The sequence below is a fragment of the Bacteroides sp. D55t1_190419_B8 genome (genome assembly GCF_015558905.1).
GTDB lineage: Bacteria > Bacteroidota > Bacteroidia > Bacteroidales > Bacteroidaceae > Bacteroides > Bacteroides vicugnae.
The window spans coordinates 57672-288357 of the sequence record NZ_JADMOU010000003.1 but is presented as its reverse complement, the minus strand read 5'-3'; the positions used below and the strand labels follow the sequence as shown (position 1 = coordinate 288357).

The following is a 230686-nucleotide window of genomic DNA, read 5'->3' as shown; positions in this document are numbered from 1 at the left end:
ATCTTTTTTAAGACTCTTGTTTGTGCATTCGGTCAATATTTGTACCTTGCACTCGTTATGAGATTTTTATTGACTAGTGACACAAAATTAAGGTAAAGTCTATATCATGAAAACTTTAAAAGAGAAATTTGGGGAGTTATCCGCTAAAATTAAAGCATCCGGACAACCTGCAAGGGTATGGTTTCCGCAGTATACACCGGCTTCATTATTAAGTGCGGAAAACTGGTGGGAAGCATTGGCTGTATGTGAATATGCTTTGGACACAAAAGAAGACGAGAAATTAACAGAAGATTTTTTTGAACTGATATTCAGTGCTTTTGACTGTAACGTAGAGGTCGGTCTCAATGCGGAAGAATATGAATTCTGGTGGGAAAAGGTGATGCAGGTATGCGACCGTGTAGCAGAGTTTAGCGGTGCGGGATGGGCGCAGAAAGGTGCACAATATTCTGAAGCCCGTTATGGAAAGCGGGATATGAGTTATTTGTTTCCATACTACGAGAAAGCTGCCGATATGGGGTGGGCTGAAGCGGAAGCAACTGTTGCCTATTGGCGATACATGGGATTTTATTGTGAACAAGATAAAGGAGAGGGGGAACGGCGTTTTGCCGCTCTCACTTCTCCCGAAGCTATTTGGTGGGGAAAGCATTATCGTGCTTTTGTCGAAGAATTTACAGGAGATAAAGCAAAGGCATTACAGATACGGAATGACCTGCTTGCCGAACTGCCTGAAGGTGAACGTTTGCGTGCTCATGTATATGCGTCGTTGGGAGATGCGCTCGACAGGGCGGAAGGTAACGTGGCAGAGGAAGCTGCTTACTACGAAAAAGCTCTGGAAATTGTTCCCAATCTTTATAGTCTTAAAAATCTGGCTACGCTTTATTTCCGTTATCCGGAACTGAATAAACCGAAAGAACTGAGCTTCGAACTTTGGGAAAAGGCCTGGCATGCCGGTGTGTGGTCTGCCGCCAATTTCCTGGGATATAACTATCAGGAAGAGGAATGGCTGGATATGCCTAAGGCGATTGAGTGGCTGGAAAAGGGCATGCTTTATTGTGAACCATACAGTGCGTATGAACTGTCATTGATCTACCTGTATAATGATGAATATAAGGACGTGGAACGTGGACTGATGTGCCTGAACCGCTGCGTGGAGGATGATTACATACAAGGTATCGAAGGACTGGCCAATATCTATTTCAACGGTGATTTGGTGCCGGAAGACATGAATCGCGCGAAAGAGTTGTTGGAGAAAGCCATTGAATTGGGTTCGGGAAGTGCAGCTTATCGTTTGGGCTGGATGTATGAACGTGGCTTCTTGTCTGAAGAACCGGATTATGTGAAGGCATTGGAGTATTATGAAAAGGCGGCTTCGCTGAATAATGCCGATGGGTATTGCCGTGTGGCTCTTTATCTGGCTAATGGATATAGTGGTGTGAAGGACCCTGTAAAATCAAGGGAATATTATGAAAAAGCGGCCGAACTGGGTGCTTGCTTTGCCCTTGTGGAACTGGCATTCTTATATGAGAATGGCGATGGAGTGGAGAAGAACTATGAAAAGTCTTTTGAACTGATTAGCAAGGCGGCCGAACAGGGTTATCCTTATGCAATGTTCCGTGTAGGACTTTATATGGAAAAGGGTGTTCTTGGCGAAGTGAAACCGGAAGAGGCTTTCGCTTGGTATACAAAGGCGGCTGAAGCGGACGATAATGATGCGATCTTTGCTTTGGGACGTTGCTATAGAGAAGGTATCGGGACGGAAGAAAACTGGGATAAGGCACTCGAATGGTTTAGTAAAGGGGCGGAAAAGAATGAAGCCCGTTGTCTGACCGAATTGGGGATGGCTTATGAGAACGGCAATGGCGTGGAAGAGAATCCTCAAAAGGCAGTGGAATATATGATGAAGGCTGCCGAGCAGGACTATGGTTATGCGCAGTTTAAGATGGGAGATTATTATTTCTTCGGTTGCGGTCCCTGTCTGGAAGATAATAAAACGGCTGTGGAATGGTATGACAAGGCGGTGGCTAATGAGATTCCGATGGCTATGTTGCGTATGGGTGAGTATTATCTGTATGATTATGACAACCTGAATGAGTCGGAAAAGGCTTTTGCTTATTTCAAGAAAGCTGCCGAGTATGAATGGTACAGTGAAGGACTGGGTATCTGTTATGAAATGGGTATCGGAGTGGAAGATAATGAAACGGAGGCTTTTAAATATTATACACTGGCTGCGGATAATGGGAATACGATGAGTATGTATCGTACCGGACTTTGCTATTATAACGGAGTAGGTGTGAAGCAGAATTATGCCGAAGCTTATCGCTGGTTTACGGATGCGGCGGGGCATGAGAATATCGCTGCGACTTATTATCTGGGTAAGATGATGATGTATGGCGAAGGTTGTAACCCTGATCCGGAAGCTGCGGTGCAATGGTTGCTGAAAGCTGCCGAGAAAAACAACGATAAAGCACAATTTGAACTTGGAAATGCCTATCTGACAGGAAATGGTGTGGAAGAAAACGATGAAATAGCCATGGAGTGGTTCGAAAAGGCCGCAGAGAATGGCAATGAGAAAGCTCTTAAAATCACCGGAAGGAGGAGGAAGTAGAAGAGGAACATGGAAAAAGAAGGAAATAATCTGTTTCAGGTCAATCTTAAAGGTATGATTGCCCTGTTATCAGAGCACATTTATAGTAATCCGAATACTTTTGTTCGCGAACTGTTGCAGAATTGTGTAGATGCCATCACGGCACTACGCAATATTGACGAGAATTACAAAGGTCGCATCGATGTCTTTCTGAATGAGGACAAGACAGTGGTATTCCGGGATAATGGTATCGGACTGAAAGAGGAGGAAGTTTATCGTTTTCTGACTGTTATCGGGGAGAGTTCAAAGCGGGATACTCCCGATGCGGACGATTTTATCGGAAGGTTCGGTATCGGATTGTTGTCTTGTTTTGTGGTGACTAATGAAATCACCGTAGAGAGCCGTTCGGCAATGGGCGGACAACCTGTTTGCTGGTGTGGAAAAGTGGATGGGACGTATCAGCTGACTTTATCAGACGAAGAACGGCCCATCGGGTCGCAGGTGGTATTGCACCCGAAAGGAGACTGGATGCATCTTTTTGAATATGAAACGTTTAAGAAGATACTGGTGAGTTACGGGGAAGTGTTGCCGTATCCTATCTATCTGCATTATCAGGGGGAGGAGGAGTTGGTAAATACGCCTTCACCTGTATGGCTTGACCCGAAGGCGACTCGTAAGGAGTTGCTGGATTATGGGGCGAAAGTGTTTCAGTCGTCTGCTCTCGATGCTTTCCGGATCTATACTGAAAGCGGCAAAGTGGAAGGGGTGCTTTATGTCCTGCCTTTCCGTACGCAATTTTCAGTGCGCAACTCTCATAAGGTCTATCTCAAGCGTATGCTGTTGAGCGAGGATGATTGCAATCTGTTGCCGTCGTGGGCTTTTTTTATCCGTTGTCTGGTGAATGCGGACGGGTTGCTGTCTACTGCTTCCCGGGAGTCTTTGGTGAGTAATGACCAGCTGAAGGATGCCCGAAAAGAAATCGGGGTGGCTATCAAGGATTATCTGCGGGGATTGGTGCAGAATGACCGTGCCATGTTCAACCGGATTCTGGATGTTCATCACTTTCATATCAAGGCGATTGCTTCGGAGGATAATGAATTGCTCCGTTTGTTTATGGATTACCTTCCTTTTGAAACCAATAAGGGGTTGCGTAGCTTTGGAAATATTCGTTCGGCAAGCAATGTGATATGTTATACCAAGAATCTGGAGGATTTCCGGCAAGTGCGGCGTATAGCCGGAGCACAGGGTTGGCTGGTCGTGAATGCTGCTTATACGTTTGATGAAACTTTGTTGAAAAAGTATGTCCGTCTGAATCCGGAACTTACTTTGGATGAAATATCTCCTTCACGGTTGCTGGAGCAGTTTGGTGAAGTGGAGGCGAACCAGGAATCTCAGGCTTTTGAGGTGAAAGCGAACGAACTGTTGAAACGGTTTGGCTGTATCTGTCGTCTGAAGCATTTTACTCCGGTAGATATTCCGGTTATTTTTGTGGCGGAGGAAAAGGAGAATGCCGCTAAAAGTGCTAATAACCCGTTGGCGGCTGTGTTGGGGGCTGTGAATACTGCAAAGCAGATTCCGCCGACACTCACTTTCAATGCGGATAATGAAATGGTGCAGACCTTATTGCAAATACAAGGAGACAATAAACTGTTCCGGCATGTGGTGCATATATTGTATGTACAGTCGCTTCTGCAAGGTAAATATCCGGTAAACAGCGAAGAAATGGAGCTTTTCAACCATTCGCTAAGTGAACTGATGACTTCGAAAATGAATGATTTTATAAATTTCCTGAATTAAAGAAAGAGAATGAGATACACACTTGAAATACAAAAATTGCTGTTGCAGACACAGAATAAGAACCTGCATCCCCGCGAAAAAGCCAATCTGTTGAAAGAAGCCATCCGTATCGCTGATGAGAACGAAGATGTGGAATGGGCTACGGAGATGAGACTGGATCTTATTTATGAACTGAATCTTCTCTCGGCGGATGCTGAGGAGATTACCGTGTTCTCTAAAATTCTGGATGATTACGAGAATCACAAGGATGTGATCAAGGAAGATGACTTGTTGTGGAAATATAAGTGGATATGGGCTTGTACGTTCGATCTTCCGGAGATTCCGATGGAACAGGTGCAGGCAGTCGGGGAGGATTATAAGAAACGTATCCTCCGGAACGGATATTCTTTGCGGAGTTATTATCACCGCTGGTCTGTGGAATGTGTCTGGATGCGGCAGTATGACAAGGCGAAAGAATACATTGATAAAATGTTGAATGAGAAAATAGACGATCAGTCGTGTGAGGCTTGTGAATTGAACTTTATGCTGGATTATTATCTGGAAACAGGACAGTTTGATGAGGCTTACAGCCGCGCGCAACCGTTGATTAATAAGCAGGTCACTTGTTATGAGGCTAATCTGCGGGCCTACTTGAAGCTTTCTTATTATGCGCAGAAAGCAGGTAAACCGGAAATTGCCGCTGATATGTGTGCACGTGCCGAAGAAGCGTTGGTAGGAAGGGAGAAGGATGAATATCTTTTGCTCTATCTGGGATTGTTTATTGCCTATTATATGATGACGAAGCCGGAAAGGGCTTGGGAATATGTCGAACGGTGTATCGGTTGGAGTTTGCGTACGAATACGTTGAAGAGTTATCGTTTCTCCTGTGATATGGTAGAGGCTTTGAAGTATGAAACTCGTCCGGAAGTCTCGTTGTCTTTGCCGGAAGAGTTTCCTCTTTATCGTCCGGATGGAATTTATCAGGTAAACGAACTTCGCAATTATTTCTATCAACAGGCAGAGGAGCTGGCACATCGCTATGACGCCCGTAACGGAAATAGTGGTTATCTGGACCGTTTGAAAGATTTAATGTCTAATTAATTGCCAACATGTAGATTAATCCGTATTTTTGCCGTCCAATTATTTACTAAAAACACTGAATAACAGAAAATGAGAAAGTGGCGTATTGAAGATTCTGAGGAACTCTACAACATCACAGGTTGGGGCACCTCGTACTTTGGTATTAATGACAAGGGTCATGTTGTTGTTACACCTCGTAGAGACGGGGTGTCTGTCGATTTGAAAGAACTGGTCGATGAGTTACAATTGCGTGATGTGGCAGCTCCCATGCTGGTGCGTTTTCCGGATATTTTGGACAACCGTATTGAGAAGATGTCGTCCTGCTTTAAACAGGCAGCCGAGGAGTATGGTTATAAAGCCGAGAACTTTATTATCTATCCGATTAAAGTCAACCAGATGCGCCCCGTGGTGGAAGAGATTATCAGCCATGGAAAGAAGTTCAATCTCGGACTGGAAGCCGGTTCCAAACCGGAACTCCATGCGGTGATTGCTGTCAATACGGATTCTGACTCATTAATTGTATGTAACGGATATAAAGACGAAAGCTATATTGAACTGGCTTTGCTTGCCCAGAAAATGGGTAAACGTATTTTCCTCGTTGTAGAGAAGATGAACGAACTGAAGCTGATTGCAAAGATGGCAAAACAGCTGAATGTGCAGCCTAACATCGGCATACGTATCAAACTCGCTTCTTCCGGGAGCGGAAAGTGGGAAGAGTCGGGAGGGGATGCCAGCAAATTCGGCTTGACTTCCAGTGAACTTCTCGAAGCGCTCGACTTTCTGGATAGCAAAGGGCTGAAGGATTGTCTGAAACTGATTCATTTCCATATCGGCAGTCAAGTGACAAAGATACGTCGTATCAAAACGGCTTTGCGTGAGGCTTCACAATTCTATGTGCAGCTGCATTCGATGGGATTCAACGTCGAATTTGTCGATATTGGTGGTGGACTGGGAGTGGATTATGACGGAACCCGTTCGTCTAATAGTGAAGGTAGCGTGAATTATTCCATTCAGGAATATGTAAACGACTCTATTTCTACTCTGGTGGACGTGAGCGATAAAAATGGCATCCCACACCCGAATATCATAACGGAGAGTGGACGTGCACTGACGGCACATCATTCCGTTCTTATCTTTGAGGTACTTGAAACTGCTACCTTGCCCGAATGGGATGACGAGGAAGAGATTGCTCCGGATGCTCATGAACTGGTGCAGGAACTGTACGGTATCTGGGATACACTGAATCAGAACAAGATGTTGGAAGCATGGCATGATGCGCAGCAGATCAGGGAGGAAGCGCTGGACTTGTTCAGTCATGGAATCGTAGATCTGAAAACCCGTGCACAAATAGAGCGTCTGTATTGGTCTATTACGCGTGAGATTAATCAGATTGCCGGTGGTTTGAAGCACGCGCCCGATGAATTCCGCGGACTGTCTAAATTGCTTGCCGATAAATATTTCTGTAACTTCTCGCTCTTTCAGTCGCTTCCCGACTCTTGGGCGATCGACCAGATATTCCCGATCATGCCTATCCAGCGACTGGATGAGAAACCGGAACGTTCGGCTACTTTGCAGGATATTACCTGTGATTCGGACGGTAAAATTGCTAATTTTATTTCTACCCGTAACGTTTCCCATTATCTGCCCGTACATACACTGAAAAAAACGGAGCCCTACTATGTAGCTGTGTTCCTGGTCGGTGCTTATCAGGAGATTCTGGGAGATATGCACAATTTGTTCGGTGATACGAATGCCGTGCATGTTTCGGTGAATGAGAAAGGATATAATATCGAACAGATTATTGACGGAGAAACGGTAGCGGAGGTGTTGGACTATGTACAGTACAATCCGAAGAAACTGGTACGTACACTCGAAACCTGGGTGACGAAGTCTGTGAAAGAGGGAAAGATTTCTTTGGAAGAAGGAAAAGAATTCCTCTCCAACTATCGTTCAGGGCTTTACGGATATACTTATTTGGAATAGATAAGTAGGCACGGATTACACGGATTTCACGGTTTTAGTTGTGTGAGAACGTAAAGCAACCGTGAAATTATGCGAAGCCACCGTGAAATCCGTGTAATCCGTGCCTAAAAATAAGAATAGGAAATGAGAGAAAAACTAACAGTTATTAAGGTGGGTGGCAAAATCGTAGAAGAGGAAGCCACCCTTCGTCAGTTGTTAAATGACTTTGCCGCTATCGCTGGGCATAAAGTATTGGTTCACGGCGGCGGCCGTTCGGCTACAAAGATTGCCGCACAACTGGGTATTGAAAGCAAAATGGTAAATGGTCGTCGGATTACCGATGCCGAAACCTTGAAGGTCGTAACGATGGTATACGGCGGATTAGTGAATAAAAATATTGTGGCAGGCCTGCAAGCGCGCGGAGTCAATGCACTCGGATTGACCGGAGCGGATATGAACGTGATCCGTTCGGTGAAACGCCCGGTGAAAGAGGTGGACTATGGTTTTGTGGGTGATGTGGAAAAGGTGGATGCTACTTTGTTGTCGGATTTGATACATAAGGGAGTGGTTCCGGTAATGGCTCCATTGACACATGACGGACACGGTAATATGCTGAACACGAATGCAGATACCATTGCCGGGGAGACAGCGAAAGCGTTGTCCACGCTGTTTGATGTGACATTGGTATATTGTTTTGAGAAGAAAGGCGTGTTGCGTGACGAGAATGATGATGACAGTGTGATTCCCCAAATCACCCGTGCCGAATTTGAACAATATGTAGCTGATGGCGTTATTCAGGGAGGTATGATTCCCAAGTTGGAGAATTCTTTTGAAGCAATAAATGCAGGAGTCTCTGAAGTGGTAATCACTTTAGCATCAGCGATTAACGATACTGGTGGAACAAGAATAAAAAAATAATTCAAAAAAAAGTAGTGGGCGACTGTAACTTTTCATATCCTAGCCCGTCATTATTATAGAGATGCAAGAAATCAGCTTCCGAAACGATATTTTGCCGTTGAAGGATAAACTCTTTCGATTGGCTCTCAGAATCACCCTGGATAGGGCCGAAGCCGAGGATGTCGTTCAGGACACCATGATAAGAGTGTGGAAGATGCGTGATGAGTGGTCTCAAATTGAATCGGTCGAAGCTTATTGCCTGACAGTGGCAAAGAATCTGGCGATAGATCGAAGTCAAAAGAAAGAGGCTCAAAACGTGGAACTCACCCCCGAGATGGAGGAAGAACCTGATGCAAACAGTCCGTATGACCAGATGATTCATGATGAGAGAATGAACATTATTAATAGACTGGTAAACGAACTTCCCGAAAAACAGCGGCTTATCATGCAACTGAGGGACATTGAAGGTGAAAGCTATAAGAAAATTGCAGGGTTGCTGAATCTGACAGAGGAACAAGTTAAAGTGAACCTCTTCAGAGCCAGACAAAAAGTAAAACAAAGGTACTTAGAAATTGACGAATATGGATTATAAGGATATAGAACAGCTCCTGGAGCGATACTGGCAATGCGAAACTTCCGTTGAGGAGGAAGCAACATTGCGCGACTTCTTCGCAAAGGAGGAAGTTCCGGCTCATTTGCTTCGCTATAAAAACCTGTTTGTTTATCAACAGGTTCAGCAGGAAGTAGGACTGGGCGAAGACTTTGATGCACGTATTCTGGCAGAGGTGGAGCCTACGGTTGTAAAAGCGAAACGCTTGACGCTGGCCGGTCGTTTTATTCCTCTGTTCAAAGCCGCTGCCGTGATTGCAATCATCCTTTCTTTGGGGAATGTGGCACAACATTCTTTCTCCGGAGATGACGGAAGTGTATTGGCAACGGATACCATTGGTAAACAAGTAACTGCGCCGTCGGTCGCTATCTCGAATGATGTGAAAGCGGAACAGGTTTTAGCCGATAGTTTGGCGAAGATCAACCACAAGGTGCAAGTTATAAACGAATAGACATTTTCATTTGCTTTAAACATATAATATAGTTAGTGTGCTTAATTAAAACAACAACGAAGGCGAAACTGTGAAGTTTTCAATTCTCTCAAATTTTTAGATTAAAACTAACTAAATAAATGGGCTACCGCGCGATGCAGTAGCCCTTTTATGTGTTTTAGACTGTCTTTATTTGATTTGCCGTATGTTTTTCCGTGGAGCATCCACTTCTTGTGGATTGCCTTTATAGGCAATATCGCCACTTCCTTTCACGCGGGCAACCAGCTTCTGACTTGCATGGCAACTGATGTTTCCGGATCCACTGATGCTTGCATCCGTATTTTCTGCTTCTAAATCTGCAGCCTGAATGTTTCCCGATCCGCTAATAGAATATTTTGCTTGAATGGCTTTGCCTTTAAGATTGATGTTGCCCGAACCGGAAATTCCTGCCTGACATTCCTGACTCTCAATTTGTTGCAGTCTTACATCTCCCGATCCATTAATTGAAACAGCCATTCTTCGGCAGTTAAGCCCTTCTCCCTGAATGTTTCCCGAGCCGTTTATATGGAACTCGATATCTTTAGAAGTTTGTATTCCATTGATTAATTTTATATTTCCCGAACCATTAATCGTTAGCTTATTCAGTTCCGGAGCAAAAACTTTTATTTCCAGTTTCCCTTTCCGGATACTGACATTCTTCTTGAATTTAATAATTAATGTATTGCCGTCTACATACGTTTCTACAAGTGGTATAATGTTATCGGAGCCATGTATCTCAACGTGGCTGAGTGTATCTTGGTGATAACTGATATTGGCACTTCCCAATAGTTTGATTTCATTGAAGTGGTCGGCTTTTACTTCTTGGGAGATGTAGTTCTTGCTGCCTACTACGTGTTTTCTCTGCAAGCAAGAGCCGGCAGTAAGTACTAGAGACAATCCGGTGACTAATACGAGCAATAAACTTGTTTTCATAATTATGTTTTTCTATGATTGATATGGCAGTTAGACGGAAGAGTCTGATATAAAGTTGCATCTTCCGCGAAGTTTTTCATTAGAATCTTCTTTTTTATTACTTTTGTGCCTGTTGATAGGAGGATTATAATGGATAAGATCATAGAAGATGACGAATTAGGACGTCTGATAGTGCGCGTCAATTCACGTGCGAGGAGTCTTGTATTCCGTACAAAGAGTGATGCTGTTTATGTTTCGGTTCCTCCCGGCACTACATTGAAAGAAGTGAAGCAGGCGGTCGAGAATCTGCGTGGTAAACTTCTGGCCTCCCGACAAAAACTAGCCCGGCCGTTGATTGATCTGAATTATAAAATTGATGCGGAGCACTTTAAACTATCCTTGGTTTCCGGTGAAAAAGATCAGTTTCTGGCTAATTCCCGGTTGGGAGTTATGGAAATAGTTTGTCCGCCTCATGCGGATTTTACGGATGAGAAACTGCAAAGCTGGTTGCATAAGGTAATCGAAGAATCGTTGAGGCGGAATGCGAAAAGTATCCTTCCTTCACGTTTGGCCTCCTTGTCCAAGCAATGCGGACTTCCCTATTCAAGTGTGAAAATAAACTCCAGTCAAGGCAGGTGGGGAAGTTGTTCGGCTCGAAAAGATATTAATTTATCCTATTATCTGATTTTACTGCCTTCTCATTTAATAGACTATGTGTTGTTGCACGAATTATGTCATACGCGTGAGATGAATCATAGCGAACGATTTTGGGCGTTGCTAAATCAGCTTACAGAAGGAAAAGCATTGGCTTTAAGGGGAGAATTAAGAAAGTACCGTACGGAAATTTAGAATGTTTCATTGCCGGATTAGTGGCATCGTATTGTCACACTTGTGCCACCACGTTGGCACAGTCGTGCCAATGCGATGGCATAGTTGTGCCAACGTGGTGGCACAAACTTAGTTAATATGCCCTTATTGTTTGGCTAATTGTTTAATTCCGTCTGATTCTTTTTCGAACTGATAAGTCCCTCCTTTTTCACTAAGATCAAACGTAGACACTAATTCTGTGTTATTATCTACAATCAGCAAGGCGCTCTGTTCGGCAAAACGTCCCACTTCTACTGTGTAAGGTTCTTCCGACATGGTTTTGTTGGAGATCAGACTGTCATTGACAAACAAAGAGATGGAATCTCCGGCAAACCCCTTTACCAGACTGATTGTATAGCTCTCGATAAAATGACGTTCTTCCTGCTTTTCCCGTTGTAGTCGCATGCTCATATAGACAAAAATAACTACGACAAAAATGACGGCAAAAGCAAGCAGCCCGTTACCTACCATAAACTGTTTATTTGTGTTGAGACGATGTGCCATAGTCGTTATTTTTTGAATTACGGCGTAAAGATACGAATATAGCACTGTTAATTCATACTTTTTTTCTTTAATGTTTTGTAGTCGAACAGATTATTTATATCTTTGCAACCGAAAACGGATGAAAGGTGGAGGGGCAATTAAGCTCCTTTTTTTGTTCTTATATAGCTAATAAATGATAGAAAAGAAAACTGTTTGTCAGATTGTAGAAGAGTGGCTGGAAGGAAAAGACTACTTTTTAGTAGAGGTAACCGTGAGCCCGGATGACAAGATTGTGGTTGAAATAGACCATGCAGAAGGTGTTTGGATCGAAGATTGCGTGGAGCTTAGCCGCTTCATAGAGTCGAAACTGAACCGCGAAGAGGAAGATTATGAACTGGAAGTAGGGTCGGCTGGGATCGGACAACCCTTTAAAGTTCTGCAACAGTATTATATCCACATCGGACAAGAGGTGGAAGTGCTGACCGGAGACGGACGGAAGTTGGCCGGCATACTGAAAGATGCCGATGAAGAGAAGTTTACGGTAGGCGTACAAAAGAAAGTAAAACCCGAAGGATCAAAGCGTCCGAAACTGGTAGAAGAGGACGAAACCTTCACTTATGAGCAAATAAAATATACTAAATACTTAATTAGCTTTAAATAGTTATGGCCAAAAAAGAAGAAACAATCAGCTTGATTGATACATTTTCGGAATTTAAGGAACTGAAGAATATCGATAGAACGACGATGGTTAGCGTACTCGAAGAGTCGTTCCGTAGCGTAATCGCGAAAATGTTTGGCACCGATGAAAATTACGACGTGATCGTGAACCCGGACAAGGGTGACTTCGAGATATGGCGTAACCGTGAAGTTGTGGCCGATGAAGATCTGACTAACCCGAATATGCAGATCTCGTTGAGCGAGGCACAGAAAATTGATGCTTCTTACGAAGAAGGTGAAGAGGTGACTGACGAGGTGATCTTTGCCAAGTTCGGACGTCGTGCGATCCTGAATCTTCGCCAGACGCTGGCTTCCAAGATTCTGGAACTCGAAAAAGACAGTATTTATAATAAATATATAGATAAGGTAGGTACTATCATCAATGCGGAAGTATATCAGATCTGGAAAAAAGAGATGTTGCTTTTAGACGATGAAGGAAACGAATTGCTGTTACCTAAGACCGAACAAATCCCGAGCGACTTTTATCGTAAAGGTGAGACGGCCCGTGCAGTAGTTGCCCGCGTGGATAACAAGAATAATAATCCTAAGATTATCTTGTCACGTACTTCTCCCGTTTTCCTGCAACGCCTGTTCGAGATGGAAGTACCCGAAATTAATGATGGTTTGATTACCATCAAGAAGATTGCCCGTATCCCCGGCGAACGTGCCAAGATTGCGGTGGAATCTTACGATGACAGAATCGACCCTGTAGGAGCCTGTGTAGGTGTAAAGGGAAGTCGTATTCATGGCATTGTTCGTGAACTTCGCAATGAGAACATCGACGTAATCAATTACACATCGAACATCTCATTGTTTATACAGCGCGCTTTAAGCCCGGCTAAGATTTCTTCTATTCGTCTGAACGAGGAAGAGAAGAAAGCAGAGGTATTCCTCAAACCGGAAGAAGTTTCGCTGGCTATCGGTAAAGGCGGTTTGAATATCAAACTGGCCAGTATGTTGACTGAGTACACTATCGACGTGTTCCGTGAGTTGGATGAGAATGTAGCTGACGAAGATATCTATCTCGACGAGTTCAGAGACGAAATCGACGGATGGGTGATCGACGCTATCAAAGCTATCGGCATCGATACAGCGAAGGCTGTGTTGAATGCTCCTCGTGAGATGTTGATTGAAAAGACGGACTTGGAAGAAGAGACAGTGGACGAGGTAATACGCATTTTGAAATCGGAGTTTGAAGAAGAAGATCCTTCTTCAATTGAAAATTAAAAATTAAAAATTAAAAATTAAAAAATTGCGATACAACATAATGTAGCAGACTTTTATTTTTTAATTCTCAATTCTCAATTTTCAATTAAACAAGCTCCATTTATTCATTAATTTTAAAATATGACGATAAGGTTAAACAAAGTTACAAGAGATTTGAACGTAGGAATCGCGACGGTAGTTGAGTTCCTGCAAAAGAAAGGGCATACCGTTGAGGCTAATCCTAATACCAAAATTAGCGAGGAGCAATACGCTATACTCGTAAAGGAGTTTAGTACAGATAAGAACCTTAGACTTGAATCGGAGCGTTTCATACAGGAACGTCAGAATAAGGAACGTAATAAGGCGTCGGTATCGATTGAAGGCTTCGAAAAGCAGCCCGAAAAGCCGAAGTCGGAAGATGTGATTAAGACAGTCGTACCTGAGGATGCACGTCCGAAGTTTAAACCTGTCGGAAAAATTGATTTGGATAAATTGAACGGTCGTAAACCTGAAAAGGTGGAGAAAGCACCGGAACAGAAACAGGAAGAACCTGTTGTAGAACGGCCTGTCGTTAAACCCGAAGTGGAAAAGGAGCCCGAGAAGAAAGAACCCGAGGTGAAGAAGGAAGAGGTGGTGACACCTCCTGTTTCTGTAGTAGAGCCTGCTCCAGTGGTGGTTGAGCCCGTAGTAGTGCCGGAACCTGTAGTGGAGACGAAGCCGGTAGAAGTTGAAAAAGTAGTGGAAGTAGTGAAAAAAGAAGAGCCGAAGGTAGTAGCAACTGCACCTGTGAAGGCGGAAGAACATAAAGAAGAAAAAAAGGTGGAAACTGCACAGGCTGAAGTAACCCCGGTAGCGGAAAAGGCTCCGGAGGATGATGGTGTTTTCAAAATCCGTCAACCGGAATTAGGCGCGAAGATTAATGTGATCGGTCAGATCGACCTGGCTGCATTGAATCAGTCTACTCGCCCCAAGAAGAAATCGAAGGAAGAGAAACGTCGCGAACGTGAAGAAAAGGAAAAAATCCGTCAGGATCAGAAGAAGTTGATGAAGGAAGCTATCATCAAGGAAATCCGTAAGGATGATTCTAAATTGGCGAAGAGCGGACCTAAGGACAGTGCGGAAGCAGCTGCAAACAAGAAGAAACGGAACCGTATCAATAAAGAGAAGGTGGACGTTAACAATGTTGCAACTTCCAACTTTGCTGCTCCGAGACCTAATGTACAGGGTAAAGGCGGCAATGGTAACGGTCAGGGCGGTCAGGCCAACGGACAGGGAAATAACAACAGAAGAAATAACAACAATAAAGATCGCTTCAAGAAGCCGGTTATCAAACAGGAAGTGAGCGAGGAAGACGTAGCAAAACAGGTAAAAGAAACCCTTGCACGTCTGACAACCAAAGGTAAGAATAAAACGTCCAAATACCGTAAAGAGAAACGTGAAATGGCTTCCAACCGTATGCAGGAACTGGAAGATCAGGAAATGGCAGACAGCAAGGTATTGAAGTTGACCGAGTTCGTTACGGCTAACGAATTGGCAACGATGATGGATGTTTCGGTTAATCAGGTTATCGCTACTTGTATGAGTATTGGTATCATGGTTTCCATCAACCAGCGTTTGGATGCGGAAACCATCAATCTGGTGGCTGAAGAATTCGGATTCAAGACTGAATATGTAAGTGCGGAAGTGGCACAAGCTATTGTTGAAGAAGAAGATGCTCCGGAAGATTTGCAACCGCGTGCTCCGATTGTAACGGTGATGGGACACGTTGACCACGGTAAGACTTCTTTGCTCGACTATATCCGTAAGGCGAATGTAATTGCCGGTGAGGCTGGAGGTATTACCCAGCATATCGGTGCTTATAACGTGCAACTGGAAGACGGTCGTCGTATTACATTCCTCGATACTCCGGGTCACGAAGCGTTTACCGCTATGCGTGCTCGTGGTGCCAAAGTAACGGATATTGCTATCATTATTGTGGCTGCCGATGATAACGTGATGCCACAAACGAAAGAAGCGATCAATCACGCGATGGCTGCCGGTGTACCTATTGTATTTGCAATCAATAAGGTCGATAAACCGACTGCAAATCCGGATAAGATTAAAGAAGAATTGGCTGCGATGAATTACCTTGTTGAAGAATGGGGTGGTAAATATCAGTCACAAGATATCTCTGCCAAGAAAGGTATGGGTGTGGAAGACTTGCTGGAAAAAGTATTGCTCGAAGCAGAAATGCTCGACCTGAAGGCAAATCCGAACCGTAATGCTACGGGGTCCATCATCGAATCTTCACTGGATAAGGGACGTGGATATGTAGCTACTGTATTGGTATCTAACGGTACTCTGAAAGTGGGAGACATCGTATTGGCGGGAACCAGCTACGGACGTGTGAAGGCTATGTTCAACGAACGTAACCAACGCGTCAAGGAAGCAGGACCTTCCGAACCGGCATTGATCCTGGGATTGAATGGTGCTCCTGCTGCAGGTGATACATTCCATGTAGTCGAAAGCGATCAGGAAGCTCGTGAAATCACTAATAAACGTGAGCAGCTGGCTCGTGAACAAGGTTTGCGTACGCAGAAGATCCTTACATTGGATGAGTTGGGTCGTCGTATTGCTTTGGGTAACTTCCAGGAATTGAACATCATCGTTAAGGGTGACGTGGATGGCTCTGTGGAAGCATTGAGCGATTCGTTGATTAAGTTGTCTACGGAACAAATTCAGGTAAATGTTATCCATAAGGGTGTAGGAGCTATTTCTGAATCTGATGTTTCTTTGGCTGCCGCTTCGGATGCGATTATTGTCGGATTCCAGGTACGTCCTTCGGGTGCTGCCGGTAAGATGGCCGATCAAGAGGGTGTTGACATCCGTAAGTATTCTGTCATCTACGATGCAATCGAAGAGGTAAAGGCTGCTATGGAAGGTATGTTGGCTCCGGAAGTAAAGGAACAGATTACTGCAACCATCGAAATCCGCGAAGTATTCAATATCACGAAAGTCGGTCTGGTAGCCGGAGCGATGGTGAAGACCGGAAAGGTGAAACGCAGCGACAAGGCTCGTTTGATCCGCGATGGTATCGTAATCTTTACCGGAAACATCAACGCATTGAAACGTTTCAAGGACGATGTGAAGGAAGTAGGTACAAACTTCGAGTGTGGTATCAGTCTGGTGAACTGCAACGACATGAAGGTAGGCGATATGATCGAGACATTCGAAGAAATAGAAGTGAAACAGACACTGTAATAGGCAGTGCTGAATCAATATCAGGCACGGATTACGCGGATTTCACGGTTCTTTAATAAATCCGTGTAATCCGTGAAATCCGTGCCTGAATTATATCATAGAATAGAAGAATATGGCAACGATTGATATAATTATCCTTATTGTAATAGGCGCCGGAGCGATTGTAGGTTTTGTAAAAGGCTTCATTCGTCAGTTGGCTTCTATTTTGGGGTTGATAGTCGGTCTGATGGCAGCGAAAGCTCTGTATGCCTCTTTGGCGGAGAAGCTTTGCCCGACAGTGACGGATTCAATGACAGTTGCACAAGTGTTGGCTTTTATCATGATCTGGATTGCCGTACCATTGATCTTTGTATTGATTGCCTCGCTATTGACAAAAGCAATGCAGGCTATTTCGCTGAACTGGCTGAATCGCTGGTTAGGAAGTGGGCTGGGAGCACTTAAGTTTCTGTTGTTAACGAGTGTAGTGATTGGTGCGATAGAGTTTGTGGACAGCGATAATAAGTTAATTAGTGCAACAAAAAAGGAGGAATCTTTGTTATATTATCCGATGGAAACGTTTGCGGGGATCTTTTTCCCTGCTGCGAAGAATATGACGCAACAATATATATTAGAGAATAAAGATAAAGATGCAACAAGAACCCAATAAAATGAAACCCAATCAGAAAGACGAACTTGAAAAGAAGACTGATAATGAGTTTGTCCGGAAATTTGCGGAGGAGAAATATAAATACGGCTTCACCACAGAGGTGCATACGGACATCATTGAGCGTGGACTTAATGAAGATGTCATTCGTCTGATTTCATCGAAAAAAGACGAACCGGAGTGGTTGCTGGAGTTTCGACTGAAAGCGTATCGCCATTGGCTGACGCTGGAAATGCCTACCTGGGCACATCTCCGTATCCCTGAAATTGATTATCAGGCAATTTCTTATTATGCCGATCCGACAAAGAAGAAAGAAGGACCGAAGAGCATGGAGGAAGTCGATCCTGAACTGATAAAGACGTTTAATAAACTGGGAATTCCTTTGGAAGAGCAAATGGCTCTTAGTGGAATGGCAGTGGATGCCGTTATGGACTCTGTTTCCGTAAAGACTACCTTCAAGGAAACGCTGATGGAGAAAGGGATTATATTCTGTTCGTTCAGTGAAGCCGTGCGGGAGCATCCGGATCTGGTGAAGAAATATATGGGCTCGGTAGTAGGTTATCGGGACAATTTCTTTGCAGCGTTGAATTCCGCAGTGTTCTCTGACGGCTCTTTCGTGTATATTCCGAAAGGCGTACGTTGCCCGATGGAGCTTTCCACTTATTTCCGTATCAATGCCCGTAACACGGGACAGTTTGAGCGTACGCTGATTGTAGCGGATGATGATTCGTATGTTTCTTATCTGGAAGGATGTACGGCTCCGATGCGGGATGAAAATCAGTTGCATGCCGCTATCGTTGAGATCATTGTGCACGACCGTGCAGAAGTAAAATACAGTACCGTTCAGAACTGGTATCCGGGAGATGCGGAAGGCAAGGGCGGTGTATACAACTTTGTGACCAAACGCGGTAACTGTAAAGGAGTGGACAGTAAATTATCCTGGACACAAGTGGAAACCGGTTCGGCAATCACCTGGAAATATCCTTCCTGTATCCTGACGGGCGATAACTCGACTGCTGAATTCTATTCCGTAGCTGTAACGAATAACTATCAGCAGGCAGATACCGGAACGAAGATGATTCATCTGGGTAAGAACACCCGTAGTACGATTGTAAGTAAAGGTATTTCCGCCGGACATAGTGAGAACTCCTATCGTGGGTTGGTACGCGTGGCCGAGAAAGCGGATAATGCCCGTAATTATAGCCAGTGTGACTCTCTGTTGCTGGGAGATAAGTGTGGTGCACATACCTTCCCGTATATGGATATTCACAATGAGACGGCAGTGGTAGAGCATGAAGCTACGACGAGCAAGATCAGTGAAGATCAGATATTCTATTGCAACCAGCGCGGTATTCCGACAGAAGATGCTATCGGACTTATTGTGAACGGATATGCAAAGGAAGTGTTGAATAAACTTCCGATGGAGTTTGCGGTAGAAGCACAGAAGCTGCTTACCATCTCATTGGAAGGAAGCGTGGGGTGATTTACTATTTGACAATTTACGATTTACTATTTGGCTGTGTGCTTATTGGAGGTAAATTGTCGGTAGTATAGGTTTTTAATAGTAAATAGTAAATGAAAAAATAGTAAATATAATCATGTTAGAAATAAAAGACCTGCATGCCAGTATTAATGGCAAAGAGATATTGAAAGGTATTAACCTGACGGTGAATCCCGGTGAGGTGCACGCTATTATGGGACCGAATGGTTCCGGTAAAAGTACGCTTTCCTCCGTATTGGTGGGTAATCCGGCTTTTGAGGTAACAAAAGGTTCGGTCACTTTTTATGGAAAGGATCTATTGGAGTTGAGCCCCGAAGATCGTAGCCATGAAGGAATCTTCCTTAGTTTCCAGTATCCCGTAGAAATTCCGGGTGTGAGCATGGTGAACTTTATGCGTGCTGCTGTGAATGAGCAACGCAAATATAAAGGTCTGCCTGCACTGACCGCCAGTGAGTTCCTGAAGCTGATGCGTGAGAAACGTGCGGTGGTGGAGTTGGATAATAAACTGGCTAACCGTTCGGTGAATGAAGGCTTTTCCGGTGGTGAGAAGAAACGGAACGAGATTTTCCAGATGGCTATGCTGGAACCGCGTTTGAGCATCCTCGATGAGACAGATTCCGGTTTGGATATTGATGCACTCCGTATTGTTGCGGAAGGGGTGAACAAGCTGAAAACTCCTGAAACAAGTACAATCGTTATTACCCACTACCAACGTTTGCTCGATTATATCAAGCCTGATATTGTGCATGTCCTTTATAAAGGTCGTATCGTAAAAACTGCCGGACCGGAACTTGCTCTGGAACTGGAAGAAAAAGGATATGATTGGATCAAGAAAGAAGTAGGAGAATAATTTTAGGCACGGATTACACGGATAACGCGGTTTTGCTCATGTATTTTAAACTGTGAAATCCGTGTAATCCGTGCCTGTAAATAAAAAAATATAAGCTATGATGGTTGAACAACAATATATAGAACTTTTCTCACAGACGGAAGCGATGATCTGCAAGCATAGTGCCGAAGTGCTGAATGCGCCTCGTGCATCAGCATTTGCCGATTTTGAGCGACTCGGATTTCCGACCCGTAAGATGGAGAAGTACAAATATACGGATGTGAGCAAGTACTTTGAACCGGATTTCGGTTTGAACTTGAATCGTTTGGCTATTCCGGTCAATCCGTATGAGGTGTTTAAGTGTGATGTGCCGAATATGAGTACCTCCTTGTATTTTGTGGTAAATGACACATTTTATAATAGAGCACTTCCCACAGGAAATCTGCCGGAAGGTGTGATTTTCGGCAGCCTGAAAGAAGTGGCCGAGCAACACCCGGAGTTGGTGAAGAAGTATTACGGTCAACTGGCAGATACTTCCAAGGATGGTGTGACTGCTTTCAATACCGCTTTTGCACAAGATGGCGTTGTCTTCTATGTGCCGAAGAACGTGGTGGTGGAAAAAACGATCCAGTTGGTAAATATCCTGCGTGCAGATGTTAACTTTATGGTGAACCGTCGCGTACTGATTATTCTGGAGGATGGCGCGCAAGCCCGTTTGCTGATTTGTGACCATGCAATGGATAATGTGAACTTTCTGGCGACACAAGTCATTGAAGTGTTTGCAGGTGAGAATGCGGTATTCGATATGTATGAACTGGAAGAAACACATACAAGTACAGTTCGTATCAGTAACCTGTATGTAAAGCAAGAGGCCAACAGCAATGTATTGCTCAACGGAATGACTTTGCATAATGGTACTACCCGCAACACGACCGAAGTGCTGCTGGCAGGAGAAGGAGCCGAAATAAATCTTTGTGGTATGGCGATTGCTGACAAGAACCAGCACGTAGACAATCATACAAGTATTGACCATGCCGTACCGAACTGTACCAGCAATGAGCTGTTCAAGTATGTACTCGACGACCAGTCGGTAGGTGCGTTTGCCGGATTGGTACTCGTGCGTCCCGATGCACAACATACGAATTCCCAACAGACTAACCGGAATCTGTGTGCTACGCGTGATGCAAGAATGTATACACAACCTCAATTGGAGATTTATGCGGATGATGTTAAATGTTCGCATGGAGCAACAGTAGGTCAGTTGGATGAAGGCGCATTATTCTACATGCGTTCGCGTGGTATTGCAGAGAAAGAAGCCCGTCTGCTGCTGATGTTCGCATTTGTCAACGAAGTGATCGATACCATTCGTTTGGAAGCGCTGAAAGATCGTTTGCATCTATTGGTAGAGAAACGTTTCCGTGGCGAGTTGAATAGATGTCAGGGTTGTGCTATTTGTAAGTAACCACTAAAAAATAATGAACGTGGATATTCAAAAGATACGTGAAGATTTTCCGATATTGAGCCGTACGGTTTACGGTAAACCTTTGGTTTATTTCGACAACGGTGCGACGACACAGAAACCCCGTTTGGTGGTTGATGCGTTGGTGGATGAATATTATTCCGTCAATGCCAATGTGCATCGCGGCGTACATTATCTTTCCCAGCAAGCTACGGAACTGCATGAAGCTTCCCGTGAAACGGTACGTCAGTTCATCAATGCCCGTAGCACGAATGAAGTTGTCTTTACACGCGGAACAACAGAAAGTATCAACCTGCTTGTTTCCAGCTTTGGCGACGAGTTTATGGAAGAAGGGGATGAAGTGATTGTTTCCGTGATGGAACATCATAGTAACATCGTTCCCTGGCAACTGTTGGCTGCCCGCAAAGGAATTGCCATTAAAGTGATTCCGATGAACGACAAAGGTGAACTTCTGCTGGATGAATATGAAAAACTATTTTCCGAACGTACGAAAATAGTCAGTGTGGTTCATGTATCGAACGTACTGGGTACAGTGAATCCGGTGAAGGAGATGATCGCAACAGCTCATGCGCATGGTGTACCTTGCCTGATAGATGCTGCACAGTCTATTCCTCACATGAAAGTAGATGTACAGGAGTTGGATGCCGATTTTCTGGTATTCTCCGCCCATAAGATATATGGTCCGACAGGTGTCGGAGTGCTTTACGGAAAAGAAGAATGGTTAGATCGCCTTCCTCCTTATCAGGGAGGAGGAGAGATGATTCAGCATGTCTCTTTCGAGAAGACCATTTTTAATGAACTTCCTTTCAAGTTTGAAGCCGGTACGCCCGACTATATCGGAACTACCGGACTGGCAAAAGCCCTTGATTATGTGAATGGACATGGTATTGAACAGATAGCCGCCCATGAGCATGAACTGACAACTTACGCTTTGCAACGCTTGAAAGAAATCCCCCATATGCGTATATTCGGTGAAGCAGCCGAACGGGGAGCAGTCATTTCCTTCTTGGTGGGAGATATCCATCATTTCGATCTTGGCACGTTGCTGGATCGTTTAGGTATTGCCGTGAGAACGGGGCATCATTGTGCACAACCTCTCATGCAACGTCTTGGCATAGAGGGAACTGTACGTGCTTCGTTTGCCATGTACAATACCAAATCGGAAATAGACACATTGGTGGCAGGGATTGAACGTGTCAGCAAGATGTTTTAAAGATATGAGCTGCTATTCCTGCGGAGTAGCAGCTTTTTTATTCTTTAACTAAAAAAAGATGCAGTCAAGTGCAGTGATTGGGACTTTCGTGCGTCTAATAAGTAAAGAAACAAAATGTTCATTGAATATCAGGAGGGTCGTGAGACCATGCTTATATTATATAAATTCTCTCTCTTTAACATTAATCGCAGCTATATCGTAAAAAATTACGGTGTAGCTGCAACTTTTTTAGGGGACTTCCCCGTCTAATGGAATAGTTGTAACCATTGAAACAGCTGTTACGATTGAAGATGAATTGAATATTATTGTGTGTAAAAAGAAAGGGGAAACGCTCATAACAGCGAATCCCCTTTTTTATTGATTACTTCATTCCTTTTTATTCGGCAGTCAGCTCAATTACGCGGCTGAAAGCTTGATTTGTCGTGAAAGCATTGATTCCCACTTTCATCAGATAATCTCCTGAATAAGTATTCTCATTGGCAGCCAGATTCGATTTGGAATTCGGCATCAGGTTGATTTCTTTCACCTTATACATTTTCTTCGCATCCAGTCCCTGAAGTTTTACCGGGAGCAGTTTCTCACCGAAACGTGGGTGGATATCATAGGTATAAAGTACAGCTTTGTTCTTATCCGGTGAGGTATACATGAGAGACATGTGATTGCCATCGTAGGGAGAAACCAGTCTGTATTGATCGCCGTCCAGAATCACTTTTTTCAGACGCGTCCAGTTGGCAACCGCATTCTGGCAATAAGTCTGTTCATCTGCATTCAGTTCCTTCAGTCCGAGGTCAAAGCCCAGTTTGCACATACTTGCCACATCCGTACGGAACTTCACGCTTGTCTTCTTGTTCCAGCTGGTTACGTGTGCACACATGGCCTTTGCCGGGAAGATTTGTGAGAATCCCCACTGGATAAACAGACGTTCTATCGGGTCTGTGTTGTCGCTGCACCAAAATTCTGTGTAATATTTCAGAGCTTCGTAGTCGCAACGGGCGCCACCGCCGGAGCAGAGCATCATTGGCACGTTCGGATATTTGTCTTTGACGCGTTTCAATACATTGTATATACCACGTACATGGTCGATATAAAGTTGTCCCTGCTTATTTTTTAAATATGGAGAATAAACATTCGTAATTGGAGAGTTACAGTCCCATTTAAAGAAAGCCACTTCCGGATTCTCTGTCAGGATCTTATCCACTACGCCATATACAAAGTCCTGTACTTTCGGATTGCTAAGATCGAGTACCAGCTGGTTACGGTAATAGTATGTTTCGCGGTTAGGCAGCTGGATAGCCCAGTCGGGATGCTTTTCGAACAACTCACTTTTAGGGTTGACCATTTCGGGCTCAATCCAGATACCAAATTTCACTCCGGCTTTTTTGGCAGACTGTACAAGGGCAGGAATACCGCCCGGCAGTTTGGATCTCATCACTTCCCAGTCACCCAGTCCGGCATTGTCACTGTTGCGTGGGTGCTTGTTGCCAAACCAGCCGTCATCCAACAAGAACATATCTACACCAAGATGTTTAGCTTCTTTCATCAATTCGGCAAGCAGTTCCTCATTGAATTTGAAGTAAGTATTTTCCCAGTTGTTTAATAAAGTCATGCGGTCGCCTTGTCCGTCTTTCAGCTGGTAGTTGCGTGCCCATGCGTGAAGGTTGCGGCTGGCTTCACCCGTGCCGTTGTTGCTGAAAGTAAAGATGAATTCAGGAGTTGTAAACACTTCATTCGGCTTCAGTTCATAATCAGATGCATAAGGATTGATGGCAGGGATTACACGGAGATTACCTACGTTGTCCACTTCGAAAGTGAACTGGAAGTTTCCTGTCCATCCGATAGTACCTAGCATGGCACGTCCCTGTGCTTCCTGTGCCGGTTGTTCAAAACCAAGCTCGAAGAACGGGTGGGTGTGCATGGCAGCACGGCTTCCCAGTTTGGTGTCGATCACCTTTTTACCAAACAACAGAGGTTGTGTGCTCATTTGTGCTTCTTTTGCCCAATCGCTGCTGAATTCTGTCAGGTAATATTCGTTTCCGGAGAAATAAAGCATTGTGGAAGCATAACGCCATAAGGTCACAGGCTTTTTTTCTGCATGTTTGATTTCACTCCACGTCTTGATGACGTTTTCTTTCGGATAAGCGATGTAATGCAGTGTGACTTCCACCGGGTATTGATCGTCTTTTAGTTGAATGATCGTTTCCGTTCCACCCGCCACTGCCTTCTGCTCGGATGATATATAGCGGAGAATCGTACTCGGGTTCCCGTCATTGTGCGTGATGGCTACAGCCGGTTCAAAATAATCTTCGGCGCCGGAGCCCGGATATACTTCCCATCCGCGGGTGGATACGCTACCGTCACTTCCTCCTTTTACGTAAGGAGAAAAGTTGTTGATATCTTTCTCGTTCAGTAACTTATCGCCCAGATAAGCCTGATAGAGTCGTCCGTTAGGAGCTACTTGGAGAATTAAGTCAGTGTTGTCCGTTGCGATGCGGATAACGTTCTTTTCTTGGGCGTCCACTTGCGCCAGGGTAAACAATGCCATAAGTAATACGAAAAGTTTCTTCATGGTTTTTTAATAATTAATCAGGTATTAGTTAGTTTGTGGGCATAGAATGCCGCAAAGATAATTATAATGGCATAGAAATGAATCATTTCACCACAGATTATTTCTTTCCTCTGTATACTCGGTGTCCTCTGTGGTGAAATAGAAATGTTCATAACCAGTGCGGAAATAAGGGATAAAGTAAATAACCACAGCATGTTCATTTGTTTAAAGAGATGTATAAAAGATAGAATGATTCAGCTTTATAAATTCTTTCTTTTTTTACTTGCTTATTTCGTTTGATTTCCATACTTTTAGCCTTCGTAAACCCTTTAAAAATTGATCCTATGGACAACATTCTTTTCTGGCTGGTTCCAGTCGCTTCCGTGTTAGCCCTCTGCTTTGCTTATTACTTTCATAAGCAAATGATGAAAGAGAGCGAAGGTACACCCCAAATGATAAAGATAGCTGCTGCTGTGCGCAAAGGAGCTATGTCTTATCTGAAACAGCAATACAAAATAGTAGGCTGGGTATTCTTGGGGTTGGTTATTCTGTTTTCAATTATGGCCTATGGCTTTCATGTACAGAATGCATGGGTTCCCATTGCTTTTCTTACAGGCGGATTTTTCTCCGGACTTTCCGGATTTCTAGGGATGAAGACGGCGACTTATGCATCGGCTCGTACCGCTAATGCTGCCCGCACTTCTCTGAATGCAGGGTTGAGGATTGCTTTCCGAAGCGGCGCGGTGATGGGATTAGTTGTAGTTGGTCTGGGATTGCTCGATATATCTTTCTGGTATCTGTTGTTGAATGCAGTGATTCCTGCTGATGCGCTGACACCTACTCATAAACTCTGTGTAATTACTACTACCATGCTGACTTTCGGTATGGGTGCTTCTACGCAAGCACTCTTTGCCCGTGTAGGTGGTGGTATCTATACGAAGGCAGCCGATGTTGGAGCCGACTTGGTAGGTAAAGTAGAAGCCGGAATTCCGGAAGATGACCCTCGTAATCCTGCCACCATTGCCGATAATGTCGGTGACAATGTCGGTGACGTAGCCGGTATGGGAGCCGACTTATATGAATCTTACTGTGGCTCGATTCTGGCAACAGCTGCACTGGGTGCTGCTGCTTTTATCCATTCGGCAGATACAGTGATGCAATTCAAGGCGGTTATTGCTCCGATGTTGATTGCAGCTGTTGGTATTATCCTTTCTATTATAGGTATATTTGCTGTCCGTACTAAAGAGAATGCAACTATGAAAGATTTGCTCGGTTCGTTGGCTTTCGGTACGAACCTTAGCTCCGTGCTTATTGTTGCAGCTACATTCTTAATCCTGTGGTTCTTGCAGCTTGATAACTGGATTTTGATTTCTTGTGCCGTAGTAGTCGGATTGTTGGTAGGTATTGTCATCGGACGCTCTACGGAATATTACACTTCCCAATCCTATCGCCCTACCCAAAAACTAAGTGAGAGCGGTAAGACTGGACCTGCTACCGTTATTATTTCCGGTATTGGTTTGGGTATGCTTTCAACGGCTATTCCTGTGATCGCAGTGGTTGTCGGTATCATAGCTTCCTATTTGTTAGCTTCCGCAGGTGATTTTGCCAATGTCGGTATGGGACTGTATGGTATCGGTATTGCAGCTGTCGGTATGCTTTCTACCTTAGGTATCACATTGGCAACGGATGCTTACGGGCCGATTGCGGATAATGCGGGAGGTAATGCGGAAATGTCCGGCCTGGGTGCTGAAGTTCGCAAACGTACTGATGCGCTCGATTCATTGGGTAATACAACTGCCGCCACGGGAAAAGGTTTTGCTATAGGTTCCGCTGCACTGACAGGTTTGGCTTTGCTGGCTTCTTATATTGAAGAAATCCGAATCGGTCTGACACGTCTTGGTAATGTGGACCTGACTTTTGCAGATGGAAGTTCTATCAGCGTAGCAAATGCCACTTTTATCGACTTCATGGATTATTACGAAGTACACTTGATGAATCCGAAAGTACTTTCGGGCATGTTCCTCGGTTCAATGATGGCTTTCCTGTTTTGTGGTTTGACAATGAATGCAGTAGGACGTGCGGCAGGACACATGGTTGACGAAGTGCGCCGCCAGTTCCGTGACATAAAGGGTATTCTGACTGGAGAAGCCGAGCCGGATTACGAACGTTGTGTTGAAATATCGACAAAGGGTGCGCAGCGTGAGATGGTTATTCCTTCCTTGATTGCTATTGTTGCTCCGATTCTTACAGGATTTATCTTTGGTGTTCCCGGCGTACTCGGTCTGCTGATTGGTGGCTTGAGCACTGGTTTCGTATTGGCTATCTTTATGGCTAACGCCGGAGGTGCATGGGATAACGCAAAGAAATATGTGGAAGAAGGTAACTTTGGTGGAAAAGGCGGTGAAGTGCATAAAGCAACCGTAGTAGGAGATACAGTAGGTGATCCGTTTAAAGATACCTCCGGTCCGAGCTTGAATATTTTGATAAAGCTTATGAGTATGGTCGCCATTGTGATGGCAGGACTTACTGTTGCTTGGAGTTTATTCTAAAAAAGCAGAAGAGAAATAAGAAAAAGGAGACAAAACAAGTCTCCTTTTTCTTATTTGAATTACCTTTGTGTCAAAATAGAAGCAATAAATATGTTATTACCTTATTTGAACGAGAATCTGATTGAGGCCGGATGTGATGAGGCCGGTCGTGGGTGTTTGGCGGGAGCGGTATATGCTGCTGCAGTTATTCTTCCGAAGGATTTTAAGAATGAACTGTTGAATGATTCCAAACAACTGACGGAAAAGCAACGTTATGCATTACGTGAGGTAATAGAGAAAGAAGCGATTGCTTGGGCGGTTGGCATTGTGTCACCGGAAGAAATTGATGAAATAAATATCCTGCGGGCTTCTTTTCTGGCGATGCATCGTGCAGTGGACCAGTTGTCCACCCGTCCCCAACATTTACTGATCGACGGTAATCGTTTCACTAAATACCCCGGTGTTCCTCATACTACAGTAGTGAAAGGAGACGGGAAATATCTTTCAATAGCAGCAGCTTCTATTTTAGCCAAAACATATCGAGACGATTATATGAACCGCCTTCACGAAGAATTTCCGTATTATGATTGGGACCACAATAAAGGTTATCCAACTAAGAAACATCGTGCCGCCATTGCCGAACGTGGCACTACTCCTTACCATCGCATGACGTTCAACCTGTTGGGAGATGGACAGTTGACTTTGAACTTCTAAGGTCGCTTTATTTCATTTTGCACATATTTTCTACATTTTTTTGCAGAATAAGCACGATTTTGTTACGGATAACCGTGAAATTGTTCCGTTTAGGCTAAAAAAGTGTTGCCTAGTGCTTTTATTTGTTATTGAAATGCTATATCTTTGCGAACAATAATAAGAATTAAAAAGTTTAAAATCATGGCAACGAACAAGCTATTATGGTCTTCTAAGCTCATTGGGGTATTTTTTATTATGTTGGTTTGCACTCTTTCTGCAAATGCACAGTTTTTACGTACTTCCTATTTCATGGAAGGTACTCACTATCGTCAACAACTGAATCCGGCTTTAACACCGACTAAAGGTTACTTCAATCTTCCGGTGATCGGTGCTGTCAATGCAACGGTTGGTTCTACTTCGTTAGGTTATCAGGATATCATTGACATTATTGATGATGGCGATGATTTCTACACTAAACCGGATTTCATGAATCGTCTGAAAGATAATAATAAACTGAATGTAAACTTCAGTACAGAAATTCTTTCTGCAGGATGGTATAAAGGAAAAAACTTCTGGTCATTCAATATTGGTCTTCGTACAGATATTGGTGCTAACCTGACAAAGAATATGTTTACCTTTTTGAATGAGATGGAAACAGTTGAAGAAAACTGGAGAAATAGTAACTATGATATTAGTGGTCAGCAATTGAATATCAATGCTTATACTGAAGTTGGTTTAGGACTTTCACGTCAGATTAATAACCGTTTGACGGTTGGTGCTAGAGTGAAAGCTTTATTGGGTATTGGCAACATGGAGTTGAAACTTAATAAAGTTGCGATGAATGCTAATTTGCCTAGTGATGCCCGTATTAATCAATTACAGGATCCAGCATATTTATCTAGTTTGGGTGTTGACGATATTACGAAGTTAAGAAGTGAAATTGAGGGCTACCATGCTAATCTGGCAGTAGATGCTCATTTGGAAAGTTCTTTCAAAGGATTGAATTTGAAAAAGGAAGATGGACAGGATTATATTAGTGATTTCGAATTTGAGAGCAAAGACATGGGAATCGCAGGTTACGGCTTCGGTATTGACTTGGGAGCGTCTTACAAGATTATGGATAATCTGACTGTATCTGCTTCTATTTTGGACTTGGGGTTTATATCATGGTCGAAAAGTAGCACTCAAATAGCTAATGCTAAAGCAGCAGGCATTGATATGAAGGGAAGTGACTACACATCAGGTATTGATCCTAATAATATCCCTGGAAGTATTACTGCTATTGAAAATAACATAAAGGATTTGCAGACGGATGCTAATGGATATATGGAGCGTGTTAGTGGCGGTGACGTACTTGACTATGAAATGTTGCAACTTAGAACGGAAGAAGCAAGCAAGTCCCGTAAATCTCGTCTTGCTTCTACCCTAGTATTAGGTGCAGAATATGGATTCTTCAATAACAAATTAGCAGTAGGTGTATTGTCAACAACTCGTTTTGTACAGCCTGATGCTCTTACAGAATTAACATTCTCTGCAAACTACCGTCCGAAAAGCTGGTTCAATGTAGCACTTAGCTACTCAGCTATCCAGTCAGCAGGTAAATCTTTCGGTCTGGGTCTGAAATTAGGTCCTCTGTTTGTCGGAACTGACTATATGTTCTTAGGTAAGAACTCTAACTCTGTGAACGGATTCGTTGGAGTTTCTATTCCGTTGGGCGGAAGAAAAGCAAATAAAGAAGGATAAGATATTTTAATTTCTCTCTCTAAACATTCTCTTTTAATTAATTCTCTATCGAATAAAAAACGTATAATTTACAGCTTACCGTCTTAGAGTCCTCTAAAGGATCACAGATGGTGAGCTGTTTTTTGTATTAGAACCATTTTATCTTCCGGAATATCACAAATGCAAGAGTTGACAATCCAATGGAGAAGAGTACAATCAAAGAGAAAGCGAAGGGTACCTCTTCCAGATGAATATCCACATTCATACCATAGAAACTGGCAATCAATGTCGGGAGCATCAGGACGATGGATAAACTTGTCATACGTTTCATGATCGTATTCACGTTATTGGAGATAATAGAGGCAAAAGCATCCATTGTTCCCGTGAGAATATCACTGTAAATATTCACCGTGTTAAGTGCCTGTTTCAATTCGATAATAACATCCTCCACAAGTTCTGTGTCCAGATAATCCGTATCCTGGAAGATAGTTCTTAACTTTCCTATCATTACTTCATTTCCGCGGATGGAAGTGTTGAAGTAGACAAGTGTTTTCTGCAGTCTCATCAGCCGGAGCAGGTCCTCGTTGCGGATGCTTCGCTCCAGTTCCTTTTCTGCGGCGCTGATGTCTATGTTTATCTGCTTTAGATACTTCAGGAACCACACGGCAGAAGAATAGATGATCCGGAGAATCAGATCCAGTTTGTTGCGCACAACAATCCCTTTTCGGCGGGTGTGTTCAATAAAATCCGGTAATAGATCAGTGTTATGATAACAGACGGACACAATGATCTCATTGTTGGTGATGATACCAATTGGTACGGTGCTGAAAGGCAGAGTGCTGTTTTGCGCAATCTGTACAGGGATACGAAGAATGGTCAATAGCCAGTTACCTTCCGTATCCGTACGCGGACGTTCGTCCGTATCGGCTATGTCATTAAGAAATGATTCGGGTACGTTGAGAGTTTGAGTTAGAAATTCAAAGTCATCGTTATTCGGGCATACTACATTTACCCAGCTGTTAGGAAGCCATTGAGCTTTTTCCACAAAGCCAGCTTCACAATAAAGATACGTTCTCATCTTATTGCCTCCTTTCGTTTGTTTGACACGAGCAGAGGCATCAGGTTTCAATGACTCTGTTCGCTTTAATTAATACTAGTTGTGCACGTTCGCGGGTTTGAATCGTCCATATTTCTATGATTTTATTTTTAAAGCGATGCAAAGGTACGGAAAAATGAAGTAGGTTCCGCCTTTTGTATCGTGTTTTTCGATCAATATATTGAAAGTACTTTTACAAAGTAAGAAAAACATTCATAGCCTGGTGCACTTCTGCCCTGTAACTTAACATAGATTAAACGTTTACGTAACCATCTTTTTTGTACCTTTGCGCCCGAAAATCAGAGTGATAATTTAAATATTGAAATATTATGAGTAAGAAAGCCCTTTTAATGATCCTCGATGGTTGGGGATTAGGTGACCAAAAGAAAGACGACGTAATCTTCAACACGCCCACTCCTTACTGGGATTATCTGATGACTACTTATCCTCACTCTCAACTTCAGGCAAGCGGTGAAAACGTAGGTTTGCCCGACGGACAGATGGGTAACTCGGAAGTAGGTCACTTGAATATCGGTGCCGGACGCGTGGTTTATCAGGATTTGGTAAAAATCAATCGTGCATGTGCTGATAATAGCATCCTGAAAAATCCTGAAGTCGTTTCTGCTTTCTCTTATGCAAAAGAAAACGGAAAGAGTGTTCACTTTATGGGGCTGACTTCTAACGGTGGCGTACACAGCTCACTCGTTCATCTCTTCAAACTTTGCGATATCGCTAAAGAATATAACATCGACAATACATTTATCCACTGCTTCATGGATGGTCGTGACACTGACCCGAAGAGCGGTAAAGGCTTTATCGAAGAACTTTCTGCACACTGTGAGAAATCTGCAGGCAAGATTGCTTCTATCATCGGCCGTTATTACGCTATGGACCGTGACAAACGCTGGGAACGTGTAAAAGAAGCTTATGACCTGCTTGTAAACGGCATAGGTGAGAAAGCTACCGATATGGTTCAGGCCATGCAGGACTCTTATAATGCAGGTGTTACAGATGAATTCATCAAACCGATTGTGAATGCCAACTGTGACGGAACAATCAAAGAAGGTGATGTGGTTATCTTCTTCAACTACCGTAATGACCGTGCCAAAGAGTTGACTGTTGTATTGACTCAACAAGATATGCCGGAAGCCGGTATGCACACCATCCCGGGCCTGCAATATTACTGTATGACTCCGTACGATGCTTCTTTCAAGGGTGTTCATATCCTGTTTGACAAAGATAATGTATCTAATACATTGGGCGAATATCTTGCTTCTAAAGGCTTGAGCCAACTTCATATCGCTGAAACAGAAAAGTATGCACACGTAACATTCTTCTTCAATGGTGGACGTGAAACTCCGTTTGACAAAGAAGATCGTATTCTTGTTCCTTCTCCCAAAGTGGCTACTTACGACTTGAAGCCGGAAATGAGCGCTTTCGAAGTAAAAGACAAACTGGTGGCTGCCATCAACGAGAACAAATATGATTTCATCGTAGTGAACTTCGCTAATGGTGACATGGTAGGTCATACCGGTATTTATGAAGCAATCGAGAAAGCTGTTATTGCTGTAGATGCTTGCGTGAAAGATGTAATTGAAGCTGCCAAAGCACAGGATTACGAAGCAATTATCATTGCTGATCATGGTAACGCTGACCACGCTTTGAACGAAGACGGTACTCCGAACACTGCTCACTCTTTGAACCCTGTTCCTTGTGTTTACGTAACTGAGAACAAAGCTGCGAAAGTAGAAAACGGTCGTCTGGCAGATGTTGCTCCGACTATTCTCAAGATTATGGGGCTGGCTGTTCCGGCTGAAATGGACGGAAAAGTGTTGATAAATTGAGAATTGAGAATTAAAAATTAAAAAATGATAGCTAAGAATAATGCTATTCATGTTAAATCGTATGCGTTTGCTATTCGTATAGTAAACGCATACAAGTTTTTAGTAGGATCTGAAAAAGAGTTTGTTTTATCAAAACATTTATTTCTCAATTTTTAATTCTCAATTTAAGATGATACAAATAGGTGATGTAGTAGTATCTCTTGATGTATTTCAGGAGAAGTTTCTTTGCGATCTGGGTGCCTGTAAGGGTGCTTGTTGCATTGAAGGTGATGCCGGTGCTCCGGTAGAGCTGGATGAGGTGATGGAGTTGGAAGAAGTTTTGCCGGTTATCTGGGACGAACTGGCTCCGGAGGCACGTGCGGTGATTGAAAAGCAAGGAGTGGTATATACGGATCAGGAAGGTGATTTGGTGACTTCTATTGTCAATAATAAGGACTGTGTGTTTACTTGTTATGATGAGAACGGTTGTTGTTATTGCGCAATCGAAAAGGCCTATCGAGCGGGAAAGACTGCTTTCTATAAACCGGTGTCCTGCCATCTTTACCCTATCCGGATTGGAGATTACGGACCTTATAAAGCGGTGAATTATAATCGTTGGGACATATGCAAAGCAGCGGTTTTGCTGGGAAAAAAAGAGAATCTTCCCGTATATCAGTTTCTGAAAGAGCCTTTAATCCGTAAGTTCGGTGAAGAATGGTACAAAGAACTGGTTACTGTTGCCGAAGAACTGAAAAAGCAACAATATATTTAAATTCTCTTCCGGTTCTTGCGTATGCAATATACTTGATATAGTAAAATACACAATGCGATTATTATTCCGCATGCCGGTATCATCCATACTTCCGGATGAATAATAATCAAGAAGATACAAGTGGCGATCACACAGGAAGTCAATACAATAAGAAACAACCTGATCTTTGCAAATAACGGATTAGGAGCAGTAGTTTTCATTTTCATAGTTATGTTTTCTTTGCTTTTTATGCAAGATAGTGATTTTGTATGGAAAACGTTTCTGCTGTTAGCTTTTATTAAGAGATAGGCAGTTGAACTATTCGAACATAAAGACCCTTTGGGCAAAAGAAAAACGCCGATCGAAGGATGTTCCTTCGCCATCGGCGTTTCCTCGTTGTAAGATGTGAGGTTGGTTTATAAAACGTAATTATTTAAATTATGTGTCGATATTTGCATACGTTGCATTTTCTTCAATGAACTCGCGGCGTGGTCCTACATCTTCACCCATTAACATAGAGAAGATATAATCGGCTTCTGCAGCGTTGTCAATATTTACTTGTTTCAACATACGGTTTTCGGGGTCCATAGTTGTTTCCCACAATTGCTGTGCGTTCATTTCACCCAAACCTTTGTAGCGCTGTGTATGAACAGCACTTTCCGAACCGCCACCGTAAGTATCGATAAACTTCTGGCGTTGTGCATCTGTCCAGCAATACTCTTCTACTTTACCTTTTTTGCAGAGGTAGAGCGGGGGAGTAGCGATGTACAAATAGCCATTCTGAATAATCTGTGGCATATAGCGGAAGAAGAACGTCATGATCAGTGTGTCGATGTGAGAACCATCGACGTCGGCATCGGTCATGATGATGATCTTGTGATAGCGCAGCTTTTGGATATTCGCTTCTTTGCTGTCCTCGTCAGTTCCGATAGTAACACCGAGGGCTGTGTAGATGTTACGGATTTCATCACTTTCCAAAGCCTTGTGATACATGGCTTTCTCTACGTTCAGAATCTTACCGCGCAATGGGAGGATAGCCTGGAACATACGGTTACGTCCCTGCTTGGCAGTACCACCTGCCGAATCTCCCTCGACGAGGAATAATTCACATTTCGTTGCATCCTTATCCGAACAGTCAGCCAATTTACCTGGTAGACCGCCTCCTGACATTGGGGACTTGCGTTGTACCATTTCACGGGCTTTTCTTGCTGCATGACGTGCGGTAGCGGCGAGAATCACCTTGTCTACAATCGTTTTTGCTTCCTTCGGATGCTCTTCCAGATAATATGCCAATACTTCCCCCACTGCCTGGTCGACAGCACCCATCACTTCGTTGTTACCCAACTTCGTTTTAGTCTGTCCTTCAAACTGTGGCTCTTGCACTTTTACGGAGATAACGGCAGTCAAACCCTCGCGGAAGTCATCTCCCGAGATTTCAACCTTCACTTTTTCCAGCATCTTGCTGTCTTCGGCATATTTCTTCAACGTACGGGTCAGCGCACGGCGGAAACCTGCCAGGTGTGTACCACCTTCAATGGTGTTGATATTGTTAACGTATGAGTGAACGTTTTCGGAGAATCCGGTATTGTACATGATAGCCACCTCAATAGGGATTCCCTGTTTTTCCGAGTTCAGATAGATAACGTCGTTAATCAAGTGCTCGCGTGAAGACTCGATAAAACGTACAAACTCTCTCAAGCCTTCTTCTGAATAGAACTGCTCACCCTTGAAGCTTCCGTCTTCGTTCACAACTCGACGGTCGGTCAGGGAAATACGGAGACCAGCGTTCAGATAAGCTAATTCACGCAGGCGTGAAGCCAGAATCTTGTAATCGTATACCGTTTCTGTAAAGATGGTATTGTCCGGCCAGAATTGTTGGCGGGTTCCCGTGATGTCGGCTGTGCCGACTTCTTTTACAGAGTAAAGCGGTTTACCGATCTCGTACTCCTGCTGGTAGATTTTGCCATTACGGAATACTTGCGTAGTCATGTGGGTAGACAGCGCATTTACGCAAGACATACCTACACCGTGCAAACCTCCGGATACCTTGTAAGATCCTTTGTCGAATTTACCTCCGGCGTGCAGTACAGTCATGGCAACTTCCAGTGCCGACTTCTTTTCTTTCTCGTGATAGTCCACCGGAATACCGCGTCCGTTGTCCTGTACTGTGATTGAATTGTCTTCGTTGATTATTACTTCGATATGGTCGCAATATCCGGCCAATGCTTCGTCGATAGAGTTGTCAACGATTTCGTATACCAAATGGTGAAGTCCCTTGACGCTGATGTCACCAATGTACATCGCAGGGCGTTTTCTTACTGCTTCAAGACCTTCCAATACCTGGATACTATCCGCAGAATAAGACCCGTTATTGGGAGTGATTTGTTCTTCGCTCATAATTGCCTTTCTAACTTTAATAACAGAGCAAATATAGTGAAAATTGTCGACTTGACGAAGAATAATCAGTGAAAAATAAAGAATGTGAGTGGATTCTCCGCTATCTTGATAAGTTTGATATTCAATGGGTTATAAACAAGAAAGGCCGAACTTAAAAGTTCAGCCTGGATGCTATGTAGAATTATAAAATTCTTTCTATTAAGCGAGCTTGTTGATGTAAAGAGCTAACTTAGATTTCAGATTGCTGGCTTTGTTCTTGTGAATAATATTCACCTTAGCCAACTTATCCAACATCTTTGTAATGCCTGGGTACATTGCAACTGCTTCTGCTTTATCAGTAGTTGCACGAAGCTTTCTAACAGCATTTCTCATGGTCTTGCCATAATATCTGTTGTGAAGTCTTCTAGTCTCTTCTTGTCTGATTCTTTTCAGTGATGATTTATGATTTGCCATCTCGACTAATCTATTTTTTTAGTTCTTTATTCTTTTAACTTGTAGCCCGTGGGGGAATCGAACCCCCCTTTCAAGAATGAAAATCTTGCGTCCTAACCGATAGACGAACGGGCCATCCTATTGTTGCATTTCTGCGTTTTGCTTTCTCGAATCTGTGTTTGTTTCTCGATTGCGGATGCAAAGGTAGGAACTTTTTTGAAACTGACAAATGATTCATAGGAAAATTTTCGTGGAATATGCGTTTTTTTTCAAATTGACCATTCTTTTATCTTGATATTCAATGAAATAGAATGCTTTACTTTTTATAAAAAAACTTCTTTCCGGTAAAAAAACTGGAAGGTGTCCTCTTTCATATACCTTATTATATTATAATGAACTAAAAAGGCTACTTATTTGTGATTTCTCTTGTAACAAAAAAAGTGCATTCTCTCCTCGCTTGGACAGAATGCACGAAACACAAACAAAACAAACAATTTTAATAAAACGATATTTTCTTTGAAAAATCGTTTTATTAAGATGCTACATGTAGTGGGAAACATTACATGAGCAGAGGGCAAAAGAGCCCGCTAGGGTACTTCGCAGTAGCCTTTGTAAATACATCTCACCTAAATATTGTTCACATACTATTTCGCCATACGTTTTTAAGACTCCAGTTCGGAGTTGTTCAGGCGTATAATCCATCCGTTAACTTGCATTCTTGGGCATATCTTCGGAATCCCGGTATCCGATGACTGGATAAAGAACAAAAGCGTATATGAGTCCTGACGGTCGAGATACTCCTGGTCACTCATTTCACCTATATCATTGTAGATTTTGGATAACAACAGATATTGGGTGAGTGGGAGACGAAGAATGTTCTTGCCGCTTGGTATATGTTTGATCGATAAGGTTGTCTGATCCCCTTTCATGATACGTAATGTATTTAATCTCGCATGAATGACCGGAGTTTGCTCGGACATTACAGCCACTTCCTTCTGATATGGAAGATAGTAGACTGGAGTTGTACCGACCGGTGTGTTTGTGTAGTCTATTATTCCGTTGCCAGATTCTAGCGTAAAGGAAAAGTCCTCTTGGCGTAGAGGAGCATTTGCTTCATCTTGAAGAATGCATGAGAAATAATTAGTATCTTTCACTAAATTGGCGGTAATAACCTGATATTTTTGACTAATAGTAATATTTTCAAGGCTACTGTAAAAGAGTGCATTCAGTTTCCTGTCCGACTGATTCTTATTGTCGCATGCCAGTGATATATTCAGGGACCTTCGTTCCGTTTGTCCGGCTTTGAGATTAGGGAGCTGGTACATATGGTTGGATGTCCCTCCCCATATAAGCAGACGATAAGTTCCTTCGGGAAATGGTACTTTTACCATACAGTAGCCTTGATGTAATGTAATGCTGTCTACGTCCACTCGATCCACATATTTATCATCCTTGTCGAAAGCAAGGATGGTAATATCGCTTACTTGTGTGGAGGCAGCGTCCACATCTAGTATATTATAGGTATACGAGATTTTCAGCCAAGTCCCGGAAGGGCAGTCTGACAAGTCGTCGTTCACCCAGTCACAGGATGAGAACAAGGCGATGGCACTGATAATATAGAGTAAAAATGGACGCATTTATAATAAATTTAGTTCGGGTGGCCAATATTTATTCAAGTTCTACATCTTGATTACGTACGGCCCACGGAAAAACATTGAAATTGATGTCTAGTTCGGCTTTATATTCATCCGGCTGATCCGGGTCGATGAAAGGTTCGCCGCTACCGAGTCCTGCAATTTTGTTGACTGACAATCTGTATATATTGTTGCGTACGATACCGAATTCCATAACACCCATTTCCGGAGAATTATTATCAAGGTGTTTGATCCAGTAATTGTAATAACAAGAGTAGTTTTCCGTTTTCTTGAAACGTTTGATACTATATCGGGCTAGTTCTTCTGTTGTCGAGTTGTCAGTGACATCATTGGGCAAATTATTAAGGACTAGTTTACGGATTGCATCTACGCTGGTATAAAAGTTGTAATTGAAGTAGAACATATTAGTCGGCCAGTTGGACTGATTGCTAACTACATCGCCATTTTCATTGAAAACGCGGTCGGGGGCAATATCCATGTTGGCTTTGAACATAACTCCCGTGCTGTATGCGTTCAGTTGGGCGTCAAGGAACATACAGTTTTCCAGGCAGTAGATATGTGACCAACTGTTAGCTTGCGCCATACCTGCCCAGTTGCCGTCGTTGATATCCAACTGTACTAGAGCTTGTGCAAAGAAACCATCGGCGTTTGTAAAGTCCCCGGCATTCTCCACTGTTTTCTTGAAGAAATAGGGATCGATAACATAACCATTGTTGTCGTTGATATCACCGAAGTTTTCATCAGTATATGAATCTGGTTCCTGGAAACTGTTCAGTACCGCTGTATGGCGGAAAGTATAGAACTGGGTTGCCAGGTTCAACATTCTGAAATTGTTCAGTTTGATTGTACAGTAGGTCTTTCCGGCTGGGTCTGTTAGCGGGAAAGTTTCCTGTGTTTGAGTCAGTTCGACTTTGGCAACCACGCGTTCGAGACCAATAGATACACTGGTCACTTTATCGGAATCTGTAGGTTTCTTCACTTCAACGTTCAGATTGGCAGCTCCACGATTGGTCATAACGAAACCGTTTTCGGGTACGCTTGGAATTTTTCCTGCACTGTAAGTAACGGCATCAACTGCATTCAGAAAAGCCTCTTGTGTGCTGATATTTCCAGTGATTGCTTTTCCGTTAGCTATGGCAAAGATGTTATAAGTTCCCGGATTTACAGTGATTTTGTCAGCGGTGTACTGTATGTTTTGACCGCTCGTAACTGTCCGGTTGATGTTCTTCAGTTCCTGCTGATCTTTGAGCGTTTTTGTGGTCGAGTCAAATAGATAAACTGTGAGACTCTTTACCGCATATTCTTCTTTCGAACCTTCGGTGGTAACGCCGGACGATTCGGCACTTCGGCTGGTAGCAACGTTTGGAATCTCGAAGAACAAGGCGAGATTACCATTTGACTCTGAATGAGTGTCATCGGCGATGACCACATCTGCATCATTGATGCAACTGTACTGTGTGACTGCCGCGAATAAAAGCAGTGACATTAATTTACTGAATCTTTTCATTTTACATTTGATTTTAATGAGTATTTATTTTAATTCAAGGACTAATTGCAGATTATTATCCGCTTGTGATAGTCCTGCTTTTTGAGCTTGTCTGAATAAGTACTCTGCTTCCTCATAGTTATTTTTAAGAAAGCATAGAACTCCTTTTGCTAATATTGTTTCCGGTACTTCCGGAGCTTTTTCCAGATAAGTGGCAGCTGTTTGGACGTCTCTTTGCATCAAGGCTATACAGGCGGCATTCAAGTTGGCTGTGGGATTATCGGGAAATAGTTGTACGGCAGCCATGAAAATCTGATTATAAGTTTCGCTTCCAGGTGTACTGGCAAGTGCGAGACGAAACATTTCTTCAAGACTCAAATTTTTAGGGTTTGTAGTAAAGACTTTCCGGGATTCTGCAAGAGTAAACGGGCGTACACGATATTCAATAGTGTAGTCGGAATGTCTAAGTAGAGTAAACCAATGCTTCAGGACAAAATCGTAGAATGCAGGGAAGTGTTTTTTTAACTTTCTCTCCTTGCTGTCGGGGTGAATGTCGCTTGTTATGGTTTTTATTATCGCTTCTTTCTCTTGAAAAGTCGTATCACAGAGAAGAGCTTCAAATCCTTCCCAATCTTCGGGAGTATAGTCTGTCCGGATATGCGCTCCGTCGAATGCATATAGCTGATTTACATACTCTTTCACAGATTGAGTACGTTCACGGGCCAACTTCTCATTGAGTCGGTAAGGTCCGTCGGGTGAAGCGTAGCCGTGAATGCTGATGTGTGTGATGGTAACGTTGGTGTCATTTTTAATGGTGTTGATTGTTTCAATAATTTTATTCAGTTCTACTGTATTGTTGCTGTATGTTTCGTATATAGCAGTCACATTGACAGGAAAATCAATAAACGCACACCCTTTTTCTTCTCTGATTTTCGAGGTTTCCACTTGGGGAGTCAGGAATACGAGTTGTGGAATAGGGGTTGGCTGTGGGTGTAAACGGGCGATACAAGTGAAATTTTCTTCACCCGGAATCCCACAGCCACAGCTTTTCTCAACGAGTGAGAGAGTGGCATGATTCATCCAACTTTCGAAAGGTACAGATTGCAGATAATGTATTGTCTGCCGACTTCCGTTTTTTCTTTGCAATGCTTCGGCTTCTTTTTCCTTCTTGCCGGCTTCGCGCAAAAATATGATGTGTTGTTTTCGGCTGTTGATATAGATCGGTGGTAATTCCAACCGGTGTTCCAGACTGTCACTGACAACAGGTATCAATGTCATTGATTCATTGGGCAGGAAGTCACGAGTGACTTCTATTCCAATAGAAACCAGTAATTCTTTCCCGGCCTTGTGCAGGCTGGAGGAAGTGGCTCGAACAGTGCCATCATCTCCTGCTACAGGTGTCTGTGCCTGAAGAGAAAGAGATAAGATGGCTGCAATGATAAAAGTTCCTCCTGTTTTCATATTTTTATAACTAAATGACTCCTTATCCGTAACAAAAGCAATCATAACTCACCATGGATAAATTCGTGAAATGATTCCTTGCTGCTGCAATGCTTTCAATATCTTCATGTCCTTTATTGATCTGCTGATGCCTCCATGTCCTAGATAATATACTCTCCATGGGGTAGAACGGCATTGACGTGCTATTCGTATGTAGATACTTCTTTTTCTGGAGAACCAGACTTTCCATAAACTTTTCATCCTGTTTTATTTTAAAATAGATAAACTAAACTTATTGAAGCCTTACTAGGCCCTATGTAATGATAATCACCTTTGTCCCGTAATCCGGCGCATTTCTTGACGCAGTTGTATTGCTTGTAGCGGATAAAATCGTATCCTACTCCCAGACTTGTTTCTATATTCCAATGATCATTCAGCATCCAGTGATATCCGGCACTGATACCTCCGCCTGCCAGCCATCCTTCATATCTGTACTTTTTCAACCCGGCGAATATACCGAAAGGCAGTTTTTTCCCTCCGATATTGAATTGTGCCCCATTGAGGTAAGTACCCCAGAAAAAGCCGTTAAACTTCTGGCAAGTCCAGTATTTATATTCTGGTTGTATCAGCCAATAGCGGTTCACATATTTCTCTTCCCGTTTCCATGGTCGCAGACTGCCGGTCAGTTCAACTGTGCTTTTATTTCCGATGGCATATGAGACTCCGACCTCGAGAGCCCCATCTATTGCAGGAAGCGCATTCACCCTGACTGCTACTTTCTGTGAGTGACAGTGGAGCCAACCAACTGATAAGAACAGGAATAAGAATAAGAAATATTTCATTGTATCTGCTCGTTAAGGACGTTTATTATTTTCAAAAAATACATTCAGATTGTAAGAAGCCTCTTCTGACCCTTCTGTCTTAGCGGCCTTTAACATACGAATGCCTTCGTATGTGTTTCCAGTCATTAGCTCATATACACCCCGGCAATTCTTGTAAGCAAGGTTGTCATGAGGAGCCATCGATAAAAACTTGCTTATTGATTGAGTATTTCCTTGTTCGATGGCGGCAGCGGCAGCGTTCAGGTTGGCGATGGGGTGTACAGGATACAGTTTGACACTGATGTTAATAATTTGGTAAAACTTGGCTTTGTTATCTGCATACGACAGAGCTACGGTATAGAGTTCGCGGAGCGACAACATTTGTGGATTGACGTCAGCCATAATCTTAGCCTCTTCAAGATTAAAATTCAACTCTTTCTGATTTCGTATATCTACATCATCCGTAGCCGGAGAAACATACGAACCTTTATATTTCATTTTTGTGGTTGTCGTATCGGCCTGAGACGTGTTTTCTGCTGTTGACGTAGCCTCGTCCGGATTCTTTTGGAGGGATGGGAGTGCAGCAGGTTGAGATGTAATGAGTAAAGTGTCTTTCAACGCTTGTTCGCTTTCAGGACGGATGATTGTTCTCCGAAGGAGGAGAGTTGCGTGGTTCATCCAATCTTCTGCGGGCAACGAAGTCCGGTAAGCGATGGTGCGGGAATGACTTTCGCCGATACCGGCAACGAGGTAGGTTGCATCCTCTTCTTTATGCCCGCTTTTTTTTCGTAATATCTGGTTGCGCAGATATAATTTCTGTTTTTGTTTGCCGTTCAATAGGATGGAGGGCAGTAAGATTTTCTTTTCCTGTCCGGTTAAGACGGGCGTTAGTCTGACGGCATTTTTAGACTCCATATTTTCTATTTCTACCGATACATCCATGGAGAGTAGTAATGAATCTGCCCGCACTCCGAGAAAGTGTGGAGTAATATCCAGTTTAATGTTTTGTGCCGGGAGTAGATTGCATATCAATAAGCTGAAAAATATGAATGCTTTCGTTTTCATTTTATGTGGTTATTATTAGGTTGATTTATCGGATGAAATATATGATTGATATCCCTGCTTGTGTAGGTCCCCAGTAGTTGCAGCTTGATTTTTCCAATAGGGCTGCACCTTCAGACTGTCCGTAGCGTTTATAATTAAGGTGTGCATATCCGAGTGAGATTCCTGCTTCCAGGTTCCATTGAGGGCTGATCATCCATTGATAACCGTAGGAAATGCCGAAACCCGCCAGATTGCCTTGATATCTGTTATGAGCAATCTGCCTGTTCTCAATACCCAGCATTTTCCCATCGCTGAATCCCCAAGGGAGCATTCCTCCAAAATTGAACAAAGCATAGTGTAGCTGAAAGCCGATAAAATTTCCTGTGAATGCTTCATTAAACCATTTACGGTATTCCGGCTGTAACAGGAAATGTTTCATCTTTTTGTTCCCTCCGAAGTCCCAGGGATTGTAATTGAGAGAAAGGCTGATGGTATGTGTATCGTCACATCGCACTTCTCCTCCCATGTTGAGAGTAGTGGTTAGATCGTAAAGCAGATTGCTTTTAATGGCTATATTTTGTCCGCAAAGGTTTGAAGCAGGCAGAATACATGTAACAAAGGCAATGATGGCTAGCCCATGTTTAATGTTTGCCGCATATCTCCACCTGTTGCTGGCAGCAGGCCTTTCATTTTTACTGATATCGGGTTTGTGTGTCATAATTATTTGTTTATGTGTATCTGTTACTTCTTAGGTAACGGAACTCCTGTTTAATGACAGGAGCACATGGGGGAAAAGTAAAAAAGACAGTGGTCTTTTATTGATATACGTCTCTGGAAGCTTTCGGACAGAAAAAACGGTCCGATGATTGGCAATAGATAGTTGGAACATGAACTAAAAGTGATTCGTGTTCTCATATCTTATTTTATTCTTCGGAAGAAGTTGAATAAAATAATCTATAATTAATTTGGAATGTAATACTCTTTTTATATATCTTTGTGCAGTATTTATATCCGTTACCTAAGAAGTAATGGATAAGGTAGATTGCTGATAGATAGCTGCTTATATTTTATTGATGACTTGTGCTGTAAGATTCTACGTAAAAACAATTCAATTGGTTGGCTTCTGTTCTTTTCTTCAAACCAAAACCTTTCAGATAAGTTTGTGTGGTTTTTATTGATTTATGTCCTAATGATTCACTGATCATTTCAATAGGGATTCCCTGGTATTTGGCATTTGTTGCCCAAGAATGCCGGATAGTATATGAACTGACAGGTGATTTTAGGTTTAGCTCTTTTGACAGGCTTTTCAATTGATTGTTGAATCGGCGGAGGGCTGACTGATATTCCTTATATATGCTTTCTTCTTTTCGTCTCTTATCTCCTTTCATTATATTAAATAGGTAGTCTGGGCAATCTTCTCTCGGCGGATTGTTGTTACGCAGTCTGTTTATCTCTTTCTTGGAGGTGTCCAGGATTTCAAGGCTTATTGGTGTGCCTGTTTTTATGCGATTGTATCTAAGGATTCCGTGTTCCAATGCCGATTTTTCTAAATGTGCGAAATCAGAGAACGGCATACCGCAGAATTGGAACATCAACCGTGCGATAGCTTGCGTACGACTTAAGTGTTGGGATTGAGGAGCTTTGTAGAGAAGTGTATGCAGTTCGCTGACAGGGAGTGCCCTTTTCTGCCGTACATCTACGCCAGTGTATACGTCGCGAAACAACCGGGGGATGAAGCGGGCTATACCTGCCTCCACACCACGGTTATAGATGCTGCGCAACATACGCATATAGGTCGAAACAGTGTTTGGTTTCAACCCATGTTCGTGGAGATGCTGTCCGTATCGTCTCAAACTATCGCGGGTGACCTGTCCGAAAGCTATGCCGGGAGTACCGCAGAACCTTGTGAATGACAGAATTGCATTCTTATACACATGTGCTGTCGAATAACGACCTTCTTCCTGTAAATTCCGGATATATGCTTTGGCGCATCCGGTAAATCCGTTTTTATTACTTTTTCGTTTCATAAGCTTGTTTATCTTTACTTGTTATTCAGGGACTATAACAAAAGTAGTTATCTTTTTTGTTGTTAATGCCTTTAAAAACTCTCTGATTACTATCTATTTTTTGTAGTTTTGCTTCGGATTGGAAACGAGGTTATTTGGTTATGTTGCAAAAAACGAAAGGAATAGTTCTTCATACATTAAAATACAATGATACTTCTATCATTGTAGATATGTATACAGAGTTGTCCGGCAGGGCTTCTTTCCTTGTAACAGTACCCCGTTCACGGAAGGCGGCTGTAAAATCCGTACTTTTCCAACCGTTGTCTTTTATCGAGTTCGAGGCCGACTATCGGCCCAATGCAACACTCTATCGTGTGAAGGAAGCGAAATCCTTTTATCCATTTTCTTCCATACCTTATGATCCGTATAAGTCTTCGATGGCACTTTTCTTGTCGGAGTTTCTTTACAGGGCTATCCGGGAGGAGGCGGAGAACCGTCCGTTATTCGCCTATCTGCAACATTCTATCATTTGGCTGGACGAGTGTGGAGAGGGATTTGCCAATTTCCATCTGGTTTTCCTGATGCGTCTTTCGCGTTTTCTGGGGCTTTACCCGAATCTGGAAGATTATCATACCGGCGATTACTTCGATTTATTGAATGCCTGTTTCACTTCCATTCGTCCCCAGCTACATTCTTCTTATATCAATCCTGAAGAGGCCGCCCGTCTCCGTCAGTTGATGCGCATGAACTATGAGACCATGCATCTTTTCGGTATGAGCCGTGCGGAGCGTACTCGCTGCCTGACGATCATGAATGATTATTATCGTTTGCATCTGCCGGACTTTCCGGCATTGAAATCACTGGAGGTATTGAAAGAACTGTTTGATTAATTAGTAACTTCTCTCCATCTGCTTGCTATATATTGTTTTAGCTCCGTTTTAGCGTCCGCCACTGTATATGGTAATTAATCAGGTGATAATAACACTTCTTAATGTGGGTTTGTATGCTGTTCCTGAAAATATATGTTACTTTTGTCCGTAGAGAATAAAAGAGCATGAACAAGAGAGAAAACAATATGAAAAGATTCCTATACCTGACAATCTGTCTTCTCATCCTGGGGGAGTTTTATGGTTGTAACGGAGACGTGTTTGTCGACGACTTCCGTCCTTCCGATTCCGAACTGATGTTGGACGGGAACGGGGATGTTGCCACTATTCAATTTGCAGCTGCCAATTGGGATTGGTTAACAATGTATACAGCTTCCGGTTTTCCCTTTCAATATAAAGTATATGATGCGGACAATCGCCTGGTAACAAATGATCAAGGTCCATTGCTGAACGGATTAGGCAAGATTGTGTGTGTCGGGGAGATGATTGATTTCACCATCGAACGTGTTTATCCCGAAGAAGTGAAGATAACGGTGGGCGAGAATGCCCTTTCCGCTCCTTTTCAATTTCAACTCACGGCAAGCAACGAGTATGAGTGGCAGGAGATACACGTCGAGATCTCTCCGGCAGACAGATATGTAATGGACAGTATTATTTATTCTTTGGATGCATATTCCTACGATCCGGAAAACAAGATAGAGAAAAAAGAAGGTGTCTCCTTTCATAACTTAACATATGTTTCGTCTACATACACGTTTTTTCCTTTCGAGTCTTTTTACCATTTTATGAGATTCAAAAGCGATGTGCCCGAAGCTTTTCAGCTACTGGGCGAAGCCGGTCTGACAGTGGAAATACCAAGTATGAAAGACGGATATTTAGTGATGAACGGCAAACGGGTGCCATTCATTTCTGAGCAACAAATGTTGCCTTCCTCCAATACGGAACAGAAAGAAGACATAATTCCTCCCCGAACTTCTCGATATTACACTTTATTGATGATGTATGACTGGCTGGAAACCAGATATACCCTCTATGTTTCTCACTCCAAATCCAAGAAACAACGAATCGTAACCGGCACGTTACAAAGCAGAATGCCTGTAAAATATAACATAATACACAAGGATATCCCTTTCAATAACTAGCATATCAATGATTAGAAATAGGAACGCCATACGGTTGCTGTGCCTCCTTTGCCTCCTGGTACATCCGGCAATCAACGTAAATCTGGAAGCCCAGACAATCATCGGACAACGGAACGACAGCGTCAGCCATCCCTTGATCCGCCATCAGCTCGGCTTTGACATCCGTCCGGGCTATATCGTCTCCACCCATAGTTTTCTGCAAGGAGACAATGCGCAACAAAAGAAAATCGACCAATCGCTTTCTTTCCATTTCAAGTACGCTTTCAGATTCGGCAAAGAATCCAATCTAGGCAGGCTCTTTCCTCATACCTATCAGGGTATTGGCGTTTCCTACCATACCTTCTTTAGTCCCGTTGAATTGGGAAATCCGGTGTCGGTATACGCTTTTCAAGGGTCACGTATCGCGCAACTGTTGCCCCGCCTATCGCTCGATTATGAATGGAACTTCGGAGCTTCTTTTGGCTGGAAGAAATATGACGAACTATCCAATCCGCAAAACGTGTTGGTTGGCTCCAAGATCAATGCATACATCAATCTCGGCTTTTTGCTGAACTGGCAAGTTCACAGGTATTGGAAACTGGCGGCAGGCGTAGATCTCACCCATTTCTCCAATGGAAACACGCATTATCCTAATGGCGGTCTTAATGTTATTGGAGGAAGAGTCGGCATCGTACGTACTTTGGGCGCGGATGAGGCGCCCGGTTCCATCACTCCCGGACGGCTCTTTATAAAGCCTCACGTCAGCTATGACTTGGTGATTTACGGAGCCACCCGCAAAAGAGGACTGATTGGAGACGATGTGTCGAGTCTGATTCCCGGTTCGTTCGGCGTGGCGGGCATCAATTTCGCTCCGATGTATAATTTCAATAACTATTTTCGGGCAGGGCTTTCTGCAGATGCGCAATATGATGAGAGTGCCAATCTTAAGGAGTATAGAGTGGGCGAGTTCTACTCGGGTGATTTGAAGTTTCATCGTCCTCCTTTCCGTAAGCAATTTGCCATGGGGTTATCTCTTCGGGCAGAACTGGTGATGCCTGTTTTCTCTATCAATGTCGGCGTCGGTCGGAACCTGATATACAGTGGGGATGATACAAAAGGGTTCTACCAGATTCTGGCTCTCAAAACTTATGTCACCCGGCATTTGTTTTTGCACGTGGGATATCAGTTGAGCAAGTTTAAAGACCCCAGCAATCTGATGCTGGGACTTGGATATAGATTCCATGACAAACGATGAAAGGGCAATCTTCGTTTGTTAATAACCTCCTTTTTCAATTTGATTAAAATGTAAGTCCTCCTAATTGGATTATTCCATTGTCCTTCCAAACATGATTCACTTTTACTTCTGTGATACCGGCGTCAGGATATCGTTGCTGATATTCTGATGTTTTATCACTCTGTAGAATATATCCGTATGACATTTTTGTAGCAAATTTAAAACCGAATTTCTCTGTTTTATCGTCATACATTAGGGTTAAAGAGGTAATCTTTTCAGGTTCGTACGACTGCTCTTCAGAACAACTGTATGAAGATACCAATAATTAAAGAGATGTTTATTCCTCTCCTTTTCCCTTAGTTCTACTGGATAATAAAGCTCTTATTTCACATTCACTTCTACGACTGTAAAGACATTATTTGAACGGATATAAAGGTCGAATGTTCCATAAGGTCCGTAGACTATGTCAGGTGCTTTAGTTAGGGTTATTCTTAATTTGTTATTGGCAGATGTTACATTTAATCCTTTTTTTCCTGCACTATGTTCTTTCAAGAAAAACTCAATATTTGGGGGTAATGCTAATTCAACCGTTTCACCTATGTAGTGAAGGCTTCCAATATTATACTTATATGCAGGCAGTTCATTATTGTCAGGGACAATTGGTATGTATTTTACAATTGCACCGATAGTCATGTCGCTATTTAATATTTTAGATACAACATAGGCTTGGTAATAACTTGCTTCTACTTGAATAGCACGATTACCTGACGGAAAATCTATAAGTGTATTTTTATCAAAAATCTGATAAATATGCCCCGGCGTAACCGCTACTTCGTGTGTGAGGTTGGTTAGCGAGGGTAGAATATTTGCTCCAACTCCTGCGCCATTTCCTACGTCAGAAATGAAATTAGAAGATGTGACGAAGTTATTAGCTTCATTGATATAAGTTCCTGATTCGCCCAAATAAGTTTTTCCATTGTGCTCATTAAGCATATTGAGTGTGATGGTGTCTGCCGGATCATTTGGAGTGTCATCATCACTACAACTCATGAAGAATGTAATGCAAAGGGATAATAAAGAAATCCCAATAATTTTTTTCGTATTCATAATAATAAAAAATGGATTGATTAATTAATAACTTATTTGGATGCGTTACTTAGAAAAAATTTATTAATATAATAGTAAGTATCTTTCGAAGCGCTATGAAATAGCAATTGTAGTTTGTATTTCCCCTTAGGGTATTCTTTTTGAGGAGGTAAAAAGAACTTGATTTGGATGCTCTTTTGAGAAGGTATTGAATATCCAATATCATTTTTTACATAATTACTTGGATAAACGAGAGGAAGCCATGAATCATTACTTTCCTTATAGTATGAAAAGAGATCGTTCATATAAAAAATGGTATCATTTGTATCATTTGTAATTTCAGTATTCAAGAATCCGTCTTTTGAACAAGAGTCTTGTAATAAAAAGTAGACTTTTATATTCTCATTTTTTCTTGTGATCAATTCTTTCCCTTGCATTTGTTTTTCTTCTACAATCGTTTCTCCTGGCTCGATGGAATGAATGAAATGTGATATATCCATTTTATATGAATTTAGAGAGTCGGCATTATTTTCATATTCAAGATTTATAGTGTTTCTTGAATTGCTTGTTTTATTATGACAACTGATTAGCATGAATAAAACAATTCCATTGGTTATCAAAATAGATATTAATTTGAACATAAGCTAAATATGAAATGGATTGGATAAGTTACTTATCCAATCCATTGATGAATATTAGTTAAAATGAGCATTTAGTTTTGATGCTATATTATCAACCTTAACAAATATAGATGTAAAAGCTGTGCTTCCTTTATGTATGCCTATTACTTTTTTACTATTTGTCAGATATACTGGACCTCCGCTATCACCGGAAGCACTCAAATATGTAGCTTCTCCCATGTCTGTATAACTTATTCCTCCGACATTTACATTTGCATTGGTACTCGTAATATAACCTTCAGATTGAGCTATAGTCTCTCCTAACTTGGTTACATTATCTCCTGCCCAAATATTATATTCTTCTCCGGTAAGATTTCCATTATTGGGAACGAGGGAGAAATTTGTTATACTAATGAATGCTGCATCAACAGAACCTCCTTGGATTGAAAGATCACAACTACCGATTAGTGTATTATTATAATATGCCGGGTCGCCTGTGTTATAAGCATGTCCTGCGGTAACAAAACCGTCAGTGTTAAATCTAGTAGCTCTATAGCCCATTGACGCAGTGCCTTTAGGTGTGCCTATAGAACTTCCAGGCGATAATGAGTGGTCTTGAAATTTTCTAGTGCATTGTTTAAATACAATTCCTGAAAAGTTCACTACTTCTGATTTAAATTCTTTTATTTCCATTTCATTAAATCTGTTAAGTTCCACCACGACATTATTCTCAAAATCATTTAGATAATAGTATTTTATATTCTTAGCAATTTGAGAATCTTTATTACTACTAATAAATGAAGTTATTTTGGTTAGAATATTATTCAACTCCGTATAAGAATAATTGCCTTGCGTATATATGACATCATTCTCGCCTATTAACCTTATAAGAGTAGCTTTGGTACTTTCTATTTCTCCTTTAAGAAAAACAACAAGTTTACCATCCCCGTTAATATAACTTCCTCCATAATAGTCCGGATAGTCACTAGTACTTAATGAACGACTTTTTGTCATTCCAAATGATTCTAATAATCTTATGCCAGCCTCACGAGCTTTCTCATTGTTTCTTTTTACAATGTTTGGCTGTTCGTTGTTTTCTCTTTGAAGTATATCGTCTGAAGAACATGATGATATGACTAATCCGAAAAACAGCAGAATGGTCAAAGGTAATAATAATTTTTTCATAAGCGAATAATTTGAATTAATAAATGATACGTATTTTACCTCTTCCTTAAAAGGATTGTCTTTTTTATTGGTGAATATCTATTAATGCTCTTCATTACAAACCGAATATTCTATATCGTTGATATAAAGTCGTCATTGAAACGGATTTTACAGGTATACTGTTTACCCAGTCTAAGATCCCGTATGCATCAAGAATATAATCATCGTCGTAGTATGCAAAACAATATAACGATGTCGGATTGTAGATATACCAAATATTGGTATTTGCATTTTTAAACTTATACATTCCAGCTTCGTCTACGTCGTTTATTGAAAATGATAATGTGGTTTGTAGGATAGGATTTATTACTTTATTCGGATTAGATTTGATAGCTAGTTTATAATATTTGCTCTTTTCATTTTTTATAGCATTACTTTTTTCGGTAAAGGTTGCGGCAACACTGTTCGCTTTTAATTCTGCATCGGATTGACTTGCTGCACTTGAATTTGAGAAAATGAGCTTATCTCCTTGTCTTGTGCTTAGCACGGGTACAATATCATATAATTTCTCTCCCGATCTACTTTTGCGGACGTATACTTTCATTATTTCTATATACGGTTCTTCAAGTTGTTCTTGGTGCTGAAAATCCATGTGGGTGTCGTTATATCTTTGCTTAAAGTTTTCTTCCAAAATAAAATCCGATATGGGATAAAGTCCGCCATCTTGAATGTCAATCATTGTATGTGTTCTTGAATCGTTTAATGATTGAAGCCAACTTGTTAAATTAATGGAAGTGTTTTTAACGTCATAAGGAGGTGTTGCAACATTATATCCATAGGCTCCACCCAATGTTTTAATAGAGACGCGCAGTTCTGAAAAAGATTCGTTTGCTGTGGAAGAATTGCCATCTTTTGTTCCAATAGAGAAATCTCCTGACGCAGAGTTTTTATCCCATGAGTAGGACGCATTTATTGATTTATCCATATCACGTTCTTTACTTTTGAAATCTGTACTTTGCTTGTCAAGGCCATAGTATAAAGCCGATGCTCGTCCGCCTGTGTAGTAAGATGTTAAGACAAACTCTCCATAGCTTTGCATTAATTCAACCATTGATGAATTATAAAGGGCATCCACAAATAATTCGTCTAAATAATCTGCTGAAATTCTTTTCAATGCACTAGGAGCGGTTTGTAGAGATATCATTGTATTGACGACCTCAACACTAAGCTCTCCATGTACTGCTTGTTCGGAATCATTGGTATTATGCTTGAAAATATCGGTTACAGTTTTCGTTCTTCCAAATGTGAACGGACCAACATTTAGTGAGAATCCTGATTTGACTGTTTTAGTAAACGATGAAGTAGTTTCTAAGCGTTCAAAGCTAGAGTATGACATAGCTTCTGTTGAGGTTGTCCTCAACTCTTTAGCAACTCTGTATGAAGGATATCTTTCAAGTAGCTTTTCCATATTAACAATTGGAAATCTCGCATTTGAAAAGTCCCCGATAATTGATGTTCCGTTTTCTATGGCATAAGAATTTCCAAGAAAATCTGTAGCATCGGTAAATGATGCCCTAGTACTGGGTCTGGGTGCTATTTTTTTAGACCAAACTTTTGGTAGGTTTGGGTCACGTTCTTGCAAGATGATTTCTGATGTTGAATCATCCTGATTGTTTAGCGAATCAGCATAACTTATTTCGTCTTCATTGTTACATGATGCTATTGCAAACAGTATGATAAATGAAAATATAGTAGATTTTCTCATATAGGTATATTTTTAAAATATGATTGGTGATGATTGGCTTGCATTTCTGATGTTCACTTTTCCTTTTACACTTTGTTGAGTATCCAAGTTTGTCTCTTCAAAATCAACATCAGATATTTCATCTACATGAATCCTTCCGCTCCAACGTCCTGGCAATTTGGCTATTCTAGCATCTTTACCGTCTTCTTTATATTCAATTGTGGCTACATAGTCTACTGATACATCATATTCTTTAAAATAATAGGTCACTGTAAGTTTTGTACGTGGCGAAACTTTGACGGGTTCTATATGTTTTAATGTATTTTCTAATACTCTGCGTACATTGGGCTGGTATTTTGTATCAGTTGGTATACTTGCATTAGGAACAAGATCTATTTCGCCTAATGTAACTGTAGGTCGTGCAAATAGCGTATCTGAGGCTGGAACCTTAAATGCTATTCCCTTTTCTTCTTTAAAATAGGAGTCCTCTTGTACAGTCTTTTCAAATACGAGGTTTTCTCGTATAAATTGGGATGAAGAGTTTGTTATGGCTCGTTTGATAGAGACATTGTCCCTTTGGGTCACAGTTGCGGAATATGGATTGATAAATTCCAGGCTTTTCAGTGTGAATACAGCATCAGGAGTGATAGTAAATTCCTGTTGGGTTCTTTGTGTATATTGGCTGAAACCAACATTATTAGCTTGTATATCTACCACATAATTGAATACATCCCACCATGAACCACTACTTCCTTGGCCAATATATAATTCATTTTGGAGGACATAAGTTCCTGGATTATTAGTAGCAGGTATAATGTCCCAAGAATCCATGGCTCCTGTAGTAGAATTACTGTTCATTGCAAGTAATATTTTTGATTCTGGATTACTAGTGTAATGTCCTACAGCTAGACGAGTTTTCGAGTAGTTTGAATAAATTAAATAGGGTATGCCGGTAATTGATGAGGGAATTTGGACATAGAATTTACCATAAGAGCCAGGATTATATCCCTCATAAGTCACTCTCTGTCCCCAACCAGTGCATGATAAATATCCACCTCCAGTGCTAAGTGTGAAGGGTAACTCTCTAATAGCCCACATGTTTTCAGAAAAATATTGGCTATAGTTACTTGAAGCTACTGATCGTGTCTTCGTTTTCTTTAGTTCATCCATCCTTTCCTTTAACGCTTTTAGCTCATCTGTCATTTTAGACAATTCATAACTTCCTAATTGAAGGCTGTCCGATTCCAATCTTGATAAGTTCAGTTTTTCTGTAGATGACTGAATCTCATTTTCAATCTCACTTTCGCAAGAGCATAATAACAATGTGATGCAAGACACCACTAATAAGAATTTGAAAATGTTTCCCATAATTATTAGTTTTATAGAGTTTATAAAGTATGATGTTTTTATTATTTATCGTTGATTATTCAATTTCAAACTCTCCAACTAAAGTCATGTCTTCTTCTATATAAAGAAGCTTATAATGACCGGCTTTGTAGCCTTTTAAATCAATTTTATAAGTCTTTTGCTCATTAGGAGTTAATATCACATCTTGGAGGATGATATTTTCCTGCTGATCTTTTACTTGGATGATGATCTGTTTGTCTACGTTTTCAAGGAAATGAATTTCAATAGAGTTTTCGTCGAGAATGGCTTCTAAGGGAATAGAAATAGGTGTTTTTTGTGGGTAATCCCATCTTTTGAGAACTAAACTCTTAGTTCTATGCTCTGATAGATTGTTAGCTTTCATTGTCATGAATGAAATACTAATTAATAATAGTACAATACTTAGTTTCCTCATATCTTTAATTGTTTTTTGCAAATTTACGGAGAGATGAGGGGGGAAGCAAGTAAAGTGCATTTTTGAACGTGGACAAACAGATATTGATAATCAGTTATTTATGGAATTTTACGTGGACATTATCTTATGCTGTAGATTATTTTTTTAGAAAACATGATTATTAGTGCATATTTTCGATTAAATATTCATATAATGTAGAATTATTATCTGTTAATGTTATATCTAGTTTTCTTCTAAGTCTGAGGCGTTTTTTTCTTACTGAGTCGACTGTTATATTTAATAATTTTGCTTCAGTGTTAGTGTCGAACCCATACATGTAAAGACAGCAATATAGAAAGTCTTGTTCTGATAGATCTGGGCATAGACTATATATGTATTTATGGAGACTTGGATAGATATGTGTTATTTCATCTGAGATGAGTTTCCATTGTTTTTCTGTTATTAATGGCTTATCATTTCTTGGTTTATTTTGGTTGGCTTGGTATGTTAATTCTTTGAATAGAGGTGAGTTCTCTAGAGATTTATTTTGTAATTCCTTGTAATTAGCAGTCAGAAGACTTATTTCTTCTTGCATTTTATTATAGTTTTCATTTTTTTCTTTAAATGTATCTAGCAATCTTTTTTTCTTTTCCAATTCTAAAGAAACATAGAGCAAATCTGTTTTTATTTGATTTAATTCATCTTGTTGTCTTTGGATTTTTTCTTTCGCTTTTTTGCGATATAGGAGATACCCTATTATTATCAATAATAAGGAGGCTATGCAGATAACTGAAACTATAATGTAGCCTTGTTGCTTAATCTTTAATTTATCTATTTCTTGACTGTTTTTTAGGTGATTATATTTTGACTCTATATTTAATATCCTGGATTGGTTGTCGGCATATACAATAGAATCTAACATGTTAACATATTCTTCTAAGTTAGTAAGAGCATCTATATAATTTTTCTCTGCATTGTAGATTTGATAATATAAAAATTTAATGCTGCATGTATATTCTGGATTATCTTTTGGTATGCTAAATAATAATCTTTTAGCTTTATCTATAGAGTCAGATGCAGTGTATAGGTCTATCAACGCAATATAATTAGGCATTTTATTTTTTCCAGCCAATGCTTTGAGAAAGAACTTTTCAGCTTTATCGTATTTGTCCTGCATGGAATAGATATTTCCTAAGGCATTACTTATTGATGCAGTAACGTTAATATTACTAGTATTAGCAGCTACAGAATCAGCTATAGTTAGAATATTTAGAGCATGTGATAATGAATCCATTTGTGCATATTCACGTCCAATATCTCTTAATGCACAAGCATAACTATCTATATTCTTTTCTTTTTTGAAGCATTCGGCAGCAGTCTCATATCTTTTAATTGCTTCTGTGAACATGAATCTCTCTTTATACAAATCGCCTATATAGCTATAGATGTATCCGGTGAGATTATTGAGCTTATTCTTATCTGCAATATCCAAAGCATTAGTATATATTGACATTGCTTTATCATAATCTCCATCTGCAAAAAAGGATCGACCTAAATAAATCAAGATTTGCACTTGTTCGTCAGGACTACCATGCGAGGAATACCAGTCATAAGCTCTTTCTAATTGGTAAGTTGGTAGGATGCTATAAAAAATTTCGTCTGTAATTTTACCTGATAACATACACCAGCGTGCAAAAGTTTTGTCGTCTAGTTTTTCAGGAGATGATATGCTTTTTAGTAGATTGGATGCACTGTCTGGATTAACAGCAATGACTTTTTCCACTTCATTTAATAGACTGTCGGACATGGATTGTTTGTTGCATCCTGATAGTACTAATATGGATATTATAATTATGCCAATGCTGTTTTTCATTTGTCTGTCGCGGTTCAGTTTTGTTGCAAAAATAATCATTTTCTTTATTTCGTGTCTTTTGATAGGAGATTATTTTAATTTGAGGGATGAAGATTATTAATGTTCGTCTCATACATGAACTTTATTTCAAATATAGCTTTCACCTCTTTTCTTTCAGTACGGAAATGGATTAAACTTATCCTCCGCTTGGCTTTCATTATATATTTCCTTTGTCCCATATGTTGTGGGAAAAGATTCCCAGTTAATAGGGAAAGTATTCCCTTATTTTGTGGGAACAAATTCCCTGAATATATAGGAATACTTTCCCACAATATATGGGACAATCAGAACGAATGCTTATCTTGAACCAAGAAGAGGAAAGGGATGGTATTTGACTATGAGAAAACCATAAGGCTGTTTATTTTAATCTTGCAAAAAATGCGGTGAATCGGGTGAAACTTATGTGAAAGGTAGACCTTCACCCGGAATCCCTTTATTCATCGATGTTTCAGAGTGGTGAAGGTGGTGAATGCCGTATTTAAAGAAAGTTGCAGATGTGTGTAAGATAAAACATCTTGCACACATCTGCAACGGTATCGTGAAAGTTCCGGAAGTTATCCCAAAAGCTCTTTCACTTTTGCAGAAATGGCACGTCCTTCTGCAAGACCTGCTAACTTCTTGGAGGCAACTCCCATTACTTTACCCATATCTTTACCGCTTGTTGCACCTGTTTCAGCAATAATTTCCTTTAAGGCAGCTTCCAGTTCTTCAGCGGTCATTTGTTTCGGCAGGTATTTCTCCATAACGGCTACCTGGCCTAATTCTACGTCCGCCAAATCCTGACGACCTTGTCCGATATAGATTTCAGCAGCATCTTTTCCTTGTTTCACCAGTTTCTGGATAATCTTCAGAGCAGCATCATCTGTCAATATATCGTTAGCTCCCGGGGCTGTTTTAGCTTCGAGGAAGAACTTCTTTATATTTCTCAAAGTTTCAAGGGCTACTTTGTCTTTCGCCTTCATTGCGGTTTTAATGTCTTCGCTGACTTGATCGAATAAATCCATACTATTGTAATTAAAAATTAAAGATTAAAAATTAGATCTGAAGCCTGATTTTGCGAGTTTATAATTTTCGTTCTTAGTTCTTTGTTTAGAACGTAATCACACCGTTGTCATCTGTAGCTTCTTCCGTGGCTACTTCCTCTTCCAGAGCGGCTTTCGTCCGGATTTTGGTAAGAGTAGTCTTGTCACGCATATAGGTGGGAGAATCTTCTACCATGGCGATGATGTCGTCGTTGTCCAGATCTTCCGTGTTGAAAAGATAGATGTGGCGGCGTTTGCGGAGGCTCTTGCTTCCGATGTTGCTGGCACTTTCGCCGTATGCCTTGCGGATACGTTCCTTGTTCTTTTCTTTTTCCTCTTCCAGTTGCAGTTGGCGTTCTTCCTCTTCCTGGCTGCGTGCAGCGTGCAGGCTGTCCATTCCGGGAACGTCTTCCACACCGAATCCGGTTGCCAATACGGTGATTTTTACTCTTGTTTCCAGTGAGTTGTCGATGGCAACACCCCAAATCACTTCCACCCCTTCGCGGAATTTGCTCATGAACTCGTGTATCTCGTTCATTTCCTCCATCATCAGTTCGGACGACGGGCAGAAAGATACGTTCAACATTACTTTCTTGGCATTGAAGATATCATTGTTGTTGAGCAACGGAGAATGCAGGGCATCGTCGATTGCTTTCGTCACACGATTTTCTCCTTCACCGAATCCGGTACTCATGATTGCTACTCCACCATCTTTCAGGATGGTTTTCACATCAGCGAAGTCAAGGTTGACCGTACCCCGCATGGTGATAATCTCGGCAATGCTCTTGGCAGCAATGGAAAGAGTATCATCGGCTTTGCCGAAGGCGTTCATAAAAGTAAGGTCGGCGTATATTTCACGCAGGCGTTCGTTGTTGATAACCAGTAGGGCGTCAACGTGCTGGGCGATACGTTCAACACCGTCCAATGCCTGGATAATTTTCTTTTCTCCTTCGAAGATAAAGGGAATGGTGACGATACCGACAGTCAGAATATCCATTTCCTTCGCAATGCGGGCGATGACCGGGGCAGCTCCCGTTCCGGTTCCTCCTCCCATTCCGGCGGTGATGAATACCATTTTGGTGCCGTCGTTCAGCTGGTTTCTGATATCTTCTATACTTTCTTCGGCGGCGTCGCGTGCCCGTTCGGGACGGTTGCCGGCTCCAAGCCCTTGCGTGATGCTACGACCCAGTTGCAGTTTCACCGGGACAGGTGATTCGGCTAGTGCCTGGTTGTCCGTGTTACAAAGAACGAACGTTACATCATGGATGCCTTCCCGGTACATGTGGTTTACAGCGTTACCACCACCACCACCTACACCAATCACTTTGATGATCTTCGGTGAATCTGTCGGGAAATCGAATTGTACTATCTCGTCCATATCTTGATTGAATTATGAATTACGAATTATGAATATTGATTAACAAGCTGCTGAAGGTTACTTCATATCGTCGTCGGAGAAGATTTCTTTCGTCAACGAATCGATCTTGCGTTGAATCCAGCTCGGACCCGCTTCTCTTTTCCGTCTTTCTTTCTCTTCCTTTTCCTTTTGCTTGCGAAGTTTTTCCGCTTCTTTGGCGGCTAACTTGGCTTCCCGCTCTTCTTCCTCTTTCTTGAGACGGGCGATGCGGGCCTGTTCTTTCAGTTCCTGATCGTCCTCAAACATATCTACTGTATGCACTTCCGGCTCCGGTTTGGAGACTGATGGTGCAGGAGCTTGTGGAGCAGTTTCGGTCAGGCAGCAGTTCTGGTTACCTTCAAACAGGAGTCCGAACAAAGTGTTCTGCGAACCGTCTTTCTTCAGTATGTTGCTGGGCGCATGAACCGTATTGCGTGGGAGTTTCGCCATCCGTATCTTTTCTATCTTGCTGCGTTTGCGCAAGGTTTCGTCCAGATTCTTCAGGTTGGCGGCTCCTCCTGTCAGGATGATTCCTGCCAGCAGTTTGTCCTCGTAGCTCGATAGTTGTATCTGGTTCCATACGTTGGCAACGATTTCCTCGGCACGGGCTTCGATGATATTGTTAAGATCCGCCACTTTGATGATACGGTTGTCATCATCCAGTTTGCAGGTTGCTTCTTCCTGTTCGGGGTCCTCTTCATAGAGGGCGTCACCGTAGGCTTTTTTCAGGCGTTCGGCTTCTTCCTCCTCCATTTGCAGGGTGGTGATGTCACGCGTGATGCTGTTGCCTCCCAAAGGCAATACAGTCAGGAAGCGGAGAATGTTATTCTTATATACAGAGATGGTAGTTGTGTCTGCTCCGAAGTCGATCAGTGCACAACCCGAACGGCGTTCGCTTTCTGTCAGTACGGCATTTGCGGTTACTAACGGAGCGATCAGTTGGTCGGCAATATCAATTTTAGCCTGTTGGAAACAGTGCTCCAGGTTCTTACGTACGGAAGCACGGGCAACGATATTGAGGAAACGTCCTTCGATGTGGCTTCCTACCAGACCTACCGGATTGGCTTGCAGGTTATTGCCCACCTTATATTCTTGTGGAGCTACGTCCAATATATCCATATCGACCACCGGGATGGCAATGTTCTCATCACCGATAGCGCTTACAAGCTCTTCGGATATGATAGCTTCTTCCTCCAGGTCGCGGCTTACTACATTGCGGACGGTGCGGAGTGATTGTCCGCCGATGCCTACATATACCTTGGCTATTGAGTTTTTCAACTCACCTTCCAGTCTGTTGATGATTGAAGTCAGGCTTTGCGCTGTCTTGTCCAGATTAAAGATTACTCCTTTACGAATGAACGTAGAAGAGTCTTCCTGGGCATACGCTAATACCTGCATGCTTCCGTCACTGTTCTTTCTTCCGGCCACACCGGTTATCTTCGATGAACCAAGTTCAATAGCGGCGATAAATTCTGTTGTTGCCATATATATTTATTTACGATTTTACGATTTACAATTTACGATTGAAAAAAGACTATTCACTCATCACCTATCATCTATCACCTATCATTTATCATCTACTCTCGTTTTGTGCAGATAATCTGGTTGCTGAATTCGAGGTTGATACGTGAATATTTGTTCCAGCCTACCCGGTTGAGTCCTTTTTTGTAGAACTCCTTCAAACGTGCCAGTTTATCTTCAAAATTCTCCAGTTTTCCAAGATAGACCAGATGATCTCCCACACGCGGCACCAATTCGATATTCTGGTCGGGCAACACATGGATCTGCTCTATCTGGGCGTCCCAGAATTTATTATTATGCAAAAATACACCAAACTTATATAAATCCTTCATTGCAAACGACTTTTCTACGTTTCCGGTGACAATTACCCGATGAGCGACACATTTTGCTTCCGGTGGCATGATAGTTCCTTTGTTGTCAAGGTAGTAGTTTTGGCCGTTGGCACTCATGACGCGAAGGATAGGAATACGCTGTGTCACTTCCACGCACACTTTGCCACTGGGTGTTTTGTAGCATTCGGCTTCGTCAATCAACGGATGTTTGCTTAGTTCCCGTTCCAGTGACTTGGTGGAGATGCGTTCCATCTTCTTCCCGATGGGATAGATCCCTTTCTGCTGAAGGATACCTTTCAGCTCTTCTTTGGTGATGAAGCCGGCGTATGCGGTATCCTTGATAACCAATTCCATGTCACGGCAGGTCTGGTCGGCAGGCTTGCGGTTGAAAGCGGTGATAGCTACGGCAAGGTAGGCTATGAGCACCAGCATGACGATGGATAGAAGGATTCTTTTAATCATAATCAAAAATTAAAGATTAAAAATTAAAATGCTTGCACTGTTTCGGACAGGCTGCCGGATGATTATTCATTTATTTATCTTTTTTCTAATAGTTCCTTTATTTCGGGGACATAGTTGTCGATGTCTCCGGCTCCTAAAGTTATTAATACTTCAATGTTTTTATCTTTCAGAATGTTCAGTATCTCTTCCTTTTTGCACATACTTTTTTCGATACCCGGACGGAGATTATCATAAATCAGTTTGCTGGTGACGCCCGGGATTGGTGCTTCACGTGCCGGGTAGATGTCTACCAGAATCACCTCGTCGAGTAGCGACAGGCTATCGGCAAAGTCCTGATAGAAGTCGCGGGTACGGGTATAGAGATGAGGCTGGAAGATGGCTGTGATCTTCTTGTCCTTGTAAAGTTCGCGCATAGACAGCACGCTCTGTTTGATTTCAGAGGGATGGTGTGCGTAGTCACTTAGAAAGACAATCCGGTCGTTCTTGAGTTTGAAGTCGAACCGGCGGTCTACTCCGCGGAAACTTGCCATACCTCTTTTTATCTCTTCATCGGTCACCCCGTTGAGGTGTGCCAATGCCATGGCGGCTACGCCATTTTCTATGTTGATACTTACCGGAATTCCCAGTTGGATGTCGTTGATACGGGTGTCCGGAGCAACAAAGTCGATGAATATCTCTCCGTTTCCGATGCGGATGTTTTCTGCATGGAAGTCGCCTTCGTCACGTGAGTAAGTGTAGACACGAACGCCCGGCTGCACTTTGGGTTGCAGGGAGATGCCTTTGCGGATAATCAGTGCGCCACCCGGTTGGATTAGCGTGGTGTAATGTTCGAAACTTTCCAGGTAGGCTTGCTCTGTTCCGTAGATGTCCAGATGATCGGGGTCAGTAGACGTGATTACCGACATATAAGGCGACAGCCAGTGGAAAGAACGGTCGAATTCATCCGCTTCAATCACTGTGTAAGGGCTTGCTTGAGAGAGCAGCAGGTTGGTGCCGTAATTCTTTGAGATTCCTCCGAGAAAAGCGGTACATTCCACGTGCGACTGGTGGAACAGATGAGCTGTCATAGTCGATGTGGTTGTTTTCCCGTGAGTGCCTGCCACACACAGACCTTTGCTCGAGTGGGTAATTGTTCCCAATACTTGGGCGCGTTTCTGTATTTCGAATCCGTTGTTACGGAAATAAACGAGTTCTTCGTGTTCCTGCGGAACGGCCGGAGTGTATATGACTAACGTACTTTCCTTGTCTTTGCAGGCTTCGGGAATCAGGTCGACGTTTTCTTCATAATGTATTTGTGCGCCTTCGGCAATCAGCGTTTCAGTCAATGGAGTAGGAGTGCGGTCATATCCGGCCACTACCTTTCCTTTGAAAAGGAAGTAGCGTACAAGTGCACTCATACCGATGCCGCCGGCACCTACGAAATAGACTGATTTTATCGTTTCTATATTCATTTCTTTTTATTTTTTTATTTTAGGCACGGATTACACGGATTTCACGGTTTCATGATGTGTCAATATTTTACGTTTAATCTCTGCTGTTACACCAAAATTTAGTAGTAATCCAACTTCTATTCCTGTTGCTTTTAGATAATTTACTAATTGCCATTCATGTTCTGGACGAAGAGTTGTTACTGCTTTTAATTCAAGAATGATCTCATTATTTACTATCATATCTGCAATATACCTTCCTACAATTTCACCTTTATAATATACTTTCATCTCTTTTTGAGTTTGGCAGAAGAGTCCTCTTTTTAAGAGTTCCTTATAAAGTGCATTTTGGTAGACCTGCTCTAGGAATCCGAATCCTAATGTGCTGTGTACTTCATAAAAAGCACTTATAATCTCTTTTGTCAATTTCTCGTGTATCATTCTTAAACCGTGTAATCCGCGTAATCCGTGCCTAATTGTTATTATTGTTTTCTGCTTCCGCCAGCTTAATGACCTCTTGTGCGATGATTCTCGCTGAATCGGGTAAAGCCAGTTTGGCGATATTCTCTGTTAGTTCTTTCAATTTCTGCTCGTCGTTGACAGTGGACAGGGCTACGTCCATCAAAGTGGTTGCCGCTTCACTGTCTTTGACGTAGATAGCTGCCTGCTTGTTCACCAACGCCAAGGCGTTCTTCGTTTGGTGATCTTCCGCTACGTTGGGCGAGGGCACTAAGATAACAGGTTTGTGCAGCAGGCAGAATTCAGAAATGGAACCTGCTCCCGCACGGGAAATGACCAGATCGGCAGCGGCATAAGCGGCTGCCATATCTTTGATGAAATCCGTTACATATAAATTCGGAAGTGCTCCTGCCGCTTTTACGGCTTCTGTCACTTGCGGGTAATAGTATTTGCCCGTTTGCCAGATGAATTGCACGTCCGTGTTTTCCTTGATAATTGCCAGACCGGCTGTCAGCGTATTGTTGATGGTGCGTGCACCCAAGCTGCCACCTACAATCAGTATTGTCTTTTTGCCGGACTGTAAGTGGAAGGAACGTAACGCTTCTTCTTTGGGCGGCATATCCTTTGTCAGGTTTTGGCGGACGGGATTGCCCGTCATGATAATCTTGTCGGCGGGGAAAAACTTTTCCATTCCCTCATAAGCGACACAAATCTTACGAGCTTTCTGTGCCAGCAGTTTATTGGTAACTCCGGCATATGAGTTTTGCTCTTGGATTAATGTGGGGACTCCCATCATGCCGGCAGTCTTTAGTGTCGGCCCGCTTGCATATCCGCCTACACCTACCGCCACTTGCGGACGGAAGTTTTTGATTACTTTGCGCGCCTTCCATTGGCTGTGCATCAGTTTAATCAATACGGATACATTTTTCCATAAATGTTTGCGGTCGAATCCGGCTATCGGAAGTCCGATAATCCGGTAGCCTGCATCGGGAACCCGTTGCATTTCCATACGTCCTTCAGCGCCTACAAAGAGAATCTCTGCGTCGGGGCGTAGCTCTATTATAGCGTTTGCGATAGAGACGGCAGGAAAGATATGTCCTCCTGTTCCTCCACCGCTGATGATAATTCTAAGTTCTTTTTCCATCATACTGTTTTCTTCTGTTCGTTCTTTCTCAACATTTACCGTTCGTTGTTTCTGCTATCATGCTCATCTTCAAATTCAGCGTCGCTGTTCAGAATCTGCGCTGTCGGTTCGGCTGCAGCCTGTGCTTCGGAATTGGCTGCGGCATCCGCTTCTATTTGCAGTTGGATCTGTGCATCGTGCGCTTTCTGTTCTTCCAGATGAGCGGTATATCGGCTTACGCTTAATATCATTCCGATATAAGCGCAGTTGATTAGCGTACTTGTACCTCCTTTGCTGACCAGAGGCAGAGGCTGTCCTGTGACGGGGAATAACCCGACGGCAACCATCATATTCAGTATTGCCTGTGATACCAACAACAGCGCAATACCCATAACGAGAAAGGCGGGGAAGGTTCGCTCGCACTTCTGGGCGATTCGTCCGGCTCGCATCAGCAACCATAAATAGAGGAACACCACAAATATTCCTCCTACCAATCCCATTTCTTCAATCACAATCGCGAAGATAAAATCGGAGAATGCCTGGCTAAGGAAGTCACGCTGTATCGAGTTTCCCGGACCTTTGCCTACTACATGGCTGGTAGCAATGGCGATTCGCGCATGTGCAATCTGTGCGTCTTTGTCAATATCAAATTTGGCTGCCGGCACTTCTTCCTTCTCAAAGAAACCGGAAACACGATTCTGCCACGTCTCGAAGCGGTGAAGTCCCGGAGTGCTATGCAGTGTTTTGGCGGGAATAGCCATCAGTACACCTACCGCAACCCCACCTATAAGTCCCAATATTCCCAACATTCCGAACAGCTTCTTGGAAGATACCCGCCCGATGAACATCATCATGCATACCACTCCGAACAGCAGCATTGCTGTTGAAAGGTTTTCCGGTGCGATGAGCAGAAATACCAGTCCGGTAAGAATCATGATATATTTAAAGGCTTTCGGATTGGCCCCGTATTCGTCCTGTTTTTTGGACAGGATGAATGAGACGGCAATGATTACCGCCATCTTTGCCAATTCCGATGGCTGGAATTGCAATCCCATAAAGGTCATCCAGCGGGCTGCTCCGTTGACACGGTCGCCTGTGATGATACCCATCAGCGTGACAAATGCCAGTAGAACCAGAGATACCGGATATAGAAAGACCGGAAATACCTGGAACCATTTGTAGGGAACATTATGCAGAAATACGACTACCACAGCTCCTACCATCAGAATGATGGAGTGTTGCGTAATCGGTCCCCAATGGTCGCCGCTTTTGTAAGTCAGCGTCGACGCTGCCGAAAACACCTCGATGATCGAGATGAGGCAGAGACAGAGGAAGATAATCCAGATTACCTTGTCACCTTTGAATATGTTCTTTAATAAATCCACTTCTTAAATTGAGAATTGAGAATTAAAAATTGAGAATTAAAGGGCACGGACACATTCTTTAAATTGATCGCCACGGTCTTCGTAACTCTTGAAGAGGTCGAAAGAAGCACAGCAAGGACTTAATAATACCGTTTCACCTTTCTTTGCCAGTTTATAGGCTGCTTCTACGGCATCTTTCATGCCGGTTTGCACATCGGCTACCGGCAGGCCGAAACGGTCGAAGAACTCGTGGAGCTTTTCGTTATGAAGTCCCATATATACCAGTGCTGAACACTTTTCGCGTACCAGGTCTTCAATTTCAGTATAGTCGTTTCCTTTATCTTTACCACCGAGAATCAATACCGTTTTGGTAGTCATGCTTTGCAGGGCATACCAGCAGGAGTTGACATTTGTGGCTTTAGAGTCGTTAATAAAATCAATTCCGCGCACACGTGCCACCTTTTCCAACCGATGTTCCACTCCCTTGAAGTCGGAGAGGGCTTTCCGGATGTTTTCTTTGGCGATGCCGGCAAGGTTTGCCGAGATACCGGCGGCTAAAGAGTTGTACAGGTTATGTTGTCCTGTCAGGGCCAGTTCCTCCTGCTCCATGTTGAAGGCAATCGGTTCGGTGATTTTCACTTCGTGATCTTCTACGTATGCAATCGCTCCATCCTCTTTTACAGCAGCAAAAGGATACAGGTGGGCTTTCAGACCATGCTTCGCCAGTTCTTGTCTGATGATAGGGTCATCGTTCCAGAAGATGAAAGCATCGTCCGGTGTTTGGTTCTGGGTGATGCGGAATTTGGCGTCGATGTAATTCTGCATACAATGGTCGTAGCGGTCAAGATGGTCCGGCGTGATGTTCATCAATACGGCGATGTTCGCACGGAAGTTATACATATTATCCAACTGGAAAGAGCTAAGTTCGATAATATAGTAATCGTGGTAATCTTCGGCTACCTGCAAAGCAAGGCTTTTGCCGATGTTGCCTGCCAAACCTACGTTCAGACCTGCGCTTTTGAAAATATGGTAGATCAGGGAAGTTGTTGTTGTCTTTCCGTTAGAACCTGTAATACAGATCATTTTGGCATCAGTATAGCGTCCGGCAAACTCTATCTCGGAGATCACCGGTGTGCCTTGAGCTTTCAGTTTCAGGATGATCGGGGCGTCATTCGGGATACCGGGGCTTTTGATCACCTCGTCGGCATTCAGAATGAGTTCTTCGGTATGGTGTCCTTCTTCCCAGGCAATCTGATGGCTGTCGAGAAGTTCCTTATACTTGTCCTTGATGGCGGACATGTCCGAAACAAACGTCTCAAATCCTTTGACTTTAGCGAGTACGGCTGCACCTGCGCCGCTTTCGCCAGCTCCTAAAATTACTATTCTTTTCATCTACAATAATGTGCCCTTATTTTCTAATTGATTGATCCTATTAGCTGTGCACATCTTTAAAAGTTAATAATCGGGTTAATACTCTCTATATCTTTAATTAGGCACGGATTACGCGGATTTCACGGTTTTAAGGGATTATGCAGTTAAAACCGCGTTAATCCGTGTAATCTGTGCCTTCTTTTTATCTAATTTTAAGCGTTATAATTGTTATTGCTGCCAATACAATCGTTACAATCCAGAAACGGACGGTAATCTTTGATTCATGAAACAGTTGGTCGGGTTTGGTGAATTTCACCGTGCATCCCGGTTCAATCAGGTTCATTGAAGTGCGGAAGTGATCGTGAATCGGTGTGCGCTTGAACAATCGTTGTTTCACACCTTTTCGTTTTCCCGCCTTATAATAAGCCCGTTGCAGGATGACCGACAGGTTTTCTACCAGGAATACACCGCAAAGAATCGGTATCAGCAACTCTTTGTGGATGATGATGGCAAACACTGCGATAATACCGCCGATAGTAAGACTGCCTGTGTCTCCCATAAATACTTGTGCCGGATAGGCATTGTACCATAGGAAACCGATCAGTGCACCGATGAAGGCGCAGATATAGATTACCAGTTCTTCCGAACCTGGAATATACATGATGTTCAGGTAGCCTGCAAATTCGATATGCGATGATACATACGCCAGTACCCCCAGCGTTGCACCGATAATTGCCGAGTTCCCGGCTGCCATTCCGTCCATACCGTCATTCAGGTTGGCGCCGTTTGATACGGCGGTAACTACAATGATGGTGACAATGACGAACAATATCCATCCGGCTGTTTGCGCATGTTCTCCCATGAAAGATACCAGATCGGCATAATCAAGGTTGTTGCTCTTGAAAAAAGGAATCGTTGTCTGGGTAGATTTCAGGTCATTCGTTCCGTGTATTACTTCCATCTCCTGTCCCGGATTATGAACTTCGATATTTTCGCGGATCACTACGTCCGGACTAAGGTATAAAGTCATTCCGACAATTAAGCCTAAACCAACCTGACCGATGATTTTGAACTTGCCATGCAAACCTTCCTTGTCTCTTTTGAAGATTTTGATATAGTCGTCTGCGAATCCGAGTGATCCCAACCATATGGTGGTGATCAGCATCAGTATCATATATATATTATGCAGTTTACCTAACAGTAAACAGGGTATCAGGATGGCTACAATGATGATAACACCACCCATGCTCGGGACGCCTACTTTGTTGACTCCGAACGGGTCGGTTTTAGCATCACGTTGCGTTTCTGTGATTTGTTTCCTTTTGAGTAGGTTGATGAACTTGTCTCCCCAGATACTTGAAATCAGTAACGCGAGGATAACTGCCATCAAAGCACGGAATGAGGTATATCCGAACATTCCCGCTCCTGGAAAATTGAGCTTATGTAGCCATTCAAATAGATAGTATAACATAAATAATTTGCCAATTTATTGATGTGTTGTTATGCCGGTTGCTGTCGGATAGATAACGAAGCCGGTCGGCATATTAGCACAGTCTATTCATTATTTAAAAATTTCTTTGAGTACTTCTTTGTCATCAAAATGATGTTTCACTCCTTTTATCTCCTGGTAATTCTCATGTCCTTTTCCGGCAACGAGAATTACATCTCCTTTCTCTGCCAGCATGCAAGCCATGCGAATTGCTTCTTTACGGTCGGCAATGCTTAGTGTTTTCTTCATATCTTCCGCATCCAGTCCGGCAAGCATATCATTGATGATGTCTTGCGGCTCTTCAAAGCGCGGATTGTCGGAAGTGATGATGACGCGGTCACTCGCTTTGGCAGCTTCCTTTGCCATGATGGGGCGTTTGCCCTTGTCGCGGTTGCCGCCGGCGCCTACCACAGTAATCACTTTTCCTTTTCCTTCAAGCACTCCATGAATAGCGTTCAGTACATTAATGAGAGCATCCGGGGTATGTGCATAATCAACAATCGCCGTAATTCCCTGCGGTGAGCGGACCGCATCGAAGCGTCCGGCTACCGGATGAAGTGTGCTAAGAGCTACAAGCACCTCTTCCTCTTTCTTACCTAACAGAACTGCCGCCCCGAATACCGCCAACAAATTGGAAGCATTGAACTTTCCGATAAACTGAACTGCCAGTTCATGATTGTTGAAGTCGAGCAGCATCCCTTCAAAATGAGACTCCAATACCCGTCCTTTAAAGTCGCTAAGACTTCTCAATGAATAAGTATAGACCTTCGAACGTGTGTTCTGCGTCATTACCAGTCCGTTTTTATCGTCCAGATTGGTCAGGCTGAATGCATTTTTCGGCAGATCGTCAAAGAACTTTTTCTTCGCTTTCAGATAATTCTCTACTGTTTTATGATAGTCGAGATGGTCGCGGGTCAGATTGGTAAAGATCCCTCCTGCAAACTTTAATCCACTGATACGTTTCTGTGCAATCGAGTGGGAGCTGACTTCCATGAAAACATATTTGCATCCTTCATCTGCCATCCGTCCCAACAGACAGTTCAACGTGATTGGATCAGGAGTAGTATGTTCTGTCGGAATCGGTTCATCATCGATATAATTGCAAACGGTAGAAATCAATCCTACCTTATATCCGAAATAACGGAATGTATTATATAATAAGGTAGCGATTGTTGTTTTTCCGTTCGTTCCGGTAACACCGACCAGTTCCAACTTGGAAGTCGGGTCTCCGTAAAAGGTAGTGGCAATCTTTCCTACCGCATCTTCGCTGTCTTTTACTTGTATATAGGTGATCCCCGCTACGGGTTTTTCCGGCATATCCTCGCAGAGGATGGCGATCGCTCCTTTTGCAATGGCAGCAGGTATATAAGCATGGCCGTCGGCTTGTGTGCCACGCATTGCCATGAATAGCTGTCCGGCTTCCACTAGACGGGAGTCGATGTTGACACCGGTGATTTCTATGTTTGAATCTCCGGCTATCTCTACCGGTTGGATTGCTTTCAGTAACTCATTTAATAACATCACTCTATTCAATTTTTAATCTTTAATTTTTAATGAAGCGTAAGCGTCACCGTCTGTCCTTTCTTTACAATCGTTCCGTTGGCTATCGACTGGCTTTTTACTTTGCCCACGCCGACCAGGTTGACTTTCAATCCTTTGCTTTCCAACAAGTACACAGCGTCTTTCGCTCCCATACCTATCACACTGGGTACAAAATTCTGCATATTGCTCCGGCTTTCAAGAACTACAGCTTGTGGGGCAGAATGGGTATTTCCCCAAACTTCTTTGCCCGAATCAGCAATTTTGCCTTGTACATTAATCTGCAGCTCTTCCAATACCCGTTGCGCTTCGCGCATCTCTCCGGCTTTTACATTCGGAATGACTACGGAATTAGTATCAATCGCATTGGTCAGCGGTAACCGCAGGTCTTTGGCATACACCCTTTCTGCAATCTTGCTGAACACACTACCTGCCATCAAACCTCCCGAAGCCGGTAATCCCGGTTTCTGGATAGAGACAATCATGCTATATTTAGGCGCTTCTGACGGGAAATATCCGCAAAAACTAACCAGATAATTCGTTCTTCCCGTTTTGTATCCGGCTGCTCCCTGTGAGATCTGCGCCGTTCCTGTTTTTCCTGAAACGTGGAACTGCTTGCTTCCCGCAGGTTTGGCAAGTCCTTCACCGACCACTTTCCGGAGAATCTCACGGATCTGTGCCAAAGTCTTATCCGAACAAATCTTGGGATTGATCACTTCTGTCGGATATTCTTTCACGATTTCCCCATCTTTCACGGCAGCTCTGACAAACTTCGGACGTACGGTGACTCCATTGTTGGCTATCCCATTATAGAATGTGAGAATATTGATCGGCGGAACCTGTGTCTCGTAGCCGATACTCATCCACGGCAAAGTTGTCTTTGCAAAATAACGTTCTTTCGGACCGCGTATATTCGGTTTTCCTTCTCCCGAAATTTGCAGGTGTAACGGTTGGTCGATACTCATCCGTTTCAATCCGTCTACAAATTTCTGCGGGTTGCTGCCGTAGAAATGGTCTATTATATAAGAGGTACCGACGTTGGACGACACTCCCAGGATTTCTGTGACAGTCAGTTTTCCGTATCCTCCGCGATGCCAGTTGTGGTCTTTCATGACACGTCCGTACATCGGCATCTGTCCGTTACCGGTGTCTACCACATAGTCCGGAGTGATCTTTCCGTCTTCAAGAGCTACCATGATAGAGGCAGTTTTGAAAGTAGACCCCGGCTCAAGCATATCGCTGATGGCATTGTTGCGCATTTCGTAGTATTCACCATCTTTGCCTTGCATCATGTTGACGATGGCTTTCACCTCTCCGGTAGCTACTTCCATCAATACCACCACACCCACACTGGCATTCAACTCTTTTAGTTTATCCACCAACGCTTTCTCGCAAATATCCTGCATACCTACGTCGATAGTACTAATCAGATCGCAACCGTCAACCGGCGGCACATCGACAATGTTCAGGTATTTGTTCATCACTTTCTGGCGGTGTGTCAATCCGTCCCGTCCTTTCAGGATGGTGTCGAAAGCAAGCTCGATACCATTTCTCGCTCCTTTGGCTGTGTCTGCATACACGTCTCCCAATGTACGGGCAGCCAGTGAACCGAACGGTTTCTTACGCTGATTGTAAGCCTGTTCTTTGAATCCGCCTTTATACCGGTTCAAACAGAACACAGGTAGTCTCTTTACCTCTTTATATTGTATATAGGAGATACGTTTCGGATAAATCAGATAATTGCGGCTTTTTGCCTGGCGTCCTTTTTTGAGATGTGCCTTGAATTGTGCCACGCTCTTGTCCGGGAATATCTTGTGAAGTCCGATACAGATAGAATCCATGTTCGCGTTGAGGATAGAATCACGTCGTGCCTGATCTTTCTGCCTGCGTTTTTCATCTTTTTCACCAGACATAAAGTCCATATATATTCTGTATTCGGGCAGAGAACTGGCCATTAGTTTACCGTCAGAAGAAATAATGTTTCCACGATTGGGTTTCACCGTCACATTTTCTTTTACGAAACGATCAGCCACATCCTGCCAGTATTGTCGTTCGGCAAACATGGTGATGCCCGCTTTTACAACAATAGCTACTCCTATCAACGCCATCAACAGGATGACGAAGAAGTAACGGGTCATTATGTTCTTTTTATTAACTGCCACAGCGCCTTTCTTTTTTAACTATCATTTATCAACTATCCACTCTCACTTATTTAATAAGGTAGGGAGGATTCGTCGATGTCTGCAAATCGCTTTCCTTACTTGATATATAATCTTCAATGCGCGACTGGCGGCTCTTTTCCATTAGCTCCGAACTGCGTGTCAGCGCGTCATATTTAATATCTGTCAATTCTTTTTTCAGCCGGTCTATTTCGATCTGCTGTTGTTGACTGGCATAGCGATTATGAATATAGAAGATGATAAATACCATGATAAGTACCAGCAACTTCGTTTGACGGCGGAAAAAATCGGTAGCCAGAATGTCTCCACCCAGAATACTCTTCAGTGAGGTACGTTTTTTCTTCTTGCCCTCTTCTGCTTTCTTATTTACTACTTCTTCTTCCATATCTTTTTACTTCTTTTCTGCAATTCGTAATTTGGCACTTCTCGACCGCGGGTTTCGTTCTATTTCTGCTTCGTCGGGAACGATTACCTTATTGTTGACAAGGCGGAAAGGTGTTTGCAGATTGCCGAAGAAGTCGGTTTCCGCTTTTCCTTCTACATTGCCTGTCTTCATGATGTTTTTCACCATACGATCTTCCAACGAATGATAGGTGATAACTACCAGTCTGCCGCCCGGCTTTAATGCCTCCGTAGCAGCCTGCAACATCTCCTTCAATGCTTCCATCTCTTGATTTACTTCAATTCGCAGTGCCTGGAACACTTTTGCCAACTCTTTCTTTTCGCGTTCACGACCGAAAAGCGGTTTGATGATTTCCAAAAATTCACCGATGGTCCGGATATACTGTCCGCTTCTGGCTTTAACGATGACAGAAGCCAGTTTGCGGCTATTCTTTAGTTCTCCATACAGGTAGAGGATGTTTGCAAGGCGTTCTTCATCATAAGTATTCACGATATCTGCTGCTGTCATTCCGGCACGCTTGTTCATGCGCATATCCAGTGCCCCGTCAAAACGGAAGGAGAAGCCACGCTCGCTATCGTCGAAATGATGGGAAGATACGCCGAGGTCGGCCAGAATCGCATCTACCTGCTCGATGTCGTGATAACGCAGGAAGTTGTGCAGATAGCGGAAGTTACTGCGCACGAAGATGAAATGAGTATCGTTGACAATGTTCCGTTCAGCGTCCTCGTCCTGGTCGAAACCCAGCAGACGTCCGCCTTCTCCGAGCCGTGAAAGGATCTCGCGCGAATGTCCCGCTCCTCCGAATGTGACGTCTACATACGTTCCATCCGGTTGGATATTCATACCGTCAACGCTTTCTTTCAGCAATACAGGTACGTGATATGTCAATTCATCTTTCTCCATCTTGTCTATTATCATCGTTCATAATTTCTTCTAATGCTGCACCGAACTCTTTGGGTGACATGAAAGGCTGTTCTGCCCGTTCTTTCGCCCAGATCTCTATCTTGTTGTCGATGCCGATAAAGCGGATATCCCCATGGATACTGCAAATCTGTAAATACCGTTTCGGAATTAATATGCGCCCATTGCTATCAGGTGTCACTATTTCAACGTCGCTCACGAATTGCCTGAAAATAAGTTGGTGTTTGCTATTCCATTTGTTAAGTCTACTACGTAGCTCGTTCAACTCCTCGTTCCACACGCTCTCGGGGTACAGGGTTAAACAGTCCTGAAATACGTCTTTACGCATAATAAGCCTCTCTTCAGAAGCGGCTTGTAATTGCTTCCTGAAGGTGGCGGGTATGAACACCCTTCCTTTGGCGTCCGCCCTGGCTTCAATATTTCCTAAAAAACGTATCATTACCTTATTATAATAAGCGACCGTAAAAGTATGAAATTCCCCACAATTCCCCACAACTTTCCATAAAAAACTTTCAGAGAAGTTTTCAACAGAATGTTAAATGTCTATTTGCTTGAAAATGATGTGCCTTCGAGAATGCTTTACTGGTGGGGAGCTTGTGCCCGCAGAACGAAAAAAATGTCTGTATAGGTAAAATTTGATAATATAGAGAAAAGAGTTTTATTTCTATGCAATAATAAATAGACTGACACCCGGGTCTCGGTACTCCCAACACCCGGGTCTCGGCATGCCTGACATCCGGGTGCCGGTGTGTCTGACACCCGGGTGTCGGACAACTAATCTTTGCAATAAAAGAAAAGGCAGAATATACCGGAGTATTTCTGCCTTTTAATCATTATCAAAACTAAAAATCTGTATTAAAGAAATATGTGACTCAAAATCACTGAGTTTTATATAGTTAAGGTTTAGCGGAAGTCTTTCAATTCTTCCTGTAATTTCTGGCGCGTGAAGAAAATACGGCTTTTCACTGTACCCAACGGCAGGTTCAATTTTTCCGCAATTTCACGGTATTTGAATCCTGAAACGTGCATCGCGAACGGGACCCTGTATTCTTTGGGGAGTTTGTTGACTACACGGTGCATCTCTTTCAGGTCGTATGCTCTTTCTGTATTTTCAGAACTTCCGTCCTGTGGCAAATTCAGATGATAAAGATTGTCAGTCTGGTCGATGAATGTCTGGTCGCGGACTACCTTGCGGTAGTTGTTTATGAATATATTGCGCATGATGGTATACATCCATCCTTTGAAATTTGTATCAGGGGTATATTTATCTTCATTATCTAATGCTTTTAATGATGTCTCCTGCAACAAATCGTTTGCTTCTTCACGGTCAGTTGTCAGTTTATAAGCGAAGCGTAGTAATTCATCTTGTACTCCTACTAAATCTTTTCTGAAGCTTAAACTTTTCATAATGTGTTGCTTTTTAAAGGTGAATATTCGTTTGTTATTTTCGATGTTGCAAGTTTACATGAATTTCTGAAACCCGGTAGGGGAAAAACAGACGTTTTTTTACCCGAAAACTATCCGCGGATAGTTTTTAGGTCATTTTTGATAGTTTTTGGGTGGTGTTTTTTTATCTTCTGAACTTAAATCCTGCATTTTCTACCAAATTATTGCGATTAATAAAAAAGAACCGTTAATTTTGTGCCATCATTTTTATTTGAAAAGAATGACTGATGACTCTTTATTTTTGATCGATGTCGATAAGATACTTCGGACAAAGGCTCCGAAGCGTTATAAGTACGTCCCTAAGTTCGTGATTTCTTACTTGAAGAAAATTATTCATCAGGATGAAATTAATGTATTCCTGAATGAGTCGAAGGATAAACTGGGAGTGGACTTTCTGGAAGCGTGTATGGATTTTCTGGATGCGAAAGTGGATGTAAAAGGCATTGAGAATTTGCCTAAGGATGGTCTGTACACTTTTGTTTCCAATCATCCGCTGGGCGGACAGGATGGTGTTGCGCTTGGTTATGTGTTAGGAAAACATTATGATGGGAAAGTGAAATACCTGGTGAATGATTTGTTGATGAATCTACGCGGGCTGGCTCCCCTTTGCATACCTATTAATAAAACCGGCAAGCAAGCAAAGGATTTCCCGAAGATGGTGGAAGCCGGATTCCATTCCGACGATCAGTTGATTATGTTTCCTGCCGGACTGTGTTCGCGCCGTCACAATGGAGTCATTCGTGACGTGGAATGGAAAAAGACATTTGTAGTAAAGAGCATACAAACAAAACGTGATGTAATACCCGTGCATTTTGGGGGTAGGAATTCTGACTTCTTTTACAATCTGGCAAATGTTTGCAAGGCACTGGGCATTAAGTTTAACATTGCTATGTTGTATCTTGCGGATGAAATGTTTAAGAATCGCCACAAAACTTTTACTGTCACTTTTGGAAAGCCCATACCCTGGCAGACTTTTGATAAATCGAAAACTCCTGCGCAGTGGGCTGAATACGTAAAGGATATTGTTTATAAACTGTAACTGATAGAACAACTATAACAAGGAATATGGAAGAGATTATTAAACCGGTAAGCAAAGAACTGCTAAAAGCAGAATTGACGGAAGACAGGCGCTTACGAATGACGAATAAGAGTAATAATCAGATTTATATTATTACTCATCAGAATGCTCCTAATGTAATGAGAGAGATTGGTCGTTTGCGTGAGATAGCTTTCCGTGCTGCTGGTGGAGGTACAGGTCTGTCAATGGATATCGATGAATACGACACGATGGAACACCCCTATAAGCAGTTGATTGTATGGAATCCGGAAGCGGAAGAAATTCTGGGTGGTTACCGGTATTTGCTAGGTACGGACGTGCGTTTTGATGAAAAAGGTGCTCCGATTCTGGCTACTTCCCATATGTTTCATTTTTCTGATGCTTTTATTAAAGAATACTTGCCGCAGACAATTGAATTGGGGCGTTCGTTCGTTACGCTTGAATATCAGTCTACCCGTGCCGGAAGCAAAGGTTTGTTTGCCTTAGATAACTTGTGGGATGGATTGGGAGCGTTGACCGTGGTTATGCCGAATGTGAAATATTTCTTTGGTAAAGTGACCATGTATCCGAGCTATCATCGTCGTGGGCGTGATATGATTCTTCATTTCCTTAAGAAGCATTTTTATGACAAAGAGAAACTTGTCACCCCGATCGAGCCTCTGAAACTTGAAACTTCCGAGGCAGAGCTGAAATCTCTCTTCTGCAAGCATTCTTTCAAGGAAGACTATAAAATATTGAATTGTGAAATCCGTAAACTGGGGTATAATATACCTCCGTTGGTAAATGCATATATGAGCCTAAGCCCTACGATGCGTATGTTCGGAACAGCTATCAATTATGAATTCGGCGATGTGGAAGAAACCGGTATTCTGATTGCTGTAGACGAAATTCTCGAGGATAAACGGATTCGACACATCCAGACGTTTATTGAAAGCCATCCGGATGCGTTGAGATTGTCTTCTTGTGGAGGGGAAGAAGTGTTTACTCCTAAAGTGGTTACACCGCAGGCAGACTGTTCCCGTTAATTTTACGATAAAGATCAAGAGCAAAGACATCGGTCATTCCAGATATATAGTCAAGTACCGCCTGTATTCTTTCATAGAGTACGGGCGATTTTATATTGTATTGGCTGGAAACCCGGTCGATCAGGAGTTTGGAATAAGCCTTTTCGGGTGAAGTTACGGCATCTATCATCAATTCTAGTAAGGTGCTGATGATGCGGAACCCCGCCAGCTCGATGTCCAGTACATCCCGTGAACGGTAGATTTTGTTGATAGATACTTCGACGCTGTGTTTATAGGCTGCTGCCGGACGCTCGGCTATGCGCTTGATTAGTGATCCTTCGAACGTGCCGGACAGTATTTCTTGTTCATGATCTAAAAAGACACGGGTACACTCCCGGATTAATAAACCGATGACGGAAGAACGCAGGTAGGCGATTTGCTCGTTGACATCGTTGACGATCAGGAATGTTTTCCGGAGATGTTCCTGTCGTTCTTCGCTGAAATAGGCCATTAATAGCTCCTTGGTTTCTTCTGTGGTGAGAATCTTCAGTTTATATGCATCCTCAATATCCATCATCTGATAGCAAATGTCGTCTGCTGCTTCAACCAAATAAACTAACGGGTGGCGCGCATACTTCAAAGGATGTTCGTTGAGCAATATCAGTCCTAATTCTGTTGCAATTTTGTGGAAGCTTTCTTCTTCGCTGACGAAAAAGCCAAACTTGGATTTTGTTCCTGCAAGGCTCGATGAAAAGGGGTATTTTACAATAGAAGCCAAGGTGGTGTATGTTAGAACGAATCCGCCTTTGCGACGTCCCTCGAACTGATGTGTAAGTATCCGGAAGGCATTTGCATTTCCTTCAAAATGTGTCAAATCTTCCCATTCCATCGGAGAAAGTTGCTCTCCGTCGGGCTGTTTCTCTTTCAGACGGACTCCTTTCCCTTCAGAGAAAAAAGTGGAAATGGCCTTTTCGCCTGAATGACCGAAAGGCGGGTTGCCCAAATCGTGTGCCAGACAAGCGGCTGAAACGATAGAGCCGATCTCCGGCAGGAAAGAATCCTGAAGTTCCGGATGACGTTCCAGAAGTGCTTTGGCAACATCGTCCCCGAGTGAACGACCGACGCTGGCGACTTCGAGACTGTGCGTAAGGCGGTTGTGTACAAAAACGCTGCCCGGTAGGGGGAATACTTGCGTTTTGTTCTGTAATCTGCGGAAAGGAGCCGAAAAAATAAGACGGTCATAGTCCCGTTGGAATTCGGATCGGTTTTCCTGTCGTTCCTCATGGAATTCTTCCATTCCGAAACGTTTCGCTGATATTAATTGGTTCCAATTCATCATTTTATTTACGATTTGACTATATTTACTATTTACAATTTAGGGAACGGTACATTATTTAACTGCAAACTTAACTATTTTTCAGTTCAAAATGTGTATTTTCGCCCGTTAAATAGTAAACATGCATTTATGAATATTCAAGTTATCAATAAATCGAAGCATCCGCTTCCGGCTTATGCCACTGAATTGTCTGCAGGAATGGATATCCGTGCTAATCTTTCTGAACCTATCACACTGGAACCGTTGCAACGTTGTCTGGTGCCGACAGGACTGTATATCGCCTTGCCGAAGGGATTTGAGGCACAGGTTCGTCCACGTAGCGGACTGGCAATCAAGAAAGGGATTACGGTGCTCAATTCTCCGGGTACGATTGATGCGGATTATCGTGGGGAAGTTTGTATCATTTTAGTCAATCTCTCCTCTGAAACGTTTGTGATTGAAGACGGTGAACGTATCGCGCAGATGGTGATAGCGAAGCACGAACAGCCTGCATGGCAGGAAGTAGAGGTGCTGGATGAAACAGAACGGGGAGCCGGTGGTTTCGGACATACCGGAGTATGATGAATGCTTAATGGAGAAAATAGAATGAAGATAAAAATAGGATGGCTGTTCGTGACGGTATTGATGCTCACTTCGTGTGGGGGAATCCGGTCTGTGCGTACAGCAAAAACAACAGCGAAAGCAGATGGAGCTTCTTTGATGAAGGAAACATGGCTTTCTGCTGAACAACAGCGTAAATATGACTACTTCTTCTTGGAAGCCATGCGGATGAAAGGAAAGAATGAGTATGATGCGGCATTTGGATTGCTACAGCATTGTCTGGATATCAACCCCACTGCTTCTTCTGCGCTTTATGAAATATCGCAATATTATATGTTCCTTCGCCAGGTGCCGCAAGGTCAGGCTGCTCTGGAGCAGGCAGTGGCTTTTGCGCCTGATAACTATTGGTATAGTCAGGGATTGGTCAGTCTGTATCAGCAACAAAATGAATTGGATAAGGCTGCGGCTTTGCTTGAGAAGATGGTCACCCGTTTCCCGTCGAAACAGGACCCTTTGTTCAGCCTTCTTGATATTTACAGTCGCCAGGAGAAGTATAATGATGTCATTTCCACATTGAACCGTTTAGAGAAACGTCTGGGTAAGAATGAGCAGCTGTCTATGGAGAAATTCCGGATTTATCTTCAGATGAAAGATGATAAGAAGGCATTTCAGGAAATAGAAAGTCTGGTACAGGAATATCCGATGGATATGCGTTATCAGGTGATCCTGGGAGATGTATATCTTCAGAATGGGAAAAAGCAGGAAGCTTATGATGTATACCAGAAAGTTCTGGCTGTAGAACCTGATAATCCGATGGCTCTTTTCTCGATGGCTTCTTATTATGAACAGACCGGTCAGAAAGAATTGTATCAACAGCAACTGGATACGTTGTTATTGAACAAAAAGGTGACTTCTGATACTAAAATCAGTGTCATGAGACAGGTGATTGCGGAAAATGAACAGTCATCCGCTAAAGATAGCACTCAGGTGATTGAGTTGTTTGACCGGATGATGAAGCAGGATATGGATGATCCGCAGATACCGATGCTTTATTCTCAATACCTGTTGTCGAAGAATATGGAACAGGAAGCTGTGCCGGTATTGGAGCAGGTGGTTGATCTGGATCCTACTAATAAGGCTGCCCGTTTGATGCTGGTCAGTGCGGCGGTGAAGAAGGAAGATTACAAGCAAATTATCAAGGTCTGCGAACCGGGCATTGAAGCCACTCCGGATGCGTTGGAGCTTTATTATTATCTGGCTATCGCTTATCATCAGGCAGAACAGGGAGATAGTGTATTGAGTGTTTGTAATAGAGCATTGGAACATATATCTCCTGATACGAGGAAAGAAGTCGTTTCAGATTTTTATTCTATCATGGGGGATATTTATCATACCAAGAAACAGATGGCGGAGGCTTATGCTGCTTACGATTCGGCTTTGGTATATAATCCTTCCAATATTGGCGCATTAAATAATTATGCTTATTATCTGTCTGTGGAACGTCGTGATTTGGACAAAGCGGAGGAGATGAGTTACAAAACGGTGAAAGCTGAACCTAATAATTCAACCTATCTCGACACTTATGCCTGGATTCTTTTCGAAAAGGGAAACTATGCCGAAGCCCGTATCTACATTGATAATGCGATGAAGAACGATGGTGAGAAAAGTGATGTGATTGTGGAGCATTGCGGAGATATTTATTTTATGACCGGTGATGTGGAAGGTGCGTTGAAATACTGGAAGAAGGCACTGGAAATGGGTAGCGAGTCGAAGATGTTGAAACAGAAAATAGAAAAGAAGAAATATATTGCGGAATGAAAAGAATAGTTTATCTATTGTTGGTGGTGGTAGTGTTGGCAGGCTGTAAGAGTTCGAAGCATTTAGCGACCTCGGAAACTAAGACTTCGACAAAGACGCAGACCTCCAGTTATTTGGCTTCCAAGCTTCAATTGACCATTCCCGGTAAGAAGGGGAGTATGTCTGTAGGGGGAACCCTAAAAATGAAAACTCATGAGCGGGTACAAATCTCCTTATTGATGCCTATTCTCCGTACGGAAGTGGCACGTATAGAAGTAACTCCCGACGAAGTGCTGCTTGTAGACCGGATGAATAAACGCTTCGTTCGTGCAACAAAGGCTGAATTGAAGAATGTGTTATCAAAGAACGTGGAATTCTCCCGTTTGGAAAAGATATTGATGGATGCTTCTCTTCCTGGCGGAAAGACAGAACTGACAGGAAAGGATATAGGAATCCCCTCATTGGAAAAGGCTAAAGTTCAACTTTATGAGTTTTCGACACAGGAGTTTTCAATGACTCCGACGGAACTGACGTCTAAGTATAACCAAATTCCTTTGGAAGAATTAGTAAAAATGCTGGTAGCTTTATTATGATGAAACGTTTCTTTGTTATTCTAATCAGTTGCCTTTGGTTGGCAGTTCCTCTTTTCGCTCAATCGAACAAGTTGATTCGTGAGCTGGAAAGTAAACGCGGCACGCTGCAAAAACAGATTGCCGAATCGGAATCTATATTGAAGAATACAAAGAAAGATGTGGGAAGCCAGTTGAACAGCTTGGCTGTGTTGACGGGGCAGATTGAAGAACGGAAACGCTATATCATGGCTATAAACAATGATGTGGAAGCTATCCAGCGTGAACTGGCGTCATTGGAACGTCAGTTGAGAGGGTTGGAGAAGGATTTGAAAGATAAAAAGAAGAAATATGAAGCTTCTGTCCAGTACTTGTATAAGAATAAGTCGATAGAGGAGAAGCTGATGTTTATTTTTTCGGCAAAGAACTTGGGACAGACTTACCGCCGTATGCGCTATGTCCGTGAATATGCTACTTATCAACGTCTGCAAGGGGAGGAAATCCTGAAGAAACAAGAACAGATACGCAAGAAGAAAGCGGAACGGCAACAGGTGAAAGCTGCCAAGGAGAGCCTGCTGCAGGAACGCGAGAGCGAAAAGGTCAAGCTGGAGGAACAGGAAAAGGAGAAGCGTACGTTGGTGACTAATCTGCAAAAGAAACAGAAAGGATTGCAGAATGAGATTAATAAAAAACGCAGGGAAGCCAATCAACTGAATGCCCGTATTGATAAATTAATTGCGGAAGAAATAGAACGTGCCCGTAAGCGTGCACAGGAAGAAGCCCGTCGTGAAGCCGCTGCACGTAAGAAAGAGGAAAGTAAGGAGGGGAAATCCACTGCAACGGAAGCGGCTGCGAAATCGAAACCTCTTGATGCTTATACCATGAGCAAGGCGGATCGGGAATTATCGGGTAACTTTGCTGCTAACCGCGGAAAACTGCCAATGCCTATATCCGGAGCTTATATCATTACCAGCCGTTACGGGCAATATGCTGTAGAGGGCTTACGCAACGTGAAACTGGATAACAAGGGTATTGATATTCAGGGAAGACCGGGTGCACAGGCACGTGCCATTTTTGATGGAAAGGTGGCGGCTGTATTCCAATTGAACGGATTATTTAACGTTCTCATTCGTCATGGTGATTATATTTCTGTTTATTGCAATCTTTCTTCTGCCTCCATTAAGGCTGGTGATACGGTGAAGACGAAGCAGTCTATCGGCCAGGTCTTTTCCGACGCTACGGATAATGGGCGGACGGTATTGCATTTCCAGTTGCGCAGGGAGAAAGAAAAGCTGAACCCTGAACCTTGGCTGAATCGATAATTGAATTAAAAACACACACAGAGAATGAAGTTAACTAAAATACTAATATGCTTGCTGGTCTTCTGGGCCGGAACATTATCTGCGTCTCCTTATTTTTCATTCAAGAAATACCAGGTGGAGGATGGGTTGTCTCATAATACCGTGTGGTGTGCCCTTCAAGACAGTTATGGCTTTATCTGGCTGGGTACCAGTGACGGATTGAACCGTTATGACGGACGAGGCAATAAAGTGTACCGGAATGTTCTCAACGATAAATTTTCATTAGAAAATAATTTCGTAGAAGCCTTGATAGAAGTGGACAAGACTATCTGGGTCGGAACGAACTCCGGACTTTATATTTATGACCGCGATACCGATCGTTTTTCTTATTTTGATAAAACTACGCAGTATGGTGTATATATCAGTAGTGAGATTAAAAAGATTATAAAGACGGAAAATGGTCTTATCTGGATTGCGACTTTGGGACAGGGATTTTTTATTTATGATCCGAAAACAGAGGTGTTGACTCAAAATAGTGTCCAGACTTCTTTTGTGTGGGACCTTTGTCAGAGTGCCGATCAAAAGAGGGTGTATATCTCTTCTCTACAGGAAGGATTGTTGTGTTTTGACGAGAATGGCAAGTTTCTCCGGGCATACGAAATCTCATTGGAAACAAATGCCTCCGATAGTTATAAGGTGAACTGCATTCAGAATATCGATGGAGAAATCTGGATTGGTGCAGGAAGCAATCTGCTGAGTCGCTTGGATGAACGAACCGAAGCTATAGATAACTACAGTGGTTCGGCGTTTAATTTCGGAGCTGTTCATTGCTTGTTGAAGTATGCGGACAAAGAGTTGTTGGTAGGGACTGATAACGGGCTTTATCTGTTCAATCAGAATACAAACACATTCCAGCGGGCGGATAATCCGGCGGATCCGAGAAGTTTGAGCGATCAGACCATCAATGGAATGATGTGGGATGCTGAAGGAGCTCTTTGGGTGTTGACCAATCTGGGAGGAATCAACTATATGTCCAAGCAAACTAAACGCTTTGATTATTATTCGCCTACCTATTTGTCCGGGGTGCCGGGAGCAGGGGAGGTGGTTGCTCCTTTCTGTGAGAGTAAAGATGGGAATATCTGGATTGGAACTCAAAGCGGTTTGTATTTCTTTAATGCTGCTACCCAAGAGCTTTCTCCCTATGCTATTGGAGGAGCTAAAAGTCAGAAATATGATATTCGTTCTTTAATGTTGGACGGCGACTACCTATGGATCGGGACTTATGCCGGAGGAATACGGGTTGTTAATTTGCGCACAGGAGCAGTGAAGGCTTATACTCACTCTCGTGGAATCCCGAATACAATTTGTAGCAATGATGTGTTATGTATCTATAAAGGACGGAAAGGAGATATCTATGTAGGGACGAGTTGGGGATTATGCTGTTATGACTCTGCGAAAGATAACTTTATGACTATCACAAGTGTCGGTTCAATGGTTTCTGTTGTCGATATATATGAGGATATGTACAATCATCTTTGGATTGCGACTTCCAATAGTGGTGTGTTTTCTTACAACACGATGAATGCCCATTGGAAGCATTATCAGCATGAACGGGAAGACTCGACCACAATTACCAGCAATTCGGTCATCACTCTGTTTGAAGATGCGAAAGGAACCATGTGGTTTGGTACTAATGGAGGAGGGTTGTGTTCCTTTGATCCTAAAACGAAAACATTCATTGAATTTGATCCGCATAATACCTTATTACCTAATAAGGTTATTTATGCGATTGAACAAGATCAGGGAGGTGATTTCTGGATATCCAGTAATGCCGGAATTTTCAAGATTAATCCTCTCACTAAAGATCATTTCCGACAATTTACGATTAATGATGGTTTGCAGGGAAATCAGTTTATGGCTCGATCTTCATTGAAATCATCCGAAGGAAAATTGTATTTTGGTGGAATAAATGGCTTTAATGTATTTCAGCCCGAACAGTTTGTGGATAACAAATACATTCCTCCGGTTTATGTGACCGACATCCGGTTGCCTTATCAGACTGATGAACTGGAAGTAAAGAAACTGCTTCAGTTGGATAAACCGCTTTATATGGCCGATAAGGTGACTTTATCTTATGAGAACAACAGTTTCTCCATCCGATTTGTCGCTCTTAGTTTTGAAGATCCGGCAAAGAACCGATATTCTTATATACTTCGGGGAGTGGATAAGGAATGGATTATGAATACCGAGAATAATGTGGCTTCTTATACCAATTTGCCTCCCGGTGAGTATCTGTTCGAAGTCAGAGGTTCTAATAATGACCGTCAGTGGAATGAGAAGACTACTACTTTAAAGGTGGTGATTACTCCTCCCTGGTGGCGTAGTACTTTGGCTTATGTTGTTTATGTTCTCATGTTATTGGGATGGATCGGCTGGATGGCCTGGCGATGGAATCTCCGCGTTAAACGCAAATATAAACGGCGGATGGAAAAATATCAGACTGCCAAGGAACAGGAAGTTTATAAGTCGAAGATTAGCTTCTTCATCAATTTGGTGCATGAGATACGTACTCCGCTTAGTTTGATACGTCTTCCCTTGGAAAAACTGTTGGAGAAAGAGCGTGAAGGGAAAGATCTCAAGTATCTGTCTGTGATAGATAAGAATGTAAATTATCTGTTGGGAATTACTAATGAATTGCTTGACTTCCAGAAAATGGAGAGTGGCACGCTGCATTTGAATTTGAAGAAGAGTGATATTAAGGAACTTGTCAGTGATGTTTATAACCAATTTACAAGCCCTGCTGAATTAAAGGGAATTGATTTACAATTGACTGTTCCAGAACAAGAGCTGGTGTCTACGGTGGATCGGGAGAAATTAAGTAAGATTCTTGTTAACCTGATGGGAAATGCCATCAAATATGCTCATGCGCATATTGAATTGAAACTAGTTGTCACTGATAAAGGATATGAGATACAGGTGAATGATGATGGTCCCGGAATACCGGATGAACAGAAACAAAAGATATTTGAAGCTTTCTATCAACTGCCTGATGATAAGGTGGCTACGGCTGTAGGTACCGGTATCGGATTGGCTTTTGCAAAGTCTTTGGCGGAGGCTCACCAGGGAGATTTGTACTTGGAAGATAATGTTGGAGGCGGTTCTTCATTTATATTGTCTCTTCCGGTCAAAGAGTGGGAGACGGAGAAAACGGCTGATATTGTAGAAATGCATCCGGAACATGTGGATGCTTCTGATGCTGTATCTTCGGAGTATTCAGGGAAGAAGTTTACGGTTCTGCTGGTTGAGGATAATGTTGATTTATTGAATCTGACTCGCGAGTCGTTGGCAGAATGGTTCCGTGTGTTGAGGGCTTCCAATGGTCGTGAAGCACTTGAAGTGCTTGCACAGGAAAATGTAGATGTCATAGTAAGCGACGTTATGATGCCGGAGATGGATGGTCTGGAACTTTGTTGCAAAGTGAAGTCTGAAATCTCTTATTCCCATATTCCGGTCATTTTATTGACGGCAAAAACCACTTTGGAGTCTAAAGTCGAAGGACTTACATGTGGAGCAGATGTATATGTGGAGAAACCATTTTCTATCAAACAACTTCATATGCAGATCGAGAATTTGCTGAAGTTGAGGCAGTCTTTCCATAAATTGATGGTGAGCCTGGCTGGGGATACGGTGGCTGTTTCGACAACGGACTTTGCGATGTCGCAGAAAGACTGTGAATTCATTGCGAAGATACAAGGGGTGATAGCCGAACAGCTGGCAGATGAGAACTTTTCGATAGATACCTTGTCTGAACAGATGAATATGAGCCGTTCCAATTTCTATCGGAAGATCAAGGCTTTGTCCGGAATGTCACCTAATGATTATTTGAAGACACTTCGTATGAATAGAGCTGCTGAACTGATTATGAGCGGTACCCGGATTTCTGAAGTGGCAGCACAGGTGGGATTTACTTCTTCTTCTTATTTTGCGAAATGTTTTAAAGCGCAATATGGCGTATTGCCTAAAGAATATAATGGTCAGCCTCCGGTTTCAGGTGAGGAGTGATAGATTGCATAAAGGCATATAAAAAGACTCCTGCCGGGAAATATCTTATGATATTGCGGCAGGAGTCTTTTATAAAATAATCAATTGAATGCTTTTTATTTCTTTTTTTGTCCCGGATAAGGTTCTACCATACAACGTTTCGCCCACGCTTCGTAAGCTTTTGTCATTTCCGCTACTTTTTCAGGGTGTTGCGCTGCCAGATTATGCATTTCGCTCCGGTCTTCATTCAGGTTGTATAACTCCCATTTAGCGTTTTCTCCCGGACGAACCAGCTTCCATCCATCTTTAGAAAGAAATGCACGTTCATTGTAATGCTCGAATCCCAAATAGTCGTGTCCTTCACGATGTCCGTTCTTGAAAATAGGAACCAAGCTCTTACCTTCTAATGGAATGATGTCGTTTCCTTTGTATTTGGTAGGATAAGTAGCTCCCGCCATATCGATACAGGTTGCCATAATATCCATCACATGCCCGATTTCAGGAGTCATCTTGCCGACATTCTTCTTGATACCTTTCGGCCAGTGAGCAATCATCGGAGTACAGATACCTCCTTCATAAGATTTAGCTTTCCAGAAACGGAACGGTGTATTGGCTACGTTTGCCCAACGTGCTCCCAGTGAAGCATAAGTTGTTTCCGGTCCGGGTAGTACTTCTTTGTTATGAGGATAAACCATTTTCTCCCCTTTACGTGTCATGTCAGGACGGTCGTTTTCTCCGGGAGAGTAGTTCTGACAATTTTCATTGCTGCATCCGTTATCGGAAAGGAATAGAATCAATGTGTTTTCAAGCTGTCCTGTCTTTTCCAGAGCATCGATTACTTGTCCTATTCCCTGGTCCATACGGTCGATCATGGCAGCATGAACAGCCATGGCGCGAGCATCCCATTCAGCATGTGGATTATCTTCCCATTTATCTTTGAACTGTCTGTCAGACAGGAAATTATCCATGTCAGGGAATATACCCAGTTGTTTCTGACGTTCGTAACGTGCATTACGGATGGCTTCCCAACCTACTTTATAGGTATCCTTGTATTTCTCAATATCTTCCGGCAATGCGTGCAACGGCCAGTGTGGTGCTGTGTAAGCCAGGTACATAAAGAATGGTTTATCGTCTTTGGCATACTCTTTCACTTCTTTCACTGCACGGTCTGAAAGTGCCTGTGTGATGTAATATCCGTCGGGTACTTCTTTTACGGGTACTTCTCCTTCTACTAGACTGAATGGATCAAAATAATCTACCACTCCATAAATCGTACCATAATGGGTGTCAAATCCTCGATTCACCGGATAATGACAGAGGTCAGAGTAGGTTTCGTGGTATACGTGGTGTGCCAGCCATTCGCGTTGGTCTTTGCGTAAGGGAGTCTCGGCGATATGCCATTTACCTACCATGCTGGTTGCATATCCTGATTCTTTCAATACTTCAGCAATGGTAACTGCATTGCGTGATAGTGTACCCCGGTATCCCGGCAGGTGGTCATCGAAAGTCATTCGTCCGATTCCTGCCTGATGTTGATAAAGTCCTGTTAATAAGGAAGCGCGTGTCGGACAGCTCCGGCTGGTGTTATAGAAATGATTGAAACGTACTCCTTGTTTTGCCAGTTTGTCCAGATTAGGTGTGTGGATTTCACTACCGTAGCATCCCAAGTCGGAATAACCGAGGTCATCCGCCAGAATTACTAGGATATTAGGTCTCTGATCAGACTTTTTTCCTTTGGCGTTTGCTGCAGTGTTGCCGGCTATCATTAGCGCCGCCGGCAGAATAAAAGCTTTAGAATTCATGAATATTATTGTTTAATTAGAGGTTTGTAATCCTTTGTCCTTGTTTTCGGCATACCATTGGCATACCTTTTTGCTCAACTTGGCAACCAGATCAGGATGCTCACTTGCGATATTGCTCTTTTCAAACTTATCCTTTTCCATGTCATATAGTTGTGCATCACTTCCGTCACCATTCACTAATAATTTCCATTTTCCGCTACGTATAGCTAAATGAGGGCTTTTATCATAAGCATTTCCGGGGAACATGAAGAATTTGTTTCTTCCGAAATCCCACATTAAATCAGTCTTGCGTTTAGCTTCCGATTTTCCGAGAAGAACTTTTGCATAGTTCTGCCCATCACCTTTGTAGCCTTTTTCAGTTTTGATTCCCGCTACTGAACATAAAGTCGGATATAAATCTACGGCACATAATACAGACTCATTATTTACCTGTCCGGCTTTAATCTTCTTAGGATATCTGACGATGAACGGCATGCGGATACCGCCTTCATAAAGACTATTTTTAGTTCCCCTCAGATAAGCGGAACGTACAGATTTGAAGCTAGGTGCGGGACCATTGTCACTGGTGAAAATAATGATTGTGTTTTCCGCCAGTCCCAACTCATCCAGTGCTTTGATAAAACGTCCGAGCTGTTTATCCATTTCCGCAAGTACGGGTGCAAACGCTTCCTGTGTTTCCCAGCTTTTTCTTTCCTTTTGTTTGAATTCCGGTACCCAAGGGGTGTGCATGTCATCCGGCCATAGGTTCAGGAAGAAAGGCTCATCTTTGTGATGTTTTACAAACTCAATACTTTTATCTACAAAGTATTCGGTACGTCTCCAGCGTTTCACACTGTCTTTATCCGACCATATCCACTTAGTAGCAGTGATTGCGGGTTCCGGATCCGGGCTCTCGTAAGTTGAAATGTATTCATCAAAACCGTAATTCTTAATAGAAGGAGCATCATGTACGTCGCGTCCGCCTCCCATGTGCCATTTTCCGATATGTCCTGTTGAGTAACCTGCATTTTGGAAAGCACGTGCCATTGAAGGCAACTTATCATCAAGGAAGTTACGTTGCTCGCATTTCCTATTGCTCGCTTTGTCGTTCAGGAAAGTGTTGATTCCCACTTCAAGAGGAAATAGACCTGTTGTCAGTCCGCAGCGGGATGGAGAACTAACCGGCGCAGAAGAATAATACTGATTGAATAATAATCCGTCCTGTGCCAATTTATCAATATTAGGAGTAGGAGCGAATTTACCTCCATAGCAACCGATATCACCGATACCCATATCATCGATATAGATAATTACTACATTGGGTTTTGTTTCAGCTTGTGTGTTAGCAATGGGGAGGAGGGCTCCCAACCAGGGTAAATGTTTTTTTAAGTTCATAATTATTTTGATTTAATTAACTTCAGTTTTTCGTGATGACTTTCCGCAAAAGTAGGGAAGATATCAGAGAAGGAAGGAAAAATACTAATCAATAAAGGAAAAAAAATGGTAGAATGATAGATTTCTCCTTTCTTCTGTTGATAAAACAGGAATAGAGAAGCTCGTAGAAACCGAAAACTTCTCTATTCTTCTAATTATTCTATGGTACTGTCATTGGAGAGAGTATCTTGAATGGGAGCTTTACTTTGCCACAGTTTTAGTCAGTAATTGTACCCATGAGTATTTAGTGTTTTCTACCCAATTATCCGGTGACACTTCGATTGTACCAGTTTTTGCTGTTATTTTTTGTATGCAAATCAATCCTTTCTTTCCATTAGCTGTTTTGAACAAGTAAACTTTATTTGCTTGAATAGCTAAAACTTCGGAGGTCGGATCTGCCAGACTTTCTATCGGAGTTGCATCTACCTGGGAGATTGCATTAAATTCCGCTTGTGATAAAGAGGTTTCAGCAAATAATGTATGTTGTAAACCGCTAATTGTCATCAAACCATACTCACTTCTTTTAGCTGGTGAAACAAAAGCAGGTACTGCTTCACTTCCCGAAGACAAGATAACATCTCCGAGTGAGAAATCTACTTCGTTTGTATATTTCATGGCATCAGCAGCGATATAGGTGCGTCCAAGAAGCCATGTTGCATAATAACAACCATAGTAGGCCGAGGCTGTCTCTACTATTTCTCCATCTTTTCCGTAATCCGGATCGGAGAATAAAACGGAAGGAGTAATCTCTACCAGTAAGTTGCGTTGGTACGTATGACCGTCGGCACCTAGAACGACTACTGTAATACAGGCATTTTCTTTTAAAGAAGTAAACTTGTAACTTGTCTCATAATTAGTGGTTCCGTCTGCAAATGACTGGGCAGTTTCTTCTATCAGATTTCCTTGCATTCCGGTTTTGGAGTCTGCCTGGTAGATTTCAAAACTCATGATCTCTCCCTGTACTTTGACAGTTGCCGTGTATTCTGTAACTCCTTTCTCTAATGATACTCTATTGTTCTGATCGACATCTGCAAATTCAATCTTGACAGGTGCTTCATAATCAACTTCATATTTATCTGCGCAGCTAAATAGTCCGAATAAACTGATTGACAGAATTAATGCAATTATACTATTTGTTTTCATGACTTTATTTTTTTAAGTAAACATTCTATTTAGATTAGTATCCCGGATTCTGGTAGATATTCGGGCAGTTATTAACTTCATCCTGTGGTATTGGAGCCAAGTTCATGCGCTCGTTATAATTACGTGTATCCAAAGTTACCCGTTGATATTCACCGTTAATTTTCTTTATTCCGACAGCCGGTAATCTCATTACATCTTTTGCTATCAGCCATCTTCTTATATCAAAGAATCGATGATCTTCAAAACAAAGTTCTACACGGCGTTCTTTGCGTATGCGTTCCCGAAGGGTTGCCTGATTATAATCTGCGGCCAGTAAGTCTGTCGTGATACCGGCACGGCGACGGATCCTGTTAAGTTGGGCTATTGCTTTCTCTCTGGCTGTGTTCGTATCTTCAGCTTCATTCTCGGCTTCTGCATAATCAAGCAGGATTTCTGCATATCTCATCATTGGAAAGTCCATGTAAGTGGTACCACCTTTTCGATGATCGATACGGTCATCCAGGAACTTTGTCAGGAAGTATCCGCTTCCCCATCTATATGATTTTGACAGGTCTATTGTAGCTGGTTTACCGTTGACCAGAGGCCAGGTAGCACCATCACATAGAATGCTTTGCGCCAAACGGGGATCCCTGTTAGCATAAGGAGAATTTTCATTGTAACCGGAATTCGGGTTGATGATGGCTTTCGTATTTGATTCGTAACCGAGAATGGGCTGTGAACCGTCGAGCATATCATAACAATCTACCAACCATTGGTCCGGGCAAGTCAGTAGCTCCTTATTTACATTCCAGGGGTCAAAGGCAGGCATCATTCCGTAAAGATCATTTGCCGGTGCGCGGAGAAATCCCATGATTACCTCACCATTGGCACGAGTATTGAATAATCGTGTGTAGCTCTTTTCCGGAGTGGTCGGATCTTCATATAAACGATAGAAATCTCCGTTGTCAGAATATTCAATCATATCGTAGGCAGCATCAGCAGCTTCCCTCCAGGTCACTCCGGACGCATTGTGTAAGGGACTTGCTGCATAAAGTAATGTGCGTGCCAGATAGCCTAGGGCTGCTCCCCGGGTAGCTCTTCCGTAGTCTGCCGCATCGTATTTGTCCGGCAATACTCCCGGTTCTGCAAGTTCTTTGAATTCATTAGTAATCCAACGGACGGTGGTCTCTAACGATTCACGTTTGATTTCATCATAAAGCAACGGATCGAGTTCTTTGTCTCCGATTACTAATGCTCCGTAGAAACGAAACAGTTCGTGGTGATACAATGCACGCAGAAAACGTACTTGATTTTTCAAGGAGATCTTCTCTGCATCCTCCAGAGGTGAACGGTCTACGTTGTTTAGGAAGGTGTTTGCAGAACGAATGGCCTTATAGTAGAATATCCAGGGATGGTCACCGCCAATCAAACCTTTGGAAGCATCAATTCCTCCCTTGATAAATTTTTCGAGTTCGGGAATGACTGCACCTCCGGCACGGGTTGTATTTCCGGCTCCATCGTCTGTTGCGTTGTCAAGCATACAAGGTGAACCGCCAATGTTTGCCAAAAAGCCAAAGCTGCCCAGGCGGTCTCTCCCCATGCGCATACGTGCATACAAGTCGTATGCAACTTTGCGGGTCAAGGTAATGTCCGAATAAACTTTCTCTGTATCTGTAAGATCCAGTTCGGTTTCTTTCATCAGGCTATCTGCACTACAACTGGTAAGCAGGACAGCCGTTACAAAGGATATAAATAGTTTTCTCATAAATTATTCATTTCAAACATTAGAAATTCAGGTTGATACCAAAATTTATTACTTTTTGTTGTGGATAGAATTGTCCATTGCTATTGTTCGATGATTCAGGGTCTACCTTTTTTACGTTATCCCATGTAAAGAGATTGTAGGCATTCGCATATACTCTAAGTGAACGTACTCCGAATTTTTTCAATAGTTTGCGAGGTATAGTGTAGCCTAACTGAATGTTTTTCAGACGCAAGTATTTGGAGTCTTTCAACCAATAGTCGGATTTATAATAATTAGGATGTGCGGCAGTGGCTGCTTTTGTGAAACGTGGATATGTTGCTGTTGCCGCTGTCTCCGGTGTCCATCTTCCGATATGCTCTTCGTAATAATTCCCCCAGAAATTATCCCATGCAATATCTTGTTGCAGATAGATAGATGAACGGGCAGCTCCCTGAAGTAATATGCTAAAATCAAATCCTTTCCAGTTCAAACCGGCGGCAAGAGAAAAGGTCATCTCGGGCACCGGATTGTAACCGATAGGAGCCTGGTCGTTGGAATCGATCACTCCGTCATGATTCAAATCTTTGTATTTAATATCTCCTGGTCGGCTTACTTGTCCGAATTGAACGGGAGAACTTGCTATGTCTTCATAAGAACTGAAGAATCCGTCGGAAATATAGCCGATAAACTGTCCGATAGGATTGCCGGTTTGTGACATATAGGAATAGGGTTTCACTGATTCACTTTTCTCTACAATCTCATTGTGGGCATATCCGTAAATCCCTTTTACGGAATATCCAAAATCTCCTTTTTGATCTTGATATCCTATTTCCAGATCATATCCCTGATTTGTTACGACACCATAGTTTATGGGAGCCAGTCCGTTTGAACCGGCTGCCTGAGAATATCTTTCCGGTTCACATAAGATGTTACTGCGACGTTCTTTAAAAAAGTCGATACTGGCAGATATTTTGTCTTTCAGCCATTTTGTCTCAAGTCCTAAGTTGTATTTCCGTGCAACTTCCCATGTGATGTTTTCATTGGCACTTTTTCCTTGAATCAGACCTTTAATCGCAGGATTGTGTGTCTCTCCAAAAGTGTACCCTAATCCTTCATCATATCCTGAACGATAATAGTAAGAGAAGCCTCCCAGCTTGTCATTACCAACTTCACCATAAGAGAAGCGTAGTTTAGTAAAACTTAAGATAGGGTTTTCTTTAAAGAAAGGTTCATTAGTCAGTACCCATCCCATTGATGCTGCAGGGAAGAGCTGATAACGGTGTCCTTCCGCAAAACGGTTTGAACCGTTATAACCTGCGTTAACTTCGAGCAGATAGCGATTTTCATAATCATAGTTTACACGTCCTACTAAAGCCTGATAGATATGAGGCACGTAAGAATAGCGTCCGCCGGGGGTGGAGGTGTAACTCATATTATAAAGTGCCAGTCCGGATACGTTATGTCCGGAGAAGGACTGTTTATAGCGAACTGCTGCTTCAATATACTTACGGTGTGTAGCTGCCGTTTTGTTAGTGGCTTTTGTTGGCAACACCATTTCAAGCCCTTGTTTATAGGTTTCGTTTACAGGATTATATTGATAGATATTGGGACGCTGCTGTATGCTGCGGTTATTGCTCCAACCGGCATCGTAAGAGAACTTTCCGTCTATACTTAATCCTTTTAACAGTTTCCTTAGGTTATATTTGAAAGCAAAATCTGTCTCAAGCTTATTGTTGAAATCAAGAAAAAAACCTGTATAACATAACGTTACGAGTGGATTTTGTCTCCATATCCCATCGGCAGCGGCATAGGTACCATTCGCATTCAAGATGGGGAATGCTTGAGGAGAGTTGCGGTAGAACATACCGAACAAACGCATGGCTTCCTGTCCATCAGCATCGTAGCCATAGGGACGGTTCTGACTTCCGAAACGATAAGCAAGATTCACGGATACTTTAAAATCTTCAGTCAGATTGATATCGATATTTGAACGGGTAGTGAGCCTATTGTACTTGTATTCTGAATTATAGCCTTCTTTGTACAAGCCTTTTGCTACATCTGGTGAGGCTGCTAAAAGAGCTTGTATCGTTTCGTGTTCTTTAATTTTGTCCACATCTGTCTCAAACATACCTGTTTGAGTAAAGTATCCCACAGAGACAAAGTAGCGTACTGTCTTGTTTCCACCGGATAAGTTGACGTTGTATTTTTGTTGGAAACCATTCTTCGTAAACATATCTACAAAGTCATTGTCCGGGTGTGTGAACGGACTTTTTTGGGTACGATAGAGATAGTTATCGTATTCTGAAAGAAAAAGGCCTCGGGTATTACCAGTATCGGAAGGGTCAAAGCCGTCATTGATAGCACCTTCACGCATGAATCTTGAAACGGATTCTGCACTTAGAGTTTGAGATATACGATTGAAGGACGTAACACCGAATTCAGACGAGAAAGAAATTTGAGTTTCTCCTTCACGACCTCGTCGGGTAGTCACCAGTATCACACCATTTGCTCCTCGTACACCGTATACCGCCGTTGCAGAAGCATCCTTTAACACGGAGATGGTTTCAATATCATCAGGGTCGATTTGTGCCATAGGGCGTTCTACCCCGTCAATCAGTACCAAGGGGCTAGAATCGTTCAATGAAGCGCGACCACGAACAAACATCGTAGCCTGATCGCCACCGGGACGTCCGCTTTCCTGTCGGGTTACTAGTCCCGGGATGCGGCCGCCTAAAGCATTTGTGACACTTGATACAGGCATACTTTTCAAGTCTTGCGTCCCGACATTAGAAATGGAACCGGTGAGAGATACTTTTTTCTGTGTGCCATATCCTACAACAACGACTTCATCCAATTGCGCAACATCTTCTTCTAAAGTGACATTGATAAAAGGATGATTCTTTTTTATGGCAATAGATTGTTCAATAAAGCCAATCATTGAGATAAGAATTGTCTGTTCTGCTTCGTTGGACAATGTAAGAGTAAATTTGCCATCCAAACCAGTCACTATTCCATTATTAGTCCCTTTCTGAAGGACAGTAGCACCAATCATCTCCATTCCTTGGGCATCTTTGACAATTCCGCTAACTTTGGTTTGTGCATAGACATGCCAGATGGAACTGGTTAAGCATATGAATAATATTATTATTTTTTTCATGTTTTCTATCTATTAAATAGTTTTGATCCCCATTACCAACCCGGATTTTGTTGAATGGAAGGGCTTTCCTTGATTACTTTCAGAGGAATGGGATGATAATACATGTAATCCTTAAAATTGCGTGCTTCATCTACTGTAAAGCGAGTATAATGAAGTCCGGAAACATTTTCTTCTATTTTCATTCCGACAATAGGTTCTCTAAGTTGATTGCCATCCATCCAACGTCGCAGATCGAAGTAACGATGTTCTTCAAAACAGAGTTCGATACGACGTTCTTGCTTCACCTTTTCCATGAAGTTATCATCTGTCACCCCATTAAGAAATTTATCATCTGTTCCGAATCCGGCTCTGGAACGTATTTTCTGTACGGCTTCTATTGCTGTCAAACCATAGCCTTCAGGGTCCGCATTCATGCCGTAAGCGTGATGCATGGCTTCTGCGTAGGAAAGTAGGATATCAGATAAGCGAATCATCGGGAATAAGTGGAAAACAGTACCTACATTAGCCTGTCCGAAGTTCAGGGTTTTGTCCAGGAACTTAGCCAAATAATACCCCGTATTGGTCGAACGGTTTTTCACTTGGTTGAGTCCGTCTATGGTTGTATTATCACTAATTCGCGTATAGATGGTATTCTTTCCATAAACCGAACCGTCATATCCAATAATTGCTGCCAGACGTGGGTCTCTGTTATTATACATGTTCTCGCCATCAGAAGAATGGGTATAATTACTTCCATCTTTCATAGTAAATGCATCGATTAATTGCTGTGAAGGTACTGTACCTCCTCCCTGATCTTTGGAAATAGTAGGGGGATAATGCCTGTTTTCCAGAGCATTGTCTTTGGCAGCTGTGTAGAACAATATGTATTCCTGATTAGGGTTAGCATGGATAAAGATCTTATCATACGTTTTAGCAGCAGTAAGAGCTATCAGGCTATATTTCTTATTTCCATTTGGGTTTATAGTTCCATCTGCATTCAGGTTAATTACATCTGCACAAGCTTTGGCGGCAAGTTGCCAGCGTTCTGTCACATCCGAGCCGTCAGTATACCCTAGTACTGGGTCATTATTATCTGTTCTGTTATAGAGTGGGCTTGCGGCGTAGAGTAACGTCTTGGCTTTAATGGCAAGTGCCATTCCTTTAGTCATACGGCCATAAGAACCATTCCCACCTTCCGGGTCAACTTTCAACACAGCGGCAGCACTCTCACACAACTGTACGATGTGATTGACACAGTCCTTGAAAGAGTCTCTTGCTTTTGTCTGCAGTTCAGGATCGTCGACTTCATAAATACGATCGACAATAGGAAAACCTCCGTAGTGTCTTAACAGGTTAAACTCAAATAAGGCCTGTAAACATTCAGTTTCCGCACAATAAGTGTCCTTAAATGCCTGGATATCTTCTTCTGTCTTATTTTGTAACACCAAGTCGGCTTCACGCAAATACTTGCGAGCAAAAACAGCTTGTTGGATTCCCTTGTATGAATTATTCCAGCATTCTTCAATCGGATTTGAAGAAGTGATATATCCACGAGACAACTTATGGATATCCGAATCTATGATTGTGCTTATTCCATCATTAGTGGCTGCATCTAAAAAGGCATTTCCTACGTGGTTGAAGCCTTCGGGAATATATGCATAAACCTGATTGATAGGTTTCAGATAGTTCTGCTCATTCGTAAAAATATCATCAGGTTGTGCCCAGTCATAGGGCATGTCATCCAGATAATCACAACCGGAAAGTGTAAGTGTTGCGCTTATTGCTAAATAAATTATCGATTTTTTCATGCTATCAGAATTTTAAGGAACAACCTATACTCATGTTTCTCGTCAAAGGAGCCGCCAGTGAAGGCGCTTCAGGATCAACCCATTTATATTTTGTCCAGGTAATCAGATTCGTTCCGCTAAGGAAAAGTCTCAATCCCTTAAGATGGATTTTCTGTATCATTTTTACAGGAAAGTCATAAGAAACTTCCAACGTTTTCAATCTTAAGAAATCAGCATCTTTCACATTTAATGTACTTATCTGCCTGTTGTTAAGATTGGCATTGTCCAGTGTTGTTAAACGTGGGAATGCTGCATTCTGGTGTTCGGGTGTCCAATAATCAAGTTGATGCTCAAATATGGTTCCGTTGTCTGTAAAAGGATTCATTACGATGTCCGAATATTGATGAGAGACTTTTGCTGCTCCCTGAAACAATGCGGTGATCGAAAATCCTTTGTAGCCGACTCCTAGATTAATCCCATACATCATTCTGGGAATATCTCCATATCCGATAGGTATCATATCGTTTACATCGATCTGTCCGTCTTTGTTTATATCTTCATAACGTACATCGCCTGGTTGGACATCAGAGAATGTTTGTACAGGAGAGGCTGCTATTTCTTCCCAAGAGTTAAAAAAGCCTTTTGCGATGTATCCTCGGTTTTCTCCCAAAGGACGTCCCTGATTCTTCAACCATTCGTATGGCTGATCTACTTCGCCATTTGCAATCAGCTCATTCGTGGAATAAGAGAATGTACCTCCTATGAAATAGCTCCAATCTGCGATATTTGAATTCCACATGGCAGATAAGTCTACTCCATGGCTATTGATCTTGCCTATATTCTGCTTAAATTCTTTTACATTACCGACAAGAGAGCTGATTTTATTATTAACTACGTACATATCATGACGGTTGTCCTTGAAAAATTCAGCTGTAACAGATAGGTGGTCTGAAAATAGTCTGGTATCTATTCCGATGTTCAGAATTCTTGCTTTTTCCCAAGTCAGTCCGGGATTTGGAAGTATATCCTGAATATATCCTCCAAGTTTTGTTCCCATGTTTACCCCTGTGATGTAGACATCGTTTTGCGGCCACATACGTCCCCTGTAATAAAAGGCATCTACACCCGATGAGTTGCCGACTTGTCCATAAGATGCTTTTAGTTTCAGGTAGGGCACTAATTTTTGGACATCTTTCCAAAAGGATTCGTTAGAAACAGTCCATCCGGCAGATACTGTAGGGAAGAAACCGAATTTGTGTCCCGGACCAAATTTGTGAGAACCCTGATAAGCTCCGATAACATCGATGCCATATCTTTTATCATAATTATAGCCGAACCAACCGTTTACGCTTTGGAAGCGGGTTGGTAATACCATTTCATCATTGCTTTCATATTGTTCATAGAAAGCTAAAGCCGAAACTCCATGTTTTCCAAAGGTACGGTTATAATCTAATTGAGCCACGATACCGGTCCGGCGGAAAGAACTGGTATTATCTACCTTGTTTATCATCGAGTCATCCTCGCGGGTCCGGCGGAGAACGTTCTCATTCGTGGCGTCCTTTTCGTAATATGCGAAAGTTATTGTACGTCTGATAGAAGAAACTGTGCGTGAATCCATAGATAAAGCAATAGAAGCTTTTAATCCCTCTGTTATGAAGGAAAGATCCTGTGAGAGTTTCGTACGGAAAGAACCATACAATTGTTTGTCCTGGAAGTAACCGGAGCGGTTTAGCATTGCCCATGGATTTTCACGGAATGCATTTCCTGCTACAATTTTTCCATCTTCTGTATTGATAATATTGCCGTATTGATCTGTATACCCTTGATCACTGTACCATTCAGGGAAGATTCCTTGCGGTAATGTGACCAGGTTTTTATAAATGTTTTCGGCTCCACTGCCAGGCCCGTTCTGGCTTTGATACCAGCCATACAAATTTACGTCCAGTTGGGTGGTGCGAGTTACAGCAAAATCAATATTGGAACGGATATTAAACCGTTCGGCAGAGTGATTGGTACTATAATCATGTGAATCATCCGTATTGAAGTAGCCATTGTTACGAGTGTACATTGCATTCACGAAATATGTACTTTTTTCAGTCCCTCCTTGGATATTAAGATTATAGCGCTGGCTCCATCGGGTATCTTTCAAGTATTTATCAGCCCAATCTACATTGGGATACAATATGGAATTAGGGTCATTGTTTGCATAATTCATAATGTCATAGTTGGAATACAGTGGATCCATATTGTCATTGTGACGGGCTATGTTATGCTGTCTTGCGTAATCGGCTGCATTTAATGACTCTAACTCTTTAAGTGGCTGTTGAGCTATTATTTGAGCTGTTAATTCAACCTGTGGTTTCCCTTTTATTCCTTTACGGGTTGTAACCAGAATAGCTCCACTGCCTGCACGCATTCCATATAAAGCTGTTGCTGCAGCATCTTTCAATACGGTAATTGATTCTACTTCGTGTGATGACAAAACAGCAAAATCCCGTTCTTGTCCATCAACCAGTACTAGCACATCGGATGAATTACTTCTCTGTCCTCTTATCCAGAATGAATTCTGTTCATTCACCAATCCACCACCTTGGACCTGCCGGGCAAAATAACCTGGTACCAATCCTGCCAATACTGCCGAGAGATTTGTAACAGGTAGATTGCGTAACTGTTTACCCGAGATAGTGTAGGCTGAACCGTTATAATCTCCCATAGGAAGTACACGATAACCTAAATCTAAAGGTAAATCTTCTTTGTTTTGGACATTTTGTGCCTGGCTTATAAGAAAACCGGGTAATAGTCCAACTAACAAAATTTCTCTTAAGAACTTCATACGTATAAATTTTGAGTTAACACCATAGTAGTTTTATTGATTATTCTGAACTTTGTCCATTAATACCTTCATCCAGTATCCTCCGATTACTGAACGTGCTCTGAAGCCGACCCATCTGCCGCTGTCTGTATGATGCCAGTCACTGATAGGCACACGAGATACCGTTTCGTTGATATATTTATAGAGAGGATTAGAAAATTTCTGAAAAGTCTCTTTATCCGGAGACATAGCTGCTGTCCACATAATCCAGTCGGATTTTGTATACTCTTTGCGGGAATCTAAAGGAAGTCCATAAGGATTCTGTTTTGTCAAGTAATAGCTGATTTCTTTTCCGATTACATTATTAGGGAACAGATTCAGATTCCACAACTTATCCCAAACCATATTGTATTTTTGGCTCCAAGTGTTCTTACGGTCAAAAGCCAAACGGTAATGGTCGCCTTCATTTGCCATTCCTTCCCACTTCACCGCCATTTTCTTGGCTGTCGCTGCATATTTATCTGCCACATCATTCAAACCGAGCATACGAGCCATCTCGCTATATCCGGCTACGCCCATAATCGCTTTCACTGAAAGGTTGGCATTGTGCGCCCAATGCCCGGCAAAGTCATCCGTGCAAAGTTGGTTTTCCGGGTCCTGTCCATACTCTACTAAATAATTAGTCCATGTAGTTAAAATGTCCCAATATTTCTTAGCATAATCGGCATTACCTTCGATCTTCGAAATGGCTGCTGTTAGAATCACCATGTTACCACTTTCCTCAATTGGCATATCACCACCATAAACTTGTCCATTAGCTATTGGGTAAGTACCAAGGTCATGTGCAGCAAAAGGTTTATTCCAGCGACCACTTGCACTATATTCGAAAATACTGGTCATCATCGCTTTCTCCAAATCTGGATTATAAACGAGGAACAGAGGGGCGGACGGATAGGTCAGATCGACTGTATTGATACAGCCATTACTGTTATTCTCTTTAGAGAACCACATCAGATTACCTTCTTTATCAGTAAAGAGCTTGTGAGCAGAAATAACTTGACGATAGGCTGCAGAGCAGATTTCTGCATATTTTTTGCCACCTGCTTTTTCTGCATCACTATAAATAAGTTCGTCAAGTGCACGACAACGCTCCATGATGGATTGATAGTTATCTCTTAGTTTCTCGAAAGCATCAAAAATCGTCACTTTACCATCATGTTTCCAATATCCCATACGTTTTTCATACATATATTCAATAGAATAAATGTCATCATAACCGATCATCATAAAACCATCTTTACCATCTTTGGTGACAGTTCCAAAATTATGTACATAAGCCATTGCAGGAATATTTTCTTCTCTGCGAGTGATCCATTTAGCTTTACTTGAAGCTAAAGTTCCATTTTTAGCAAAAGATTCTTTCATTCCGCTATAGTCACCCAAGCTTACAGATTTTCCTGCTCCATTTACACTACCAAGATATACATATCCCCAATCCGCACAAATCAAATCACCTTTACGATCACAGATCGGTTGATTAATAGTACCAGCCTCTACATAACTAATACCATTTTTTGATAATGTGCGCGCAATAGTGGGTTGGGTTGTTTCATTCACAGCTAACTCCGGAGTAGTTTCTATATAAAATTGTACATCGTGCTCTTTTTTATCAAGAGGACGTACACGATAAGAGATGTAGTTAATCGGAGTTGAAAGCAAGTCCAAATCATCTATCAATTGAGGTGCTGTAAATACGACATCTAATTCGACTGGGCCACAAGTGAATGTATAGTAACTGGAAGTGGCTAATACATCTACCGACTTCTGTATGGCTTCATTATCAAATGTTACTGCATTTTTCTTTTCACGATATAAACCGAAATCCACGTAAGATCCTCCAGTTGTGTTATGACAATGTGCGGCAATCACATTTTTACCACTACGAAGTTTCTTCTTTGCTTCATCTGAAAGTTTTAGGTTTACATTATTCTTCCATACGAGATCCGTAGCCACCAGTCTTTCCCCATTTAAATATAATTCAAATACATCGTCGTGAGAATAAATGAGAAAAATATTCTCTGTTAAATCCAAATCATTAATTTCAAATGTACGTCGAATATAAATATCTGTATTATCTCCTTTCCATTCTGTACGAACCCGTGGCATATCACGGCTGCCGAAGGCAGCTTTACCTTTTTTCCAACTACTATCATCAAACTGGAATTCTTGCCATCCATTTGCGGGTTGGCTATTAGTATATGCCGCCTCCCAGCGTTCCACATTTGTCATGGGAGCAATAGGTATTAGAGCCACTTGATCTTTACCCAGAAAACGATACACTTTGCCATCTACACGTAAGGCTCCTACTAAAGGCTTTTTAGCTGTAGTCCAGTGTTCTGTACTTCCTTCCATCAATTTATCATAAGGAGACCAGATAGAGAAGTGAGGATCTGAAACAACGATAGGTACTGATGGAGTACGTAGCGCTACCTCTTTTACTGGTTTAAATAAGTTGCCGGTTTGAGCATTTGCAAATAAACCGACCGAAAAGACCATTACTGTTAGTAGTTTCTTCATAAATATTTTCTAATTAATCTACAATTTTAAGGTTACCCATCTACAATCTTGTTTACCAATAAAGAAAAACAAACCCTACGTTTTCTTTTATTCTTCTTTTTACCTTCTTACTATTACCTCGTAAATACAATCTTACCTTTCTATCGCTATACCTAAAGAATATATAAAATCAGTACTGTCGAACATTGATAAATGCTAAGGGGAAAAGTTAATATAGAATTGTGTGTTTCAGGCAGACCTGGGAGTCATACAAATCCAACTGTTTTTCTATAGCATTTTATTTGTAACGCTACAAAATAATGGAATTAATGCTAAATATTAGGAAAATCTGTGTTCAAGAAAGGACAAAATCTATTCTTTTTTCATGTTTTGAACGTTTTTAAAGTATAAAAAAGGTCTGTTACAGTATGATTTGAGTAGTTTTTTTCCTTTTTGAGCAATTTTTATCCACTTTTTTTTTAAGATAGCGCAATACATTTTGAGATTCTAGCTTTTAACGATGAGATATTGCTCATTTCAGATAGCTTTTGTAACTTTGCAATACGAATGCAATACAGATTTTACTATCGCCAAATATACTCCATATATTAAACCAAGGTACGTCACTCGAGAGGGGACTACTGTCCTTTATGTTCGATATAACTACAATCGAACTAAGCGTACGCTCATCTCTACTGGATACAGTATTAAACCAGAACACTGGGATTCTAAAAAGAGATGGATTAAGCGCGCTTGTCCAAACTATGATGAGATTGATGCCTGTCTGATTAGAATGACATCCAAGCTTGGAGAAATTCTTACATATGCAAAGATAAATGGAATAAGTCCAACCGTAGATTTTGTTTTACTTGAACTAAAAAAGAATAGAGAATATGAATTACGACCTAATCGGGTAGATATCTTTGATGCATTAGAAAGATATATTACAGAAAAAGCTCCAGTTGTTTCTGCAGATCAAATAAAAGACTACCGAACACTTCGCAAACATCTGGTCGCTTTCAAAGAACATTCATCGCAACCAATTACTTTCCATAACCTGAATCTTATATTTTACAATGAATTTATGGACTATTTATTTTATAAAGTTATAAAGCCCGATGGAAGTGTTGGTTTACTCACTAATTCTGCTGGAAAAATTGTACGTTTGTTAAAAGGGTTTGTTAATTATCAAATAGATAAAGGAGTTATTCCTCCAATTGACTTGAAGCATTTTAAGGTCGTAGAAGAAGAAACTGATGCTATTTATTTAAGTGAAAAGGAACTTTCAACAATACACGAGTTAGATTTGTCAGATGATAAGCAATTGGAAGAGATTAGAGATGTTTTTATTACTGGGTGTTTTACAGGACTACGATATAGTGATCTCTCAACATTAAGTCCTGAACATATTGATTTAGATAATGAGATTATAAATCTCAAACAGAGAAAAGTGCATAAAGCTGTCATAATCCCCATGATCGATTATGTGCCGGAAATACTCAAGAAGTACAACTATGATTTACCTAAAATTCCTAGATATATATTCAACGAAAGGGTTAAAGAATTAGGGCGAAGAGCAAAACTAAAACAGAAAATCGAAGTTGTTCGCAAAAAAGGAAAGGAACGGGAAAAGAGAGTCTATGAAAAATGGGAGATGATCTCTTCTCATACCTGTCGACGATCGTTTTGCACAAATATGTATTTATCCGGCTTTCCTGCTGGAGAGCTTATGCGCATATCCGGGCATAAGAGTCCATCTGCATTCATGAGATATATAAAGGTTGATAATCTACAGGCTGCAAAAAGACTAAAAGAACTTCGAGCTAAACTTGCCAAGTAAAGATTGAAATATTTTATCTTAGTTATTTCAAATTATGTTCTATTTTTCATGTATGCAGGAGAATTAAACTTTTATTGAGTTGCTAAATAGAAAAAAGAAAGTCACATTTACATCATATATATTCCTTTTATTGAATATATATAGCATAATTCTTTATAAACATGTACTTTTTCTTACTATCGAAAACGAGTTTTGATATAATGAAACAAGTCGTTGGTTTAAAAGAAACATCTCCTACCTTTAAAAGAAACCACTTATTGGTTTAAAATGAACTACGCTATGGCTTCCTGAATAGGTTTCTAACATCTACTTTGCTTGTTTTCTTAAGCTATTATACGATAGCATTTCTCTGCAAAATAGTATAAAAAGATAGATAATTTATTCTGGAAAGCCTCATTTACGTCGAATTCATTCAATAAGAGCCATTATTCAATCTATTTGATGTTTTACATCTCAAAATGTTTCCAGTTTTTATATCATAAAAGAAATTACATAGATAAATGGGAAGAGAAAGAGAAAAAATATTCATTTTTTCAGATTAGTCCATTTCTCATCTCAGACTACCACTATATTCATCCATTAGCTTTTTTATTTATTAAAAGTCTACTCATAAGTTAGAATTTTGTACTTCGTTTGATGACCATAACAACACAAAGACAACACAAAATGACGATAATCAATTGTAGCACAATCAGTTATTCACCATCGGCTTAGTTTGGACAGGACCCAGGCAATCAACTTTGTACAGATGATTTTGCAGGTCATTGGGCTCACAATGCCAATCTTTCAGTGAAAGCGATTATGGGTGTAGCCGGATACAGCGAGATAGCTCGTATGCTTGGAATGAATGATGTGGCTGATAAATATGCAACGATAGCTAAGAAAATGGCGGTGAAATGGGAAGAAATGGCAAATGAGGGTGATCATTACCGTTTGGCCTTTGACCGTAAGAATACCTGGAGCCAGAAATATAATATAGTGTGGGATAAGATGTGGAGTCTAAATTTATTCCCAAATAATGTAATAAAGAAGGAGATTGATTATTATTTAACAAAGCAGCATCCTTACGGACTGCCTTTGGATTCCCGTAGAGAATACACTAAATCCGACTGGATTATGTGGACAGCGGCTATGTCACCCAATCAATACACATTCGAAAAATTCGTATCCCCCCTTTATAAATATATCAATGAAACAAATTCTCGAGTACCTATTAGTGATTGGCATGATACAAACAGTGGTGACTGGATAGGATTTCGTGCACGTTCAGTGATTGGGGGATATTGGATGCAAGTATTGATGAATAAATCTTATGAAGTGTTTGAGTTAAAGAATTTCTATTATTAATTAAAATGAAAAACATGAAAAGTAGAATGAAAAAAGTATTGAATGAATGGCAGTGGATGATACTGGCATTACTTGCAATTTGTAATTACAGTTGCAAGAATGAGAACAATGTAAAAGTAGGTGTTTTTGATCCTTCAAGCCCTATGACAATTTCTGATTTTACTCCACATGAAGGTGGAGCATATCAAAAACTTTTAATCTATGGGGAAAATTTTGGAACTGACGCTTCTAAAGTAAAAGTGACTATTGGTGGAAAAAACGCAATTGTTATTAATGTGAAACACACTCATATTTATTGTTTTGTTCCTTCTGGAGCCTTTAATGGAGAAATAGAAGTAACCGTAGGTGAAGGAGAAAATAGTATAACAGCTGTTGCTGATAGAAAATTTGAATATCAGAAAAAGATGGTAGTAGGAACACTTTGTGGTTATCGCAATAATCGTGATGATCAAGGATGGAAAGATGGACCATTTGATGGTCCCGATGGTATCAGATGTTGCGGTTTTGCTAATAGCGGTCGTATGGCATTCGATCCGCTAAATAAAAATCATATATATATATGTTATGATGGTCATAAGGCCATACAATTGATTGACTTGGAGAAACGTGAACTTTCTTCACCTTTGAATATTAATACCGTGCCTACTAACCGCTTGCGTAGTATAACCTTCAACAAAAAAATAGATGGATATGCTGATGAGGCACAATATATGATCATATCAGTTGACTATGATGGTCGGGGAGATGAAAGTGCCAGTGTTTATATCATCAAACGTAATGCAGATGGAACATTCAATGATAATTCTGATATTCAATTGCTAGCTTCTTATAAACAATGTAATGGTGCCTCTATTCATCCTATTAACGGGGAACTCTATTTTAACAGTTATGAAAAGGGACAGGTATTTCGTTTGGACTTAGCTGAATATTTCAAAACAATCAGAAATAATCAGGATTGGGATCCAGTCGTAAAAAAACATCCGGATATCTTCAAACAACTATTTACTATTGCTGACCCTAGTTGGGAGTTTCAGATTTTTATTCATCCTACAGGCAAATACGCTTATTTTGGAGTCATTAATAACCATTACTTTATGCGCTCTGATTACGATGAGGAGAAAAAAACATTCATTACTCCATATAATTTTGTGGGAGGTTATAAACAAAGTGGTTATAAAGATGATGTAGGAACGGTGGCGCGCATGAATCAACCTAGCCAAGGTGTGTTTGTCAAAAATGACGAGTATATAGGTGAAAATGATGAGTATGATTTTTATTTTGTAGATAAGCTCAATTTCTGTGTCCGAAAAGTAACTCCGGAAGGTATCGTTTCTACATATGCAGGACGAGGAATATCTACAACTTTGGCTGATGGCAACCAATGGGGAACGGATGATGGTGATTTGCGCGAAACAGCACGTTTTCGCGATGTTACCGGGCTTGTTTATGATGATGAGAAAGAGATTTTCTACATTCATGATCAAATAGGACGTACCATTCGTACCATTTCAATGGAGAAAGCTGTAGCTATCGGTGACAAGACAGTGGATGACGAATATAAATAAAAGAAACTAACAAATAAACATACTATTGGAATATGAAAAAAATATTAGCTATTTTCTTATTGGTCGCAGTAGTTCCATTGACAATATTAGCACAGCAAAAAATTACTGTAGGAGGAATAGTCACCGACACACAAGGGGAGCCAATGATTGGCGTAAACATTACTGTAAAAGATGTAGCCGGTTTGGGTACTATTACAGATATTAACGGTCAATTCATCATTAAAGTAGAACCCTATCATCGTCTGCTATTCTCATATATTGGATACGATAATGTAGAAGTGCTTGTGAAGGAACAGCGTACTGTTAACGTAACAATGAAGGAGTCAGAAGCGAGCAAATTGGACGAAGTTGTCGTTACTGGTATGGGGACTCAAAAAAAGCTTACCGTAACGGGAGCTGTAACGAACGTAGATGTAGGTGAGCTGAAACGTTTTCCAACTTCTAATATCTCTAATGCATTAGCAGGTAATGTACCGGGTATTATTGCCCAACAAACTTCCGGACAACCGGGGAAAAATACATCAGAATTCTGGATACGAGGTATTTCGACTTTCGGAGCTAGCTCGAGTGCTTATATTTTGGTAGATGGATTTGAACGCAGTAGCTTGGATGAAATCAATATTGAAGACATCGAGTCGTTTACAGTATTGAAAGATGCTTCCGCCACTGCCATTTATGGCTCTAAAGGAGCTAACGGTGTGGTACTGATTACAACCAAGCGCGGTAAAGCCGGAAAGATAAATATTGATGCTAAAGTGGAAACCTCTTACAATACTCGTACTATTACACCAAAGTTTGTAGACGGCCTTACATATGCAGGATTGATGAACGAAGCGTTGGTGACCCGTAATAAGGGAGTGGCCTATCAACCTGAAGAACTGGAACTATTTCGTACTCAAATGGATCCGGATTTTTATCCGAATGTAGATTGGTTAGACTTGATTTTGAAAAATGGTGCATGGAGTTATCGTGCCAATCTGAATATGCACGGCGGTGGTAATACTGCCCGTTACTATGTGTCTGCAAGTTATACAGAAGACCAAGGTATGTATAAAACTGATGAAACATTACGGAAAGATTACAATACAAATGCCAACTATAAGCGCTGGAACTATCGTATGAATGTGGATATTGATATAACAAAGAGTACTATTCTGAAGTTAGGTGTAGCTGGCTCGCTTGCTAAGCGCAATAGTCCGGGATTAGGGGACGATACTTTGTGGGGAATGCTTTTCGGATATAACTCTATTGCTTCACCTGTGTATTACTCCAATGGATATACACCTATTTCTCATAGGGATAATGTGAATAAGCTCAATCCATGGGTAGCCTCCACACAGACTGGATATAATGAAAATTGGGATAACAATCTACAAACTAACGTAACCTTGGAACAGAAATTGGATTTTATCACTAAAGGTTTGAAGTTTATCGGACGCTTTGGATACGATACAGATAACAGTAACTGGATAAACCGCCATCGTCAACCGGATTTATATAAAGCAAATGGACGTGATCAGACAACTGGTGAAATTATCTTTGATAAAATGTTTTCTGCATATGATATGCAACAATCAAGTGGCAGCTCTGGTAAACGTCGAGAATTCCTTGACTTGTTATTAAGTTGGGACCGTAGTGTAGACAATCACCATGGAGGAGTTACTTTCCGTTATACACAGGATAGTGAGAAACGCACCGTAGATATTGGTTCGGATATCAAAAATGGTGTGTCAAAACGTAACCAAGGATTGGCGGGACGTTTCACTTATAACTGGAATTACCGCTATTTTGCCGATTTCAATTTCGGTTACACCGGCTCGGAGAACTTTGCTCCAGGACATCAATTCGGTTTCTTTCCTGCTTTTTCTCTAGCTTGGAATATAGCCGAAGAACCATTCGTTAAACAACACCTAAAATGGATGAATATGTTTAAAATACGCTACTCACATGGCAAAGTAGGAAATGATAACCTTGGAAACGAAAACCGTTTTCCATATTTATATACCATAGCAACAACTGGATATAATGACAAAGGGGATCCTAATTATGTATATAATTGGGGATTTGGTGATTATAAAAAGCAATTCATTGGTGCTCATTATACACAAATGGCTTCAACCGGCGTAACTTGGGAAATTGCAACAAAAGATGACTTGGGAATAGACTTTTCTCTCTTTAATGACAAACTTACTGCAACGGTAGATTACTTCTATGAAAAACGTACAGGAATTTTTATGCCTCGTGAATTTCTACCAGAAATTGCCGGTTTAGAAAGCAAACCGAAAGCAAATGTAGGTGCGGTAAAATCTCGTGGATTCGACGGTAACTTTACCTACCATCAGAAGCTTGGTAAAGTGGATATGACTGTTCGTGGCAACATCACATACAGTAAAAATGAGGTGCTGGAAAAAGATGAAGAAAATCAAGTTTATTCTTATTTATATGAAAGAGGCTACCGTGTAAACCAGTGTAAAGGATTGATCTCTGAAGGATTGTTTGCCAATTATGATGATATCCGTAACAGTCCTAAACAAAGTTGGGGGACAGTACAACCTGGTGATATAAAGTATAAAGATGTCAATGGCGATGGGATTGTTAACGATCAAGACAAAGTGGCTATTGGTGCTACAACCAAACCGAACTTAATATATGGCATAGGGGCTTCTTTTGCATGGGAAGGTTTTGATATCAATATTCATTTTCAAGGAGCTGGAAAATCTACTTTCCCCATTTATGGTAAGTGTGTCTATGCGTTTAGTGAAAGTGATTGGGGGAATATCTTCAAGGATATGATAAATGACCGTTGGGTGGATGCAGAAACTGCTGTCAAGCTAGGTATTCCTGCTAATGAAAATCCGAATGCATCTTATCCTCGTCTGAGTTATGGAGGAAACAGTAACAACCAGCAAACATCCACTTTCTGGATGCGTGATGGACGGTATATTCGTTTAAAGAACTTGGATATCGGTTATACATTGCCAAAGAATTTCGTAAACAAACTGCATTTTAATAATATTCGTGTTTACATCACAGGATCAAACCTGATTACATGGTCAAAATTTAAGACTTGGGATCCAGAATCAGCCAATCCACGTGGCGAAGACTATCCATTAACAAAATCGATTACTGTGGGAATAACTGTCAACCTATAAAATACAATTAGAAATTATGGTAAAGAAAATTTTTATATTACTATTAGCTATAGTGGGAATAGGATTTATGCTCTCCTGTTCAGATTACCTAAATTCAGAGAAATATTTCAAAGATCGTCTAACCTTGGAAAAAACATTCGAAAGCAAGGATCATGTGGAAGAGTGGTTAGCTTATACTTATTCATTTCTAAAAGGAGAAAACGAAGAGGTTACGACTAAAAACCCCGGAACTAATCCTTTCTGTTTCGCTGACGATATGTATTTTGGTGATCGTGATAAAACAATTGATGCTACCAAAAATGAATTGTCGTATAATATGTTCAAATTGGGAGAATATGATGAAAACTCATATAATACTGGTGCTTGGGGAGCATGTTACAAAGGAATTTATCAAGCATCCGTCATGATTCATAATGTAGACAAATGTAAAGAAATGGAAGACTGGGAGATTCAAGACTACAAGGGACAAGCTCGTTTTGCACGTGCCTACTATTATTGGTTGTTGTTACGGCGTTATGGTCCTGTGCCTGTTATGCCGGATGAAGGGGTAGACTACACTGAAAGTTACGAACAAATTGCTACGCCACGCAACTCATATGAAGAAGTGGCCCAATATATTAGTAACGAAATGGTACTGGCTGCCAAAGAATTGCAATACGACCGACGTACAGATAATTATGCTGTTACTCGTCCCACTAGGGGGGCTGCACTAGCGACACGTGCCTATGCACTGATTTTTGCTGCTAGTCCATTTGCTAATGGTAATAACGATGAATACGCGCAGGCATTAGTAGACGATCAAGGTAATCGTCTACTCTCTCAGGAATATACTGAAGAGAAATGGGCGAAGGCCGCTGCTGCATGTCGGGATGTTCTTGATTTAAATGTTTACGACTTGGTTCATGTGAACAAATCCACTTCGGATAATGGGCCTTCCGAACGTCCGACTGTTAAAATACCGGATGATGGGGAATTTTCCACTAAAGAGTGGCCCAACGGTTGGGCTAATATTGATCCGCTTAGATCTTATCGTAACATATTCGACGGGACGTTATTGCCTGCTAATAATCAAGAACTCATCTTTACACGTGGTGCGACAGATATTAATATGATGGTGCTTCACCAAATGCCAAAAGATGATGGTGGGTGGAACTCACATGGTATGACGCAGAAAATGCTTGATGCTTATTATATGAACGATGGAACCGACTGCCCGGGTATGAATAGTATGTATATGGGAGTTACCGGTTATGAAGACCGTGTAGATAGCCGTGAACGCAGGACTGGATTTACCGGATTACAAGATCTTAAAAATGGTAAGTACACAGAACTCGGATGGAAATATGATCCTAATAAGGGTGACAATGAGCAGGCTTCAACAGGCATGAATGTTTCTTTACAGTATGTAGAGCGGGAGCCAAGATTCTATGCCTCTGTGGCATACAACGGCTGTACATGGCATTACTTGAGCCAGACTGAAAGCAAACCCGCTGATTGTAATCAACAGGTCTGGTACTATTTTAGAAGTTCTGACGGTTATCGAAATGATGGTTTCTATTTGCGTACAGGTATAGGAATCAAGAAGTTTGTTCACCCAAATGATTATCCGGGTAATTATGTCGCAAAAGCAGAAACTGCTATCCGTTATGCTGATATTTTATTGCTTTATGCAGAAGCACTGAATGAGTTAACTGGAATTTATGATATTTCTTCTTGGAATGGAGCGATAACCTATACTATCAGTCGTGACAAGTCACAAATGGAACGGGGTATTCATCCGGTTCGTATTCGTGCCGGCCTACCAGACTATAGTGACGATGTATATGCTAATGCTGATAAGATGCGTAAAGCGTTGAAACGTGAACGTATGATCGAATTAATGGGAGAAGGGAAACGCTATTTCGATCTTCGCCGCTGGAAAGACGCACCTACGGAAGAGGCTGTGCAAATATATGGATGTAATGTTTTTGTGGCTGAAGACAAAAGAGAAGAATTCCATTCTGCTATCCCTGTATACAATCTTCCATCTACATTCTCTGAGAAATTGTGGCTTTGGCCAATCAAACACAGTGAGTTGAAACGCAATTCTCGTTTGACACAGAACCCTGGATGGACCATGTATGATTAATTATAAAAGTAGAGACAGATATATGAAAAAGATATATACTTTAGCAGTTTTAGCTGCAATTATCGTGTTAGGAACTTCCTGTAACTCAGAATGGGAAAAGGAACAGTATCAACATTACATCTCTTTTAGCTCTCCTTTAGACAGCAAAGGAGTCACGAATATTTATGTGCCTTATAGTCGCCATGATATAGAAGGTAATTATGCAGAAGGTGGCGAAGGAAGGTCCAGTTATCGCTTGCCAGTACTTGTCAGTGGTTCTACTGATAATACTCAAGATATTACCATACATATATCACATGACTCGGATACGTTGAACACTTTGAATAAGGCTCGTTTTGCAACTCGTACAGATTTATTCTATAAAGATATGGGAAATGAAAGGTTAACGTTTGTTTCCTATCCGGAAAACATGCTGATAGGGGCAGGACAAAATATTGGTTTGTTAGACCTCAAGTTTGATTTTCGGGGAATTGACATGTCTGAAAAATGGGTACTTCCATTACAAATAGTAGACAATCCGTCTTACGGTTATCAAGCACATCCACGTAAAAATTACGCTAAAGCAATATTGAGAATTTTTCCGTTCAATGACTATTCAGGTGATTACTCCGGAACAGGACTAACTAACAAAGTTGTGATGGGCGAAAATACAGATGGCACAATAAATGAAACAGCTGAATCTATTACGAAAGCTTCAGTAAGAGGATATGTAATAGACGAACAGTCGATGTTCATTTATGCCGGAATTGTAGATGAAGATTATACAGACCGCAAAAAATATAAGATTAAATTCAAATTTAAGGGCGACAAGAACGGGTCAGTCAGCATATCGTGCGATAATGCGGAAGAGATTGGATTCAAAGTGAATGAAAAAATTATGCCTTCATTCCGTATTTCATCATCCATGGATGAAGCAAAACCTTACTTGGAACATCGTTATGTAATTATCAATAACATAGATTACTTCTTCAATTATATTCCAGTAGAAGGCACTATCATTCGCTATCATGTAAAAGGTACATTGACTTTGTCACGCGATATCAATACCCAAGTACCAGATGAAGATCAGGCTATTGAATGGTAATTTGTAAGTATCCGCTTTATTCCCTTAAAGAGATTAGTGATTAATAGTTAGTAGGCTGCACAATATGAAGTGCAGCCTACTCGGTAAATGGCTTACATATCTTCCAGCCCTAAAACTCGTGTCTCAATATCATATTTTGCCATCTCTTTGTGTCTTAGATGCTCCACTTTTTCCATGAAGGCCGAATGGACATAATTGTTCTCCGGCATTCGTTTCACCTCAGCTACAAGTGCTTTCTTACCACTTGATTTGAGAGCAACAATATCAATTTCAAAAGAATTTAATCGTTCCTTGTTTGCAGAACTTTTAGTTTCCCACCAGGAGCCAATTTCTTTAAACCCTCCTTCCTCTGCTAATTTCTGTTTAAAATATTTCTCCAATACTCTACCTGAATAGGTCTGATAATCAGCTTTTGCTAGTTGACGAAGGTCTTCAAAGTTCTGTAGCTCAATATAGGAACGGTTCCGTTCAATGTATTTAAACCAGAAATTTAGAAAGTTATCACCAATAATATATCGTACATTCTTCTTTGTACCGGGTTTCGCAAAAATAGGCCGCTCACGAGTTATCAAATTATACACATTTTCTAATTTACTTAAATGGCCTCCAATAGATATACCACCTAATGCCGATTCTATTTCTCCTTGTGTATAATGTCCATTTGCTATTTCTAATAGGATAGAAAAGTAAATACCGTAATTTTTTCCAAATTCAGTAATCAACAAATTACGTCCTTCATCTATAAACAGGGAATTCTCTGAAAAAACGAAGTCATATATCCGGTCAACAGAAAGCGCTTGATTGTCACAGAATAACTCTACATATTTAGGGATTCCTCCGCTCAATGTATACAAAGCTAACAGGTCATCATTGGTATACCCGGGTGCAAAATCCTCCATAATTTGTTTTAGCACTTTGGTATTGAAGGGCCGAAGACATAAAATGTTGTCAGCACGTCCGAATAATGGTTCTCCATGATCTGTGAATATCTTTTGCATCAATGAATATACAGAGCCGCTAATTACAAGATTTATTTTAGTTTCTTGCCGATATTCATCCCAAAGATTTTGCATATCACTAAAAACATCGGGTCTGATATTATAAAACTCCTGAAATTCATCAATGACAATATTAAAAGAGCGTGTTTTTCCTATTTCGAAAAGATATTGTATCAAATTAGTAAAGTTGGATATGCCATCCGGAATAAAAATAGATAATGTCTCACGTACTATTTTTATAAAATCTGCTACTAATATACTCTCTGCCTTTCTTCCAATGAAAAAATAGACAGTAGGTGTTCCCTTCAGAGCCTGTTTTATAAGACTGGTTTTTCCAATACGCCTACGGCCTGTAACCACAATCATTCTGGAGTTTTGACCAAATGCAAGCTCTTGTACACGCTTTAATTCTGCAATTTCTTTCTCTCTATTATAAAACTTCATAATCAATAAGTTTTTCTCAACGGTCGTTGAATCAACCGCCGTTGCAAAAATATGAAATAAATTAAGAACAGGCAATTTTACAATACTTATTATTGATGTTTTCGCCATTTTTAGAGCTCATCCGAAAGAAAATGGAATAATAAAAAAATGAAAATAAGTGACTTTATTGAGAGAAAAATTACTTTGATTTTACTCAAAAAAGGTGTAAAGCACAATACAGAAACAATACATAAATCTATAATACCTAGATTATCAAATAGATATAATAAGATTTGTTAGTTTGGACAGGACCCGGAAAACCAACTTTGCACGGATGACTTCGCCGGGCATTGGGCGCACAATGCCAACCTTTCAGTGAAAGCGATTATGGGCGTAGCCGGATATAGCGAGATGGCTCGTATGCTCGGTTTGAATGATGTGGCAGATAAGTATGCAGCGACAGCCAAGAAAATGGCGGTGAAGTGGGAGGAAATGGCAAATGAAGGCGACCATTACCGTTTGGCTTTTGACCGTAAGAACACTTGGAGCCAAAAATACAATATGGTTTGGGATAAGTTGTGGAATCTGAATCTGTTTCCTAATAATGTAATCGGAAAAGAAATCAGCTATTACTTGACAAAACAGAATCCTTATGGACTTCCTCTAGATTCCCGCAAAGAGTATACAAAATCCGACTGGATTATGTGGACAGCAGCTATGTCTCCGGATAAAGAAACTTTTCAGAAATTTGCTAATCCTCTCTATAAATATATCAACGAAACGGTATCTCGTGTGCCTATCAGTGACTGGCATCATACAGACAGCGGCAGATGGGTCGGCTTCAGAGCACGTTCAGTAATCGGAGGATACTGGATGAAGGTATTAATGGACAAAGTTCAGAATAATCAATAATTTAAATCTAGTGTATTATGAAATGTAAAACTATGAAACATGGGAGCATAGGGCTACAGTGCATGATGTTGGGATTCATCTTTGCAGTCTGTCTTGGTAGCTGTAAAGATAGTAAAGATGAGACATCAGCGCCTTACGATCCGAATCAGCCGGTAGAGGTGACAGATTTTACGCCTAAATCGGGAGGTGGAAAAAAGAAAATGATTATCTATGGAAGTAATTTTGGAACAGACCGTTCTATCATTTCTGTAAAGGTAGGTGGAAAAGATGCGATTGTTGTCAGTGCCAAAGGTACCAGTATTTACTGTTCTACACCGGAAAGCTGTTTTGAAGGGACTGTCGAAGTGAAAGTTGGTGAGCAAACGGTGATATTGCCTGAAAAATACCAGTATGAACCGCAAATGGTAGTAACGGACTTATGTGGTGATGTGGACGAATTGGGTAATGGAGATGTCGTAGAGACTGGGCCGTTCGATAATTGTGGAAAAATAGAGTATCCTTTCTGGTTCTCTTTCGATCCCCAACATCCTAACATTCTTTATTTGTCTCAAAATAATCAAAGTAGACCTTTAAGAGTGTTGGATTTGGAAAAGAAAATGATCTATTCCAAAAAATTGGATAATATTGATCGTACAACGACCATTACATGGACGAATGATGGAGATATGGTATTGGCTACCCCACAAAATAATGGTGCTACGAATAGAAATAATATTATTTTAGAGCGTGGCAGCAGTGCCGATGGGCAGGATTTCAAAGAGTCCAGTTGGGTGCCTTTGACGCATGGCAATGCTTGTAATGGATCTATGATTCTTCCACAAACGGGAGAGCTTTATTTCAATCATCGTGCAACGGGCAATGTATACAGATATAATTTTATAGAGAACGGCTATAATAACAATCCGAATGTTCCTAACGGAGCCGGATTGCCTGACCTTCTGGCATTTAGTGTGCCTAATCAGACGGTTGACTTCAGTATGGTCCCTCATCCAACGGGGAAATACATTTATATCATCATGCATGAGTCACATTATATCCTTCGTTCCAATTATGATGAAGAAACCAAAAAACTGGTGACTCCGTACATCGTATGCGGACAATCCGGTGGGGCTGATTATAAAGATCTTGTAGGTATCAATGCGCGTATCAATAAACCTGGTCAAGGTGTTTTCGTACTCAATGAGGAATATAAGGCTGCTAATAAAAGTGATTGGTATGACTTTTATTTTACGGATACAGAAAATCATTGTATCCGAGTGTTGACTCCGGATGGAATAGTTTCGACGTTTGCCGGACGTGGTTCTGCCTCTTCAACTAGTTATAAATGGGGTAAGCAAAACGGAGAGATACGCGAGAGAGCTCGTTTTAATAAACCGATAGCTTTGGCCTACGATGAGGCGACGAAGACTTTCTATGTTGGCGATTCGGGAAATTATAAGATTCGGAAGATTGCCAAAGAGCAGGCTCCGGACGATTTAGTCGGAGCAGAACCTAGTGACAGTGAGAATCAAGAAAATCAATAAAAAGAAGAACACATGAGAGTAAAAGAATTTATTACGATTTGCCTGTTACTGGTCTCTGTTTCCCTTTTTGCTCAGGAGAAGACATTTGAGGTGACAGGAGTCGTGACAGATACAAATAAAGAGCCGTTGGTCGGCGTCAATGTGACAGTGAAGGATAAGCCGGGCTTGGGAGCGATAACAGATATCAACGGACGTTACAAAATTAAGATTGAGGAATTTTCCCGTTTGGTATTCTCGTATATCGGTTTCGATACGCAAGAGGTATTGGTGAAACGTCAGAATTTGGTCAATGTATCGATGAAAGAATCGGATGCCAGGGAAATTGATGAAGTGGTTATCACGGGAACCGGTGCACAGAAAAAGTTGACCGTGACCGGTGCCGTGACGAACGTAGATGTCGAGGTTTTAAAATCTAATCCTTCAGCCAACCTCTCCAATGCGTTGGCGGGAAACGTGCCGGGTGTGCTTGCCATGCAGACTTCCGGACAGCCGGGTGTGAACACCTCTGAATTCTGGATTCGTGGTATATCTACTTTTGGTGCCAATAGCGCTGCATTGGTGTTGGTTGATGGCTTTGAACGTGATCTGGATGAAATCAATATTGAAGATATTGAATCTTTTACTGTATTGAAAGATGCTTCTACTACAGCGATTTATGGTCCTCGTGGTGCAAATGGAGTAGTGCTGATTACAACCAAACATGGTAAGGAGGGCAAGATTAAGATTAATGCTAAGGTGGAGACCTCTTATAATGCGCGTACCATTACGCCGGAATTTGCGGATGGTTATACTTATGCCATGTTGATGAATGAAGCGCGAATTACTCGTAATCAGGAGAGAATGTATCAAGATGATGAAATGGAGATTCTGCGGTTGGGACTTGATCAGGATTTGTATCCGAATGTAGACTGGATGGACGTGCTGTTGAAAGATGGAGCGATGACTTATCGTGCCAATTTGAATATGAGTGGTGGCGGCAGTACGGCACGTTACTTCGTGTCTCTTAGCTACGTCAATGAAGAAGGTATGTATAAAACAGACGAGGCCATGCGCAAGGATTACAACACCAATCCTAGTAGCCAGCGTTGGAACTATCGTTTGAATACAGATATTGACATTACGAAGAGTACTCTTGTCAAAGTAGGGGTGTCCGGTTCATTGAAGAAACGGAATGCACCGGGACAGGGTTCTAACGTATGGACTTCTTTAATGGGACAGAGCCCGATCAGTATTCCCGTCATGTACTCTAACGGTTACATTCCTTCACACGGAACGGACGATAATCGTAATAATCCTTGGGTACTTGCTACACAGAGTGGTTATAAGGAAATCTGGAACAATAAGATTCAGACCAATATCTCTTTGGAGCAAAAGTTGGATTTTATCACCAAAGGTTTGCGCTTTGAGGGACGTTTCGGATTCGATACAAACAATCAGAGTGAAATCGATCGGATAAGAATGCCGGAAACTTGGCGCGCTCAAAGAGACCGTGATGATGAGGGGAATGTGGTTTACAAGCAACAGAACGCAGAAAAACCGATGGCACAAACCAGTTCTTCTACTGGTGAGCGGCGCGAATTCTTGGAAGCATTCTTACAATATAGTCGTGCGTTCAAAGCGCATCATGTGGGTGGAACATTGAAATATAGTCAGGATGCTTATCGGACCACGGTTGGTATAGGAACGGATGTGAAAAATGGGGTTGCTCAACGTCACATGGGATTGGCAGGTCGTGCCAGCTATAACTGGAACTATCGTTACTTTGCCGATTTCAATTTTGGTTATAATGGTTCGGAAAATTTTGCGGATGGACACCGTTTCGGCTTTTTCCCGGCTTTTTCTTTGGCTTGGAATATAGCGGAAGAGAAGTTTGTCAAGAAACATCTGAAATGGATGAATATGTTCAAGTTGCGTTATTCTTATGGTAAAGTGGGTAACGACAAGATGAATGAACGTTTCCCCTATTTATACACGATTAATGATAATGGAAGTGGCTGGACTTGGAGTGATTACAATTCTTCGGACAATGTTTATACAGGAATGTGGTATACACAACTGGCATCCAATAATGTTACTTGGGAAATTGCAACCAAGCACGATGCAGGTGTGGATCTCTCCTTATTCAACGACAAGTTTACGGCTACTGTAGATTATTTCCATGAACGGCGTGACGGTATCTATATGGAACGTAAATATCTGCCGGGCATTGTGGGGGTGAATAGTAACCCGAAAGCGAATGTGGGAAGTGTGCTTTCGAAAGGTTTTGACGGGAACTTTGCTTATAAGCAGAAGTTGGGAAAAGTCAATCTGACTGTCCGCGGTAATTTCACTTACAGTAAAAATGAGATTCTGGAGAAAGATGAAATGAATGCGGTTTACCCTTATCAAAAAGAGGCCGGTTATCGGGTGAATCAGGCGAAGGGATTGATCGCTTTGGGGTTGTTTAAGGACTACGATGATATACGCAATAGTCCGCAGCAAACCAACTGGGGAAAGGTTCAACCGGGTGACATCAAATATAAGGATGTTAACGGAGACGGAATTATCAATGCGAGTGATGAGGTGGCTATCGGTGCCACAACGAAGCCCAATTTAATTTATGGGTTTGGTATCTCTGCGCAGTGGAAAGGGTTCGATTTCAATGCACATTTCCAGGGGGCAGGCAAATCTTCGTTCTTCATTAACGGGCCTACCGTATATGCCTTTAGTGGTAGCCAGTGGGGAAATGTCCTGACAAATCTGGTGAAAGACCGCTATGTCGATGCGGAGACAGCTGCCACATTGGGTATCTCTGCCAATGAGAATCCGAACGCTTCATATCCGCGTCTTAGTTATGGAGGAAACGACAATAACTATAGGGCCTCTACCTTCTGGCTAAGAGACGGTTCTTATTTGCGCTTGAAAACATTGGAAGTGGGCTATACCTTACCGAAATCGATCGTAAACAAGATGCGGTTTAATAAGATACGTGTATTTTTCATTGGTACCAACCTCCTGACGTTTGCCAAATTTAAAGAATGGGATCCAGAAATGGGAAGTACTAACGGAGAGAAGTATCCGCTTGCCAAAACATTTACTTTGGGGTTGACTGTGAATATCTAATTTAATGCATGAAAAATGAGAAAGATATATAAACTGTATATTGGTATTATGCTGAGCGTGATTGCCGTTGCTTGTTCGGATAAACTCGACTCAGATAAATATTTCAAAGACCGTCGGTCTTTGGAGGATGTGTTTACTGACAAGGAAAACACGGAAGAATGGTTGGCAAATGCCTATTCCTATTTGGGAGGATACAATCTGGAAGTATCTATGATGCTGAATACAATCACTAATTTTGCCGATGACATTTATTTCGGAGGCAATAGTCTCGCAGGGTATAAGACTTTTAAGACCGGTACTTACGATGAGAGTTACCGGCACTCATGGGATGATAGTTATAAAGGTATCCGCCAAGCCTCTATCTTCATTCAGAATATTGACATGAACACGAAGTTTACGGAAGAGGAGAGAGCGGATCTGAAAGCGCAGGCGCGCTTTGTCCGTGCTTACTATTACTGGTTGTTGTTACGCAAATACGGTCCTGTACCCTTGCTGCCCGATGAGGGATTGGATTATACTGCCACTTATGATGATCTAGCCATTCAACGCAGTTCGTATGATAAGTGTGTGGAATACATTGAATCGGAGATGCTTCTGGCTGCCAAAGATCTGCCCTTGACCCGTGCCATTAACCAGGTGGCACGTCCTACGCGCGGAGCGGCATTGGCTGCTCGTGCCAGAGCATTATTGTATTCGGCTAGTCCCATCAATAATCCCCGCCCGGGAGATGCGGACAAGTTCTCGGATATGGTAGATTACGACGGAAATTGTTTGATGTCGCAGGAATACAATGAATATAAGTGGGCCAAAGCAGCTGCTGCGGCCAGAGATGTGATGGAACTTCCCGGAGAAAATAGCGGACATCGCTATGAACTCTATCATAAAAAGGCGACTAACATTGCCGAACCCGGATATCCAGCTACCATTGCCCCTTACCAGGACGATGACTTCTCAACGAAGACATGGGACGAAGGTGGTTATAGTGATATAGACCCTTATGAATCTTATCGGGCAGTTTTTAATGGTGCATTAGCGATGTATCAAAATCCGGAGTTGATTTTCAGTCGCGGACGTAACCAGGGAGGTAACAGCCTGGTTGAAATGGTGAAGCTTCAAATGCCGAGAACTTTAGGGAACGGAAGTAATGCTTACGGTATGACATTAAAGATGTGTGACGCTTACTATATGTATGACGGTTCAGAGTTTGATCGCCAAACCTTTTTGGACACTTGTCGGGTTGGAAACCGTTTTGTGACTGAAAAGGAAGGACAAGCAGGAACATATCCTCATTTAAAGAAAGGAGTGTGGAAAGAATATGCATGGCGTGAACCTCGTTTCTATGCTTCCGTTTCTTTCAATGGTTGCGTGTGGTCTTTACTGAAAAATGCAGAGACAACAGACTATAAGAATGACGTTGAGAAGCAGGTCAACTATTATTACGGCATCAATTCTGACGGTTTCTCCGGTACAGGTGTTTATTTGCGGTCCGGCATCGGTATCATGAAGTATGTACATCCGGATGATACGAATCGGAAAGAAATCAAAGCGAAAGCGGAGCCAGCCATTCGTTTTGCCGAAATTCTGTTAATCTATGCCGAAGCTTTGAATGAATTGGAAGACGGATCTTCATACAACATTCCATCGTGGGACGGTTCTACTAGTTATACTGTCAAACGTGATATTGATGAAATGAAAAAGGGCATCAGAGATGTGCGTCGTCGCGCAGGTGTTCCCGATTATACCATGACAGAATATCAGGATCGGGATGTGTTCCGTACGAAACTGAAACATGAACGTCAGATTGAGTTCATGGCAGAAGGACAGCGTTATTTCGATTTGCGCAGATGGAAAGATGCAGAAGTGGAAGAATCCAAGAAAAATTACGGATGTAACTTTTATATGTCGGATACAGAGGAGCAGAGAGAACAATTCTACACTCCGATTGAAATTGCGGATTTGCCCACTGCCTTCTCACGCAAGCTCTATTTCTGGCCGATCAGCCACGATGAGTTGAAACGCAATAAACGGTTGACACAGAATCCGGGATGGACATACAATGATTAATCTCCTAATAAGAATATGATATGAAGAATATATATATTTATTTAAGTTTATTGGCTGTCATCGTCTTGGGAACCGCTTGTAATAATGAGTGGGAAGATGAGCAGTATGAACAATACGTCTCTTTCAAAGCGCCTATCGCTTCCGGAGGCGATGGTGTTACTACTATCTACGTCAGATATAAGGAGGATGGGAAAGTGACTTATCAATTGCCTGTAGTTGTCAGCGGCTCTACAGTGAACGGACAGGACAGAGATATTCATATAGCGGTGGATAAGGATACACTGCACACGTTGAATATCGAGCGTTTCAGTCTTTATCGCCCGGAACTGTGGTATACGGAACTGGAGGAGGACAAATATGAATTCCCCGAAACGGTGCATATTCCTGCCGGTTCGTGTGTAGAACAGTTGAATATCGATTTCAATTTGCAAGGCATTGATATGTTGGAAAAGTGGGTTTTACCACTAACCATTGTAGATGATGAGTCTTACAATTATCAAAGTCATCCGCGCAAGAACTATGCGAAAGCTTTGTTGAATGTGGTTCCGTTTAATGATTATTCAGGTTCGTATGCGGCTTCGTCCATGAAAGTGTATACTTATATCAATGGTAAGCCCGATACCAATGCCAGAACGACCGATAAGCGCACCGCGTATGTGATAGACAACAATTCCGTATTCTTTTATGCCGGTCTGATTAATGAAGACATGGATAAGGATATCCGTAAGAAATACAAAATCAATGTGCGTTTTAGGGACGATGAAACATTGGATATGGAACCGGATGATCCCAATAACGAAATGCAGTTCAAATTGATAGGAACACCTATCTATAGCAAAACATCGATTATGGATGCTACACGCCCTTATTTGGAACGTCGTTATGTTCAAATCATGTTTGAATACGATTTTCAGGATTTCACCTATGGTGGAAGTGGTATAGAAGTCATTCCCATCAAATATAGAGTGGAAGGAAGCATGACGCTTCAGCGGAATATCAATACCCAGATTCCGGATGAAGATCAGCAGGTTGAATGGTAATCCTATTAATAAATAGAAATAGGGAAGATATAGGAAATTATATCTTCCCTATTTGCTTATAATAGATTATGACCGACAGCTTTCACCTCTGTTTACCTGTTTTTTTCCTTTATTGATTTGTATTTTTCCTTTTTTAAAAGAAAACTTCTCTACTTTTGTTCTGTAGGTCAGTCACACAAAAAACGACAAGAAGTACAGTTAATTAAATCAAAATAGTTATGAACATCAAGAAACATTTGCCTTGGCTCGGAGCTTTGCTACCCGTGGTCAATATGCAGGCAGAGACAAAACCCAATGTTGTCATTATCTATATAGATGATATGGGAATCGGAGATATCGGTTGTTATGGAGGTAAGTTTGTCCCCACTCCGAATATTGACAAGATAGCGCAGGACGGATTATTATTCAATCAATATTATTCCTCGGCACCGGTCAGCTCACCTTCCCGTTGCGGACTGACAACAGGGACATTTCCTATAACACAAGGAATCAACACCTTTTTAAATGGGAAAGCTGCTAATAAAAAATGTGAGCAACGCAACTTTCTAAACGATAAGGCTCCTTCTATGGCACGTGCTTTTCAGAGTGCAGGTTATGCTACCGGACATATCGGGAAATGGCACATGGGAGGCGGACGCGACGTGCGCAATGCCCCTTCTATTAGGAATTATGGTTTCGACGAATATATATCAACGTATGAAAGCCCTGACCCTGATCCGGCAATCACTGCTACCAACTGGATCTGGTCAGCTAAAGACAGTGTAAAACGTTGGAGACGTACCGAATACTTTGTAAATAAGAGTATTGACTTTGTCAAACGTCATAAAGACCAACCCTTCTTCCTGAATCTGTGGCCGGATGATATGCATACCCCTTGGGTACCGGAATTTAAGCAAAAAGAAAACAAAAGCTGGAATACGGAAGAAGCCTTCATTCCTGTTCTTGCTGAAATGGATAAACAGATCGGACGTTTTATCAAAGCACTGGAAGAGCTGGGATTATCAGAAAATACAATCGTGATTTTCACTAGTGACAACGGACCGGCTCCCAGCTTTCAATCCGCTCGTGCTGCTTATTTAAGAGGAACCAAGAACAGCCTTTATGAAGGTGGTATCCGTATGCCGTTCCTGATAAAATATCCCAAGAAGATAAAGGCCGGGCAAGTGAATAGCGAAAGCGTGTTGTGTGCAGTCGATTTATATCCGTCTTTGTGTGCAATAGCCGGGATTGCAACAGAAAAAGGCTATCAGGGAGACGGACAAAATTATGATAAAATTCTTTTAGGTAAGTCAAAAGCTAAACGTAAAACAGATTTGATGTGGGATTTCGGAAGAAATCAGTTCTTTAAGAAACCGGGAAACCCGAATGACAGAAGTCCTCATCTGGCTATACGCAGCGGTAACTGGAAGTTGCTGATAAATAGTGATGGAAGTGATGCGCAATTGTATGATATTGAAAAAGATAAGTTCGAGAAAAATGATGTAGCACAGTCGCATCCGGAAGTTGTAGCCAAGTTAAGTAAAAAAGTATGTAAATGGTTTGAAGAGAATAAAGATAAAGGAAAAGAGTAATACAGTGAAAAACAAATTATAAACCAACATTAAACTTATGAATTCTAAATTATTACTATTGCCGACTGCTTTGATGGTTGCCGGTAATTCTGTAGCGGAAGCGAAAGGGAAAAAGTCGGATAAACGCCCTAATATTCTGGTAATTCTTGCGGACGATCTCGGGTACTCCGATTTGGGATGCTATGGTAGTGAGATTCATACTCCTAATTTGGACAAACTGGCACAAGAAGGAGTACGATTTAATCATTTTTATAATGCAAGCCGTAGTTGTCCGACGCGTGCTTCCCTATTGACGGGACTTTACCAGCATCAGGCCGGAATCGGACGAATGACCTTTGATGCTCACTTACCGGGCTATCGTGGGACACTTTCACGTAATGCCGTTACCATTGCCGAAGTATTGAAGGAAGCAGGATATACCACCAGTATGGTTGGAAAATGGCATGTTGCAGAAACTCCTCTGCGCAAAGATCAACGCGAATGGCTGGCACACCGTGTTTTCCATGACACATTCTCTGATTTGTGTCATTATCCCGTAAATCGTGGGTTTGATTCTCATTATGGAGTTATTTATGGGGTAGTGGATTATTTTGATCCGTTTAGTCTGGTAGAAGGTGAGGTACCCATAAAAGAAGTACCCGACGGGTATTACATCACACAAGCTCTTTCAGACCGTGCTGTACAGGAAGTAGAAGAATACGCAAAAGATGACAAACCATTCTTCATGTATCTGGCTTATACAGCACCACACTGGCCGCTGCATGCATTGCCGGAAGATATTGAGAAATATAAGGATACCTATAAAGTAGGTTGGGAAGCTATCCGTAATGCCCGCTACGAACGTCAGAAGCAATTGGGCATTTTCCCGGGAATGGATAATTTCTTGTCCGAACGTCAGTTTCATGACAAATGGGAAGACAATCCGCACGCGGAATGGGATGCCCGTGCCATGGCTGTTCATGCTGCCATGATCGACCGTGTAGACCAAGGTATCGGGCAGGTTATTGAGGCTTTAAAAAAGACCGGGCAGCTTGATAATACATTGATTCTTTTCCTGTCTGATAATGGGTGCAGTAATGAAGATTGCCAGAATATGACTGGTGGGGAGAACGACCGTCCGGATATGACCCGTGATGGAAAGAAAATCATTTACCCACGTAATAAACAAGTATTGCCCGGACCACAAACTACATACGCTTCATTAGGAGCCCGCTGGTCTAATGTGGCTAATACTCCGTTCCGCTTCTGGAAAGCTAAATCTTATGAAGGAGGTATCTGTACTCCGATGATTGCCCACTGGCCGAAAGGTATCAAAAAGAACGTAGGTGGCATGACGTCTGAAATCGGCCATGTGATGGATATTATGGCTACTTGTATTGATCTGGCGGATGCAGAATATCCTACAACGTACAAAGGACATGATATTCTTCCTATGGAAGGAAAGAGTTTGCTTCCGATCTTTAAGACCGGACATCGTAAAGGACATGATTATTTAGGTTTCGAACACTTCAACGAACGTGCTTTCCTGTCTAATGATGGCTGGAAATTAGTTCGTCCGAAAAATAACTCTCAATGGGAATTGTACAACTTGAATGAAGATCGTAGTGAGCAACACGATCTGGCTGCTAAATATCCGGAAAAGGTGGCAGAGATGGCAAAGGCTTATGAAGCATGGGCGAAACGTTGTATGGTAGAACCTTATCCGGGACAGAAAAAGAAATAAGAATTATTTCATAGAAAATGGGTTTTATATAAAACAGATTAATAGAGGACTGAACAAATAATGGGGATGAAGGATTCCGGGTCAGGAATAACTTCATCCCCATTAATATATTCACATACCAACTTGACTAATCCGTAATAGAGATTATTGTTCTATTTTGCTAATAGTAGAATACCTCATGCTTCCTATTTGTCCATCTTTACCCAGTGTTTCCGCTTGAATAATCAACGGAGTGGAATATTGATTATTATAACATTCAATCACCGCTTTCCCATTTTCATCAGCTTGTACGGATGGATTCCAGTATAACGTCCGTCTTTTATCTACTTTGTCCATATACAGCTCCTTGGTCGGGTAGGCGGGAGAATAATATTCCAATGGACGGGTATATCCTTGGATAACAGTTTGCCGGGTACCTAGTACCGCACTTTGGTTTTTATTCAATACATCGCGTCTGGGCAGGGGAATCAGGTAGAAAACACTATATTTATCCAGTTTGCTTATATCGACTCCTGTACTATCGGTCACCTCGGACATCTTTGTATTTTGGATGATGTCGTCATCAATACCTCCGGTACCTTTGCTAATGATGATAGAAGCCAATCCGTCCACCTCGGTCAGCATCATTTGAGTTTCTGTTTCAGACAAAATGTGATTATCCATAATATAGCAGATCGGTTTCTGGCGATACGTATGCTTGTCATTGGTGCGATCCCAATAAAATTGCGGGCTCAACTTTTCCATTAATTCGGGAATGGTAGTGACAATCTTTCCATTATCGCGTAATACATCCACCGAACGGCGTACATCGTAATAAGCATCAATACTCTTCTCGCTGATCTTGGTAGCCATGTTACTTCCTTGCCGGCGTTTGCTTTTTATTTCCACCTCATCCAATACATAAAGTCCTTCTACCTTCCGGATAGAATCCATGTATAAAGAATCAAAACTCTCGGCTTTCTGTTGCCAGTAGGCCAGGTCTTTCCATTCCGGATGAAGCTCTTTGTAGCCGTAGGCCCGCGGAGCGGGGGAGAAATTACGGTCGATCAGGATAGAAGCATCCTTATTACGTTCTTTACCGACTTTCCGGGTTTGGATTACTGCCTCCGTCGTTCCTTCAAAATCTTCCACCGGAATGGTGAAACGACCGTTTTCATCGGTCACGGTTCCTCCGGTTATGAATTGATCGTCCTTCTTCACTATCACGCTAAGCGCAATATCTTTCAGCTTATTTTTGAGAATGGTTGATTTCACCTGCCCGTTCAGTGCCAATTGTGCTTCCGGCAATTGAAGCGGAGTGAAAGGAGCAGTAGAGATGGTCTGGCTCATGTCATATTTACGCCATCCGTGCACCATCAATAAAACATCCAGTTCGGTTTGCTTTCGCGGAGACGGGGATGCGAAGTAATAACCGGGTTGGTGGATATATCCTTTTAAATCGGAGGTTAACAGCAGATCGGTGAAAATATTGTTGTCATACTCCAGGTAATCCGACCGGACACCATCCCGGATGCTGACTGACAATTCTCCGGATACTGGTTCTCCCTTAGCATTCTTTACTTGCAATTCGCAACGAATGGGAGCGTAGGGAGCGTACACTTCTTTCAATCCTTCCGTCGATATTTGCAGGGGAGCACGCGGATTGGCAAAGACGAAACGTTCGCACAATGTATTACCTGCCCGGTTGATGAGGCTGACCTGCAGTACACCTGCCGGTAGTTTACGGGTGGGCAAAATAAACTCCTGCGGAGCATCTGCCCGGCAACTAATCAGCTGATGAATAGATGGACGCCCTTGATGACTGATAAATACAGCCAATGTGTCTTGAGGAGTGGCGGCATTGCAGGATACTCTCACCAAAAGGGCACCGGCATTACTGACAGTGCTTAAAACATACCCGTTGGGCAATGCCTGTGGAAGTGTGAATTCATATTTCTTTCCTTGAAAACTGACTTTAGCGATCGCGGGTTGAGCGGAAGGAGTATATTCAAAATGTCCCATTCCATCGTGCAAAGTTTCGAAAGAGGTGATCTCTGTTCCTTCTTTGGTATAGATCGTTCCCGATAATTCAATGTCCCCTCCATTTTTACTCTCCGCCTTGAAAGCGACTTGCGAAGTTACCCCCTCCACTAATTGTCCTCCTTCAGGGAAAAAACGCAAATTAAACTTCTCCTCCGTTTCAGACGGACGGTTCTTCATCGACGAACTTAGTTCGTAAGTCGTGATACTACGTTCCAATTTATCACTATTGGAAAGCTGATAAATAGGAAAAGTGCGCGAAAAATACTGTGGCTCATCGAAAGCAAGCATCCAGCGTGTATAGGCGCGTACCTCATAATAACCGGATAGCATTGAATGAGGAAGAATAAATTGCCCATTTCCTTCTCCCTGTGTCAGCTTGATAATTTGTTTATCTGCTATATGCCCTGTCTGGTCTACTAACTCCACATACAGAGGGCGGCTGATCAGACTGAAAGTCTGCTTTTCGGCAAGGGTGACATAAGCTTTGAACCAAATTGTGTCACCGACGTAATAACTCGTATTATCAAAATGTAAATACGCTTTCTCCCGTGGAAAGTTGTTGGCGAATGTTTGTGCCTGGTTCATATATTGTTGGAATATGACCTTGGCGGGAGGTACTTCTCCCCATGTTGCTATTAATGATAAGCAAAAAGAAAGCAGAAGAATAATTCGTTTGTTTCTCATTTCAATAGATTTTTAACTAAAGTACAAAGTTAGAGAAAATGGATCTAAAAATAGAAAACATATTGTTCAATAAAGGAAAAAAACTATTCATGATAGAAATAAAAGTACAGGAGCGTGTTGTATGCCTGTTTAGTATCACATATACCTGATTTTGTTCTTTATTGATTAGCATTTTTCCTTCCTTTTGCATAAACTTCTCTACTTTTGTTTTCCAGATAATTGATAATACTATGGTAAAGAAGAATTTCTTAATGACTGCCCCCTTACTGATGGCATCGTTTTGTTCGGCACAGGAAAAGCCGAACGTCGTACTGATTATGGTAGATGATATGGGTTATTCCGATATCGGCTGCTACGGTGGAGAAATACTGACCCCTAATATTGATGCGTTGGCATCCAAAGGAGTACGCTTCACCCAATTTTACAACACTTCACGTTCTTGCCCCGCCCGGGCCAGTTTAATGACAGGACTATATCAGCATCAGGCGGGCATCGGGCAAATGTCCGAAGATCCGTTTAAGCAAGAGAATCAAAAGAGTCCGAACGACTGGGGAGTGCCGGGATATAAAGGATTCCTGAACCGGAACTGTGTCACAATAGCCGAGGTCTTGAAAGAAGGAGGCTACCATACTTATATGGCTGGTAAATGGCATCTGGGAATGCATGGAGAAGAAAAATGGCCTTTACAACGGGGATTTGAACGTTTCTACGGTATCCTGGCAGGAGCTTGCAGCTATCTTCGACCATCAGGAGGACGCGGGTTGACGCTAGATAACACCAAACTTCCGACTCCGGAAGCGCCTTATTATACAACGGATGCATTTACTGATTATGCCATTCGCTTTGTTGATGAACAGAAAGACGATAAACCTTTCTTCCTTTATCTGGCTTTTAATGCTCCTCACTGGCCGTTGCAGGCGAAAGAGGAAGACATTCAGAAATTCACAAAGATCTATCGTGAAAAAGGATGGGATGAAATTCGTGAAGCAAGACGGAAACGGATGACTAAAATGGGAATTATTGACTCGAGCACAGAATTCGCCGAATGGGAAAACCGGAAATGGGATGAATTGACGGAGCAGGAGAAAGATAAAGTAGCCTATCGGATGGCTGTTTATGCAGCACAGGTGCATTGTGTAGATTATAATGTAGGAAAATTGCTGGATTACCTGAAGAAGAATCATAAACTGGACAATACGCTTGTCATGTTCCTGTCCGACAATGGTGCTTGTGCCGAACCTTATGCAGAATTAGGAGGCGGAAAAGTGTCAGAGATCAACGACCCGGCTTGTAGCGTATTCCCTTCTTATGGAAGGGCATGGGCACAGGTTTCCAATACTCCGTTCCGCAAATACAAATGCCGTTCTTATGAAGGAGGTATTTCTACCCCTCTCATCGTGTCGTGGAAAAACAATCTGAAGAATAAAAAAGGTGAATGGTGTCGTGTTCCCGGTTATCTGCCGGACATTATGCCGACTATTCTGGAAGCGACAGGAGCCGCTTACCCGGAAACTTATCACGGTGGAAACAAAATATATCCATTGGTAGGAAGCAGTCTTTTCCCTGCTATTCAAAAGAAAACAGACTCTTTGCACGAATATATGTACTGGGAACATCAAAACAACAGAGCGATCCGCTGGGGCAACTGGAAAGCGATCCGCGACGAAAAAGGAAAAGAATGGGAACTGTATGACGTGGTTAAAGACCGCACCGAACGTAACAATCTGGCAGAACAGCACCCTGAAGTATTGACGAAACTGGTTACCGAATGGGAGAAATGGGCGAATGCTAACTTTGTATTGCCTAAACATCCGAAGAAATAATTAGGAGGAACACAAAATGAATAAATTGCTATTGAGCGCATCCGTTGCATTGGGTGCTACCAGCCTGGCATATGCACAGCAAACGGAAAAACCGAACTTTGTGTTGTTTATAGCCGACGACTGTTCCCATTATGATCTGGGCTGTTATGGAAGTGTTGATTCGAAAACTCCGAATATCGACCGTTTCGCTACCCAGGGAGTACGTTTCACACAAGCCTATCAGGCTGTCCCGATGTCATCACCTACCCGCCATAATTTATATACAGGTTTATGGCCTGTACGTAGCGGGGCTTATCCCAATCATACTTGTGCCGATGAAGGAACATTGAGTGTCGTGCATCATCTGCAGCCATTGGGCTATAAAGTAGCATTGATCGGGAAATCGCATATCGCTCCGGAATCAGTATTTCCTTTCGACCTTTATGTACCTTCTTTGAAAGGAGGAGATTTGAATTTTGAAGCGATTCAGAAATTTGTTTCCGATTGCAAAGCAAAAGGAGACCCTTTTTGTCTGTTTGTTGCTTCCAATCAACCGCATACTCCCTGGAATAAAGGAGACGCTTCGCAGTTTAATGCAGATAAACTAACCTTACCCCCTATGTATGTGGATATTCCCCAAACACGCAAGCAGTTTACTCGTTATCTGGCAGAAATCAATTTTATGGATCAGGAGTTTGGCAACGTCCTTTCTATTCTGGATCAGGAAAAAATGACAGATAAATCTGTTGTCGTATATTTGAGCGAACAAGGCAACAGCCTGCCTTTTGCCAAATGGACTTGTTATGATGCGGGAGTACATTCTGCGTGTATCGTCCGCTGGCCGGGAGTGATTAAGCCGGCAAGCGTGAGTGATGCATTGGTGGAATACGTCGATATTGTTCCTACCTTTGTCGACATAGCAGGAGGAAAGCCGCAGGCGAAAATGGATGGAGAAAGCTTCAAACCGGTGTTGACAGGCAAAAAGAAGGAACATAAAAAATATTCTTTCTCCCTTCAGACCACGAGAGGTATCAATGCCGGATCGCCGTATTACGGAATCCGTTCGGTATACGACGGCCGGTACAGATATATTGTCAATCTCACTCCGGAAGCTACTTTTCAGAATGTTATGACGAGTTCTCCTTTATTCAAGGAGTGGAAAAGTCTGGCGGAAACGGATAGTCATGCGAAAGCTATGACGACCAGATACCAGCATCGCCCTGCTATCGAACTGTACGATGTGAAGAATGATCCGTATTGTATGAAAAACTTGGCGGAAGATGCGGGACAAGCCTCTACCATCAGCCGGCTGGATAAAGAATTGAAACGATGGATGAAGGATTGTGGAGACGAAGGACAAGCTACCGAGATGCGTGCCTTCGAACACATGCCGGGAAAGAAAAAATAAGCCGTCACATATCAAACGAATGAAACACAGAATGTTATTAATAAATCGTATATCATGAAAAAAGAATTTTTTGGTTTGCTTTGTGGATGTACTCTGCTTCCGGCATTTCTTCATGCACAGACAGAGCGTCCTAATATTGTGATTGTATTGGCCGACGATTTAGGTTGGGGAGATGTCGGATTTCATGGAAGTGAAATCAAGACTCCCTGTCTGGATGCTCTGGTTGGAGAAGGAGTGGAGCTCGAACGTTTCTATACCTCTCCTATCAGTACGCCTACCCGTGCGGGACTGATGACGGGACGTTACCCGAACCGCTTTGGTGTTCGTTCGGCTGTTATTCCGCCTTGGCGTGAAGACGGTCTGGACGAGAATGAAGAAACGATGGCCGATATGTTGGCACGCAACGGATATAAGAACAGAGCCATTATCGGTAAGTGGCATTTGGGACATACGAAGAAAGTGCATTATCCGATGAATAGGGGCTTTTCTCATTTCTACGGTCACCTGAACGGTGCAATAGATTATTTCGACCTTACGCGTGAGGGCGAATTGGATTGGCACAACGATTGGGAAACTTGTCATGACAAGGGATATTCTACCGAACTGATAACTAAAGAAGCTATCCGTTGCATCGATGCTTATGAGAAAGAAGGTCCGTTTATGTTGTATGTAGCTTATAATGCGCCTCACACTCCGCTGCAAGCACAGGAAAAAGATATTAAACTTTATTGTGATAACTTCGACAGTCTGACACCGAAGGAACAGAAAAAGGTGACTTATAGTGCAATGGTTTCCTGCATGGACAGAGGAATCGGAGCTATCGTAGATGCCCTGAAGAAGAAAGGAATAATGGACAACACTTTCTTTATCTTCTTTAGCGATAACGGTACTGCCGGCGTTCCGGGATCCTCATCAGGACCATTGCGTGGGCATAAATTCGACGAGTGGGATGGAGGCGTGCACGCTCCGGCTGTTCTCTATTGGAAGAAAGCAGAGAAACAGTATAAGAACTTGAGTTCGCAGGTGACAGGTTTTGTTGACCTTGTTCCCACATTGAAAGAACTGGTAGGAGATAACAGCCGTCCGAAACGTGAATATGATGGTATCAGCATACTCCCTGTATTGAATGGTAAGAAGAGCTGCATCGACCGCGATTTCTATCTGGGACACGGAGCCGTAGTCAATAAAGACTATAAACTGATCAGAAAAGGCATGAAACCGGGACTTGATTTGAAACAGGATTTTCTGGTTGATTATAAAACAGATCCTTATGAAAAGAAAAATGCCAGTGCAGGAAACGAGAAGATTGTGAAGGCCCTGTATCAGGTTGCCTTGAAATATGACACCATCACTCCTTGTATACCGGAGGTTCCATACGGTAAAGGCCGTGACGGATTCAAGGCTCCTAAAGAATGGAAAGTAGTACGTTGAATCTGTTAACCCTATGAATTGAAAATAATACAAGATGGAAAAATCAATGATTAGCATGTGCCTTTTAGGCGGATTGGCGATAGGGAATGGGTTTGCCCAAACTCCTTCGAAACCTAATATTCTATTAATCATAGCCGACGACTGCTCCTATTATGATATAGGCTGTTTCGGGGCTGTAAACAACAAGACACCTCATATAGACGCACTGGCGGAGCAGGGGATCAAATTCAACAATGCGTATAACTCCGTTTCGATGAGTACGCCTACCCGGCATTGTGTGTATACAGGTATGTATCCGATGCATCATGGTGGTTATGCAAACCATAGTGCGGTCAATGCTGATGTAAAGTCTCTTCCCATTTATCTAGGGAAACTTGGCTATCGGGTAGGATTAGCCGGGAAATGGCATATCAGGCCTTTGGCTAACTTCCCCTTCGAGAAAGTACCGGGATTTCCTGAAGGATGTACAAGTACAAACACTGACTATCATACCAAAGGCATCGAAAAGTTTATGGAGCGTGATGCTTCCCAACCTTTTTGTCTGGTATTGGCTTCTATCAACTCGCATGCTCCCTGGACGGGTGGCGACGCTTCCGTCTTCGACCGGAAGAAACTTCAATTGCCGCCACAATTTATTGATACGGAAGTAACGCGTGAATACTATGCCAGATATTTGGCTGAAGTCGGTTTGCTCGATCAGCAGGTGGGTGACGCTATGCAGATTCTGAAAGATAAGAATCTGCTGCAGAACACGCTTGTCATTTTCATCTCCGAACAAGGTACGCAATTTGCCGGAGCTAAATGGACGAATTGGAGTGCAGGGGTCAAGTCGGCGATGGTTGCTTCCTGGCCGGGTGTCATTAAACCGGGTGTGGAAACTTCTGCCATTGTTCAATATGAGGATCTTCTTCCTACGTTCATCGATGTTGCAGGCGGAGAAATTCCTGACGTGATAGACGGAAAGAGCTTGCTGGGTGTGTTTCAGGGGAAAACGAAGACACACCATAAATATGCTTATCATGTTCACAACAATGTTCCCGAAGGTCCGGCCTATCCGATTCGCTCCATTTCAGACGGACACTATCGCTTGATCTGGAATCTGACTCCGGAAGAAACATACGTGGAAAAACATATTGAAAAGGCAGAATGGTATCTCTCCTGGAAAGCACAGGAGTCGGATCAGGCACATAAAATATTGAACCGTTACAAGAATCGTCCTGAATTCGAGCTATATGATATCAAGAAAGATCCGTTCGAGATGAATAATCTGGCGGATATGAAGAAATATAGTAAGAAGAAAGCTGAACTGACGATGGAACTGCAGAAATGGATGAAGCAGCAAAATGATACCGGAGCTGATAAAGACCAGCCACGCACCCCTAAGAACAGGCAGAAGAAAGCAGCCAATGCATAGCATTCCAACAATGCTATCGTTATTTGCTCTCTGAAAGAGATTTTATTTTTTTATTTCTCATTTCTCATAAAATCTCGATAATAAGCTTGTAATTAAATGTATATAGTATGAGAGATGTTTTTAAAACAGGCATCTCTCATACTTTTTATAGATATTTTAACGGAAAAAGGGCTTTCTCTCATACGTTTTTCAATCATTTCTCATACACTTCTCATCGAAATTGCACGGATGATGGGTACTGTAAACGCCTACATTGAAAACAGATGAAGAGCATTTTCCGTTCAAACAACCTGATGTCCTCCTGTTTTCCATTCGTTCTTGCCTTGTTATTGATAAAGCATCTGCATCGTTCCACTAGAGTGGCACAAACTGTTTACTAGAGTGCACAGACCTGTTCACTGGAGTGAAAGAGGTCGTTCACTGGAGTGGAACGAAAGAGATGGCAGTAGGATAATACGGGCATGCCGCTTGGAAAACATGAAGGCATAGGCGATATCACCTATTAACTACGGTTCTAATACATTATATATATGAATAAACTAATCACAATCTCTTCTGCACTTTTTGCAGTAACTGCTGTAAAGGCGCAAACACCCAATATCGTGTTTATATTGGCTGACGATTTAGGTTACGGAGACATCTCCGCCTTCAATCCCGAATCTAAAATCCATACTCCTAACATCGACAAACTGGCCGGGCACGGAATTGCCTTTACGGATGCCCATGCTTCCTCTGCTTTATCCACTCCTTCCAGATATTCTCTCCTGACCGGAAGATATCCGTGGCGTACCAAACTGAAACGAGGCGGTCTTAATGGTGATTCACCTGCTATGATCGACCCTGAACGTCGCACCATCGCACAAATGTTTTCAGCCAACGGATACAATACCGCTTGTATCGGCAAATGGCATTTAGGCTGGGACTGGGGATATACGGACAACGGTAGAAGCATGAAAGATATCGATTTCTCGCTCCCGATCAAGAACGGACCTACCGACAGAGGATTTGACTATTACTTCGGCATCCCTGCATCACTGGATATTTCTCCCTATGTTTACGTGGAAAACAATAAGGCAACCTCTATCCCCGATCATGTGATAGAACCCCAGAAAAAGAACCTGGCTTTACTGATGCACGGAGGAATGGCAGGAGCTGACTTCAAACCGGAAGAATGTTTTCCCAACATCATCCGTCACAGCCTGAACTATATCAATGAGCAGAAAGGCAGTAAGAAACCGTTCTTCTTATATTTGCCTATTACTGCTCCCCACACACCTATATTGCCTTCGAAAGAATTTCAGGGTAAAACCAGCATCGGTCCCTATGGTGATTTTGTAGTCATGATAGACGACATGGTGCGCCAAATTGTAGAAACATTGAAGAAGAATAAACAACTGGATAACACCATCATCGTATTTGCTTCGGACAATGGCTGTGCTGCCTATATAGGCGTCAAAGATATGGAAAGACAGGGGCATTTCCCCAGTTATATCTACAAAGGCTATAAGAGTGATATTTATGAAGGCGGTCACAGAATACCGCTTATTGTCTCCTGGAAAGGTAAATACGGGAAAGAGACAAATAACTCTCTGGTTTCGTTGATTGACTTTTATGCTACCTTTGCCGAAATGCTTAACCACAATTTGGAGACGGAAGAAGCCGTCGACAGTTACAGTATGTGGCCGATATTGAGTAAGAAAGGCACTTCCACCCGCAAAGACTTGGTGCATGAGGCAGGAGAGGGGTATCTGTCTTTACGTACTTCCCAACTGAAACTGGTATTTTACGGAGGCTCCGGTGGGTGGACATATCCCGTTAAACCGGTTGATGTAGCTAAGTTCCCTCCGATGCAATTGTTTGATATCGTGAAAGACCCTTCGGAAAAAGAAAATATCATCGGTGATAAACGTTATGAGAATGAGGTGAAAGAGATGAAACGGACTATGAAGAAATATCTGGAAGAAGGACGCTCTACACCCGGTGAGAAAGTATCGAATGATACGGAGAATAGCTGGAATCAGGTAAAGATCTTCATGCAGGAAGAAGAGTAAGCCCATCGGGAAAAAATGAAAACATAAAAAACAGCCCCCTGAATATAGACCTTCAGAGGTGCTGTTTTTAAATTCAACAAGGAAAAGAGTATTATTCTAATTATTATTTATTCAGAGAGTTACAGATTTTCTGGTTGATTTCCCTGATTTTAGCTTCATCCATTTTGATTACTTTACGGTCGTAAGTGAGCAGACCGTTGATTTCACCTTCTACGTCTGTTGTCTGAGTATATACGGCAGCAGAGAATCCTTTCTGGATCAATTCCAACAGATGTCTGCCATATTTGATGTATTCGTTGGTTACTTCGTCCGATGTATTGAACTTCACATAACCCCAGTTTTTCTTGTCATTCACCCAAGTGTTTCCTTCTACTACAAGGCCGATACCTCCGTACTCACCCAATACGGTAGCACGTCTCGGATCGTAAAGGAACATGTTTGGTCCCGGATAGTGGTGAAGGTCGAGAATATCGCCACAAGTGTAGTGATTACCACCACTGGCAGGATTCACCAGTCGGCTAGGATCGTATTCTTTGGTCCACGCTACGATTTCCGGAGTTTTGAATTGGCCCCATGCTTCATTGAAAGGTACCCATACAGCGATACTCGGATAAGAGTACAGACAGTCGATGATTTCTTTCCACTCTTTGCGGTAGTTAGCTTCGGAAGCAGCAGAGCGAATCACTTCTGTACCGTTGAAATAGTTACGTGCTTGCCACTGTGGGCTGGGACCACCGTTCGGCATATCTTGCCATACGATCAATCCCAACTGGTCGCAATGAGTGTACCAGCGTGCAGGTTCTACCTTAACGTGTTTACGTACCATGTTGTAGCCGAAGTCTTTTGTTTTCTTCAAGTCGTAAACCAAAGCTTCGTCTGTCGGTGCAGTATATAAACCATCAGGCCACCATCCCTGGTCGAGCGGACCGAATTGGAAATAATCTTTGTTGTTCAACTGCAGGCGAGTGATACCATTCGGACCCTTGCGGATAGAATATTTACGCATAGCAGTATAGCTCTTTACCTGGTCGATTGCTTTTCCGTCTTTATACAGAGTCACTTCCATATTGTAAAGGAAGGGAGAGTCCGGAGACCACAGTTTAGCATTAGCAGGCATTGCCAGTTCAACGGGTACTCCGTTCAACGCTGCACCTTTGGCTACAAGGTTCTTGCCGTCGAATACTTTTACTTCCACTTTGTCAGCAGAAGTTGTGTTGGCAGCAACTTCTACCTTAACAGAGTTATTATCAATATTAGGAGTAGTTTTCAGATTAGCGATGTATTGTGCTGCCACCGGTTCCAACCACACTGTTTGCCAGATACCTGTAACCGGAGTGTACCAAATGCCATGAGGATTTGCTATTTGTTTTCCTCTGGGTTGTTCGCCACGATCTGAAGGGTCCCATACTTTTACTACCAGATCATTATTGCCTTTATTAAGTACGGAAGTGATATCGAAATAGAAAGGAGTAAATCCGCCTGTGTGTTCACCTACCTTTACGTCATTCACCCAAACTTCTGCTTTCCAGTCTACTGCTCCGAAGTGCAACAGGACTTGTTTGCCACGCCAGTTGGAAGGAACGTCGAAAGTGCGTTGGTACCACAGTTCCTCTTTCTCGTTTATCATTTTGCCTACACCTGATAAAGACGATTCTACAGCAAAAGGAACCAGAATGTCACCCTGGTAAGCTGCAGGTGCAGGAGTTCCCTTCTTTGTGATTGCATATTTCCAAAGCCCGTTCAGGTTTTTCCAGTCACTACGTTCCATGATAGGACGCGGATATTCCGGCAATACATTTTTAGGATCGAGCTGTTCTCCCCACGATGTCTTGATTTTGTCACCGGCAGGTTTCCATTGAGCAAAAGTCGAACTGCATAGAGCCAATGCAAGTAGCATTGTTAGAAAATTCTTTTTCATGTTCATGGTATACATTATAATTAGTTATTAGATATAAATTCCATAAGAAGGAACATTGCAAAGAAAGTGGAATTTAAAGAGAATAAAGGAAACTTGCCGTTCAAAAAACAGCAAAATCTCTTCTTTTTTGCCCCAAAAAGCCTTTTGGTGCCTGTTAAAGTCCCGACAAAGGGCAAAACAACAACCTTTATAGGGTGTTTCTAGAATTCTCGGCAAGTATTATTATTCTAAAAGAGCAGCAGCGCACCAAAGATAGGGAGCCTGTCCATGGAAGTCTCCTGTACGGCGCGGGCGATCATAATAATATTGTTTGTCGTTTTTCTTATTGGTTCCGATGCACACTTCTTTTACATCATTCTCATCATTGATATATCGAACTAAAGCTATCCAGGCTTTGCGGGCGACTGGCGCATATTCTTTTGCATCCAACCATCCATTCTTTACTCCTTTGATGAACGCGAAAGTGAACATGGCCGATCCGGATGTTTCGGTCCAGCAGTCTGGCTGATCGATCAGCTGATTCCACAAACCTTCCGGGTTACGATATCTTTTCAGACTTTCCATCATTGTCCGGAACCCTTGTAGAATACGAGGACGGTCTTTGTGCTTTTTGGGCAGACATTGAAGTAGCTCTGCCATACCTGCGGCTACCCATCCGTTCCCACGTCCCCAATAGTACGGCACATCCGGAGCATGATAGAAAAGACCATTCGGGCGTTGTAGTTCATCCAAATACATCACCATTTCTTTAGCTGTGCGATCAAGGTATTTTTTATCTTTAGTCACTTTATATGCTTGTGTCTGTACAATGGTTATCATGTACATATCATCAATCCATAGGCGAGTTTGCCATGTATAACCTTTATCAGCCCATCCCTTTTGCTTTATTGTTGCATTTTCCGGGATTTCCCATTGAGTGTCGGCATAAGGCATTCCTAATTCCTTATATCGTTTTTCCTTGGTGATCCGATAAAACTCTAAAGGCAAACTTCCGAACATATTTTGGTCAACATGAGTCATGGCAGGCAATATTCTATTATCGGTAGTGAATAGAGGCTCAAACTTTTCTTTCAGCATTTGCGTGAGTCTCTTATCCTTGGTGATTGTTGCAAACTTAAGAGCACCGTTCCAACTACATGTTTCCGGATAGCCAATCCATTTGTTTGCATGAAGGAGATGCTTGGATTTTACAAAACGAGATGCCAGACGCTTGCCTATCTCGTCGGGAGTGCTACCATCAGGAAAGTTTTTTAATGCACCGGTTTGGGCAACTAAGATTTGGATAGGTAGAAGACATAAAAGAAATAATGCTTTTTTGTACATAATAATTGATTTTATTCTATTAAATATTTTGCTTTTGGAGATTGAATCCCTTAATTAGAACGGTAACATTGTTATAGGAAAATCTGATCGTAAATCTGTTGCAGCACCTCTATTCTGGGCGTTATTCCCGGAGTAGCCTGGAGGCTGTGTCCGCACAACTTACTCCACTTCCGTAATGTCTCATTGTCTATTGCGTCCTGTAAATTCGCCTCCCATTCAGGTAGATACCCTCGTAATCCCATATATTGTACTAGAGGGAAATTTGCATCTTCCGGTTTTATATCACGGTAGTAAACCAGAGTTGCTTTTTGGCGGATTAGTAAATCTTGCAGCATGGTTGTATCTATATCACGTACAGATACTCTGCAATCTATTGCAAGCGAGGCTGTTATTCCTGCTGCCTGTCCTAATGCCATCCAGCAAGGTTCCATTCGTAGAGTAGAAAATCCTATGTGTGAACCGGATACGGGTACAGGAAGTAATAGATTGTCTATGTTCCGGGGAAGGATTACGCCCAATGGTACAGTGTATACGGCTGTGGGGTAACTGATAAAGCCATCCAAGTGCACTCTACCTGTTTCTCGTTTTCGGGCGGCATGTGAGTCAAGTGCATAATGACTTGCAGTAACACTATGGGGATGCAGAGGAGGACGTTTTCCTTGTTCAACCGGTAAAGCGTCTTTGGCGGTGAAAAAATAGACACCTTCAAAGCGCCTTCCTTCGCGCACATAAACCTGACGTGGAAAGTTTTCATTATCTTGATATTCGTCTTTAGCTAATCCCCACTTTGCTATATCTTTACGAAAATGTTCGGGAAGTGCCGGATCGTGTTGGGCAAACCAGAACAAGCCTAGTGTGTAGTCTTTCAAGCGTTTGGCGAATTTGTCCCGCCATTCCCAGGAAGAAGTGGGCCAAGGCCAGTTTTCTTCAGGCAAATCGGTGGAAAGGAAAGCGGCATGCTGATTATTACCATCCACTTTTTGATTGGGCAATTTCACCAGGCTACTTAACTTTTTAATACCCCAATTATCTCCCGGTAGTTTGGTGCGGTTTCCTTGTGCAATATGCCGGCGGTTTTCTTCCATCATTTCGTTTGTCACTTTCGACATAATTTTTTGCGTGTTTTTTCCGGTCCATACGTCTTCAATGAGTGAAATATATTCATCACGATTGTAAGACTCCGGTTTTGGGAAAGGAATCTGGTTTTCCGGGTTGTTTGTCAGGCAAAGACGATAATTGTATGCTTGTATTGCATTATCGGATTCTCCTGTACTGTCTTCTGACGGTTGGCTTTTCCAATATTCGTAAGTTCTCCCTGCACCGGGTTCTCCATACTCTTCCTTACTTTCTCTGCCGACACGGAAAGGTACACCGGCTGCAGCTCCCAAGTCTCCTTCATAGGTAGCATCTACAAAGATCTTGCCTTGGTACAGTTCTTTTCGTCCATTTTCACGATTTAGTACACTAATGTTTTCGATATGTCCGTTTTTGACGTTGATATTTTGATACGCTGTATCAAACTGACGCATAAGAAGAACGGTTATCTTATCTTTATGTTCGTTCAACATTTCCTGATAAATGAATGCCGCAACGGAGGGTTCGAAGTGGAATCCGTCACTACAATCTTCTACTTGCCGGGAGTTCTCTCCGTAATGTTTGATGTAGTATTGTTTCACTTTCTTCGTGAATTCGGCAAACAAACCGGTAGTAGCTTTCCGGGTGGCAATGTCTGTTGCTCCCAATCCGTTGGCAGGAAGACCGCCAAGATGGTTGGTGCGTTCCAGAATAACAGAGGTCTTGCCCTGTCTTGCAGCAGCAATTGCTGTCATTATACCACCAGGATTGCCTCCGACAATAACTAAGTCAAAACTATTCTGTGCGAATAGGTTCCAGCTTATTATTAATAAAAAGCCAAGAATGTAGATTCGTTTCACGTTGCTTATCTTTATTTCAGTTTATACTTTTGTGCATTTGTATTCCAGCCTTTCAGCGTCAATACTGCTCCATCTTTCAACTTCTCTTTTGCAGTCTCAATGGTTACCGTTTTCTTTTCACCCGGCATCAGAGAGAAGAAATTGTCTGTATAGAACGACGGACGTATCGGACTCATATTTGAGTTCAGGAATTGCAACTGGTTAAAGAAAGCAATCTGACCGGATGCATTTCTCAAAGTAATATCTACAAAGTAGTTAGTATTATCTTCTCTTACTTTATAGGTAAGTTTCACTTTTGCCTGCTTCAGTTTACTCAAATCCTCGAAACCTGAAGCTGCCGGACCGGTCAAAGTCTTACTACCTTCATATTTGTCATTAGAACGCCAATAGAAGTTAGAAGAAACATCTTTTCCTTTCTCATCTTTCAAAATCAGCTTGATAAAATGGACTTGAGATATACTTTCCGGAAAACGAATGGTCAATGCATCGTTCACCACTCCATCCGAAGGCAGATTCACAGTAGCTGATTCTTCGAATACTTTCCGACTGTTAATGTCATACACCTGTGCTGTCACCTTGTAGTTCTTAAATTCACGGTAATAATCATTCACTACAGATACCGTATTTTTCAGATAGTCAAACTGCGCATGCAATGGCTCTAATGAGTTAGCTGTATGATAAAGCGACGCTGTCGGTTCCAAAGACCAGTCCCACATGCGGGAAGCCACTTGAGGCATGGAGCAGTTATGATACCAGAACAGTAGTCCGGAACAGAACCGGTCACCGTAATCCAGTTTATTGTAGTTCCATACTTCCCAGATACTCTTCGAATTAATAGCACCCAACAATTGTCCTTTCTGTGCAAACTCATCGATGGAAGAGGATTTTCCGTAATTATTCACCAAGTCTGTATACATAGTGCTCATCAGATGGAAACCATTTCCATCCAGATAATCCCATACTTCCTTATTGATCGGCCAAAGGTCTTTTTCATCCATCATTTCCCGAAGGATTTCCACAGTCGGGAGAGTAGGCGCACCGTATTCCGGATTAAACCCGTCTACTCGACTTCCTCTAGGAGAGGCTGTATTTTCATAATGCTGCATCGGATTTACCTGTTTGTAAGGGCTGCCATCATGCACTCCTTCACATTCGGACTGCATCTGGAATCCACGTGTGCCATCCAGTTTATTCAGTAATTCAGGAGTACCTGTAACTTCTGTACTTTCATTGGAAGCAACGTAATAAGCCAAAGAAGGATGATTGCGAATACGTTTTACGGTAGATTCCACATTGCTCATATAGAGAGCTTTATCATGCGGATGACGAGTGTCACCTGTCATCCAGAATTCCTGCCATACCAACAGTCCTAATTCATCACACAACTGGAAGAAGTAATCGGATTCTGCGATACCACCTCCCCACATTCTCAAAAGGTTGACGCCCGACTGACGAGAATAACGTAATTCAGCATAAGTACGCTCATCCGAAGTTCTCAACATGGCTTCCGGTATCCAGTTAGTGCCACGGATAAACAATCGTTTACCATTCACATAAAAGACACGTGATTTGTCCGGAGTCTTTCTATCCGAAACAATTTCTCGAATACCAAATCTTGTTTTCACTGAATCACATTCTTTACCATCAACTGACACTGTCAGCTTCAGGTCATATAAGTTTTGTGGTCCTTTATTGACAGGCCACCAAAGTTTTGGAGAGTTGATGATAAGTTGCGGAAACTCTTCAGGAGTGAAGGTAGCTATTTTTTCTTCTCCGCGCATTAGTCGGAAAGTCTTTTCGAAAGTGATATTCTCACCCACAATTTCACCCTTTACCTTGCAACTGATTACCCGATTATTGGTTGATGGATTGATAATTTCAACTGATACAGTCTCACAAGCCTGGTCATAATCGGGCTTTCGCAATTCAGATTTAACAAAAGGATGGCGCAATGCTACTCTGCCTGTAGCATAAAGGGAAATATTCTTCCATATACCTGTATTACGGTCACGAATACCATCCATAAACGTGAAATCCCAGCCCACAGTCATCAGCATCGTAGTATTCAAACCAATGTTACCGTTTCCACCGTTATGAAATTCACCGGCTGCTCCCCAAGACTTTGGCTTTGTACTTCCGGGAACATCTACCGGGTAGACTTTTATGGCCAGTCCGTTGCTCTCTCCGACTTTCACGAAGTCTGTGACATCGATATAGTCCTGAATGAACATGCCGTTCATTGTACTCAACAAGTTACCATTCACCCAAATTTCCGCCCGATAGTTAATACCATCCAACTGTAACCAGACAGTCTTTCCCTTAAATGACTGCGGAACTGTAAAATCTGTACGGAACCAGTAGGTATAAAAATCACGTCCGGTTTTAGAAATATCCGGTATCAATTTTGATTCAATCTTATTATTGATTCCATAATAAGGCTCCGGATATTTTTTATTATACACCAAAGAATTCAACACTGTTCCGGGCACGATAGCCGGCATCCAATTTGCAGTTGCATAATTGGATAACGAGATCTTCTCGCCGGGGTCTGCTGCATCTCCTGCTTTGATCATTTTCCACTGATAGTCACCCTGATGACCAATCTCTGAATCGAGCCAAAGATGTTGAGTATCTCTGGCATTGTTTATTCTATTTTGTCCGGTTGCTATTGTTGTATAGATACATAATAGATAAATAGAAAATAGAACTTTAATAGAGCTGTGCATATTCATTATATTTTTCACGGTTTTAAATCTAAGTTATTCATTTTCTGTATTCATTAGAATGTAGGCAAATTTAAAGATTGTGGACCGGATAAGAATGGGGTATGTCTATCGTATAATGAAAATATAGGTTTGGTTGAATGGCATTGTTTTGATAATCAAAGAAATAACAATATGATGATATGCAAAAATATAGGCTCTTGCATATAAATATATGGAAGTTTATAAACCTATTTTTTTGACATTCTCTTCAAAATCCTTGGGTTCTGTTGCTTTATTACGGGTGCGCACTCTGTAATTGTATACCGTGTTTACTGAATACCCTAAAATAGTAGAGATTTGCTCATTTTCTGTAATTCCCAGGCGTATTAAGGCAAAAATTCGTAAAGTAGAATTCAATGAAGACTTGTTATCTATTACGAATTGATCTTCAGAATGAAGCAATGCATTAAAACTTTCTACGAATGTAGGAAATAAGGACAGAAAAGTCTGATCAAAATCTGCAAATGTATTTTTTCTGTTATATTCCTGATTCAGATTATGAATCATTGAATAAAGAGAATCGTATTGTTTATTATCCAATTTTTGTTGGCCTACCAGTACAAACTTATCCAGTTGGTTGACAAGTTTGAAAGTTGCATCCAGATAATGTCCTATATATGAATTTTTGATTCTGTTTGCTTCTGCTAATTTTGCATTTAGTTTTTCCTGCAGTTCCCGTGAACGGCGAAGACGTTTCATTTGTATCAGAATGTAGATTATAGAGACAATTAGTATAATTGCAAAAACAGAACTTAGTATGAAACTGTCTTGGAAGGTTTGTCTTTTTACCTTTTCAATATCAAGTTTTTCTCCGACAAAAACAGGTAATAATGTTCCGATTACATTCATTCTATGACGTGTTCCGTAGAAAGTGGCATCTTCAAAAGCTTCATTTATATAATCGGAAGCAAGGTCCACATCATCTTTATAATAATAAAGTATAGTTGCCAATCCTCTTAAAGATACAGATTCATTGATCGCACTGCGAATGTCATTGATGGCTGCTTGTACATAATATTCAATGGCTTCGTCGTTCAGTTCCAACTTATAGTCAATGAATGCCATCGTCGACAGAAGTATAGAAAGTGTTTCCGAATCTGTCGTATCGCATAGATGCAATGCTTGTTGATAGAATTGTTTGGCTTTTTCTACTTTATTCTCTTTGAGAGCAATTTTCCCTTTTACATAATATATAGTAGATGAATCTGTCAAATGTGATAAACTCTTGTATAATAGTTCATTTCCTAGTTTATTATATTTCGCAGAAAATACATCATCCTTTGTATAGTCTGCCAGATCATGATAAACACGGCCGAAGCTGATATAATAATTCGATAGCACGACGTCAGGTAATGCATCTTTTTCAATTTGTATTGAAGATAGAGTGTCGATAGCTTCTTTAAAGAACCCTCCACGTGCTAGGATATAGCCTAATTGAGTTTTGGCACTAATTTTATAACCTGATGAGTTTAGTTCATTGGCTATTTTACACAACTGTGTGGCATAGTGATAAGCAGAATCAAAAGAATATAATTTGAACTCATTGTATAAATTCATATATTCTTTAAATATATCTTCTTCATGCATAGCATTTTCATTGGTATGAAGAAAATGCTTAATGGAATCTACACGTTCTATTTTTTCTTGACGGTACGTTCTTTTTTGCTGCAATACGGGCGATATTCTTTTTTCGATTTCTTTTTTATTTCTTACTTGTTTTCTTTGAGAACATCCCATGTAAAATAGAGAAGTAAGGATAAAAGATATCATTAAAAAAATGAAACCGTATTTCTGTTTAACTTTTTGCATAGATTCTGATGTAAGTATACTGGAGGTTATCTAATATGAGTACTTCCGCAAAAATATATAAAAAAAACATATAAAGGTTGTTTGTGTCTATATTATATATAAAAAAGAGTAGTATATATTCTGTACAGATATGTATAAAACCCTATATTTTTGCCTTAATCTTGTTTGTTAAGTAGTTGATTATTAGTAATTATTCTTTTTGAGAAACCTATATTTTTATTATACGATAAACATACTTCATTTTTATCCAGTTCATAATTTTTAAATTTGCCTCCACTTCAATAAATAGGATGTTAATGACTTGAATTTAAAAATCGTGAGACTATGAAGAATTATAGTAGACTGTTTGTATCGCTTCTGATTATGCTGTCTTTTATTTCCATTTCATCGTTAGCAATAAATGCTAACTCATCTCTAAATTTAAAAGATGGTAACTTTCAGATTGTGGTATCCGGTCACGAAGTTGAACCTGTGAAATTGGCGGTGGCAACTTTATCTAAAGACTTTGAGAAAGTGATGCATTATAAACCGGAGATTTCTCAAAGGGCTGATAATGCAAAAGGGATAGATATTGTAGTTGTTAATGAATCTACGGATGATCTGTTAATTGATAAATTACTGCTTCGCTCTTTAGATGGTTTTGAATCCCATAGAATTTATTGTGATGTGTTGAAGAGACGGATATACATCCATGGAAAAGATATGCGGGGCACTATTTATGCCCTTTATACATTTAGTGAACAGTTTCTTGAAGTGCCGGCATTATGGTATTTCTCGTCTTGGGAACCACAGTATAAGAAACAAGTAATGATTTCTTCAGATTTTGACTATTATCAAAAGTCTCCACAAGTTCGATATCGTGCATGGTTTCCTAATGATACAGATTTATTTGAGCCATGGAGGAAGCTGTCGAAAGAAAATGATGAATTGTGGCTTGAGACTATGTTGAGGCTGAAACTTAATACTGTAGAATTAGAAGCGACAGTAACATACCCTGATTATAAATTGAATAGTCGAGCTGCATTATTGCGTAAATATGGTCTGATATTAACTTCTCATCATCACGTTGCTTGTAACAACAATCTGATGAATTGGGAGGGCTATTGGCGGACAGTGCGTAAAATGGAACCGCCTAAGTTATTATTGTCTGATGAGGAATCGTTGCGTGAGTTCTGGCAGTATAGCATTGAAACTGTGTGCCGTGATAAACAGGAAAATCTTTGGCAGATTTCTTTCCGTGGAATTAATGACCAGCCTTTTTGGGCAGCTTTCTCTGATGCTCCGGAAACGGATAAGGAGCGTGCGGAGGTTATTAACCGTATGATCCGTATTCAACTGGATATGATAAAGGAAGCAACAGGTGAAAAAGATCCTTTTGTTCGTATGACTTTTTATGATGAACTGTCTGATTTATTAGCCAAAGACTATCTTCAGCCACCAACGGGTGAGAACATGCTTTGGACATTTGTGGCCGGGCGGAGAGACCATTATCCTTATGATGATTTGGTTGCCTTTGATACAAAAAAGCAAGTGAAGCTGGGCTATTATATGAATCTTCAGTTTACTTCTACCGGTGCTCATCTGGCTCCGGCCGAAGGTCCGTGGAAAATGGAGTTTAATTATCGATATGTCAATACTCGTGGACCGCTGACTTTCTCTGTTGTCAACGCAGGTAATTTGCGGGAATTTGTAATGGAAATGGCTGCCAATGCTTGTATGATGTGGGATATGCAGCTTTATGATACTGATTCGTTTTTACTGGATTTTTGTACGCAGTACTTTGGAAAGAAACATGCCGCTAAAGTTGCTAAGCTTTATCATGATTATTATTATGCTTATTGGCAGCAGAAGCCTTCTGCATTTCCAAATATGGAACGGCAGTTTATTTTTCAGGATTTAAGATATTCACGTGTATTCGATCAAATAGGAAAACGTTTTCAGGATTTTTCTCCCAATCCTTTGTATGATATAGGATTTGAACGGATACCGGGACGGACGTTTCGTATTGACGGAAATAATCAAGTTGACTCTTTAATTGCAGGAATGGAGAGAGCTGTATTTCGTTTTGGTGAAGTTTCCCGTCGTTGTGAGGATCTTCTGAAACAACTTCCTTGTCAAGATCAACGTTTCTTCAGGGATAATCTGGCAGCTCCGTGTCATTATATGGAAGCCTTAAGCCGTTCATTATATCATTTTGTTCTTGCATATAAAAATACTGATGAACGGGTTGAAAATCTGGATGCTGCAATTAGGCAGTTAGAGGAAGCTCGTGATACGCTCTATGCTACTCAAGAAGGCGTATTTGCTACTTGGTATACTGGGGATTCGTTCAACGGTAAATTCAATATTCCCGCTAAACTAAAGTTATTGTATAAACTACGTAAAGAGATTTAATAACAATTTATATTAATTACCTAATTGGATCTAATTTATGAGAAATGTAGATTTTAGCACGAAAGTATTTCGTCTGCTGATGTTGGTTCTATTGCTCTTTTCGGTACAGATCAGTCATGCCGATGGAGGATGGCCAAAAACAGTCAAGGGACGAATTGTGGATGCGAAAAGTGGTGAGACTCTTATCGGGGTGAATATCCAGATTAAGGGAACTACTACAGGTACGATTTCTGATTTTGATGGAGGGTTTCAGCTGACTGTTAAAGCTAATTCTGTTCTTCAATTTTCGTATGTAGGCTATAAGTCCATTGAAATGAAAGCTGAAGAGGCAGTCAAAAGAACCGTTTTTAAGATGCAGGAAGATGCGAGTGTACTCGAAGAAGTTGTAGTGGTGGGTTATGGTGTTCAGAAAAAAGTGACGAATGTTGGTTCTATCACTCAAGCGGACGGACTGGAATTGATGAAGTCTGGTAGTGTGAACTCTGTTTCGGAAGCTCTTCAAGGAAAGTTGAATGGTGTCATAGCAATCAATTCTTCGGGAAAGCCGGGTGATAATGATGTGACGATGTATATTCGTGGTAAGAGTACATGGGGGAATACGAATCCTTTAGTATTAGTGGATGGCATCGAGCGCGACATGGATGATATTGACATGAATGAAATTGAAACAATTTCTGTTCTGAAAGATGCTTCTGCAACGGCTGTTTATGGTGTGCGTGGTGGTAATGGTGTGATTCTTATTACAACCAAACGTGGTACGGACAATTCGCCGGAAATTAATTTTTCGGCAAATGTGACGTTTAAGAGTCCGACGACAAGTATGCATTTAGCTGATCATGTGACGGCTATGCAAGCGTATAATCGAGGGCTTGCTAATGATGGAAGTTGGGATAAATTGATTCCTCTTTCTACGATTGAAGCTTGGCAGCGTGCTTATGAGGAAGGTAACTATGGTGCTTACAACGATGTATTTCCTTATGTGAATTGGTGGGATGAATTGGTAAGTAGTGGCTATACCCAAAATTATAATGTAAACATACGTGGAGGAACTGGTTATATGAAGTATTTTGCTTCTGTAGGTTATCAGGGAGACGGTGATATCTACAATTTGAAAGAAAACGATGCTTTTGATCCGCGACATACGTACAAACGTTATAATTGGCGCTCTAATTTTGATTTTAATATTACTTCCACCACAAAACTTTCTGTGAATGTTGCCGGTAAAATGGCATATCGTAACAAATCTCTAGATAGCGATAATCCATTTAACCGTATAATGACAGAGTCTACGAGCGATCACCCTGTGAAATATTCTGATGGATATTGGGGAGATGATGAAGAAAAGAATCCGGTTGCTAATATGAATCTGGCCGGTGCAAACTTACGTAAGACTTTTCAAGGCTGGTATGATGCGTCTCTTGAGCAGAAACTGGATTTTATTACTCCCGGATTAAAAATTGGTGCTAAGCTGTCTTATTCTTCTTCCTCTACTACCTCGACTAATGTAACTCGTGGAGGAAGTGCGAATCAGGCGTTAAAGTCTATAATCCGTTATCATCGTGTTTACGACTACGCTAATCCGATTATTAATCAGGATGGTTCGGTTTCGTATCCAATGATTGAGAATACACGTCTTCCTGATGCAGAGTCCGTACCCTTGTCTCCTACTGTTGAATATTATGATAGGTTAGATGGATATACACGTCGTTTCTATTATGAGTTTTCAGTAGCTTATAACCGTACATTCAATGGTCATAATGTCGGGGCACTTGCTTTGTTTAATCGGCAGATTTATGATTCAAAAGATGGTGACAATGTTCGTTTCCCTAGCTATAATGAGGACTGGGTAGGACGTGTGACATATAACTGGAAAGAGCGGTATTTAGGAGAGATGAATGTTTCGTATACGGGTTCGGAAAAGTTTGCTCGCGGACATCGTTTTGGATTGTTTCCTTCATTTTCTTTGGGATGGCGTCTTTCGGAAGAACCGTTTATAAAGAAAAGTAGTGTAAGTAAGATACTGACTAATCTTAAGTTTCGTTATTCATGGGGAAAGGTCGGTTCTGATGCAGGAGCAAGTCGCTGGAATTATATACAGTCATTTACTTCTGGGGGAGTGATAACATTGGGTGATACGCAAACGCATGAATGGGGACCTATTTATAAAGAAGGCTCTATTGCAAACGTGGGCTCGACTTGGGAGAAGTCAACCAAACAAAATTTGGGAATTGAAGTGGGATTCTGGAACAAACTATCCATGACACTGGACTTGTTTGATGAGAAACGAAAGGATATTTTAATGACACCTAACACTACTTCATCAATAGCAGGCGCGACTTTCAATGCTGTGAATATGGGGCGTACTAAGAATCATGGATTTGAAGTAGAGTTGCGCTGGCAAGATAAAATAGGTAAGGATTTTCGTTATAATGTTGGTTTCACTATGGCATCAAGTGAAAACCGGGTTGTGTTCCGTGATGACCCATATCGTTCTCCAGAGCACCTGAAAGGTGCAGGAAAGCCTATTGGACATCAGATTCGCTATTTGGCTATTGGTAATTATGGAACTATTGATGATGTATTTAATTATGCCCAAACAGGTTCTATTAATTCTGTTGCTCCGAGTCAGGTAATTCCAGGTGATTTGGTTTATGTTGATTTCGATGCCAATGGTGTTTTGAATGGTTCTGATAAAGTTGCAGTTTCACAACTTAATTACCCCTTGCACACTTATAGTTTTCAATTAGGATTTGACTGGAAAGGATTAGGGTTTAGTGCCATGTTTTATGCTCCAACAGGTGTCTATAAATTAGTAGATCATGTATATATGGCTTCATTTATCGATGGAAAGATTAATGCACAGCCTGATGTCATGGCTGCATGGACACCGGAAACTGCCAATCAGGGTGGCATTACAACTCCGGCTTTACATTTGATTAATAATGGCAGATTTAATGGAACAGAGAGTACATATCGTTATCGAAATTTCTCTTATCTGCGTTTGAAAAATCTTGAAGTTAGCTATAAATTACCCAAACGTTGGTTGCAAGCTGCGCGTATTTCCAATTTACAGCTTTATGTGAATGGCAATAATTTGTTGACATTTTGGGGAGGAGATAACCGTATTGACCCGGAAGGTAACCAGAAAGGCTATCCTATTCTGCGTTCGATAACCTCCGGTATAAGACTCTCGTTCTGATTCATTTAATAATTGGTAGTATGAAGAATAAATGTATATATATATTGTTGGCGGGATTTTTCTTGCTTTTAAATGTAGGATGCGAAGATTTCCTGGATAAACGTGAAGATGCTGGCGGGCTTGACGAAACTTCTGTTTATGCAAATTATGAATCGATTCGTGGCTTTTTGGATGGTGTATATTCCAAATTAGATAATTACAATTGGTTTGAAAGTGCTGATGGAGGTAGTTATGGCCGTACTTATGTGGGTGTAATGGCCGATGAAATGGCAGCAACATATAATAGTACGGTTTTTGCTAAATTCTTTTCAGGCTCTTGGTTATTGACGGGTAAGAGTGAAAATGTTACTGAGATTGGTAATGGGGATAAAACACCGATAGGAAAGGCATATCCATCTTTACGTATTGTGAATCGTGTGATTGCCAATATTGATAAAGTCCCGTTGACGGAAGAACAAAAAAAAGAGATTCTGGGACAGGCTTATTTTTATCGTGCCTGGTTTTATTTCTCGGTTATAAAACGTTATGGAGGTATGCCTATCATAGATCGCGTTTTTGAGGGTGGAGATGATGATCTTCCCCGTGTCACTTATCATGAAAGTTCGGATTGGATGATTGGGGATATCGATAAAGCGATAGCTATGCTTCCTGATACTTGGGAAAATATGCAGTACGGTCGTCCGACGAAATTGGCAGCCATGGCTTTCAAAGAGATGGCGTTATTGTATGATGCAAGTCCTTTAATGCAAAATGATCTGAATTCAATTGAAGTGAAAACTTATGATCGGGAACGGGCGAAGAAAGCGGCACAGGCTGCTTGGCAGGCTATTAAGTATATGAAAGATAATGAGGGGGTGACCGGAGTGAGGATGGAGACTAAGGAAGAATATACGAATATTTTTTGGTTTCCGGATACGCAGATAAAGCAGCCAGAACATATATGGACGCGCCGTAGCATGAAAAATACAACGGATCGGAGTAAAACGTTACGTGCGTTCTGGCTTTATCCGGAGTTGGCTACAGGCACGGGGGCGGAAGCGTTTGCCATGTCTTGTCCGACGTTGAATGCTGTTAATATGTACGAACGTCAGGGGGATGATGGAATATATTATCCGATTGATGATCCTCGTTCCGGTTATGAGTTTGATCCAGAACATGCTTTCACCAAACGTGACCCTCGTTTTTATAATAATATATTAATTCCTGGTGATAAATGGGGAACTTACCAGAATGGTGCAACCTATTATATTCGTTTATGGGTTGGTTCAAAACCATATAATGACTTTTTGACATCCAAACATTCGAATGGACGTGAAATATCGGGTTTTATGTGCCGTAAATTTCTTTGGGAAGATGCTCATGGGCAGCACTTTCCTAGTGGTAATGATAAATGGTTAAGATACTGTGCGCAAACTGTATTTATTCGGGTTGCTCAGCTTTATCTGGATTTTGCAGAAGCATCGTTTGAAGCGACTGGAAGTGCGACAGCTACAGTAGAGAATTGTGGAATGACGGCAGAAGAAGCTATAAATTTAGTTCGTAATCGTGTAGATGTGACGGATTTGCCTTCGGATATAGTGAATGATCCGGAGAAGTTCCGTGAAGCGTATCGTCGTGAACGTGGGGTAGAGCTTATGTTCGAGCATCACCGTTGGTGGGATGTGCGTCGTTGGATGATTATGCATGATTTATTTAAAACAGCATATCCTCTTCAAGGAGTTAAGTTTCATCCTGTTGGTTCGTATGGTGATAAAACAAGACCGGAAAGTTTCACTTATGAGAAATTTGACATGACTAAAGAAGTTCGGGGATTCTCGAATATGCGTAATTACTGGTATCCGTTGCCACAGCATGATGTGGATGCGCTTCGCAATTTGCAACAGAATCCGGGTTGGTAATGAAAATACTTAATTTTAGATGTTTATGAGAAACAGATATCGTATATTTTTCATGGGATTGTTTGCGTCGGCTTTTTTGATAGGAGGTACAATGGACGTGGAAGCCCAGAACAAGAATAAGAAGAAAATTCCGGTAATTGAGGTAAAAGCTCGAGTAACCGATGTAAACGGTCAGCCGTTGCGTGATGTTATGGTATTAAGTGGGGGTGGAGCAATAACTAATTATACAGATGTGAATGGTTGTTTCTCCCTTAAAACAAAGGCAAATGGCACCATTCTGATTGAGACTCCTGGGTATAAGGATGCAGTGATTAATTTACAGGAGGGGGGATGTCCCAGTGAAATCAAACTTGAGCTTGAAGGATTGTACTCAACAGAACGTGATATTTATGAACGTGGTGATGGTGCTAAAACATATCAGTCTGATTTAACGGCTGCTATTGGTCATGTGAATATTGAACATTTGAAAACAATGCCTGAATTACAACTATCCAATACTTTGCAAGGACAGGCGGCTGGTCTGATTGCTATTGCAGGGACGGGCGGAATTGGCTATGATAATTCGACACTTTATATTCGCGGGCATCACAACAATGGTACGAATAATGCTATTGTAATTGTTGATGGGATTGAACGTCCGATTGATGATATTCTTCCGGAGGAAATAGAATCAATTGAGATTTTGAAAGATGCTCCGGCTAAAATTCTGTATGGAGCGCAGGCCACTAATGGAGTGGTGCTGGTGCGCACTAAACGTGGAGAAGCACATAAGCGTATTATTCGGCTTGGATTAGAATATGGTGTGCAACCTACAACACGTTTACCTAAGTATCTCGATTCTTATAATTATGCCACATTGTTTAATGAGGCACGTGAAAATGACGGTATGTCTCCATTTTATACGGATAAAGATTTAGAAGGTTACCGTCATTCATCAGGAGTAAATGACCTGCTTTATCCTAATGTAGATTATTATAAAGAGTTTCTTCGTGATCAGAATACTTTCCGGAAAGCCACTCTTGAACTGAATGGTGGAAATAAAAATGCTACTTATGCTGTGACTGTAGGCTATACAGGAAGTTCTGGTTTGGAAAAAGTGGGAGACCGTTCTGACTTGAATAGAATAAACGCTCGTGGTAATCTGGATATTCGTATTACAGATTTTCTTTCGGTTGCAGCAGATGTTGCGGCACGTATTGAAAAGAAGGACTGGGGAGCAAAGGATGGTGAAGGACTATTTGGAGAGATATCTACCCTTCGTTCCAATGAATATCCATTTATAATCTCTCCGGAGGCGATCAACGGGCATGATGGTATTGCTGTAGATGGAAGTTCTTTGATTTTTGGAGCAAGCTCTCGTAAATCAAGCAATCTTTATTCAGATATGGCATATGGGGGGAATACATCAGAAAGATATGTAAACAGTCAGACGAATCTGGGATTAAAATTTGATTTGAATGAGTTTGTAGAAGGATTGACTGCCGATGCTTATATGACTTTTGATAATTACAGTTATTTACGTCAGGAATTACGTAATGCATACCCAACTTATTCTATTGATCGTTATTTGGATGCTAATGGTGATGAAGTTCTTCGTTTTACGGAGCGAAAAAGACTGAATTTGCCTAAGAAGCAATCGATTGTAGCAAATAATACATATCGCTATTTCGGATGGCGGGCGAATGTGGGGTATGAAAATAGATTCGGACTTCATAGAGTCTCTGCCAATGCTGCTTTTCGTTATACTCAAGAAGAAGCCACAGGCAGTTCACAGGACTCGAAAGATGCTAATTTTACATTCCGGGCTAATTATAATTATGACAAACGGTATATGCTTGAAGGTACACTTTCTGCAATGGGAAGTAATAAGTTTGAGAAAGGTAGCCAATACTTCTTTGCCCGGGCAATTGGCGCAGCGTGGGTACTTTCTAATGAATCGTTCTTGAAAAATATGAAAAAAGTAGACTTTTTGAAGTTAAAGGCTAGTTACGGTCATCTTGGTTATGCTGGTAATACCGGTTTCTTCCTTTATAGAACAAATTGGAAAAAAGGAGATAAGGAAGAGTTCAGACCGACTATTGGGGGGAATACTACCGATCTTTCTCGTTGGGGTAATCCCGATTTGGAGTGGGAGTATTCTAATGAGCTGAACGTGGGTGCAGAAGGGCTTTTCTTGCATAACCGCCTTTCTACTGAAATTAACTATTTCCGTGAGTTGCGTAAGAATATTATAGGTGTAAATAATGCTAAGTATGCAGCAACAGGAGGTGATTTTATTCCGTACGAGAACATTGGGGAAGTCATGAATCAGGGATTTGATGCTTATGTAAGTTGGAATGATAAAATAGGAAAGGATTTTACTTATAATGTGGGATTCAATATTACTTATACGAAAAATAAATTGCGTAAAAGTAATGAACTAAGTAATATGGAAGAGTATCGTAAGGCAATAGGACGTCCGACCAGCACGATCTTTGGATGGCAGGCACAAGGACTTTTTGGTAAAGATGTTCCTCTTGCAGGTCATGCTAATCAGACTTTTGGCAATTATCAGGTCGGTGACATTGCTTATGCGGATTTGAATGGTGATGGAACTGTCGATAATAATGACCAAAAAAGTATTGGGCAGAGTTTTCCTACTACAACAATGGGGATTGATGTTACTTTAAATTATAAAGGATTTGGTCTTTATATTTTAGGTACTGTCACCACAGGTATTACTAAGTTATGCACGAGTTCTTATTACTGGAACTCTGGTCTTAACGGATATTCTGTACTTGCATTTGACCGTTATCACCCAGTGAACAATCCAGAGGGGACTCAACCCCGCTTGACAACAATGGCAGCCGATAACAATCAACGTAACTCTACATTCTGGGCGGAGAATGGTTCGTTTTTCCGTCTTAAGAATATTGAGTTGAGTTATACTTTGGTGAATAAATCAGGAAAAGGTATCGGCAAGAACTATAAGTTTTTTGTTCGTGGAACTAATCTTTTTGTTCTTTCAGGCATTAAAGATCTTGATCCGGAAAGGATACTCTCTGGTGTGACTAATTATCCTACCTACCGTACTGTTACGGGTGGATTATCAATCTCTTTCTAAACTTATTATGATTATGAAATTAATAAAATATACATTTATCACGGTTTTGTTGGCAGGCACTGTATGTTCATGTAGCGATATGCTTGATACTAAACTGACAAACGAGTGGTCGGAAGATGATACTTGGACAAATGCGGAAAAAGCTCAAGGTGTTTTACTCTCAGTCTATCAGGATGTCATGATTTCTCCTGATGCGTGGGATGGTAATTTTCTTGATGCGGCTACAGATAATGCTTTGACTCGTAATACAGGTTCAAGTGTTTATCGCGCTGGACAAGGTGCTTTTAGTTTTTCTACAAATCCATTGGGTATTTGGAGTAAATGTTATAATCAGTTCCAGCAAATTCATATTTTCCTGGATAAGGGATTGACAAATGATGTTTGTTATAGTATGACAAGCGAGGACAATGACAGGAAAATCAAACAGCGCCTTAAAGGAGAAGCTATTTTCTTGCGTGCTTGGACTGGTTTTCAGTTATTACAGATGTATGGGGGAAAAACAGATGATGGTTCAGTACTTGGTTATCCCATTGTAACTCATTTTGTTACTCCGGAAGAGTCTTCACATCCGGAGAACTTTGTACGTAATACTTATGAAGAATGTGTAAAACAAATAGCGGAAGATTGTGAAACAGCTATGTCCTTGCTGCCATTGACTTATTCGGGGAGTGATGCAATTTTGGGTGAGAATCTTTTTGGTAGAGCATCTGGTCTAGCAGCCGCTGCACTAAAAGTTCGTGTTTTACTATATGCTGCAAGTCCGGCATATCAGCCTGACAATATTGTTAGGTTAAATGGTATGGGGGATTATACTATTGTAGATCAAACTGCTTATCAGGCAAAATGGGAACGGGCGGCAACCTATGCATATGAAGTACTCCAAATGTCCGGAATGACAACTTATGCTGCTCTAAAACCGAAAGAACTGTATGATGGTGGAGACGCACAATCTACTGAGTTCCTTTTTCGTACATTTGTAGGCAAGGGACATGCTATTGAAGGTCGTCACTATCCTCCTTTCTATTATGGAAATGCGCAGACAGTTCCTTCTCATAATCTTGCTGCGGCATTTCCTGCAAAAAATGGGTTTCCGATTGATGATCCTCGTGCCGGATATGATAAAGAGAATCCTTACTCCTGTATACGTGACAATCGTTTTGATGTGAATCTCTACTATCAAGGGCGGAAGTTTGGAGCAAACGACTCTAACATAGATGTCGCATATGGAGGAAAAGATTCTGATTATTTGAATGAAAAGGCAAGTCGCTCTGGGTATTATCTTGCAAAGTTCATTAATACAGATCTTGCAAATTTCATTAAGCCTCTTGATCAACAGGAGTCTCGTCACTATAACCCGATGTTGCGTAAAGCTGAAGTTTGGTATAACTTTGCAGAAGCTGCAAATGAAGCATGGGGGCCAAAAGTTGTAGGTCCGGATTGTACGATGTCTGCATATGATGTTATTCGTACGATCCGTGAAAAATCAGGAGGAATAACTGATGTTACCTATCTGGATGAGATGGCGGTTTCTCAAGAAAGTTTTGCAAAATTGATTCAGAATGAACGTCGTATAGAGTTTGCTTTTGAAAATCAACGCTTTTGGGATTTACGTCGTAGACTTTTGCCACTCGATGAGACCATTTTAGGTATGAAAGTTACTCGGAAAGTAGATGGTACTGAAGTCTTTGAGGTTGTGCCAATAGAAGAACGCCCGCTTGATAATATGCGTTATTATTATCTCCCGTTGCCTTACGACGAGATACTGAAGAACTCAAATCTTATGAATAATAGAGGGTGGGGAAAGTAGTAATTTATAAAAACAGGATATTATGAAAGCTATAAATACATTATTATTTATTATTGCGTTATTAGGATTTACTTCGTGTTATGATGATTATGTGAGCGATTATGAAAATCCTAATATGGGATTTGCTGTTAGTAAACCAATGCGTACAGTTATTTCGGAGCGTGATATGCCGATATACATAGGGGTATCAATTGGGGGTAAAAGAGAAGTGGATATGTCGGATTGGGCTCGATTTGTAATTGATCCGACATTGGTAGAAGGCACTGGTAAGGAACTGCTTCCAAGTGATTATTATACTCTCTCAGACCCGGAATATTTCCGGGTACGCAAGTCTAATCTTCCAGTGGCTGATGTTCGCATTGATTTTACGGAAGCATTCTATAATGATCCGCTTAGTCTGAAAGATCACTATGTCTTACCGTTTCGTATGACTGAAAACTCTTTGGGAGCTTTGCGTGAAGGTGCTGAAACAACTGTTGCCATCATTAAATATATCAGTACTTATGCTGGAACGTATTATCGTATGGGGACTGTTACGGAGGTTGATGCGTCAGGAACCGCTTTGGGCAGTCCGGTAAATTATGGAAATACACATGACATTATCAATTGTAGTACTGTTGGTTTTAAAAGTACTGCTCCACGTACTGTTGTGTGTCCGGGAGTCGGTAATGAAAAAGAAAATGTCGGTAGTGTGACTTTGATAATGGATGTTGATAAGAACGTTGTAGTGACAGGTGTGGAAGGTAAGGCCGCTATAAGTGATGCGTCAGGAAGCTATAAAACTGAAGGTGATTATGATTATGTGGCTAATGTTGGTACGCGTGCTCCTCAGTTTGATCTGGAATATACTTATGTAAAGGACGGAAAATATTATCATGTTGCTGAAAAGTTAGTGTTACGTCAGGATCCATTATATGATCTACGTGTTGAAACTTGGTAATTAATAGTATTATAAAAAAATAAAGAAATGAAGATATATATTCCTATTATTTTATCTATCTTGTCTATCTTTTCTGCCTGTGATTCAGAAGCTGGATGGCAGAATCTGGAGGTGATAGAAACTGTAAAAATAGATCCTGTGATTGATTGGACGGCTGTTGCTGATAGCTGTACGTTTGTTCTGGTAGAGCAATTTATGAACAAAGAAAAAGGAACGTTTTGGAAGTCACCGAAGAATGTAAGTGGAGGGTCTTATAATATTTATTGGCAACAAGCTCATGCTATGGATGTTATTGTATATGCTTATGAACGGATTAAGAATAAGAATCCCGAATTGGCCGATACTTATGAGAATTATTTCAGGCTTTGGCTTAAAAATAAGGCTAATAATTATAATCATGATAAAAATGATGAGACTGGATTTTTGAATTCTTTTACAGATGATATGTGTTGGATTTGTCTGACATTAATTCATATGTCGGAGGCTACTGGCGATGATATATACATTAATATGGCTAAAACAGTTTACGATACGCATATTATTACTCGGGCAAGAACGGATGCTAAAGGAACCGGATTGCCATGGAAAAGCAATGATGAAAGCAGGAATGCATGTACCAATTCTCCGGGTTGTTTGATTGCAGCTAAATTGTATAAAAAATATGGTACAGAAAATTATCTGAATGATGCGAAAATGTTATATGATTATATTGTGAAAAATTTGCTAAAAGGTGATGGTAGGGTAGAGGAACCACCCTTAACTTATACGCAGGGAACTTTTGGTGAAGCGTGTCGACAGTTGTACCATATAACGCAGGAACGGCAGTACATGAGGAAAGCAGAGGAGGTGATAAACTATACGATGACCAGTGATCGATGTCTCCAGAATTGGATATTGCGTGATGAAGGTACCTCTATGGATGGTAGCATTTTTAAGGCCGTCTTTATTCCTTATGCTGTAAATCTGGCTTTAGATGAGAAGGCTTCCGACTATGTTAAAAAACGTATTATTCTCTTTTTGCAGGATAATGCAACTGTATTATGGAATAATTTGGACAGAAGCTTATATCCGGAAATGTATTGCAATTATTATTGGGGAAAGGTGTTTCCATCCGGTGATATTGCTTCTATGGGAGCTCAGACAAGCGGTGCATCTTTGATGGAGGGAGTTGCCCGGATGTTGGCGAATTTAGCAGAATAATAGTATATTTGTAACATATTTGTAAATTTGAAAAGGCATGAATAACCATTTTACTCACGTTAGTATTGTCCTATTCTTCTTATGTCTTATAGGAAGTGTTTGTGGATATGCACAGACTTCAGCTACTACTGATACGGGATATCAACTTTGGTTGAATTATAAACCGGTTCTGGATACTAGGCTGAAAAGAACTTATGTTCAGTATTACAGCCAAATTCGTTTGTCCGGCAGTCGATATGATGAAGTGATAGCTGACGAACTGAAACGCAGTTTGAAGGCCATGTTGACAATCACGCCAGAATTCGTTCATAATGAGAAAAAAGGCATTCAAATGAGTTTTTGTGCAGATAAAAGCTTGGGGCAGGAGGGATACATTATTCGCAGTGGTAAAAAGGGAATAACACTCCAGGCTTATTCCGATGCGGGATTTCTTTATGGTACGTTCCATTTGATTCGTTTGATACAATGTGAATATTCACTTGAACACTTGAATATCAGAGAAACTCCCGCATTGGACTCCCGTCAACTGAATCACTGGGATGATCTGGGAACTATAGAACGGGGATATGCTGGAAGATCATTATGGAAATGGAATGACTTACCCGGGAAAATAGATCCGAGGTACACCGACTACGCCCGTGCTAACGCATCTATTGGAATAAATGGAGTGATTTTGAATAATGTCAATGCCGATCCTCGCTTTTTACGCCGTGATTATTTAGAAAAAATTGCAGTTCTGGCTCAAATTTTCCGTAAATATAATATACGTGTGTATCTTGCAGCCAATTTCGGAGCTCCCATGAAACCATCTGCAACACCGGATGTCATGAGGCAATGGGGAGGAGTAGGAAATTTGAATACGGCTGATCCTCGAAATCCTGAGGTACAGAAGTGGTGGAAAACAAAAGCTGATGAAATTTATTCATTGATTCCTGACTTCGGTGGATTTGTAGTAAAAGCAAATTCAGAAGGAATGCCGGGACCGCAGGATTATGGATGTACGCATGCAGATGGGGCTAATATGCTGGCACGTGCTTTGAAACCTCATGGGGGGATTGTAATGTGGCGGACATTTGTATATAATCCGGAAATAGATAAAGATCGGATAAAGCGTTCTTATAAGGAATTTCTACCGCTGGATGGAATGTTTGATGATAACGTAATTTTGCAAACTAAAAACGGAGCATTGGATTTTCAACCGAGTGAGCCTGCACAACCTCTTTTTGGAAGTATGACACGAACCCCTTTAATGGCAGAGCTTCAGATTACTCAGGAGTATCTCGGTCATTCTACTTATCTGGTGTATTTGCTGCCAATGTGGAGAGAGTTTTTAGATTTTGACACACATTGTAAAGGTGCTGGAAGTACCATTGCCAAAATTCTGACAGGTGAGGTAATCCCTCAGTCATATCGTGCTATAGCAGGAGTGGCCAATACCGGTGATTCTCACAATTGGACAGGACACCATTTTGCGCAAGCTAATTGGTTTGCTTTCGGACGTTTGGCTTGGAATCCGAAACTGGAGACCCATAAGATTACATCCGAGTGGATAAAATCGACATGGAACTGCGACAAACAAACTTTGAAAGTTGTGGAACAAATGATGATGCCAACATGGAAAAGTTTTGTTTGTAGTCATGCTCCTTATAGTATTGGATTTACGGTACAGGTTAAAGGGCATTATCTGGCTGGTTTTGAGATACGAGCCAATAAAGAATGGAAGATAGATAATGAAAGTATTGGTAATGATCGGACGATTACTGGCTCTGATTATGTATCACAGTATTTTGAACCGAATCGTTCACTTTTTAATGATATCAATCAATGCCCTGAATTGTATTTACTTTGTTTTCACAGAACTCCTTGGAATCATAAAATGAAATCCGGCCTGACGCTTCGTGAGGAACTTATTGCCAATTTGAAACAGGGAATAGAACAAGTTGACAGAAATATTGAACTTTGGAAATCACTTCGTGGTAAAATTGATGAGCGACGCTTTGGTGAAGTGATGGAAAGCCTCGCTACAGAAAAAAAGGATACACAAGCCTTTTATGATTCTGCTATCCATTTTTTCAATCTTTATAAATAAGAGAAGAGCTTTTCTAACTTTTTTATATGAAAATGGCTGTTTTTTATTCTTTATTGAACAGCTATTTTCATAATTTGCCAAATAAACTGTCGAACTTTGGATGTGATCTTTTAATAGCTAATTGGCTGAAATTACTCACTTATAGATGATACTTCTGCTATTTGTACGGCTATTGGTGCGGATATACCTTTGGGAGTGCAGGTAAGTGTGATTAATAATTTTTATAATAAAAAGAAATAGAATTAAATAACTAGAAATATTGTATCAATGAAAGTCTTTTCGCTATTAATATTACTGATGATGGCATCTGTTCTGCAATCGCAAGTCGTTGTGAATGAGAATATAAAACATAGTAAAAATGTTTTTCCGTTAGTTACTTCTAATGTGGAGGCGACTGTGTGTTATGATGCTAATGATTATCTGGTTGTAAAGAAGGCCACTGAATTGTTTGTATCAGACATTGAGAATGTTACGGGTCAAAGACTGAAATTGACAAATGAATGTAAGAAGGGAAGAGCAGTGGTCATTGTTGGCACTATTGAGAAGAATCGGGCAATTCGTCAGTTAGCTTCCAAAGGGAAAATAAATATAGCTCCTTTGGAAAGAGCTTGGGAACGGTATTTGATTCAAATGGTTGATCGTCCTTTTCCGGGTGTGAGTAAGGCTTTGGTGGTAGCAGGAAGTGATAGACGAGGAGCCGCTTACGGTTTATTCTCTCTTTCGGAAATGGCAGGTGTATCTCCATGGTACTGGTGGGCGGATGTCCCTGTGAAGAAACATAAAACACTTTATGTAGATGCTCCTGCTACTTTATCTAAGACTCCTTCTGTGAAATATAGGGGGATTTTCTTGAATGATGAGGACTGGGGATTAAAACCTTGGGCTGCTAAGACTTTTGAAAAGGAACGTGGGAATATCGGTCCCCGTACTTATGCCAAAATATGCGAATTGTTGTTACGCCTGAAAGCAAATCATTTGGCCCCTGCTATGCATCCGGTGTCAACTGCATTTTATAAGATACCTGAAAATAAGTTAGTGGCAGATACTTTTGCCATTGTGATGGGCTCTAGTCATTGCGAACCATTATTGTTGAATACTGCTAGTGAATGGAATTCTAAAACTATGGGTCCTTGGGACTATGGAAAAAATAAAGATAAAATTAATGAGGTTTTAGGAAGCCGTGTGGAAGAGATTTGTGCTTATGAGAATGTATATACACTGGCATTGCGGGGACTTCACGATGCAGCTATGGGAGGCGGAGATGTATCGATGAAAGAGAAGGTGAAATTGCTGGAGAGTGCATTGAAAGACCAACGTGATATTATAGCCAGGCATACTGATAAACCAATTGAAACAATTCCGCAAGCATTTACTCCTTATAAAGAGGTATTGGAAATTTATTCAAATGGTTTGGAACTACCGGATGATGTTACAATTATTTGGCCGGATGATAATTTTGGGTATATGAAGCGATTGAGTGGTCCGCAGGAGCAAAAGCGTTCCGGACGATCAGGAGTTTATTATCACTTATCTTATTTGGGAGTTCCTCATAGTTATTTGTGGTACAGTACTACTCCTCCAGCTTTAATGTATGAAGAACTTCGTAAAGCTTATGATACTACTGCGGATCGTATTTGGCTGGCTAATTGTGGAGATTTGAAAGGAGCGGAAATGCAGGTTTCTCTATTCCTTGATATGGCTTATAATATTGAACAGTTTAATACCAATAATGTGGTCACTTATCCAGCACATTGGTTGGCTGAGATGTTTGGAGAACAATATTATAATGTTTTTGAGGATATTACAACTTCACATATTAATCTTGCTTTTTCCAGAAAACCGGAATATATGGGGTGGGGGTATTGGAATAATTATTGGGGTGGAGGAGAAAAACGTACGGATACTGAATTCTCTTTCGCTAATTATAATGAGGCGGAAAGACGTCTGAGTGAATATCGTCGTATTGGGAAAGAAGCGGAAAATGTTTTTCTTTCATTGACGGAAGAAGCTAAACCGGCATTGTATCAGCTATTGTATTATCCGGTAAAGGGTGCCGAACTGATGAATCACATGACTATAAAAGGGCAATTTTATCGCCAGTATGTCCGTCAGCAACGTGCAGCTGCCAGTCAACTGAAAGCACAGGTGAAAAATTATCATGATAGCTTGAAACTTATTACCGATAGCTATAATTCGTTGTTGAATGGGAAATGGAAATATATGATGTCTCTGAAACAGAACTATGATGGTACAAGTTCTTATTTCATGGTTCCGTTGATGGAGGAGAACTATGTTCCTATGGGAAGTCCTAAACTTGCAGTCCAAGCGGAAGGTGAGGCATTGGACAAAGGTGGATTAAATTTTCATAGTTTGCCTGCTTTCAGCACTTACTCTCGCAAGGAACATTGGATTGATATTTATAATCAGGGGACAGGAGAAATCGTATGGAATGCACAATCTTCAGCTGATTGGATAATACTCTCGCAAGAAGCTGGAAAAACTTCGTTGGAAAATCGAATAGTTGTTTCTATCGATTGGACTAAAGTTCCTGTGGGAGAGAGGATAAGAGGAGATATTGAAATTGTATCTGGAGGTCAGAAAGAATGTGTGCTGGTTTCTGTTTTTAATCCGGTTTCTCCTATACGTGATGAGGTACAAGGATTATATGTCGAAGAGAATGGATATATTTCTATCCCGGCTGTTGATTTTCATCGCAAGTTTGAGAATAGGGATATCAAAATGACTGTTCTCCCTGGACTCGGTTTTGAAGAAAGTTCTCTACAAATGGGAACTCCTATGGCGCCTTTACAGATGTATCGTGCGGGTGATGTACCTAGAGTAGAATATGATTTTTATACGTTTAATGCTGGAATTTATGATGTGTATACGTATGTTCTACCCACATTCCCGTTACACGCGGAACGAGACTATAAATTGCCGGAACATACTAATTCAGATACAAAGTATAGTGTCCGTATAGATGATGGATCTATTTCTACTCCTTCGACTTCCGCTATTGAGTATTCTCAAATTTGGTATGATAGCGTACTAAAGAACTGCAGAGTGAATAAATCTACTTTGTATGTGAAGAAACCTGGTAAACATACTATACAGATACGTTGTGGTGATCCCGGAATCGTTATTCAAAAAATAGTCATTGATATGGGAGGATTAAAACGTTCATATCTTGGACCTGAAAGTACAAAATGTAACTAGTCTCAATTGGTTGGGGAACCGGATGGTTTTGCCATGGGTTCTCCTTCTTTTTGCGGTATTCCCAGTACAGGCATTCCGTCTTTGTCCCACTCCATTTTTTGTAAGCGGGGAGTACGTGAGTCCATTGCGCCCGGAGCGTCGTTGGGAATCTGGCGGGCATGATAAAGCATATAACATTCTTTTCCATCCGGTGAAGGAATGAAAGAACTGCCGCCGGGACCAAAAACTTCGTTTTTCGGCTCCTGCTGAAATACGGGTGTCGGATGTTTCTTCCAGGAAGCGGGATCCAGCAGGTCAGCATTGGCGTCTGCTGTTAGTAATCCTACACAATAATAAGGCGTCCAGCTACCACTGGCAGAATAAAAAATGCAAACTTTGTCTTTATTCTTCGGTTGGAAAAAATGAGGTGCCTCGTTCACATGAATCGGATAGGCCGTTTTACTGCCATCAGGATTGACCCATTGACATTCCCATTCATATTCAGGTTTGGAAATCAGGACTCTATCGGAAGAAAGAGTCCATGGATTTTCCATGGAAGCGATGTAAATGCACTGTGTCTCACTGTCGATTCTTTGTTTTTGCCATCCGCACCAGATCATGTAACGTTGTCCGTTATGTTCAAAAGTGCTTGCATGAATCGCCCAGTTGTTATCTTTGTCAGTCGGTATTCGGCCTTTCATGACAAACTTTCCCTCTGTAGGAGTGGCAGCCTCGTTCTCAATTACATAAATCTGGTGATTGTCCATGTTACCGTCATCTGCCGCAAAATAGATATACCATTTATTATTGATCCGATGTAGCTCGGGGGCCCATAAATGGTGCGAATTACTAGGGTCTGTCGGTATCCATACCGGTTTTTTAAGACTGTCATCCAAGTTTGTTATATCACTCGTTTCCCAAAGTATGATCCTGCTTTCGGAACCTTGTGTGTAGTAATATTTCCCTTCGTGAAAAACACTCCATGGTTCTGCTCCTTTTTCGCGCAACGGATTCGTATAGGTATCTCCTGTTATCGTTTCCTTTTCCGGCTCTGTTTTCTTCTTGGGTTGGCAAGATGCACAAATAATGACTAAAAGTACAGTTAGTAATGAGATTCCGCTTTTCATGGTATTTTTCATTTTATAATGACACTGCAAAGAAAGCACAAAATCTTGATAAATCATCTTTTTTTTGCAGATTGGTTAGTATTTATCCTTAATTGGTTCATAATTATTGAATTTTCTATTCGTTTTTTCTCATCTTTGTAGCACGAACTTTAAAATTGATATTATATGAAACTAAAACATCTTATTCTTTTCTGTATTATTTGTTGTTCCCTGTCTGTATTTGGGCAAAAGGCCGGTCAGCAACCAAAGACAAGTGGCAATCCTGTATTTCCGGGCTGGTATGCCGATCCGGAAGGAATTGTGTTTGGAGATGAATACTGGATTTACCCTACGTATTCGGCGCCTTATGACGAACAAACCTTCATGGATGCTTTCTCGTCTAAAGACTTGGTGAACTGGACAAAACACCCGAAAGTGTTGTCGAAAGAGAATATAAGTTGGTTTAGACGTGCTTTATGGGCACCTGCTGTGGTTCATGCGAATGACAAATATTATATATTCTTCGGTGCGAATGATATTCAAAGTAATAACGAGCTGGGAGGTATCGGTGTGGCTGTAGCCGACAATCCTGCCGGACCATTTAAGGATGCACTGGGCAAACCTCTGATTGATAAATTTGTAAATGGTGCACAGCCGATCGATCAGTTTGTTTACAAAGATGATGACGGACAGTATTATATGTATTATGGTGGCTGGGGACATTGCAATATGGTGAAGCTGGCTCCGGACTTGTTGAGTATCGTACCGTTTGAGGATGGTACCATCTATAAGGAAGTAACTCCCGAAAAATATGTAGAGGGACCTTTCATGTTAAAACGTAACGGTAAATACTATTTTATGTGGTCGGAAGGCGGTTGGACCGGACCGGATTATTGCGTAGCCTATGCGATTGCCGACTCACCATTCGGACCTTTTAAAAGAGAAGCAAAAATCTTACAGCGAGATCCCAATATTGGAACGGGTGCCGGTCATCATTCTGTAGTGAAAGGTCCGGGAGCGGACGAATGGTACATCATTTATCATCGCCATCCATTAGGTGAAACGGATGGAAACGCTCGTGTGACCTGTATTGATCGCATGATTTTTGATAAAGACGGAAAAATAAAACCCATAAAGATGACTTTCGAGGGAGTAGAAGCCAGCCCATTGAAGTAAAATCTGAAAAGTTCAGCCCATCGGTAATTAATATTTTAATAAAGATGGGCTTTTTTTGATTTATTGTTTTATTTTTGTCCTTATAAATTCAATATACTTATTATAATGAAATCGGATATACACGCTCTCTCTGATTCCCTTCTGTGGAAAAGGTTTCTCGAAGGAGACTCGAGTGCGTATACCCAAATATATAATCAAACAGTACAAGATCTGTTTCGATTCGGATTATTATATACTTCGGATAAAGAATTAATTAAAGACTGCATACATGATGTGTTTGTGAAAATTCACATGAATCGTGCAAAGTTGGCTCCAACAGATAATATTGCCGCCTATTTGACAGTGGCGTTGAAAAACACTCTTTTTAATGCGCTGAAAAAAACAACAGATTCTCTCCCGTTTGATGAAATAGGTGAGAGAGAAGATACGGTTGACGACTCTCCTTCCACTCCGGAAACTATATATATTAATAATGAACAGGAAAAACAAGTTCAGACAACCGTACATTCTATGATGTCTGTATTGACGGACAGACAGCGCGAAATTATTTATTATCGGTATATCAAAGAGATGAGTATCGATGAAATCAGTAAGGTGACAGATATGAATAATCAGTCTGTTTCTAATTCTATTCAACGGGCTTTGGGACGTATCCGCGACTTATTTAAGAGAAAATAAGAGAGAATAACCAGCCCATTTTTCCTGCCTATCAAAAAAAGTGGAAAAAACTTCGAAAAAGGTGAGTATAAAATGAAAGTACAACTGTTATTCATACGTAAAGACAATGAAAATGATGAACTCTGAACAAGAACATACAGATTTTTCCCTATATACTTTTGAAGAATTTCTTCAGAATGATTTCTTTGTTTCTTCTATGAACTATCCTACGGAAGAAACACAGAAGTTCTGGGATGAATTTGAACAGATGAATCCTTCTAATATAGATGAATATATCGCTGCAAAAAGATATTTGGAAGTTTTTTCGAAAGAGAAGGGTGAGGTACTTTCAAACCAGGAAACGGATGATTTATGGATTCGTATTCAAGCGACTAATATAAATAAGGAGAAAGCGAGACGCAAGAACTATTTCTTAATAGGATTGAGTGCGGCTGCCAGTGTGGCTATTCTTGTGGGATGTTTCTTCTTTTTGAAGAACTATTCTTCGGCTTTGGATCCGGACATTGCCACATTTGCTGTGAATACGAAAGCCGATTTGCCTTTGACGGAAGAAACACTGTTGATTTTGGCAGAAGATAATGTCGTGAGTTTGAAGGAAAAAGAAACAGAGATCACGTATGATTCCGTAGAAATCAAAACGAATCAGGAAAGTATACAAAAGGAGAAATCGGCAACTTATAACCAATTGGTTATTCCACGTGGAAAACGTTCGGTATTGACGTTTGCCGATGGATCTAAAGTCTGGGTGAATGCCGGTACAAGGGTGGTTTATCCGGTGGAGTTTGAACAAGACAAACGTGAAATCTATGTGGATGGTGAAATCTACATAGAAGTGGCCAGAGATGAAAATCGTCCTTTCTATGTGCGGACCAAAGATATGAATGTCAGAGTGCTTGGTACTAAATTTAATGTAACTGCGTATGAATCGGAAGCAATTAGAAGTGTAGTGCTGGCACAAGGATGTGTTCAGGTGGAGACAGACCGGACTCCTAAAGCCATTCTGGCTCCTAATCAGATGTTCAGTTCTGCCGATGGAAAGGAAAATATAACACAGGTAGATGTAGAAGAAGCTATATCATGGGTGAATGGACTCTATTATTTCCAAAGTGCTGATTTGGGAATCGTTTTGAAACGTCTGTCTACCTATTATGGCATTAACGTAGAATTTGACCCAGCGCTAAGTAAAATAAAATGTTCCGGAAAAATCGATTTGAAAGACAACTTTGAAACAGTAATTAATGGATTAACCTTTGTTGCACCAATCTCTTATGCCTATGATGAACAATATAAGACGTATCGAGTCGTAAAGAAATAGATATGAAAAAATAAGATAAAGAATAAATCTAATTCCTGAATTTTATGGTAATTTTTGTAGAAAGTGGATGATACACGCTATCATCCAACTGGGACGTGTGTACCCAATAATGTTTAGATACAGAAATAATATTATGAGAAAATTTTAACATGTTTAATATGAAAAATGCAATTAGAGAACGAAAGAGTAAGGTTCTCGGGCTATTCCTTTGCTTTTTACTTCTCGGAATAGACTACTCTTTCGCAAGTTACAACAATTATTCTCAATTTAAGACCCTCTCGGTCAGCGTTAATAACTCGACGTTGAGAGAAGTGCTTAAAACGATAGAGAAAAGTAGTCAATTTGTTTTCTTCTACTTAGATGATGCTGTGAACTTAGAACGTAAGGTATCTATCGACAGTAAGAATAAGAAGATAGAAGAAATTCTTTCTGAACTTTTCGAGGGTACTTCATGTACTTATCGGATCTCTGACAGACAAATTTTTATTTCCGGAAAAGCATCGGCTCCTAATGAACAGCAACAGAATAAACGGAAAATAACCGGACGTGTTACTGATGTAAAAGGGGAACCGCTTATTGGAGTGAACGTTACCGTGGATGGAGATGCAAACGGTTCGATTACCAATATGGATGGTTTGTATGAGATATTCGTAACCAAAAAAAGCGTAGTGCTTAAATTTACTTATATAGGTTTTAAAACTTCAGAAATACGGACGAATGCATCTACTAATATTTACGACGTGGCCTTGGAAGAACAGGTGAACGAGTTGGAAGAGACTGTGATTGTTGGTTATGGTACCCAGCGTAAAATAAGTAATATCGGCGCACAATCTTCTATGAAGATGGAGGATATTAAAACACCTTCTGCCAGTTTAACTACAACGCTGGCAGGTCGTTTGGCCGGTGTTGTAGCCGTGCAACGTACGGGAGAACCGGGTAAAGATGCCGCTGATATCTGGATTCGTGGTATTTCTACTCCCAACACTTCTTCTCCGCTGGTATTGGTGGATGGAGTGGAACGTTCGTTCAATGACATCGATCCGGAAGACATTGAATCGTTGACAACACTGAAAGATGCATCGGCAACGGCTGTGTATGGTGTGCGAGGTGCTAATGGTGTGATCCTGATTAAAACCAAGCCGGGAAAGGTGGGAAAACCGACAGTGAGCGCGGATTATTATGAATCGTTTACCCGTTTCACGAAGATGGTTGATCTGGCAGACGGTATCACTTATATGAATGCAGCCAACGAGGCAATGCGTAATGACGGTATTGCTACAAAATATACGGAGGACCAGATACGTAACACGATTGCGGGAAAAGATTCTTATTTGTACCCGAACGTGGATTGGTTGAAGGAAATCTTTAATGATTGGGGACACAATCGTCGTGTGAATGTAAACGTGCGGGGTGGTAGTGAAAAGGTCGCTTATTATGCGTCAGTCAGCTACTTCAATGAAACTGGTATGACGGTGACTGATAAGAATATCAACACCTATGATTCCAAAATGAAATATAGCCGTTATAACTTTACCACTAATCTGAATATCGATGTGACTCCTACTACTAAAGTGGAGATCGGTGCACAAGGTTATTTGGGAGAAGGAAACTATCCGGCCATCTCTTCTGCTGATTTGTATAATGCGGCAATGTCAATTTCACCGGTTGAATATCCGAAGATGTTCTTTGTCAACGGACAAGCCTATGTGCCCGGAACTTCAACTAACAATAACTTTAATAACCCTTATTCACAAGCTACCCGTCGCGGATATGATAACCTGACGAAAAATCAGATCTATTCCAATCTGCGTATCACACAGGATTTGGATATGCTTACTAAAGGGCTGAAATTGACTGCCATGTATGCGTTCGATGTATACAATGAGATACATGTACATCAAGACCGTGCAGAGTCTACTTATAACTTCCTGGATACAAGTGTTCCTTACGATATGGACGGACAACCCATTCTGCAACGTATTTATGAAGGAAGTAACGTGTTGAGTTATAAACAGGAAACAAGTGGTAATAAGAAAACTTATCTGGAAGCTTCCCTGAACTATGACCGGACATTCAATGACGATCATCGTGTCAGTGCACTGTTCCTGTTCAACCAGCAATCCAAACTGTTGTATCCGAAAGGTACACTGGAAGATGCGATTCCTTATCGTATGATGGGTATTGCCGGTCGTGCCACTTATTCATGGAAAGACCGTTATTTTGCAGAATTCAACATCGGTTATAACGGCGCCGAGAACTTCTCACCCAAACATCGTTTCGGAACTTTCCCTGCATTTGGTGTAGGTTGGGTTATCTCGAACGAGAAATTCTGGCAACCGCTGTCAAAAACTGTTTCTTTCCTGAAGATACGCTATACGGATGGTAAAGTAGGTAATAGTGAAGTTTCCGACCGTCGTTTTATGTATCTGGACCAGATGAAAGAGAACGGTGATTATGGTTATAAATTCGGACCGAACGGAACAAAATGGTCTGGTTATGAAACAGTAAATATGGCTGTTGACTTAATTTGGGAAGAATCTCGTAAACAAGACTTGGGTATTGATATAAAACTGTTTAATGACGATCTGTCTATTGTATTCGACTTGTTTAAGGAACGTCGTGAGAACATCCTGTTGAAGCGTGAGCATTCTATACCTTCATTCCTGGGCTACAATACATCTGCTCCTTATGGAAATATTGGTATCATAGAAAATAAAGGATTCGATGGAACGATAGAGTATAACAAGCGTATAAATAAAGACTGGGTACTTGCGCTTCGTGGTAATATCACCTTTAATAAGGATAAATGGATTCAGGGAGAATTGCCGGAACAAAAATACGAATGGATGAACCAGTATGGACGTAACATCAATGGAGTTAAAGGATATGTGGCCGAAGGACTGTTCACTCAAGCTGAAATAGATGATATGGCACGTTGGGAATCGTTGTCGGATGCCAATAAAGCAATCACTCCCAAACCTTTTGCTTCACAGTTTGGTACAGTAAAGGCGGGAGATATCAAATACAAGGATTTAAACAATGACGGTCAGATTGATGCGTACGACCAGACTTACATTTCCCGTGGGGATGTGCCGACAACTGTTTATGGTTTCGGATTTACCGTAGGTTGGAAAGATTTGTCGGTAGGTATGATGTTCCAAGGTGTAGCAGGAGCCGAACGTGTTTTGAATGGTAGCAGTATTAATCCGTTTAACGGCGGTGGTGGTAGCGGTAACCTCTACTCTAACATTGGCGACCGTTGGACAGAGGAAAATCCGGATCAGAATGCCTTTTATCCGCGTCTGTCTTATGGAAGCGAAACAACCAGTAATATTAATAACTTCCAGAAGAGCACATGGTGGGTGCGTAACATGAACTTCCTGCGTCTGAAGACATTGCAGGTATCTTATAACCTGCCGAAACCTTGGGTGAATAAAGTTCATCTGAAGAATGCGGCTGTATATGTAATGGGAACTAACCTGTTCACCTTGAGTCGTTTCAAATTGTGGGATCCGGAGTTGAATACCGATAATGGTGCTTCTTATCCAAATACGACCTCTTACTCAGTTGGTATTAATTTCACATTCTAAACAAAAAGATAATGAAAAAATATAATTATATAATCGTTAGTTTGCTGGCGTGTCTCTTGACGACATCTTGTAATGACTATTTTGATCAGGTGCCTGATGACCGTTTGTCACTCAAAGAGATTTTTACAACCAGAGATGGAGCTTTGCGGTATCTTTCGAACGTATACACATTCTTACCGGATGAATTTAACCAACGTCAGGTACATGAAACCAGTCTGTACCGTACTCCCGGTCCTTGGACAGGTTCCAGTGACGAGGCAGAGTGGACAAATGACAATAAGGGAAAACTGATAAATAACAACTCTATCGATGCTACCGAAGGAACGATGGTATTGTATCGCTGGAAGAGCTGGTTCTCTGGTATCCATGAAGCTGCAGTATTTACAGAAAATGTAGGTCAGGCACCGTTGACTGTTACAGAAAGAAATCAATGGAAAGCAGAAGCAAGAGCTTTACGGGCTATCTACTATTTTTATTTAGTACGTACTTATGGCCCGGTTCCTTTGCTTGAAAAGGACTTTGCGATGGATACTCCAAGTGACGAGTTGCAACTCCCGCGTAATACGGTAGATGAGTGTTTCGATTTTATCGTATCAGAACTGAAAGGTGCACAAAATGACGGTTTGCTGGATGATGCTTCTACCGACAAGGTGTCCGGATATGGTCGTATTGACAAAGCGATTGCACAGGCATTTATCATTGAGGCATTGACTTATCGTGCCAGCTGGTTGTTTAATGGAGAAAGTACCTATTATTCTGATTTGGCTAATAATGATGGAACAAAACTATTTCCCGACAGACCGGATGAAGCTACCAAACGCGCCAACTGGCAGAGAGTGATTGATGAATGTAACACATTCTTCTCTAACTATGGTAGCCGTTATCATCTGATGTATACCAATAAGGATGGTGTTTCTGTTTCCGGCCCGGACTCGGAAGGATTCAGTCCGACAGAGTCTTATCGTCGTGCAGTGAGAACCCTGTTTTCTGAAATGGGTAACAATAAAGAGATGATTTTCTATCGTCTGGATAATGCTGCTGGAACCATGCAGTATGACCGTATGCCGAATAGATCCGGTAATACGACCGACTACAGAGGTGGTAGCTTGTTGGGGGCAACACAGGAAATGGTAGATGCCTATTTCATGTCAAACGGAGAATCTCCTATTTCCGGTTATAGTGCTGACGGAGTCACTCCGATTATCAACGAAAAATCTGATTATGTAGAAGAGGGAGTCTCTACAACAGAATACAAAGGAACAGACGGTACATTATATGCACCGGTAGGAACCAGAATGATGTATGTCAATCGTGAACCTCGTTTCTATGCCGACATTACCTTTAGCAATTCAAAATGGTTTGAGGGAACAGAAGGCGGTTATGTAGTAGATTTTACTTATAGTGGAAGTTGTGGTAAAGAACAAGGTAGCAATGACTATACGAGCACAGGTTATTTGGTACGCAAAGGAATGGATTCCGGCGACCGTAACCAGAATTTGGTTTGTGTGCTCTTACGTCTGACTAATATTTATTTTGACTATATCGAAGCGCTGGCACATGTCAGCCCGACTCATGAAGATATCTGGACTTATATGAACATGATCCGTAAGCGTGCAGGTATTCCGGGATACGGTGAGACAGTCAATCTGCCTAAACCGACTACAACGGATGAAGTCATGGAGTTGATCCGCAAGGAGAAACGCATCGAATTGAGTTTCGAAAACTGCCGTTATTTTGACGTACGCCGCTGGGGATTGGTAAATGAATATTTCAACAAGGCAATTCATGGAATGAATGTCAATTATGACGGAAATGAATTCTTTAAACGTACGGAGATTGTAAAACGTATTTTTGACCGTCAGTATTTCTTCCCGATACCACAGGGTGAGATTGATATTGATAAGAACTTGGTTCAGAATACAGGATTCTAAATACTGATTATAAAATAGAAATTATGATGAAACAATATATTTTCTCTGCAGTTTGTCTCATGTCCGGTGTCCTTTGTATGTCCTCTTGCAATGAGGATAAGCAGGCAAAGCCGTATACGCCGGATTATGAGATTGTCCCGGAGTATACCAATGCAGATACCTGGACTGCCTATGAGGCATTTAATGATTACTTGCTGGACCCCGATAAGAATATTTATAAAACAAGTACCGCTTATACTGCTGCTGTAGACCGCAATAACGGAGCTGCCGCTATCTGGTGCCAACCTATTTACTGGGACATGGCGATGAATGCTTATAAACGTGCAAAAACGGAAGGGAATACGGAAAGAGAAAACAAATACAAGCAGTTGTGCGATGATTTGTTTGCCGGAAATAAAGCGCATTATGCAAACTTTGATTTTGACAATAATAATGAGAACACCGGCTGGTTTATCTATGATGATATCCAATGGTGGACCATTACTTTAGCGCGTGCTTATGAATTGTTTAAAGTAGACGAGTATCGCAGTCTGGCAGAAGCAAGTTTTGCACGCGTGTGGTATGGCTCGAAAAAGGTCGGTGATACGGGTTCGTATGCAGATCCGGAAAAGAATTTGGGTGGAGGTATGTTTTGGCAATGGCAGCCTATCAGCAATCCGAATGAGAATGTAGCCAGCGACGGCAAGATGGCTTGTATCAACTTTCCGACTGTAGTGGCTGCATTGACTCTCTACAACAATGTTCCTGCCGACCGTGTGGCAGATCCGAATCCGGAAAGCTGGAGTAATAAGTACGGTAACTTTACCCGTCCGCATTATGAAACAAAAGATGCTTATCTGGCAAAAGGAAAGGAAATCTATGAATGGGCTGTGAAGAATCTCGTGGACAGCAATACTGGAGAAGTTGCCGACAGTAAGCATGGCGAAGGAAATCCGGCATGGTCAGCCCATGTGTACAATCAGGCCACTTTTATCGGAGCTTCGTTATTGCTTTATAAAGCTACCGGAGAGAAAACTTATTTGGATAATGCGGTTCTGGGAGCCGACTATACGATGAATACCATGTCTGCAACCTACGATTTATTGCCGTTTGAGAGTGGAGTGGAACAGGGTATTTATACCGCTATCTTTGCGGAATACATGGCTATGCTGGTAAACGATTGTGGTCAGACACAGTACTTACCATTTTTGAAGCGTAACATTAATTATGGCTGGGCTAATCGCGATCAGACACGTAATCTATGTGGCGGCGAATACCATAAGGCACAGATAGAAGGTGCTACTCTCGACAGCTATAGTGCGTCCGGAATACCGGCATTGATGTTATTGTTTCCGGCAGATAAATAATTGTAACCCATAAAAAAGAAGAATAATGAATACGAAATATTCAAATTGGAAAATGTGGTATTATGTGTTATGCATGATACTGACACTTCAATTGGCGGCTTGTTCTGAAGAAACACATGACGAGTATACTGCAGCTCCTGAAATAGAGGATGCCTATATCGACCAACTGGATGCATTGATTGCTGAAATGACCGATTTGCAGCAAAATTCAGAATACGGAGATAAGAAGGGACAGTATCCCACCGAAAGCCGGGCTATTCTGACAGATGCGATAGATGATACTAATCGTGCAGTACTTCTAATCAAATATCAGAAACCTTCTCCGTCAGAAAGTGAGAAACAACGTTATGTGGCAGAAGCCGAAGCGGCTATAGAACAGTTTGAAAGCACGATCCGTACAGAAGATGCTGAAACTACGCCGGCTGAACTGTTTGTGGATGGACGTGGAGACGGTGGTTCTTACATCGATTTCGGACGTAGCGAAGAATATGTGAATTTCGGAACTGAAGGAAATCAAGCCTTTACTGTTGAGTTCTGGGTGAAAGTAACCAAAGGTGGTGGAAAAGACCAGAATGTGTTCCTCTCTACCTACATGGGCGGTGATGGATGGCGCAATGGCTGGATGATGTATTGGCGCAATGCAGACGGTGGTATTTATCGTGCAACTTGGGGCGAAACGGGAGGAAATATTTGTGAACCGTCATTAAAGGCTCCGGAAGATGGAGAATGGCAACACTTCTTGTTTGTGTACAGTGATAAAGGTTTGCCGGGTAGTCCGGAATTCCGCGCGAAGTTGTATGTGAATGGAGAAGTGAAAACGACCGAGGGAAATGTTGGCAGCAGATTCTATAATTCCAGTAACTATGCCAGCTATAACACGCCGATGACCGCTTTCGGACGGTATATGCGTACCAGTGATAATCTGTTTGAAGAAGGTTTTGCCGGCTATATGAAAAAAATCCGTATCTGGAAAAGTGCAAAGGATAACGAATATATCCAGAGCTCTTATAATGGGACGACTGAAGTGACTGGTAAAGAAGAAGACTTGGCGGCAGCATGGGATTTCACCACCAAACCTTCCGGTTCGGGTAATGAAGTAATAGACCTGACAGGTCGTCATACTGCTAAGATTATCGGTACTTACGAGTGGCAACGTATTGTTGAATAATAATGTAAAAACGATGAAAAACATGAAATGTTTAACTAATAAATGGAGAGAGGGAGCAATGCTCCTCTCTTTCCTCCTGATTTCTTGTCTGGCAGGGATATTTACCGCTTGTGATGATATTGAAGACGAGTATATAACAGATACACAATTGAGTATTCTGCAAGGGAACCGTACATCATTGAACTATTTATTGAAAAATTCAACCTATGGAACTGCTCCCGGCACCTATCCCGAAGCCGGAAAGGATATATTGAATGCTGCCATTGCCGAGTTGGATGCCCTGATAAAGCGGGTAGAAGGTGGCGAAGAACTGGATGAAACAACTCTGGAAGCTGCTGTAGCAAAGGTAAATAAGGCTATTGATGAGTTTAAGAATTCAAAATATTATAATCTGTCTCCGGAAGCACAACAATATATTAATAATTTGCTGGCTAAAGCGGATGAAATACTTGCAATCGTTAATGATGAAACGAAGTGGGGAAATCATCAAGGACAATATCCGGTTGATAATAAATCAGTTTTGGAGAGTGCTGCTAAAGACTTGGAAAGTCTGGCTGAAAGAATCAAATCCGGTTCCATTACAGATATGACGAAGGAAATTTATGATGAGGCTATTGCCGCTGCCGATAAGAAAGTGGAAGAAGTAGAAGATTCTGCATGGCCGGATAACAGCCAGATTACCTGGAATCTGTTTGTAGACGGAAATGCCGGTTCATATATAGACTTTGGTTATAGTGAGGATTATGTAAAGTTTGGAGAGGATGATAATCAGGCATTCACGATAGAACTTTGGGTGAATATCAAAGAATACTGTAATAAACAGGGGGAAGATAACTGTACTTTCCTTTCTACGATGACGAACGATCCTTATTGGAGCGGATGGCGTGCACAGGATCGCACAAAAGGGCTGTTGAGAACAATGGTTGCCCATTGGGAAGATGATAATCATACAAATCCTCAAGAGTGGGAGCCGGGATGGAAGAAATCGGACAACTGGACTAAAGATCGTTGGACACATTATGCATTCCTGTTCAGAGATAAAGGGTTGCCGGGATTTGACACTCCGACAGATGTGAAATGTTATTCCATGATTGACGGTACGAGACAAGGAGATCCCATCCGTGTGGGTGAACCCTGGAGAACATATATCAATGAGCAATCCATAGCTAATCAGATTCACATGACCGGATTCTGTATGATGGACAATAATGGAAATCGTAATGAATGGTTCTCCGGTTACATAAAGAAGATACGCATCTGGAAAACAAACCGGACAGAAAATCAAGTATATGCTTCTTATATGGGAAATGAAGAAGGTGTAAATGCTGATAATGCGGATTTGGTAGATGCTTGGGATTTTGAAGTGAAAGGCGATCAGCCTACTCAAAGTGCTACCGAAACAATAAAAGGTGTGAAAGGTCATACAGCAACATTAGTTGGTGATAACTGGCAATGGGTTGAATCTACAACTATTTCAGATAACAAATAATTGTTTACCAGGATGAGTTTTCAATAGGTAGATTAAATATTCCCCTTATCTCTGTCGTAAGGCAGAATGAGGGGAAATTATTCTCCAATACCCTTTTATTAATCCTATATTTTTATTGCAGAAAAGCGTTTTGGTCTGTATTTGTTCTTTATTGAATAAATATTATTGTTTTTTTTCAGCTATTTCTGCAATCTTTGTAACAGGAAAAATACTATAAACTTATAAACTATCATGAAAGGCAAAATTCTTTTGGCTCTGACGCTGCTAATGGGAGCATCAACTACTATATGGGCAGTCGGCAATTTAGGAAAAGCAAACCAGAAGAAGCACGCATATACTAACGAAGATGTATGGGCAGCTTACGAAGGATTTAACAATACCCTACTAGACTCTAATAAATATATTTATAAAACAAATTCCTCCTATCCAAGCGCCGTTGACCGCGGTAATGGAGCGGCGGCTATTTGGTGTCAGCCTATTTATTGGGACATGGCGATGAATGCCTATAAACTGGCAAAGGCACAGAAAGACAAAAAAAAGACTCGTGAGTATAAAACTCTTTGCGAGAAAATTTTCGCAGGAAACAAAGCACAATATTGCCAGTTTGATTTTGATGATAACAACGAAAACACCGGCTGGTTCATCTACGATGACATCATGTGGTGGACTATTAGTCTGGCGCGCGCATACGAGCTTTTTGGAGTGAATGAATACCTGAAACTCTCGGAAGCCAGTTTCAAACGTGTGTGGTATGGCTCGGAAAAGGTGGGTGATACCGGTTCGTATGACAAAGAAAACGGAGGTATGTTCTGGCAATGGCAACCCATTCGGAATCCGAAACCGAATAAATTCGGTGATGGAAAGATGGCATGTATCAACTTCCCGACAGTGGTAGCGGCATTGACGCTCTACAATAATGTGCCTGAAAATAGAAAAGAATCGACCGACAAACGTCCGTCTTATCAGACGAAGGCTCAATATCTTGCCAAAGGCAAAGAAATCTACGAATGGGGAGTGGAAAATCTGCTGGATAAAGAAACGGGAAAGATAGCTGATAGCCGTCATGGAAATGGCAATCCCGCGTGGAAGTCACATGTCTACAATCAGGCAACCTTTATCGGTGCATCCATACTGCTTTATAAGGCGACCGGAGAGAAACGTTATCTGGACAATGCAATTTTGGCAGCAGACTATACAGTGAAAGATATGTCTGCGGAACATAAAGTGCTACCTTTCGAAGGTGGTATTGAACAGGGTATCTATACTGCTATCTTTGCAGAATACATGGCATGGTTAGTATATGATTGCGGACAAACCCAATATCTTCCGTTCCTGAAACGTACCATCAAAACAGGTTGGGCAAACAGAGATGAGACGCGGAATGTGTGTGGAGGCGAATATCATAAGAAGTTGCCGGCAGGTGCGGAAATCGACAGTTATTCAGCTTCCGGTATACCGGCATTGATGCTTTTATTTCCGGCTAAGAAGTAAATAGAAAACGACACAGAACCACGTGAAAATGAATAATAAACAACTACTGATTGTATTCAGCCTTTTATTAACCGGTAATAATGTTTCCTTTGCTCAAACGACTAACGGCAAGGAAGCAAAAACAACTTTTCAAACAGCCGAACCCTGGAAACCGGAAACAGATGTGCGTGCCGATGCCACGATGGTATATGGTACACTTGATAAAAAGGGTGTTTCTTTTGAACAACGTGTCCAGTCGTGGAGAGACAAGGGATATCAGACACAATTTATGACCGGAGTGGCATGGGGAGACTATAAAGACTATTTTCTCGGCAAATGGGATGGAATAGACGGTCACCTGAAAGAAGGTCAACGGGATCGTAACGGAAACGAGATAGCCCACGGACATTTGATACCCTACATTGTGCCTACCGAAAGTTTTATCCGTTATATGCAGGAAACGCAGATAAAGCGGGTGATTGATGCCGGAATTACTTCTATCTATTTGGAGGAACCTGAATTCTGGATGCGTGGCGGATATAGCGAAGCCTTCAAGTCAGAATGGCAGAAATATTATAATTTCCCCTGGAGACCTCAACATGAATCTCCCGAGAACACCTACCTTTCCAATAAGTTGAAATATCACCTCTACTATTATGCACTGGATAAGATATTTACTTATGCCAAAGAATACGGTAAATCGAAAGGGCTGGATGTGAAATGTTATGTGCCTACTCATTCTTTGATTAACTACACTTCCTGGCAAATTGTAAGCCCGGAAGCCAGTCTGGCTTCATTGGATTGTGTAGACGGCTACATAGCACAGGTATGGACGGGTACTGCCCGTGAACCGAACTTCTATAACGGTGTAAAGAAAGAGCGTGTATTTGAGAATGCCTTTCTCGAATATGGCTGCATGAAATCCATGACCGATCCTTTGAATCGCAAAATGTATTTCCTGACCGATCCGATTGAAGACCGTGCCAAAGACTGGCTGGATTATAAGATAAATTATCAGGCCACTTTTGCCGCACAGCTAATGTACCCGATGGTAGATACTTATGAAGTGATGCCATGGCCGGACCGTATTTATCAGGGATTATACCGGATAGCCGGAACCGATCAGAAAGAACGCATTCCACGCTCATACTCCACGCAAATGCAGGTGATGATTAATACATTGAATGACATTCGCACCTCTGACAAGCAGATCAACGGTACACACGGCATTGGGGTATTAATGGCAAATTCGTTGATGTTCCAGCGTTTTCCGGATCATAACGGATATGACGATCCGCAATTCTCCAGCTTCTATGGCCAAACTTTGCCATTATTAAAAAGAGGAATCCCGGTAGAACTGGTACACATGGAGAATACTCCGTTCCAAGAAACTTTCAAAGGACTTCAGGTACTTGTAATGTCCTACTCGAACATGAAACCGATGAAGCCGGAATACCATAACTATCTGGCAGACTGGGTTAAAAAGGGAGGTACACTGGTGTATTGCGGAGAAGATGTCGATCCCTATCAAACCGTTTTGGAATGGTGGAATACAGAAGGAAACGCCTACAAAGCCCCTTCGGAACATTTGTTTGAGACAATGGGCTTGTCCCGCACTCCCGGCGATGGAACATATCGTTCTGGCAAAGGTACCGTGATTGTCATGCGCGAAGACCCGAAGCATTTTGTATTGAAGAATGGGAACGACCGCAAATACTTTGAAACGATTGCATCCGCTTATCTGGACAAAACAGGTAAAAAGATAGAAATCAAAAATAATTTTGTGGTGGAACGGGGACCTTATACAATCGCGGCAGTAATGGATGAAAGTTCCTCTAAAGAGCCTTTGAAACTGTCGGGACTGTATATCGATTTATTCGACAAAGACCTGCCGATACTGACCATGAAACAGATTAATCCCGGCGAACAAGGATATTTGTATGACTTGAGTAAAGTGTCCGGTAAGGTGAAAGCGAAGGTGCTTTGCGGAGCTTCTCGCGTTTACGATGAGAAAGTCGGGAAGCAGAGCTACTCATTTGTAGCTAAGAGTCCGTTACATACGACGAATGTATCCAGAATCCTCTTGCCGCGCAAGCCCGGGAAAGTTCTGGTAAACGGGAAGACGGAACAGCTGCAATGGGATGAATCTTCAAAAACTCTTTTATTGAGTTTCGAGAACGATCCTGCCGGAGTGAATGTATCCATAGAATGGTAAAATAGATTAAATAAAACAGGTGATTTAAATTATGAAACAACAACTGATGATGCTGTTGCTGGGAACAGCTTCCGTACTTTGTAGCTGTGAGACCCAGATAGAGCAGCACGAGAAAAATGAATTACGTGCTCCGGCCTATCCGCTGGTGACGATTGACCCTTACACTAGTGCTTGGTCTACTACTGACAATCTGTATGATGGCTCCGTGAAACATTGGACAGGTAAGGATTTCCCTTTGCTTGGAGTGGCGAAAGTAGACGGACAAACTTACCGTTTCATGGGAACGGAAGAACTGGAACTACGTCCTTTGGTAAAGACATCCGAACAAGGTAGCTGGATAGGAAAGTATACTACTCAACAGCCTGCTGACGGATGGCAGAATGCCGGATTTAATGATAAAGCATGGAAAGAAGGCGAAGCTGCTTTCGGAACCATGGAGAATGAACATACAGCCAAGACCCAATGGGGTGAAGAATTTATCTGGGTACGCCGGGTAGCTGATATTCAGGAAGACTTGACAGGAAAGAATGTATATCTGGAATTCTCTCACGACGATGATGCTATCATCTATATCAACGGCATCAAAGTGGTAGATACTGGTAATGCTTGTAAAAAGAACGAGAGAGTGAAACTGCCCGAAGAAGTGGTAGCTTCTTTGAAACCGGGTGAGAATCTGATTGCCGGCTATTGCCGTAACCGTGTAGGAAACGGATTACTGGATTTCGGATTATTGGTAGAACTGGACGGTTACCGTTCTTTCCATCAAACAGCACAACAAATATCTGTAGACGTACAGCCTATGCAGACTTATTATACCTTTACTTGCGGTCCGGTAGATTTGAAACTGACATTTACCGCTCCTATGTTTATGGATAATCTGGATTTGCTGTCACGTCCGGTCAATTATATTTCTTATGAAGTAGCTTCCAATGACGGCAAAAAACATCAGGTTGAATTGTATTTCGAAGTATCTCCGCAATGGGCAATCGACCAACCTCACCAGGAATCTGTAGCCGACAGCTTTACTGACGGCGACTTGTTATTCCTTCGTACCGGAAGCCGTAATCAGGAAATCCTGAAGAAGAAAGGTGATGATGTACGTATCGATTGGGGACATTTCTATCTGGCTGCTGAAAAAGAAAACAGCACATCTGCAATCGGTGACGGCAGAGAACTGCGTAAAAACTTTGTAGCAAATAAACTGGAAGCTCCTACCACGAATGGTTATGATAAATTGGCTTTGGTACGTTCATTAGGCGAAACACAAAAAGCGGATGGTCATCTATTGATCGGATACGATGATATTTATTCTATCCAATACTTTGGCGATAACCTGCGTCCTTACTGGAACCGTCAGGGCAATGAAACGATTGTATCCCAATTCCAGAAAGCAGAGAAAGAATATAAGACACAGATGAAGAACTGTGCCGCTTTCGACAAGAAAATGATGGAAGAAGCGATTGCAGCCGGTGGACGTAAATATGCCGAACTTTGTGCATTGGCTTATCGTCAGGCATTGGCTGCTCATAAATTGGTAGAAGCTCCGAACGGTGACCTGGTATTCCTTTCTAAAGAAAACTTCAGTAATGGTTCTATCGGAACAGTCGACCTGACTTATCCGGGAGCTCCGCTGCTTTTGTACTATAACCCGGAACTGGTGAAAGCTACCATGAACCATATTTTCTATTATAGCGAAAGCGGAAAATGGGAGAAACCGTTTGCGGCACATGATGTAGGTACTTATCCATTAGCTAACGGCCAGACTTATGGCGGTGATATGCCGGTAGAAGAATCGGGTAATATGGTAGTGTTGGCTGCTGCTATTGCAAAGGTGGAAGGCAATGCAGAATATGCACAGAAACATTGGGAAACACTGACTACTTGGACGGATTATCTGGCAGAGCACGGACTTGATCCGGCCAACCAACTTTGTACCGATGACTTTGCAGGTCACTTCGCACACAATGCCAACCTTTCTATCAAAGCGATCATGGGTGTTGCTTCATATGGCTATCTGGCAGATATGCTGGGCAAGAAAGAAGTAGCCGAGAAATACACACAGAAAGCAAAAGATATGGCTGCCGAATGGGTGAAAATGGCGGATGATGGCGACCACTACCGTCTGACATTTGACAAACCGGGAACATGGAGCCAGAAGTATAACTTAGTGTGGGATAAACTGTTGAATCTGCAAATCTTCCCTAAAAATGTTGCAGAAACGGAAATAGCTTACTATCTTTCGAAGCAAAATAAATATGGTCTTCCATTGGATAACCGTGAAACATACACCAAAACCGACTGGATCATGTGGACAGCTACATTGGCTGACGACAAAGCTACCTTTGAGAAATTCATTGAACCGGTATATCTGTTTATGAACGTGACACCTAACCGTGTTCCGATGTCCGACTGGGTATTTACAGATGAACCGAATCAGAGAGGCTTCCAGGCACGTTCCGTTGTAGGTGGATATTTTATCAAGATGCTTGAAGGAAAACTGATTAAATAAAACAAGAATACCATGAAGAAACTAGCTCTATTCGCTTTTACGTTACTTAGTGCATGGAGTATGACTGCAAAAACAATTACCGGCCCAGTGGACTATGTTAGTCCGCTGGTTGGTACGCAGTCGAAGCACGCACTATCTACCGGAAATACTTACCCCGCCATTGCGTTACCCTGGGGAATGAACTTTTGGGTTCCGCAGACTGGTAAAATGGGCGATGGATGGGCCTATACGTATGACGCTGACAAGATCAGGGGATTCAAACAAACCCATCAGCCAAGTCCCTGGATCAATGATTACGGTCAATTTGCTATCATGCCGGTCACCGGTGAAGCAGTATTCAATCAGGACCAGCGTGCCAGTTGGTTCTCTCACAAAGCTGAAACGGCTACCCCTTATTACTATAAGGTATATCTTGCCGACCATGATGTAGTGACGGAGATTGCTCCGACAGAGAGAGCCGCTGCTTTCCGTTTCACTTTCCCCGAAAACGACCACTCTTATGTAGTGGTAGACGCCTTCGATAAAGGCTCGTTTGTGAAAGTGATCCCTTCGGAGAACAAGATTATCGGCTATACTACTAAAAATAGCGGTGGTGTTCCTGCCAACTTTAAAAACTACTTTGTATTGGTATTCGACAAACCGTTTACTTATACGGCTGCCGTAGCCAGTGGTGTGATTGACACCAACAAACTGGAAGCGACAGACAATCATGCCGGTGCACTGATCGGTTTCAAAACCCGCAAGGGCGAACAGGTAAATGTGCGTGTAGCTTCTTCTTTCATCAGCCCCGAACAGGCTGAACTGAACCTGAAAGAGCTGGGTACGGACAACATTGAACAGATTGCAGCGAAAGGTCGCAAGGTATGGAACGACGTTCTGGGACGTATCGAAGTGAAAGACGATGATATCGACCATTTGCGTACATTCTACTCCTGCCTGTATCGTTCGGTATTGTTCCCCAGAAGCTTCTATGAGATAGATGTCAAAGGAGACGTTATGCACTACAGCCCTTATAACGGTGAAGTACTTCCGGGCTATATGTTTACCGACACCGGTTTCTGGGATACATTCCGTTGTCTTTTCCCATTCCTCAACCTGATGTATCCATCCATGAATACAAAGATGCAGGAAGGATTGGTGAACACCTACAAGGAAAGCGGATTCCTGCCGGAATGGGCGAGCCCCGGTCATAGAGGTTGTATGGTTGGAAACAACTCTGCTTCCATAGTTGCCGACGCTTACCTGAAAGGATTGAAAGGATACGATATTGAGACGTTGTGGGAAGCCGTGAAACACGGAGCGAATGCTGTGCATCCGAAAGTGGGTTCTACCGGACGATTAGGACATGAGTATTATAACAAGTTGGGATACGTTCCTTATAATGTAGGTATTAATGAAAATGCAGCCCGCACACTGGAGTATGCTTATGATGACTGGTGTATCTACCAACTCGGCAAAGCCTTGAAGAAACCGAAAAAAGAGATTGAAATCTTTGCCAAGCGTGCAATGAACTATAAGAATCTGTATGACCCCGAACACAAACTGATGCGTGGCAAGAATGAAGACGGCACCTTCCAGTCTCCGTTCAACCCGTTGAAATGGGGAGATGCTTTCACAGAAGGTAACAGCTGGCATTACACCTGGTCGGTATTCCACGATCCTCAAGGTCTGATCGACCTGATGGGTGGTAAAGACGGCTTCAACCAGATGATGGATTCCGTATTTATTCTGCCTCCGATATTCGATGAGAGCTATTACAGAGCCGTTATCCATGAAATCCGTGAAATGCAGATCATGAACATGGGCAACTATGCACATGGCAACCAGCCGATCCAGCATATGCTTTATATGTACAACTATTCCGGCCAACCCTGGAAAGCGCAGCACTGGATTCGTGAAGTGATGGACAAACTTTATACCCCTGCTCCCGACGGTTATTGCGGTGATGAGGACAACGGCCAGACTTCTGCCTGGTATGTATTCTCGGCAATGGGCTTCTATCCGGTATGCCCCGGTACGGATGAGTATGTCCTGGGTACTCCTTACTTCAAAGAGATGAAACTGCATCTGGAAAACGGAAAGACAGTAACCATCTCCGCCCCGAATAACGGAGACGACAAGCGTTACATTTCATCAATGACGCTGAACGGCAAGGAACACACCAAAAACTACCTGACCCATCAGGATCTGATGAATGGTACCACCATTTCTTTCAAGATGGATGCCAAACCCAATCAGCAACGTGGTACGAAAGAAAGCGATTTCCCTTACTCTTTCTCTAATGAATTCAAAAAGAAGAAGTAATCATGAAAAAACAAATCAAATATATCAGTGCAGGTATGCTGGCGGGTATGCTTCTCTGCGGTGGCCAGCTGCAAGCTTCCAACCGTATGACGGAAATGCATGTATGTCCGGCAGATGCCATTCAGAAAGATAACCGCCCGGAAATATCCAACCGCCTGTTCCGTTCGAATGCAGTGGAAAAGGAGATTCTCCGTGTACAGAAGCTTCTGAAGAATGCGAAGCTGGCATGGATGTTTACCAACTGTTTCCCGAATACCCTGGACACTACCGTACATTTCCGTAAGGGAAGCGATGGCAAACCGGATACGTTCGTATATACGGGGGATATTCATGCCATGTGGCTGCGCGACTCCGGTGCGCAGGTATGGCCTTATGTGCAACTGGCTAATTCGGACCCCGAACTGAAAGAAATGCTGGCAGGAGTGATCCTCCGCCAGTTCAAATGTATCAATATCGACCCGTATGCAAATGCGTTTAATGACGGCGCCATTCCTAACGGTCATTGGATGAGCGACCTTACGGATATGAAACCGGAATTGCACGAACGCAAATGGGAGATCGACTCCCTGTGTTATCCGTTGCGTCTGGCTTACCACTACTGGAAGACTACCGGAGATGCAAGCATATTCACCGAAGAATGGATTCAGGCAATCACTAACGTACTGAAAACCTTCAAGGAACAGCAACGTAAAGAAGGAGTAGGCCCTTATAAATTCCAGCGTAAAACAGAACGTGCACTGGATACTGTGAGCAATGACGGCCTTGGAGCACCGGTGAAACCTGTCGGTTTGATTGTTTCCAGCTTCCGTCCTTCGGACGATGCCACCACTCTTCAATTCCTGGTTCCTTCCAATTTCTTTGCAGTGTCTTCTTTGCGTAAGGCTGCCGAGATTCTGGAGAAAGTAAATAAGAAAACAGCCTTGTCTAAAGAATGTAAAGACCTGGCGCAGGAAGTAGAAACAGCTTTGAAGAAATACGCGGTATATAATCATCCTAAATATGGTAAAATCTATGCCTTCGAGGTGGATGGTTTTGGAAATCATCATCTGATGGACGATGCCAACGTGCCGAGCCTGCTTGCGATGCCTTATCTGGGCGATGTGAATGTGAACGATCCGATTTATCAGAACACCCGTCGCTTTGTATGGAGCGAAGACAATCCTTACTTCTTTAAAGGCAAGGCAGGTGAAGGAATCGGCGGACCGCACATCGGTTATGATATGGTATGGCCGATGAGTATTATGATGAAAGCCTTTACCAGTCAGAATGATGCCGAAATCAAGACCTGCATCAAGATGCTGATGGATACGGATGCCGACACGGGCTTTATGCACGAATCTTTCCATAAGGATAATCCGAAGAAATTTACCCGTGCATGGTTCGCTTGGCAGAATACTCTTTTCGGTGAACTGATTTTGAAGTTGGTTAATGAAGGAAAGGTAGATTTATTGAATAGTATACAATAATATGCTGACATACTAAATTAGACGTGGATAACGCGGATGATGCGGCTCTTTCTCTGATGTAAAATGAGAAAAAACGCGTTATCCGCGTCGTCTGCATCTGAAAATGAATATCTAAAAACAAGTTGTATCATGAAAAATTTATGTGTATGGGCAGTTGCCGCCCTTTTAATGGCATCTTGTACGCCGAAAGCCGAAAAGACTACGGATTCCGGTTTATTGCAGAGTAATTTCCAGACGGAAGTGGATGGAAAGAATACTGATTTGTTTACTTTGCGCAACAAGAACAACATGGAAGTTTGTATCACGAACTTTGGTGGACGTATTGTTTCAGTGATGGTCCCCGATAAAGACGGACAGATGCGCGATGTCGTGCTCGGTTTCGATTCTATTCAGGATTATATCAGTAAACCGTCGGATTTCGGCGCAACTATCGGACGTTATGCCAACCGTATCAATCAGGGTAAATTTACATTGGATGGTGTGGAATATCAGCTTCCTCGTAACAATTATGGCCATTGCCTGCACGGTGGTCCGCAAGGATTCCAGTATCGTGTGTTTGATGCTGTTCAACCCAATCCGCAGGAACTGCAACTGACCTATTTGGCAGAAGACGGTGAAGAAGGTTTCCCCGGAAATATCACTTGTAAAGTGGTAATGAAACTCACAGATGATAACGCTATCGATATTCAATACGAGGCAGAAACAGACAAACCGACTATTGTGAATATGACCAATCACTCTTATTTCAACCTGGAGGGAGACGCAGGTAACAACGCCGGGCACCTGTTGATGGTTGATGCGGATTATTACACTCCGGTAGACAGCACCTTTATGACTACGGGTGAAATTGTTACAGTAGAAGGTACTCCAATGGACTTCCGTACCCCGACTCCGGTAGGCGAGCGTATCAATGACTATGATTTCGTACAACTGAAAAACGGCAACGGCTACGACCACAACTGGGTGTTGAATACAAAAGGTGACGTAACTCGTAAATGCGCTTCTCTGAAATCACCGAAGACGGGTATCGTACTCGATGTTTATACCAACGAACCGGGTATTCAGGTATATGCCGGAAACTTCCTCGATGGCTCACTGACAGGAAAGAAAGGTATCACTTACAACCAACGTGCTTCCGTATGTCTTGAAACACAGAAATATCCGGATACACCGAACAAACCCGAATGGCCGTCGGCTGTACTTCGTCCGGGTGAGAAATATACAAGTCAATGTATCTTTAAGTTTTCTGTAGATAAATAGAATAGGTAATAAAACAAGCTCTTGTTTTTGAAGGACGGATTGTCCGATTAGGGATTATCCGTTCTTTGCTTTAATGTAATCAAAGAAGAAATAACATTGATCCCCATGGGTGCGGCACGGTTGAGAATATCTGCGTTCCCGAATACAAGAGAATAAATTAATAACTAGAAAACTTAGAATAAATGAAACGTATAGTTTTTTTAGATTACATCCGTGTGTTTGCATGCTTTCTCGTCATCCTAGTTCATGCTAGTGAAAATTTCTACGGTGCTCCCGGATCCACCGATATGGCAGGACCGCAGTCTTTTCTAGCGAATGAAGCAGACCGGCTATGGGTATCAGTATACGACGGTTTTTCACGTATGGCGGTACCCCTGTTCATGATAGTCTCTGCCTTCCTGCTTGCACCGATGAAAGAGGAACAGACGATGTGGCAATTCTATCGCCAGCGCTGTCTTCGCATCCTGCCACCGTTTTTCATATTCATGATATTATACAGCACCCTGCCAATGTTGTGGGGACAGATAGACGGAGAAACGTCCGTGAAAGACTTGTCGCGAATATTGCTGAACTTTCCGACACTGGCCGGACACTTGTGGTTCATGTACCCCCTGATAAGTCTTTACCTGTTTATCCCTATTATATCTCCATGGCTGCGTAAAGCCACGGCAAAAGAAGAACGTTTCTTCATTGGGCTATTCGTATTGTCAACGTGTATGCCGTATCTCAATCGTTGGTGCGGTGAAGTGTGGGGACAATGTTTCTGGAATGAATACCATATGTTGTGGTACTTCTCCGGTTATCTGGGCTATCTCGTTCTGGCACACTACATTCGTGTACACCTTACATGGAACCGTTCCAAACGTTTTATTATAGGAACTATTTTAATGGTGATCGGTGCTGTATGGACTATTTATTCATTCTATGTTCAGGCTATACCCGGCGAACTCCATTCCACCCCTGTAATAGAAATAGGATGGGCTTTCTGTACTATTAACTGTGTGCTTCTCACAACGGGCACATTCCTCATGTTTACATGTATCAAACGTCCGCAAGCTCCCAAGTTGGTGACAGAAACTTCGAAACTTAGCTATGGTATGTATCTTATGCACATATTCTGGCTCGGACTGTGGGTATCTGTATTCAAGGACACATTGGGATTACCCACCGTTTCCGCTATCCCATGTATTGCAGTGGCTACATTTATCTGTTGCTTTGTAACGACAAAGATTATTTCGTTTATACCAGGCAGTAAATGGATAGTAGGATAAAATAAATATCCTATCAAATAAGGGTATCACTTTCACGGTTTCTATCGGTGAAAGTGATACCCTTTTTTATGCTTGTTGAATTGAAACTACATCTTCAATTGTCAACGGAATAAGGTTTTATATCCGGGTAATCAAAAATATAGTGCCTGATTAAAGACAGACTATTTAATGGAATCGAACTTCAATGTACCATTTTCATTGACTATTTTCAACGTTCGGTTGCCTTTGATTCCCATATCAATGAAATCAACTTTATAAAAGCCATTGGCTAATACGGCTACTGATGTCACTTTATTTTGATTACGGCAGACCATTTTTATATGATTATGCCCAAAGATATCCACAGAGAAATGACTCCTGTATTGTCGGGTTATACTATTCCTGTGTTGGTGGTCGTTGGTATAATGGTAGCTGGCACAATTAAAGTCTCCATTGTGTTATATCGGAAATTGGTGGACGAACATTCACTCATAATATTATTGGTAAATTGATAGTTGAAAGCTATTAGTATGACAACAACTATCAATTCACCAATGACTTTTATTAAATTAGAAGCCCATCCAATAATTCCAGATACAGCCCGATAGCCTCTTCTATCTCTTTCAGCATAATATATTCCTCTGCCGTGTGTGAACGGGACGAACGTCCCGGACCTATTTTAACCGATGGAAAGGACATTAATGCCTGATCGGACAATGTTGGAGAACCGAAAGGCACACGTCCCTGCTTCACAGCTTTTTGGACAAACGGATGTTTCTCGTCGATTCGTGAAGAGTTGAGGCGGAATGAACGGGCTTGAGCTTCGCAGGAAATATGTTTCTTGATTTCCGCAAACAGTTCTTCATTTGAGTAAAGTTCGTTGCTTCGAACATCGACAACGAACGTACATTTGTCGGGAACGACATTGTGTTGTGTGCCGGCATTGATGACAGTGACACTCATCTTCACAGGTCCCAATAACGGTGATTCTTTCTCGAAACGATAATCACGGAACCAGGCAATGTCGTCCAATACCTTGTAAATAGCATTGTCTCCTTCGTTGCGTGCGGCGTGTCCCGCCTTACCTGTGGCAGTAACATCCAATACCATTAATCCCTTTTCGGCAATGGCAGGTTGCATCTCCGTCGGTTCGCCCACTATGGCAAATGAAACAGGAGGAAGTCCCGATAATACGCTCTCAATTCCGTCTTTTCCAGAAACTTCTTCTTCACAGGAAGCAAGATAAATCAGATTGTATTTTTGTGAAGTACGACATAGTTGCAGGAACACCTGTAATAGAGAAACAACACTGGCACCGGCGTCGTTACTTCCTAACCCATATAATTTACCGTTCTCTTCACGTGGAGTGAACGGATCTTTCCGCCAACCATTAACAGGTTTCACTGTGTCTATGTGCGAGTTAAGTAAAATAGTAGGCTTCTTCAAATCAAACATAGGGCTAAAGCACCACACATTATTTCCTTTACGTCCGGTCTGCATACCTGCCATTTCAATATAATTTTGCAGGAAATCCGCAGCCTGGGTTTCTTCCCGGCTGATTGAAGGGATACTAATCAGCGATTTAAGTAGGCTTACAGCCTCTGTCGACATATACGGAATATCATATTTCATAGTGCAAATCTTTTATCTATATCTTAATCTTTGCACAAAGATAGTCGTTTTGAGCAATAGTTTCAAATAAAACTAATACCTTTGTGCCATATTTACTAATACAAAGAGTATGACTTATCATCATTTATCTGTCCTGGTCCATCGTCAGGCCGAAAAATATGGCGACAAGGTAGCCTTAAAATACCGCGACTATGAGACAGCTCAATGGATTCCTATTTCATGGAAGCAGTTCTCCGGAACAGTACGGCAAGCAGCTAATGCTTTCGTGGCATTGGGAGTGGAAGAACAAGAGAATATCGGTATATTTTCACAGAATAAACCCGAATGGTTCTATGTAGACTTTGGTGCATTTGCCAACCGGGTGGTTACCATTCCGTTTTATGCAACCAGTTCACCTGCGCAGGCGCAATATATCATCAATGATGCGCAGATTCGTTTTCTTTTTGTCGGTGAGCAATATCAGTATGATGCCGCTTTCAGCATCTTTGGTTTCTGTTCTTCTTTACAACAACTGATCATCTTTGACCGTTCGGTGGTAAAAGACCCTCGTGACGTTTCATCTATCTATTTTGATGAATTTATGGCGATGGGAGAGGGATTGCCTCATAATGATACGGTGGAAGAACGTACGGAGCGGGCTTCTTATGATGACCTGGCAAATATCCTCTATACTTCCGGCACAACGGGGGAACCGAAAGGAGTTATGCTTCACCATTCCTGTTATCTGGAACAGTTTCATACACACGATGACCGTCTGACGACGATGTCGGATAAGGATGTATCGATGAACTTTCTTCCATTAACACACGTGTTTGAGAAAGCATGGTGTTATCTCTGTATTCATAAAGGAGTGCAGATTTGTATCAATCTCCGTCCGGCAGATATACAGACAACCATTAAGGAAATTCGCCCGACACTGATGTGCAGTGTTCCCCGTTTTTGGGAGAAAGTGTATGCAGGGGTACAGGAAAAAATAAACGAAACAACAGGGTTGAAGAAAGCACTGATGCTGGATGCTATCCGGGTAGGTAGAATCCATAATCTGGATTATCTGCGTCAGGGAAAGACTCCTCCGGTGATGAATCAACTGAAATATAAGTTTTACGAAAAGACTATCTATTCTCTGCTGAAAAAAACAATCGGTATTGAGAATGGTAACTTTTTCCCGACTGCCGGTGCTGCCGTTCCCGATGAAATCAATGAGTTCGTTCATTCGGTAGGAATCAATATGGTGGTAGGATATGGACTGACGGAATCTACGGCTACTGTATCTTGTACGCTGCCGATTGGCTATGACATCGGTTCGGTAGGCGTCGTATTGCCGGGACTTGAAGTGAAGATTGGTGAAGACAATGAAATCCTGCTTCGGGGTAAGACGATCACAAAAGGCTATTACAAAAAAGCGGAAGCTACGGCTGCCGCTATTGAGCCGGATGGCTGGTTCCATACAGGTGATGCCGGTTATTTTAAAAATGGTCAGCTTTTCCTGACGGAACGTATTAAAGACTTGTTTAAAACATCGAACGGCAAATACGTCGCTCCGCAAGCTTTGGAAACGAAGTTGGTCATTGACCGTTATATCGATCAGATTGCCATTATCGCCGATCAGCGTAAGTTTGTCTCGGCTCTGATTGTTCCTGTATATGGATTCGTAAAAGAGTATGCCAAAGAAAAGGGTATTGAATACAAGGATATGGCGGAACTGTTGCAGCATCCGAAGATTGTAGGACTGTTCCGTGCACGAATCGATACACTTCAGCAGCAGTTTGCACACTATGAACAAATTAAACGTTTCACTTTACTGCCTGAACCATTCAGCATGGAACGTGGAGAGTTGACTAATACACTGAAACTGAAACGGGCAGTAGTTGCCAAGAATTATAGTGAGCAGATAGAGAAGATGTACGAAGAAAATGAGAAATAAGCGATAGGCGGTTTATCGTTAAAAATGAAACGCTAAACCGTAAATGCGCAAACAATAAAGAGTGTATTGGAGCTCTCTTTAAAGTATTACCCCTGTTACAGATTGAACTGTAACAGGGGTAAACTTTGTATTTAGGGGTGCTTTGACACCTTCTTTTTATTATTTATGGCCGGATCATTTCTTTTAATATCCGAAGATTTGTTCCTGAGTCAATTCTTCAATAGGACCTACAGCTTTCAATTTATCCAGCTCCAAATCTTTCTTATCTCCCAGAATACAATAAACATACGTACGTCCTTTTACCCATTGCTTTTGGAAATCGACAATATCTTTCAGCGTCATGTTCTGTATATCGTTGTAGAGTTTGATGCGCGGGTCTACGTTTTGCCCTAAATCCTGTGCATTGATATAACTCCAGATAATGTCACCCTTGATGATACGTTCGGTGCGCAGACGGTTGGTTAATCCATCTTTAGCCAGTTTGAAAGCAGCTTCGGATTCCGGCATATTGTTGATGATGTCATTAAATGTAGTGACGGCATCAATCATTTTGTCGTTTTGCGTGGCAATCTGTGTACGTAGTACATAGGGATACTTCAAGTAGCTTGGCGGCATTATGCTAGCCCAGGCGGAATAAGCCAATCCACGTGTTTCACGCATTTCCTGGAAGACGATGGAGTTCATGCCCCCTCCGAAGTATTCATCATATAATGCGCGGATAGGTTCAATAGCCGGATCATACTTCTTGTCGAGATTGGATATCTGTGCCATGTATATTTGCTTGGCGTCATAAGGAGCTATTAGAACTTTAGTGACGGGAGTCTCGAGATAAGAATACTCGTTTCCGGCAGGAATCTCTTTCAGGGTTGCCGGAACCTGATGATATTGGTTGATGGTAGCCAGTAAATCTTTGCTGCTGCTTGGACCGTAGTATAAAATACGGTGTTTGTAGCTGTTCTGATTGTGAATCCGGTCTACCAGTTCCTGTGGATTCATATTTGTCAGTTCCGCTTCCGTCAGTAGATTGGTGGCAGGGGATTTGGGACCGTACATGGCAAAGCTCATCAAACGGGAGAAGTTCTGTCCCTGATTCAGTTTGGCATCCGAACGGGCTTTCAGTATATCGCCGGTCATATTAGTATAGGCTTCCTTATTGACCTGCGCATCTGCCAGCAGCTTTTCGAATAATTGTACGGCAGCAGGCATGTTCTCATTCAGTCCGGAAAGTACGACATACGTGCGTTCGTTACCCGGAGAAACATAGAAAGTACAAGCCAGGCGATAGAATTCACTTTTCAGTTCTTCCGGTGTCATGTCCGAAGTACCCAGATATTCGAGATAATCGAATGCTGTTCCCAAAGCTTTGTCATGGTTGTTTCCCATATCAAAGACATAAATCAATTGGAACAGGTCATTGGCTACATTCTGCTTGTAAAGAACCGGAATATCCGATTTTGCTTTTAACTGGCTCATATCCTTTTGATAGTCGAGGAACACAGGTTCAATCGGTTTAACTGCACTTTCCTGTACTTCCACAAGGAACGGACTGGCTACATCACGATTGGTTATGATGGGAGTAATCTCCGGTTTCGTCATCTTCTTTTCGTTCGGGTCTTTTCCTTGCTTTTTGTAGATAACGGCATAATTATCTTCTTTCAGGTATTTGTTGGCGAACGCTACGATGTCTTCTTTGGTCAGTTTGGCCATGCGGTCGATGGCAGTAACTTCATCTTTCCAGTCTGTGCCGTTGATAAATGAGTTGACAAACATATCGGCACGTCCTTCGTTGCTTTCCATGTTTTGCAGTTCACCGAGCTTGAAGTTGTTGATGTTCGCTTCCAGCATTTTCTCGTCGAACTCTCCGGCACGGAGCTTCTTGATTTCGCTGAGTAGCAAGTCTTTTACTTCTTCCAGTGTTTGTCCTTGTTTAGGAAGTCCTCCTAACAGCAATGCAGAGTAATCTGCCAGTCCCATCGGGTAACCGTAGCTATTCAACACTTTCTGCTGCTGGTTCAGGTCAAGGTCGATAAGTCCTGCCTTTCCATTGTATAATACTTGCGAAACGACTTGCAGGATTTCAAAGTCTTTGTCGGACACACCGGGGAATCTCCAAGCCAGTGCAACGCTTTCGGCATCCGGACCTAACACCTCTTTTACAACAGGTTGCGTGATTGGCGTCTCTTTCGGCAGGTCCAGTTTCGGAAGTTCCGGATTGGGTTTCAATCCGCCGAAATATTTGTCGATCAACGCAATCGTTGCATCCGGGTCTAAATCGCCGGACATACAGATTGCCATATTGTTAGGCACATACCATTGTTTATAGTAGTTCTTGATATTCGTGATAGAAGGATTCTTCAGGTTTTCCTGCGTGCCTAACACAGTCTGTGTTCCATAAGGATGGTTGGGGAAAAGAGAAGAAAAAATAGCTTCCTGCACTTTGCTATTGTCACGGGTGAGCGACATGTTCTTCTCTTCATATACAGCTTCCAATTCAGTATGGAAACCACGAATCACATTGTTTTCAAAACGATCTGCCTGAATCTTCGCCCAGTTTTCTATCTGGTTGGAAGGAATGTCTTCCTGATAGACCGTCTGGTCATACCAAGTATAAGCATTGCTGCCGGTAGATCCGATAGCTGCCATTAATTTGTCATATTCATTAGGGATAGCATACTTGGAAGCTTCGTAAGAAAGGCTGTCGATGGTGTGGTAAATCGCCTTACGTTCCGCTTCATCCGTAGTCTTACGATAAATCTCGAACTGTTGTTCGATTGCATCCAGCAGAGGCTTTTCGGTCGCGTAGTCTTGTGTGCCAAACTTGTCAGTGCCTTTAAACATCAGGTGTTCGAAATAATGAGCAAGTCCCGTCGTTTCTGCCGGGTCATTCTTTCCGCCCACTCTTACTGCGATAAATGTTTGTATGCGCGGAGTCTCCTTGTTTACGGTGAGGTAAACCTTTAGTCCGTTGTCCAGTGTGTAAATGCGGGCCTTTAGCGGGTCATCGGGCACTGTTTCGTAGCTATACTTCTTTTGTGAGCTACAGCTGCAAATCACTAATGCCAGGAAGAGTGACAAGCAAGAAAGTTTCAATCGTTTGTTCATAATATGACAACATTTTAATAACAAAAACAAAGGTAGCAGAATTTTGCTTATCTTTGTCCCCGATATCTGAAATTTGTAAATAATAAAATTGTAAATCAAATGATTACTATTGAACAACTTAAAGACGTGAAAGAGCGCACTGATGCGCTGAGGAGGTATCTTTGACATCGACGGGAAGAAAATTCAAGTCGAAGAAGAGCAATTAAGAACACAAGCTCCGGGATTCTGGGATGACCAGAAGAGAGCCGAAGCTCAAATGAAACTGGTGAAAGACCTGCAAAAGTGGATTGAGGGTTACAACGAACTCAAGACGCTGGCAGATGAACTCGAACTGGCATTTGATTTCTATAAAGAAGAACTGGTGACTGAGGAAGATGTAGATGCTGCTTATGCAAAAGCCAGTGAGGCGGTAGAGGCGCTCGAACTCAAAAATATGCTTCGTGATGAAGCCGACCAGATGGATTGTGTGCTGAAAATCAATTCAGGTGCCGGTGGAACGGAAAGTCAGGACTGGGCTTCTATGCTGATGCGTATGTATCTGCGTTATGCCGAGACGAATGGTTATAAAGCTACCATTGCCAACCTTCAGGAAGGGGATGAAGCCGGAATCAAGACCTGTACTATCAATATCGAAGGTGACTTTGCTTATGGTTATTTGAAAGGAGAGAACGGTGTGCACCGTTTGGTCCGTGTTTCTCCCTACAATGCGCAGGGTAAACGTATGACCTCTTTTGCTTCTGTGTTTGTTACTCCGTTGGTAGATGACAGTATTGAAGTTAATATTTTGCCTGCCAATATCTCTTGGGATACGTTCCGAAGCGGTGGTGCCGGTGGACAGAATGTGAATAAGGTGGAGTCCGGTGTCCGTTTGCGTTATCAGTACAAAGACCCTTATACCGGTGAGGAAGAAGAAATCCTGATCGAGAATACCGAAACCCGTGACCAACCGAAGAACCGTGAGAATGCAATGCGTCAGTTACGTTCCATCTTATATGATAAGGAACTGCAGCACCGTATGGCAGAACAGGCGAAGGTGGAAGCCGGTAAGAAGAAAATCGAATGGGGCTCTCAAATCCGAAGCTACGTATTTGATGACCGTCGTGTGAAAGATCACCGTACCAACTATCAAACCTCGGATGTGAATGGCGTGATGGATGGCAAAATAGATGGTTTTATCAAAGCTTATTTGATGGAGTTTTCTTCACAGGAATCATAAAAAATAAAATTAGCAAGAGTTATTTTTGGAAAGTTAATAGATTTGTACTTACTTTGTTAGCGTTGAACTTTAAAGCTAACTATTATGGGTAAGGTGAAGAAAAAAGTAGCAATTAGTAAAAAAGAAGAAGAACAAGCCCAGAAGGTTGTCAAAATAGTGTTCGTCTCATTAATTATTTTGGCATTGATTATGCTGATCGCATTTTCCTTTTTCGGCTGATAGTTCGCCACAAATTATACGGTTAACCCGGATTGTTTGGTTATTGATAGGATGAATATCAAATCCGATCTGTGTTAATCTGCGTAATTTGTGGTGAACTCTTTGTTTTGTAATGCATTTGTATTCTCTGTAATATAAATGTAACTTTTCTGTCATTTTCCCGTAGTTAATTTGTCATCTCCGTGTATCCTCACAGTTGTACTTTTGCCGTGAATTTAGTAGCAGACAACTGAAATGAGTAGAATCACAACAACCGTCGTTATGCTTTTGCTGGCGACAATTGCCTTTGGACAGGCAAAAGAAGATGCAGGGGATGGTAAGAAGCTGGATAAGCAGACCATGGAGTTTAAGGATTATCTGTCGGAGATTCACGGAACTATCCGGGGAAAGTACGAGTACCAGACAGAAACAAGTGAAAGCCGTTTTGAAGTACGTAATGCACGCTTCAGTGTTTCGGGAAATGTGCATCCGATAGTTGCTTATAAAGCGGAAATCGACCTTTCTGATGAAGGTTCTATCAAGATGCTTGATGCATATGCCCGTGTTTTTCCGGTGAAAGACCTGAATTTTACGATTGGTCAGATGCGCGTTCCTTTCACGATAGACGCTCACCGTTCACCACATCAACAGTATTTTGCAAATCGCTCATTCATAGCTAAACAAGTAGGAAATGTGCGTGACGTCGGTTTCACGGCCGGCTATACGAATAAAGGCGGTTTCCCTTTTATCCTTGAAGGAGGATTATTCAACGGCTCCGGTTTGACCAATCAAAAGGAATGGCACAAAACGCTGAATTATTCCATAAAAGCACAGCTATTACCTAATAAGAACTGGAACCTGACACTTAGTACCCAAATGATAAAACCGGAAAATGTGCGTATTAATATGTATGATGCCGGTATCTATTATCAGAATGATCGTTTTCATATTGAGGCGGAATATTTATATAAGATGTACGGGCATGAAGCATTCAAAGATGTTCATGCAGTGAATAGCTTTATCAATTACGATTTACCACTGAAAAAAGTATTCAATAAGATCTCTTTCTTGGCCCGCTATGATATGATGACCGACCATAGTGATGGCAAAATGGACGAAACGACAAAAGCCCTGATTATAAATGATTATGCCCGCCACCGTGTGACAGGTGGAATCACATTAAGTCTTTCCAAAGCCTTCATTGCCGACCTCCGGCTGAATTTCGAAAAATATTTCTATAAGAACTCCGGCATCCCCAAAGAATCGGAACGGGATAAGATCGTGATTGAATTCATGACGAGATTCTGATGTAAATTGAGAATTGAAAATTGAGAATTAAGAAATGATAGTTTGATACCTTGCATCGTGTATCAGAAAACTACAGCGTTTTGATTCTCAATTTTCAATTTTTAATTTATCTTTGTGTCATGGCACAAGAAATAGAACGTAAATTTTTGGTTACCGGTGAATTTAAATCTTTGGCTTTTGCGCAGAGTCGCATTGTACAAGGGTATATCAGTAGTGCTCGTGGGCGTACTGTCCGGGTTCGTATTCGGGATGATAAGGGGTATTTGACGATAAAGGGGGCTTCTAATGCTTCTGGTACCAGCCGTTATGAGTGGGAAAAGGAATTGCCTTTATCAGAAGCGGAAGAATTGATGAAACTTTGCGAACCGGGGATCATTGACAAGACCCGTTATTTGGTGCGCAGTGGCAAACATACATTTGAAGTCGATGAATTTTATGGTGAGAATGAAGGACTTATTGTGGCGGAAGTAGAACTGGAATCAGAAGATGAGGCCTTTGTGAAACCCGGTTTTATTGGTAAAGAGGTTACCGGAGATATACGCTACTATAACTCACAGTTAATGAAAAAACCGTATAAAACGTGGTGAACGTTAACAAATAAACCGTATATTTGTTCTTATATAAAAAAGAGAGTAGTGTATGGATATGGAACAGTTGTACGGTTATGTGCCGCGTGAATTGGTTACTTTTGTTTTAGTTACTTTGTTTTCATTGCTAATCGGACTTTCGCAGCGTCGGATCAGTTTGAAGCGTGAAGGTGAGACTACTCTTTTCGGAACCGACCGAACTTTTACCTTTATCGGTATACTGGGCTACCTGCTTTATATACTTGATCCTACGGATATGCGCTTATTTATGGGAGGCGGAGCGGTGCTGGGATTGCTATTGGGATTAAACTATTATGTAAAGCAATCACAATTTCATGTCTTTGGCGTGACTACCATTATTATAGCCCTGATTACTTATTGTATGGCTCCTATCGTAGCTACCCAACCTTCCTGGTTTTATGTCATGGTGGTTGTGACAGTGCTTCTGCTGACCGAACTCAAACATACTTTTACGGAATTTGCGCAACGAATGAAGAATGATGAAATGATTACGTTGGCAAAGTTCCTGGCTATCAGTGGTATTATATTGCCGATGCTTCCGCATAAAAATCTGCTTCCGGATGTAAATCTCACTCCTTACTCTATTTGGCTGGCAACGGTAGTGGTATCCGGCATTTCTTATCTCTCTTATTTATTAAAGCGATATGTATTTCATGAATCCGGAACATTAGTCTCCGGTATTATCGGCGGATTATATAGCAGTACGGCTACTATCTCGGTACTTGCCCGTAAAAGCCGGAAAGCTTCGGAGCAGGAAGCTACTGATTATGTTGCTGCCATGTTATTGGCTATCAGCATGATGTTTCTGCGCTTTATGATATTGATACTTATTTTCAGTCGGGAAATCTTCTTGTCTATTTATCCATATCTGTTGACTATGGCAGTGGTGGCAGCTATTGTGGCCTGGTTTATTCATTCCCGTCAAAAGCGTTCCAACGACCAGCCTGTCGAAGCGGAAGAGGATGATAGCAGCAATCCGTTGGAATTTAAAGTTGCTTTGATTTTTGCCGTACTCTTTGTCGTATTTACTTTCTTAACTCATTATACACTCGTTTATGCAGGTACAGGCGGATTGAATCTCCTGTCTTTTGTATCTGGTTTTAGTGATATCACTCCTTTCATATTAAACTTGTTGCAAAATACGGGTAGTGTTGCTGCATTGATAATTACTGCTTGTAGTATGCAGGCTATCATCAGTAATATAATGGTAAATATGTTTTATGCTTTATTCTTTGCCGGGAAAGGAAGTAAACTTCGTCCTTGGATTCTGGGAGGGTTCGGTGTGGTGATTGCTTGTAATCTTGTGTTGTTGCTGTTCTTTTATATTTAAAAAATAGAGTGATAGGCTATTTTTCATAGGTTCTAATTCTAGTAAATTGTTGTTTTGTCGAGTATAGTCGATGAAATAGGCTTATTTTTATCGATTATATTCGACAAAACAGGTTATAAAAAAGTACTCCTATTAACTAGAGATAAGGCATTTTCTAATTTGTAGGAAAGAAAGTTTCTTATATAAAGGTATTTTGATTTCCTCTTTTATACAAAAAAGAGGGAACTTTTGAAGTATTCCCTCTTGTGTATTTGTTTAGAAATCAATATCGTTTATGCTGTTAACCAATAACTGATATTTAATATATCCTCCACTTTTAGAAGAATATTTGGTATAAATAGCGGTGATATTACCTTTGGTACCGTCTGCAGGCAGAGGCTGAAGTGCAAAATTAGAATATCCGCTGACACGCAAGATATAGTTTCCATAATCTGAAGAAGATGTAGTATTATCATAAGCAAACCAAGAAGAACCATAATAGCGATTACCTTCATAGCTGTAAGCATAGGTTGGGGGCAATCCTTCTTCTGTATAATATTTATTTTCATATACAGCAGTGGTTGAACCATTCGGATAAGTCGTTTCTAGATATTGAGGATATTTGTCTCCGTCGTATGTGCCTTCTTTGTAAGTCAATCCTTCGAAGCGTACCAAACGTCCTAATGCATCATCATTTAGTGCTGTTTCGAAATTTGTGGAATTGATAACCAATGTATCATTTTCTGTCAGACTGCCGAGTTCACCTTTGAATATATGTTGGTCTACGAATAAAGAGTTCTCAAGGTTACGGTTTGCATAACCTTTTGAGACGTCTTCTGCTGTCGGCATTCCACCTACGCTTAACATATAGCGATAGCTACCGATAGCAAGCCCTTTGGTTTTAACAAATAGAGTCTGTCCTATGTGAAAATAAACATAGTTGCTAACCATCAGTTTTAGTTCGATTGCTGATTTGGATGATTCGTCATATATGTATACTGATTTGTATACATTACCAGCTTGGTCGCTTGAGATCACTTTCCCACTAATGACGTAGTCTTCAGTGACTTCCAAAGTTTTTCCTAAGCTGGAAGCTCCCTTCCCATATTTGTCGTAGAAAAGTTGCTTAAAGTCCTTTATGGAAATGAGTTTGCTATTTGAGAAGTCTTCTTTTGTCCAGACTTTGGCTGGAGCAGGTTCTTCAAACTCGTTGTAGCAACTGCTGAAACTAAGCGTTACTACTACAAGCATACATAATTTAAATATTTTGTTCATAACTGTTCTTTTTACTTATGATGTCCTTAGAAACGGAAATAAATGTTCATGTAATAGGTTGTACCGAACATATAGAAATATTTCGAATCAAACGGTTGGTAGGTTTGATAACTCTCGTCTTTGTTCTTCAGCAGACGAACTTGTTCATAACCGCCGGTTTTGATATTCTGGTTGTTGAGCAGGTTCTTTACTTCTAAGCTGAAGCCAAGAGTGTAGGCACGGTTGATGTACCAGTTCTTGCCAACGCTTGCATTAAATACACAAGCTGAGTTGAACTTTTCCTGATTACGTAACGTTGCGATATCTTCTTCAGTCATTCCCGGTGTCAGTACGGCATCTGTACGATAGAGCGGACTCATAGATAGGTACATATTATTATAATAGTTCATATCTAATGACGCGAATATGTTTTTAGGACCACGGTAAGACAAGCCTACGTTCAGTGCAGTTTGCGGAGTGCTTTCTACACGGAAGTTCTTCCAGTATACTTTACCCTGGTTCTTGATTTCTCCACTATTATCCTGAATTTGTACATAATCCGGGTTATTGTCATAAGTGAATTGTCCCCAGCTGATGGCTGCATTCAGAGAAAGTCCTGCATAGATAGGTACAGAAGCCGCTGCCTCAAGTCCGAAATGACGTTTGTTAATACCGCTCATGGCAAAGTTAGAGAAGGTAGCTTCTACGTCATCATAATAAGAAAGAACTTTGGACTGATCCATAAACTTCGTATAGTATCCGGAGATACGTGCTTTCACATCTCCCCAACGTAAGTTGTAAGAAGCATCTACACCAAATACCTTCTCACTTGAAATGCCCGGAGTCGCAGAGTTACGGGTACGAGGTGAAACAAACGAAGCCTGGAAAGCAGGAGCATCTTGCATATAGATGATGTTGGCATCAATAGAATGAGCAGCAGAGAACTTGTAGCTGAAGTTAGCTTTCAACTTATAAGTCAGATAATTCTGCTTCTTTGAATCTCCCTGAGAATTGTCAAGGAATAAACCTTTCTTCCAGATACCATGACGCCACAAAGTAGTATGTCCGAGTTCTCCACCCAGATTGACGCCAAAATTGCCAAAGTTTTTGCTATATTGTGCCCATGCACGTGCATTGATAATATTTCCGTAGTAATCGTAGCTGTATTTATCGCCCTTCTTTACTGCTTGTGCATGGCCGTATTTATCATAATACTCCATGTTATTTTGGTAAAGAACCGGATTCATACCACCCATATCACGTTCTGCAAACTTATCTACGTCTACCCAGTAGTCACCACCTAGTAAGTCTTTCACTTCGCTATAGTATTCTGTACGATTACGACGGAAGTTCAAACCACCGTTAATTTTAGAATTATCGCGGAAGAGATGAGAGAACTGTGTATAGAGGTTCCAGTCCAATTGGTCTGCATGGCGTTCTTCAATCATGTTGATGGCACGATGACCGGCTCCATAAGTCGGATTTTCCTCCTGGCTTTGGTTGATATGATACAGGTTGTCCCAGTTGATATGGCGGATGTTGTCCGTATTTCCCATCCATGCTTCATACAATTGCGCTCCGACATAAGTGTTGTCATAGAAACTGGGTAAATAACGGTAGTAGTCAGGACGTGGGTCGGGACCGCCATACCAGGTTAGAGCAGAATAACCGTTCTGCCCGAAACGCAGAGAAGTTGCAACATTCAATTGCGAACGGTCATTGATGTCGAATGTATAGTTCAGCATGGTGATAGGTTCATGGTAGCTACGTACACGTGCATTGACACGCTTGCCGTTCAGCCAGCCCCAATTCGGGTTGTAGTAGTTGTTGCCTACCAAGTCGTATACTTCCTGAGTAGAAGCTTGCTGTGCACCGCGTTCTGTAGGAGCACCCAAAATGCTTAATGCCAAGCGGTGCTGCGAATTGAATTGCTTTTCTACAGCAGCAAAATATCCGAAAGCATTGTAATATACACCATCTACATACGAGTTTCCTCCCTGACGGGTCGATACGGAGAAAGCATAAGACCAGCCATTATCCTGTAAACCAGAGGCATAAGTCAGCATGCCTCGGAAGCGATACATGGAGTTACCGTTCACTACGCTGGCACGAAGTCCTTTACGCATCTGTGAGGGGCGGGTGTTGATGTTTGTTGTACCTGCGATACCGCCAATACCCATGTCACCCATGTTCAGTGCAGATGTGATTTCCTGGTTACGGGTTGCATCATTCAAACCGCTCCACAAAGACCAAGGCGTGTATCCTGTCATTGCGTCGTTCAGCTGAATACCGTTCATATATACGTCTGAGTATTGTGAATCATAACCGCGGACATTGAAACGCATCTCACTGAATTTGTAAGAAGCGATGTTGTTGAATACATCTTTAGAAGCCGACAGTGATGAAGGAAGCGACTGGGCATCGTCCAGCGTTTCTGTATCAAACTCGGCAAAGATTGCGTCGTCCATAGTTGGAGCGACATTGTCGGGAACCATGATAACGTTATTGATATCTCTGATCATCTTATCTACACGAACTGCAAGAGTTAATGGTTCGAACTCTGCTGTCTCGAAAGTAAGAGTGTATTCTCCTTTTGCCAGATTTTCGATAACGAAGTTACCCGACTCATCGGTTTTGGTCGTTACATCTCCCGGAGTTAATGTCACTTTTACGCCGTCTATAGCCGCACGTGTTGTACGGGAAACGACTTTACCTTTGACACCACCATTGTTTTGTGCAAAAACGGTGAATGACATCAAAGATAGCATCATGAATAGGAATGTTCTGATTTTCATATAAACTTATTTTTTTATTTACCTATATAGATATATACGGGGAAGTGGTCACTATATCCACCTTGGAAATTGTTACCCACATAAGTGCGCAATGGATATCCTTTGTATTGCCCTTCTTTCTGCACCATATAATGTTGCTTGAAGATGTTTCCGTAGAATTTAGAACCGGGTGCTTGTTGCAATTTAAGTTTTCCGGTTGACCCTTTGGCTAAATTCTCAGAAACGACAATATTATCAAATATATTCCATGCATCACCATAAGCTAATGTTCCGTATCCTGCCTTGAGCATGTCGGCATAAGGATCGAAGAAGTCTCCTTCTTTCAAATCCTTTAATTTGAACTTGGCTCCCAAGCCTTGAGCAATACTCTTGTCAGTCGGGTCATCATTAAAGTCACCCATCATAACGACCTTTGTATTAGGATTTGCCTTCATGACGGAGTCGGCAATGCTGCGCATCTGTTGACCAACTGCAATGCGTTTAAACTCCGAAGCCTCTTTGCCTCCTAAACGTGAAGGCCAGTGTGCTACCATAAAGAAGAAAGGTTCGTTTTCAATCGTTCCCCATAACGTGAGGATATCACGGGTTTTGAAGTCAGGAAGTGAAGGGATGACTGTTCTCACAGCTTTTTCTCCTTCTATCTTAAACACATCCGGACGATACAGAAAAGCCACATCTACACCACGGGCTTCAGGAGAGTCGAAGTGTGAGATTCGATAGTTTGCCGGAGCCAGTTTGCGAGTTGCGATAATATCTTCCAGTACACTGCGGTTTTCTACTTCTGATACACCGATAATGACCGGATAATCCTTGTTGATAGCTGCGATGTCAAAGAATACCCGTTCGGTATTGGCCAGTTTTTTGTTGTACTTGGCTGAGTTCCATTTCTTAGGACCTTCGGGAGTAAATTCATCATCGTGAACTTCCGGATCATTGATTGTATCAAAGAAATTCTCAAGATTGTAAAATACAACCTTATACGGTTTCTGTGCAAAGCTGAACGATATCAGCAGCGCAAAGAGCGCGGTTACTAATAACAGTTTTTTCATAAGCTAGCGTATTAGTTAATCCCCCATTGGGATGGATTATTTTGTTGTTTTACACTACTGGATACTTGTGGAAAGAACGTAAATCCTGTCATCTTTTCGATATCTGCTACAGAAGTGCAAATAGACTTAGGAGGCTCGATATTTCCATATGATTTATGGTCTACCCAAAATCCTATTGATATCAGTTCACTGTCCGAACAGTCTTTGATGTTCTTTCCTGTTTTGCCACTCTTTGTACGCAGAAGTACTTTGAAGTAGTTTGTAGGAACCGGAACTGTATTCTTTGCTCCATCTGTAGTGGTGGTTGCACCTGCTCCAAAATATGCACCGGTAACTACGTACAACGTATCAGAACAGTTGTTTGCCCGAACTTTGGTTTCAAGTTTAGCCCACATATCCTGATTCAGACGATTAAGCTGTGGAGTCATGTTTGACATATAGAAAGTTTGAGCATTCATCTCATCTGTTCCCAAGCGGTCGGCTGATGGAAGCTGATGTCCACGGTCATAAGATCCTCCATAAGATCTTAATGTACAATCAGCTTGATAACTTTGAGGAATGATCGGATCGAAAGCCCAACGGTCTGTACGTTCTCCTGATCCTTTGAGGTATGCAGTATGTATCGGATATGCTACCCACAAAGCTGCTTTCTTTGTCTTATCAAAACAAATGGAATAATTACGTATTGTTTTATCATTCAGAAGAGCATAATGAGTTACATACTGGTAATTTGCATTCTCTTTGAAGTCTGGTACTTCAGCCCATAACTTGAAAGCCGGCAGGTTTTGCTGCGATTCAGACAATTGTACTAAATCAAAGACTTTCGCTTCTTGATCTGCAAACTGGAGTGAAATCTTGGCTACACGCTGTTCTTTACCTGTATTGCTATTATAATATACGTATAGAACATTGAGCCCGTCTTTTACTTCTCCGGATTTAGAGGATAAGGTCAGATCATTGCTACTGAAAGAACACCATGTTGTGCCCTCAGTGATCTCTGCATTCCATATGGTCCCAGGAGTACCTGTGATGATTATGGCGGATGATCCGGATGCAGATTTTACAGTGGAGGAAATCTTCCAGTAGGCATCACCTGACTGTGATGAGTCTCCACCGTTAGAGTCATCATTGCTACATGCAGCTATACATGATATAAATACAGTTAGCAAGAGAAACTTTAAAGTTGCTTTATAGTAACTATTTAATAATCTCATTTATTTTGATTATATTGATGGAATCTTGAGATGATCAACTCTTGACAAGATCATATCTTGCCAAGAGTTGATAAAAGATAATATAATTATAGATTTCTTTTTATTAGTTCTTTTTAAAGAAGAAAATACCTGTTTTTGTTTGGGTTTCTGTTTTATAAGAACGAATATAATTATATGTTGCGCTTGCTGTAATTAGGTATGTGTTATTATTGGAAGCAGTAACTCCTGTACCATTACTTTTATCCATGAATACCCATTCTGCATCTTCCGCTGTATCTTTTAAATAAAGACGGCGATTGGTAGTAGCAACAGAGTTGTATAAATATTTGTCTCCTACTTTTATATAATAGGTGTTGGGCTTACCTGTGACTGCTACAAGCTCCATTTCTGTTCCTGTTTTTGATGCTTCTTGAGGAGTTATTTCATTATCTTTGAATTGATATGAAACTGTTACTAAATCACTGTTAGAGCTTGTTCCACTACCTGTATATGAAACTTCACCTGTCCATAATTGATAATTATATGGAGTTAAGTCTACTTTATCATTATTTAATTCAACATAACCTGCCATAAAATATTTGCCGGCAGTTAATTCTTCTAATGTTGAGATTAAAGAATAACCTCCGCCAGTTGATGGTGCAGCAACTGTTATTGGAATGTCGATGCTGTTTCCATTGGTCAAAGATACTTTCAAAGTTTGTTCAATCTCCTTAGCTGTAGTGTTAGCTTCTGCATTTACAGTTACTTTAGTACCATTTATAGTCGCAGATAGAATACCGCTTAATCCACCATGAGATAGTGTGTTACTTCCCATATTTACAACACCTATTTCGATGTCTTTACTGCCTCCGGTTGCAGGAAAACTTAAGGATGTTGGGGTAGCAGATGTGATTGTTGGAGTAGTCGAAGCAAAACCTGCAACATCTTCCATATTGCGTGGAGCAAGTTGTGGTACCTCTTTATAAACCGTTACTATACCAGTGATATCGCTTTCTACGGCTGCAAATGGTTGATCCATAAAGGCGGCTGCATCTGATTTACAGAAAACTGCAAACTCTTGTCCTCCTGATGTAAATGTATATGGGCTATTGATACCCCATATCCCAGCAGCTTGTGGAGTTGCTTTCTTTATTTTGACCGTCATGCTTTGATAGTTGATCAAATCATTAGGAGTTATCTCAATAGGGGTAATAGTTGCAGTTCCTTCTTTCTCAACAGTAGCCCATTCTTCAGTCTTTGCTCCTGTAACTTCATAAACTCCCTGATAGTTAACTATCTGTGCTTTTCCTTTGTGTAATGTAACTTTGATTTTGTCTCCTTTCTTGAGGCCTAGTTCCTTTGGATCAACTTGACTTCCATAAAGCATTATACCATTACCTGCTGTTGTAGCATTTTCAGTTGCAACAACAAGGTTGTTATTCGTATAATTCCCGCCTTCAACATCACTCTGAACAATTGCTGTAAGATAGCGATCTGCGTTATTGTCAAGTATCGTTTGTTCAGCTGTCATCTTGCTTATTAGCTCTGGAATAGTTATTGCTGTTGCTTCGCTCGGGTCACCACCGCCATTTCCTAAATCTATTTCTGTCCCACCAGCACCTGTAGCAAGTGTTATGTCATCAAGGCGGATAGAAGAAGCTGCTAAAGCAGTGTATTTGATGTATAGCTCAGATACCGCCTTTTTAAGAGTGAAATTGGCAGTTGCTAAAACCCAATATGGTTTTTCTGAATCTCCATTGTTCTTGGTATATGTAAGAGGAATCCAGTTTGTACCGTCAGCACTTAAAGACACAGTTAACTTAGATATATCAAATGTATTGTCATAATCATCTCCAACCTTTATAGAGTAGCTGGCACCGAACGTAAGTTTCAGATTAGTTTGTGCATCTGTGAGAGCTATTTTATTAATTTGGAAATATGCAGGAAGAGTTCCGAAGAATACAACATTAGGTCCTGATGCACCTTCATAAGCGCCTGAATTAGCTAATCCACTAGCACGAACTGATGCACTTGCTCCAGAATAAGTGACATTTGCAGAACCAACTCCGCTCTTATTCCAGCCATCATATGAATCTACATATGGGTAGGGGTTTGATACAGCTTTATCCCCAACCGTTTCGTTGTAAATTACTTCTGTAGGACCTACACTTCCACTGCTAATCTTAACAGTCTCTGACATCAACACACCCACCTTGTTAGAAATCTCGATAACAACACTGGCTTCGTCATTGATATTTTCCGGAATGCTAACTTGGATAGTAGCAGAACCTTCACCTTCATATTTTGATAGAGTAACCCATGATTTATCATCCTTTACTGTAGCTTTCCAACTACGGTTAGTTGAAATGTCAAAAGAAGCTTGGCTTCCGTTGGCAGGTTGGCCATCTAAGCCGAAAATCAAGGTTGTAGGCGAAACTTCGAGGTATGGAGCCTCGGTATCATCATTGTCGTCAACGCAACTTACGAAAGCTGTGCTAACCATTACAAGCATAAGCCCGTAGAATAACTTCAAAAAGTTTAAATTTTTCATTTCGCTGTTTTGTTAATTAATTAATAAAATTTTTGTGAATCATTTATCTTTTTATTCTTTATTGATAATAATAGTTTAGCAAAGTTATTTTTTTCTATGAAACATACAAAGTTTCTAACGTCTTTTTCGTATTACAATTACGTTAAATTTTTGTGACTTGTTAATCGATTATGAAGTTATTTTTTTTATTGATGAATAGATTGATTCTTTTTGTCTATAATATATGTCATTATGGAAGATTTTTGGGGAATTTATCACTTTTATGAAAGATTTACTTTGTCTTTATGAGGGGGAACCTATTAACAAACTCAGTACTTGCAGGGCGTTAAATAGAGTTTTCATTGGATGAGCTTTGTTTATTATTTGTTGTTTTAAGTAATGAGAACCCATATTGGGGATAGATTTGTTTTTTGTTTTCGTAGCCATTAAATTTCAGTACATATGAGGCTTTTACCCATTTTTTATATTATGGGTTTTCTCACTGAAGTTAATCCCTATCTTGAATACTTTCCGTCCATCCGTTTCGAAAGGTAACGTGTATCGTTTGGTGCAAGCCTTTTCCGTCGTACCATTCTTCGTGAGCCATCCGTCCTAGAACATAATAATGCTTTTTCAGTAATTCTACCAGATAGGTAAGTGTGCTTGTCTCAAACCAATAACTATCGAATTCTTTATATTTGAAAACATTAAGCAGGCTAAGCGGCGTGTCAGTATAGTCGCTTTTAACTGAATGAAGTGTAGAAAAAGTACGTACTGTTTGAAGTCTATATTTTAATCCCTATATTTGTCTACATTTCAATTTTATAAGGATAGGCATTATGGATACTACTTTCAGAATATACCCGATAGGGATACAGAATTTTGAAGACTTACGCAATAATAACAACGTTTATGTGGATAAGACGGAGTTGATTTATCGTTTGGCTAATACCAATAAAGTGTATTTCTTGAGTCGTCCCCGTCGTTTCGGAAAAAGTTTGCTGGTGTCCACTCTTGATGCTTATTTTCGGGGGAAGAAGGGGTTGTTTCAAGGTCTGGCAATGGAGCGTTTGGAGAAAGAGTGGAATGCCTATCCGGTGTTGCATCTTGATTTCAGCATGACGAAGTACACAGCTATGTCTGATTTGGAAGAACGTTTAAATCTTCAACTTCGTGAATGGGAGCGAATTTATGGTAATGATCCGGAAGAAGAAGGTCATGCGGCTCGTTTTTCCGGAATAATAAAAAGGGCATATCAGCAGACTGGTTTACAGGTAGTAGTACTTATCGACGAATACGATGCTCCCTTATTAGACAGTAACCATTTGCCGGAACTGCAAAATGAACTCCGTAAAGAAATGGGTAAGTTTTTCAGCCCTTTGAAAGCACAAGGAAAATATCTTCGTTTTCTTTTTGTGACAGGTATTAGCGCGTTTAATCAACTGAACAGCATTTTTGGTGGTCTGAATAGTTTGCAAAATCTTAGTATGCAGGATGGGTATAGTTCTATTTGCGGTATTACAGAAAAAGAATTGAGTAGCCAACTAAAAACAGATATTACATTAATGGCTCAAGTTAATAACGAAACTTATGATGAGGCTTGTATCCATTTGAAACAACAATATGGTGGGTATCGTTTTAGTGAACATAGTGAGGAAATTTATAACTTATTTAGTTTATTCTGTGCGTTTGACCAAAAGGTTTATGGAAACTTTATGGACAGAATGCCGGCTTTTCTAGTTGATATGTTGCGACAGCATAAGATGGAGATCACTAATTTAGAGGGTACAATGGTTGCTGCCGGACAGCTTGATACACCAATTACCTCGATGGCAGACATTTTGCCGATACTTTATCAAAATGGTTATTTAACCATTAATGAATATGACTCCGAGTTCCAACTTTATACTCTTGCTTGTCCTAATAAAGAAGCACGAGAAGAATTAACCAGACTTTTAGCCTCACTTATGGGAACTTGATTGTCGGCGGGTTTAATTACTGGGGGCTATAATATATAGTAGGTGAAAGGATATCTTATATTCTAATTTCTCTCCCTGTTGATTTCTCAATTCCTCTTTCAACCTATCACCATCGTTCTGAAACTCTTTATTCATCGTATTTACAGAGTGGTGATAGGTCATTCCTAACCTATCACCGTATCTTTCACCTATCACCTTGTAGAAAAACGTATATTTATGCTCTTTTTGGCTTGATTCGAACCACTTTATAAACATTCCCGCGCTTGGTGTGTATAGAAGGCACTTGATTCTTTTGCAATATTCTTCCGAATTGAATAATATTGCAATCGGATATATGAATTCTACTGTCGTGTTGCACCTGTTCCAGTATCTCAATAGCAAGAAGTAACTCATATTCTTTGTCCTCTTCTTTAGCAGCCCGGAAAAATTGGTGGAATAACTGCTCCGCAATGGGAATTACTTGAAATTCCTGATTGGCTTCGGTCATCACCTTTTCATCTTCAGTGTCGAACCAGTAACGTTCTCCCCTGTAAATATCGTGCATTGCTTGCGCATAAAGTTGTTCGTAATCAATTGGAGAACAGTCAATCGGACCGGTCACATAGATAACAATGTAGCGTCGGCTTCCGGAAGTGTCAGTCAGTAAATCCTTGTGGTTGCTTGTTCCTATAAATGAAGCGTAACGGCGCATCTCTTGTGTGGCTGTGCCGTGAGGACGACGGATATTAACCACGGGCTTTTGCAGGATATGTTTCAGGAAAGCCTGTTGATTCACTCTATTCTGATCGAACTCGTCCATGTTGATGAGCGCAAAACGGTTTAGAGCCAGCTCGGCATCCCTTTTATTACTGAAATCAATGCGGTCGGTGTAATATATCTGTAATTCCGGTGGCAACAAACTCCGGCAGAAAGTCGATTTTCGATAAGCTTGCGGTCCGACAAGTAGCGGTACTGTACAATTGGCATACTTTCGATCGGTGTGACGCCAGTGTTCCACCATATTTAGAAACCAACGATAAAACAGATCCGGCCAGTGAGCGTTGTTGCAGGGAACACGGGAAGCCAGTTCACGAATCCGGTCGCGTCCGTCCCAACGGACATCCACTCCGAAAAGAAAATCCTCAATAGGGCTGAATATCGGGATGCGGTCGGAATCGAGGTAACGGATCACGTCCCGGTCCCATAGGTTGAGGCCCTCCAGACGTGCGTTCATGGCGATACTGTTGCGTATACGGTTGGTGATGGGGCGGAAACAAAAACAAAAGGTGTTCCGTTCGCGAAATTCCGTAACAGTCGTCATTGTGTTGTAACGAAATTCGTATCGGCGTTGCATAAACTCTTCCGTTCGAAATTCCAGTTCCTGTTCGGTTGATAAAGGTGATTTTTGTCCGAATCCTTTGGCTCCTGTATATACGTTCTGTATGGTTTGCCGGATGAGAAATTCTTTCTTTTTGGTGTAGAAATGAGCGATTGCCCAACGGGCTGTTTCTTCTTCCGGTATGCCTGCCTGAAAACAGTTTTCCCCCAGATGGACCAATAATGGCTTGAGGTCTTCGTCGGAATGTAGGTGTATGTTGGGGTGAAGTTCGCTTAATGAATGGTAAGCCTTGTTCAGGGCTGCTTCGAAGAGTGCGGACAAAGTGTCAAAGCTGTCATAACCGGGAATCAGCCGTTTGAAAGGAGATGTTTCTGCCTGTACGGATTCTTTGTAGGTTGTGTCCGATGGCATTTCCAATGGCTGACGCATATAAATGACGGTGGAGTCGGGATTATAGTAAAGTTCCGGATCACACGTTTGCCGGCAGAATTGCTCCAATGTCGGGTTTTTCAGTTCGATGGAGTAGGAGAGTGCCGGTTGATAAAGGCTGACGGCTTTTCTGTAGGCGTGAGCTTGGAATATTTCTGCTTCTTCCCGGTCTTTAGGAAGTGATTTGTCCGGGCGGGTGAAGCGTAGCCATATTTTTACGGAATGACCGCTGGAACCCATAAAGGCGGCAAAAGTCTGTGTAAGTTCTGCTGCTTCCTGTTTGATACGGTTTACTTCCGTCCGGTTTGCCAGATGGTTTACTTCTATTTGCACAATGCCGTTATATCCGGTCATTTGTGCGCCATTTGTTGTTTTGCGGAAGTTAGCCGCAGGGATGACTTTGGGTAGTTTTTGAGCAGCTTCCAGTTTGCTGTCCGGTGAGGCATAACGTATGCTTGTCCGTAGATTACTTATCGGGCGGGCTTTCGTTTCATGCTTCATCGCTTCTATTTGTAGGTTTATGTCCAACGTCCGCATGGTTGATGTTCCGTTGTTGTCCCGCATCAAAGTAAGTTTCATGTTAAAAGTGTTTATTGTTATGCCTCTTTATTAAAGGCTCATAAAGATAGGCTTTATTATCCGGTTTGCCAAGCTATATCGTACTTATTTATTGTTTATTTTATGAGGCGGATTCTGTTCCTTTATGTGGTCGCAAAATTCTATTGTGAAGAGAGCTTATCGCATGAATATACTAAAATGAAGAATGTAGTTCATTACGGGATAAAAAATGTTTCATGCCTCAAAACACTTGGTTTCAAGGCTTGAAACTCTTGTTTCCCCGGCTTGAAACTTTAGTTTCACCATGGGGAAACTTTGGTTCCATCAGCAGGAAACTAAAGTTTCTAGGCTTTGAAACTAAAGTTTCTAGCCTTTGGAACTAAGTGTTTCAAGCCTTGGAAACAAGAGTTTCTAAGTATGAAACAAAGATTACTCCTTATTAAAATGACTGTTTGCTATAGGCTTTTTTCAAAAATCAAGCGGTGATAGGTGATAGATGTGGTGATAGGTTAATGACAACCTGTCACCGTTCTGAAAGTACGATGAATAAAGGATTTGGTGATGCCGGTGATAGGTTGAAAGAGGATTTTCATTTTTATGTATGAGAGAGCTTGATGAATATATATAACTTCCAGTATTTATTTCCATATTTCTATCACATTTAGAAAAATATGTATATCTTTGTCACATGCTTTCTGCTCATCAGCGTGATGAAACTAGCGGGAAGCGGTATATATTACTAAATTGGAATATGTAATGTATTGTCTCTCCCACTCGAAACTTAGCAATTTCATATAGAGGAGAGATGATTCAACAGATATTCCACGCTGGCAGCTTTATATCAACATATTCGTTAAAGATGTGTTATATATAAACGATTGGCGTGGGTGTCTGTTGTTATCATTGTCTTTCTATAGGGTATGCTAAGACCTCGAGTGGAGATAATGGTGCAACAGCATTCACGTCTTTCTTGTGTCCGGTCGGTTATGATTACCCCAAAAAGTCTAACCTAAACAATTCCCCGTCCGCCCGAAATACAGAAAACGTGAATGCCCGTTGCTCCACATAAACAAAATAATATTCAATCTTTATTGTGGAACACATTAAAACAAATGTATTATGTCGAAATGGATTAGCGTAGAAGAAGCAGCGGTCAAGTATGGAATTAACAAAGAGGTAATCTGGCTTTGGGCGGAGATGAAAAGATTCCCTATGTCATATGAGGGAGCTATCACTGCTGTTGATGAAGAAAGTCTTGAAGGATTCCTGCATCAGAATAAGGATCGAATTACAGCCGAGTATATCGACACATTGGAAGAGCTGTGTATTGGAAAGACAAAGATTTGTCTTTTATATGCTGAAATCATCGGTTATCAAGACAAAGAACTTCTGAATCAAAGGGAGCAAATCGCCCGGATGAAAGAAATACAAACTGTTATAAAAAGGCAAAACAGCCGACTCCGGGACTGCGAAAAAGTGTTCACGGAATATGAAGAGAACTTTAGTTCCTGTTGGATTGGAAGAATCTGCGCTAACTTAAGGCGGCTGATACGGTTGATACGACGGTAAATATTATCCATCTCATTTATTTAAAGATACCCTTGAACAGAAATGTTTAAAAATACTAGAAATATACTGTCATAAGATTTTTTATCCATTCGTTTTATATTCTTAACTCCGAAAAATTCGTAAGCGTTGATAAACCAATTACTTTTGGCTCCTGATTTCGCAGCATTTTTGAATATTCTGCGTCTAATAAACATAAACTAAATATTTCTAGTCATGAAACACAGACTGTTACTACTATTGCTATTCGTGTTCGCCACGTCTGTGGCTGGGTGGGCACAAAAATCCACGGCTCCTTCTTATACCATCAAAGGAGTGCTTCTTGATTCTTTAACACAAGAAGGAGAACCGTATGCCACGATTAAGATTACTCCCAAAAATGCTCCGGATAAAGCTGTAAAGATGGCGGTCACAGGGGCGAATGGTAAATTTCAGGAGAAACTGAATGTCGCTGCAGGCAGTTATATAATCACGATTTCTTCCATTGGCAAGTCGCCTATAGTAAAAGAGTTCACTTTAAAACCTTCGGTCAGGGAGATTGATTTGGGAACGATGATTTCTTCAGAAGCCAATAATGTGCTGAAAGGAGTGGAGGTTGTTGCACAGAAACCTTTGGTGAAGGTAGATGTGGATAAGATCGAATATAATATTGAAGATGATCCGGATTCAAAATCGAACAGTATATTGGAGATGCTTCGGAAAGTCCCTCTGGTCACGGTGGATGGAGAAGACAATGTGCAAGTGAACGGCAGTAGCAGCTTCAAGATCCATGTGAATGGAAAGCCCAATAATATGATGAGTAATAATCCGAAGGAAGTACTGAAAAGTATGCCGGCAAATACAATTAAATATATTGAGGTGATTACTTCACCGGGAGCCAAATATGATGCGGAAGGTATCGGAGGTATTTTGAATATCGTCACAGTGGGTACCGGATTTGAAGGATATACGGCTACTTTCAGAGGAAATGCCAGTAACAACGGAGTAGGCGCCGGCACTTATGCAATGGTGAAGCAGGGCAAACTGACGGTTTCTGCCAACTACAACTATAATTATAATAATAGTCCGCGTAGCTATTCCGACAGTTACCGGGAGAATTATGAACCTGATAAGGAGAATGAAAAGTTTCTGGAATCGGAAAGCAGTTCCAAATCGAAAGGTAATTTCCAGTATGGCAATTTAGAAGCCAGTTACGAGATTGATACGTTGAGGCTGCTGACTGTGGCTTTCGGAATGTATGGTAGCAATGACAAAAGCAACAGTGGCGGAACTACGATTATGCATGGAGCTGATCGTCAGGATTTTGCATATCGTTATAGAACGGACAATCATGGAAAAGGATCATGGTATTCCATCAACGGTAATATAGACTATCAACGTACTTCCCGGAAGAACAAAGAACGGATGATTACCCTTTCTTATAAAATCAACTCCCAACCTCAAACGAATGATTCCTATAATACTTATCTGGACATCGAGCCTGATGAGAATAAACTGGAGATCATCAAAGAACTGTCATTGAAGAATTTCCATTCGGACGGAAAGACGAACACAATGGAACAAACTTTTCAGGTAGACTATACCACTCCGATTGGAAAGTTGCATACGCTTGAAACCGGTGCTAAATATATTTTCCGGCGCAACTCCAGTGATAATCGGTTTTATGACACCGAAGGGGAAAGTGAAAACTATGCATATAATGAGAAACGTAGCAGCGAGTACCGTCATCTGAATCATATCCTTTCCGCTTATGCCGGATATACGCTGAAATACAAGGATTTTACTTTCAAACCGGGACTTCGTTATGAGCAAACCATACAGGAAGTGAAGTATCTGGTCGGTGCAGGCGAGAATTTCAACTCGAACTTTAGCGATCTGGTTCCTTCCGTTTCCTTGGGAATAAAACTAGGTAAGACGCAGAACCTCCGCGGCGGATATAATATGCGTATCTGGCGACCGGGCATTTGGAACTTGAATCCTTATTTCGATAATCAGAATCCGATGTTTATCAATCAGGGAAATCCGAACCTGAAGAGTGAGAAGAGTCATTCGTTTGATTTGTCTTACAGCAGTTTCACCGCCAAGTTCAACATCAATCTCTCTTTGCGCCATTCTTTCAATAACAATGGAATCGAAAGAGTCAGCCGCCTGATTACCGATAAAGACGGAGAAATATTTGAAGGTGGTCATAAAGCTCCTTATGGGGCTTTGTATAGCACGTATGATAATATTGGCAAAAGCCGGGAAACTGGATTGAACTTTTATCTGAACTGGAATGCTTCTCCCAAAACGAGGATTTACATCAATGGGCGTGGAAATTATAGTGATTTGCGGAGTCCTGCCCAAGAGTTGCATAATTATGGATGGAATGCCTCTGCGTATGGAGGTATTCAGCAAACCTTACCGGGAAAAGTCCGTTTGAGCTTGAACGGAGGGGGAAGTACACCGCGTATCAGTTTGCAGGGAAGAGGTTCGGGATATAATTATTATAGCTTGGGGTTGAGCCGTTCTTTCCTGAAAGAAGAACGTCTTTCTTTGAATATTTATTGTAGCAATATCGTAGAGAAATACAGAACTTACAATAATCACACGGAAGGAGTTAACTTTATCTCGAAAAGTTCGAGTAAATATCCGAGCCGGTATTTCGGCTTTAGTGTCAGCTATCGGCTTGGAGAGTTGAAAGCCAGTGTGAAGAAAGCTGCGCGCAGCATCGACAATGATGATGTGAAAGGTGGCGGAGAAGGTGGAAACACGGGTAGCGGAGGTGGTCAGTAGACCACTTCCACGCACCGTAGTTCCCATTTATTTCTGTCTCACGTCTTGCTTGTTGGTGTTAAAACCAAGTTTGGTCAATCCGGCTTGTACGTCGGGATGGCTCATGAAAAGGTTCCATAACAACCCTGTCCGGTAATTTTCGATCATTACAGCGATAGGTCCTTGGTCGATAGCCAGATACCGTTGCGGATACCAATTATCCGTTTCGCTGAAAGCATCATAGAATCCGAAAGGACCGAACACTTTATCCCCCATGCCATACAAATGGCGCATTACCTGCATGGAATACTCCGGTGTATAGACAATCGATGAAAGTGCGGCGGTAGGGGAGATGACTCCTTTGTCGTCCTGCTCGTTGGGTGAATGAGCTGCATATCCATCGACGGAGTAACTGGCAGTCAGTCCCCAACAATCCGGTCCGAAACCTTTGTAATGTTTGGGGTTGCGGATGCAGTAAGCGCGGTTGACTAATGTCAGGTTGCGCATCTCGTGGAAGTAGCTGGGGCAGTATTCATCTTTCAATCCCACCGGATCAAGTCCGAGGAAAGAATATTGAGCCCAGAAAAGCGGTCCGGCTTCCGTGCCCTGATAGCGGAGATGCAATTCGATTCCTTCTACTTTGTGTGGAGAGACGATGGCTCCGTTCTGTGCCCAACCGTCATGATAAACGGCTGCAGGTACTCCATGTGTGGGAGAAGCGGCAGCAAGAATATACATAATCATACATTCGTTGTAACCGTGTACGGGGAAATCCATTTCCCAGCCATACGTCGGACTCCAATGCCAGTAAAGGACATTTTGCCCGCCTTTCCGATACCAGTTCCAGTCGACATCCCGCCAAATCCGGTCGATACGTTGAGCGAGTGCTTTCTCTTTCTCATTTCCGTTGACGTAATATTGGTGCACGGCAAGCAGACCTTGTATGAGGAAAGCTGTCTCTACCAGATCGCCTCCATTGTCTTTCTGACCGAACGGTTTCACCTTTCCGGTATCACCATACCACCAGTGGGGGTAGGCTCCGTGGAAACGGTCTGCTTTTTCGAGGAAAGAAACGATGCGTTCCATCCGTGCCCGTCCCTCTTCGCGGGTGACGTAGCCGCGGTCGATTCCCGCAAGGATAGCCATGATGCCGAAACCGCTGCCGCCGGAAGTGACTACATTGGCATCGTTTTCAGGATATACGCCGTCCACATGATACCGTTCGGGAGCCAGACCGCTATTCGGTTCGGCACCTTCCCAGAAATAGAGGAAAGTCCGTCGCTGAACGGTGTCCATCAGGGCGTCGTCCGACAGGGAGTCGGTGGCGGCAGTAAGGTTGTCATTCTTGCTTTTCCCTTTACAGCTTTGGAAAGTCAGGGCGATGGCGGATAGAAACAGTAACATGAGCGGAAGTGCGCTCATCACTGCGATTCTTTTATATTTATCGTTCATAATCAAGGTCATAATTTATAGGATTAGGCACGGATTACACGGATTTCACGGTTTTAGGAATTGTGGTTACATAAAACAACAGCGTAATCCGTGTAATCCGTGCCTAAAAGTTTAGTTCAATGTAAATTTCGCAGTTTTCACATCCCGGCTGTTCGTGCCGATCATCACTTCAAAGTCGCCCGGTTCGGCAACCAGTTGCAGGTTATAATTATAATACCGTAGCATTTCCGGTGCAATCTTGAAACGGACAATCTTCATCTCTTCCGGTTCCAGGAATATTTTCTGGAAGCCTTTCAGTTCTTTGACGGGACGGGTGCTGCTGCCTACAACGTCACGGATATAAAGCTGCACCACTTCCGTGCCGGGCCATGTGCCGGTATTGGTAACTTCCACTGCTGCGGTCAATGATCCGGTCATGTCCATGCTGGAATGGCTCAAGTCGATATCACTGTAAGAGAAAGTGGTATAAGAAAGACCGTAACCGAACGGATAAAGCGGATCATTATCCACGTCGAGATAGTTACTGCGGAATTTCTCAAACCATTTACCTTCTTTCAAAGGACGTCCGGTATTCTTGTGCGCATAATAAAGAGGTATCTGGCCTACGTTCTTCGGGAAAGTCATAGTCAATTTACCACCCGGATTGACATAACCGAAGAGGGCGTCGCCAATGGCGTAAGCTGCTTCACTACCTCCAAACCATACATTCAGAATGGCGGGCACGTGTTCCTGTTCCCAAGTCAACGTAAGCGGACGACCTGTAAATAATACCAGTACTACTGGTTTGCCTGTCTTTAAAAGCTCTTTCAACAGATTCTGCTGTACATCGGGAATGTTTAAATCCGTGCGGCTGCTACTTTCACCGCTCATTTCGGAAGATTCGCCTAAGGCAGCGATGATAATGTCCGACCGGCGGGCTACGTTCAATGCCTCATCCAATAACTGTTGGTCGGTACGGTTATCGCGGTTCAGGGAACGACCGAACATCGTTGCCCGTTCTTCGTAACTTGCATCACTAATCAAATTACTTCCTTTGGCGTACATGATATTCGCTTTTCCGGCAGTCATCTCTTTCAGTCCTTCCACGAGAGAAGGGCAGCGGTCGAGCACGGCTGCTACGCTCCATGTACCCGGCATATTACTCCGGCTGTTTGCCAACGGACCGATCACTGCAATATTTCCTTTCGGATTGAAAGGCAGTAACGGATTTCCGTTCGGATTGCCGTCGGGACTGTCGTTTTTCAGAAGAACGAAACTTTCTGCTGCAATACTGCGGGCTGCATCGCGATGCGCTTTGGTAAAGATATCGCGTGCCGGACGTTTCGGATCGCAATATTTATAAGGATTATCAAACAATCCCAGTTTATATTTGGCTTCCAGAATACGGCGGCAAGCCGTATTCAACGTTTCCATAGAGACTTTTCCTTCCTGAACGGATTTCTTCAATGTCCCCACAAAGCCTTCGCTTACCATATCCATATCCACTCCGGCATTGATGGCACGGGCAGATACCGTTTGAAGATCACCGATACCATGATCGATCATTTCTGAAATACCCGTATAATCGGTTACCACAAAACCGTTGAATCCCCACTGTCCGCGGAGAATGTCTGTCATCAGCCATTTGTTGGCAGTGGCCGGAATACCATCCACTTCATTAAAAGAAGCCATCACGCTACCTACACCTGCTTCAACGGCTGCTTCATACGGCAGCATATAATCATTGAACATCCGCTGCCGGCTCATATCTACGGTGTTATAGTCACGTCCTGCTTCTCCCGCACCATATAGTGCAAAATGCTTTACACAGGCCATGATTTCATCATTCCGTTCCATGTTCTTCCCCTGATAGCCGCGCACCATCGCTTCGGCAATCATAGCTCCGAGAAACGGGTCTTCGCCGCTGCCTTCGGACACACGTCCCCAACGAGGGTCGCGTGAAATATCCACCATCGGGCTGAAAGTCCATGAAATGCCGTCGGCACTGGCTTCTACGGCTGCAATGCGGGCCGATTCCTCAATAGCTGTCATGTCCCAAGTGCAAGACAGGCCGAGTGGGATAGGGAACATCGTTTCGTATCCGTGAATGACGTCCATACCGAACAGCAATGGAATTCCTAAACGGGATTGTTCCACAGCCTGCTTCTGTACTTCACGTATTTTCTCCACTCCTTTCAGGTTGAACAACCCTCCCACTTCGCCTTTCTTGATTTTAGCGGCAATATCGCTGCTTTTGGCTTGTCCCGTAGTAATCTCTCCGGTGACGGGGAGGTTCAACTGTCCGATCTTTTCTTCCAAAGTCATTTTGTTCATCAATACGTCGATGAAGCGATCCATATCCTGTGGCGACTTCTGTGCCGATGCGGTCAGAAAACCTGCGGCAAACAACAGGACGGATAGACTTAACTTTTTGTATATCATGCTATTATTTCTACTTTTATATCCATTCATATAAAGTCCTCCCTATATGTTGAATGTCCGGCACCGAGGAGGACATCGTTCGGCACCGGGAAACTATAGTTTCGGCACCGAGGAAACAACCGTTCGGCACCGAGAAACTTTTTTATTGATAGTCGGGGTTCTGTACCAGTACTCCTTTAGACTTGTCAATCTCTGTTTGAGGCAATGGCAGTAATGCGTTTTTGTCCTGATAATTTGTTTTACCGGCTGCGTGCAACACTTCCTTTGCAATACCCCAGCGAACAAGATCGTAGAAACGGTCGAATTCCATTCCCAGTTCCACGCGGCGTTCGTGGCGGATGGCATCACGCAATTCTCCCTGGTCGGTGGTCGTCACTTTAGGCAATATATTGGTATTGGTACCTCTGGCACGTGCGCGGACCTGTTCCAAATAGTCGATTGCTTCACCCGGGATTCCTTTTTCGTTGGCCGCTTCAGCTCCCATCAATAATACATCTGCGTAGCGGATCAAACGAATGTTTACCCAGAAGCCCTTGTTGGTATATTCTTTACGCAAAGCCGGATCGGTATATGCTTTCTTATTGAAGTAAGCCCCTATTGCCGGGGAAACCGGAGATTCGCCATAAGGCTCATTGGTGTTTTCCGGAGTGATAGGATCGCTGTCCGAGTGGCGGAAGTAGAGTAGGGTCGCGTTTTTACGTGGGTCACCCTGCTCGTAAGCTTGTGCCATATTTTCTGTTGCCATGTGCCATCCCCAGCCCAAGTCCCATTGACCTGCTCCGCGCACACCCTGCACTTCACAAAACTGGCTACCGATAACGGTACTTTGAGGAAGGGCGGCAGTGGCTGTACATTGAAGTTCGAATATAGAACCGTCGTTGTTTTCACCGTCATCCGTGAAAATCTCGTTATACGGAGTTTTCAGGTTATAGAGTCCCTTGCTGATGACATCGGTGGAGGCTGTGTACATATTGTCCCAATCGTTGCGCATCATATAAGTACGTGCGTGTAAGGAACGGGCAGCTCCCCAAGTCAGTCGTCCGGTGTATTCGGTACTCCAAGTTTCCGGCAATGATTCTTCTGCTGTTTTCAGGTCCTTGTCAATCAGCTCATAGATTTTATCAGTGGTTGTCTTCGGGATATTGGCTTCCGATGCATCGTTGATTTTATAAGTCACCAAGGGGACTTCACCGAAAGCTCTTACCAAGTTGAAGTAGCAATAAGCACGGAAGAAAGAAGCCTCTCCCTTATTGATAATATCTTCAGCTTCTGTCTGTCCGGCTGTTTCTTTTTCTGCAATGGCGTCAAGAATGTCATTACATTGGTAGATGATGGCATAATTCTGCCCCCAATAAGCACCTAGCAGACCGTTGGTCGGCGTATACACGAAATCGTCATACATCTCGGCTACATCAGAACCATCGCTGGCGATACTTCCCTTTTCCGAATCTTCCGAACGGAAACAGTGGATGGCAAAAGCGGGAGGTCCGGCAGTGACATTATAGTTACGCATCATCGTATAGACATTATAAATCTTACCGTTGACCAGTGCGTTCGGATTATCATCTTCCGTGAACTGTCCTTGTGGACTGCGATCCAGAAAGTCGCTACAACTGCCTAGCGATAGTGTGGCTGCAGCGATAAAAATTGAGTATATATATTTATCTAGTTTCATACAATTATAGTTTTAAAGATTAAAGTTATATTCCGCATGGGAAAACTTGCCCGTGACACTCTGCTGTTAAAAAGTCAGGTTGATACCGAAGGTGTAGACTGCCGGTACGGGATAGCTGCCGTCATCTACTCCAAATGCGGTGGCGGTTCCTCCAAGTTCGGGAGTATATCCGGTGTTATGTTTCCACGTCTTCAGGTTCTGTATGTTGACATAGACTTTCAGAGCTTGCAGGCGTATTTTGGCAAGTAAGCTTTTGTCAAATGCATATGCTAACTGTACGTTGCGGATACGGAAGAACTTGCCGTCCTCAATGTAATATTCAGAGTTCAGGTTGTTGATGGAATGTTTGGTGTTCAGTAACGGTTGGGAGTTGGAGGTACCTTCTCCGTGCCAACGATCCATGCGTTGTTCCAGATAGTTGAATTGGGCGAAGTTGTAGTTGTCCCATGTACGGAAAATCTGGTTCCCGCCTTGTCCCATCATGTCGATGCCTAACGACCAATTCTTGTAGTTTACTCCGAGGGAAAAACCATAAGTCACCTTTGGGGTAGGGTTACCAATCATAGTACGGTCCTCCGGGGTGATTTCTCCGTCACCGTTCACATCAGCGAATTTTAAGTCACCGGGTGTCACGGTAGCCAACGTGTTTTTAGGTGATGCGTCAATATCTGCTTGCGACTGATAAACGCCCGCCACCTTATAACCATAGAAATATCCGATAGGATAACCTGCCATTGTGTAACTTTGCTGTTTATCTCCGGCAATGATGGAATATCCTTCCTGAACAAGGCTTTTGACCTCATTCTTGATGGTAGTCAGGTTGGCACTGACGGAATATCCCCAATCACCGATCTGATCGCGCCAGGTTACTGCCATCTCCACTCCTTTATTCTGAATCTCTCCCAAGTTGCCGATGCCGGGGATTGTTCCGGAAATTCCGGGAACCTCGGCTAACAAATCTTTGGTGTTCTTCTTGTAGTAAACACCCTCGAAATGTAAGCGGTTGCGGAGCAAGTTCGTTTCAAATCCAGCTTCCCATGCTTCTACTTTTTCCCAACGGAGGTTAGGATTAGGCAGATAAGCAAGCTGGTATCCGGGATAAATGATGGACGGTTTGCCGAATACGGCGGAATAAGCATTGGTCAATAACGGTTCGGCAGGATAGGCCTTGTCCAGATTCTGGTTTCCTAATGTACCGTAAGATGCTTTGATTTTCAACATATCCAGCCATTTGATATCTTTCATGAATTCTTCTTCAGACATCAGCCAACCTCCACCCAGTGAGAAGAAGTTCTGCCATTCATTGCCTGTATAGGAGAAAGCGGAAGAACCATCCCGGCGGAAAGAACCGTTGAATAGATATTTACCTTTATAGTTGTAGATGACACGTGCAAGCATAGATACTGTGCTGCGTTCCCATTGGGTACTTCCATTGGTTGCGGTAGCCGCATCACCGATGCTGACAAACCATTTGTCCGGATCGCCCGGAATGACTAAGCCTACTCCCTGTTTGCGTGCTCCGTCCAATCGGCTCAACGAATTGTAGTAAGTAGTAAAACCGGCGGTCGCTGTCAGGTTATGGTTGCCGTTGTCGAAGCTGTTGGTGTATGTCAGCAGGTAGTCACTCTGCACTTTCGTTTCATTCTCTTTGAACTGGCTGACCTCGGTTTTTCCTGTTCCCAAAGTAGAAACACCTCCGTTGACAGTGGCATCATATACTTTCACAATCGGCGTATACGTACGCCCGTTGTTCGATGCATAGTCCATGGAGAACATGGCTTTGAAAGTGAAATGTTTCAGGAAGTCTACCTCACCGTAAATGTTACCGGATGCCCGGTAGTTCTCTGCTTTGGTAGTATTCGCTTTCAATTCGACGTCTACCATCGGATTGTTGATCTGCGCTTTCTGGAATTCGGGCAGAGCCGTATATAATCCATATTCTTCGTTATATACCGGAGCGATAGGAGCCGAACGAAGAGCGTTCAATACCTGTTTGGAATCTGCAGGAAGCATACGTGCTCCGTTAAACTGGAATCCGACTTTCAAAAAGTCTGTAATCTTATAATCATTACTGGCATTGATGGTCACCTTGCTGAATTTCTCATGCTCGATGTTTCCTTGTTCGTAAGAGTAGCCTACGCCCAGATAGAAACTATGTTTGGGGGAAGCTCCTGTAATACTGATGTTGTTGTTGGTAATGAAGGCAGTTTGGAAAATCTCGTCTTGCCAGTCTGTATTGGCATCCCAACCGCTATAATCGAATGGATTATCTCCTTGATTGGCAAGCTGTTCGCTATATAGCTCCTTGAATTGTGGGCCGTTCACCAGTTTCACTTTGTCCACCACTTTCTTGAAAC

147 protein-coding genes, 1 tRNA gene and 4 pseudogenes (1 of these 152 running past the window's edge) are annotated in these 230686 nt (G+C 41.8%); 82 read left to right on the top strand and 70 right to left on the bottom strand.

The annotated features are described in order from the left end of the window. Positions 1–106: 106 nt before the first annotated feature. The 7 genes from I2I13_RS04620 (at position 107) to I2I13_RS04590 (ending at position 9360) form a co-directional block, all read left to right on the top strand. Positions 107–2605 carry an SEL1-like repeat protein gene (locus tag I2I13_RS04620; protein ID WP_195648917.1) on the top strand — a complete coding sequence of 833 codons (2499 nt, stop codon included), beginning with the start codon at positions 107–109 and terminating at the stop codon, positions 2603–2605. Between the two features lie 9 nt (positions 2606–2614). Continuing rightward, the gene (locus I2I13_RS04615; protein ID WP_148364174.1) at positions 2615–4381 is read left to right on the top strand and encodes an HSP90 family protein; all 1767 of its coding nucleotides are present in this window, start codon (positions 2615–2617) and stop codon (positions 4379–4381) included. A 9-nt stretch (positions 4382–4390) separates the two neighbouring features. Continuing rightward, positions 4391–5461: a hypothetical protein gene (locus tag I2I13_RS04610; RefSeq protein ID WP_074638725.1), complete on the top strand. Its 1071-nt coding sequence runs from the start codon at positions 4391–4393 to the stop codon at positions 5459–5461. 69 nt (positions 5462–5530) lie between these two features. After that, entirely contained in the window at positions 5531–7423 is a 1893-nt protein-coding gene (gene speA, locus I2I13_RS04605) for a biosynthetic arginine decarboxylase (protein ID WP_074558252.1), read from the top strand. Positions 7424–7546: 123 nt separating this feature from the next. After that, on the top strand, positions 7547–8320 hold the full coding sequence (gene argB / locus I2I13_RS04600) for an acetylglutamate kinase (RefSeq protein ID WP_148364172.1): 774 nt from the start codon (positions 7547–7549) through the stop codon (positions 8318–8320). Between the two features lie 61 nt (positions 8321–8381). Next, the gene (locus I2I13_RS04595; RefSeq protein ID WP_148364171.1) at positions 8382–8891 is read left to right on the top strand and encodes an RNA polymerase sigma factor; all 510 of its coding nucleotides are present in this window, start codon (positions 8382–8384) and stop codon (positions 8889–8891) included. Next, positions 8881–9360, top strand: a complete 480-nt coding sequence (locus tag I2I13_RS04590) for a hypothetical protein (RefSeq protein ID WP_148364170.1) — start codon at positions 8881–8883, stop codon at positions 9358–9360. Before I2I13_RS04595 ends, I2I13_RS04590 begins: the two co-directional genes overlap by 11 nt. A gap of 168 nt (positions 9361–9528) precedes the next feature. On the opposite strand, the gene I2I13_RS04585 is transcribed toward I2I13_RS04590, so the two are convergent. Further along, positions 9529–10311, bottom strand: coding sequence for a head GIN domain-containing protein (locus tag I2I13_RS04585; protein WP_148364169.1), 783 nt, complete (start codon positions 10309–10311; stop codon positions 9529–9531). A gap of 129 nt (positions 10312–10440) precedes the next feature. On the opposite strand from I2I13_RS04585, the gene I2I13_RS04580 reads away from it, so the two are divergent. Further along, positions 10441–11139, top strand: coding sequence for a SprT family zinc-dependent metalloprotease (locus I2I13_RS04580; RefSeq protein WP_148364168.1), 699 nt, complete (start codon positions 10441–10443; stop codon positions 11137–11139). Positions 11140–11262: 123 nt separating this feature from the next. Here the strand turns inward: I2I13_RS04580 and I2I13_RS04575 are convergent, their stop codons facing one another. Beyond that, the gene (locus I2I13_RS04575) at positions 11263–11661 is read right to left on the bottom strand and encodes a hypothetical protein (protein ID WP_148364167.1); all 399 of its coding nucleotides are present in this window, start codon (positions 11659–11661) and stop codon (positions 11263–11265) included. Between the two features lie 172 nt (positions 11662–11833). Between I2I13_RS04575 and rimP the strand changes: the two genes are divergently transcribed. The 8 genes from rimP (at position 11834) to I2I13_RS04535 (ending at position 22469) form a co-directional block, all read left to right on the top strand. Continuing rightward, on the top strand, positions 11834–12301 hold the full coding sequence (gene rimP, locus I2I13_RS04570) for a ribosome assembly cofactor RimP (RefSeq protein WP_148364166.1): 468 nt from the start codon (positions 11834–11836) through the stop codon (positions 12299–12301). Positions 12302–12303: 2 nt separating this feature from the next. Continuing rightward, entirely contained in the window at positions 12304–13584 is a 1281-nt protein-coding gene (gene nusA / locus I2I13_RS04565; RefSeq protein WP_117932414.1) for a transcription termination factor NusA, read from the top strand. A gap of 120 nt (positions 13585–13704) precedes the next feature. After that, on the top strand, positions 13705–16803 hold the full coding sequence (gene infB, locus I2I13_RS04560) for a translation initiation factor IF-2 (protein WP_195357704.1): 3099 nt from the start codon (positions 13705–13707) through the stop codon (positions 16801–16803). Positions 16804–16915: 112 nt separating this feature from the next. Further along, positions 16916–17449, top strand: coding sequence for a CvpA family protein (locus tag I2I13_RS04555; protein WP_148364164.1), 534 nt, complete (start codon positions 16916–16918; stop codon positions 17447–17449). Between the two features lies 1 nt (position 17450). Continuing rightward, a complete protein-coding gene (sufB, locus tag I2I13_RS04550; RefSeq protein ID WP_004307399.1) occupies positions 17451–18929 on the top strand; it encodes a Fe-S cluster assembly protein SufB in 1479 nt (492 codons plus the stop codon). Positions 18930–19044: 115 nt separating this feature from the next. Then, positions 19045–19797 carry a Fe-S cluster assembly ATPase SufC gene (gene sufC, locus I2I13_RS04545; RefSeq protein WP_004298251.1) on the top strand — a complete coding sequence of 251 codons (753 nt, stop codon included), beginning with the start codon at positions 19045–19047 and terminating at the stop codon, positions 19795–19797. Between the two features lie 97 nt (positions 19798–19894). Further along, positions 19895–21238, top strand: coding sequence for a Fe-S cluster assembly protein SufD (sufD, locus tag I2I13_RS04540; RefSeq protein WP_004298250.1), 1344 nt, complete (start codon positions 19895–19897; stop codon positions 21236–21238). Between the two features lie 19 nt (positions 21239–21257). Continuing rightward, positions 21258–22469 (top strand): aminotransferase class V-fold PLP-dependent enzyme, encoded by a 1212-nt coding sequence (locus tag I2I13_RS04535; RefSeq protein ID WP_195648974.1) that lies wholly within the window; start codon positions 21258–21260, stop codon positions 22467–22469. A gap of 376 nt (positions 22470–22845) precedes the next feature. Here I2I13_RS04535 and I2I13_RS04530 read toward each other — a convergent pair whose 3' ends face one another. Beyond that, the gene (locus I2I13_RS04530) at positions 22846–25035 is read right to left on the bottom strand and encodes an alpha-galactosidase (RefSeq protein WP_195648916.1); all 2190 of its coding nucleotides are present in this window, start codon (positions 25033–25035) and stop codon (positions 22846–22848) included. 323 nt (positions 25036–25358) lie between these two features. Between I2I13_RS04530 and I2I13_RS04525 the strand changes: the two genes are divergently transcribed. The 3 genes from I2I13_RS04525 to I2I13_RS04515 all read left to right on the top strand — a co-directional run bounded on the left by I2I13_RS04525 (position 25359) and on the right by I2I13_RS04515 (position 29978). Continuing rightward, complete coding sequence (locus I2I13_RS04525; protein WP_195648915.1) at positions 25359–27563, top strand: sodium-translocating pyrophosphatase; 2205 nt, start codon at positions 25359–25361, stop codon at positions 27561–27563. A gap of 90 nt (positions 27564–27653) precedes the next feature. Next, positions 27654–28256, top strand: coding sequence for a ribonuclease HII (locus I2I13_RS04520; protein WP_074558286.1), 603 nt, complete (start codon positions 27654–27656; stop codon positions 28254–28256). 180 nt (positions 28257–28436) lie between these two features. After that, positions 28437–29978, top strand: coding sequence for a DUF5723 family protein (locus I2I13_RS04515; RefSeq protein ID WP_008649185.1), 1542 nt, complete (start codon positions 28437–28439; stop codon positions 29976–29978). Between the two features lie 127 nt (positions 29979–30105). On the opposite strand, the gene I2I13_RS04510 is transcribed toward I2I13_RS04515, so the two are convergent. Then, positions 30106–31035 carry a magnesium transporter CorA family protein gene (locus tag I2I13_RS04510; RefSeq protein WP_008649186.1) on the bottom strand — a complete coding sequence of 310 codons (930 nt, stop codon included), beginning with the start codon at positions 31033–31035 and terminating at the stop codon, positions 30106–30108. 347 nt (positions 31036–31382) lie between these two features. Here I2I13_RS04510 and gpmI point away from each other — a divergent pair, with 347 nt between their 5' ends. Next, on the top strand, positions 31383–32897 hold the full coding sequence (gene gpmI, locus I2I13_RS04505) for a 2,3-bisphosphoglycerate-independent phosphoglycerate mutase (protein ID WP_148364161.1): 1515 nt from the start codon (positions 31383–31385) through the stop codon (positions 32895–32897). A gap of 169 nt (positions 32898–33066) precedes the next feature. Next, complete coding sequence (locus I2I13_RS04500; RefSeq protein ID WP_008649198.1) at positions 33067–33648, top strand: DUF3109 family protein; 582 nt, start codon at positions 33067–33069, stop codon at positions 33646–33648. On the opposite strand, the gene I2I13_RS04495 is transcribed toward I2I13_RS04500, so the two are convergent. From I2I13_RS04495 to I2I13_RS04440, 12 genes are all read right to left on the bottom strand, one after another. Beyond that, positions 33645–33854: a hypothetical protein gene (locus tag I2I13_RS04495; RefSeq protein WP_004298238.1), complete on the bottom strand. Its 210-nt coding sequence runs from the start codon at positions 33852–33854 to the stop codon at positions 33645–33647. The two genes, I2I13_RS04500 and I2I13_RS04495, sit on opposite strands and share 4 nt — an antisense overlap. Before the next feature lie 211 nt (positions 33855–34065). Next, positions 34066–36024: a DNA topoisomerase (ATP-hydrolyzing) subunit B gene (gene gyrB / locus I2I13_RS04490; protein ID WP_074558273.1), complete on the bottom strand. Its 1959-nt coding sequence runs from the start codon at positions 36022–36024 to the stop codon at positions 34066–34068. A gap of 198 nt (positions 36025–36222) precedes the next feature. Then, entirely contained in the window at positions 36223–36477 is a 255-nt protein-coding gene (rpsT, locus tag I2I13_RS04485) for a 30S ribosomal protein S20 (protein WP_004298235.1), read from the bottom strand. Positions 36478–36519: 42 nt separating this feature from the next. After that, positions 36520–36591, bottom strand: a tRNA-Glu gene (locus I2I13_RS04480). A 527-nt stretch (positions 36592–37118) separates the two neighbouring features. Then, positions 37119–38093 (bottom strand): FimB/Mfa2 family fimbrial subunit, encoded by a 975-nt coding sequence (locus tag I2I13_RS04475; protein WP_195648914.1) that lies wholly within the window; start codon positions 38091–38093, stop codon positions 37119–37121. A 31-nt stretch (positions 38094–38124) separates the two neighbouring features. After that, positions 38125–39618: an Mfa1 family fimbria major subunit gene (locus I2I13_RS04470; RefSeq protein WP_120080752.1), complete on the bottom strand. Its 1494-nt coding sequence runs from the start codon at positions 39616–39618 to the stop codon at positions 38125–38127. 24 nt (positions 39619–39642) lie between these two features. Further along, the gene (locus I2I13_RS04465) at positions 39643–41058 is read right to left on the bottom strand and encodes a hypothetical protein (protein ID WP_195648913.1); all 1416 of its coding nucleotides are present in this window, start codon (positions 41056–41058) and stop codon (positions 39643–39645) included. 48 nt (positions 41059–41106) lie between these two features. Continuing rightward, a complete protein-coding gene (locus I2I13_RS04460; protein WP_165863283.1) occupies positions 41107–41298 on the bottom strand; it encodes a hypothetical protein in 192 nt (63 codons plus the stop codon). 11 nt (positions 41299–41309) lie between these two features. Beyond that, a complete protein-coding gene (locus I2I13_RS04455) occupies positions 41310–41879 on the bottom strand; it encodes a DUF3575 domain-containing protein (RefSeq protein WP_195648912.1) in 570 nt (189 codons plus the stop codon). A 12-nt stretch (positions 41880–41891) separates the two neighbouring features. After that, positions 41892–42923 (bottom strand): DUF3868 domain-containing protein, encoded by a 1032-nt coding sequence (locus I2I13_RS04450; protein ID WP_120080760.1) that lies wholly within the window; start codon positions 42921–42923, stop codon positions 41892–41894. A 25-nt stretch (positions 42924–42948) separates the two neighbouring features. After that, on the bottom strand, positions 42949–43620 hold the full coding sequence (locus tag I2I13_RS04445) for a DUF3575 domain-containing protein (protein WP_148364157.1): 672 nt from the start codon (positions 43618–43620) through the stop codon (positions 42949–42951). Between the two features lie 349 nt (positions 43621–43969). Further along, positions 43970–44929 (bottom strand): tyrosine-type DNA invertase cluster 3b, encoded by a 960-nt coding sequence (locus tag I2I13_RS04440; protein ID WP_195648911.1) that lies wholly within the window; start codon positions 44927–44929, stop codon positions 43970–43972. A 140-nt stretch (positions 44930–45069) separates the two neighbouring features. Between I2I13_RS04440 and recO the strand changes: the two genes are divergently transcribed. The 3 genes from recO to I2I13_RS04425 all read left to right on the top strand — a co-directional run bounded on the left by recO (position 45070) and on the right by I2I13_RS04425 (position 48171). Next, the gene (gene recO / locus I2I13_RS04435) at positions 45070–45798 is read left to right on the top strand and encodes a DNA repair protein RecO (protein WP_004298226.1); all 729 of its coding nucleotides are present in this window, start codon (positions 45070–45072) and stop codon (positions 45796–45798) included. Between the two features lie 185 nt (positions 45799–45983). Beyond that, the gene (locus I2I13_RS04430) at positions 45984–46937 is read left to right on the top strand and encodes a hypothetical protein (RefSeq protein ID WP_195648910.1); all 954 of its coding nucleotides are present in this window, start codon (positions 45984–45986) and stop codon (positions 46935–46937) included. Between the two features lie 7 nt (positions 46938–46944). After that, positions 46945–48171 (top strand): acyloxyacyl hydrolase, encoded by a 1227-nt coding sequence (locus I2I13_RS04425; protein WP_195648909.1) that lies wholly within the window; start codon positions 46945–46947, stop codon positions 48169–48171. 360 nt (positions 48172–48531) lie between these two features. Here the strand turns inward: I2I13_RS04425 and I2I13_RS04420 are convergent, their stop codons facing one another. From I2I13_RS04420 to I2I13_RS04310, 23 genes are all read right to left on the bottom strand, one after another. Beyond that, positions 48532–49257, bottom strand: coding sequence for a DUF5036 family protein (locus I2I13_RS04420; RefSeq protein WP_195648908.1), 726 nt, complete (start codon positions 49255–49257; stop codon positions 48532–48534). A 32-nt stretch (positions 49258–49289) separates the two neighbouring features. Next, the gene (locus I2I13_RS04415) at positions 49290–49877 is read right to left on the bottom strand and encodes an immunoglobulin-like domain-containing protein (protein WP_195648907.1); all 588 of its coding nucleotides are present in this window, start codon (positions 49875–49877) and stop codon (positions 49290–49292) included. A 54-nt stretch (positions 49878–49931) separates the two neighbouring features. Next, positions 49932–51041, bottom strand: coding sequence for a hypothetical protein (locus I2I13_RS04410; protein WP_008649209.1), 1110 nt, complete (start codon positions 51039–51041; stop codon positions 49932–49934). 94 nt (positions 51042–51135) lie between these two features. Continuing rightward, entirely contained in the window at positions 51136–52785 is a 1650-nt protein-coding gene (locus I2I13_RS04405; protein ID WP_195648906.1) for an MAC/perforin domain-containing protein, read from the bottom strand. A gap of 12 nt (positions 52786–52797) precedes the next feature. Further along, entirely contained in the window at positions 52798–54132 is a 1335-nt protein-coding gene (locus tag I2I13_RS04400) for a hypothetical protein (protein WP_195648905.1), read from the bottom strand. Positions 54133–54187: 55 nt separating this feature from the next. Beyond that, positions 54188–54565, bottom strand: a complete 378-nt coding sequence (locus I2I13_RS04395; protein WP_032852698.1) for a DUF3244 domain-containing protein — start codon at positions 54563–54565, stop codon at positions 54188–54190. Between the two features lie 160 nt (positions 54566–54725). After that, the gene (locus I2I13_RS04390; protein WP_195648973.1) at positions 54726–56417 is read right to left on the bottom strand and encodes a lipopolysaccharide assembly protein LapB; all 1692 of its coding nucleotides are present in this window, start codon (positions 56415–56417) and stop codon (positions 54726–54728) included. 593 nt (positions 56418–57010) lie between these two features. Beyond that, positions 57011–57460, bottom strand: a complete 450-nt coding sequence (locus I2I13_RS04385; RefSeq protein ID WP_195648904.1) for a GatB/YqeY domain-containing protein — start codon at positions 57458–57460, stop codon at positions 57011–57013. An 85-nt stretch (positions 57461–57545) separates the two neighbouring features. Further along, entirely contained in the window at positions 57546–58856 is a 1311-nt protein-coding gene (gene ftsZ, locus I2I13_RS04380) for a cell division protein FtsZ (protein ID WP_004307359.1), read from the bottom strand. 57 nt (positions 58857–58913) lie between these two features. Next, the gene (gene ftsA, locus I2I13_RS04375; RefSeq protein WP_195648903.1) at positions 58914–60359 is read right to left on the bottom strand and encodes a cell division protein FtsA; all 1446 of its coding nucleotides are present in this window, start codon (positions 60357–60359) and stop codon (positions 58914–58916) included. Between the two features lie 92 nt (positions 60360–60451). Then, on the bottom strand, positions 60452–61189 hold the full coding sequence (locus I2I13_RS04370; protein WP_004298212.1) for a cell division protein FtsQ/DivIB: 738 nt from the start codon (positions 61187–61189) through the stop codon (positions 60452–60454). Positions 61190–61263: 74 nt separating this feature from the next. After that, the gene (gene murC, locus I2I13_RS04365; RefSeq protein WP_074558441.1) at positions 61264–62640 is read right to left on the bottom strand and encodes a UDP-N-acetylmuramate--L-alanine ligase; all 1377 of its coding nucleotides are present in this window, start codon (positions 62638–62640) and stop codon (positions 61264–61266) included. Between the two features lie 30 nt (positions 62641–62670). Beyond that, complete coding sequence (locus I2I13_RS04360) at positions 62671–63057, bottom strand: GxxExxY protein (RefSeq protein ID WP_195648902.1); 387 nt, start codon at positions 63055–63057, stop codon at positions 62671–62673. A 31-nt stretch (positions 63058–63088) separates the two neighbouring features. Then, positions 63089–64219, bottom strand: coding sequence for an undecaprenyldiphospho-muramoylpentapeptide beta-N-acetylglucosaminyltransferase (murG, locus tag I2I13_RS04355; RefSeq protein WP_195648972.1), 1131 nt, complete (start codon positions 64217–64219; stop codon positions 63089–63091). 35 nt (positions 64220–64254) lie between these two features. After that, complete coding sequence (locus tag I2I13_RS04350; RefSeq protein ID WP_148364152.1) at positions 64255–65583, bottom strand: FtsW/RodA/SpoVE family cell cycle protein; 1329 nt, start codon at positions 65581–65583, stop codon at positions 64255–64257. A gap of 36 nt (positions 65584–65619) precedes the next feature. Next, on the bottom strand, positions 65620–66954 hold the full coding sequence (murD, locus tag I2I13_RS04345) for a UDP-N-acetylmuramoyl-L-alanine--D-glutamate ligase (protein ID WP_195648901.1): 1335 nt from the start codon (positions 66952–66954) through the stop codon (positions 65620–65622). A gap of 181 nt (positions 66955–67135) precedes the next feature. Next, entirely contained in the window at positions 67136–68404 is a 1269-nt protein-coding gene (locus tag I2I13_RS04340; protein ID WP_148364151.1) for a phospho-N-acetylmuramoyl-pentapeptide-transferase, read from the bottom strand. Between the two features lie 90 nt (positions 68405–68494). Further along, positions 68495–69943, bottom strand: coding sequence for a UDP-N-acetylmuramoyl-L-alanyl-D-glutamate--2,6-diaminopimelate ligase (locus I2I13_RS04335; RefSeq protein WP_195648971.1), 1449 nt, complete (start codon positions 69941–69943; stop codon positions 68495–68497). A gap of 29 nt (positions 69944–69972) precedes the next feature. Further along, positions 69973–72099, bottom strand: a complete 2127-nt coding sequence (locus I2I13_RS04330) for a penicillin-binding protein (protein WP_195648970.1) — start codon at positions 72097–72099, stop codon at positions 69973–69975. Between the two features lie 70 nt (positions 72100–72169). Beyond that, a complete protein-coding gene (locus I2I13_RS04325; protein WP_148364150.1) occupies positions 72170–72526 on the bottom strand; it encodes an FtsL-like putative cell division protein in 357 nt (118 codons plus the stop codon). Positions 72527–72532: 6 nt separating this feature from the next. Continuing rightward, positions 72533–73447, bottom strand: coding sequence for a 16S rRNA (cytosine(1402)-N(4))-methyltransferase RsmH (gene rsmH, locus I2I13_RS04320; RefSeq protein WP_148364255.1), 915 nt, complete (start codon positions 73445–73447; stop codon positions 72533–72535). Continuing rightward, positions 73434–73904 (bottom strand): division/cell wall cluster transcriptional repressor MraZ, encoded by a 471-nt coding sequence (gene mraZ, locus I2I13_RS04315; RefSeq protein ID WP_195648969.1) that lies wholly within the window; start codon positions 73902–73904, stop codon positions 73434–73436. The genes rsmH and mraZ overlap by 14 nt, the downstream gene beginning before the upstream one ends. Before the next feature lie 464 nt (positions 73905–74368). Beyond that, complete coding sequence (locus I2I13_RS04310; RefSeq protein ID WP_004298201.1) at positions 74369–74872, bottom strand: RNA polymerase sigma factor; 504 nt, start codon at positions 74870–74872, stop codon at positions 74369–74371. Positions 74873–75131: 259 nt separating this feature from the next. On the opposite strand from I2I13_RS04310, the gene I2I13_RS04305 reads away from it, so the two are divergent. Both I2I13_RS04305 and I2I13_RS04300 read left to right on the top strand, forming a co-directional pair. Further along, a complete protein-coding gene (locus tag I2I13_RS04305) occupies positions 75132–75950 on the top strand; it encodes a 1-acyl-sn-glycerol-3-phosphate acyltransferase (protein ID WP_148364149.1) in 819 nt (272 codons plus the stop codon). A 26-nt stretch (positions 75951–75976) separates the two neighbouring features. Next, entirely contained in the window at positions 75977–76993 is a 1017-nt protein-coding gene (locus tag I2I13_RS04300) for a GNAT family N-acetyltransferase (RefSeq protein WP_148364148.1), read from the top strand. Here I2I13_RS04300 and I2I13_RS04295 read toward each other — a convergent pair. Next, entirely contained in the window at positions 76965–78311 is a 1347-nt protein-coding gene (locus I2I13_RS04295) for a deoxyguanosinetriphosphate triphosphohydrolase (RefSeq protein ID WP_148364147.1), read from the bottom strand. The genes I2I13_RS04300 and I2I13_RS04295 overlap by 29 nt on opposite strands. Positions 78312–78437: 126 nt before the next feature. On the opposite strand from I2I13_RS04295, the gene dut reads away from it, so the two are divergent. Genes dut through I2I13_RS04270 form a run of 5 tightly spaced genes read left to right on the top strand, consistent with a single transcriptional unit; the run spans position 78438 to position 86577 of the window. Continuing rightward, positions 78438–78869 (top strand): dUTP diphosphatase, encoded by a 432-nt coding sequence (dut, locus tag I2I13_RS04290; RefSeq protein WP_004307331.1) that lies wholly within the window; start codon positions 78438–78440, stop codon positions 78867–78869. A gap of 24 nt (positions 78870–78893) precedes the next feature. Next, positions 78894–80666, top strand: a complete 1773-nt coding sequence (locus I2I13_RS04285) for a tetratricopeptide repeat protein (protein ID WP_195648900.1) — start codon at positions 78894–78896, stop codon at positions 80664–80666. Then, positions 80663–81238 (top strand): DUF4292 domain-containing protein, encoded by a 576-nt coding sequence (locus I2I13_RS04280; RefSeq protein WP_148364145.1) that lies wholly within the window; start codon positions 80663–80665, stop codon positions 81236–81238. The genes I2I13_RS04285 and I2I13_RS04280 overlap by 4 nt, the downstream gene beginning before the upstream one ends. Further along, positions 81235–82536, top strand: a complete 1302-nt coding sequence (locus I2I13_RS04275) for a murein hydrolase activator EnvC (protein ID WP_195648899.1) — start codon at positions 81235–81237, stop codon at positions 82534–82536. The genes I2I13_RS04280 and I2I13_RS04275 overlap by 4 nt, the downstream gene beginning before the upstream one ends. A gap of 24 nt (positions 82537–82560) precedes the next feature. Then, entirely contained in the window at positions 82561–86577 is a 4017-nt protein-coding gene (locus I2I13_RS04270; protein ID WP_195648898.1) for a two-component regulator propeller domain-containing protein, read from the top strand. Between the two features lie 95 nt (positions 86578–86672). On the opposite strand, the gene I2I13_RS04265 is transcribed toward I2I13_RS04270, so the two are convergent. From I2I13_RS04265 to I2I13_RS04230, 8 genes are all read right to left on the bottom strand, one after another. Next, positions 86673–88358, bottom strand: a complete 1686-nt coding sequence (locus tag I2I13_RS04265; protein ID WP_148364142.1) for an arylsulfatase — start codon at positions 88356–88358, stop codon at positions 86673–86675. A gap of 12 nt (positions 88359–88370) precedes the next feature. Beyond that, positions 88371–89732, bottom strand: coding sequence for a sulfatase (locus tag I2I13_RS04260; protein ID WP_195648897.1), 1362 nt, complete (start codon positions 89730–89732; stop codon positions 88371–88373). Between the two features lie 240 nt (positions 89733–89972). Beyond that, complete coding sequence (locus I2I13_RS04255) at positions 89973–90914, bottom strand: hypothetical protein (protein WP_195648896.1); 942 nt, start codon at positions 90912–90914, stop codon at positions 89973–89975. Positions 90915–90948: 34 nt separating this feature from the next. Continuing rightward, a complete protein-coding gene (locus I2I13_RS04250) occupies positions 90949–92658 on the bottom strand; it encodes a RagB/SusD family nutrient uptake outer membrane protein (RefSeq protein ID WP_195648895.1) in 1710 nt (569 codons plus the stop codon). A 19-nt stretch (positions 92659–92677) separates the two neighbouring features. Beyond that, positions 92678–95794, bottom strand: coding sequence for a TonB-dependent receptor (locus I2I13_RS04245; RefSeq protein WP_195648894.1), 3117 nt, complete (start codon positions 95792–95794; stop codon positions 92678–92680). Positions 95795–95826: 32 nt separating this feature from the next. Continuing rightward, positions 95827–97581: a RagB/SusD family nutrient uptake outer membrane protein gene (locus tag I2I13_RS04240; protein ID WP_195648893.1), complete on the bottom strand. Its 1755-nt coding sequence runs from the start codon at positions 97579–97581 to the stop codon at positions 95827–95829. Between the two features lie 4 nt (positions 97582–97585). Continuing rightward, entirely contained in the window at positions 97586–100393 is a 2808-nt protein-coding gene (locus I2I13_RS04235; protein WP_148364136.1) for a TonB-dependent receptor, read from the bottom strand. A gap of 33 nt (positions 100394–100426) precedes the next feature. Beyond that, a complete protein-coding gene (locus I2I13_RS04230; RefSeq protein WP_195648892.1) occupies positions 100427–102949 on the bottom strand; it encodes a glutaminase family protein in 2523 nt (840 codons plus the stop codon). Positions 102950–103484: 535 nt separating this feature from the next. Here I2I13_RS04230 and I2I13_RS04225 point away from each other — a divergent pair. The 6 genes and pseudogenes from I2I13_RS04225 to I2I13_RS04200 all read left to right on the top strand — a co-directional run bounded on the left by I2I13_RS04225 (position 103485) and on the right by I2I13_RS04200 (position 114044). Continuing rightward, positions 103485–104768 carry a site-specific integrase gene (locus I2I13_RS04225; RefSeq protein ID WP_195648968.1) on the top strand — a complete coding sequence of 428 codons (1284 nt, stop codon included), beginning with the start codon at positions 103485–103487 and terminating at the stop codon, positions 104766–104768. Positions 104769–105482: 714 nt separating this feature from the next. Beyond that, positions 105483–106115: pseudogene (locus I2I13_RS04220) on the top strand (DUF1793 domain-containing protein); the annotation flags it as partial. Positions 106116–106129: 14 nt separating this feature from the next. Then, positions 106130–107680, top strand: a complete 1551-nt coding sequence (locus I2I13_RS04215) for an IPT/TIG domain-containing protein (RefSeq protein WP_195648891.1) — start codon at positions 106130–106132, stop codon at positions 107678–107680. Between the two features lie 32 nt (positions 107681–107712). Further along, complete coding sequence (locus I2I13_RS04210) at positions 107713–110832, top strand: TonB-dependent receptor (RefSeq protein WP_195648890.1); 3120 nt, start codon at positions 107713–107715, stop codon at positions 110830–110832. Between the two features lie 16 nt (positions 110833–110848). Continuing rightward, positions 110849–112960 (top strand): RagB/SusD family nutrient uptake outer membrane protein, encoded by a 2112-nt coding sequence (locus I2I13_RS04205; protein ID WP_195648889.1) that lies wholly within the window; start codon positions 110849–110851, stop codon positions 112958–112960. Between the two features lie 22 nt (positions 112961–112982). Beyond that, entirely contained in the window at positions 112983–114044 is a 1062-nt protein-coding gene (locus I2I13_RS04200; RefSeq protein ID WP_195648888.1) for a DUF4973 domain-containing protein, read from the top strand. A 92-nt stretch (positions 114045–114136) separates the two neighbouring features. Here I2I13_RS04200 and I2I13_RS04195 read toward each other — a convergent pair whose 3' ends face one another. After that, entirely contained in the window at positions 114137–115486 is a 1350-nt protein-coding gene (locus I2I13_RS04195) for an ATP-binding protein (RefSeq protein ID WP_195648967.1), read from the bottom strand. 279 nt (positions 115487–115765) lie between these two features. Here I2I13_RS04195 and I2I13_RS04190 point away from each other — a divergent pair. The 7 genes and pseudogenes from I2I13_RS04190 to I2I13_RS04160 all read left to right on the top strand — a co-directional run. Further along, positions 115766–116377, top strand: a pseudogene (locus I2I13_RS04190) (DUF1793 domain-containing protein); the annotation flags it as partial. A gap of 17 nt (positions 116378–116394) precedes the next feature. Continuing rightward, positions 116395–117900 carry an IPT/TIG domain-containing protein gene (locus tag I2I13_RS04185; protein WP_148364128.1) on the top strand — a complete coding sequence of 502 codons (1506 nt, stop codon included), beginning with the start codon at positions 116395–116397 and terminating at the stop codon, positions 117898–117900. Between the two features lie 12 nt (positions 117901–117912). Beyond that, on the top strand, positions 117913–121002 hold the full coding sequence (locus I2I13_RS04180) for a TonB-dependent receptor (RefSeq protein ID WP_148364127.1): 3090 nt from the start codon (positions 117913–117915) through the stop codon (positions 121000–121002). 15 nt (positions 121003–121017) lie between these two features. After that, positions 121018–123066 (top strand): RagB/SusD family nutrient uptake outer membrane protein, encoded by a 2049-nt coding sequence (locus I2I13_RS04175; protein WP_148364126.1) that lies wholly within the window; start codon positions 121018–121020, stop codon positions 123064–123066. A gap of 20 nt (positions 123067–123086) precedes the next feature. Then, the gene (locus tag I2I13_RS04170; RefSeq protein WP_148364125.1) at positions 123087–124106 is read left to right on the top strand and encodes a DUF4973 domain-containing protein; all 1020 of its coding nucleotides are present in this window, start codon (positions 123087–123089) and stop codon (positions 124104–124106) included. A gap of 218 nt (positions 124107–124324) precedes the next feature. Further along, positions 124325–125677 carry a sulfatase gene (locus tag I2I13_RS04165; RefSeq protein WP_195648887.1) on the top strand — a complete coding sequence of 451 codons (1353 nt, stop codon included), beginning with the start codon at positions 124325–124327 and terminating at the stop codon, positions 125675–125677. A gap of 37 nt (positions 125678–125714) precedes the next feature. Then, the gene (locus I2I13_RS04160) at positions 125715–127400 is read left to right on the top strand and encodes an arylsulfatase (RefSeq protein ID WP_148364123.1); all 1686 of its coding nucleotides are present in this window, start codon (positions 125715–125717) and stop codon (positions 127398–127400) included. Between the two features lie 144 nt (positions 127401–127544). Here I2I13_RS04160 and I2I13_RS04155 read toward each other — a convergent pair whose 3' ends face one another. Next, a complete protein-coding gene (locus I2I13_RS04155; protein WP_195648886.1) occupies positions 127545–130106 on the bottom strand; it encodes a hypothetical protein in 2562 nt (853 codons plus the stop codon). Between the two features lie 230 nt (positions 130107–130336). Between I2I13_RS04155 and I2I13_RS04150 the strand changes: the two genes are divergently transcribed. The 5 genes from I2I13_RS04150 to I2I13_RS04130 all read left to right on the top strand — a co-directional run bounded on the left by I2I13_RS04150 (position 130337) and on the right by I2I13_RS04130 (position 138212). Further along, a complete protein-coding gene (locus tag I2I13_RS04150; protein ID WP_167511710.1) occupies positions 130337–131929 on the top strand; it encodes an arylsulfatase in 1593 nt (530 codons plus the stop codon). Positions 131930–131945: 16 nt separating this feature from the next. Next, positions 131946–133316: a sulfatase gene (locus I2I13_RS04145; RefSeq protein ID WP_195648885.1), complete on the top strand. Its 1371-nt coding sequence runs from the start codon at positions 131946–131948 to the stop codon at positions 133314–133316. Positions 133317–133370: 54 nt separating this feature from the next. Then, complete coding sequence (locus tag I2I13_RS04140; RefSeq protein ID WP_195648884.1) at positions 133371–134747, top strand: arylsulfatase; 1377 nt, start codon at positions 133371–133373, stop codon at positions 134745–134747. 34 nt (positions 134748–134781) lie between these two features. Beyond that, positions 134782–136161 (top strand): sulfatase, encoded by a 1380-nt coding sequence (locus tag I2I13_RS04135; protein ID WP_195648883.1) that lies wholly within the window; start codon positions 134782–134784, stop codon positions 136159–136161. Positions 136162–136691: 530 nt separating this feature from the next. Beyond that, positions 136692–138212, top strand: a complete 1521-nt coding sequence (locus I2I13_RS04130; protein WP_195648882.1) for an arylsulfatase — start codon at positions 136692–136694, stop codon at positions 138210–138212. A 103-nt stretch (positions 138213–138315) separates the two neighbouring features. Here I2I13_RS04130 and I2I13_RS04125 read toward each other — a convergent pair whose 3' ends face one another. From I2I13_RS04125 to I2I13_RS04105, 5 genes are all read right to left on the bottom strand, one after another. After that, complete coding sequence (locus tag I2I13_RS04125; RefSeq protein ID WP_195648881.1) at positions 138316–140130, bottom strand: glycoside hydrolase family 2 protein; 1815 nt, start codon at positions 140128–140130, stop codon at positions 138316–138318. Between the two features lie 222 nt (positions 140131–140352). After that, positions 140353–141453 (bottom strand): glycoside hydrolase family 105 protein, encoded by a 1101-nt coding sequence (locus I2I13_RS04120; RefSeq protein WP_195648880.1) that lies wholly within the window; start codon positions 141451–141453, stop codon positions 140353–140355. A 71-nt stretch (positions 141454–141524) separates the two neighbouring features. Further along, positions 141525–143387 (bottom strand): FAD-dependent oxidoreductase, encoded by a 1863-nt coding sequence (locus I2I13_RS04115; protein ID WP_195648879.1) that lies wholly within the window; start codon positions 143385–143387, stop codon positions 141525–141527. Positions 143388–143398: 11 nt separating this feature from the next. Next, positions 143399–146113 carry a sugar-binding domain-containing protein gene (locus I2I13_RS04110; protein WP_195648878.1) on the bottom strand — a complete coding sequence of 905 codons (2715 nt, stop codon included), beginning with the start codon at positions 146111–146113 and terminating at the stop codon, positions 143399–143401. 219 nt (positions 146114–146332) lie between these two features. Continuing rightward, positions 146333–147961 (bottom strand): DUF6377 domain-containing protein, encoded by a 1629-nt coding sequence (locus I2I13_RS04105; protein ID WP_195648877.1) that lies wholly within the window; start codon positions 147959–147961, stop codon positions 146333–146335. Positions 147962–148285: 324 nt separating this feature from the next. Between I2I13_RS04105 and I2I13_RS04100 the strand changes: the two genes are divergently transcribed. From I2I13_RS04100 to I2I13_RS04060, 9 genes are all read left to right on the top strand, one after another. Then, the gene (locus I2I13_RS04100) at positions 148286–150355 is read left to right on the top strand and encodes a glycosyl hydrolase 115 family protein (protein ID WP_195648876.1); all 2070 of its coding nucleotides are present in this window, start codon (positions 148286–148288) and stop codon (positions 150353–150355) included. Between the two features lie 37 nt (positions 150356–150392). Beyond that, entirely contained in the window at positions 150393–153554 is a 3162-nt protein-coding gene (locus I2I13_RS04095; RefSeq protein ID WP_195648875.1) for a TonB-dependent receptor, read from the top strand. A gap of 20 nt (positions 153555–153574) precedes the next feature. Next, positions 153575–155452 carry a RagB/SusD family nutrient uptake outer membrane protein gene (locus tag I2I13_RS04090; RefSeq protein ID WP_195648874.1) on the top strand — a complete coding sequence of 626 codons (1878 nt, stop codon included), beginning with the start codon at positions 153575–153577 and terminating at the stop codon, positions 155450–155452. 25 nt (positions 155453–155477) lie between these two features. Beyond that, a complete protein-coding gene (locus I2I13_RS04085) occupies positions 155478–158555 on the top strand; it encodes a SusC/RagA family TonB-linked outer membrane protein (protein WP_229128558.1) in 3078 nt (1025 codons plus the stop codon). Positions 158556–158568: 13 nt separating this feature from the next. After that, complete coding sequence (locus I2I13_RS04080) at positions 158569–160362, top strand: RagB/SusD family nutrient uptake outer membrane protein (RefSeq protein WP_195648873.1); 1794 nt, start codon at positions 158569–158571, stop codon at positions 160360–160362. Positions 160363–160384: 22 nt separating this feature from the next. After that, positions 160385–161302 carry a DUF1735 domain-containing protein gene (locus I2I13_RS04075; RefSeq protein WP_195648872.1) on the top strand — a complete coding sequence of 306 codons (918 nt, stop codon included), beginning with the start codon at positions 160385–160387 and terminating at the stop codon, positions 161300–161302. Between the two features lie 27 nt (positions 161303–161329). Continuing rightward, positions 161330–162502, top strand: a complete 1173-nt coding sequence (locus tag I2I13_RS04070) for a glycoside hydrolase family 76 protein (RefSeq protein WP_195648871.1) — start codon at positions 161330–161332, stop codon at positions 162500–162502. Positions 162503–162539: 37 nt separating this feature from the next. Further along, positions 162540–164591: an alpha-glucuronidase family glycosyl hydrolase gene (locus I2I13_RS04065; protein ID WP_195648870.1), complete on the top strand. Its 2052-nt coding sequence runs from the start codon at positions 162540–162542 to the stop codon at positions 164589–164591. A gap of 267 nt (positions 164592–164858) precedes the next feature. Then, entirely contained in the window at positions 164859–167807 is a 2949-nt protein-coding gene (locus I2I13_RS04060) for a glycosyl hydrolase 115 family protein (RefSeq protein WP_195648869.1), read from the top strand. Between the two features lie 2 nt (positions 167808–167809). Here I2I13_RS04060 and I2I13_RS04055 read toward each other — a convergent pair whose 3' ends face one another. Continuing rightward, positions 167810–168913, bottom strand: a complete 1104-nt coding sequence (locus I2I13_RS04055; RefSeq protein WP_195648868.1) for a family 43 glycosylhydrolase — start codon at positions 168911–168913, stop codon at positions 167810–167812. Positions 168914–169078: 165 nt separating this feature from the next. On the opposite strand from I2I13_RS04055, the gene I2I13_RS04050 reads away from it, so the two are divergent. From I2I13_RS04050 to I2I13_RS03980, 15 genes are all read left to right on the top strand, one after another. Then, positions 169079–170068, top strand: a complete 990-nt coding sequence (locus tag I2I13_RS04050) for a glycoside hydrolase family 43 protein (RefSeq protein WP_195648867.1) — start codon at positions 169079–169081, stop codon at positions 170066–170068. 105 nt (positions 170069–170173) lie between these two features. Beyond that, a complete protein-coding gene (locus I2I13_RS04045) occupies positions 170174–170746 on the top strand; it encodes an RNA polymerase sigma factor (RefSeq protein ID WP_195648866.1) in 573 nt (190 codons plus the stop codon). Positions 170747–170858: 112 nt separating this feature from the next. After that, entirely contained in the window at positions 170859–172061 is a 1203-nt protein-coding gene (locus I2I13_RS04040; protein ID WP_148364112.1) for a FecR family protein, read from the top strand. A gap of 158 nt (positions 172062–172219) precedes the next feature. Further along, positions 172220–175651: a TonB-dependent receptor gene (locus I2I13_RS04035; RefSeq protein ID WP_195648865.1), complete on the top strand. Its 3432-nt coding sequence runs from the start codon at positions 172220–172222 to the stop codon at positions 175649–175651. 11 nt (positions 175652–175662) lie between these two features. After that, complete coding sequence (locus tag I2I13_RS04030) at positions 175663–177582, top strand: RagB/SusD family nutrient uptake outer membrane protein (RefSeq protein WP_195648864.1); 1920 nt, start codon at positions 175663–175665, stop codon at positions 177580–177582. Between the two features lie 23 nt (positions 177583–177605). Beyond that, positions 177606–178928, top strand: a complete 1323-nt coding sequence (locus tag I2I13_RS04025) for a glycoside hydrolase family 76 protein (RefSeq protein ID WP_195648863.1) — start codon at positions 177606–177608, stop codon at positions 178926–178928. 25 nt (positions 178929–178953) lie between these two features. Then, a complete protein-coding gene (locus I2I13_RS04020; protein ID WP_195648862.1) occupies positions 178954–180096 on the top strand; it encodes a DUF4972 domain-containing protein in 1143 nt (380 codons plus the stop codon). Positions 180097–180118: 22 nt separating this feature from the next. Further along, complete coding sequence (locus I2I13_RS04015; protein ID WP_148364107.1) at positions 180119–181585, top strand: DUF4972 domain-containing protein; 1467 nt, start codon at positions 180119–180121, stop codon at positions 181583–181585. Between the two features lie 231 nt (positions 181586–181816). Next, on the top strand, positions 181817–183076 hold the full coding sequence (locus tag I2I13_RS04010) for a glycoside hydrolase family 76 protein (protein ID WP_195648861.1): 1260 nt from the start codon (positions 181817–181819) through the stop codon (positions 183074–183076). 28 nt (positions 183077–183104) lie between these two features. Then, on the top strand, positions 183105–185270 hold the full coding sequence (locus tag I2I13_RS04005) for a hypothetical protein (protein ID WP_195648860.1): 2166 nt from the start codon (positions 183105–183107) through the stop codon (positions 185268–185270). Positions 185271–185301: 31 nt separating this feature from the next. Beyond that, a complete protein-coding gene (locus I2I13_RS04000; RefSeq protein WP_148364104.1) occupies positions 185302–187779 on the top strand; it encodes a glutaminase domain-containing protein in 2478 nt (825 codons plus the stop codon). A gap of 12 nt (positions 187780–187791) precedes the next feature. Continuing rightward, positions 187792–190083 carry a GH92 family glycosyl hydrolase gene (locus I2I13_RS03995; protein ID WP_195648859.1) on the top strand — a complete coding sequence of 764 codons (2292 nt, stop codon included), beginning with the start codon at positions 187792–187794 and terminating at the stop codon, positions 190081–190083. A 47-nt stretch (positions 190084–190130) separates the two neighbouring features. Next, complete coding sequence (locus I2I13_RS03990; RefSeq protein WP_369907204.1) at positions 190131–191549, top strand: glycoside hydrolase family 125 protein; 1419 nt, start codon at positions 190131–190133, stop codon at positions 191547–191549. A 129-nt stretch (positions 191550–191678) separates the two neighbouring features. Next, positions 191679–192809, top strand: coding sequence for an aldose epimerase family protein (locus I2I13_RS03985; protein WP_195648858.1), 1131 nt, complete (start codon positions 191679–191681; stop codon positions 192807–192809). Between the two features lie 182 nt (positions 192810–192991). Continuing rightward, the gene (locus tag I2I13_RS03980; protein ID WP_195648857.1) at positions 192992–194080 is read left to right on the top strand and encodes an acyltransferase; all 1089 of its coding nucleotides are present in this window, start codon (positions 192992–192994) and stop codon (positions 194078–194080) included. Positions 194081–194241: 161 nt separating this feature from the next. On the opposite strand, the gene I2I13_RS03975 is transcribed toward I2I13_RS03980, so the two are convergent. Together I2I13_RS03975 and I2I13_RS03970 are read right to left on the bottom strand one after the other, a co-directional pair. Beyond that, a complete protein-coding gene (locus tag I2I13_RS03975) occupies positions 194242–194394 on the bottom strand; it encodes a hypothetical protein (RefSeq protein ID WP_195648977.1) in 153 nt (50 codons plus the stop codon). A gap of 229 nt (positions 194395–194623) precedes the next feature. Continuing rightward, positions 194624–195691 carry a M20 family metallo-hydrolase gene (locus I2I13_RS03970; protein WP_195648856.1) on the bottom strand — a complete coding sequence of 356 codons (1068 nt, stop codon included), beginning with the start codon at positions 195689–195691 and terminating at the stop codon, positions 194624–194626. Positions 195692–195800: 109 nt separating this feature from the next. Between I2I13_RS03970 and I2I13_RS03965 the strand changes: the two genes are divergently transcribed. Then, positions 195801–197615, top strand: coding sequence for a long-chain fatty acid--CoA ligase (locus I2I13_RS03965; protein WP_195648855.1), 1815 nt, complete (start codon positions 195801–195803; stop codon positions 197613–197615). A gap of 183 nt (positions 197616–197798) precedes the next feature. Here I2I13_RS03965 and I2I13_RS03960 read toward each other — a convergent pair whose 3' ends face one another. Next, positions 197799–200717 (bottom strand): pitrilysin family protein, encoded by a 2919-nt coding sequence (locus tag I2I13_RS03960; RefSeq protein ID WP_195648854.1) that lies wholly within the window; start codon positions 200715–200717, stop codon positions 197799–197801. Between the two features lie 99 nt (positions 200718–200816). Here I2I13_RS03960 and prfB point away from each other — a divergent pair. From prfB to I2I13_RS03940, 5 genes are all read left to right on the top strand, one after another. Next, positions 200817–201933 (top strand): peptide chain release factor 2 gene (gene prfB / locus I2I13_RS03955; protein ID WP_143256892.1). Its coding sequence is split into 2 segments (ribosomal slippage): positions 200817–200879 and positions 200881–201933, totalling 1116 coding nucleotides; the frame shifts between segments, so codons are not numbered across the junction. An 84-nt stretch (positions 201934–202017) separates the two neighbouring features. After that, the gene (locus tag I2I13_RS24600) at positions 202018–202152 is read left to right on the top strand and encodes a hypothetical protein (RefSeq protein WP_004299554.1); all 135 of its coding nucleotides are present in this window, start codon (positions 202018–202020) and stop codon (positions 202150–202152) included. A gap of 234 nt (positions 202153–202386) precedes the next feature. After that, positions 202387–203439, top strand: a complete 1053-nt coding sequence (locus I2I13_RS03950; protein ID WP_195648853.1) for a porin — start codon at positions 202387–202389, stop codon at positions 203437–203439. 119 nt (positions 203440–203558) lie between these two features. Next, the gene (locus I2I13_RS03945; protein ID WP_148364081.1) at positions 203559–204026 is read left to right on the top strand and encodes a CYTH domain-containing protein; all 468 of its coding nucleotides are present in this window, start codon (positions 203559–203561) and stop codon (positions 204024–204026) included. A gap of 58 nt (positions 204027–204084) precedes the next feature. Next, positions 204085–205377 (top strand): DUF4010 domain-containing protein, encoded by a 1293-nt coding sequence (locus I2I13_RS03940; protein WP_195648964.1) that lies wholly within the window; start codon positions 204085–204087, stop codon positions 205375–205377. Positions 205378–205632: 255 nt separating this feature from the next. Here I2I13_RS03940 and I2I13_RS03935 read toward each other — a convergent pair whose 3' ends face one another. The 6 genes and pseudogenes from I2I13_RS03935 to I2I13_RS24410 all read right to left on the bottom strand — a co-directional run. Next, on the bottom strand, positions 205633–206631 hold the full coding sequence (locus I2I13_RS03935; protein WP_195648852.1) for a DUF5689 domain-containing protein: 999 nt from the start codon (positions 206629–206631) through the stop codon (positions 205633–205635). 26 nt (positions 206632–206657) lie between these two features. Next, positions 206658–209405 (bottom strand): TonB-dependent receptor, encoded by a 2748-nt coding sequence (locus I2I13_RS03930; protein WP_195648851.1) that lies wholly within the window; start codon positions 209403–209405, stop codon positions 206658–206660. A 14-nt stretch (positions 209406–209419) separates the two neighbouring features. Then, the gene (locus tag I2I13_RS03925) at positions 209420–210454 is read right to left on the bottom strand and encodes an endonuclease/exonuclease/phosphatase family protein (RefSeq protein ID WP_195648850.1); all 1035 of its coding nucleotides are present in this window, start codon (positions 210452–210454) and stop codon (positions 209420–209422) included. Between the two features lie 11 nt (positions 210455–210465). Beyond that, positions 210466–211668: a DNA/RNA non-specific endonuclease gene (locus I2I13_RS03920; protein ID WP_195648849.1), complete on the bottom strand. Its 1203-nt coding sequence runs from the start codon at positions 211666–211668 to the stop codon at positions 210466–210468. A 103-nt stretch (positions 211669–211771) separates the two neighbouring features. Then, on the bottom strand, positions 211772–214198 hold the full coding sequence (locus I2I13_RS03915) for a DUF5689 domain-containing protein (RefSeq protein WP_195648848.1): 2427 nt from the start codon (positions 214196–214198) through the stop codon (positions 211772–211774). Between the two features lie 571 nt (positions 214199–214769). After that, a pseudogene (locus I2I13_RS24410) lies at positions 214770–214901 on the bottom strand (AAA family ATPase); the annotation flags it as partial. A 115-nt stretch (positions 214902–215016) separates the two neighbouring features. On the opposite strand from I2I13_RS24410, the pseudogene I2I13_RS03910 reads away from it, so the two are divergent. Continuing rightward, a pseudogene (locus I2I13_RS03910) lies at positions 215017–216117 on the top strand (AAA family ATPase); the annotation flags it as partial. Between the two features lie 253 nt (positions 216118–216370). Here I2I13_RS03910 and I2I13_RS03905 read toward each other — a convergent pair. Beyond that, complete coding sequence (locus I2I13_RS03905; protein WP_148364074.1) at positions 216371–218482, bottom strand: BT4734/BF3469 family protein; 2112 nt, start codon at positions 218480–218482, stop codon at positions 216371–216373. 1098 nt (positions 218483–219580) lie between these two features. Between I2I13_RS03905 and I2I13_RS03900 the strand changes: the two genes are divergently transcribed. Continuing rightward, entirely contained in the window at positions 219581–220030 is a 450-nt protein-coding gene (locus tag I2I13_RS03900) for a hypothetical protein (RefSeq protein WP_195648846.1), read from the top strand. Between the two features lie 213 nt (positions 220031–220243). Continuing rightward, positions 220244–222802: an outer membrane beta-barrel family protein gene (locus tag I2I13_RS03895; protein WP_195648845.1), complete on the top strand. Its 2559-nt coding sequence runs from the start codon at positions 220244–220246 to the stop codon at positions 222800–222802. A 27-nt stretch (positions 222803–222829) separates the two neighbouring features. Here I2I13_RS03895 and I2I13_RS03890 read toward each other — a convergent pair whose 3' ends face one another. From I2I13_RS03890 to I2I13_RS03875, 4 genes are all read right to left on the bottom strand, one after another. Further along, positions 222830–224233 carry a glucoamylase family protein gene (locus tag I2I13_RS03890; protein WP_148364071.1) on the bottom strand — a complete coding sequence of 468 codons (1404 nt, stop codon included), beginning with the start codon at positions 224231–224233 and terminating at the stop codon, positions 222830–222832. A gap of 111 nt (positions 224234–224344) precedes the next feature. Further along, positions 224345–226654 carry a beta-glucosidase BglX gene (gene bglX / locus I2I13_RS03885; protein WP_195648844.1) on the bottom strand — a complete coding sequence of 770 codons (2310 nt, stop codon included), beginning with the start codon at positions 226652–226654 and terminating at the stop codon, positions 224345–224347. Between the two features lie 142 nt (positions 226655–226796). Next, positions 226797–228329: a RagB/SusD family nutrient uptake outer membrane protein gene (locus tag I2I13_RS03880; protein ID WP_195648843.1), complete on the bottom strand. Its 1533-nt coding sequence runs from the start codon at positions 228327–228329 to the stop codon at positions 226797–226799. 66 nt (positions 228330–228395) lie between these two features. Continuing rightward, a protein-coding gene (locus I2I13_RS03875) for a TonB-dependent receptor (protein ID WP_148364068.1) crosses the window boundary here: on the bottom strand, positions 228396–230686 show its 3' portion. It continues 775 nt past the right edge of the window; the window shows 2291 of its 3066 coding nt (coding positions 776–3066); its start codon lies beyond the right edge, outside the window; the stop codon is at positions 228396–228398.

Coding starts and splice junctions, on each gene's coding strand:
- I2I13_RS04620 (WP_195648917.1), top strand. CDS start 107: ATGAAAACTTTAAAAGAGAAATTTGGGGAGTTATCCGCTAAAATTAAA.
- I2I13_RS04615 (WP_148364174.1), top strand. CDS start 2,615: ATGGAAAAAGAAGGAAATAATCTGTTTCAGGTCAATCTTAAAGGTATG.
- I2I13_RS04610 (WP_074638725.1), top strand. CDS start 4,391: ATGAGATACACACTTGAAATACAAAAATTGCTGTTGCAGACACAGAAT.
- speA (WP_074558252.1), top strand. CDS start 5,531: ATGAGAAAGTGGCGTATTGAAGATTCTGAGGAACTCTACAACATCACA.
- argB (WP_148364172.1), top strand. CDS start 7,547: ATGAGAGAAAAACTAACAGTTATTAAGGTGGGTGGCAAAATCGTAGAA.
- I2I13_RS04595 (WP_148364171.1), top strand. CDS start 8,382: ATGCAAGAAATCAGCTTCCGAAACGATATTTTGCCGTTGAAGGATAAA.
- I2I13_RS04590 (WP_148364170.1), top strand. CDS start 8,881: ATGGATTATAAGGATATAGAACAGCTCCTGGAGCGATACTGGCAATGC.
- I2I13_RS04585 (WP_148364169.1), bottom strand. CDS start 10,311: ATGAAAACAAGTTTATTGCTCGTATTAGTCACCGGATTGTCTCTAGTA.
- I2I13_RS04580 (WP_148364168.1), top strand. CDS start 10,441: ATGGATAAGATCATAGAAGATGACGAATTAGGACGTCTGATAGTGCGC.
- I2I13_RS04575 (WP_148364167.1), bottom strand. CDS start 11,661: ATGGCACATCGTCTCAACACAAATAAACAGTTTATGGTAGGTAACGGG.
- rimP (WP_148364166.1), top strand. CDS start 11,834: ATGATAGAAAAGAAAACTGTTTGTCAGATTGTAGAAGAGTGGCTGGAA.
- nusA (WP_117932414.1), top strand. CDS start 12,304: ATGGCCAAAAAAGAAGAAACAATCAGCTTGATTGATACATTTTCGGAA.
- infB (WP_195357704.1), top strand. CDS start 13,705: ATGACGATAAGGTTAAACAAAGTTACAAGAGATTTGAACGTAGGAATC.
- I2I13_RS04555 (WP_148364164.1), top strand. CDS start 16,916: ATGGCAACGATTGATATAATTATCCTTATTGTAATAGGCGCCGGAGCG.
- sufB (WP_004307399.1), top strand. CDS start 17,451: ATGAAACCCAATCAGAAAGACGAACTTGAAAAGAAGACTGATAATGAG.
- sufC (WP_004298251.1), top strand. CDS start 19,045: ATGTTAGAAATAAAAGACCTGCATGCCAGTATTAATGGCAAAGAGATA.
- sufD (WP_004298250.1), top strand. CDS start 19,895: ATGATGGTTGAACAACAATATATAGAACTTTTCTCACAGACGGAAGCG.
- I2I13_RS04530 (WP_195648916.1), bottom strand. CDS start 25,035: ATGAAGAAACTTTTCGTATTACTTATGGCATTGTTTACCCTGGCGCAA.
- I2I13_RS04525 (WP_195648915.1), top strand. CDS start 25,359: ATGGACAACATTCTTTTCTGGCTGGTTCCAGTCGCTTCCGTGTTAGCC.
- I2I13_RS04520 (WP_074558286.1), top strand. CDS start 27,654: ATGTTATTACCTTATTTGAACGAGAATCTGATTGAGGCCGGATGTGAT.
- I2I13_RS04515 (WP_008649185.1), top strand. CDS start 28,437: ATGGCAACGAACAAGCTATTATGGTCTTCTAAGCTCATTGGGGTATTT.
- I2I13_RS04510 (WP_008649186.1), bottom strand. CDS start 31,035: ATGAGAACGTATCTTTATTGTGAAGCTGGCTTTGTGGAAAAAGCTCAA.
- gpmI (WP_148364161.1), top strand. CDS start 31,383: ATGAGTAAGAAAGCCCTTTTAATGATCCTCGATGGTTGGGGATTAGGT.
- I2I13_RS04500 (WP_008649198.1), top strand. CDS start 33,067: ATGATACAAATAGGTGATGTAGTAGTATCTCTTGATGTATTTCAGGAG.
- I2I13_RS04495 (WP_004298238.1), bottom strand. CDS start 33,854: ATGAAAATGAAAACTACTGCTCCTAATCCGTTATTTGCAAAGATCAGG.
- gyrB (WP_074558273.1), bottom strand. CDS start 36,024: ATGAGCGAAGAACAAATCACTCCCAATAACGGGTCTTATTCTGCGGAT.
- rpsT (WP_004298235.1), bottom strand. CDS start 36,477: ATGGCAAATCATAAATCATCACTGAAAAGAATCAGACAAGAAGAGACT.
- I2I13_RS04475 (WP_195648914.1), bottom strand. CDS start 38,093: ATGCGTCCATTTTTACTCTATATTATCAGTGCCATCGCCTTGTTCTCA.
- I2I13_RS04470 (WP_120080752.1), bottom strand. CDS start 39,618: ATGAAAAGATTCAGTAAATTAATGTCACTGCTTTTATTCGCGGCAGTC.
- I2I13_RS04465 (WP_195648913.1), bottom strand. CDS start 41,058: ATGAAAACAGGAGGAACTTTTATCATTGCAGCCATCTTATCTCTTTCT.
- I2I13_RS04460 (WP_165863283.1), bottom strand. CDS start 41,298: ATGAAAAGTTTATGGAAAGTCTGGTTCTCCAGAAAAAGAAGTATCTAC.
- I2I13_RS04455 (WP_195648912.1), bottom strand. CDS start 41,879: ATGAAATATTTCTTATTCTTATTCCTGTTCTTATCAGTTGGTTGGCTC.
- I2I13_RS04450 (WP_120080760.1), bottom strand. CDS start 42,923: ATGAAAACGAAAGCATTCATATTTTTCAGCTTATTGATATGCAATCTA.
- I2I13_RS04445 (WP_148364157.1), bottom strand. CDS start 43,620: ATGACACACAAACCCGATATCAGTAAAAATGAAAGGCCTGCTGCCAGC.
- I2I13_RS04440 (WP_195648911.1), bottom strand. CDS start 44,929: ATGAAACGAAAAAGTAATAAAAACGGATTTACCGGATGCGCCAAAGCA.
- recO (WP_004298226.1), top strand. CDS start 45,070: ATGTTGCAAAAAACGAAAGGAATAGTTCTTCATACATTAAAATACAAT.
- I2I13_RS04430 (WP_195648910.1), top strand. CDS start 45,984: ATGAAAAGATTCCTATACCTGACAATCTGTCTTCTCATCCTGGGGGAG.
- I2I13_RS04425 (WP_195648909.1), top strand. CDS start 46,945: ATGATTAGAAATAGGAACGCCATACGGTTGCTGTGCCTCCTTTGCCTC.
- I2I13_RS04420 (WP_195648908.1), bottom strand. CDS start 49,257: ATGAATACGAAAAAAATTATTGGGATTTCTTTATTATCCCTTTGCATT.
- I2I13_RS04415 (WP_195648907.1), bottom strand. CDS start 49,877: ATGTTCAAATTAATATCTATTTTGATAACCAATGGAATTGTTTTATTC.
- I2I13_RS04410 (WP_008649209.1), bottom strand. CDS start 51,041: ATGAAAAAATTATTATTACCTTTGACCATTCTGCTGTTTTTCGGATTA.
- I2I13_RS04405 (WP_195648906.1), bottom strand. CDS start 52,785: ATGAGAAAATCTACTATATTTTCATTTATCATACTGTTTGCAATAGCA.
- I2I13_RS04400 (WP_195648905.1), bottom strand. CDS start 54,132: ATGGGAAACATTTTCAAATTCTTATTAGTGGTGTCTTGCATCACATTG.
- I2I13_RS04395 (WP_032852698.1), bottom strand. CDS start 54,565: ATGAGGAAACTAAGTATTGTACTATTATTAATTAGTATTTCATTCATG.
- I2I13_RS04390 (WP_195648973.1), bottom strand. CDS start 56,417: ATGAAAAACAGCATTGGCATAATTATAATATCCATATTAGTACTATCA.
- I2I13_RS04385 (WP_195648904.1), bottom strand. CDS start 57,460: ATGGATTTATTCGATCAAGTCAGCGAAGACATTAAAACCGCAATGAAG.
- ftsZ (WP_004307359.1), bottom strand. CDS start 58,856: ATGGACGAGATAGTACAATTCGATTTCCCGACAGATTCACCGAAGATC.
- ftsA (WP_195648903.1), bottom strand. CDS start 60,359: ATGGCAACAACAGAATTTATCGCCGCTATTGAACTTGGTTCATCGAAG.
- I2I13_RS04370 (WP_004298212.1), bottom strand. CDS start 61,189: ATGATTAAAAGAATCCTTCTATCCATCGTCATGCTGGTGCTCATAGCC.
- murC (WP_074558441.1), bottom strand. CDS start 62,640: ATGAATATAGAAACGATAAAATCAGTCTATTTCGTAGGTGCCGGCGGC.
- I2I13_RS04360 (WP_195648902.1), bottom strand. CDS start 63,057: ATGATACACGAGAAATTGACAAAAGAGATTATAAGTGCTTTTTATGAA.
- murG (WP_195648972.1), bottom strand. CDS start 64,219: ATGGAAAAAGAACTTAGAATTATCATCAGCGGTGGAGGAACAGGAGGA.
- murD (WP_195648901.1), bottom strand. CDS start 66,954: ATGAAAAGAATAGTAATTTTAGGAGCTGGCGAAAGCGGCGCAGGTGCA.
- I2I13_RS04340 (WP_148364151.1), bottom strand. CDS start 68,404: ATGTTATACTATCTATTTGAATGGCTACATAAGCTCAATTTTCCAGGA.
- I2I13_RS04335 (WP_195648971.1), bottom strand. CDS start 69,943: ATGTTATTAAATGAGTTACTGAAAGCAATCCAACCGGTAGAGATAGCC.
- I2I13_RS04330 (WP_195648970.1), bottom strand. CDS start 72,099: ATGACCCGTTACTTCTTCGTCATCCTGTTGATGGCGTTGATAGGAGTA.
- I2I13_RS04325 (WP_148364150.1), bottom strand. CDS start 72,526: ATGGAAGAAGAAGTAGTAAATAAGAAAGCAGAAGAGGGCAAGAAGAAA.
- rsmH (WP_148364255.1), bottom strand. CDS start 73,447: ATGGAGAAAGATGAATTGACATATCACGTACCTGTATTGCTGAAAGAA.
- mraZ (WP_195648969.1), bottom strand. CDS start 73,904: ATGATACGTTTTTTAGGAAATATTGAAGCCAGGGCGGACGCCAAAGGA.
- I2I13_RS04310 (WP_004298201.1), bottom strand. CDS start 74,872: ATGAAAAGTTTAAGCTTCAGAAAAGATTTAGTAGGAGTACAAGATGAA.
- I2I13_RS04305 (WP_148364149.1), top strand. CDS start 75,132: ATGACTGATGACTCTTTATTTTTGATCGATGTCGATAAGATACTTCGG.
- I2I13_RS04300 (WP_148364148.1), top strand. CDS start 75,977: ATGGAAGAGATTATTAAACCGGTAAGCAAAGAACTGCTAAAAGCAGAA.
- I2I13_RS04295 (WP_148364147.1), bottom strand. CDS start 78,311: ATGATGAATTGGAACCAATTAATATCAGCGAAACGTTTCGGAATGGAA.
- dut (WP_004307331.1), top strand. CDS start 78,438: ATGAATATTCAAGTTATCAATAAATCGAAGCATCCGCTTCCGGCTTAT.
- I2I13_RS04285 (WP_195648900.1), top strand. CDS start 78,894: ATGAAGATAAAAATAGGATGGCTGTTCGTGACGGTATTGATGCTCACT.
- I2I13_RS04280 (WP_148364145.1), top strand. CDS start 80,663: ATGAAAAGAATAGTTTATCTATTGTTGGTGGTGGTAGTGTTGGCAGGC.
- I2I13_RS04275 (WP_195648899.1), top strand. CDS start 81,235: ATGATGAAACGTTTCTTTGTTATTCTAATCAGTTGCCTTTGGTTGGCA.
- I2I13_RS04270 (WP_195648898.1), top strand. CDS start 82,561: ATGAAGTTAACTAAAATACTAATATGCTTGCTGGTCTTCTGGGCCGGA.
- I2I13_RS04265 (WP_148364142.1), bottom strand. CDS start 88,358: ATGAATTCTAAAGCTTTTATTCTGCCGGCGGCGCTAATGATAGCCGGC.
- I2I13_RS04260 (WP_195648897.1), bottom strand. CDS start 89,732: ATGAACTTAAAAAAACATTTACCCTGGTTGGGAGCCCTCCTCCCCATT.
- I2I13_RS04255 (WP_195648896.1), bottom strand. CDS start 90,914: ATGAAAACAAATAGTATAATTGCATTAATTCTGTCAATCAGTTTATTC.
- I2I13_RS04250 (WP_195648895.1), bottom strand. CDS start 92,658: ATGAGAAAACTATTTATATCCTTTGTAACGGCTGTCCTGCTTACCAGT.
- I2I13_RS04245 (WP_195648894.1), bottom strand. CDS start 95,794: ATGAAAAAAATAATAATATTATTCATATGCTTAACCAGTTCCATCTGG.
- I2I13_RS04240 (WP_195648893.1), bottom strand. CDS start 97,581: ATGAAAAAATCGATAATTTATTTAGCAATAAGCGCAACACTTACACTT.
- I2I13_RS04235 (WP_148364136.1), bottom strand. CDS start 100,393: ATGAAGTTCTTAAGAGAAATTTTGTTAGTTGGACTATTACCCGGTTTT.
- I2I13_RS04230 (WP_195648892.1), bottom strand. CDS start 102,949: ATGAAGAAACTACTAACAGTAATGGTCTTTTCGGTCGGTTTATTTGCA.
- I2I13_RS04215 (WP_195648891.1), top strand. CDS start 106,130: ATGAAAAGTAGAATGAAAAAAGTATTGAATGAATGGCAGTGGATGATA.
- I2I13_RS04210 (WP_195648890.1), top strand. CDS start 107,713: ATGAAAAAAATATTAGCTATTTTCTTATTGGTCGCAGTAGTTCCATTG.
- I2I13_RS04205 (WP_195648889.1), top strand. CDS start 110,849: ATGGTAAAGAAAATTTTTATATTACTATTAGCTATAGTGGGAATAGGA.
- I2I13_RS04200 (WP_195648888.1), top strand. CDS start 112,983: ATGAAAAAGATATATACTTTAGCAGTTTTAGCTGCAATTATCGTGTTA.
- I2I13_RS04195 (WP_195648967.1), bottom strand. CDS start 115,486: ATGAAGTTTTATAATAGAGAGAAAGAAATTGCAGAATTAAAGCGTGTA.
- I2I13_RS04185 (WP_148364128.1), top strand. CDS start 116,395: ATGAAATGTAAAACTATGAAACATGGGAGCATAGGGCTACAGTGCATG.
- I2I13_RS04180 (WP_148364127.1), top strand. CDS start 117,913: ATGAGAGTAAAAGAATTTATTACGATTTGCCTGTTACTGGTCTCTGTT.
- I2I13_RS04175 (WP_148364126.1), top strand. CDS start 121,018: ATGAGAAAGATATATAAACTGTATATTGGTATTATGCTGAGCGTGATT.
- I2I13_RS04170 (WP_148364125.1), top strand. CDS start 123,087: ATGAAGAATATATATATTTATTTAAGTTTATTGGCTGTCATCGTCTTG.
- I2I13_RS04165 (WP_195648887.1), top strand. CDS start 124,325: ATGAACATCAAGAAACATTTGCCTTGGCTCGGAGCTTTGCTACCCGTG.
- I2I13_RS04160 (WP_148364123.1), top strand. CDS start 125,715: ATGAATTCTAAATTATTACTATTGCCGACTGCTTTGATGGTTGCCGGT.
- I2I13_RS04155 (WP_195648886.1), bottom strand. CDS start 130,106: ATGAGAAACAAACGAATTATTCTTCTGCTTTCTTTTTGCTTATCATTA.
- I2I13_RS04150 (WP_167511710.1), top strand. CDS start 130,337: ATGGTAAAGAAGAATTTCTTAATGACTGCCCCCTTACTGATGGCATCG.
- I2I13_RS04145 (WP_195648885.1), top strand. CDS start 131,946: ATGAATAAATTGCTATTGAGCGCATCCGTTGCATTGGGTGCTACCAGC.
- I2I13_RS04140 (WP_195648884.1), top strand. CDS start 133,371: ATGAAAAAAGAATTTTTTGGTTTGCTTTGTGGATGTACTCTGCTTCCG.
- I2I13_RS04135 (WP_195648883.1), top strand. CDS start 134,782: ATGGAAAAATCAATGATTAGCATGTGCCTTTTAGGCGGATTGGCGATA.
- I2I13_RS04130 (WP_195648882.1), top strand. CDS start 136,692: ATGAATAAACTAATCACAATCTCTTCTGCACTTTTTGCAGTAACTGCT.
- I2I13_RS04125 (WP_195648881.1), bottom strand. CDS start 140,130: ATGAAAAAGAATTTTCTAACAATGCTACTTGCATTGGCTCTATGCAGT.
- I2I13_RS04120 (WP_195648880.1), bottom strand. CDS start 141,453: ATGTACAAAAAAGCATTATTTCTTTTATGTCTTCTACCTATCCAAATC.
- I2I13_RS04110 (WP_195648878.1), bottom strand. CDS start 146,113: ATGCACAGCTCTATTAAAGTTCTATTTTCTATTTATCTATTATGTATC.
- I2I13_RS04105 (WP_195648877.1), bottom strand. CDS start 147,961: ATGCAAAAAGTTAAACAGAAATACGGTTTCATTTTTTTAATGATATCT.
- I2I13_RS04100 (WP_195648876.1), top strand. CDS start 148,286: ATGAAGAATTATAGTAGACTGTTTGTATCGCTTCTGATTATGCTGTCT.
- I2I13_RS04095 (WP_195648875.1), top strand. CDS start 150,393: ATGAGAAATGTAGATTTTAGCACGAAAGTATTTCGTCTGCTGATGTTG.
- I2I13_RS04090 (WP_195648874.1), top strand. CDS start 153,575: ATGAAGAATAAATGTATATATATATTGTTGGCGGGATTTTTCTTGCTT.
- I2I13_RS04085 (WP_229128558.1), top strand. CDS start 155,478: ATGAGAAACAGATATCGTATATTTTTCATGGGATTGTTTGCGTCGGCT.
- I2I13_RS04080 (WP_195648873.1), top strand. CDS start 158,569: ATGAAATTAATAAAATATACATTTATCACGGTTTTGTTGGCAGGCACT.
- I2I13_RS04075 (WP_195648872.1), top strand. CDS start 160,385: ATGAAAGCTATAAATACATTATTATTTATTATTGCGTTATTAGGATTT.
- I2I13_RS04070 (WP_195648871.1), top strand. CDS start 161,330: ATGAAGATATATATTCCTATTATTTTATCTATCTTGTCTATCTTTTCT.
- I2I13_RS04065 (WP_195648870.1), top strand. CDS start 162,540: ATGAATAACCATTTTACTCACGTTAGTATTGTCCTATTCTTCTTATGT.
- I2I13_RS04060 (WP_195648869.1), top strand. CDS start 164,859: ATGAAAGTCTTTTCGCTATTAATATTACTGATGATGGCATCTGTTCTG.
- I2I13_RS04055 (WP_195648868.1), bottom strand. CDS start 168,913: ATGAAAAGCGGAATCTCATTACTAACTGTACTTTTAGTCATTATTTGT.
- I2I13_RS04050 (WP_195648867.1), top strand. CDS start 169,079: ATGAAACTAAAACATCTTATTCTTTTCTGTATTATTTGTTGTTCCCTG.
- I2I13_RS04045 (WP_195648866.1), top strand. CDS start 170,174: ATGAAATCGGATATACACGCTCTCTCTGATTCCCTTCTGTGGAAAAGG.
- I2I13_RS04040 (WP_148364112.1), top strand. CDS start 170,859: ATGATGAACTCTGAACAAGAACATACAGATTTTTCCCTATATACTTTT.
- I2I13_RS04035 (WP_195648865.1), top strand. CDS start 172,220: ATGAAAAATGCAATTAGAGAACGAAAGAGTAAGGTTCTCGGGCTATTC.
- I2I13_RS04030 (WP_195648864.1), top strand. CDS start 175,663: ATGAAAAAATATAATTATATAATCGTTAGTTTGCTGGCGTGTCTCTTG.
- I2I13_RS04025 (WP_195648863.1), top strand. CDS start 177,606: ATGATGAAACAATATATTTTCTCTGCAGTTTGTCTCATGTCCGGTGTC.
- I2I13_RS04020 (WP_195648862.1), top strand. CDS start 178,954: ATGAATACGAAATATTCAAATTGGAAAATGTGGTATTATGTGTTATGC.
- I2I13_RS04015 (WP_148364107.1), top strand. CDS start 180,119: ATGAAATGTTTAACTAATAAATGGAGAGAGGGAGCAATGCTCCTCTCT.
- I2I13_RS04010 (WP_195648861.1), top strand. CDS start 181,817: ATGAAAGGCAAAATTCTTTTGGCTCTGACGCTGCTAATGGGAGCATCA.
- I2I13_RS04005 (WP_195648860.1), top strand. CDS start 183,105: ATGAATAATAAACAACTACTGATTGTATTCAGCCTTTTATTAACCGGT.
- I2I13_RS04000 (WP_148364104.1), top strand. CDS start 185,302: ATGAAACAACAACTGATGATGCTGTTGCTGGGAACAGCTTCCGTACTT.
- I2I13_RS03995 (WP_195648859.1), top strand. CDS start 187,792: ATGAAGAAACTAGCTCTATTCGCTTTTACGTTACTTAGTGCATGGAGT.
- I2I13_RS03990 (WP_369907204.1), top strand. CDS start 190,131: ATGCTTCTCTGCGGTGGCCAGCTGCAAGCTTCCAACCGTATGACGGAA.
- I2I13_RS03985 (WP_195648858.1), top strand. CDS start 191,679: ATGAAAAATTTATGTGTATGGGCAGTTGCCGCCCTTTTAATGGCATCT.
- I2I13_RS03980 (WP_195648857.1), top strand. CDS start 192,992: ATGAAACGTATAGTTTTTTTAGATTACATCCGTGTGTTTGCATGCTTT.
- I2I13_RS03975 (WP_195648977.1), bottom strand. CDS start 194,394: ATGGTCTGCCGTAATCAAAATAAAGTGACATCAGTAGCCGTATTAGCC.
- I2I13_RS03970 (WP_195648856.1), bottom strand. CDS start 195,691: ATGAAATATGATATTCCGTATATGTCGACAGAGGCTGTAAGCCTACTT.
- I2I13_RS03965 (WP_195648855.1), top strand. CDS start 195,801: ATGACTTATCATCATTTATCTGTCCTGGTCCATCGTCAGGCCGAAAAA.
- I2I13_RS03960 (WP_195648854.1), bottom strand. CDS start 200,717: ATGAACAAACGATTGAAACTTTCTTGCTTGTCACTCTTCCTGGCATTA.
- I2I13_RS24600 (WP_004299554.1), top strand. CDS start 202,018: ATGGGTAAGGTGAAGAAAAAAGTAGCAATTAGTAAAAAAGAAGAAGAA.
- I2I13_RS03950 (WP_195648853.1), top strand. CDS start 202,387: ATGAGTAGAATCACAACAACCGTCGTTATGCTTTTGCTGGCGACAATT.
- I2I13_RS03945 (WP_148364081.1), top strand. CDS start 203,559: ATGGCACAAGAAATAGAACGTAAATTTTTGGTTACCGGTGAATTTAAA.
- I2I13_RS03940 (WP_195648964.1), top strand. CDS start 204,085: ATGGAACAGTTGTACGGTTATGTGCCGCGTGAATTGGTTACTTTTGTT.
- I2I13_RS03935 (WP_195648852.1), bottom strand. CDS start 206,631: ATGAACAAAATATTTAAATTATGTATGCTTGTAGTAGTAACGCTTAGT.
- I2I13_RS03930 (WP_195648851.1), bottom strand. CDS start 209,405: ATGAAAATCAGAACATTCCTATTCATGATGCTATCTTTGATGTCATTC.
- I2I13_RS03925 (WP_195648850.1), bottom strand. CDS start 210,454: ATGAAAAAACTGTTATTAGTAACCGCGCTCTTTGCGCTGCTGATATCG.
- I2I13_RS03920 (WP_195648849.1), bottom strand. CDS start 211,668: ATGAGATTATTAAATAGTTACTATAAAGCAACTTTAAAGTTTCTCTTG.
- I2I13_RS03915 (WP_195648848.1), bottom strand. CDS start 214,198: ATGAAAAATTTAAACTTTTTGAAGTTATTCTACGGGCTTATGCTTGTA.
- I2I13_RS03905 (WP_148364074.1), bottom strand. CDS start 218,482: ATGAAACTTACTTTGATGCGGGACAACAACGGAACATCAACCATGCGG.
- I2I13_RS03900 (WP_195648846.1), top strand. CDS start 219,581: ATGTCGAAATGGATTAGCGTAGAAGAAGCAGCGGTCAAGTATGGAATT.
- I2I13_RS03895 (WP_195648845.1), top strand. CDS start 220,244: ATGAAACACAGACTGTTACTACTATTGCTATTCGTGTTCGCCACGTCT.
- I2I13_RS03890 (WP_148364071.1), bottom strand. CDS start 224,233: ATGAACGATAAATATAAAAGAATCGCAGTGATGAGCGCACTTCCGCTC.
- bglX (WP_195648844.1), bottom strand. CDS start 226,654: ATGATATACAAAAAGTTAAGTCTATCCGTCCTGTTGTTTGCCGCAGGT.
- I2I13_RS03880 (WP_195648843.1), bottom strand. CDS start 228,329: ATGAAACTAGATAAATATATATACTCAATTTTTATCGCTGCAGCCACA.